This is a genomic window from Bifidobacterium sp. WK012_4_13 (assembly GCF_041080835.1).
In the GTDB taxonomy this organism is placed as follows: domain Bacteria; phylum Actinomycetota; class Actinomycetes; order Actinomycetales; family Bifidobacteriaceae; genus Bombiscardovia; species Bombiscardovia fermentum.
On sequence record NZ_CP129683.1, the window covers coordinates 1,614,798 to 1,845,483 of the forward strand.

Here is a 230,686-nt window from a genome sequence, read left to right on the forward strand (position 1 = left end):
TCAATGACTATGTCGTGCATCAGCAGGACCTGGAGGGCGTGATCAACGCACTTTGGGCAGGCGGCGCAGAATCCATGGAGATTCAAAATCAGCGAGTGCTGCCGACGACTGCGGTGCGATGCGTCGGCAACGTATTGCTCATCCAGGGAAAGAAGTTCTCCCCGCCCTATACGGTTTCTGCGATAGGGCCTACGCAGCAGATGATCAACGCACTTGATAATTCGCCGACAATTCAGATATATCAGGAGTACGTGAGTTCGATTGGTCTAGGATGGAAAGTCGAAACGTCCACATCCCTCACATTCCCCAAGGCAACCGCCGTGCTCCAACCACTGCAGTATGCGAAAGTCGATGAAAAGGCAAAAGACAATGAGTAGACATAACGCTTCGTCAGTTGGGCGGCATGCCATAGATCAATCACTCGACGATTTGAATTCCGACGACTATCGTGACGACGATTCCACGGACTCCTACGAAATGAAGATTCAGCGGCCGAGAAGGTCGCGACATTCGTGGCTGGTCGCCATGGGTCTGGTCGGTGAGATTCTCGTCACCCTTGCGGTTGTGTGTGCCCTGTACATTGCCTGGCAGCTGTGGTGGACGGGAGTCGAGTCAGAGCACACGCAGCTTGCGACGCGTCAGACCTCGTCGTGGTCCGACCCGGGAAGCGCCAACGGAAGCGTAAAAATAGCCACCGCGCAGAAGGGCGATCCTCCGGAGCAGCCCACAGGCGCGAAGGTCGGTGACCTGATCGCACAGCTTTACGTTCCTCGATTCGGCTCCGCTTGGTCGAGAAACATCGTTCAGGGAACCACGAACGAGCAATTGGCGCGCCATGGGGTTGGCCACTACACCAACACGCAGATGCCAGGGCAGATTGGGAATTTCGCCGTCGCGGGGCACCGCGCAGGATATGGCGAGCCTCTCGCACATGTGGACACCCTCAAGCAGGGTGACGCAATCATCGTTCGCACCAAGGATTACTGGTACGTCTACCGGTATACGACCAAGAAGATTGTCTTGCCGACCGATGTGAGCGTCATTGCCGCGAACCCCACCGATCCCACCTCAGCAGTCGTGAAGCGGATGATAACGCTCACGACGTGCGAGCCTCGATATACCGAGGCCACCCACCGTTGGATCAGCTGGGGAGAGCTGGAGTACTGGGCGAAGGTATCCGATGGAATTCCCAAGGAGCTGGCGACGTCTTCGGGGACCAGCGCCGTGAAATTCGAGGAGCAAAGCCAGGGATCCGTCCTGGCAAGGCTGAGCTCCCTGCGCCCGGTCTTCGCGGTGCTTCTGATCGCCTATGCGATCATATATCTGGCCGCGCTTGCGGTATGGAGGTATCCAGCCCTGCGGGCGATCCGCAGTGGCGCAAAGCCCCGTCCTGATTTCAGCCTGTATGGCTCCCTGTATCGTCACCAATCCGGCATCGCCCCGATACGCTGGCTGCTCATGCTTGTTCTTGGAATCGCCGCATCGGCGGCCATGTTCGAGTGGCTGTTCCCTTGGATGGCCACGAATGTTCCTTACCTGCAGTTGATGTCGAACTATGTTTCGGTTCAATAGAAGGCCTGGAGAGACACTGAAGCACCATTCGTCGCAATGCCTGCGTTCGAGCCCGACGCGCTCGCAAGTCTGGCGCCGGGCGAAGGACATCGTGCAATATGGATGGAATGGCAGTGTGACACAATGTATTTCGCACAACCTCAGGAGGGGATATGAGCGACTCGGCACGCATACTTGTGGTGGATAACTATGATTCATTCGTCTACACCATCGTCGGCTACATCAAGACGCTGGGAGCCACGGTCACCGTACTTCGAAACGACGCCGCGGCCCTGAAGGACGAACATGCACTGGATGACTTCGACGGCGTCCTGATATCTCCGGGACCGGGCACGCCTGCCGACTCGGGACTGAGCGAGGACACGATCCGTCTCTGCGCCCGAACGGCCACGCCTATGTTCGGTGTATGCCTCGGGCTCCAGGCACTGGCAGAGGTCTATGGTTGCACCGTCGGGCATGCCCCAAAGATCATGCATGGGAAAACGAGCAATATCGAACATCTCGATGACGCCATTTTCGCAGGAATACCCAACCCTATGGTGGCAACGAGATACCACTCCCTGGCTGTCGAGGATGACACCGTCCCGGACGATCTTGAGGTAACCGCGTGGACTCAGAATGACCGTATCATTCAAGGGTTGAGGCATCGCACCCTTCCGCTGTACGCAGTCCAGTTCCATCCTGAATCGGTGATGACCGAAGGAGGCTATCGGATGCTGGCGAATTTCCTGGCAATCTGCGGCCAGGGCAATGCCGTAGAGAACGCAAGGGGTCTCAAGCCAAACGTGGTCGCCTGAGTCTTGTGTCGCTTCGTCGCTCTTCGCTGTTCTTCGGCAGCGACCAGAGGCAAGACAAGCGGAGCCTTGACGGTTTCCGTCCGTCTTCCAAAGTCGTGATGCCCAGGATGCCATTCTTGCAGGGAAGCTTGGAATAACGAGCTCAAAGCCATGGCATCGACGGTTCAGAAACCGAAATTCTGGGAAATGGGAGAGCCTCCTGTCAGATTCGAACTGACGACCTGCCGCTTACAAGGCGGCTGCTCTGGCCAACTGAGCTAAGGAGGCAACAAATGAAAAGCATACCAGCACATCTCTAGAAATACGAACAGAGTGTGCCTGGTCGTTGGAGACCTGGTGGATTGGAAACATTGAGGAATTCCAATACTCCGATTCCAAGGCACACTCTGAGTCTGTCGAAGACTAGCTGATTGCGATCGGCTTTCCGGTCGAACCTATCGACGGAAGCTTGCCGGAGGTCCCGATTTCGGATTCCTCCAGACCGACTGCCTTCAGGAAGTCCGAGACAAGATCGCTGTTTGCGCTTTCAACGGTGACCAGATCCCAATAGTTGCCATTGATCCTCACGGTCGGGGTCGTCATCTGTCCCTTGTTGGAGCCTGAGACATTCCAGAGTTCCTTGCGCAGAGGGGTATATGAGGAGATCTTGGTTATCCAGCTCGTGTATGTTCCTGCCGTCGATTTCTTTGCGATGGCCGACGGCACACCGGACTTGATCGCGAGCTTTTGCAGGGTCGCGTTGCTCACTGCCTTGTAGCTGCTTTCGCTCGGTTGGAAGTCCTCTGCGAAGAGGTTGGCGATGAATGCGAGAACGTGATCCGGATCGTTCTGCGCGATGTATGCGACCTGGCTGGCGGTGCGGGTCGAATACTCGTCAGTCGAAAGGGAATCGAGGAAGGCGTTTGGATAGATTTCAAGGTTTATCTGTCCAGCCTGCTCCATCGCCGTCAGAGTCGGGTCAAGGGATCGGTTCAATGAGCCGCAGCCGGGGCACAGGAAGTCCATGTAGATCTCAACCGTGGGGACCTTCGCGATCTTCTTGTTGAGTCCATTCTTGGAAATCAGGAAGCCGCCCTTGCTGTTGGCATCCGCGGGCTTGGTCTTCACCGATTGCACGGCATCGTAGGATTTCTGGACGGTTGCCTCGCTGACTGGACGGTTTGCCCTCCAGACCGAGAATCCTGCGATCGCGACCAAGGCAACCACCACGGCGACAACGATGATGCCGATTATCGTCTGCTGCTTACGCTCTTTTGCAATCGTGGCGAGTTGTTCGCGCTCAGCTTGTTCCTCTGCCGCTCGTCGGCCATTTCTGGAATTTTTGTTCTGCGTCGCACGGACTGGGTTCCTGTTCGATGAAGCCTTGTTACTGGGCGAATTCCTCTTGGGGTTCTGAGCCATCTGATGTCCTTTCACGGTTCATGACAGCTTTACTGTACTGTACCGTTCTCAATATATTGCCTGCAGTGGATTCCAGTCGATGGCGGGTGAACCGGCAAGCGCGGCAAGCACTGCGGCGAACGCGGCGATCCAGACGAAGAATAGCACGCGCGAGGCAATCGGGCTGAACGCATCGTGTGCGGTTTGCAAGTCCTGAGCCGCATCGTATCGGATTGCATCATCGCGATCGCGGCCATGTTCGTTTGGCGAATCGCGTTCATCGATATGAAGATACCTGCCACGGAGGCGGCCTGCGCCGAGACGAATGGTTCCCGACAGCGGACCGGCGGTCGTTATGATCCAGGCGAGGAGCATTCCTCCTGCAATGATGAGACCGGTAGCCGATACCGCGCTGTCAGATGGCAGGGGAATCCTGAAGGTCAGCGTTCCCAGCTGCATGGTGTGCCTTGTCGTCGGGAGCGACAAGGCGACAGTGGACAGTCCGATGACAATCGTCAGCATGATGATCTGAACAAGTGCACGCGAAACCATGACGATGAAGGATCTTGCCACATGCCAGGGCATCGTGGTCAATGCTACAAGAACATCGGATCTGTTCCGGAATCCTCCCCTTCGTTCTTCCCTGTTCAGCTGGGCATCGGTCGCCATGCCCATGCATACGCAGATCCAAAGTCCGAGGCAGGAGATCATGAATGCATATATTGGGAGCAACGCGAACATCGGTGTGACAAAGGCCGCAATCGCCATCAGCACGATGCTTCCCCGATGCTGATAGAGGTCTCGTTCGCGTTCGGGGACATCGGGCTGAGTATCGGTGACATTGCTCTGCCATGGATCGCCGTCTGCGTCCAAAGGCTTCTCATAGGGCTCTTCATAAGGCTCTCCGGGCTCGTCAGCCTGATATCCTTCGCCATATCCCACAGGGGCAGGGTCCTCGTCTGCGCGATATCCGTCGGATTCAGCCCCGTTCATTCCCCACAGCGTGCGTGGATTGGTCTCGTATGGAGATGAGTCGGCAGGCAGATCGCCGAGGGCGGCCGTGGGTGCGATGGCAGGGCTTTCATCGTCATGCTGTCCATCAGCCAAAGAGGCGATGCCAAAAGGGCGCATCATCTGTGTCCCGGATGCCTGGTCGGAAGGGTTCTCGGGTGACTGATTCTGCAGTGGGTCGGGGGAGTGGTGCAGCCGGGAGTCCTTGTCTATGATCTCGCCATTCGGATTTTTTCCGAGCAGGGCGGTCGAGGACTCCTGATTTTCGATGGCCTGATTCCAGAGCTGGGGAGCCAGGGCATCCACGGTGATCGCATGCAGAAGTTCATCCGGGGTGCATCGTTCTTCGGGATTTGGGGAGAGTGCCTGGCGGAAGGCCGCCTGGGTTCTGTCCGGCAGCCCAGAAAGGTCAGCGTTGCCAGAGGCTTCCCGCTCCAGAACGGTCATCATCGGCCGTGTGCCGAATACCGCCTTTCCCGTGGCGGCATATGCAAGCACTGCGCTTACGCTCCACCAGTCCGTAAGCGCAGACGATTCTGCTCCGTCGATGATTTCCGGTGCTATGAAGCCGGGGGTTCCCATGACCAGGCCTGTTCGAGTCACATGGCTTTCGCCCTCGCCCATGGCAATGCCGAAATCGACAAGAATCGGGCCCGTCGCGGCGATCATCACGTTTGTCGGCTTGATGTCTCGATGAACGATGCCGGCATGATGCACCGCATGCACGGCATCCATGAGCTTCGAAGCGAGCCGCTCCAGGTCATCGCCGATATATCTTCCGTTTTCGGCGATATCATCGCGAAGATTGTTGCCTTCGATCAGTTCGGTCACGATGAAGGCAAGGGCATCATCCAATTCCATATCCACGATTTCGCATACTCCGGGATGGTGCACGCGTTGCAGGGCCATCGCTTCCCTTCGAAGTCGCTCGCGGGCGGTGACGGTTTCAGAGGTGCCAGAAGCAGCGAACCTGTCGACCGTGGTGCTTACCAGCGACCGTTCATCGTTCAATGAATCGCGCAGAATCTTCATGGCATGGAGCTGCCCGCCATCGTCCCTCACCTTCCAGACGGAGCCCATGGCTCCTCCACCGAGAGGGGCGATCAGCGTATACCCACCGATCTGCTCTCCAGGCTGAAGATTGACCATGCTCAAATCATCCATGCCTCTATTGTGCGCCACTTTATTGTGACTGTGCACAAAGTTGCGTCAGATTTGCTTGAAATACCCATGTTGCGGGTGGGTGCAGCTCACAAGGGTTTCTTTGGACATCGGTTTTCCGTTTAGGACACGCCGTTCATTCGATAATTAAGCTGGTGTATAGTTGGCCATGGCTCAAGGGAGAGTTTTCTTCGATGAACCACATAACTCAACGCTGCAGCGAGCATTTTCCACAGTCGGAAGAGTAATCGCTCTACAGCACCACAGTGAAACCCTTCACTACGGATCGTTCGGCACGTACCTGCCGATGAAAGGAAAACAACATGGCAGAAGTGGTATTCGAGCATGTTACTCGTATCTATCCAGGCAACGACAAGCCTTCGGTAGATGATTTGAATCTGGATATCAAGGATGGGGAATTCCTCGTTCTGGTTGGACCTTCCGGTTGCGGCAAGTCTACAACGCTGAGAATGCTTGCAGGACTTGAGGAAGTCAACAAGGGTCGCATCCTCATTGGTGGCAAGGACGTCACTACGATGCAGCCAAAGGATCGCGATATAGCCATGGTTTTCCAGAACTATGCACTGTATCCTCATATGACCGTTGCAGACAACATGGGCTTCGCCCTGAAGATCGCCGGCACTCCTAAGAACGAGATCCGTCAGCGCGTCGAAAAGGCCGCTGAGATTCTCGATCTCACCGAGTACCTCGACCGCAAGCCAAAGGCTCTGTCCGGTGGCCAGCGTCAGCGTGTTGCCATGGGTCGCGCAATCGTCCGTGAGCCCAAGGTCTTCCTTATGGATGAGCCTCTTTCCAACTTGGATGCAAAGCTTCGCGTTCAGACACGTACGCAGATTGCGGCACTGCAGCGTCAGCTCGGTGTCACGACGCTCTACGTGACCCACGATCAGACCGAGGCCCTGACGATGGGCGATCGCATCGCCGTCATCAAGCTTGGCCTGCTTCAGCAGGTCGGCCGCCCCACCGAGCTCTACGATCGCCCAGCCAACGTCTTCGTTGCAGGCTTCATCGGTTCGCCATCCATGAACTTGAACATTCACCCAGTCGTGAATGGCCAGGCCAAGATTGGTGACGATACGATCAGCCTTCCCAAGGAAGCAGTCGACAAGCTCACACCTGAGGACAACAGCAAGATCGTTCTCGGATTCCGTCCGGAAGATGCCTCGCTCGCAGGTCCGAACGAACCGGATGCCTTCTCGCTGAAGGTTGCGAATGTCGAGGATCTTGGATCTGACGGTTACATCTATGGCCACATTCTGACGGATGACAGCGCTGCTGAGGATGCAACGATGATGTCCGATCAGAACAACATGACAACCGTCCGCGTGTCTCCTCGCGAGCTCCCTGCGGTTGGCCAGACGGTGAAGATTCATATCGATCCGGCGAAGATGCATCTCTTCTCCACCGCGACCGAATTGCGTCTGAACTAGACTAATTCAACTGCTGGGCGGAGGCTTGTGGAGGCTTTGGCTCGGCAGTGATGATTTCTTTCTCTCTATTCCTTCTCTCTGAAATGCTCCCGCCGGAAAGTTGGCGGGGGCATTTTTCTTCTTCGCCCTTGTGCCGAATACATGTATTTCACATGTTTTGCCGTCTTGTTCGGCTCGTTGTGGATACTGGAGGTATGACTATGGATAATCAGAAGCTTTCGAGGATGGATCCCAGAGCGGTCAAGGCGACCTCGGTCATCTCCACTGATGAGACGAACGGTCCTCATGTCGCGCATGCGCTGCGCATCACGGCTGCCAGCTCCAATCCGAAGATGTTCACGCTTCCATGGGAAAAACCCTTGTCTCAATGGCCGAAGGACTATCTGGCGAATCTTCCCCGTGGCATCTCCCGTCACGTGGTGCGCTTCGTGCATGTGGGCGATGACGTATATGCAATGAAGGAAATCACTCGGACGGTTGCTGAGCGAGAATACGAGCTGCTCCGGCGTCTGCAGAAGCTCGAACTGCCGACAGTCACCCCAATCGCGGTGGTGACGGGCCGTCATACGCCCGAAGACCAGGAATTGGAAGCGATTCTGGTGACACGCCATCTGAAGTTCTCGCTGCCTTACCGTGCGCTTTTTGCGCGCAATCTTCGCGCAGACACCGCGGAGCGCCTTATCGATGCGCTTGCCGTGCTGATGGTCCGCTTGCATCTGGTGGGCTTCTATTGGGGTGATGTCTCTCTTTCCAACGTGTTGTTCCTCAGGGATGCGGACTCGTTCGCCGCGTTCCTCGTGGATGCAGAAACCGGCGATCTGCACCCGAATCTTACCGATGGTCAGCGAGAATATGATATCGATCTTGCCCGCACCAACATCATCGGTGAACTGATGGATCTGAATTCCGGCAATCTGCTGCCTGCTGACGTCGATGAGGTCGCTGTCGGAGACAGGCTCGTCGAACGCTATCGTTCGTTGTGGGGAGCCCTGACCGATGTGGACAGCTTCAATCCCAATGAGATGTGGAAGATCGAGCAGCGTGTGAACAAACTCAACGACTTGGGTTTTGATGTCGATGAGCTGGAGATGAAGACGGCGACCGATGGCAACCGTGTACTGGTCAGGCCTCGCGTCGTCGATGCCGGATATGCCTCTCGAAAGCTGTTGCGCCTGACTGGTCTGGACGTCCAGGAGAATCAGGCCAGAAGACTGCTCAATGACTTGGATGCCTACCGTGCTTCTACATGGCGGCAGGGAGAGGATATCGAAATCGTGGCCACCGATTGGATGCGAGAGGTTTTCGAGCCAACCGTTCGCATGATCCCACCTGAGTACCGGTCACAGATCGAGCCAGCGCAGTTCTTCCATGAAATCCTGACCGATCGTTGGTATCTTGCTGAAAAGGCGGGGCATGACATTCCTATGGGCGATGCCGTTGAAAGCTACATCGAGAACGTGCTGCCGAAATACAGGCTTGATGAGGCGGCGATGAAAGACATCAACGATGAGGCGGAGAGCGGCGTCATTGACGACGAGGAAAGCTATGGGGAATACAACCCCGAGGACGATCCGGATGCGGCGGTGTGGGCCAGCTGAAACGGCATTCGATGCTTGAATGGAACGAGATTCCGAGTTTTGCGGCAATTCTCAAGTATCAAGGTTGATTTTTGGCTTTTTCCCGTCGGGTTTTCAACAAAAATTGCCTTTTATACTTGAGAATTGCCGCAAAACTCGGAATCTCGTTTAAAATTCACTCGTTTCGTGCCTTTGCAACCGCATATAGGCTGATTCCAGCGGCAACTGACGCGTTCAGGGACTCGACCGTCGAGCTGATTGGGATTCCGGCGATGACATCGCAGGTCTGACGGACCAATCTGCTTAGACCCTCGCCCTCGGAGCCAAGAACGACAACCAGTGGATCGCGTTCGAAGCCAGTCTCGCCGACCACGGCATCGCCGCCGCCATCGAGACCCACAGTGTAATAGCCGCGTTCTTTCAGTCCTTCTAGCGCGCGGGTCATGTTCACGACTCGTGCGACGGGCATATGGGCTGCAGCTCCGGCAGAGACCTTCCATGCAGCAGCGGTCACCGAGGCGCTCCTTCGCTCGGGGATGATGACTCCCGATGCGCCAAAGGCTGCCGCTGACCGTATGACAGCGCCAAGATTCTGAGGGTCTGTCACGTTGTCAAGCGCTATGAACAGAGGCTTTGCCTTAATGCGGGACTTCTCCGACGCTCCTTCCATGGCTCGAGACTTCTTCTCTGCATGTTCGACGAGGTTTTGCAGAGAGGAATAGTCGTACGGCTGAACCTTCAGGACGACCCCCTGGTGGTTGCTGGAGCGTGCGATGCGATCCATCTCGAAATGGTCGGCCTCCAGCAGATTCAGGCCAGCAAGGCCGGCCAGACGCACGATTTCGCGTGTGCGGTCGTCATGCTCAAGTCTGCTTGCGATGTAGAGCTGAGTCGAAGGAACCCCGACCCGCAACGCCTCAAGAACCGAGTTACGTCCGAAGACCAGATCATCGGAGTCAGAGGCGTAACGAGCAACGCGACGACGCGCGGCAAGTCTTGGATCGGAGGCGTTACGGCGCTCCGAGGCTTTCTTCGCCTTATATGCCTTGTGATATGTGCGGTCCTCAGCCTTTGGGGTAGGGCCTTTTCCACGCAGTTTGCTGCGATGCTTCCCGCCCGAACCCTTGGTCGGGCCTTTCTTAATAGCCATGCAGTCAAACCTACCTGCTGCTCTTGTCATCATCTATCGATTTCGGCAGAAATTGCGGACATTTCTTCGCTCACGTCAGAATGGCGCGTGTGAATCGTGCCGTATATGAGCGGTCTATGACATAATAAACGTGTCACACCGGCGCATAAGCGCTGGAACACAACCGCGCAGTCATGGCTTCCCATTTCAAGTGGTGCTTGATGCAACATTGGGGAATGCGTTACGAGGTCCGATGGCTGAATACTCCGCGGCTGATCTAGGAGTTCGAGAATGACTGGACCTACCAGTGAACATATCGACGTATCCGTGCCACAGGTAGCTGGCAACAGCCCAGCTTCCGACAATCAGGCCAGCATTGAGGATCGGGATCCTTCGCAGCTTGATGCACGAAACGTATTACGGGCAATGAATGTCGATGCTTCGACCGGATTGAGCTCAGAGGAGGCGGAGCGCCGTCTTGAGCAATTTGGCCGCAATGAGCTCGAATCCGCACCACCAGTGCCGAAGTGGAAAAAATTCCTCGAACAGTTCAGGGACCCGCTCGTCTATCTGCTTTTCGTGGCCACTGGAATATCTGTGGTCGCCTGGTTCATTGAACGATCGCAGGCATCGCACAGCGGTGAGGGAAGTGAGGCGCTCCCGTTCGATGCCATAGTCATAGTCCTTATCCTCGTGCTGAACGCCGTGCTCGGATACCTGCAGGAGGCCAAGGCCGAAAAGGCCGTTGACGCCCTCTCAAAGATGACGGCACCCCAGACGTCGGTGCTGCGCGACGGCCGCGTTTCTCATATCGACACGGTCGAGCTCGTGCCGGGCGACATCATGGTTCTCGGTGAGGGGGATACTGTTTCCGCAGATGGGCGTCTGCTCAGCGCCGCAAGCCTTCGCATCGCGGAGGCCTCGCTGACCGGTGAATCGGTTCCCGTGAGCAAGAAGCCCGACACGCTTGCATCCGCCAAGGCTCTTGGCGACCGCAGCAACATGGTCTTCAACGGCACCGCGGTGACTCAGGGAACAGGCAGGGCCATCATCACCGGAACGGGCATGAACACGCAGGTCGGCAAGATTGCCGACATGCTTTCCCAGACCGAGGATGAAACGACTCCATTGCAGAAGGAGATGACGCATGTTTCGAAGATTCTCGGAATTGCGGTATGCATCATTGCGGTGCTCGTGCTTGTCGCGCTTGCGACCATCTCAGGGTTCCACAGCACGCAGGACGTCATAGACTCCCTGCTGCTTGCAGTCTCGCTGGCGGTTGCGGCTGTGCCGGAGGGTCTCGCCGCGATACTCACGGTCGTGCTTGCCTTGGGAGTCCAGCGCATGGCCCAGCACCATGCGATCGTGAAGAAGCTCAGTTCGGTCGAGACTCTCGGTTCCGCTTCGGTCATCTGCTCGGATAAGACCGGCACCCTTACTCGCAACGAAATGACGGTCGAGAAGGTCGTCACCCCGAGCGGGGAGGTTGAGCTCACCGGCACCGGATATGCGCCAATTGGCCAGATGGTGGGCGCTGGCGGTTCCGATCTTGCCTCGGATGCGCCCGAACGAGTCGAGACCCTGAGCACGCTTGCGATAGGTGCCATGGCCAATGACGGCGATGTGCGCAAGGACGAGGATGCCGACGAATGGAAGATCGTAGGAGACCCGACGGAGGTGTCCCTTGTGGTCGCCGCACGCAAGGTCCATGCGGACAAGCAGCTCGGGAGCATGAACAGAGTCGCAGAGATTCCCTTCACATCCGAACGCAAGCGCATGTCGGTTATCGCCGAGGACAAGGGCGATGGCAACAGGCTCAGCGTATTTGCCAAGGGTGCTCCTGATGTATTGATGCAGTACTGCACCAGGATCAGGGTGAATGGGCAGGTTCGCAGACTTACCGAAGGTGACCGACAGACGATTCTCGCAACCGTCGAAAGTTTGTCAGGACAGGCCTACCGAACGCTCGGACAGGCGTATCGCCCACTCGGCACGGCTTCGCTCTCCGAGGTTCCAGGAGTCGTGTCCAATGCTGCCGGACAGGTGAGCGATATCTCAGAGCAGGATGAAGCCATTGAAAAGGACCTCATCTGGACGGGGATGGTGGGCATAATCGACCCGCCACGCACGGAAGTGCGCGCGGCGGTCGCCGAGGCTCACAGAGCCGGCATCCGAACTGTCATGATTACGGGCGACCATCCCCTCACCGCGGCGCGCATCGCGAGCGATCTGGGAATTATCCGCCCGGGCGAACAGGCCAGAACCGGCGACGAGCTTGACGCCCTGTCCGAGAATGATTTCGACGCGACCACGAGCGACGTCTCCGTATATGCGCGTGTGGCTCCCGAGCACAAGCTGAAGATCGTGTCATCATTGCAGCGCCAGCATAACATCGTCGCGATGACAGGCGATGGCGTGAATGATGCCCCTGCGGTCAAGACTTCGGACATTGGCGTTGCCATGGGCATCACGGGAACCGAGGTCACCAAGGAATCCGCGAAGATGATCCTTGCCGACGATAATTTCTCGACAATCGTCGCAGCCGTGCGCGAAGGCCGAGTGATATTCGATAACATTCGCAAGTTCCTGCGATATCTGCTCAGCTCCAATGTCGGTGAGGTGCTCACCGTGTTCGGCGGCGTCATATTTGCCGGATTCCTAGGCATCACGCAGCCGGGTGTCGAGGGTGTGACGGTTCCGTTGCTTGCGACGCAGCTTCTCTGGATCAATCTGCTTACCGATGCTGCTCCTGCGCTCGCCATGGGCGTCGACCCACAGACTGACGATGTGATGGGCCGTGCGCCGCGCGGCCTTCACGACCGCGTCATCGACGCCAAGATGTGGGGCGATATCGTATTCATCGGCATCATCATGGCAGTCGTGACGCTGATCGGCATGGACATGCACCTGAGTGGCGGATTGTTCACGGACCGATCGGTGAGTGCGCTCGGCCATGATGCACAGATGGTCGAAGCTCGAACGATGGGGTTCACCATTCTGGTGTTTGCCCAGCTGTTCAATGCGGTTGCCTCGCGTTCGGCACGTCAATCGGCATTCGTCGGCCTCTTCACCAATAAGTGGCTCTGGGGTGCGATTGGGCTGTCCGTGGCTTTGCAGCTCCTGGTCATCTACGTACCATTCCTCAACACCGCCTTCGGCACCACACCGCTGAACATGACGGCCTGGTTCGAGTGCCTGGCACTCGCAGCCTTCGTATTGGTGGCATCCGAGCTCAGAAAGCTCGTGCTTCGTTCCATGAAGCGTTGAGACGCTGGGCGCACGGAGAACGAGGAGCGGCATGGCCGCCAATCAGCGGGCCAAGGCTCTGTAGCAGAGATGAACCACTGAATTATTGAGAGACGTCAGCCTTGTAGAAGTTGACGAAGGAGCGAGATGGAGTCGGTCCGCGTTGCCCTTGGTAATGCGATCCGGCTCCTTTCGATCCATAAGGATTCTCTGCTGGCGAGGACAGGCTGAAGAAGCACATCTGACCAATCTTCATGCCAGGCCATAGCTTGACAGGGAGCGTGCTGACGTTCGAAAGCTCAAGTGTGATATGCCCTTCAAACCCTGGGTCCACGAAGCCTGCCGTCGAATGGGTCAGTATGCCCAGACGACCCAGCGAGCTTTTGCCTTCAAGACGAGCTGCGATGCTCGCATCCAACTTGATGTATTCCCATGTCGAGCCCAACACGAACTCCCCTGGATGCAGGATCCAAGGGTCGCCGCTGCGGACCTCGAACTGCTCCGTGAGCTGTCCCTGATCCTCTGCCGGATCCACATAGGTGTATTCGTGATTGTTGAACACTCGGAAGAACCGATCCAATCGCACGTCGACGCTGGCCGGTTGAACCATTTCAGGGGTCCAGGGATCCAATGAGATGCGTCCCTCTCGATATGCAGCATTGATGTCGCCGTCGCTCAATAGCATGTGTTCTCCTTTAAGTTCACACCAAGTTTAGCGCCAATGTGGGAAAGTCCGGCACATATCGTGTGTGGACTGCCCGCGCGTTCCATGGTGAGGCTTCTATGCAAGCGCGCGAACCGTTCTTCCCTTCCTCATAAAGCCGGAAACCACGAAGCGGGTCGATGAGGTTGCCCTTGCTGAACCCTCGATGCCATTGGGATGCATGCTGCCCAGGGCGATGGTGCCGCTGAAGTCAGTCTTCGAAAGCAGCAGCGGCACGGCATGCAGGGTCGCCCTCAGCAGGTCGGGTATGGGCTGCACCCAGGAGGTGATTGGTTGCGGGAAGTAGTTGGCTATGTCCCATCCACCGAAGCTGGTAACGGAGAGCTGCTCAGGAACGTGAAAGCCGCGTTCGTAGAGTTCGTGGACCAGCGCCGCGGCAAGGAAATCGCTCATAACCGCTATGGCCGTTGGCTGGACGCCGGACACGTCTTCAAGATACGGAATGATCGTGCGTGAAACGAAGCGCTCGGCCGAAGCCTTGTAGCTTCGATAGTCGATTGGGACGGAAAAGATCGTGGCGCTGCCGAAAGAAAGGTCATGATGCCGAAAGGCATCCTTGACGCCATCGATGCGCTCCTTGAAATACGACAATCCTGCGGAATTCTCCTCGGTCAGGACAAGCATCCGCCGGTGACCCGCCTCGAGCAATGCGTTGGCGGCCTGCTCCGATCCGAAACGGTCGTCTCCGACGATTGCTGCATAGTCAGCCGGTGCATCATCCGAGGAAACGAACAGAATGGGCTGTCTGACCTGCGCGAAGCGCCGTGAGTCGGAGACCAGAGTCCAGCCGATGATGATGAACAGTGACACGCTGGTGCGATTTTCCTCGCTGACCATGGCGCCGATAACATCGCTGTCATAAGGAACGTAGATGGTCGAAAGCCTCATTCCCAAGGTCTGCTGAAACATTTCAAAGTCCTGCATGGTCAAGAGATGCGCGACGTCCTGACCGGTTCGAACGACCAGGCAAACGTTGGTCGACGAGCCCATTCGCATCGCTCTGGCATGGTTGTCGGGCAGATATCCATATTTTTTCGCCGTGGCGATGATTTCGCTGCGCAAAGAGTTACTTACACCCGGTTTATGATTCAGCGCCCTTGAGACAGTCGCCGTGCTTACGTGGCAGATTTTTGCAATATCCTGAATATTCGTCTGATGAATCCCCATTATGGCTCTCTTTTCGGCCGAAATTCTCCACGATCAGCTATGTCGCATATCACTGAGCAATACGTAATCGTTTACGTGGTTTTCGCAATCGTTTACGTACCATTCTAGCCGCTTTTCCAAGCTTTGCCCTGCTTATGATACCTGCGCAGAGTGGCGTCTGTGTCAGGGTGGGGGCCCTGTCTTTCGTGATGAGAGGGGGATTGATGAATAATCGAATTTTCTCTGCAAAATCCGCTGATTATAACCATGTGATACTTGGGTTTTGCATGACCGTGCTCATAGTTCTTGCGAGCGCGATGAGTCCGATTGCAGCGCATGCGGCAAGTTCTTCGGGGAACATAGACCCTGGTCAACGAGGATCTTTGACGGTGCACAAATATGCTCAGCCAAATGTCAATGCGGAGTTGCCCAACGACGGTTCAGAGATAGGGGCCGACAGGCTCGCTGACCTGACGGCGATTCCCGATGTCACTTTTTCGATCAAGAAGGTTCCTGGCGTTGATCTGAGCACGGAAAGTGGGTGGGATGCCGTTGAATCCGCATACAGCGGTGATGATGCCATAGGCAATGCGGTTTCGGCCACAAAGGATGTGACGGCTCAGACCGCGACGACCGATGCCTCTGGCATCGCGAATTTCCCTGATCTGGACTTGGGCGTCTACCTCGTTCAGGAAACTGCCACGCCAACGAACGTGACGGCGTCGCAGCCGGTCGTCGTGACGGTTCCGCTTCCTAAAGCAGACAACGATGGTTCGTGGCTTTATGATGTTCATCTGTATCCGAAGAATGTCGTCTCTTCGATAGTCAAGAAGGTCGAGCAGGGATCGACGACCGAAAAGCCGGTCATCTGGACGATTGAGTCTTCGATTCCCGGTGGCAGGCCGACCGACATGTATCGTGTCGTCGATCTTTTGGATCCCCGTCTCGAACTGCTTTCAAGCGCGGTCACACTGACGGGTGGCTCAGGTGTGAAGCTGGTTTCCTCCGAGGACTATGTCGTCACGTCCTCGACGGCGGCGAGTGGAACCACGGTTTCGATCACGTTCACCGAAGCTGGTCGCGGCAAGCTCTTCTCGGCGATTGCGGCAGATCCGCAGAGTGCGGTGCGAACCGTGCTGACAACCAAGGTCACTGCTCTGGGAGCCGATGGGTTGATACCGAATTCGGCGACGCTGTTCCCTAATTCCTCGACGACTGTCGTCTCGAACAAGCCGAAGGCGGTCTTTGGCAATCTGACCTTGAAGAAGGTCGATGCGAGCAATCAGCGTGCGCTTAAGGGAGCGCGCTTCCAGATATTCTCATCGCTGTCCGACGCGCAGGCAGCGAAGGATGCGATCACTGTGAACGGAAGCTCCGCTTGGACTTCGGATGACAAGGGATTGCTGACCATCAGCGGTCTTGCATATGGCAATTATTGGATTCGAGAAGTCGCAGCGCCAGACGGATATGTGGCTTCGCATGACACGTTCATGGTGAAAGTCGATTCCTTCGACAATGCAAGCGACTACACGATATCGAACCTTGCAAAGAGCGTGACGAGCACGCCTGGGACCGTTCCTGGCTCGTACAGCTGGTACGGAGGTCCGCTTGCAAGGACCGGTTCGAGCATCGCCGCATTCGTAGTGCTGTTCGCAGTGGGTGGCGCCCTTGGTGCGGCACTGCTGAGAAGGAAATTCTCATCAAGCGCATATCTGGGGGGTGACCGGTGATGAAATCACAGAATCATAAGAGCTTCGGACAGGATGCCTTGCGTCATCTGTATGCTATCTTCGCCGTGGTCGCCATGCTGGCGACGGCGGGAATCGTGGCTTCGCTGAATCCTCAGCGCGCTGAAGCTGCGACGACCACAGCGCTGTCGTGCGCCACTGGGAATTTCTATACGGTCACCTCGAACGGAAGCGTATACAGGGTGACGGCAAGCGGCGATGTCGTGAACACCGCTCTTTCGAACACAGGAATAAGCTTCCCTGTTGCAAATCGAGGGGACATCAACGGACTGGCCATCGGTTCAAGCGGGAGTACCGCGTTCGCCTTCGAGCGCACTTCCTCCACCGTAGCCATAAAGCGATGGGATGCCTCGACAGGGGCGGTCCAGTCTTCGGCATTCACTACCTTGACGAAGCCCAGCAATCTCAGCTTCTCTGCCTCTGATCTGATCGCAGGTGGAATAAACCCGACCGATTCCAACGGATACTATTATTTCGGCGGATTCGGCACATCAAACACAGGAGCCAACAGCTTCCTGATATGGAAGGCGAATCCGACCACCTTCGCAGTCAGCTTCGTCGGATACATCAGCCTTCCATCCGATGTGGTAGGTACCAATGGCGATCTGGCCTTCGATCAATCTGGAAATCTGTATGTTCTGTCCAGTTCAGGAAGCGCCAATCACATCATCGGCGTCACGACATCCGCCCTTTCGGCGGCGAGCGGAGCAAGCATCCCATATGCCTCAAGGCCAAGCATCGATGGGTCAGGGCTGACATACAACGGGATGGCCTTCAGCAACACCGGCACCGTCTACGTTCAGGGACAGAGCAATTCCGTGACACGGATTGGCGTGACGGACCCGACTCAGGGTGGGGAGCCGACGCAGACCTATCGGGTCCGTGATGGCAGCAATGACATCGATGGCGTGGACCTGGCTTCCTGCCAGACTCCTCCGACGATTCAGGCGCTGAAAAAGAACGTGGTGGCGCGATATGACGCCACCGATCAATTCACGCTTTCGATCACGCCGTTGGGAAGCAGCGCGGCCAGTGCGACCGCGACCACGAGCGGATCGATCATAGGTCCGCAGAATGAAGTGGCCGGCCCAGTCATAGCTGTCCCCGGATCGACCTATGTGCTCGAAGAGGTCGGGGCTGGTTCACCGACCGCAGACCTCTCCAAGTATTCGTCATCGCTGAGCTGCATCGATGCCAACAATGGCGGAGCCGCGGTCGCCGTCACCCCTGTTGCGGGCAGCACGACGAAATACACGATGACGATACCGACGAACACCGTTGCCGCCATATCGTGCACCTTCACGAACAAGGCCGTGCAGAAGCTGTGGAACTTCTATCTGCAGAAATATGGCCCACAGGCGACATCAAGCACCTCTCCGACCGCTCTCGATGGCGCAAGCTTCGAGATCCTGTCTGACAGCGGCAATCAGCCTGGAAGCGTGCTGGCCACATATAACCCGACTGCAGTGAGCGGGCAGACGGGAAAGTTCTCGGTCAGCAACATACCCGAGGGCACATATTGGCTTAGGGAAGCCAATGTTCCAACGGGATACGACGGACTTGCAAGTCCGGTGCAGTTCAAGGTGAATTCGGATGGAACCGTTGCGCTCACCACAGGCTCCTCCCAGGTTTCGGTCGTAACCGACCAGACCGGAAAAGTGTTCACTCTGAACGTCTCCGATCCGCAGAAACCAGGGGTCGAATTGCCCAATACGGGTGGGGAGGGAACCGTGATGTATCTGCTCATAGGACTGTTCGTGCTGTTCGGCGGCATTGCAGGCTCGGTGCTTACAAAAAGGATCAGGCCAGCAAGGTAGTCAGTCATCTGCAAGAAATGTTGTGTGCGTCGTTGCCATTGAGGGGGTCTTCGGCGCATTGGGGAAGTACTTGTTCAATAAGGGGAAATCATGAAGCACCATTTACAAATCGGCGTGGCAAAGTCGTTCGCTGTTTCATTGCTGTGCGTGGCGGTCGGAGCTTTCGGCTTCGTCTCAACGGCACAGGCGACCGAGGCCAATGTCGGCAACATCAATCCGTCTGCAAAGGGAACGGTCACGATACACAAATACAGCGAATCGAGCAAGAAGGGTTCGGCGGCCTCGGGTCATGAGGATTCCAGTCAGGTTCCGGATGGCGCCAAACCACTGGCGGATGTCGTGTTCACGGCCTATCCGATCACTGGCATCGATCTGACGACCAATGCGGGATGGGATGCTGCGGCGACGCTGACACCGGGATCCTTCACGGTCGACACGGCTGCAAAGACGCTTTCCAAGGGTTCATCCACCTATGATCTGGGTACGGGCATCGCCCTTCCTGAAACCGATGACAACGGAGTCGCGACGTCTCCACTGCTGAGTCTTGGGGCATACGTGTTCGTCGAAACGGTTACGGATGGCAGCAACGTCGTCAGCTCCCAGCCTTTCGTGGTGACCGTTCCTCTTCCTGATTCGGATGGTTCATGGAATTACGGCATTCATGTCTATCCAAAGAATTCGATCACCTCTCTTGGCAAAGATGTCAACGATGCCAATGCATATAAGGTCGGAGACACCATTGCCTGGCCAATCAAGCTCAGTCTCCCATATCTGCCAGCGGGCAAGACCTACGATACCGTCGAGGTCTATGACACCTTGGATGCGGCATTGACCTATTCCGGCGTGACGGTGGTCCAGGGGAGCACGACATTCGTGCCAGTCACCGATTACGCAGTCACCCAGGCGGGTCAGAAGGTGACGGTGGCCTTCACTGCGGTGGGCAGAGCCAAGCTGGTGCAGGGTTCGGACGTCACCATCACACTTTCGACCACGGTCAACGAATCCCTCGAGGCCGATGCGGACGGCATCATCTATAACCAGGCATTCGCAAACGTGAACGATGCCAAGAACGTTCCTTCGAACAAGCCGCACAGCGATTGGGGATGGCTCGCGCTTGAGAAGTATGCCGAAGGCAAGAGCGAGAAGTCTCTTGCCGGTGCGAAGTTCGATGTCAGGAACGCCTCTGGCGCGGTCGTCACGACGCTCACCACCGATGATGAGGGGAATGCAGGCCCAATCGCTCTCAAGGCGGGCAATTACACGCTCGTCGAAACAGCGGCGCCGGCAGGCTATGAGCTGAGTTCCGATCAGATTCCTGTGACCATCGCAGCCGGTGGCAAGAGCGAGGCGAAAGTGCTGAAGATAGTGAACAAGCAGAAGACACCGGTCGAGCTTCCTCTCAGCGGTGGAACGGGGACGCTGATCTTCACCGTAGCGGGTCTTTCGCTGATTGGAGTCGCTACCGGTCTCACTATTCGTTCACGCAGAAGAGTCGCACAGGCAGATTCGCTGAACTGAAGAGCGTAGCGGACGGACAGGTCGAGGCGGCATGACCTGTTGAACTTCATCGCGCTGAAACTCCCAAACTCAGCGCGATGACCTGAAATGGCGAATCGGGAAGTTAACGCTATTCTTCTCGATTCGCCTCTTACATGCGTGCACCGCCGATATGTGTGCCGTCGCAACAGAATCCGGGCACTGGCAACACGGACTGGCTGTACGGACTGATTGGCTGTGCAGACTGATTTGCTGTGCAACGCTCTCCAAAACACTTTCAGGGAGGGACATGCTTCCTCAATTCTCAGAGATCATAGGGTCCGGGCAGCGGACCAGGCCAAGTCTGCCTGTGCGTGTCATGCAAAGCAGATTGTGGAACGTTGTGCTTGCGATGCTTGTGCTGATCGGTGCGGCAATCGCTCTGTATCCGTCTGGCGCGGACTGGTTCTCGACCATATCGCACTCGCGGACGCTGCAGGTGTATCAGAGCGCCGTGCAGTCGAAGAACGATGCGGAGCAGCTCCGGGACCTGCGGCTTGCGACGCGATACAACGAATCCCTTGGGCCGAACACCGTACTCGATCCCTTCGCCGGGACTTCTGAAGGTGGCTCAGATGGGAATGCCGTCAGTGAGACCGGCGACTCATCCTCGGCCAGACAGTATGACAGCCTGCTCAATCCGGCGGGCGATGGGGTGATGGCAACGATCGTCGTTCCGAAGATCGGCCTTGATCTGCCGATCTATCATGGGACGACCGAGGAGACCCTCGCAAGGGGCATCGGCCATCTGTATGGCACATCCTTGCCTGTCGGAGGCAAGGGAACCCATGCCGTGCTCACGGGACACAATGGATATGCGCTATCGCAGCTGTTCTCAAATATCCATAAGCTCGTGAAGGGAGATACCTTTCAGATTCATGTCGAAGGTGAGACGCTGACATATCGGGTCGATCAGATACAGATTGTCGAGCCAGACGATATGTCGAGCCTTCAGAGAGTAAGCGGGAAAGACTACGTCACGCTTGTGACCTGCACTCCCACCGGAGTGAATTCACATAGGCTGCTTGTCCGGGGAGTTCGGGTCGATACCTCTGGCGTCGCAAACGCAAGCCTGAACGAGAATCTTTCTGCCGACAGGGTTGTCATTCCATTCCCATGGTGGGCGGTCTGGCTCGGTTCCGCCCTGACAGCCGCCGTGTGGATAGTTGCCGGACCGACCATCACGGTTCCTGCCCGTCACAGAAGGCTATGATCGCACGAGCCGCGCAATGGCCTCGCTCGCCTCTCGCACCTTCGCATCGGCCTCATCGCCGCCATGGCCTATCGCGCTGCGTACGCAATGGTCGAGGTGACTGTCCAGCAGCTCGATGGCCACGGCCTTGAGAGCCTTGTCGGAGGCGGCGATCTGCGTGAGTACATCGATGCAATAGGTCTCGTCCTCGATCATTCGTGTTATTGCCCGAACCTGCCCCTCGATTCGTTTCATGCGTGCCACGACGCGGGCCTTCTCCTTCACATAGCCAACGGAGAGCTGCCCGTCATGAGATCCCGTCGGTGAGGGGTGCGCAGACTGTGGCTGCTGTGACATATGCGACCTCGGTGGCTTCATCGGCTGATCCCTCGTCGTTGTTGCCTGACTGCCCCGCCTGGGGCCTTCGTGTTCGCCGTCCAGGTCATTCCGCATCGTATCCATTGTCGCGCCCCAATCCGCAAGCCGATTGATTCCGTCGCACCGAACACCGGTCGGGTGTTGTACGCCACGAGAACATTCCAGTGTTGATTATACCCCCTGGGGGTATAATCGACAGCAATGTTCGTCCAGAGAGGGACAGGGCAGTGGATATGGCGTTGAAAGAGGCGAGGGACATATGGCAATTGCAGTTGCGTTGATTGTGGCGACGGTACTGACGGCTGGTGTGGCAGGCTACTTCTTTGCGCCGAAGCATGCGAAGGCAGCCTCGGACGAGGGGGACGTTCAGCTTGCCAGGATTGAGGTCAAAGGCGGGTATTCGCCCTCAAACATTGCGGTCAAGGCAGGCAAGCCCATACGATTGCTGTTCGACCGGAAGGAATCGGGCGAATGCTCGTCGCACGTGGTTTTCTCTGATCTGGGCATAGATCTTGCCCTGCCTGCGTATTCAACGACGACCTTGGACATTCCCGCACTCCCCGAAGGCGACTACCCATTCGCATGTGGCATGAACATGCTGCATGGCATGCTCCAGGTTCGTGGCGGTGGAGTCAGCGGATCCTCTTCGGACTCTGCCTCGGATTCGGGCCTGGAAGAAGCTTCTCGGGCACACCCCGGAATTGGCGCACCTCGCGGAATCGAAGCCGATGCGGCGGACGGCGACCAAGCGATTGACCAGGACGATGAAAGCCATGCAAGGGAAATCAAGCAACTCTGGATCAGACTCATCATAGGTGTGGTCTTCACGCTTCCGATATTCATCGCAGCGATGCTTCATCCGTTCCTGGGACATATGATTCCAGCGTTTCTGATGAATCCCTGGGTGCAGCTCGTCCTGACGCTCCCCGTGATGTCCTTCTCCGGCTGGCCGGTGCATCGTACGGGCTGGCTTGCCATCGCGCACCGTTCGGCGGAGATGAATTCACTGGTCGCGCTCGGAACCGCAACGGCCTTCATCTATAGCGTGATCGTGACCATCGATCCGACGATCGTTCCCTTGGGTTCCCGCGAACCGTATTTCGAAGCGGTCGGAACGATCATCACCTTGATGATTCTTGGACAGCTCCTCGAGGCCAAGGCGCGTGCAGGAACCGGTGACGCGATCAGGAAACTGATTGATCTGCGTCCTTCGACTGCACGTGTCGTTCGTGGTTCTGAAGGTGAAGGCGAGCGTATCGAGACGTTGCCGGTCAAGGAGGTGGTTGCCGGTGACATCATTGCGATTCGTCCTGGGGAGAAGCTGCCCGTCGACGGGCTGGTGCTCTCTGGTGAGAGCAGCGTCGATGAATCGATGATCACTGGGGAGTCGATGCCAGTGAGGAAGCGAAGAGGCGACGATGTCGTCGGAGCCACCGTGAATGTCAATGGTTCCTTGCGCTACAGGGCGACCAAGCTTGGCAAGGATTCGGTGCTTTCGCACATCGTCTCTCTCGTGCGAAGCGCTCAGGCTTCGAAGGCGCCCATTCAGCGCCTCGCAGACCGTATCGCCAAATACTTCGTGCCGGCGGTGATGATCATCGCCATTTGGACATTCGTCATATGGTGGATTTTCGGACCTGCCCCGCAGGCCGTTCATGGCATCGTCGCAGCGGTTTCCGTGCTGGTCATTGCGTGTCCTTGTGCATTGGGGATTGCAACGCCGCTGTCAGTCACGATAGGAACGGGAAAGGGTGCCCAGGCGGGAGTCCTGATACGGTCGGCCACAGCACTCGAATCCCTGCATGCCATGAAAGTGCTCATCCTTGACAAGACCGGAACGATAACCGAGGGAAAGCCCACGGTGACCGATATCTGGCCCAGGGATCTGGATGACGATTCGCTTGCGTTGATCGCAGCGGCGGAACAGAATTCGGAACATCCTCTGGCGCATGCAATCGTTGAGACGGCGCGTCGGCGCTCTGTGCCCATGCTGCAGTCAGAGGGCTTCAATGCGGTTGCGGGCCAAGGGGTAAGCGCTTCGGTAGGCGGGCACACCGTCGTCGTAGGGAATCTGACGATGTTGAAGAATCAACGCGTCAACGTTGCCGAAGATGCACCCTCTGCGCTGATGGGACAGGCAGAGGAGTGGGCCTCGCATGGAAAGACACCCGTCGCAGCCGCAGTCGACGGCAGGTTGGTGGCAGTCATGGCAGTTGCGGATGCCGTCAAGGACGATTCCAGATATGCCGTGCAGGAGTTGAAGAAACGCGGAATTGAAATCTATATGATTACCGGAGACAGCAGAGGGACGGCAGAGACCATAGCGAGACAGGTCGGCATCGAACACGTCATCGCCGGGGTTCCGCCCGAAGGCAAGGCCGCAAAGATCGTGGAACTGCAACGCGATGCGACGGTTGTCGGCATGGTCGGAGACGGCATAAACGACGCACCCGCCCTTGCACAGGCCAATATCGGCATCGCAATCGGTACGGGAACCGACATAGCGATCGAGTCTTCGGATGTCACGCTGATGTCTGGAAAACTGACCAGTGTGGTGACGGCGATCGACCTGTCTCGGGCAACGATGCGAAACATTCGCGAGAATCTGGGGTTCGCCTTCGGATACAACACTCTCGGCATACCCATCGGTGCGGGCGTTCTGTTCCCCTTCACCGGTTTGCTTCTGAACCCAATGATCGCAGGGGCCGCGATGGCATTCTCCTCGCTTTCGGTTGTCATCAACGCGAATCGACTTCGTTCGTTCTCGTGGCACGGACAGGCGCGGGCGACAGATACCGAAGGCGTTTCCCTGCCCTTCGAGGATTCCCGGCGAGGCGACTCAGACGAGGAGCCGACGGATAAGAATTTCCCAACAATGCAGAACAACAGCAAAGGAGACAGCATCATGTCTGATTCACAGAGTTCACAGAAGGATTCGTCGACGTTGAAAGACCCAGTATGCGGAATGACCGTCAACATTCAGGATGCGGCGGCCACTAGGACCGTCGATGGCAAGCAATACGCGTTCTGCAGCGCACACTGCGCGGCGGAATTCGATGGTGATACCCAGAAATACACGAAGGCATGAGATGCGTGCCTTCTGAAGCAGGAACCTGATCTCAAGGCCGTCTCGGAGCTGCTGCCGTGAAAGGTGCGGTGCGCTGAAAACAGACGCACAGGGATCAGAGCCATGCATGGAAGATCCATTGAGCGGGTATGGAAGGGCCTCCCACAATCCATAGATTGTGGGAGGCCCTTCCATACCGAATCACAGGCTTGGAATCATCCAGTGTTCTGAAGGCCTGCGGCGACACCCGAAACCGTGCAGAGAATCAGATAGATGAAGTCTGCCTGCTGGCTCTTGCTCAGTTCTTCCTTGTCGTTGCGGCGGCGCAGCGTGCGCAGCGCGCGAACCTGTGTCACTGACAGCGCGTCGACATATGGGGAGCGGATTCTGATCGCCTGACCAAGCACATGACGATGCTGCAATGGCCATTGATCCCCAACGATGAGAAGGACCCATTTGCGGGTGAGCTCCATCTCGTGAAGAACCTTTTCATTCAGATCCTCGCGATCGCCCAAGGCAAGGTACATCTTTGCGATGCGTTCGTCGGTCTTCGCGATGGACATTTCGATGTTGTCAATGAAGGTGCTGAAAAGAGGCCACTCCTCATATGCCTTCCGCATCGTGTCGATGTCGTTGAGCTGCTCGCACGCCGTTCCAAGCCCATACCATGCAGCAAGGTTGATGCGCGCCTGAGCCCATGAGAACACCCATGGAATCGTTCGCAGGTCATCCAGGGACTTTGCTCCGAGGCCTCGCTTCGCTGGGCGTGAGCCGATCGGAAGCAGACCAACCTCATTCAGCGGCGTCACGATGGAGAACCATGGCGTGAAGTCCGGAGTATGCAGCAGATCGAGGAAACGCTCGTGCGATGCATCGTTGAGCGCGGAAGCCATATCGGCATATTTCTCGGTCATCTCCGTGTTGCGCTTTTCGACGCTTGGAGAAGACTGCAGCAAAGTCGCAGCCGCGACCGATTCGATATGGCGGATTGCGAGAACGGGGTTGCCATAGCGGGCGAAGATTACCTCGCCTTGCTCGGTGAGCTTGAAACGGCAGTTGACGGAGCCGACAGGCTGAGCCAGGACCGCTCGGTTCGCAGGGCCGCCGCCACGACCGACGGCACCGCCACGACCGTGGAAGAGCGTCAGATCAATGTCGTGGCTCCTCGCCCACTTGGCGATGCGTTCCTGAGCGGAATGCAGTGCAAGGGTCGCGGATGTAGGGCCAGCATCCTTGGATGAGTCCGAGTATCCAAGCATGACTTCCATCTTGTTTCCGGTGGCCTTCAGCCGTGCCTGGACCTCGGGAATCTTGATGATTTCCTCAAGGGTGTCGACGCTGTTCTGAAGATCTTCGAGCTGCTCGAACAGCGGAATCACATCGATGGTCGGAACGTCTTCTGGATGCGCGAAAGCGAGACGGTTCAGCTCGAACACATCCTTGACGTGCTGGGCTGACTTCGTGAACGAAATGATGTATCGTCTGGCGGCCTTGATGCCATTGCGCTTCTGAATCGAACCGAGTGCACGGAAGGTGTCGAGCACCTCATGCGTCATCGGCTGGAGCTCACCGCGTTCGCCATGCAGCCCATGCTCGCGAATGTCCTCGAGCGCGCGGGCGTGAACGACAGAATGCTGACGGAATTCCATCTCTACGAGATGGAAGCCGAAGGTCTGTGCCTGCCATATGAGTTCCTGCAAGGGGCCGTAGGCATGCCGCGTTGCTCCTGCGTCTGCGAGCGAGCGCTGCACGATCTTGAGATCTGCGATGAAGTCCTCGCAGCTGTGGTACATCAGGTCCGCATCACGATTGATGGACTCATGCAGACGGTCTGCGATAACCAGCATCACCGCACGATGTGTTTCATGCCGAGAGATCAGCGCTGCCTTTTCGGTGAGGCGCTCGCTCATCTCCTTCTGGTGATTCCACAGGTTGAGCAGTTCGGTGCTTGAAGGAGTGGTTTCACTTTCAACAGTGAGGTTGCGACCGACCGTACGCGTCGACTCTTCAAGCTTGGCGATGACATGATCGGTGAATTTTCGAGAGACCTGACGGCTGATCTTGGCCGTGACGTTTGGATTGCCATCGCGATCTGAACCTATCCAGCTGCCTGGATGGAAGAATGCGGGGCATACCGGTGGAACGGTGCCCGCCTTCTTACCCAGAACCCAGTCATCAAAGCGGCGATAGACCTTGGGAATGGTATCGAACAAGGTGTTGTCGAAGATATCGATGATCGTGTCGGCTTCCTGAACAGGTGTCGGCTTCTTCAAAGCGATGGGAGACGTGCGGAACAAGGCATCGATTTCGTTGCACAGACGGCGTTCGTTCTCTTCCAGATCGGAACCGCCAAGCGTTGGGCGAATCTCAAGAAGCTCGGCGATGCGACGAATCTTGCCCTCGACCGCCTTGCGTCGTGCTTCTGTCGGATGCGCGGTGAAGACTGGATGGAATTCCAACTTGTCAAGCAATTCAGCTGCCTTCGCCGGACCCATTTCGTCAATGAGCTGGTGGTATGCGCCAGTCATTTCATTGACGGGATCGACCGCTGAGCTGATGTCCACGTTCATCTCACGCTGATGCAGCGCTGCGACGCGGTAGTTCTCCTCGCACAGATTGGCGAGATGGAAGTATGTCGTGAATGCTCGCGCGAGCATCTGAGAATCATGCATCGGGGTCTCATCGATGAGGGCCACTGACTTTGCAAGGCCATCCTCATCTGGATGCGGATCAACGAGAATGTCGCTGAAATGCTCCGCACTCGCCTCGACTGCATCCTGCCTGAGAGCATCGAATTTCTCGAGAAGCTCGGGATTGAATTCACCAAGCACGACGCGAAGAAGTCGCAGGCACAGATCCATATCGCGCTTGAGTGTTGTTGGAAGATCACGCTCTTCGGGGCCTTTGGTGCCCGTCCCGGATGTCACTATCGCGGCATCCGCAGCAGTAATCTGTTGATTGTTATCTGTCATCAGACCTCCTGGTCCAAATTTCCGGTTGCCTGGTCTTTTCGTCTTTCGCAGCTCCTCTGCGATTTTGGTGCGAAACGTTGCAGGCCCACAGCCATCCATCTGGTGGTTACGGGAATTATTCTATGCCCATTTGTTTCATTTTCGTGTCATGCAAGCTGAAAATCATGCATGTATCCTCATTTTTCATGCGCATGGACCGGGTTGATTGCCCTTGAATGGGGATAATGGAAGATGCAGGTGAAATGCACGCCGTGGAGTACAAATAGAAATGTGAGTTTCGGATCAATGTTTATAAAAGGGCGTAAGGAAGCCAAAAACCTGCGCGATACAGAGCGCGAGGCAGAGGACAAGGTATCTGGTTTCCACAGCCATGCGCTGCCTTTGGACATGGAAGACATCATCAGGGACTTCGACACGCCAGTTACCGAGGCGGGTCTTGCTGCCAAGACGAGTCTGATCGTCCGCGTGGGCATGCTCGACCTTGGCGCGGGAACAGGGAGCTTCCGCGTCCGGGAGATGATGCACCGCATCGCATTTCCGCTCGGCGTACATGTCCGTTCCGACGTGAACCTCACCGATATCGAAGCTACCTGCACCGATGGCAAGGAACGCATGACAGAGGTCGTCGATCTGCCGACGACCGGTGTCAATACCGAAAGGATATGGCTTCTCGAACATTTTGCCGATTGGTTCAGCGTGCGCTGCGGACTCACCAGCATCTACCATCATGAGCCCACCCTGTCGACCGAGCTGGTCGATACCCTTGGCACGCACGAGTCTGAGGGCTCCGCGCTCAGGGCCGTGAAGACAAGAAGGAAGAGGCTCGCAGCCAAGCTCCCGACCGGCGACTATGCGAAGCACTTCGAGCATCATCAGCCCGATTCCCTCGCGCATGGCATGAAACCCATAACGGTGCGCGAGGCGCATGCAAGGCTCGATACGATCGAACGCCGTCACCCGCTCTATTCTCCGCAATTCGCAGGTCTGGCATCGGCCGTCGCATGCGCATCCTTCGTGTTCCTGCTCGGAGGCGGACCGATTGACATGCTTGGTGCGTTCATCGGCGCGGGAGTGGGGCACTACATTCGAAGGCTGCTGCTTGCCAGGCACATCAATCAGTTCTTCGTGACCTTCGTCGTGGTTGCCATAGCGGCGCTCGCCTGCGTGGGGACCTTGCGGTTCTTTGGCATCTTCTATCCTTCGGCGTTGGAACACGATACGGCATATATTGGCGCGACCTTGTTCGTCATCCCCGGATTCCCGCTTGTCACCGGAGGTCTGGATATCGCCAAGATCGACTATCCGTCGGGCATCCAGCGTCTCACCTATGCACTCTCGATAATTCTGATGGCCACCTTTGCAGGCTGGGCGGTGGCCAGGATCGTGATGCTCAACCCTCAGGGCTTTGCACCCTTGGGATTGAACGACTGGACGAATGGCCTGCTGCGATTCGCGATGGCGTTTGGCGGTGTATGGGGCTTCTCGGTCATGTTCAATTCGCCGCAGCGCATGGCTCTGACGGCCGCCAGCATCGGTGCGATAACCGATACGCTGCGTTTGGAGATTCAGGATCTCTTCGGAGTGCCGCCAGAGGCTGCAGCCTTCGTCGGTGCCTTCATCGCGGGCATTCTTGCCTCGTTCTGGCGTAGTGCGGTGAGACGGGGGTGGCTGCCGCCACATCTGGGTTACCCTCGCATCTGCCTTACGGTTCCCTCGATAGTGATCATGGTTCCGGGACTCTATATGTATCGTGCGATGTTCTATCTCGGGCAGTTCAATACGCTTCATGCCCTCGATTGGGGGTTCAGGGCCTTCATGGTTATCCTGTGCCTGCCCGTTGGACTCGCAATGGCTCGAGTCATCACGGACCGCTCATGGCGATACGACAAATAGCTCGGCAACAGTCCAACGAAGAAAAGCGTGTGCGAGGTCACCGGGTCTCTGACGCTGGCTGATGCGAATCGACCCGTGGCTTGTCCCTGAGCATCGACAGCCTCACGAATTCGTTCGAATGCAGGGTGAACCGCACTTTCGAGGCGACGTATAGATCGACCGAATGCTCGACGATCCTATTATGCGTGTCAGTCGCCGAGCGCAGAACGCGCACCAGCGGGGTTCCTTCTGGCTGATTCAGGAGATTGGCTGTTTCGAAGGTAGCCTCGGCGACCTCGAACGTCTCTTGGACCGTCTTTATCGCGACGCAATAGATCCTGGTCAGAACCGAATACAGCGAAGGGGCAACGTCCTTGGTGAGCAGCTGAGGGAAGAGGTCGGCGGGCACGATGCTCTGTTCAAGGGAGAACGGACTGCCATCCATGTCGCGTAGCCTGCTGATTCGATAGATGGAGGTCCCATCCGGCAACAGCAGATGGCGTCTGTCGGCCTCGCTCGGAGCCGACAGGCTGGCGCTGAGGACTTTGCTTTCAATGCGGTGGCCCTGTCTTCTTGCCATGTCGCGCAGACTGTCAGGGGTGTCGATATGCCGCACCAGCTTATTGTCTGAGACGACTATTCCGCCGCCTCGGCCGATGAGCCGGACGATCTCGTGCGTCTCCTCCAGCCTGCTCAATGCGTTGCGCAGAGTGGATCTGTTGACCTGAAGGGACTGTGCAAGGGCGCGTTCGGTTCCAACTTTCTCCCCTGGCAATAAGCGTTTCTGCCGAACTATGGTACGTATGCGTCGAATAAGATCATCCGTTGTCGAGTGATTCGATGTTGCGCTATTCACATGCCCACCTCCATTCACACTTGTATCAAATCTCATGTCATGTTGAGTAACGAATGTGTGTGTGGGGTCAACTCTCGGGGAATGTGCGATCTTCGATGGTCGTCTTCGCATGTCGCATACGCGCACGCATGGGCTGTCGGCTCATATGAACGTGCACCGTATCAAGAGTCGAAAAGTAACGCCGGTGTTAAGACCATCCCCACAGTATTAATGGTTTTGGCCCAAGATGTCACATGATTCCTGACAATCGTTGCAATTCCAATGAATTTCGCTGTCTGCACCCAGAGAAAACCCGTGTTTCGAACGACCCTTTAATACAAGTAACCCACAACTTACCGCGATGTTACAGACACCCGAGGAAGCACAGCCCAGCACACCCCATAATGGAATCCAAGCGGGGCGGGCTCATTCGAAAATACACACGGCTGCCCGGCGCATCACATGTTTCTTAAGGGAATCATTCGTTACATATCGCATCAATGGGAGCGTCATGGTTTTTGGCATATCGCAATTCAGATCCGCATACTGCAAAGGGGAACTGACTCCGGCGCAGGCAATTGCCACGCAGCTGGAGTATGCGCGGTCGGTCGCTGCTTCGGTGAACGCGATCAGCGTCTTCAGCGACAGTGCCGTCCAAGAGGCAGAGATGAGCACGAGACGATACATGTCACACAATCCGATTGGTCCTCTCGACGGCGTTCCTGTGGTGGTTAAAGACAGCTATTGCGTGGAAGGCATGCCACGCTGGCATGGAAGTGCGATTCATGATGGCGATCCCGTGTCTGCAAGCTCGTCCGAGCCTGTTATGCGCTTGCGCCAAGCGGGCGCAATAATCATTGCAAAAACCACCATGCCAGATATGGGCATGCTTGGCAGCGGCATCAGCTCGCAGTTCGGCATCGTTAGAAATCCCTGGGACACTTCAAAGAGTCCCGGGGGGTCAAGTGCGGGCACCGGCGCTGCATTGGCAGCGGGTCTGGCAGCCTTTGGATTGGGAACGGACATCGCAGGTTCAGTCAGGTTGCCGGCCGGTCATTGCGGCCTTGCTGCCATAAAGCCCACTCAAGGCCGCATTGCATATTCACCGGCAAGCACCATGCGTTCGGCAGGTGTTATGGGACGCAGTGTGAGCGATGTGATCGAAGGGCTGTCGGTCATTGGCAGGGAAGCGTCAACGGATCCCATGTGCCTTCCAGGAGCGTTCTCGCCGACGAGCATCGAAAGCGTGTTCCAAAGAATGCCCACGGTCGGTCTCCTGCTTGATATGGGCTATGGCCTGCAGGTCCAGTCCAGCGTCCGTCAGGCAGTCGAAGATGCGGCCAGAAGGCTTACGGATGCAGGATTCATCGTTGAGCCAATGTCGCTGGGATTGACGGATGCGGATTTCGCCGATGCCGATCGCGTTTTCAAGGCACACGCGGCAAGCGAGGTGCGCGCTTCTCGCCATCCTGACCGTGTTGTCGAACATGTCAAGACATGGCTGCAGGACGCTCAGAAGATCAGCATGATGGATTATGACGATGCGCTCGCCGGTCTGCTGAACACGGTTCGTCGGATAGAGCATGCCACAAGGCAATGCGACTTCCTCATCAGCCCGGTTATCCCCGTACCTGGTTTCAGTGCGGACAGTCCCGGACCGGGGGACGAGCAACGGCTGCTGCGGCATACGCAATTCACCGCGTGGTTCAACCAGACCGGACAGCCCGCTGCGGTCTACCGAGAATGCCATGACGAGACTTCCGGGTTGCCGATCGGCGTCCAGATCATTGGGAGACGATTCGATGATGCGGGAGTTCTGGCGGTGACCCAATACCTGGAGCAGACTCGCTCCAAAGTTCCTGAATACCCAGTGCTGCAAGGAGGGCCACAATATGCCAATTGATACCGGGAACACGCAGGTCTCACTTTCCTCCGAGGACCAGTGGAGATGGGGCGATGTCAAGGAGACCGACATAACCCCGAGCTGGGTAGGAGGGGATGGCATCTTCACAGAAGGCGTCGATGCGAATGATGACCCTGTGCTGCGCCGCGTCTTTACGAAGGAAAGCCGTCCATATGCCTCGCCCTTCAACGTCATAGCAGCGATGATGAAGGCAGCCGGTGAGATCTCGGTCGCGCCTGAAGTCGTGACGGTTGCAGATGAGACGATTGTCATGAGGCGGATGCCTGAGCATTGGAGAAACGCCAAGCTCGACGAGCTGAGGGATCCATACATTCTTTGGGCGGTGCTCGAACAGCATCGTCGCGTGCACGAAATCACGGTAGACAAGGTTCTGTCGATGTCCCACAGAAGCATCCTTGACGATGTCTCTTCCATGAGGGATCGATGCGTCGCGTCTTCAGTGCCTCTGCCTCATGGGATAGATCACATTCTCAAAGATCTGGAGCCCTTCATTGCACGAGTGGACGGTCTGAGGGAGCCTTGCGTTCCCTGCCATGGAGATGGTGCGGCCTCCAACGTGCTGATCGACACTCAGACGGAGCAGGATGCACCGAATGCTCCGTTGCTCACCGGATGGACGGTAAGCGGGGTCATGGATCCACTTGAGGAAGCGGGATCCGTGCTTTCTGAAGTGGGGCAGTTCTGTGGGAATCAGTCAAGTCTCGTGACAGGTCTTGGACTGGATGCCGAATGCCTCAGACCTGCGCAGGCGTTTTCGATCATCAATGACGTGTATTGGTCGCTCATTGGGCTGTGGCGCAGCGCAACGTCGGAGAATGCGGCCGTGGATTTCGCAAAATATGGACTATGGCGACTGGTGAAGGCGCGGAATCAATTGTGCACTCCCATCGGACCAGGCAAGTGGCTGAAGGAGCTGTGAGCATGAAAAGTGAGATAGCCGAAGATTCCATGGCGCATGGGGGCCGACTGCTGCATCCTCGCCATGTCGAAATTCCGGATCAGGTGATGGAAGCCATCGATGGCATCGAAATGTGGGAATCGCAGACCCTGTTTGCCAAGCCGATGAGCGGGGGTCTCAACAATGAGAACTGGTATGTCAGAGATGGTTCGGACACTGCATATTTCTTGAAGGTGCCAGGCTCCGGCACTGGATTCATTGACCGATCGGCCGGTGATGCAGGCACGTTGCGGGCCTCGGATCTTGGAATCGGACCAGCAGTCTATGCCTTCGACCCCGATTCCGGTGTGGAAATCACGCAATTCCTGGAGGGCTATGACACCTGCACGACGACGAGTCTGAGAACCGCCGAGCAGGGTCTGCAGGCGATGCAGATCTATCGAAGGCTCCATGGAAGCGCCACCTTTGACCACACGAATACGCTTTTTGACCAGATAGACCAGCATCTTCAACAGATGAGAGAGCTGCGCATCGCCGTTCCATCCTGGGTCGTCGACCTTGTCGATGAGTACAAGGATGTGAAGCGTCGGTTCATCGCTTCGGGACTGCACATCGTCCCGTGCCATAACGATCCGATGCCGGGCAATTTCCTCGTGAAGCAAGGAACGATGAAGATCATTGATTTCGAGTTCTGCGGAAACAATGAGGAAAGCTGCGAGCTGGGGCTCTTCCTCACCGAGATGTTCTATGACGAGGAGGATGCGATGCCTCTGCTCGAGGAATATTTCGGCACGGTATCCAAGCAGGCGTTGAGCCGCGTTCAGGCTTCACGGGTCATAGGCGATATCAAGTGGGGGATGTGGGGCATCATCACATCCGTCGTCAGGGATGCGCGCTTTGACTATTGGAAGTATGGCATTTGGAAGCTTATGCGTGCATATACCTATCTGCACGAATTGTCTTGGACTGAAGTGAAAGACGGCATATAGGACGGTTCCGCCCTGTCTGCCTGGCTCGGTTCAATCCTGCAGCCATTCGCACCAAATGACTGCCCTGCACCACACACATCAGCTATTGAAGGAGAAGAAGAGATGAAAGACATCATCAGATCTGTTTCGGCCCGCACAAAAAACATCATCTTTGGCGTGCTGTATGCGATTCTTGTGCTCATTGCAATTTTCCCGCCTCTTTATTTGGCGGGCAGTGGGCAAGGGACCTTGTTCCTAGGGGCGCCTCTATCCATCTGGTATTGGCTCGGAGACTTCATCGTCCTTGTCGCGGTCATGTTCGGCTTCTACGCAGTGGAAAACATCCGAGGTGAAGTCGATCCGGAAAACAATCCTCAAACCCTCACAGAAGGTGAATGATCATGGTAATTATGTTCTCGATGATTGCGCTGTTCTTCGCTGCGGTCATAGCGATTCTGTACGTGACCCTTAAGAAGACCCGTTCGTTCGATGACTATGCGGTGGCAAGCAGGTCCTTTGGGCCTTGGTATGTGGCCATGTGCTATGTCAATTCCTGGTGGCCGGGAACTGTGTTCATCTCCTTCGCTGGGCTGAGCGTGACTTCCGGAGTATTCGGCTTCTATGGCCTGGCATATTCGACCCTGGGTCTCGCGTTCATGTATTTCATGGCAACGCGGGCATGGCGATGGGGCAAGCATTATGGGCTGGTGACTCAGCCTGATCTATTGAAGCTTCGCTACAATTCCAAGGCTGTCGGCATCATCACGTCCATCATTGGCGCTGTGGCGATCTTCCCGTGGACAGTGCTCGGCATGCAGGCCTTGGCGACGGTCTTCCACATTGCCAGCGAGGGGAGCTGGGCGTTGCCGGTCTGCCTCGTAGTCGGTCTGCTCGTCGTGCTCATACGCCAGATTTGGACCGTCCAGATGGGCATGCGAGGCTTGGTGTATACCGATATGTTCCAAGGCATCTTTGCCTATGTGATCGCTGCGATCGTGTGCATATGGCTTCTGGTGGCACCGAGCTCCCCTGCAAACTGGGGGGATCTGTCCCATCTGGCAGGCAACCTCATCAAAGTTCCAGGAGACGGCGATGGCTACGGTTCCCTGTATCTCTTCTGCCAGGTCTTCACAGGCGTGGTGGGGGCGCTCTGCTGGCCAATGAGCTTCGTGCGCATATACACGGCCAATAACATTCGCTCTGTCAAGAAATCCACGAATTATGCCATCATCATCTCCGGTGTGTTCTATGCGCTTCTGACCTTGGTGATGATTGCCGCCGCCCATATACCCAACGTTGCCAAGAATCCACAGGCAGGCTGGACGACACTGCTGCAGGACTATGGCGGCACATGGCTTATCGGGCTTGGACTGGTCATGATCTTCGCCGGGTCCATCGGACATATCGACGGCAGCGTTCAGGCGGCTGGAACCCAGATCGCGAATGACATTGTCGATAGCCGAAAGAACATGAGCGATCATCAAAAAACCGTATTCTCCAAGATATGCATGATCGTGTTCGTATTCGCCGCTGCGATCGCCGCATACTTCACCAATGGCATGCCTCGCTTGCAGCTGCTTGCGCAGATGTCGTACCAGGGCATAATCCAGATATCCGTCCCTCTGTTCCTCGGGGTCTTCTTTAAGTTTGGCAACAAGTTCGGTGCCATTGCCGGCATGGTTTCTGGCTTCGTGCTCGCCGCGGCGCTGACCATCGCGTTTCCGGACGACATTCCTGCACTGGGAAGTCTGACATCCGGCGTCGTGGGTCTTGTCGTCAATCTTGTCCTGTATGTGGTGGTGTCGATGGCCACGAAGACAGGCAAGGGAGAGGCCGAGAGAGTCAACGAACTGTTCCTGGTGGCTTCCGCATCGACTCCGGTGAGCGATCGTTCCACGGGTGCCGTCGAAGAGCCTGTCTCACTGGTGGCGATGGAAGGATCTGAGACGGCAGCAGCTCCATCGGCATAGACATGCATCTGTGAGAGTCTCCACACGGTTCCAGCCATATGCGAGGCGAGGATCGGCATTGCGAGTTCCGGCAATGCCTATTCTCGTCCTCCCTCATGCTTCCCCGTGCCCGGCACCATCGGCAGACGACATGTATCGAGACAATGAAGGTTGAAAGGGAAAAGGACGATGATGAAAGCAATGCCGCAGGACGCGTACTTCACGGAGATGTTTGCCCAACTCTCAGCGATCGGTCGGCTTCAGGATGGCGGAACGAACCGCATGGCCTTGACTGGCGAAGACATCGAACAGCGCCAGTGGTTCAAAGAACGACTTGAGGATGCCGGAGCCGTGGTTCATGTCGATCCGATCGGGAACATCTTTGGCGTGTTCGAATGGATGCGTGATGCTTCCTGCGTGCTGATCGGCTCCCATCTGGACAGCCAGGAGCATGGCGGCATCTTTGACGGCGCCTATGGTGTCGTTGCAGCTCTCGCGGTGGGCAGGCGCATCAATGGTCTGGTGTCTGAGGGCAAACTGCATCCGAAGCATAATCTGGCCGTTGTCTCGTGGACGAACGAGGAGGGGGCCCGCTTTGAGCCGAGCATCATGGGGAGCAGAGTGTATACGGGCGAGCTTTCCATGGAAGAGGCGCTCAGATCAAGGGATTTGCAAGACATGAGCATGCATGACGCACTTCTGGAATCGGGGTGGGCAGGCAGCGAATCCGCGCCTTCAGCCGTGGCATATGCGGAGATTCATGTCGAACAGGGAACGCAGCTCATCGAATCGCGGTCTAACATCGGCATGGTTACCGGCAATTGGGCTGCCGTCAAGATGGACGTCTCCATTGAAGGAGAGCAGTCTCACACAGGCGCCACAGCCATGGCGGATCGAAGGGATGCGCTTTTCGCAACGGCACTGCTGATCTGTGAAACGAGGAATCTGGTTGAGGAGTACCCAGAGGACGCGCTGCGAAGCTCTGCGACCAAATTGAGGACATTCCCACATTCTCCAAATATTGTGTCTTCCCACTGCACGATCCATATTGAAGTTCGTTCGGAATGCCTGAGCACGGCCCTGGAAGCCGCCGAGAAGCTGCAGAGCCGCTTTGCCAATATTGAGAGGCGGTCTGCGACGACCGTCACCCTGCTGCACAGGGAAGTGCGCGAGTCCATGCATTACTGGAATCCCGGGCTCGCGATCGCAGAGGAATCGGCTGTGGAATCAGGCTCAGCGGCCATGCGCATGAAAACCGTGTCTGGCCACGATTCAGTTGCCCTGAATGCCGTGATGCCTACCATCATGCTTTTCGTTCCCAGTGAGGGAGGATATGCCCACTCTCCCAAGGAGCTCACCAGCGGTTCCGATCAGCAGCAGGGCGTGCGGATGCTGGGAGCAGTGACGGCACGCCTCGTCACGATGTCTTCCTTCGAAGAGGTCTAATACACCATTCCCATGGCTGAGCGAACCTCGTCAAGCGTCGCTTCTGCGATTTCGTTGGCTCTGCGGTTCCCCTCCTCAAGTATGTCGCGCACGGAATCCATATCCTTCGCCAGCTCGGCTCGACGTTCGCGGTGGGGAGCGAGGAACGCATTCACCTCATCGGTCACATACTTCTTCAGGGTGCCTGACCCGCCGTTGCCGATCTCCTTGGCGATCTCTTCCGGCTTTCTTCCCGTTACCAAACCGGCTGTCGTGAGCAACGCGGAGACCTGCGGACGGGCGATCGGGTCGAAGGATATCATGCGCTCCGAGTCCGTCGGTGACTTCTTGATGAGCTTCGCGGTTTCCTCGGCTGTCGCGCCCAGCTGAATGGAATTGCCATACGACTTGCTCATCTTGCGCCCGTCAAGGCCCGGGATTTCAGGGGCTTCGGACAGGATTGCGGACGGCTCGGGGAATATCTCGTGCTTGGGGCTGTAGCGCTCGTTGAAGCGACGGGCAATCGTGCGCGTGAGTTCGACATGCGGCAGATTGTCCTTTCCAATCGGCACCACATTGGCCTTGCAGAACAGGATATCGCATGCCTGGTGCACTGGGTAGGTCAGCAGCAGGCCGGTGAGCGCGTGGCCGCTTGCCTCCATCTCGGATTTGACGGTCGGGTTACGATGCAGCTCGGCTTCCGTAATCAGCGAAAGGAATGGCAGCATCAGCTGGTTTTCCGCAGGGACTGCGGAATGCGTATAGATCATGGTCTTCTTGGGGTCGATGCCGGCCGCAAGGTAGTCCAGCACCAGGTTCAGCACATTGTCCTGAATGTGTTCGGTGGTGTCGCGGTCGGTGATGACCTGATAATCCGCGATGATCAGGTTCGTGTGCACGCCGCGCTCCTGCATCTGCACTCGTTCCTGAATCGATCCGAAGAAATGGCCGAGATGCAGTCTGCCCGTCGGGCGATCCCCTGTGAGCATCGTGAACTTCGAAGGATTCGCCTCGAGCTCAGCGAGCGTCTTGTCCGATCGCTTCTTGGCGGCAACAAAGCTCGCACTCATCTCATTACCAGCTGCAGTCAATTGCTCTACGTCCGTCATCGGCATGTCCCTTGTGTTGTTCTTGCAAAGAGTGTAAAAATTCTCGCTTTTATCGTAAAAGTCCGAGCAGACAACATATCTGGTGGTAACCTCTTATGTGATGGAAATTATGACATACATTGCCTAATACAGGCATCTAGCTGGCGAAGGGGGTCGGATGGGCCGCGGACGTCAGAAGGCTAAGCAGACGAAAATAGCCCGTAAGCTCAAATATCTGACAACTGATACCGATTACGATGAACTTGCGAAGGAACTCAGACACCAGGAAGCGGAAACGGATCACGTTGACCCCTTCGTCGAGGATTCCGAAAAGTATAATCGGGATGAGTCGGATTCATCTCATAACCATTCTTACGATAATGATGCAGATGACGTGAATCCCATTGATGATGATTTGGATGATTACGCCAAATGGGCAGCACAGGCAGCGGCGAAGGCAACGACGGGGGAGATTCCTGCCACGCCGGTCGTGCATAAACCCATTCCCATGCCAGTTCCCAGCATGCTCAAGCATAAGAGTGCCGCGGCGCATTCGAAGCGAACGTCAGGCGCAAAGTCCGGGAAGACGGCTGCTCGACGCGGCAAGGCTGGCGAGGCAAGTGCAGAGGTGAAAGTCACGGACTCGGCGTCAGCGACTCCCAAGGCATCCACATCGAGGAGCTCCACGACCAGACGCAGTCCATCGGTCAGGCGGGCTGCATCAGGTGCGAAGACCAGGCGGAGCGTCTCGGCGACTTCGGAATCCACTGCTGCGAAGGCTGCGAAGCCGCGCAGAAAGACTGCTGCGAAGCCAACGTCAAAGTCTCCCTCGACGTCGTCTGTTAAGGCGTCCGTCAAGGCGTCTTCCAAATCGTCTGCCAAGTCATCGAGCAAGCCAAAGGCTGCAGAACCAGCCGAGAAGGCTTCGACTGCAAGGGATTGATCGATGGCGAGGCATTGATTGCCTCCTGAGCATGTTGGGCATCGGAAGTACCGATTACCATGCACAGCATGCTCAACAGACAGGACTTCGGTGCCGACTCCAACGATTCAGACCAAGGGCAGCAAACCGCTCAGATCGTCTCTCTCACCTACGGCCGAGATATGACCCGCCTGCCTTTCATCATCCCATTTCGTGATTCCACATGCGAGGCGAAGCCAAACATCGGGCTCCAACTCGATGACGTCCGGCGGTGTGAGATTATGAGGGTCGGAAGCCGGGCCGTCAAGGATCTTCACGGCGCCCCAAGGTGCGACGCGAACCTCGACTCCGGGTCCTGGCGCTCGCAATTGCAGAAGATAAAGGGAATATCGGACGGACATGGCCCATATCTGCCGAGGAAGGTCAGGTGAGACAAAGTGTGCGTTCACACCGGAGTCAGAGTCTCGCAGCGCCTGTTCGCTCGCGCACTTCTTCCACCGTGCCAATGACTGTTCCCCAACGAAAACATCTTTTTCTCTAATGACTGCCATACGAACTGTTTAGCATGACGCGCTAACTTCACCTGTGGCCCGCCCCTAAATATCGGGATGTGTTTGCTTCATATCGCGAATTGCGGGCATAATGGGCATCGTAGCCGTTCGAGATTATTGCCATTATTGAAAGAGAGTTTTCATGGTTGATGTCACAGCGCCTCACGCATCCTTGTCTGTTGAGGATTTGAGGAAACGAATAACCACGAATTTGCAACATAGGCAGGGCGTAGGCCCCAAGGAAGCGACCGTCGCCGACGTATACAAGGCAACGGCGGAAGTGATCCGCGACTATCTGTCATCGTCCTGGCTCGATGCGACAAGGCGAATGGTTGAGGGAAACGTCAAGGCAGTCGGCTATCTGAGCGCTGAATTTTTGATTGGTCGACAACTTTCAAACGCATTGCTTAACGCCGGCCTGACCGATCAATTCGAGGGCGCCGTCAAGGAACTGGGATTCGAACCCAAGGATGTGATCGCCACGGAGCCGGAGCCCGGTCTGGGCAATGGCGGACTCGGACGTCTGGCCGCCTGCTATGTCGACTCGCTCGCATCGCTTGGCGTGCCCGCTTTCGGATATGGCATCCAATATCGCTATGGGATCTTCCGCCAGGAATTCGACGGTCAGGGTCGGCAGGTCGAGAAGCCTGATTATTGGCTTAGCGAGGGCAACCCATGGGGTCATGAGGACTTCGTGCGCTCGCAGCGGGTGAGCTTTGGTGGAACGGTCGTTGACGGCGAGAACGGCGCGCGCGTCTGGAAGCCGGATTGGTCAGTCAGAGCCGTGCCTGTCGATTATCTCGTTCCCGGATATGATTCCGGGAGGGTCAACACCCTGCGTCTGTGGACCGCGAAATCATATGATGAATTTGATCTGGCCACCTTCAACCGCTCGGATTACATGGGTGCGGTAATTCCACAGGTCGATGCGGAGAACATCACCAAGGTGCTGTATCCCGAGGATTCGACCCCACAGGGCAAGCGTCTGCGTCTGGAACAGCAGTACTTCTTCGTCTCGGCATCCATCCACGATGCCATTCGCACCTTCTATGCCGGCGAGGCTCAGCCCGATCTGACGACATTGCCTGACAAGATCTGCTTCCAGTTGAACGATACCCACCCCGTCATCGGCATCCCCGAGCTGATGCGCGTCCTGATGGACGAGTATGGCATCGATTGGGACACCGCCTGGGATGTGACGCGCAGAACCTTCAACTACACCTGCCATACCCTGCTCCCCGAAGCGCTCGAGGTCTGGCCTGCAAAGCTCATAGGAGAGCTGCTGCCACGTCATCTTGAAATCATCAAGGCGATCAACGCCCAGTTTGTCGAAGAGCTCGAGTCCAAGGGCATCGACCCGGAAGGCATCGATCGGATGCGCATCTTCACTGACGGCCCAGACGCCCAGATCCGCATGGCATATCTGGCAACGGTCGGGGGTTCATACGTGAACGGTGTCGCGGCACTGCACTCTCAGCTGCTTAAGGATGTGACGCTCAAGGATTTCAGTGCGGCGTATCCCGACAAGTTCACCAACGTGACGAACGGAGTGACACCTCGCCGCTTCATCAAGCTTGCAAATCCGAGGCTTTCCGACCTGATCACCGAGGGGCTGGGGAGCGACAGATGGATTCATGATCTGGATGAACTCGAAGGACTCGTCCCTCTGGCTGATGATGCCAGCTTTGTGGAGCGCTTCCGCAAGGTCAAGGATGCGAACAAACGTGATTTCGCTGCGTATGCAAGCGACAAGTTCGGTTTCTCCATCGACACCGGAACGATGTTCGATTCAATGATCAAGCGTCTGCACGAATACAAGCGTCAGTCGTTGAAGATCCTTGCCGTGATAGCCGAATACGCAGCAATCAAGGATGGCTCGGCGGACGTCGACGAGATTCAGCCGCGTTCGGTCTTCTTTGGCGCGAAGGCTGCTCCTGGCTATGCGATGGCCAAGCTGACGATTCGGCTGATCAACAATGTCGCCCGCGTCGTCAACGACGATCCAGCCGTCAAGGGCAAGCTGGCGGTCTACTTCCCATGGAACTACAACATCGATCTTGCGGAGCACCTGATTCCTGCGACCGAGCTGGACGAGCAGATTTCTCAGGCAGGAAAGGAGGCGTCCGGGACTGGCAACATGAAGTTCGCGCTCAACGGCGCGTTGACAGTCGGCACCCTGGATGGCGCCAATGTCGAGATCCGTGAGCGGGTGGGCGCCGATAACTTCTTCCTCTTCGGCCTTGAGGTCGACGATGTCGAGAAGCTCTATGCCGATGGATATGACCCGATGAAATACGTTCATGCCGATTCCCGGCTGCGTCGCGCGATCGATATGGTCGCCGACGGCACTTTCTCGAACGGCGATCGGAATGCATACGCAGCTCTGACCTCAGACTGGCTGACCCATGACTACTTCATGACGATGGCTGACTTCACCGCATACATGGATATTCAGAAGGAGATCGAAGAGACCTATCAAAAGCCTGATGAGTGGGCTCGCAAGGCCATCCTCAACGTCGCGCATAGCGGTTTCTTCAGCTCTGACCGTGCGATTGAGGATTATCTCAGGGACATCTGGCATACACAACCGCAGCGTTGACTGGGCTCGCGGCTCTGATTGGCTCGGCCCGCATCTGTAGGTTCGTGGCTGGTGGAGAGTTCAAAGCAGGTCATGTCCAGCCTGCCCTGAACTCTCCGACGCTGAGGCGCTGACGCCTTGCAGCAAGGATGGAGGGTGGAGTTCCGCCCATTCCGGCATCCCGCATCATGAATCCCACAAGGCAAAGAAAAGGTTGGGGCTGGAAACGTTCGAAGCGTTCCAACCCCAACCTTGATGTATCCTCATAACAGCGTTATCGGCTGTGTCGCGCCACCTATGCCGTTGCACCATCAATTCGACTGGAATCGATAATCCACGGGTGGTCTTGGCAATCGACTCCGTATTTCAGACCGTCATGGCAGCCATGCACAATGATTCGTCACTCCACACGATGCAGGCAATCACGGTGCAGACATTCACGATGCAGGCAATCACGATGCAGGCAATCACGATGCAGGCAATCACGATGCAGGCAATCACGATGCAAATCGAATCCTGACACATGAATTCCTGACACATGAATTCCTGACACATGAATTCCTGACACATGAATTCCTGACACATGAATTCATGGCGTATCTGTGGACGATTTCTGTATTATTTGGCCTCTGACTCAGAATCTGCGTCTTCGGAAGCCTCTTCCGCATCTTCATCGGAATCGGTGTCCTTATCGGAATCCTCGTCTGCATCGGAAGCGGCATCCTTCTCGGACTCCTTCGCAATGCCCAGATCGACCGGTGAAGAGCTGTTCTCCCACGGTTCCTCCCAAGGATCATAATCAGGATTCTGCTGCTTGTAAATGTAGAGTCCGACGACACCTGCGAGTAGTGCGCCGAACAGCAGCGCAAAGAATTTCCAGCCGTTTGAAGACTTTTTCTCCATGGTGGCTCCTTTCAGCGATGAATGTCGGCCTGCTCTTCCAAGCCAACGCTAGTTACCTATCTTAACGGTGGTTATGTGGCGATTGCGTGTGAATAGTGTGAAGCGAACGACAATGTTTGCTTACGATACCCTGTGCTCCGGCCCATGCTTCGGTTACAGGCGCCACCGGTATTGTTAGAGTTATATCTATGCAGAATGGCTTTCATGGCTTCAGTAACTTCAACAATCGTTCTCCCCTGCGCACTCTTGTGGATCCGCAGGCGATCAAGCGGTCCTGGCGCAGCGGCGGACCGGTCATCACTGGCAGCGTCATTGTGCTCTGCGTGTCTGTGTGGCTGGTTGAGACAGTCTTTCGATTTCTGTTTCCCGGATTATTCAGCCTGATGATGAATGGTGGCATCTTCGCCCCAGTCTATTCCGCCACACAGCCTTGGAGGTATGTGACCTCGCTGTTCATGCATTCGCCTAATTTCCTGCATGTGCTGTTCAACATGATGGCCCTATGGTCGGTCGGACCGATGCTGGAACGGTTGATGGGGCATTGGCAGTATCTCGGCCTCTATCTCATCTCAGGGCTGGGAGGATCGGCAGGATTGGTGCTCTGGGCGGTCATACAGCCAAGTTCAGGCTGGTTCTCGGCGGCATATGGCGCCTCAGGCGCGATCTTTGGACTGTTCGGGGCGGTGCTGGCCGTCTTCCGAAGAATCGGTGCCGACATAAGGCCAATGCTGATCTGGATTGGCGTCAACTTTCTGATGCCGTTCGTCATCAGTGGCATCGCGTGGCAGGCTCACGTTGGCGGCTTCATCACCGGCCTTGCGCTCACTGAGCTGCTTACGCATGGACCTGCGCTGCTCAGAGGAAAGAAGTTCTCTGTCAGAATGTGGATATATGGCGGTTTTTGCGTTGCCGTGCTCGTTGCGACCATAGCTGCCTGCAATACGGTCAATCCTCTGCTGTGATTCCTACGCGTCCGGCCCAAACCTGCCCTGCCGTGCAGTTCAATAGGCATCGTGTCGAATCGGCAATGTGAATCCGACAAATCACATGGATGTAGTTTATCCACATCTGTGCATAAAGATGTGGATAACTTGTGGATAGCCTGTGGACTGTTGTGGAAAACTCTCAGTCACCCGATGAATCGTCGCCTGAGGACGAGGATGCGGTACCGACATACAGCGTCACTGCATTGTTGCTGTCAGCGCTTGCCGAGATCACCTTGTCCACCTGGGATGAGTCGGAAGTGCTCTGTGACTGGGTCGTGAAACTCGTATATCCATAGGTCTGCAAGGTGGTCTTTGCCTCCTGTTCGGATTTTCCGGCGACCAATTGCAGTCCGCTTGAATTCGGTGTCGTGGTCAGCGTGATGGTCGCTCCCTTGTCGGCCTGTGTGCCGGACTGCAGGTCCTGTGCGGTCACCTTGGCGTTGTTCACATTCGGGCTGCCGGATGAAAGCTTGACGGTCAGCTTTCCATCGAGCGCGGTTTTGGCCGAACTCAGCGTCTTGCCGACATAGTTGCCTAGGGTTATCTGTTGCTTGCCGTTCGAAACGTAGACGTTAACGGTCGTTCCCTGCTCGACCGACGTTCCGGAAGCGGGATCTGTCCTGGTGACGGAACCTGAGGCAACGGTGTCCGAGTTCTCCTGCGTGATTGTACCGATGCGCAATCCCTGGTCCTGGATCAGCTTGGTCACGGCATCCTGGGTCTTGCCGACCAGATCGGCCGGAACCTGAGTCATGCCGGATGAGATGTAGAGGAGTATGCTTCCGCCCTTCTCGAGTGATTCACCCGCCGCAGGGTCGGTACGTGTCACATGGTCCTTCTCGATGGTCGCGCTGTCTTCGACAGAAGCCGACGAGCTCACCTTGAAGCCAGCATCCTCGAGGGTCTTGCGTGCCGCTTCCTGCGGACTTCCGGATACATCAGGCACCTGAACCGATTGAGGTCCGGCGGAGAACCAGACGGTCACGGTCGTGCCCTTGGCCACCTTTTTCCCACCCGCAGGGCTTTGCTTGGTGAACGTTCCAGCGGCCTTGTCTGAAGTCGTATCCTGCTTTTGCTGGTATTTCAGGCCGGCGTCAACGATCAGCTCCTTGGCTCTCGCCTCGGACATCTGGGATGTGATGGTAGGGACGGCAACCTGTTCGTTCGACTCCTGGTTGGAGATGGCCCAGACACCCAGCGCGATGCCGAGCAAGGCAAGCAAGGCGATGATTGAGATGATCACTGCACGCTTCTTGCGCTTCTTCTTTTCCTGCGCCGCACGTTGGGCGGCCCGGCTTTCGACTCCGTTCGCCGAGGGAACCGCCTCGAACTGGCCGGTGACCGGGTTGAAGGCCTGAGTGGCGGATACCGTCTCGGACTGTGGGGACATGGCGACCGTGGCGGTGCCCTGCTCGGCGTCCTTGCGGGCCTGCATGTTGCTTAGGTCAGTCAGAGGGTTGAATGCGGCCGCAACCGGCGTGCCGCCATTCATGAAGGTCAGCACATCGTTCTTGAACTCCGCGGCTGTCGTGTAGCGGTTTCTGCGATCCTTGGCCATCGCCTTGGCACAGATCGAATCCCACATCTTCGGAAGACCCGGAACGATGTTGCTCGGCGGGGTCGCGACTTCGGAGACGTGCTGATACGCGATTGCCACGGCAGAGTCACCGACGAATGGAGGCCTGCCGGTCACCATCTCATAGAGCACGCAGCCTGCTGAATACAGGTCGGAGCGCACATCGACCGTCTCTCCTCTGGCCTGCTCGGGACTCAGATACTGCGCCGTTCCGACGACCCCCTGCGACTGCGTCATCGTGGCTGCGGAGTCATCGAGCGCGCGTGCGATGCCGAAGTCCATGACCTTGACCGTGCCCTGATCGCTGATCATGATGTTTCCGGGCTTGATGTCACGGTGGATGATTCCCATGCGATGGGAATATTCAAGGGCATTGAGCACTCCGAGCATGACCTGCTCGGCATCACGCTGGCTCAGGGCGCCATTGGCTCGAAGAACGTCGCGCAGCGTCTGTCCCTTGACGAACTCCATGACCAGATAGGGCACGCGTTCATTGTGACCTGCTTCGTCGGTGAGTGTCTCCTCGCCGGAATCATAGATCGAAACGATGTTGGGGTTGTTCAGCTGTGCGACTGAGTGCGCCTCGCGGCGGAAGCGGGAGAGGAAGATCTCATCGTTCGTCAGATCGGAACGCATGATCTTGATGGCGACGGTGCGGCCAAGGCGCATATCCCGAGCAACATGAACCTCTGCCATGCCGCCACGGCCGATAAGCTGTCCAAGCTCGTAACGGCCGTTGGCCAATGAGTTCGGCAATGGAGTGCTCATTTCGAATCCTCTCTTCTTGACATCTCTGATTCGGTGTCCAAGTATCTGCCAATGCGGTCGGCGACCGGAGTCTGACCGGCGGCATCCGAGTGACCGCTTGCGCGCCATGCTGCCTGCATCATATGCCGTACAGAGTGTGGGGCGCTCACAACCTTACGGGGGAGTCTAGAACCAGGTTGGAAAATCATTTCAGTATCGAGGGTCTGCTGGTCGAGCAGCCTCCGCTGGATTCTGGCAAGCGTTCGTGCAACGCTCAGCGCATCGGTGGGACGATCCTTGGGATCCTTCGCCAGCATCGACATCACATAGCCAGCCAACTGCATGTCAGTCGTGTCTGGCAGAGGGGGAACCGGCTCGTTCACGTGCGCTGCGGCGATATCGACCGGTGTGGCCCCGGTGAACGGACGGTGCCCGCAAAGACCTTCATACGCGACGACTCCAAGCGAATATATGTCGGATCTGGCGGTGGCCTGGAAACCCTGCGCTTGCTCGGGAGAAATGTATTGCGCCGTTCCGACGACCATTCCATCTTGGGTGATCTGCGCCTGGTTGGTGGAATAGGACACCCCAAAATCAGTGATCTTGACCTCGCCATTGTCGGAAACCATGATGTTCGCCGGTTTCACATCGCGATGAATCACGCCATGGGAGTGTGCGACGAAGAGCCCTCGAGCCGTCTGAATCAGTATTGGCAGGAGTTCGGTGGGATCCATCGCTCCGGATTCCTGGAAGATCTGGGCAAGCGAACGGCTGGGCACGTATTCCATGATGAGAAAACCGATGCCGTCATGCTCGTAATACTCGAACAGGGCGGCTATGTTGGGATGGGCAAGATTGGCTGAATTATGGGCTTCGACGCGCAGACGACGGAGCTTGGCCTCCTCCTGGACCACGTCTCCCCGCAATGCCTTGATGGCGACGGTTCGGCCGAGCTCGATGTCGTAGCCCTTCCATACCTCGCCCATGCCGCCTTGCGCAAGGCGCTGGTCAAGGCGGTAGCGGCGATGTATGAGCTGCCCTTCGACCAATCTCATTGCAACGCCTCCTTCATGATCTGCTGCATTATCGGGCCTGCAGCGTCAACGCCATATGTCGTCACGTTATGCACGACGACGGCCACCGCGATCTTTGGACTGTTTGCAGGCGCGAAGCCGATGGTCCACGCATCATTCGAACCGCCCGAGCCAATCTGCGCGGTGCCGGTCTTGGCTGCCACCTTGACGTTGCTTATCGCAAGCTCAGGCGCGTCCTTGGTAACGACATCCTCCATCATCGAAGTGAGCTTGGTGGCAGTATCCGAGGAGAATGCCTGGGAGTATTCCTCGGGAGAGGTCTTGGAGAGCACGCTCAAATCGCTTGCACGCACACGGTCGACGATCGTTGGCTTCATCAGCTTCCCACCGTTGGCGACGGCGGCCGCGACCATCGCATTCTGCAGCGGTGTCTCCACATTGTCGCCCTGACCGATGGAGGCCAAAGCCAGCTTGTCCTTCGTGGCGGAAGTCGGGAAGACTGATGCCGTTGACTTCATCGGCAAGCCCGTTGCCGTGCTGCCGTCAAGAGTCATCGACGATCCGAAGCCGAACTTCTTCGCCTGACTGGCAATCGTGGACTGGCCAAGGCTCACGCCGAGCTGTGAGAACGCGGTGTTCGAGGAATACGAAAGCGCGTCGTTAAGAGTGATCTTCCCATTCGTTCCATCGCCGGAGGACACGGCATTCGTCAGCTTCGTCTCCGTGCCTGGAAGGGTATATGAGCTCCCAGCCGGGATCTCGGTTGTCGTGTCATATTTTCCGCTTTCAAGCGCAGCGGCGGCAACGACGACCTTGAATGTGGACCCGGGTGGATAGTACTGGTTAATCGCTCGGTTGAGCATCGGGTTATTGGAATTGGATGCCAGTGCGGAATATTGCTTAACCGCATTTTCCGAGTTATGCGTCGCCAGAACGTTGGGATCGTAGCTTGGCGTGCTCACCATCGCAAGGATTCTACCCGTGCTTGGTTCGATGGCCACGACCGATCCCGACTGACTTCCCAGCAGCTTGTAAGCCAGGGTCTGCAGCTTGGTGCTGATCGAGGTTTCAATCGAAGCTCCGCGATTCTGCGTTCCTGTGAGCTGGGACTTGACCCGCTCCCACCACAGGCTGTCGGACTGTCCGCTCAACAGCTCGTTGCTCGAAGCCTCGATGCCCCTGTCTGCACGCGAGGTGATCGAGTAATAGCCCGTTACTGGTGCATATACCGCACCATTGGAATATTTCCGCTGATATTGGAACGAGTCATTGATGGCGGTGGATTCCGCCAGAACGGTTCCATCGGAGGCAAGGATGGAACCTCTTGGCAGTCCGTATTCCTGATACAGTGCCCGTGTGTTCCTGGGGTCTGCGTTGAGCTCGTTGGTTCTGAAAGTCATCAGCAGCGTCGTTGAAAAGCCAAGAACGACGAAAAGCACCAGGACAGCGGTAAAGAGCTGACGTAGATTCTTATTCATTGCGATGCCCCCTGACCGTTCTTGGCTTTCGCGTCTGCACGTCGATCTGTGCCGAAGACTGTGACCGTGGTTGCCGCTCCGATCGTTGCTGCGAAGGTTGCCGCTCCTGATCGGGCGGATGCGTCGGCGTCTGCACCTGAGTCGCCTCGTCATCGTGGGCCTGTGGTTCGGGATCGCGGATGATCGCCATGGTCGCCGTATCAGAAGCTGCCTGCTCAGCCTTGTTCTTCTCGACCTCATGCTTTCTCAAAGCTGCCAAAGCCTGATATTGGAAGGTGTCTGACAGGACTTGAGGATCTGGTTTGTTGGCCTCGTTGGAGATGATGATCAGCAGTGTGACCAAGATGAAATTCGCAAGGAGACTCGAACCGCCTGCCGCCATGAACGGCATGGTGAGGCCGGTCAATGGAATGACCAGGGTTATGCCTCCCACGACGGTGAAGACCTGGAAGGCCATGGTGAACACCAGTCCGGAAGACAGAAGCTTGCCGAATCCATCGGTTACCTTCATGGCCGTGATCATGCCTGAACTGATGATAAGCAGATAAAGAATGAGAACAAGCATGAGTCCGGTAAGGCCAAGCTCCTCTCCCACGGAAGAATAGATGAAATCAGAGTTTGCCAACGGTGTGATCCAAGGATGCCCCTGTCCCAGGCCAGTGCCCAGCAGTCCACCTGAGGCAAGACCGAAGACACCCTGGACCAGCTGGCCTGAACCGCCATATGTCTTGTTGTATTCGGCGCTGCTGAAGGGGTTGAGCCATGCGGTGACACGGTCGCCGACATGGCTGAAGACCATGGCCGAGGCAATCGCGCCGATCACGAAGAACACCGCTCCGATGAATATCCAGCTCTTCTGGCCTGTTGCGACGTACAGCATTGAGACGAACATTGCAAAGAACATCAATGAGGTTCCCAAATCATGCTGCAATACCAAAACGCCCATCGAAACTACCCATACGACGATGATCGGCCCCAAATCGCGCGTTCTGGGAAGCCTGATGCCGAGAATCTTCCTGCCTCCGACGGCAAGCTGATCGCGATGGTCGAAGAGATAGGAAGCGAAGAAGAAAGCGAGGAACAGTTTGGCGAATTCGCCTGGTTGCAGGCTGTGGCTCCCTATGCCCAGCCAGATGCGGGCTCCGCCGATTTCCCGGCCGATGCCTGGAAGCATGGGAGAGAGCAGCAGGACGATGCCGATGACCATGCTGACATATGAGAATTTTCGAAGGACGCGGTAATTCCTCAGAAAGACGACAAGAAGGCAGCACAGCACTAGGGCGCACGCAAGCCATATCATCTGCTTGTTGCCCGCGTCGGAGTCGACGCCAAGCTTCCTGTTGCCGACGTCGATTCGTGAGATCATGGTGATGCCTATGGCGTTGAGAATCATGACGCAGGGCAGAATGGACTGGCTCGCGTATGGCAGGAACGTGACGATAAGTACCCATAGCAAGATGAACAGTGCCGCGACGACCAACAGAAGGATTCCAAATTGAGCGGGGAACGTGCCGGTCGTGCGCTCAAACATCTGGAAGAACGACATGCCGCTGATTGCCATCGCCACAATCATCAGCGAGGCCTGGCGCAGGCGTGCTCGAATCATCACTTGCCTCCCTCGGAACTCGCAGACGAGCTCGAAGAGGGACTCGAGGTTGAATTCGAAGATGATGGAGAACTCGAAGCCTCGGAATCATTGAGGTTCGTCGCCTCTCTCTTGATAAGAGAGGCATGGCTTTCCGCCTCGTCGAGGCTTGACACGACTATGCCTTCGGACAGCTGTTCGCGCCAGGACTTTGGCAGCGAAGACACCTTGACCTTGGTCTTCTTTACTTCGTGGGAAAGGCTGAAACCGAAGAAATTCGTCGGAACGCCCTGATAGATGACCATCGAATCGTTGGATTCACCAAGATAATATTGAGTCTGACTCCATCGATACGCTCCGAATCCTCCCACCAAGATGCACAGCAGAACCGCTGCGAGAATGCTGACGATCGTCACTCGGATACGGCGAACCTTCGTGTTCCTCTCGTGGATTTCCTTGTAATGGGCGCTTCGGATGGCATTCGCCACTTCAGGATCGTTCGGATCGGCGCTTGAGGTGCCGTCCTGCTTGTGAACGATGGGAATCTCGCCGGTGTCGGGAACGAGTCTTCGTCCGCTTTCCTCCCTTTCGGTCGATGGCTGTGCGACACGGGCCGTCGAACCCTGAGAGGTCTGTTGAGAAGGATTCCGCAGCGCCGCAGCCCTTCTCGCAGGGTTGTTGCCGCTTTGTCTGAGAGCGGGGGCGCTGGCAACCTGGCTGCCAATGATGTCGGCTATCGGTTCGAGGGAGCTTCCCGCTGCTCCGCCAATCAGAGGCGTCTGATGTGGAAGGTCGAACGCGTCCGCATCCAGGGCAAGGGTGGCATCGGCGATGATGGCAGTCACGTTATCCGTGCTTCCCGCCTTCAGCGCCATCGTCACCAGGCGTTGCGCGCATTCCTCCTGGTCGGAGACGGATTCCAGAACCTCCTGGATGGTGGAGTCCTCAAATACTCCGCAGAGCCCATCGGAGCATAGAAGCCAGCGGTCCGCGGCATGCGCAGCACGAATGGATATGTCTGGCCGCGGGTCGATGTCAAAATCGCCCAGGACTCGCATCACCACATTGCGTTGAGGATGGTTCTTTGCCTCTGCCTCACTGATTCGCCCTGTGTTGATGAGGTGCTGAACATAGCTGTGATCCTGCGTCATGCGGATCAGCTTTCCATCACGAAGCAGATAGCCCCGCGAATCCCCGATATGTGCCAAGACCCAGTATCCGGCCACCAAAGAGACCGCGGTGACTGTAGTGCCCATGCCTGACAGCTTGCGCTCTCGCGTCGCCTTGCCGACGATCGCATCATGTGCAGCCATCACCGATGTCTCCATCATTCGTGCCACTGCCTGCACATCGTTATCATCGTCATCGCGCTCAATGTGTGCAAGTGAGAGCACCGCGATCGTGGACGCCGTGTCACCGCCCGCATGGCCGCCCATGCCATCGCATATGGCTGCGAGCCTTTGACCGGCGAATGCGGAATCCTGATTGTTGCTGCGGACGTATCCGATGTCGGAGACCGCAGTCGAATAGAGGAACAGCGCATGAGCTGGTGTCATATCGGTCATTCTCTATTACCTCAGCTCGAAAGTCGTTGCACCAATGCGCACTGGGACTCCCGCCGGCAAAGTCACGGGTTCGTCTATGCGCTGCCCGTCCACGACCGTGCCATTGGTGCTGCCCAGATCCTCGATAACCCAGGTTCCGCTCTGCGGATCCTGGAAAATGCGAGCATGATGCGAAGACACGAATTCATCTTCCAGAACCATTGTATTGGAAGCCGCGCGTCCCAAGGTAATTGCCTGGTGGCTCAATGGAATGGACACTCCCGCAGTCGGTCCGTCAATGACCACGAGCAACGTCGGGCCCTCATCCTGCGATGTGGCGTTTGAAGCCTGAGCGCGCGCCGAGGAGCGCTGCGCCCTCGCGGCGTTCCGATTGGCCGCCTTGGCTCTCTTGCGCCGTGCGCGCGAGGTGGTGGGGCTGAAACTTTGAATGTCCTTGCGCAGCGAACGTACGGCGAGCCATGCGAAAACCCATAGGACCAATAGGAATCCGTATTTGAGGAAGGCGAATGTGAGTTCAGTCATGTTGATTCGACCCTTGCCTCGGTCAAGGCTTAATCCTGCTCCTGTGATGATGCCCAGTACAGAATGCGAGTGCGACCGATGGTTATTGTGTTGCCGTCAAGAAGCGTAGCCGCAGGTACCTGATGGCCTTCGACGTACGTGCCATTCGTGGATCCAAGGTCGCGTGCTATTACGCCCTTGTCCGTGACGTCGATTTCGAGGTGCCTGCGAGATATGCCGGGATCGTCTATGACGATGTCGCAGTTCGAGCCGCGGCCCAGCACGGTCTTCGGCGCTGTGAGCAGATATTGACGTCCATTGATCTCGAGCGCGGGGCAATCCTTGGAGCTCGATTGCGGAGAGGCTGGAGCCGCATTGCCCTGAACGGATTCCGAACTCAGATGGAAATCGCCCGCTCCGAGGTTCAAGTCTTCTTCGAAGATGACGACGACAGGGCCGACGAAGGCATAATGCTGGGTTTCAGCATATTTGGTCAGCTTGTCAGCAAGTTCGTTGGCCAGGGTTTCGGATCCCCACTGCTCTATTCTGTCAAAATCCGGAGTGGAAAGCTTGAATCGGTATTCGTTCGGTGCGACAGTCCGATCGCGACCCATTGCCATTGCCTGAGAATCAATCTCACGTTCCAAGGCACTCGACAGGTCAACGGGCTGAAGATCCTTGGAGCCAAATTTTGAGAACACGCCGTTGACGGCACCTTCAACGCTTTTCTCAAAACGGTCGAGAACGCTCATGGTCATCCCTTTCTATATGCTCACTACATCTTACGCAGAGTTGAGAATTCACCGCACCATGCGCGGGAATACTTGCAAAGTCTTCAATACGTCGTATTGAGACGGAGTTCACAGGAGTCAATCCATCTGCGTGATGCCATGTGAACTGCACGGTGCTAGCGTGATGTGCATGAGTGAAACCAAGCATAGTGTCAGCAGTGGGGAAATAGTCGACTTTCCAAGAAAAGAGGCGAGAACCCTGCGCTTCTCGCTGGGGTCTCCGCGCTCGGCGCATGTGTTGGGAGACGGTTCCCGTGCGGCTTTTCTGCGTTCCGGAGGCGCGGAGGACCCAGTCACCAGCCTGTGGATGAGCGTATGGGACAAGGATGGCGGGCATCGCGAGATGCTGATAGCCGATCCACGGGAGCTGCTGCAGGGGGCGGCTGTCGGAGAGCGTCTGGGACATGCGGACGATGATGTCCCTGAGGAGGAAAAGGCTCGTCGAGAGCGCAGCCGTGAAAGTGCCGAGGGCATTGTCTCCTACAGCGTCGATGCTGCCGGTGACAGAGCGGCGTTCGCCTTGGGCGGCAAGCTCTGGATCGCAAGTCTCGCATCGGACGATGCGGGTGCGGCGGGTGCGGCGGGTGATGCGGACGATGCGTCAAGCGAGGGCAACCGCGTTGCGTGCATCCATGTCGTCGATCCCACCGATCTTGCTTCGGGCGTTAGCCACGATGGTCCGATGCTTAACCCGACGATCTCTCCTGACGGCAAGCTCGTTGCGTATACGACCGGAAGAAGCGTTGTGATCGTGCGACTTGCGCCTGATGCTTCCAACGTGTCGGACCAGGCCAGTCCGGACGGGGCATACGATTCGCACAGGCTTCGGGAGATAGATGCTCCGATAGCGGCGACCGTCGATCTTTCCGACAAGGCGAGCGAGGACGTGAGGATCGGCCTCGCGGAGTTCGTCGCCGGGGAAGAGATGGATCGTTATGCCGGCTTCTGGTGGTCTCCTGATTCGCGCCAGCTGCTGATCGAACACTATGATGCTTCCGACGAGGAAGTCTGGTATATAAGCGATCCGGCCAACCCTGACCGTCCTGCGTCCCGGCGCAGATATCCCAGGGCGCTGACGCATAATGCGAAGGTCGGACTGCTGCTGCTTGACATCTGGGAGCCACGGCTGTCGAGGGTCGCGTGGGACACGACGGCATACGAATATCTGGCTTGCGTTCACTGGGTCGAGGGTCATGACGCGCTGATACTGGTGCAGAATCGTCGTCAGAATCGCGATCAGGTCCTACGCATCCACCAGCTTCAGGCATTCCACGAGCCGAACCCGGACAAGAACGCCTCGTCGAGATATCTGCTGGACAATGGGGAGATCGCCGATCTCCACAGCATCATGACGACTCTCGTGGCGGATCATGCCAATGACTGCTGGCTCGATCTGACGCCTGGTGTGCCTACATGGGCCCCTCATGGCGCGCTGATCGACGTTCGGGCCGATGAGGAGCATGATACGAACCGTCTGTATGCGGATGGCAAAGCCATCTCACCGGCTGGCTGGCAGATCCGCAGCGTGGTTCGTGCGAGCGATGAATCGATTCTTGCGCTCGCATCCAAGGATCCAAGAAGCTTCGATGTGGTCAGGTTCTCGTATGACGGTCGTGTCGACGTGCTTAACGAGGTGCCGGGAATATGGAACGTCTCGCAGTCTGGAGACGGCATGGTCATCTACGGGCGCGGCATGGATGCCGCCAAGTCGGTGATGACGCACTGCTTCGCCAAGGACGGCAAGCTTCCGGCCGAAGCATCGAAGGCGGACGGCGGTCAATCCAGTCCGATCAGGCGTGCTGATATCGGCAATGTTGCGGCGGATTGCGGATTCATCCCGAACGTCGAATTCGTGACCTTGGGCAAGCATGCCTTGCGCGCAGCAATCGTGCGTCCGTCCAAGGGAAGCGTCTACGCGCATAGCGAGAAACTTCCCGTTCTGGTCAAACCCTATGGAGGTCCGGGGCATCAGCAGGTCATGCTCTCGCAGTCGTATTACTGGGCGTCGCAGTGGTGGGCGGATCAGGGATTCATCGTCCTTACGGCGGACGGCCGTGGCACGACGGGCAGAGGCCCGGCATGGGACCGAGCGATCATGGATGACATGGCGCAGGTCACCTTGGACGATCAGATCGAGGCTGTCGAGGCGTTGCCTGAAATCGCTCCCGAGGCGGATCTTGGGAGAGTCTCGATGATTGGCTGGTCATATGGTGGATTCCTTTCGGCGCTCGCGGTGCTACGCGCGCCTGAGGTGTTCCACGCCGCCTGCGCAGGGGCGCCGCCGACGGACTGGACACTCTATGACACCCATTACACCGAGCGCTATCTGGGTCTGGACGAAGAGACCTACAGACGCAACAGCATTATCGAGGATGCGCCGAATCTCCGCAGACCGCTCATGCTGATTCATGGATTTGCCGACGACAATGTTTCCGTGGCCAACACGCTGCGTCTTTCCGAGGCTTTGCTCAGCGCTGGGCGTGCTCACACCGTTTTGCCGCTCAACGGCATAACCCATATGACCAATGATGAGAAAGTCGCAGAAAATCTGCTGCTCTTGCAGCGTGACTTCCTCAAGAATGCGTTGAATCTGGATTAAATTCGGAACGAGGAAGCGAGATTTCAAGTTTTGGGCACTGGCGAAAGTATAGAAGGCTGAAAATCGTTGAAAGTGCGACCGCACCAGGCCGAAAATAGCGCGTTGATACTTTCGCCAGTGCCCAAAACTTGAAATCGGGTTGTAAATGGCTTCATAATGTTCGGGAAAACAGGGTGATAGGCGAGAACTGTCGTGCTGACGGTAGAAACTTAGGGGTGATCGAGGGGAGGGTCCGCCTGTGAGAACGGCTTTTCATATTTATCGGCGAGATATTTTCCGCCTGCTGCGCAACCCCATCGCATTGATCATCACAATTGGCGTCTGCCTTATCCCCTCACTGTATGCATGGTTCAACATCGCTGCGAACTGGGATCCTTATTCGAATACGAAAAATCTGAAAGTCGCCGTTGCAAACTAAGACACGGGCGCGCACTCGGATTCGTTCGGAACCGTTGACATCGGCAAGCAGGTCGTTGCCAGCCTGCACAGGAACAAGGAGCTCGGATGGCAGTTCGTCGATGAAGGCGATGCCATAAACGGCGTGAAGTCGGGCGAATACTATGCTGCGATAGTCCTGCCGAAGAACTTCAGTGCCAATGTGATCGGTTCGGTCGAAGGCACGAGTTCACAATCGGTGCTTCAATATTATGTAAATGAGAAAAAGAACGCCGTCGCGCCAAAGATCACCGACACGGGTGCGAGTTCCATCGACAAGACGATCAACTCGATGTTCGTTTCGACCGTGAGCGATGTGGTTGCATCCAGGTTGTCTGCGGCAGCGGGGAATCTTGACAGTTCGGCTTCGAAAACCCGGGCTGCCGTCGTCTCCAATCTGAACTCGACGATCAACGACATTCAGGGTCTGCGAGCGAATCTGCGGAATATGCAAGGTACGATCGGCACGGCGCAGTCCACGGTGCAGGCCGCAGAAAAAACCAGCGCCGGGCTGTCATCGCAGATGGCTTCGGCGCAGAAGGCACTTGCTCAGTCACAGAAAACTCTCAGCGCGGCGCGTTCGTCGTCTCTCACCTTTTCGCACACGTTGATTGGTGCTCTGAACAGTGGTTCCACGGCGCTCTCTGGCATCACCGTCGATGTGAATCTGGCATCCAGCTCAATTCTTGACGGATTCAACACGGCGGATGAGACGGTGAATACCGTGAATGACAGGCTGACCGGCGTTCTGGATGCAAACGACGATGCCCTCGATGACCTGCAATCTGCGTTGAAGAATTCAGGACTCGATCCTGACGGTCAGGCATATCAAGGCATCGATGCCCAGATAAGCGCATTGCAAGGCATCAACACCCAGCAGCGAAAGCAGCTCAGCACCTTCAATACTTCGACGTCCTCCTTCATCGATGCAGGCAAATCCGCAACCGGCAGCATGTCAAGCGCTGTCAGCAATTCCGCGAATTCAGGCATATCGACCTTGAATTCCGCAGGCAATACGCTGTCGACGACCACGCTGCCCGGTCTGTTGAACGGTCTTGACTCCTTCTCGGGCGCTGCAGGCACTCTGTCCGGTACGGTCACATCGTTGCAGACGACCGTCGAACAGACCGTCTCGCTGCTGAAGGAGCTAGACGGCACGCTTGCTGATGCACGCAGCTCAATCGGCACGACGGAACAGTCGCTCGCGTCGGTGCAGACGCAGCTGGCCTCGGTGCGTACGGATGTGGCGGCCTTGGGTAGCTCGGCGGTCTGGAAGCAGGTCTCGAAGGTGATGCACCTCGACAAGGCCGGCATCGCACAGTTCATGCAATCCCCTGTCAACCTTTCCACAACCACGGTGTATCCAATCGCGAACTATGGTTCCTCCGTAGCGCCGTTCTACACGAATCTGGCGCTGTGGGTGGGCGGATTCATCATCATTGCGATCTTCAAGCTTGAAGTCGACAGGGAAGGCCTTTCGCACATCACCACGACGGCGTCTTATCTTGGCCGTGGCTTGCTCGTGAGCACTCTCGGAATCCTGCAGGCTCTGTTCGTGACGATCGGCGATTTGGTCATTGGCATTCAATGCCCGTACCCATGGCTGTTCGTGATGGCTGGCATGCTTGCATCGTTCGTCTATGTGAACATCATCTATGCGCTTGCCACGGTCTTGCGACACATAGGCAAGGCGGTGGGCGTGATTCTGCTGATCCTGCAGATTCCAGGGTCGTCTGGCATGTATCCAATCGAGCTGATGCCCGAATTCTTCCGCAGACTCAATCCCTGGCTGCCCTTCACCTATGGCATCAATGCGATGCGCGAGACCATAGGTGGCATGTATGGCACGCATTACTGGTGGTATCTGCTGAGCCTGTCGTATTACATTCCGATTGCACTGTTCCTCGGCCTGTTCGTGCGCCAATATCTGCTGAATCTGAATGTCATGTTCGACAACAGGCTTGCCGTGGCCGATCTTTTCATCACCGAGCAAAGCAGTCTGACCAACCGCGGTCTGAGCCTGGCTTCGATGATGAGCGTCTTTGCCGGATCCAAGGAATTCGAGCATGACGTCCGCAATCGTGCTCGTCGATTCTTCCGCGGTTACCCCATGATGATTCGCACCGGGCTGATACTGGTCGTTGTGCTTCCCATCGTCTTTCTGGTGCTGCTCTTCAGCGTCGAAGCGAAAATCATGATGCTGAACCTTTGGATAGTCTCGATCATCCTGATAGATTTCTACCTGATCATGGTCGAATATATGCGTGACAGCTATGCGCGGCAGTTGGGAGTCACCGTGGGCCAGCCGTTCAATTCAGAGAAAGCCGATCGCCCGGATGTTCACAGCGGCGTCAGCGCCGTTCGAGACTCCGATGTTTCTGGCAGCTCTTCCGAATCTTCAGGGGAGGTGACCCAGGAACTGTGAGAAATATCTGGAGACTGTTCACGGGAGACCTTCGCAATGCCACGCGCAACGTCATCGCCATCATCGTGTGCATGGGTCTTGTCATCGTGCCAGCGCTGTATGCGTGGTTTAACATCGCTGCGAGCTGGGATCCCTATGGCAACACCAAATCCCTGAAGGTCGCCGTCGCCAATACCGATGTTGGATACAAGTCCGACCTGATTCCCATCAAGGTCAACGTCGGCGAGACCGTGCTCAACCAATTGAGAGCGAATGACCAGCTTGACTGGCAGTTCGTGTCGAAGGCAAAGGCTCTTGACGGCGTGAAATCAGGCGATTATTACGCTGCAATCGTGATTCCCAAGCAGTTCAGCGCAGACATGATGACGCTGTTCTCCTCACAGATTCACCATGCCAGCCTGCGATACTACATCAACGAAAAATCGAATGCGATCGCACCGCACATCACTGACAAGGGTGCCGACACCGTCACCACGACCATCAACTCGAGCTTTGCCAAGACCATAGGAAACGTCGGACTGGATATTGCATCAAGCGTGCTGAAATATGCTTCGAGCTCCCAGGCGAAGGAGTATGTGACAAACGCGACGAACCACGTCGGCACTCTTGCAGATCAGCTCAATGCTGCGGCCGATCAGCTGGGCGCCTATTCGGGGCTGCTTGGCGCTTCGGGGAATATCATCCAGTCGACGAACACCTTGCTGGGCAAGTCTGCGGACGGGGCCAGTTCCGCGCGCCAGGCTCTCAAGCAGGGCGAAGCGGGCATTGACTCCGCGGGCAATGCGCTCGACGCAACGACCGAATCCGTGAATGTGGCGCTTTCCAATGCCAGCAAATCATATGATGTCATCGCTCAGGAAGTCGACGATGCGTTCGGCAACGTTTCAAAGCAGGGGAGCTCAATTCAGACTCAGCTCAACACCGTCAAGGCACAGGTTGATAAGAACGCCACAGACTTCGCTTCCCTGGCGCGCAAATTCACCGATCTGGCCGATCAAACGGATAATGGCAGTCTGAAGAATGCACTGCAGGCAGTGGCAAGCGGCGCGACGCAGACGCAGCAGCGGCTTGAGGGCATCTCCACGCAACTCTCTGATGCCGTCTCGTCAATAGGCGGCAGTGATGCCACGGCCCGAAAGAAACTCAACGGCATCAAGGGCTCCATCGCATCGGCCAAGGCTTCGATGACGAAGGTCTCAAACGATTATGCAAACAACCTGAAGCCGCAGCTCGACGCGTTGAATCAGTCGATGCGCAGTCTTTCGAACCAGACCGATTCGGTCATGGGGAGCCTCTCAAGCACGATCGCCGATGTATCCAGCCTTTCTGGCAACACTGTGAAAGGCATCCATTCCCTTCAATCGAATCTCGGCGACTCGGCCAAGACGCTTCGCAAGGCGGCCACCTCGTTGTCCGACTTCGGCAACCAGCTTACTGCCGCATACAATAACGGTGACATAGCCGGCCTGAATGAGCTCAGCAACGGCAATTCCGATGCGTTGGCGACCCTGCTGGCCTCGCCTGTCGCACTCAAGCGCATACCGATCTATGCAGTTGCCAACTATGGATCCGCGATGGCTCCGTTCTATACGATTCTTTCGATATGGGTTGGAAGCATCATTCTCGTTGCCATGATCAAGGTCTCTATCTCGAACAGACAGAAGGCGAAGGTCCTGGGATTGAAACCCATGCCGAAGGAAGGCGTGCCAGCCCTCGAGATGTTCCCCGAATCCGCGGGAAGCGCCCAGGACTATGGCCTTATGCTTCATCAGGAATACTTTGGACGGTATATGTTTCTGCTGCTTCTTGCGCTCTGTCAGGGGGGATTGGTCGGTCTTGGCGATCTCTTCTATCTCGGGGTCCAGGCTGACCACATCTTCCAGTTCATGCTGGTCTGCTGGCTCTGCGCGCTCGTCTTCTCGAATATCATGTATACGCTCGCTCTCTCATTCGGTACCATCGGCAAGGCGCTTGCCGTGCTGCTCCTGGTGATGCAGGTCGCAGGCTCGGGAGGCACCTTCCCGATAGAGCTTCTCCCAACGTTCTTCCAGAAGGTCTACCCATTCCTGCTGTTCCCGCATGCGATACAGGCAATGCATGCTGCGATGGCCGGCTCATATGGCAACGAGTATTGGCAGCAGATGGGCTATCTCGCATTGTTCCTCGTGCCTTCGCTCATTCTTGGGCTGTTCCTGCGCAAGCCGGTCATCAGCCTGAATCAATGGATAGTCAGAAAGGTCGAGTCCACGAAGCTGATGTAGGCCGCCGTTGAGACTCCTTCCGAACGCCGTCCTGACTGTCATCATGGAGATCAGCGTTGGGAAGCCTTGCGTTGCTCGCAGTCTGCCTGCGCACGTTCCAGCGTCCAGCCATGGGAAGAAAGATAGGAGACGTCCTGATATCCGCCATCGTTCTTCGTTACCCAGCAGCTATGTATCAGGTCGGAGGTGCTGGGGGCGGAGGATTCGCTGTGAGCATCGTCGCTCTGAGCGTTGTCGGTCTCAGTGTTGTCGATCCCAGTGTCTTCATTCTCCGCTGCTTCAATCTCTCGCAATGCGGCGGCCCGGGCCTTGGCTGCCTCGTCCGCCTGCTTTTTTGCGGCCATGGCATCTCTGACTGCTGCTGCCTTGCCCTTCACCGTTTCGACATGGCTCGCAAGAGCATCAAGGTCATCTGACTGTGAAGCGTTGATTGCCGTATCCAAGGCGTTTCGAAGATCTTCCCTGATGGCATTGTTCTGAACGTTGTTCTCGGATTCCTTCAGTGTCGTCTCACCAGCGTTGATCGCTTCGTTCAGGCTTGCACGTGTGTCTTGGAGACTCTTCTCTTCCTGCGATTCTGTGACACGGCTAGCCGCGTCTGTGATGCTTTGCCCTTGGGTAGTGAGCGCATGCACGGCATTGTCGAGGGTGATGCCCGTGTCTTCCTGCACGTCTTGCTTGCCATCTTCTGGACACTCGACGCGTGAGGGGATTGCCTTGGACAGTTCGGCGCGTAGGGTCTTTACCGTTTCAGCATCTGAAACATGTTCCTCGCCGATGTCGGTGACCGTAGCGAGGTCCTGCTTGATCTGTTCAAAATGCTCCACCGCTTCGTCATACGCCTGCAACTTTGCGTTGCATGCTGACAGTGCGAGTAGTCGTGATTGTTCGGACTGGCGCCACGCCTGCCAGGCACCAAGTGATGCGCCGAAGATGACAACTATGGCGATGCCTGCGATTATGGCGATGAGCGTGCGTTGGGAACCACTGGAGCTTTGGGCTCTGTGTCTGGCAACTGGTTCATGTTCCGCGAATTCCACATCTTCAATAGGCCTGCCCAGATCCTGAGTATCGCTCAAGTCGCCCATGTCGTCCAAGTCGCGCATTTTCACCCCGCTTCATATATTTACACACAGTATAGAATACAACTCTTCGGGTTCTGGTGCGCGCACGCTCTGATGATTGCCCTCAGTGTGGCGGGTTTTTATGCCATTCGGGTATTCCACAGCCAGGATTGCAAGTTTTTGGCACTTGCTGAAGTATAAAGCGTCGAAATCGGTGCATTCCCGGTCGGCATTATGCCGTTTTCGGGCTTGTATACTCGGCCAAGTGCCAAAAACTTGCAATACCGATCCATTGAGCAGGTGGATGCTGACGGTTTGACTGTTCTATCTGGAACTGCCGCAAATGAGACTTTTGAGAATGGGGTCGTCGGCCTTGACAGAGAAGATACAGCTGCCCTGATTCGAGACCGGCCTTATGCAGATTCAGGATTTTCCCATTCGCAGTCAGGCCCTATGTTGCTGCTGCCGTGCTCAGTGAATTCGGAAGCTGTTATCCGACGGTTTGCTTGCAGCGCGAGGAGAAGAGCAGGAAGCCGCTGCAGACGCTCCATTGGTCTTTCTTCTCTAAAAGAAAGATGACATAGGTTTTTCTCCATTTTTGCTAGCCTTTGGACTACAGTCATCGACCACGAAGGAGTGCCGTCATGAGCGCACCCAACCTGTTCCTGATCTACGTCTCCGATGTTGAACGCTCGACAGCGTTCTACAGCGAGCTTTTCCAACTTGAGCCCGTGATGCGCACGCCCAGGTATGTGCCCTTCCAGGTCGCCCCCGGTGTCCTGTTCGCCCTGTGGAGTGGGAGAAGCGATCGCGCTACGCCCGATACGCCGCGCACGTCCGAAGTGGGCCTGATGATTCCGGGGGGCTCGTCCGCCATCGACGAAATTTTTTCCGACTGGTCAGCCAAAGGTGTCACGGTCGCCGAGGAGCCGCACGATGACGTGTTCGGACGAACTTTTGTGGTCGCCGATCCCGATGGCAACCTCATTCGAGTAAGTCCTGTCGATTGAAGGCATCGTGGTTGCTGAGTCGTGAGCGACGAGACGCGACTGCCCCTTGGTCTCCTGAGCCGCGCCAATAACACGACGTTGGGTCGATCGCGTGGCGCGGCGATATCGCTGAGTGATATCGCTGGGTGATTGATGGCTTATATGCGGTCCCAGCCGCGCAGGTGGAGCCAGAATTCGATTATGCTGCCAGTCAGCGCATCCCAGAGGCGGCGCAGCGGGCCGATGCTCTGTTCGAAGGCCTGTCGGAACAACTCTCCTTCCTCACTTCCAGGGTCGAGCGGGAGCACGCCGGTGGCAGCCCACAGTGCCTCGCGCAGCCACTGGCCCGCGCCATAGATTCGGTAGTTGCCGAGCTTGTCTGGGTTGCGGGGGTGTCGTTCGAGGAGAATCAGCAGTCTTTTCGCCCCGATTTCGAAGTCCATAAGCCACAGGTCCTCCGGCTCGTCGGCGGGACGTTGATATTCGGAAGGATCGTCTGGCGCATCATTCAGTATGTTTTCGTGTTCCTCCTGCGAGGCGTGCGTTCGGATGAATTCCTCGTCGGCTATGGTGAGGATGTCGCTTACCCGCTTGGGGTGGACGAACTCGTCGTAATGACCCTCCCAATGCCTGTGGAGTGCCATGTGGGTTGCTCCAAGGCGTTCCAGCCAGGTGATAACAGCGTCGTACGAATCAAGAGACGGCACGCCGTAGTCCGCTCGCGCACGCTCATGCAAGGCAACATCCATTTGAAACTCCTTTTCGCTAGCTAATATTGCACTGTTCTGAAGCGATGTTTCGGACTTTCCAGGTGGAAGTGTCATCGGTGTGCAATAACAATCTCAAACGCCTTCGCGAAAGTGGAGGGTTTGAGACGTTGACACCGTCAGCATTCTCCCGGAGAGATCAGCATCCGCATGCCGGTCATGGACTCGATCTCCTTGACAAGCCAACTTGCGCCGACATGAGTGACGAGAAAACCGCCAAGCCGCCGTGGATCGCCGGCGTCGCGCTGCAGTATGACATACACGCGCTCTCCGTCGCAATATTCGTTGTATTCCTGCTGGTACCAGCCTAAATCAGGGGAAAGCTGCCTTGCTGCAAGCATGGATTCCTCGGTTTCAAATTCGAGAATCTGACCCGAATAATCTGGTGTATCCATACGTTCCCGCAGCATCTCGACATCATGAATTGCATACATGGCCGTTATCAGAGGAGCATTCAGCGCTGGCTCGTCCAACACAGGCAGATACCGCCCCATGTCAAGCCGTTCGCCGCCAAGTTCCTCAACCCAGCTCTCGATATCCTTCAACAGCATAGTGGCGCTCCTCCTTGATCGTTATATGCAAAACCATCACACGCTTTTCTCAGAATTAGGTTGGATATCCGTAAAAGCAGTGAACTTCAGTTGTTCTTGGATGCCAATGATGGAATGCACCTTTGAAATGCGCGACGTGATGCCTCGCCGGTGAGCTGACCCAGTTAGCCAAAGCTTGCGCTCTCGAAGATGAGATAGCCCATGTATCACCATTTGCGCGAGCTCTAGTACGGGCTTGGCTGTCTGTTAAAACGAAACCACTGACATAAGTGGCTTTGCCCTTACGCCACGCAACATAGTACGAACGCCTTGTGGATGCTTTGGTTCGGTTATATGCTGCAACAATTTTCGGTATGGCAATGCTTGCCGCATACATAAGCACTCCGCCCAAAACGATCGCGGACCCGGCCGCTATGGTCTTCAGCAGAGCGGCTAGTGCAACGCCAGCAAAAGCTATCGGAACGGCAAATGATTCCGTAGGTGCATCGCTGTCGTAATCGTAGCTTTCACCGGTCAGATCGTCGGTGATGGTGAAAACGATCCTGTCTTCCGTTGCGGTGGTGATGTCTGCGGTGAATGTTGAGGAAACTGTTTCGTCTTCGTTTTCCTCAATGATGGTGAACTCGGCCTGAGCTGACTCGGTTTCGATTTCCAAGTCGATCTGTGTCGAGTCTGCTTCCCCCTCGGCGCTTGTCGCCTCAAGGGAGAACTCCTCTAACTCAATATCGATGTCATCGACGACGAGCCCTTCTTCTTCGAGTTCATCCGCGATGGATTCTTCGGCATGCTTTCGGCGTCTTGCGTAACCGAGGCGGTTGTGGAAGATGTCTCATCTGCATATGCAGGCTGTGCAATGCATCCCATTGCGGCGATGAGAGCAAACGCCGTAAATAGAGATGCGAGACGCTTGTTCATGATCACTCCCTAATAATTTATACATGATGTATGTAATTAGGAATGATATGGGAATACTTCTTACCGGTCAATTTGTGAGGCTGACGTCCCTCGCTAGTTTCTGACGCACTGCCATGGCTGTTGCTGCAGAAGTTCCTGATATATACTCGACCTCCTGCCGTTCGTTGATCGCCGGAACGTCCACGCCCAGGGCAGTGAGGTCGATGGGATCTCTGCAGGAGTCCTCCCAATAGGCACCATTGCTGTCAATTGCGCCCACGGAAATGACGCCCTTGAGTCTTGCCGGATAGTCTGCCTTGAGAAAGGGCACATTCCCTGCAGCTGCGTAGACGTCCACGCCCGAATCCGTTGCAAGCTCGACGGCCTGTTCCAGCCGTTGCGAGCTCACCCTAATACCCATGCTTATGGAAAGAATCTGCGCTTTATCGGTCAGTGCCTGATTGATGGCCTCTGCCAGACCGTCAGCGCCTCCATTTGGAACCGAATAACACTTGATGCGAATGGTTTTGGCATCAATCCGTTCAGCTCCTGAAGCGTTAACTCCAAGAATGACGGACAGCATCATGGTCGCGTGGGCACCGACCGGGGCGGAGTCGTCGTAGTCGATGTCAAACCCGTCGAATGCGTCGACCTTTGCAGGAACTCCGGTGTCGATGAGTGCAACCGTGACAGAACCGCCGAGTGCAGCGCCTTCGGGTGTCGTCTCTCCACTCTCGGCACAGCCGACAAGTAAGGAGCACCATGCGAACGTCAAGACCAGAAAATAGAAGGCTGTGAATCTCATGTGTCTTCTCATATTCAGAGAGTATCAGCATGCCGGATACCCCTCGTGTCCCTCACCTTCGAAGCGTGCACAGGGCTCTCCGGCTGCTCGCAAGCCGGAACGACTGAGCGGGGTGCGAGCAGCTTTGAAGCGAATCTATTCCAGTTCGACCGCTCCGGTGTAGAGCTGATAGTATTCGCCGCGCTGGGCGATGAGCTCTTCGTGCGAGCCGCGTTCGATGATGCGGCCGTGGTCGAGCACCATGATCACATCGGCATTGCGAACGGTCGACAGGCGGTGGGCGATGACGAACACCGTTCGACCCTTCATCAGCGCGTCCATGCCGGCTTGCACCACCGATTCCGTTCGCGTGTCGATCGAGGAAGTCGCCTCGTCGAGAATCATCGTCGGAGGGTCGGCAACGGCGGCGCGGGCAATGGAGATGAGCTGTCGCTGGCCTTGTGACAGACCGCTTCCATCGCCCTGCAGCACGGTCTGATATCCCTCGGGAAGCATGCGGATGAAGCCGTCGGCATTGGTGAGCCTTGCAGCTTCGATGCATTCCTCGTCGCTTGCGTTCAGTCGACCGTAGCGGATGTTGTCCATGACCGTCCCGGTGAACAGGTTCACATCTTGCAGAACCACACCCAAGGAGCGCCGCAGATCGGGCTTTCTGATATTGCGCACATCGATGCCATCATAAAGAATCTGACCTTGCTGGATGTCATAGAAGCGGTTGATGAGATTCGTGACCGTCGTCTTGCCTGCGCCGGTGGCGCCGACCAACGCTATCTTCTGACCGGGCTCGGCGAACCAGGTGATGTCGTGCAGGACGGGCGTGTTCGGGGCATATCCGAATGTCACATCGGTGAATCGGACATCGCCGCGAAGCAGGGTAAGGCGTCCGTCGGGGGAAGTGACCGCGACGTTCTTTGCCTTTCGTGCGACTTCTGCAGCACCTGCGCTGAGCAGATTGGCCTGGGCGAGTGAACGCATGCCATCGTCGTCGGCTGCACGTTTCCATGCCCAGTGCTGTGTGGCTTCCTTCGATTCGACAAGATTGCCGTCCGAATCCTTGGTGACATTGACCAGGGTCACGCTGCCATCGTCGGTCTCGCTTGGCTGATCCATGAGGGCGAAGATTCTGGAGGCTCCTGCCAGGGCCATCATGACCATGTTGAACTGCATGGACACCTGTCCGATTGGATTCACATACGAACGCGTCAGCGTCAGCAGGGCGATGATCGTGCCCAGGGTCATCGACCCGGCACCGGCGAGACCGAAGTTGCCCCAGCCTGAAATCGCAGTTATCCCGCCGGTGATCGCCACCAGGATGTAGAGCAGGTATCCCATGTTCGCAACGACTGGCATCGTGGTGTTGCCGTACATGTTTGCCTTGGCGCTTGCATCGAACAGTCTCGCGTTCTTCCCGTGGAAGGTGTCGGCAGTGGCCTGTTCATGGTTGAAGACCTTGATGATCTTCTGCCCGTTGACCGATTCCTCGACGAAGCCGTTGACATCGCCAAGGGCCTCCTGCTGGATGATGAAGAAATGCCCACTGCGCGTGACCAGCATGCGTACGACGACGATGAGCAGGACGCTGAACAGAATGGTGAACAGCGTGAATGGAATCGATAGCCATGCCATGGCTATCAGCGAGGCCAGGGCGGTCACGACCGAAGAGAACATCTGCGGCAACGATTGGCTTATTGCCTGACGAAGCGTGTCGGTGTCGTTCGTGTAGCGGCTCATCACGTCACCATGCTCATGAGAGTCGAAATACCCGATTGGCAGATGCTGCTGATGGGCGAACATGCGGTCGCGTATGTCCTTCAGCGTCCCCTGCTCGACCCCGACAAGCAGCCAGTTGTATAGCCATGTGCTGAAGGTTCCCAGAGCATAGAGCGAGCCCATGAGCGTCAGCGCCTGAACCAGCGGTGCCCAGTTCGGGTTGGAGGTGCCGACGAGCGGAAGAATGTATCTGTCGACAAGAGTCTGCAGGAAGAGTGCGGAACCTGCCTGAGCAGCTGCAGAAATCAGAATCGACAGAACGATGACGATCACCTGCCAGCGATACCTCAGAATGTATCCGAACAGGCGCTTTGTGGTTCCTGGCGCTGCCTTTCGCGAAGACATGGTCCTCCTTTGACCGGCACTCTGCGGACGGGGCGAGCTGCCCTGTGGCACTGCCTTGCCCTGAAGCTTTTCCTTGTCGGCCTGCTGTGTCTGCGTTGCGTCGCTCATGCCTGTGCCACCTCCTTGTTCTGAGTCTGTGATTCATAGATTTCCCGATATTCCTCGCTGTTCTCGAGCAGCTCATCGTGGCTGCCCTGATTGAGGATCTCCCCATCCCGCATCACGATGATCAGATCGGATTCCTGCACAGAGGCGATGCGCTGCGCAATGATGATCTTCGTCGTATCTGGAATCTCCTCATGGAATGCGCGACGAATGAGTCGGTCCGTATTCGTGTCCACTGCGCTTGTGGAGTCATCGAGAATAAGGATCTGCGGTTTCTTGAGCAGTGCCCGTGCGATGCAGATGCGCTGGCGCTGGCCGCCCGAGACGTTGGTCCCGCCTTCGTCGATATGCGTGTCGTATCCATCTGGAAGCTCGCGGATGAAGCCATCGGCCTGGGCAAGCATGCAGGCATGGACGATTTGTTCGTCTGTCGCATGCGGGTTGCCCCAGCGTAGATTCTCCTTTATGGTTCCGGTGAACAGAAGGTTCTTCTGCAGCACCATGGCCACTGAATCGCGAAGCGCCTCGAGGTCGTAGTCCTTCACGTTCACGCCGCCGACCTTCACCGAGCCACCGGTGACATCATAGAGACGTGGAATGAGCTGAACGAGACTCGATTTTGAAGAACCGGTTCCACCGACGACGCCAACGGTCATGCCGCTGGGAATCGTGAGCGAGAGGTCGTTCAGGACGGGCTTTTCCGAGCTGCTTGCATAGCGGAAGGTCACATGATCGAACGCTATGGAACCGTCGCGTACCTGCTCGATTGGATGGGCGGGGTTGGTGACGGTGCTCTGCTCGACAAGAAGCTGCGTGATGCGTTCTGCCGATGCGCGTGAGATGATGACCATCACGAAGATCATCGAGAGCATCATCATGCTCATCAGAATCTGCATCGCATAGGTGACCAGTGCGGTCAGATCCCCGGTTGTGAGCCCAAGCGACGCGCTGTTTCCAGATGCCACGATCTGGTGCGCTCCCGCCCATGCGATGACGATCATCGTGGCGTACATGCACAGCTGCATCAGTGGCATGTTGAAGCTCAGGACCTTCTCCGCCTTGACGAAGTTGTCATAGATGCGCTGCGAGATCCTTGAGAACTTATGCACCTCGAAATTCTCACGATTGTATGATTTCACGACGCGGACTGCCTGCAGGTTCTCGTCCACCACGTTGTTCAGCTCGTCGTAGGTCCGGAAAACGCGCTCGAATATGGGGTGCACGAACCAGGCCAGCGCAATCAGACCTATGCCGAGGATTGGGATGGTGACAAGGAAGACGAGGGAGATCGATGGACTGATCCGGAATGCAAAGATCCAGGAGACGATGACCATCACGGGCGCTCTCATGCCGAGACGAACGATCATCTGGAAGGCGTTCTGGATGTTCGTCACATCGGTGGTGAGGCGAGTGATTATCGAACCCGTGGAGAAGCGGTCGATATTCGTGAAGCTGAAGGATTGCACCTTGTCGAACATGTCTCCGCGCAGGTTCTTCGCCAGGCCCGAGGCGGCATATGCCGCGTACTTTCCTGAAAGGAATCCACAGACGAGCGAAACCACAGAGCAGCATAGCAGTATGATGCCGAAGCGCCAGAGCGTGCCGATGTTCTTTCCGGAAATTCCCTGATCGATCAGGGCAGCCATGACCGTCGGAATGATGATCTCGAGGATGCCTTCGACGAACACGAATCCAGGAGCCAGAAGCGTTGGCTTCCTGTATTCGCGAAGGCAGCTCAGCAGCACTCGAAGTGTGTGCTGCTGGGTGCCTTGGGAGATGCCGCTGGATTGTGCGTTCTGTCCATTCTTGGGGCCTTGCGTGCCCTTGAGCCCTGAAGTCCTTCGCTCTGGCTTCGCGATACCGCTTTCAGTTCGCGCCGTCGTTGTTGTCATTCCTTTTCGTCCCTTCCTCTTGCCTTGTCTGAAAACCGCTTGCGCGCATGCGCCGACGCGTCATTCTTCTCGCCGACGCCACCCAATCTGGAAGCATCACGGGATCCTTGGTCTCTGTCGGAGCCGGCCAGCCCGGTCGATATGAGATTCTCTCTCATGCGTCCCAGCGATTGCAGAAGTTCCTGTATCTGTGCCTGGCTCATCCCCGCAAGGAGCGTCTCTTCCATATGCGCGGCATTGTCGCGAAGCTGCTCGACGATGCCCCAGGACTCAGTCGTGAGTGATATCTTTCGCAAGCGTTTGTCGCGCTTCACTTCCTCGCGTCTGATCAGCCCCTTATGCTCCATCCTGGTGAGAACGCGCGATGCCGTTGAACGCGTGATGGAGAAATGCCGTTCGATGTCATGTTGAAAGACGTCGCAGTCACGATGCTTCGAAAGATATACGATTATCGGGGTGTTTGAGCCTGTGGCCATTCGTGCGTCTTCAGGCATCGTGGCGCTCAGATAGCGGTGGATGAGATGGTGCAGGCAGTGAATTGCCATGCTTGGCCTTCTCAGACCTTCGCTGTTCGCGACTTCGCGAAGATATGATTGATCCGCTTCCTGTTCTGTCTGTTCTGTCTCCAACGTTTCTCACCTTCTCGTCCTCTGAGGCAATGTCTCACGAAGCGTGCAGACATGGGCAAGAAGTCAGGATAATACCCCATATGTACATTTGTTGCATATGCAACAATTAACTTTTTGGCAAGCTTTTGAGGGCGGCTGCCCATGAAAACCGCTGGCATCATGTCGGTCTGCGCATGAAGGCGCGAAGGCCCACGTCCAACGTCGTGGGATTAATGCCTCGCAGCGTTCTTCGGAGCAGGACCAAGCGTCCTTCGTGCAATGAAGGATGTGAAGTCCCGGCTGAACATGGGTTTCTGCGCGTCTGACTCTGCAGCCTTCACTCCGGCAAGATCCGCACGTTCTGGAAGGCTTCCCTCTGGCTGATCGGCCTTGAGAAGGCTGAGCATCGTCTGCGCGGCGTATCGCGCGTTGCCAAGTGCATTCTGTCGGAATGTGGCCAGCCCGATCAGCTTCGAAACCGGATTGTCGTCGAACCCGACGACCGACACGTCTTCGGGTATGCGCAGGCCCTGCTCTCGCAGCGCGCTCATGAGTGTGATGGCAAAGTCGTCTGTTTCCACGAACAGGACGGATGGCCGTGGCGTCGTTGCCGTCCACTGTCTGAGGATCGACTCGACCCCTTCCCTGTCAGCCTTGCCATTCGAACTTGCAAAATGGTGGAACGACCGTTCTGGATACCCCTGTGCTCTGCATATGCGTTCAAATTGCGGAATGCGTTCGGAATAGCTGTAATCGTGGAACAACCCAGGCTGGGGATAATGGACGAATCCGATGGCGGTATGCCCAAGCAGCTTGATTCTGCGGGCAGCCATGAGCATCGATTCGTCATTGTTCAATACGACGGCCGCATCGTATCCCTGGGTTCCATATGAATCGAGGCCGACGACGGGAATGTGCGATGCCGCGAGCTGTTCGGTGTGGCTGTCACTGAGGTGGATTGAGGAGATGATGATGCCGTCGGTGTTGTTGTTGCGCGAAAGCAGACGAAAGAAGGTGTCAAGTTCCTCTGGCGTGTGCAGTGCGAGCGGGAATAGGTCGTAGTCTGATTGGGAAATGACCGAATACAGTCCTTCCAGGGATGTCGAAGTGAACCATGTGTTGAAATGGTCGACGAACAGGGCTGTGATGCGAAAGGATTTGCGAGAGGCCAGCGCTGACGCGCTCTTGGACAGAACAAAATGCTCGCGGTCTGCTATTTCCTGGATGCGCTTCCTGGTCGCCTCGCTGATCCGTGCGTCCCCGTGAAGTGCGCGGGAGACTGTGGAAAGGGAAACGCCTGCCATTTCGGCCAAGTCTTTCAAAAGCATCGTCTAACCCTGTTCCCTTTGTGCCGTAAGCCACCTGGCGTACTGTTCAACAGTACTCCTCTTCCGCGTCTTTGAGGGGATGAATGCGCTCGCGGTCTGTCGGATGTCGGATTCGGTCTCTGCGGGCATGGGTCAGTGTCTGTGCCTGAGCCTGGGCATGCACCGATAAAAATAATTGTGCTAGCGCTTGCACAATGATTATGCAAGCGCTAGCATGAATGCGAAGTTGCAATCAAGGACGATATTAAGAAGGTCAAAGTTGACTATGAACAGTGAAACTCGGGACAGGATGGAAGCCGCAGACGGCAGTGATGCAGCGCACGATGCGATGAACGATGCGATGAACGATACCCTCTCTGGAAGTATTTCGTCGCAGTCGCAGTCGCAGTCACATGGAGATGACGGCGAACTCGTCTCGGACGACGGGGCGCTGTGGTGGAAGCAGGCGAGCGTCTATCAGATATATCCCCGCTCCTTCAAGGACAGCACGGGTTCCGGCCTGGGCGACATTCGGGGGATTACCTCGAAAATGGATTATCTCCAGCATTTAGGAGTGGACGCGATCTGGCTGAGCCCCTTCTACCCTTCGCATCTGCTCGACGGGGGTTATGACGTCGACGACTATCGCAACGTCGACCCCAGGCTGGGCACCATGGATGACTTCAGTGCCATGGTGGATGCCGCGCATACGCGAGGCATCAAGGTCGTCGTCGACATCGTTCCAAACCACACATCCATGTATCATCCCTGGTTCCAGGAAGCCCTGAACTCTTCGAAGGGTTCGGCTGCGCGCGACAGGTACATCTTCCGCGATGGCCGTGGCGAGCATGGGGAGCTGCCGCCGACGAACTGGACTGCGAATTTCGGAGGTCCCGCATGGAAGCAGGTCGCGGACGGTCAGTGGTATCTGCATCTGTTCACCCCAGGGCAGCCCGATCTGAACTGGAAGAACGAGGAAGTGCGTCAGGATTTCCTGAAGACGCTTCGTTTCTGGTGCGATCACGGCGTCGATGGCTTCAGGGTCGATGTCGCGCACGGTCTTGCCAAGGATCTCGATCGTGACGATCTCGACGCATGGGATGTTGACGTGTTCAAGCCCATTCCTTCGGATGGATCGGATCCCGTCTATGACCGCAATGAGGTCCATGAGATCTATCGTGAATGGCGCAAAGTGTTCAACCAATACGATCCGCCACGATTCGCGGTGGCGGAGGCTTGGGTGAATCCGGACCGTCAGTATCTGTATGCAAGCACCAAGGAGCTTGGTCAGGTCTTCAACTTCGAATTTGCCAAGAAGAACTGGATTCGCGACGAAATGCATGACGCGATCGACGAAGGCATCGCGGCGGCTGACAAGGCGGGCTCGACGTCCACCTGGGTGATGAGCAACCATGATGTGCCTCGCAGCGCAAGCCGCTATGCTCTTCCGCAAATTCCAAGCCCAGGTCATATGCATCAGATCTCGCTTGATTGGCTGCTGCGAGATGGCAAGAGCTACGTCGAGAACAGGGAGTTGGGTACAAGACGAGCGAAGGCCGCCATTCTCCTCGAGCTTGCGCTGCCAGGTTCGGCATACATCTATCAGGGCGAGGAACTGGGACTGTTCGAGGTTCCAGACATTGACTGGGACGAGCTTGAGGACCCGACCGCGCTGCGCACGAATCGCGCGGACAGCAGCAAGGGCCGCGACGGTTGCCGGGTGCCTCTTCCCTGGGTGGCAGACGACGCCTCGGAGGATGAGCGTGGCGATGGCTTTGCCAGAAAGGGTTCCTTCGGATTCTCCCCATCCGACGATCCATCCGGCGTTCCGTCCGGATCGGCCTCTGACGAAGCCCAGACCCACCACCCACATCTCCCGCAGCCGATGTGGTTCAAGGACTATGCCGTCGATGTGGAAGACGGCGATGCGACTTCCATGCTGAGTCTGTATCGCAAGGCTCTGAGTATTCGGCACGATCTCAAGGTCTTCGATACCGAGTTCGCATGGTTGCCGGAAGACACCGCTTCGGATATCGCCGACGGCGCCGATGGAAGCAAAGGCGGCGTCATCGCTTATCGCAGAAGCAATGGATGGGCGAATCTCACCAACTTCGGAAGTCAGGCGGCTGCATTGCCCAAGGGCAAGGTGCTATTGGCCTCGGGACCATTGACCGACGATGGAAAACTTCCCCAGGACACGAGTGTCTGGATGCAGCTCCGCTAGGGGCTGAGGAAAGGAGCGACACCATGAGCATGCAGCCTCAGAGCATCCCCGCGAACAACCATCCAAGCACGGCGTTGGCCGCCGAATCGCAGGCGCTGGAACCGGAGCCGGTGATTCCACGGAAGGAAGGCACTTCGGGTTCGGCCTCAACGCCAGAGTCATTATCCACACGAGAGTTCTGGCGTTACCTTATCGGATTCTTCGTGTTCAATACCCTGATCTATGCCGGTTTCACGATGGTCACCGGCGTTCTCATGCCGCAGAAGCTCAAGGATCTGGGCATAGCCGACTATAGCTCCGCGCTGGGGACGATAAATGCCGTCGGTGCAGTCCTGTCGATGTTCATCAACGTGCTCCTCGGAGCCTTGTCGGATAGGACGCGGACTCGATTCGGCAGACGAACCCCTTGGATCGTCGTCGGCGCACTGTTCACGGGATTGGGATTCTTCCTCATCAGCCTTCCGGCGACCTGGGCAGGGGTCGGAATCGCATATTGCACCTCGCTCGTCGGTCTCAACATGATGGTCGCGCCAATCACCGCGGTGCTTTCGGATCGAATTCCTGAGTCCCGTCGTGCCACGATCTCGGCCGCCTTCGGTGGAGGGGCGGTCGTTGGACAGTCGATAGGCAACATGGTCGCAGCCGCGTTCCTGACAACGGTGCTTCTTGGCTTCGGCGTCGCCGCGGTTCTACTGATTCTTTCTGGCGTGCTTGCCGTGATCGTGTTCCCAAGAGAGCCTTCGAGCAAGGATCTGGAACATCATAGGGAAAGCCTGTGGCAGGTTCTGGTGAACTCGTTCACGCCCCCGACCAGGGGAGCGGGCGACTTCTGGAAGGCCTTCATCTGCAGAACGGGTCTGATCATCGCCTATCAGATGGTGACTTCATACCAGCTCTACATCCTTGAGGACTATATCGGAGCGTCAAAGGCATCGACGGCCGCGGCCATCTCGCTCATGTCGATTATCACCATGGTGGTGTCGCTCATCGCATCCGCCACCTCCGGACCCATCACCGATTTCATCGGGCGCAGGAAGCCATCGATATTCGTCGCCGGGGTTCTCTATGCAATCGGCATAGCCATGCCTTGGATAATGCCAAGCGAGACGGGCATGTACCTTTTCGCAGGCATCGCAGGATTTGGGTATGGCATGTACATGGCCGTCGATCAGGCAATCAACGTCGATGTGCTGCCGGATAAGAAAACAGCGGGCAAGGATCTGGGATTCCTGAACATCGCCACCTGCGCCGGCCAGGCCTTGGGCGCATCGTTCACGTCCCTGATCGTGGTGCATCTGGGAGGTTACTTCTGGGTCTTCCCGACTGCAATAATCATGACTGCCATTTCGGTGATCTCTGCGCTCTGCATTCGTCGAATGCGCTGAGTGCTCTGAGTGCCCTGAGTTCATGCGGAGCAGGGCATGTGGCAAGATTCCTCTGGGCTGCCCGCCGCGGCAGATGTCTGCGAGGAATCCAAGCGTCTTCAAGGCGCATTACCTTTTGGGATGCAGTGCTTTGGATTCCAAGATGCGGCAGACCCATGATCCAGCCCGGGGAATAGGTGCACTCACGAAATGTCAAGCAACCGTTCAGAGGATTTTGCGAATGACTCCATAATGTAGGTACTCCCTGATGCAGGCTGCGCTGATGGCTTGCGTCGCTATGCAGCGCACCAAGCATAGGCGAATGACTGAATGTGGGAGATGATGTTTACTTGGGTATCAGCCGCATTCACCATGGTCTCGATTTCTCCGCCATTGTCGGACGCATCCTTAGACTCATCCCTTCGATCGCTGCCATACTCATCGCCGCATCGATGATCGGATCAGCTTCGGTGCAGCTCATCATTGGACGAGCCGCTGGAGTGGACAACATCCCCATCGTCATGGCTCACCGAGGCGGTTCGGAGACTTCTCCCGCAGGGTCTGAGGAAAGCTTCAGACAGGCCGTGCAGGAGAAGCTCGCTGTGGAAATGGACCTGAGAAAGCTTGCGGACGGCAATATCGCGATTTCGCATGATTCGACGACGCAGGATTACATTCAGACCATTCGCGGCAGCTCGGTCGGCACGATATCCACCCAGGTCTGGGAAAGTCTGTGTCTGGTGAGCTCGCAATCGAAATGCTACAATCCGACCGTGTTCTCGAGGGTGTTGAAGGATGTTCCGGACTCTGTTGTCATGGCCGTCGAGAACAAGCAGGATGAAGTCACGGTCAAGCAGCTTGAGAAGATTCTGGACCGGTCAGGGCATAGGAAGAATGCGATTATCGAATCCCTTGATTTCAGTGAGATCCAAGAAGCAGCCGAAGATGGCTTCCGAACCATGTATGTTGTCCACAAGCACCAGAGCATCGACCTTCAGGCCGTCGCAGATGCCGGGACTGAAATCCTTGCTGTCAGCTCCTTCTACTCCACGGCTCTGGCAGGCCAGGCCCAGGCCGTCGGACTTCATCTATGGGTCTGGACTGTGGACCGTCCGTTCATGGCCGTCCGATGGGCGAAAGCTGGAGCCGATGGGCTGATAACGGATTATCCGTTGAGAATGCGCAGGATGCTGGAAACGAACTATGCCCTGACGCACGGTGTCTCCATCCCGCAGCTCTTCCACATGAGTCTCGAGCTGCAGGCATGGCTGCCTCGTGCAGCCTCCCGCGCGGTGTCGGTGAAAAGGCGATCAGAGCATGCTCTCGGACTTCGGGCCGCTGCGGCCGAACTCAGTCGTCGATTCGATGCTTGAAGCGAAGAGTTGCCTATACAGATCGGTTTCGTGGGGGTTGACCGAACTGCTGAGGAACTCAATGCTGCGGCATGCGTTGGTGCTTCTGAGCAGTTGCCTCTCCCCGAGCAGATGTGTCAGATGCCGCGTGAGCCCTTCGTATCCTGTATAGAAGCTCGGGTTTGAAGGCAGACACTCGGCAATCTGATCCTTGACGAATGGGTAATGCGTGCAGCCGAGGACGACGGCGTCGAATCGTCGCCCACTCGTTGTGCTGAGCAGCCTTCGCAAGAGGTCTTTGACATCGTCCAGACGCTGCGCACCGCACTCGATGAGACCAGCCAGGCCGGAGCACGGCAGCGTCTCGATGTGTCGCTCGCCCGAGAACAGATGCAGCTGCCTCTGGAATTTCGGCATGGCAAGCGTGAGCGGCGTCGCCATGACCAGGATGTTCTGAGCGCCGTTGTCGACCGCCTCCTTGAGCGCAGGCTCGATGCCGACGATCGTCAGGTCGGGATAGCGTTCGAGCAGCATGGGCTTCGCTGCGCTCGTGGCGGTGTTGCAGGCGATGACCATTCCCTTGATATGGTGCATGAGTAATTTCTGCACCGCATCGTTGGTCAGCCGCTGCACCTCCTCGCGCCGCTTCTCGCCATAGGGTGCATTCCCTGAGTCGCCAAAGAACACAAAATCCTCGTGCGGCAGCATGCTTGCAAGAACCTTGAGCGTGCTGATGCCTCCAACGCCGGAATCAAAAACGCCTATCGGTGAATCCATCGCCTGCAACCTGCCGCCTCACATTCATAGTCCCTGCACCTCATGGACTGCGTCCCATCGTCCGGAACAGCCGTGTCTGCCAGCATGCGCTCGCAGCAAGTCCTCCCCGACGTTTCGATTGGAACAGGACGATCTACGCCACACCTGTGCCCACTGAATCATGTCTATCATAATCATTTGCAGGTCATGTGTGCATTGACCCTTGCCGCATGACTCGTTCAGTGTGAATTTTGACCGGAAAGCGAATCGACGTCTTTGACATCGCGCTCACGTCGGGCCTGGAAGGCGTAGAAGATGACGAATGCCAGACACCAGGCGATTGCGCCGAAGGCACCTGCGCGATCGTCAGGCATGACGAACAGGCTCGCAAATATCAGGACAAAGAATGCTATGCTCAGCGGACTTGTTATCGAATATGCAGGCATCACGAACCCGCTTGGCATGAAATCAGGGGATTTGCGGTATCTGCGGTGAGCGAGCATGGCAAGAATGTAGACCACGATATAGAGGTCGCTTGAGATTCCCGTCACAATGGTGAAGGCGCCCCCGACCCCGCGGAAAAGACTGATGAAGGGTGCGAGAAGCATCAGCATGCCTGACAGGAGGATGCCGTGCGCGGGTATGCCGTTTCTCGAGATCCTTGCAAGGAAGCTGCTGAAGCGGCTTTTTCCCTCTGCCTCGGTTGCAATCTGATAGAGATGCCTGCCTGCAGAGAAGATCGAACTGTTGAGCGCGGATGCGGCTGCCGTGAGCACGACGGCATTGATGACCGCCGCAGCCGCAGGGAGTCCTGCAAGCTGGAACACCTGCACGAATGGGCTTTTATCGGGCTTGATGCTGTTCCATGGCACGATCATCATGATTACGACGAGAGAAAGAATATAGAAGAGGAGAATTCGGATAAGGGTGTTGTTGACGGCCTTGCGAATTATTCTTCGGGGCTCCTTCGCCTCGCCAATGGTGATGCTGATGAATTCAATGCCCTGGAATGCGAAGAACACCATGGGGAATGCTGCGGCGAAAGCCATGAATCCCTTGGGGAATGCACGAAGCTCGATGAAGAGATTCGAGATGGCTGCTTGGCCGAGTGGGGTGGACGTGTGATTGATCGTCATGACCACTCCTGTGACGATCAGTGCGATTATCGCGACGATCTTGATCATGGCGAACCAGAATTCGGTCTCGCCAAAGAGCTTTGCCGTCGATAGGTTGAGCAATACCAGAACTGACAGAACGCATAGCTCTATGAGCCATGCAGGCACCTGAGGCAGCCAGAACTGCACATAGTTGCCGATGGCTGTGAGCTCGGCCATCGAAAGGAACACGAGGCCCAGCCAGTAGGTCCATCCTGCAAACTGGCCTGTGCGAGGTCCCATGTATTTGGCAATGTAGGCAACGAAGGTGTGCTGCGATGGGTCTGCATAGAGCATCTCGCCGATTGCGCGCATCATGAGGAAGAAGAAGAGTCCGAGAATCAGATAGACCAGCAGCACGGATGGGCCGGTCTGGCTTATCGTCGTGCCGGCACCCAGGAAAAGCCCGGTGCCTATCGTCCCGCCGATCGCGATCATCTGAACATGTCGATTGCTCAGCGATCTGTGCGTACCGTCCTCATTGATCGTTGGCTGTGTCTGCGACATCGTTTTCCCCTCTGGCATGGAGCAGCCTTCCACCGAGACCGCCAAGACTAAAACTGTCTGACACCTTAGGGTCGCTCTGTGACATATATGGGTTTTGCCTCCCGCTCCTTCGCGGGTGAATGGCAATAATGAGAAGATGCTTCACCTGTTCATGCGGTGAGTATACGATGACAGCGTATGCGATGATTGTTGCCCACGATGGCTTGAATCATTGCTTTTGTGTTTATTGGCACAGATATTGGGGGATTATGGTCAGCAACATTGAGGAACAGCACGAGAGTTCCGAGCAGAGGACGGTGACCGAAGACAGAAGTGACTCTGACTATTCAAAGGACCTGAAGCCGCGGCACATTCAGATGATTGCCATCGGCGGCTCCATTGGAACAGGGCTGTTCCTCGGCGCAGGTGGTCGTCTCGCGCAAGGCGGCGCAGGCCTGACCATCGCTTATGCGGTCTGCGGCATCTTTGCATTTCTTATGGTCCGTGCACTTGGCGAGCTGGCAATCCGTCGTCCGTCGTCCGGCGCCTTCGTCTCATACGCTCGGGAATTCCTTGGAGAAAAGGGCGCATACATCACTGGATGGCTGTTCTTCCTTGACTGGTCAACGACCATCATGGCAGACATCACGGCAGTCGCCGTATACGTCCATTATTGGAAATCCTTGCAATTCATTCCGCAATGGGTCATCGCCCTCGCGGCGCTCGCGCTCGTGTTCGTCATGAACCTGATGAGCGTGAAGCTTTTCGGAGAGGCGGAATTCTGGTTCGCGGCCATCAAGGTTGCGACGATTCTGATCTTCATGGTGGTTGCCATATGGGCGATCGTCTCGGGTGCTGCCGTCGGCGGTTCTCATGCGGGGTTGACGAACATCACCGACCATGGTGGCTTCTTCCCAGAAGGGCTTCCCATCGTCTTTGCATTGACGCTCGGTGTCGTGTTCGCATTCGGAGGCACTGAGATGGTCGGAGTGGCGGCTGGCGAGGCGAAGAACGCTCGCAAGGTGTTGCCCAAGGCGATCAATTCGATGATTATTCGCATATTCGTCTTCTACGTCGGCTCTGTCGTCTTGATGGCTCTCGTTCTGCCATATACGGCGTATTCAAGCAACGAATCTCCATTCGTGACCTTCTTCTCTGGCCTTGGAATCCCATATGCGGGAAGCATCATTCAGCTGGTTGTGCTCACTGCCGCATTGTCCTCGCTGAATGCTGGATTGTATGCGACTGGGCGAACGCTGCGTTCCATGGCGGTTGCGGGGTCGGCCCCGAAGATAGCCCGTGTCATGAACAAGCATCACGTTCCCGCGGGTGGCATCATGATCACCTCTGCACTGGGGCTCTTTGGGGTCTTGCTGAATGCCATTCTTCCCGATGAGGCATTCGAGATCATCATGAATCTTGCTGGGATCGGCATCGCTGGAACATGGGCCGCCATCCTAGTCACTCACCTGGTCTTCCTCAGACGGGTAAGGGAAGGCAAGGAAACGAGACCTGCCTACCATATGCCAGGCGCACCATACACGAATTATGTGGCGTTGGTGTTCTTCGCCGTCGTCGTCATCTCAAATCTGTCGAGTGCCTCGGGGCGCTGGACCCTTGCGCTGTTCTGCGTCGTCGTGCTGCTGATGGTTGCAGGTTGGTATTACGTGCGTGGACGCGTTCGTGGCGATCTGCTCGATGAGATCGATCTTGGTCAGGATGATGACGAGGCATCGCGAGCCATTGAATCGAAGAATTCAGATGCGAAATCTGAGAGATAGGCAATGACTGTTCACATTACGGAGGGTGGGTTGCTGATATGCGTATTCATGTGACATATACCGGTGGCACGATCGGCATGGTCGAATCCAATGAAGGCCTGGTCATCGGCGCTGACATGCGCGGCTGGCTTTTTCGGATTCTGTCCGAAGGCAACGAGGAGCGAAGCGATGAGGTGACATTCACCGAGCTCGATCCCCTTATCGATTCTGCGAATGCCACGCCGGAGAGTTGGCAGCAGATAATCGATGATCTGCGCGAGCACCGCGAATCGGCGGATGCGTTCGTAGTGCTGCATGGCACGGACACGATGGGATACACGACAGCGGCGATGTCATATGCATTGACCGAATTCGGGAAACCCGTTATTTTCACCGGGGCGCAGCATCCTTTGGGACGCATCGAATCGGATGCGACGGCGAACGTGACCGGCGCCTTGAACGCTGCCTTGAGTGGACGCGCCCGGGGCGTGAACCTCTTCTTCGGCCATCACCTCTTTGCGGGCAATCGCGTGACCAAGACCTCTTCCTGGGCGTTCGAAGGTTTCGATTCACCGATAACCGGCCCGGTCGCCCAATCGGGAACTCCCTGGCATTGGCGCGACATCGACCGTACGGGCAGGGGATGGGCGAATCCCAAGCCTTATCGGCGCCATGACGTCGCGGTAATCGACATGGTTCCCGGAATAACGGCGACCCGTTTTGCGGCGATGGCTTCGCCACAGCCGGAAGCCGTCATCATTCGAGCCTATGGCGTGGGCAATGTGCCCAGTGAGGAAGAGGGACTGACAGGCGCCATAGCAGGTTTGCTCGATGATCAGGTGCCGGTGGTCATCACCTCGCAGTGCGAGCAGGCCGAAGTGCTGCTGGGACGTTACGAAACCGGTGATGCAATCGCCCGTGCGGGCGCATGCAGCTCGGCGGACATGACGTTCGAAGCGGTCTATGCGAAGACGGTATTCCTGCTCTCGCAAGGGCTGCGCGGCAAGGAGCTCTCCGATTGGATGACCGTTCCGATCGCCGGGGAACTCACTCCTGGGGTCGCCTGAACGGGAAATTTCATCGAGATTCCAAGTTTTGGGAACTTGCAAAAGTATAAGGCCCTTGAATCGTTGAAAAATCGACCGAAGTTAAGCCAATAATCAGGTTTTATACTTGAGCAAGTCCCCAAAACTTGGAATCTCGTCAGATTAGCGGCGATGCAGCTTGCGGTCCGCCCAGTTTGCCACCAGGGTGAGCAGCGATATCGCAACGAAGTAGATCACGCCCACCATGAAGAGTGTCTCGGTGACGCGGAAGTTGGCCGCGTAAAGTTGTTGCGCCTGATACAGCAGGTCTGCGAAGCCGATGGTCAGCAGCAATGACGAATCCTTTATCATGATAATCAGCTGATTGATGACCGATGGTGCAGCGATCTTGAACGCCTGGGGAAGAATGATCTCTCTCATGGTCTGGCCATAGGTGAGTCCCAGCGACTGTGCTCCCTCGGTCTGACCGATGTTGACGGATTGAATGGCGCCGCGCAGGATTTCCGTCAGGTATGAGCCTGAGTTCAGCGATAGGGTGAGCAGCCCCGATATCCACAGCCAGTTTCCGAGCGCATGCCCGACGAGCTGAGGAATGCCGAAGTAGAAGAAGAACGCCCAGACCAGCAATGGCGTGCCTCGGAACACGGCAACGTATATCTGAGCGATGAACTGCACGATTCGGTTGGGGAATACGCGCATGAGTCCGAACACGAGCGATAGGATCATGGCGACGATGAACGACAGCGCCGTGATGATCAGGGTGTTGCGAAGACCAAGCATGAGCGCGGGGAACGACTGTCTGACCAACTGCCAGAAGCTCGGCCGTGTGGCAGCCTTGATCGTCGCCGAGCCTGTCGAGGCGCTGCTGCCAAGATATTTCACCAGAATCTTGTCATACTTGCCACTTGCCTTCAGATTCTTCAACCCTACGTTGAAGGCTGCGAGGAGTGCGGCATTCTTGCCCTTGTTGACGGCGAAGCCGTACGATCCCTCGGGAATTTTCTTCGTGACGGTCTTGAGGCCGTTATCTTGAGATACCCCATATGCAAGAACGGGGTAATCGTCGAAGACCGCCGATGCGTTCCCTGACTTCACCATCTCGTACATGGTTGCGGACTGGTCGACGGACTTGACGCTGAAGCCATATTTGCTGGCAACCGACTTGGCGTAGCTCTCCCCTTCGGACCCGGACTTCACGACGACGGTCTTGCCCTTCAGGTCCTTGTATGACTTGATGGTGCTGTCGTTCTTCGCGATTGCCATCTGGATTCCTGATTCAAAGTATGGATCGGAGAAATCGTAGATCTGCTTGCGCTCGTCGGTTATCGACATGCCTGCTATGACGCCGTCCGCCTGGTTCGAGCTCAGTGCCTGCAAGGCGGCGTTGAATCCCAGGGACTGGATCGTTATGCTGAATCCCTGGTTCTTGGCGATCGCGTTCATCAGATCCATGTCGATGCCGACCATCTGACCGTTCTGGCGGAACTCGAATGGGGCGAAGGTCGTGTCGGTCGCGATGGTATATGACTTGCCCTTTGCCTTCAGAGCCTCTTTCCTGGTGGCTGCCGTGACGGTGGATGTTGATGTGGTGGACGTCGAGGTGGAGGAGCTGCTGCCATCCGCAGCCTGGGCGATTTGAGTGCCGCCGGCAAACAGCCCGGCCACGATTGCCACGACGGTGAGCAGCGTCGCCAGCAGCCTTGTTCGGTGCAATGAATGGATGTATTTGCCAATGCCTGAACGCATATGTAATCCCCCCATGCATTGCCATATCGGGCAATGCACCATATTCGGGCACATGTCTGAGCACCCGCCGAAGTCCGTTGAACCCTTTCATGATAGCAATCGCTGATTGCATTGCCGATTATCTGTTCATAACTGCCATGTCAGGCGAGAATCTTGCGCATGGGCCGCTTTGCCGCAGAGCAGCTGCCGCCCTTAGCCGCGCGCGTTTCCGTGATTCGGCATGCAGACGTGGTCATAAACGATACAGATTGACAAAATACATACATATCGTTAATATAAAACCGGTTCGATACTCAAGGATGAGTGAGATTTCCATTTGACGATGTCCCATCGCACGAATGTCGCTCTTCATCGGCGGATTCGAACGGCAATGTCGCTTGTTAAGAAAGGTGAGAAGAATGAACAACGCCAAGACCAGGTTCAGAAGATTCGGTGCAGTCATGCTTGCTTCGGTGCTGCCATTGAGTTTGCTCGCGGGCTGCGGTTCTTCGAATTCAGGGAAGACGCAGATCACGATTTTCAACTCCAAGATGGAAATCCAAGATCAGATGGAGGAGATGGCCAAGACCTATTCCGATGCCAAGGACGTAGACGTTGAGGTGTATTACTCCAGTGACACCGTTGCCGCTCATCTCGCTACGAAGTATGCGTCTAACGAGCCCTATACGGTGGCAATGGTTGATGCAAAGGACGTATATGCCCTTGCGCGTGACCACGCTGTCGATCTCAGTGACCAAGGTTGGGTGGACAAGACCGATCAGGCGATTGCCATCGATGGCAAGACCTATGGGTTTCCGGTCAGCATCGAGGCGCGGGGCGTGATCTATAACGCAGATCCGATCGAGAAGGTCATCGGTGAGAGCTTCGACCCAACCAAATATGCGACTCTCGATGCATTCAAGGCGCTTATCGCCCAGCTGAAGCAGGGCGGAATTTCCGCGCCGACCGCCGTGATGAAGGAAGATTGGTCTCTGGCGGCTCACTATCTGGGCGAAGTCTATGAGGAGCAGGCCGACCCAGCTGCCTTCATTGACGAACTCCACGATGGAAAGGTCAACCTGAATGACAACCCTAAGTTCACCTCGCTGATGGACTCGTTCGATGTGTTGAAGGCGAACAACTATGCAGCGGCCAACGCCATCTCCGCGGAGCGCGAGGTGAGCGAGCAGAAGCTGGCTGAGGGCGAGGTCGCATTCATGTTCGGTGGTAACTGGGATTGGGCCGTCATCAATCAGTATGACTACTCCGAGAACATGGGCGTGATGCCGGTTCCTCAGAATACGGATGATGAGAGCAATGAGAAGCTCGTCGGCGGGGGTTCGAAGTTCTTCATCGTGGATTCGTCCGATGCCACCACGGATGAGCAGCGCAGTGCTGCAAAGGATTTCCTTGACTGGATCGTCGATGATGCGGACGGCCAGTCATTCATCGTGAATGACTGCTCTCTGGTCTCCCCGTTCACCAACAACACGCTTGAAGTGGCCGACCCACTCGGCGCGTCGGTGAAGGAATACTCCGATGCAGGCATGCTGATTCCGAGCTATAACTACATGCCTGACGATCATTATTCCGTGCTGGGCGCAGAATTCCAGAAGTACCTGGCTGGTCAGGAGAATCGTGCCGGATTCGCGAAGGCGATTGAAGGCTACTGGAAGTCTGCCAAGATCACCACCCCTGATGCGTGATTGACACCATCCGAACCTGTGTGGGCGTTCTGCGATGCATGCCGGGCCATTCCTTGGCTGCTGCATCGGCCTAGACGCCCGCACATCGTGCATTCGATCGGGATTCATTATGAAAACAAACAAACTGTCGTATCGATTCGGTCAGTATTCAATGTTCGCAGGCCCTGCGTTCGCTCTCTTCCTTGCGGTGGTGATCCTGCCATTCCTCTATGGTCTGTATCTGACATTCACCAGCTGGGATGGGGTTTCCGTCGAGAAGCCATTCGTCGGTCTCGGCAACTATGCCACCGCCCTTGCGGATAGGGCCTATTGGGATTCGCTCGGACGAACCGTCATATATTCGGTGATAACCGTCGTATTGGTCAATGTCGTCGCCTTTGCGCTCGCCTATGCGGTCACGCAGGGTCTGAAAGCCCAGAATCTTTTCCGTGCGGGTTTTTTCATCCCCAATCTCATTGGTGGCATCGTGCTGGGGTATGTGTGGAAATTCGTCTTCAACCGCGCCTTCGTTTCGATGGCAGAGGCGCTGTCGCACAGCGGATCGTCGTCATCCCTGCTGTCCACTCCCAATGGCGCGATGTTCTGCCTGATTCTGGTGTCGGTCTGGCAATATGCAGGCTACATGATGCTTATCTATGTGGCAGGTTTCATGAGCGTCGATCAGAGCTTGAAGGAAGCGTCACTCATAGATGGCTGCAATGCAAGGCAGGCGATGTGGCATGTGATCGTGCCCCTGATGCGGGCATCGTTCGTTCAGTGCATCTTTCTGAGCACGACGCGCTGCTTCATGGTGTATGACATCAATCTGTCCCTGACGAAGGGAGAGCCGTTCAATTCATCGGTTCTTGCCGCGATGCATGTATATAACCAGGCCTTCGTCTACAAGAACTATGGAACTGGACAGGCAGAGGCCCTGGTGCTCTTCCTGGTGTGTGCCGTGATCGGCATCGCACAGGTATTCATCGGAAAGCGCGGAGAGGTGGAGGCATGATGATGCGGGAGAAAACGGGAGTAAGAAATCTGAATGTCGGGAGCATCGCGCTCACTGCAATTCTGAGTGTGGTGCTGGCACTGTTCGTGGCGCCCTTCGCTCTGGTGATCGTCAACGTCTTCAAGCCGATGTCCGATATCACTGCCAATCCTCTGGCAATCATCGGGAAACATGGGTTCACGATCGACAACTTCATTGAGGCGATGGACAAGATGAGGTTCTGGACGGTCGCCAGCAACTCGACCTTCATCACGGTTCTTGCCACGGTGCTGACGGTCGTCGTCTCTGCCATGGCGGCATATGTCATCGTGAGGAATCCTCAATGGAAGCTTGGGACGATCCTGTTTTCCCTGATGATAGCCTCGATGGTCATACCGTTCCAAGTGCTCATGGTTCCCCTGGTCTCGGTGTATGGCGGAATATTCCATGTGCTGAACGACCGCATGACTCTGGTCCTGATGCATGTCGGATTCTCGGTCTCCTTGGCGACCTTCATGTTTCATGGCGCCATTCGCACGAACATTCCGATGGAGCTCGAGGAAGCCGCCGAGATCGATGGATGCTCCAAATGGATGACCTTCTGGAGAATCGTCTTTCCACTCCTGAAGCCGACGATCGCGACGGTGACCATCATCGATGCCATGGCTTTCTGGAATGACTATCTGCTGCCTTCGCTCGTTCTCGGGCGCAAGGAGCTGTATACGATTCCCATCGCAACCCAGGCTTTCTATGGAACGTATTCGACGGATATCGGCCTGATCATGGCTGCATTGCTTCTTGCCATGCTTCCGATTCTGGTTCTGTATCTGTTCCTGCAGCGGTTCATCGTGGAAGGTGTGACCTCAGGAGCCGTCAAGGGCTGAGGTTCATTGCGTCCGATCCCATGCCACATGTCTCATGCCTCGCGGCTGTCCAAGCGCCGGAAGCATGGAGCATCGAGCATGGGATCGGCGTGTCTGGCTATTGTGGCTTCGAACCGACCTCGGGGGAATGGACCAGCCTCATGCGGTGCAGCGCATTCGTATGGGTTTCGTGCCTCCATGAATAGATGATAAGCAACGCAACGGCCATGAGCGCCAGGGGTGTGCCAGATAGCGCAGGACTCTGATAGTCGTTCGCCGTGGCTGTGAGCGTGAAGCCACCTATGAGCGATCCCACTGCATTGCCGAGATTGAACGCCACCTGAACCGCTGCTCCGCCTATGAGTTCGCCGCCACCCTGGCCGGCTTCGACCATGAGGATCTGCTGTGGCGATGACACGAAGAAGAGCCCGAAGGATATCCAGAAGGTCAGAATCGCCGTGGTGAGTGGGGTGCCGGGAATGACAAACACAAGAAGGAGGCCGATCGCGGAGAGCGCCTGCCCCAATGAGGCGGTCCCGGCATGGCGCCAACGATCTGCGATGGTTCCGCCGACCAATCCGCCAATGACCATGCCAAAGCCTGCAAGCATCATCATGATTGGAATCATGCCTGAGCTGTATCCACCGACCCTGATCAGCCACGGTGACACATAGCTCCACCAGCAGAAGATGCCTGCATTGCCCAGAAAAACAGCTCCGAGGATGAACCATGGCGCCCGTCTGCGCAGGAATGCGAACTGGCCGCCAATGCCGGCATCCTTGATCGCCGGCACATCGGGAAGCCATAGGAATGAAAGCACAAGCGTCACCGCCGCCCAGGCGCTGAGCGAGACGAAGGTCATGCGCCAGCTTAGGTGCTCGGCAAGTAAGGTCCCTGCGGGAACTCCCAGCATGTTGGCGACTGTCTGCCCGGTAACCATCATGGAGACGGCCTTGGTTTCCTTGCCGGGATCTGCCACCGACTTGGCGATCAGGGTCGCAGTGCCAAAGAATGCTCCGTGCGGGAGCCCGGCGATGAATCGGGCGGCAATGAGCATGGGAGCATTGCCGGACAATGCCGAAAGCATGTTGCCGATGATTATGAGCGCCATGAACCCGATGATCAGATGCTTTGGAGGAATCTTCCTGCCAAATACGAGTATCAGCGTGCCGAAGCAGACCCCGATCGCATATGAGGATATGAAATTGCCCGCGAAGGGTATGCTGACCCCCATCGTGCGGGCAGCCTGCGGAAGGATGCCCATCATGACGAACTCCGCGGCTCCAAGGGCAAACGCGCCCAACGCCAACGCAACAAGACTCTTCTTCATTGGTGCCCTTCATATCCCATGATGGTCGTTACGGCTCGACTGATTCGAATTGCTTGGCTTCCTTGGCCGGCTTAGCGGCATGCAAGCCAGCCAGCCAAGGCGAATGCAGACATCTATGAGGATACAACGGTGGAGTCACGAATCATCAGCACCGGTTCGAGCTCTCGTCTTGATGGCAGCCAGCTCTTTCTCTCATGCTCGGCTGAGACGAGTGTCATCGCCTCGCGGGCCATCCGCTTCCAAGGCAGCTGCACCGACGTGAATGACGGGGCGTTGAATGCGCCGTCGCGGCAGATTTCCGAGTCCTGCAGGACTGCGATCTTGATGTCTCCCGGCACTTCAAGTCCTGCGTCCTTGCATGCCCTGAACGCTCCGACCGCGGTAAGGCCATCGGCGCATATCACCGATTCGGGATAGAAGTTGTGCTGTGAAAGTATGCCCTGCATGATCTGGAACCCGAAATCGATGCCCTCTGCGGTGAAATGAATCCATTCCGTATAGGTCGACAGACCTGAGACGGTCATCTGCATGTGGAATGCGGTAAAGAGCGACATGCCGTCAAGCTCGTTGGTCGAAGAGCCGATGTACGCCACCGACCTTGCCCCGGCGGTGCTGAGATGATCGGCGATGATCTGCATGACTGTGGTCTCGTTGATGCCAACCCAGTCGAGCTTGTTCGAATAGGTCTGAGAGAGGAGCTGGACTACGGGAATCTGTTCCGCAACGTCTTCGAGAAAGTGGACGACTGATTCCGTCTCCACGGGAATGATGATGAGACCGTCCGCACGGTGGGAAATGCCGAGACGAATTCGCTTCTCCTGTTCATCCGCCGTTGAGCCTATGCCGAGTATCAGCTGCTTGCCTTGGGCATTCACTGCAGGCTCGATGGCCTGGACGACCGATGAATACATTGCGTTTTTCAGCTCCGGCACGATAAGGCCGATGCTGTTCGTGACATCGCTTCGCAGGGCGCTTGCCGCATAGTTGACGGAATAGTTGAGCTGCTTCGCCGCCTGCCTGACGCGTCTGCTCAGGTCGTCGTCCTTTCGACGGCGACCTGATAGAACTCGGGACACGGTAGCGGTGGATACTCCAGCTACGGCTGCGACATTCGCAATCGATACTTCACTGCCAAGCGAATTTTGCGACATGTCACCTCACATTTCCCTTGTTCGCACTTATATTCCATCGATATCAACGATAAATTATAAGAACCATACTAGAAGTGAGATTCTATTCGTTTTCCAGCAGCGTCTTGACGAGTTTATCCGCTTTGTTTTCAGCATCCTCACCATCGACAGAAATCGTTATCGTATCGCCCTTCGCGATGCCAAGGCTCATGATCATCAGTACGCTTGCCGCATCGGCGCTTGCCTTGTCGGATTCCCTGGTGATCGTCACCTTGCATCCGCTGCCTGCAGCCTCCTGCGCAAATGCAGAAGCCGGACGGGCGTGTATGCCGACTGGATCTTGAATCTCGACTGTTCTTGTTGCTATTGACATGAATCCCCCTCAGTGAAATGCAGTGTGTCGTGTTGCTATGTATGGTGACAACACCATTAATACTACGTCGGTTTGAACTTTTTCAGAAATCGATTACCATAATAATTAGTTGGTTTTGCAGCCACATTGGGGTCAGTTGCAGAACCATGATCCACCGTGAACCCAAATCACTGAATCACGGAGGAACGCTTGCTGACACAGAGGCGCATTGTTGGGAAATTGTCTCGCACAAGAAGGAGTGCGCATGAAAATACTAGGGACAGGAATTGGCCGTGGCGTTGCTATCGGTCACATATTGCGTGTCGCTCCTGCGCTGAAGGAGCCTGAAGACGATGTACGTGACGCCGGCATTTCTTTCGAGGATGCCGAGCATGAGGTTCAGAAGGCCATGGAAGCAGTCAGGTCGCAGCTTCAGGGGCGTGCTGACCAGGCTTCGCAGACATCAGGGAACGATGAGACAGCGGCGGTACTCGGCGCCTTGGCACAGATGGCGACCGATCCGGCGCTGATGCAAGAGATATCCAAGGCACTCAAGTCGGGCAAGACGCCCCAGCGGGCCGTATTCGAAGGATTCGGCGAGTTTGAGGCCAAGCTCGAGGCTCTTGGCGGTTATATGGCGGAAAGGGCAAGGGACCTTCACGATGTCGGGCAGCGAGTCATCGCCGTCCTCACAGGAGTGGCGATGCCTGGAATTCCAGAGAGCAAGGAACCGAGCATTCTCCTGGCAGAGGATCTCTCTCCGGCAGACACCGCATCCTTGGATCTATCGAAGGTTCTGGGAATCATCACCATTCAGGGCAGTCCAACCAGCCATACCGCGATTCTGGCAAGGTCTCGCGGAATCGTTGCGGTGGTTGGAGCTCAGCACGCGGATTCGCTGCACGATGGTGACGAGGTCATCGTCAACGCCGCGAAGAGCGTGATCGTCCTCGAACCAGATGAAGCCGATATCAGGGAAGCCGAAGACATCAGGCATCAATCGGACCGGGCGCGACTGCTCAGAGGCAAGCCAGGTGCGACGAAGGATGGCGTTCAGGTTGCATTGCTGGCGAACGTCGGCAAGCCCGACGACGCCGATGCGGCGTTGGAGCACGGAGCCGAGGGAGTCGGTCTGTTCCGGACCGAATTCATGTTCATATCATCGGCGGAGTCACCATCGGTGGAGGAGCAGACCAAGGCGTACGTCGCACTTCTTCGCCACTTCCCGCACCGCAAGGTCGTCATCCGCATGCTGGATGCCGGAGCCGACAAGCCCCTCGACTTTCTCACGCCAGAGGACGAGCCGAATCCGGCGCTGGGGCTGCGCGGCCTTCGCACGCTGAGAGAGCACAGGCAGGTGCTCGACGATCAGCTCGAGGCACTGGCGCAGGCAAAGCGCCAGACCGAAGCGGATCTTTGGGTGATGGCGCCGATGGTCGCGGATGAGCACGAGGCTGAATACTTCGTTTCATTGGGCAAGGCGAAGGGCATCGAGCATGTCGGTGCGATGGCGGAGATACCTTCGATCGCGCTGATGGCGGATGAGGTGGCGAAGGTCGCGGATTTCGTCAGCATCGGCACCAATGACCTGACGCAATACACCTTGGCGGCTGATAGAACCCTGGCTTCGGTCGGGCAATATCAGACGGCCTGGCATCCGGCAGTGCTACGGGCGATCAAGATGATCGCCGACGCCGGCAAGGCGCATGACATGCCCGTTGGCGTATGCGGAGAGGCAGCGGCAGATCCTGATCTGGCGTTGGTTCTTGTCGGGCTTGGCGTGAATTCGCTGTCGATGGCTCCGGTGGCACTTGACGATGTGAGGGCCAGCATCGCGGAACATACTTTCGAGGAGGCTCGTCAGCTTGCCTCTCGTGCGCTGTCGGGAGAATTCTATCCACCGCGGATCCCGGATTAGCTGATGTCCCTGATCAGTGGATTCCTGACTGGTCGTGCATGGCCAGCCAGGAATCCACTAGCCAGGGCACGACCGAAGACCATTCGACCAATGACTACTGGAGGTAATGATGGCAACGAAGATTGAGGAATTTCTGCCAGATTCGGCGTTCCTTATCGATAGACAAGCGAAGGATTGGAGGGATGCAATCCGTCTGGCGGGGAAGGGCTTGGAGGAATCAGGATTCACGACTTCTGCGTATACGGATGAAATGATCGCGACCGTCGAGAAAATGGGCCCATACATCGTGATCGCTCCCGGGCTGGCACTCGCCCATTCGCGCCCATCCGAGGCAGTGCTGCACACAGGGCTGAGCTGGGTCAGACTTTCTCAGGCGGTGGCCTTCGGCAACAAGGCCAACGATCCCGTTTCCCTGGTCATAGGCCTCGCGGGAAGGGATGAGAACGAACATCTTCAGGTCATGTCTGCAATCGCAAAGGCACTTTCGAATCCGAAGGCGAACGCAGCACTCAAGTCGGCCGCATCTGCCGAAGAAATCAGGGCGATTCTCAGCGAATAGCCGTGTCCCTCAGAACCAGCGGAGTCTGCAGGATTCCGTCCAATGACAATATTCCAGAAATTAGAGAAACAATATAGAGAAAAGAGCGATTATGAACATTCTATGCGTTTGCGGCAATGGCATCGGAACGTCGGTGCTGCTGAAGGTCAATGTCGAGCAGGTCGCGTCCGACATGAACCTGGATGTCAACGTCACCACCTCCGATGCAGGCAGTGCAAAGGGGACCGCCAACATGAGCGACCTCGTGCTCACTTCTCCACAGCTGGCGCCTGAACTTGAAGGCGTCGATGTGCCGGTTGAGACGATCGAGAACTTCATGGACTCGGATGAAGTGAAAAGGGTTTTGGAAAAGTACGCCGACTAGCTACCGAACAGTTCAATAGAAAAACGCGAAATCCCAAGGGGGAAGGTTTGAAATGGGTGTTATCGTACAAGTGCTGAACTTCATCAGCCAAGAGATCCTCAATGTCCCGGCATATCTGATAGGCATCGTCGCCGTAGTCGGATTGATAGCCCTGAAACGCAACGCTGGACAGGTTATCTCGGGCGGCCTCAAGGCCGCCATGGGCTACCTGATTCTCGGTGCAGGCGCGACCGTAGTGACGGCTGCCCTGTCTCCGTTCGGCGAACTCGTGCTGAAGTCGACCGGGGCTCATGGTGTTGTGCCGACCAACGAAGTCATAACGGCTCAGGCTTCGAATCAATACGGCGCGACATCCGCATACATCATCGTGCTCAGCTTTATTGTGATGCTCATCCTGGCAAGGTTCACTCCGTTGAAATACGTGTTCCTCACGGGCCATCACATGGTATTCATGTCAACGTTGCTCGCCGTCGTTCTCTCCGTAGGGTTGGGAGCGAAGAACCAGCTTCTGGTGATTCTCGTCGGATCGGCCTTGATGGGTGTGATCATGGTGGTCATGCCTGCATTCGCGCAGCCGTTCATGAACCGAGTCACCGGCAACGACAAGTTAGCGGTAGGGCATTTCAATACACTCGGCTACATCGTATCCGGCGCCGTCGGAACTCAGGTTGGAAGAAAATCTAAATCCACGGAGGACATAAACTTCCCCAAGGGACTGAATTTCCTGCGTGATTCCATGGTCTCGACCACGCTGCTCATGGTTATCCTGTACTTCGTATTCTCCGTCTGGGGTGCGATCGTGCTTCCCGCGAAGACCGCATTCGCTATCTTCGCATCTGCTCCGAAGGACTACGGTGCTTACTTCATGGCTGCATTCGCTCAGGCATTGCAGTTCGGCATCGGTGTGAGCATCATTCTCTATGGCGTTCGCATCATTCTTGGCGAGCTTGTCCCTGCATTCCAAGGCATTGCCAAGAAGGTCGTTCCTGGAGCAAAGCCAGCCCTGGATATCCCCATCGTGTTCCCATTCGGTGCAAATGCATCGCTTATCGGCTTCCTTTCTTCGTTCGCAGGGGGCCTTGTGGCGCTTGTCATCATCGCCGTGTGGCTCGGACCGGCTTGGGGCGTCGCACTGATCCTCCCAGGCATGGTTCCTCACTTCTTCGATGGCGGTGGCGCCGGCGTGTTCGGCAATGCCACTGGTGGCAGGACGGGTTCGGTCGTCGGTGGATTCATCAACGGCATGCTCATCACCTTCCTTCCGGCTGCGCTGATGACCGTTATGGGCAGCTTTGGCATTGCAAACTCGACCTTCGGCGATGCTGACTTTGGATGGTTCGGAACCATCGTTGGCAACATCGCGCACCTCGGTCCGATGGGCGGTGCGATTGGACTCATCGTGTTCGCGCTGATCCTGTTCGCCGCTGCCTGGGTCTGGCAGGTACGGGTCGTCAACGCCGGATGGCTCCCAGGAAAGGAACATGCGGCATTCATTCAAAGCGTCAAGGAAGCTGAAAAGGCTGAGAAAGAGGCAAGCAAGAATGCCTCGAAGGCCACTGCCTGAAAGGCACGGCATTCTGCGTGCAGCCTGAGAGCGTGGTCAACTGACCTGTCAGCGGGCGGCACGAGTGCCATCTAGAGCGGTCTAGGCGCTGCAGAGCGTCATATGGTGTCTGCGCATGAAGCGAATCATGCGCAGACACCATATTGTTATTGCTGTATTGCTGTGTTGCTGTGTTGCTGTGTTGCTGTGTTGTTTGCCGTGGGTGGCATTACGGTCGCTGGCGTGGTCCGGCCATGGCTTCGAGAGGAGTGCTCTGCTGCATGTGGATGCTGCATGTGGTGTGCCCTAGGGCGGATGCTGCGGAGTCCGTAGGGCTATTCTGGCTGTTCGAGTGACTCGAGCTTGCCGAGTTCGGTGCGCACCTTATGCAGCTTGGCATAGGTTTCGTTCCGTTGCGTCGAATCCTTCGCGCGGGCATGGTCCTTGGTGAGCTTTGCCTCACCCGCGCGAAGTTCGGCTATGCGATTGCGTCTGGAAATGCGTTCGTCAAGCCCTTCCGCGTTGGTCGAGCCCAGAATTGCCTGGGCATTGAGACTTTCCCAGATGTTGTCCATGGTGTTGGCGGTGTCAGCGGTGTTGGCGGTGTCGCCGTTCACGATGAGTCTGAGCGTCTTCGACGGGATCCATCTGCCGACGTGCATCATGCTCTGCTGCACATGCCCGGCCCGCGCGGGAATCGCGCGTCTTACCGCGAGGGCGGATTCGTAGAGATCGCCTCGCCTGCGGGTGCAGACGAAGAGTATTCCTGACGGGCGAAGCCTCGCTATGTGCTCAAGGGCATCGAGTGGCGGGTTATCCGCATTCAGCATCACGGCGACGATCAGGATCTCCTTCAGCGATCCGCCCTCCTGCACAGGCACATTGGATGGCCTCAGGACGCTCAGGGCGGTGATGTCGCTGATGTCGTTGACGAGATGCTGCTTGAGCCTGGCAGAGATTCCCGCCTTCCCAAAGAACATCTGCTTGGGCAGCATACCCTTGCCTTGGGGAATCGCGGATGATTGCGGAAGGCCCAGAGTGAGCGCCGATACCGGTCCAGAATGTGCAACTTCCATGTCGTTGACCTACCTTGTCTTATGCGGTCTTATGCGGTCCTGTGCGTCTCATGCCGACTCGTGATGCCTTGGCGTCCCAGGGCTTCATCGCTGAGTCTTTGGACGGATTGCCGTGAAAGCTGCCTCTCATACTAATCGAGGATGCTGAACTGTGGCTGAATGCCCTCTGCGTCTGCGTTCAGTGCGCCGACGGGTGATCTGACTTGTTCCTTGAAGCGCAGGTGCAGGTCTGGTTCAGGCGCTTTCTGGCAGCAGCGTGATGCAGTGTCGCCTTCCGTCGTGCGTGACTTCGATGCGGCCTAGGCTGCGCGCCACTTGCTCCACATCGATGCATTCCGGAGTACGTTCGGCGTTGCATAGTGCATTGCATGCTTCTTTGGACCATGAATCGCTGCGTTCAGAATGGGCTGAATGCTCGGCATCGAGCAATGCTCGGGTCAGTAGACCTCGATAGTGCTTCGCGGCGTGAGTGATCACGTTTCCGTGCGAATCCACGACCCGCATGCTCCACCATTGCCCTTGTGGGGCAGTGACCTGGTATGCACCCGATCGCATGTCGACTGTGGGCTGTGGGGATTCGGCGCTGTCCACCTGCGCAATGGCGTTGGACTCTTTGGACTCTTTGGAATCATTGGACGAATGGGCTTCATTGCGTCCTGCCTTCGCCAGTTCATGACGCCAGAACTGTCTGAGACTGCCGATTCCAGGTAGCGTGACGTTCATTGAGAGACGATATGTGGGAATGAGGTCTGCGGCCGTGGTGATGCCGAAAAGGCCTGAGAAAATGATGACGCGATCGTCCGCGCGCAATCGCGCTGCCTGATACAGCACTCCGGTATATACCTCGCACGCAGGGGCGCAAGGCATGTCAAGGATGTTGCGTTGTGCGGCGACCTCTGGCAGTATCCGCTTGCCTACCTTGAGGATCCTTCCGGCATCATCGCTGCCGGACACTTCGATAAGCTTGCTGAGCACCTTGCGGCGGGCCTGAGTGAGCTCGGGGAATGACAGTCTCGTCAGATCGAGAGTCGGCCCATCGCTTGGAGCCGTCTTGCCTTCGGATGGTGGAAGCAGAATATGCACGTCGTCATTCTACCGGCAAGGGTGATTGTCGGGGTTCATGGGTGCGGCAATCATGTCAGGCAAGGACCTTGTCATGCTGCCTTCTCTGATGATCGATGACGTTCCCATGCGCAGACTTGGAAAACTCCGTCCACGCTTGCCTGTGTCTGCCTGTGCCTGCCTGGCATGCTGATGCTGTCTCAGCTTGCCGATGATATCTTGCGCGAATTGTGTGCATATGTGGGCGTCTGTGTGCGTTTACGTCTTGGTCTGACGGATTTTTGCTCATCGATTCCACTTCTCGAATTGAAATTGCAAGTTTTTGGCACTTGACGAAGTATCAAGAGATGAAAACGGCATGATAGCGGTTCTTAGGTGCCTTGATTCCGCCGATTTTGCACACTGATACTTCGCGAAGTGCCAAAAACTTGACATCCGAGCTTCAATGGCCGGTTGCTGAGGGCTGTTTGGGTGATCTGCACACACAGAAAGATGGGGAATTCGCTGCTGTCGCCAGGGCGGACATCGACCGAGTGCGGCGATGGTGGTCTGGACTTGGCATGGTGCGGCATGGCATGGAATCGCGTCGCATCACCGTGTTATGAAGCAAGTGCTTGCTTTGTTAACCTTGGGTGAGTGCATGCAGCCGACTTTTGAGGAAATGGGTGATATCTTTGACCGAAACTCAAGACAGAATTCTTGCCGCGTTCAAGCAGCTCCTGGTCGAATATGGCTATGTCAAGACCACGACGAGGAAGATCGCTGATGTAGCTGGGGTCAACGAGCTCACCATCTTCAAGAATTTCAAGGACAAGGAGGGAGTACTCAACGCGGCCGTCAACGACTATCTTCGTGATGTTGACCAGATAGCGGGGAGCATCACGCTATCCGACGATGTCGAAGCAGACCTGATAATGCTGAGCAGCCTCTACCAGACCTTTATCGATGATCATAAGGCCGTTGTGCTGGCTGGCTTCCGCGAGGCCTTTGAAATCCCGAGCTTGAATGGTGCAGTGCTGAAGATACCGCTATACTTCAAGCAATTTCTGATGGACTATCTTACGCGGATGCAGGCCAGGGGAGTCATCGATCGACGTTTGGACGTCGAGGCGCAGGCCATGAGCTTCATATGGCTGAACTTCGGGTATTTCTTGACCAGACAGCGATTCAGCGGCCCCGATCTTTCCTTCGATCTGAACTATTTCCTGGACAATAACGTCAAGAGCTTCGTCAATGGATTGCTTGAGTAGAGAACAGCCGATCGTGGTGAATTCGCTTACATGGGGGAACAAGCGAGGCGCTCCCGTTGAACAAAGGGACACCTCGCAGGGACATCTCGCAGGGACACCCGACAGGGAAATCCAATGATGCGGATTTCGAAATCGGATGCCTCGGTAGAAGGACTCTGAGCTATGCTCGTATTCCTCCGTCGACCACGAATTCCGAGCCCGTGGCGTACTGAGATTCATCGCTTGCCAGATATACGCACAGCTCGCCAATGTCCTGTGGAGTTCCAAGACGCTTCATGGGGATCTCTGGAATGATCTGATCGTAGATGTCCTTGGGAACCATAGGGGTGTCAATCCAGCCTGGATGCACCGAATTCACTCGAATGTCAATGCCCCGATGGGCCAGGGACAGTGCCGCGGAATGCGTCAGCAGTCGCGTGCCACCCTTGCTTGGGGAATATGCCGGAGCGAAGGGGAATCCGACCAGACTGGCGTCTGACGAGATGTTGATGATCGATCCCTTGGCTTCGTTGGTCGCTTTCATCGCGCGTATGCCTGCTCGCACGCCAAGGAAATTCCCGGTCAGATTGACGTCAATGACCTGTTGCCAATCCTCGAGCGATTCATCTTCGATCGCCGTGAGATTGCCGGTGATGCCTGCGTTATTGACAAGCACGTCGAGCTTTCCGAAGCGATCGATGGTCTGCTTGATCACCTTGTCCCAGTCGGACTCGTCAGCGACGTTTTGTTGGACGAAGAATGCGTTGTCTTCGCCCAGCTCTTTGACCAGCTGCTGGCCGCCGGAAACATTGTGGTTGGCAGTGATGACCACTTTCGCACCCTCGCGTGCGAAGCATGTGGCGATTCCCGAACCAATTCCTGAAGCGCCGCCTGTGACGATTGCCACCTTGCTGTCCAGTCGATTGCTCATTGCACCCACCTTCCTTTCATAGGAGCAGTTTTAATGCTCTTCGGTTAGTAAATCAAGTACTTACTTTACTCGTGTCGCAGACCATCTTTCGCTGGCGTGTATGATCGCTGGCGCATGTGGGATGAGGTATCTGTGTATGGGCCACTGATGTGTCTTGCCTGGTACGGCACGCCTCCAGCATGAATTCGGTCCGCATCCCAGGATGCGAGTCGAACCGTCCCATATTCTGGAATGATCGGATGCTCTGAAAGGTCGCGCTACTGCACAATGCGATTATTGTGGCTGGTCTTTCGGAAAACGCCATGCAACGAGAATGGGAATGGGAATGGCTTGATGCCAACGAAAGGTTAAGGCCATACTCAAGGAGCCCTCAAAACAGGCCACAATAATCGAATTCCCATGTCCCGTGGCGGCTTCATGGACTCAGATTCCGCTACAGCAAGCTGCTCCAGAGTAAGGGGGACGAAAGCCCTCGGGCAGTTGATGTTCCAATAGTTCTGAGCGTCCCTGTATGGAATGGAGAAAGATGAAGCCTCCGGAGCTGCTGGCAAACCAGCAGTTCCGGAGGCTTCTTACTTGTATCTCGTGCGCGCGGGGGGAGTTGAACCCTAAGAACCCCCAAAGTGGCAGTAAGGATGGCGCTAAGAACGTTGAAATATCAATGAATATTGGATAATTACGCATCTATAGAATCATGCCGTTATTAGAAAAGTGTGGGCACAATGTGGGCACAGATAATCGTGTCTGGCACTGCATGAGCGCAGCGCATATAGAGCTTTATCTTGTTAATTTTATGAATAGAGGCAGAATGCGATTAACGATGCTTTTTGTGAGTTCGATAAGAATTATTGTAAAAAGGAATTCATTGAAATAGAACGCAATGGATTCTGAATTGATAGGTATTACAAAGAATGTCAATACTGTCAGAAAAATGTAAATGGTATTGTTGCGTATCTCTACTATGATTCCTTCACCTATTGAGCTACTTCTTACTGGTTTAGGGATTAAGAATCCAACTGCAATGATTACTTCAAATTCTATGAATAATAAGAAGTAAATTGCGAGAACTGTGAATGCTGGAATTCGAAATGCCGGATTGTGAATATTGAAAAATAGAGTACTCACCAAATTTGGGAAAACCCACAAGGTAAGTGTGAATCCCAGCGCTATATACACACGTAGCCATTTATTTGGAGCCAGATCTTTTAAACAAACCAATGTGAGAAAAAACGATACAATACCTACAACAAATGCAAATTGTGTTGATGATTCCAATCTAGCAACCACTATTCCAATAAACCAAATAAAAGAAACTATGCTTGGTATTATGAGCTTGTTGTTCTTCACATTCGCAGTATAACGCTGATTACTGGTCTCAAATGATGTTTGCGGCCATTCACATTTGGCAAGGCCATCAGAGACGGACGAGACCACGGGACATTAGCTTCTAGAGGTTCCCATAGGGGTAACCAATATTCAAGTGGAAATACTGCATTACCAGAGATTTCCAAAGTCAGCTCTTTGGCTTCGAACGCTGAACATTATGGAGGCAAGCGCGGCGATGAAGATAACGGCATTCTTGCTCTTGCCGATCATGCGTCTCCTGCCGAGCTCGAGGCTGCGCTGCCGGGTTGAAGGCTGAGGGAAATCTTGCATGATTGCAAACTACATTTCTTGCATGCTCGGCCATCGGTTGGGTTGCCGTGGTGCCAGAATTCATGCTGAGTATGTGGCTTATGTTATCTGCGGGATAATGAGATGTTGTAGTTGTCTCCTGTTTCTTGTCCGTTTCGGATTGCCTTGCCGGGTGTGTTTGAAAGTTATTCCGGCTTGCTGACTAACCCATCGTGGAATGCCTGGATGATTGGGACGGCGAGGAAGATTGCTGAACGAGCCTGCTCGCTGGTTATTTCGCCAGCAGCATGGCGTGTGTCATGGTTCTCCATGATGGTGCGCAACATGAGCTGGATCACGCCGCCATCGACGTTATGTGACTTTTCGCCTGGCTTGAGATTGTCTTTCTCTTTGGCTTCGATAGCATACTGCCAGTGCTGGTTGCGCATGTTAGTCAGGGACTGCCCGAGAGTCGCTTGCGGATTATTGGGCGAAAGCGTGTGCTTGGTGGTTTCATCCAGCGCGCGCATAACAGTGTTGTAGGCTTCGGTAGGATTTGGGCTGCGCCCGAAGAGCTGTCGCCATGCCTCTGCCAGTAGCTCACCCGCGTCTCCGCACTCGGACATTGCCTTATCTGCAGCTTCATCCATGGTTGGGTCGACGCGTTCAACCAAACCTGCGTTGCCGTCACGTTTCCCCACACGCCACTTTGATCCTGCCTTAACCAGTAGTTTATCTAAGGCCTCGATCGTCATATCTCGAGAAGCGTTGATCTGCTCTGCTGAGGATTGGAATGTGCCACTGACTGCGACCGCGCCATGTCCACGTTGTGGAGAAAATATATTGGTCACATTCTCGGTTGCCCTTTTACCTAATTCGGACAGGACGTAATCAATGTAGTCGAGCAGCAAATCTGGATCTTCATTCCAATGATTGATAAAAAAAGCAGCGGTTGTCGAATTCGTAATTCCTGTGTGTCTTCTGCACAATAAATCAAAAGTCTCAAGGAATGGTTTTCTTCGGTATGACGGCTTGTTGTAGGCATCTATTCCGACGTTGATGACACGCTCCGCCTCATTAACCCAGTCGATTAGGCTCTCGACAAGATATTCAGGTATCCCATCCACTAATGGGCTTTCAATAGGCGCTTCGCGAGGTCTCCAAGTTGACATGTCCACAATCATATCCTTGCATGGTCGTAGGGGGCGTTGAAATCGCTGGAGACCTGTTGGACGACTTACTTCCCGCGTGACGGTGTTCCCCTCCCCCCGAAGTTTTTTGGAGGGGGTCGCGCGCGCGAGGGATTATACCTGTTTTCCCCGTATTCTGGTGCCATTTATGGGGAATCTGTACGATATTTCTGCTATAACTGGGAGTTGAGTGGGGAAAATGGTTCATTTTCCTGCTTGGATGTTGTTAACTGCGACAAAAATAATTGAATATGCATGTGTTTTAGGGACTGTGTTCCAAATGAGGGGCTTTGCCCCCTGTTGTGTGGGTTTTTGAAGCCAGCGGTCAAGCATTGACCAAGGACGAAGAACCTTGGCGGGGCAAGTTCGAGGAGCCGATGCGTCAATCCGCCCGTGGAGAGAAGCCAGGCAGTTGGAGCCTTATGGATTCAGATTAAGGAGACTGTGATGAATCTTAGGGGAAAACGAGCCGCGCTTTTGGCCAAGGCTCAGCAATTTAATGATCAAATCAGCAAGGGTGAGAATCTTAATGAGGGTGATGTGGCTTCGTTGAGGGGCATCCTCGTGGATATCAAGGATATGGACGTGCAGTTGGCGAAGGCGGCTGAGAAGAAGCCTCTGCTGGATGCGCTCAGTAATCTGGGCGGGAATCGTGCCACGATGCTGGATCATGACGCGCCTGTGGGTGGTGGCGTGAAGGCGGGTGTCTCGCTGCGGTTGAAGGGCGTGGATTTGTCGGCGTCGATGATTCGCAGTGTGAAGGCTGCCAGTGCGGACGGGCTGACGGTGTCGGGTTCCTCGGTGACTGACATCCCGTTGGTGTCCTCGGATCCCCTCGTGCTGCCTAAGGCTCCCACGAGCTTCCTGGAGGCGCTCTCGTTCACGGGCAGGAGCGAGCCGAGCTGGTCATACCTGCGTCAGACGGTGGGTGACGTGAATGCGGCGTTCGTGCCGGTAGGCCAGGCCAAACCCGAGTCTTATCTGGAGATCGAGCGGGTCGATGGCAAGCTGTAAGTGTAGGCGACCCTCTCGAAGCCGGTGGACAAGTACATGCTGGGTGATGACACGAATCCCAGCTGGTTCATTTCGCAGTAAAGGTGGCAGCTACCTCGGGATCGTCACGGAAAGCATGCAACTGGCCCAAAAACAACACAACACAGCAAAACTCCCATGAAGAGACGCTGCAACTCCTTGTAAGAGACGGTGCCATGTCACACTAGAGCATAACTCATCATGTCAGAAATACCTACATACGGTCACTGCACCGGCAGGATTCAATCCCTGTTGCCTGGATGTCATGCCAGTCTTTGTCTCTCGGCCGGCATGATCACCGGCCTTTCCTCACCAATCGCCATAATTGGCAGCAAAGCCAGGCGCGCACTTTTTGCCTATAACCCGAAAGCCCTCGGACCATTGATATCTCAACAGTTCCGAGGGCTTTCGCTCATATCTCGTGCGCGCGGGGGGAGTTGAACCCCCACGACCTTGCGATCACTGGCACCTGAAGCCAGCGCGTCTACCATTCCGCCACGCGCGCAGACAACGGTTAAATCTAGCACCTACCGTCAACAAACCGCAACTATCCCAACTCGTGTCGCAGCGATCATCTGTCCGAGAGCGGCTCGGAGGAGCGATTGCCGCTGCTTCGCCGCTATTTCGGGTCGCTGCTTCGAAGCATGCGGAATGTTGTGGAACGAGCTACCCTCGCGAACCGTTCTCATAGAAATGCGTGACTGTTTCCTGCCTGAATTCGTCGAAATATCCGCCTTCGATCGCTTTGCGGATATCGGCCAGAAGTGTGATGAAAAAGTGTTCGTTGTGAATTGTGGCGAGCGTATATCCATTCATTTCGCGTGCCCGCAGCAGATGGTCGATGTAGGCGCGACTGTAGTTGCGGCAGGCGTAGCAGTCGCAGCCCGCTTCGATCGGTTCGAAGTCATGCTTGAATTGTGCCCGCTTGATGTTCCAACGGCCGCGATGCGTGAACACCGCGCCGTTGCGTCCGCAGCGTGCGGGAGCCACGCAGTCGAAGGTGTCTCCGCCGTTTTCGACGGCGCTGAAGATGTCATCGACGGATGCGATTCCAAGAACGTGGCGTGGTCTGCTTTCTGGCATCGCATCGCATATCCAGGCGCATGTCTGGCCGAGAAGCCTTTTTTCGATTGCGCCGCCGATGCCGACTCCATCGAAATCCAACGATGCTATCTGAGAGGCTGCAAGTCTGCGCAGATCCTCATAGTTGGCACCCTGCACGACTCCGAACAATGCCTGGTACGGCTTGCCGAGTCGTTCCTCGGTGAGCCGCCTGTGCTCTGCGACGCAGCGCTTGGCCCATCGGAATGTTCGTTCGACGGATTGTTCCTGATACCTTCGCGTGTTCATCAAGGTGGTGAGTTCATCGAATGAGAACATCATGTCTGCGCCGATGTTATGTTGGATTCTCATCGAGATCTCGGCCGAGAACCTTTTTTTCTCGCCGTTGAGCGGTGATTTGAAGGTCACGCCGTCCTCGTCGACGAAGGCCAGTCGTTCCTTGCCTTCTGCGATGATGTCATCGGACTTCATGCCTTCGACATCCATGGCCAGAGTCTTCTTGAATCCCGCGCCCAGAGAAAGCACCTGGAATCCTCCCGAATCCGTGTATGTCGGGCCATCCCAGTTCATGAACCTGCTCAAGCCGCCAGCCTCGTCCACCACTTCGTCTCCTGGCCGTTCGAAGAGATGGAACGCGTTGGAAAGCAGGCACTGTGCCCCGAGTTCCTTCATCTGTTCGGGCAGTACTGCCTTCATCGCCCCCTGCGTGGCGACTGGAATGAACGTTGGCGTCTGGATATCCCCATGGGGTGTGTGGATCGTTCCGGTGCGCCCATAGCGTGCCCCATCCTTGCCGAACCCGTCGGATCTGCTCTCCAGACGTGTCTGCGTCTCAAAACTGAATGCGGAACGGTCTCCGGGCTTTCCCTCTGCCGCCCCCAATGGTGTGCTCGTCTTCATCATGAGCCTAACTCTATCCGCTGTGCGGCCAAGAGCCTGTCGGAGCACTCATCCGTTCCCCGTCTCAATGTCTCCGGTGCGATGCCGTGCGAGGCTATGCTTTGCGAAGGCGAGGCTGTGCGGTGAGACCTTGCACCGCGGACCTGTCCACTTCCACATGGGTGACGCAGATATGATTTCGGCGCTAGGAATACAAATAATTGCGTCATCGGCGAACTCCCAATAATCGTTCGAGATAGGGCGAGGGGAATCATTCCAACGTATTTCGTGTGATTTTGATTGTTTTAGGGGAGAATTCGCCAACATCTTCCAAAGAACGTTCAGATAACTTTCAGGCAAGCTATCTTTACTCATATGTAGCAGTAAGTGCGAGCGTCTTGAAGTCGTCTTCATGACCTCGCTTGGCGGAAAGCCCTTTGGTTGGCCGTGCGAAACGTAAGGAGCAGCAATGGCTGAAGATGAACACAAGACTCACCCGTGGGAGGGTGATGGCGACGATCAGTCGTGGCAGCCAAGCCACATTGATTCGCATGACACCGTGGAGCATGAAAATGGGGATGCTGAGACGGAGGCGTTTACCGAACCCCTGACCGAGCGCATCGATGGCGGTGCGGATTCCCAGAGCTCCGATGCGCAGTCACAGGAGACCCAGCGCATCGATGTCTCTGGCGAAAACGAATCACCGACCACCCAGCTGCCCAGTGGAACCGGTCATTGGTTGAATTCGGATCCTGACGGTTCGTCAAACGTCCCGGAGAGCAATCCTTTTGTGGGCCAGTCCCATGCGTCCAATCAGCATGAGAATGCTCAGGATGGCACTGCTCAGGATGCCTCCCCATACTCGGGCCAATACGGGAATGGCGAAGGCGCCGAAGCGAATTATCAGGGGTATCAGGCAAATGCCGCCGACGCCTCTGGGCAAGAAACGCAGCCAATCTCTTCATATTCTGCTGGACAGTCCGAGGACGCGTCGCGAACGCAGAGCCTGAGCTCCGTCGCCGACGAGGCTCCTGATGACGACAATCCGACAGAGGCTCTGTCATCGAGTCAGGCAGAGGGCTCGCAGCAGACGCAGCCGGGCTATTCCTCGCAAGAGGGGTATCGACCTGCGCCCGAGTACGGTGCCTATGCCGAAAATTACAACCAGCAGCCTCAGAGCTCGCAACAGGGCCAGCCGCAATATGGTGCCTCATATCAGGGAGAATTCAACCCTTACCCATATGGTGCCCCTGAGCAGACTGCAGAATCCGATAATTCCGGAGAAACGAACCGTCAGCAGCCGCAGAATTCGCCATATGGTCCGCAGTATCCGCAGTCTCAAGAGGGAGCACAGACTCCTGGCGCTCAGTATCCTCAGGGGCCACAGGGGCCACAGGGACCTCAGGGGCCACAGTATCCGTTCGGCCCGCAGTTCAATCCGAATGGCCCATCGGGACCAAATCGGCAGAAGGGCAGGCCGCGTGGTCGCAGCAAGACGGTCAATACCATTGTGGTTGCCGTCATTGCCGCTCTTGTGAGTGCCGCGTTGATGCTGGGACTCGGGTGGGCTGCAATCAGCAACGGTTTGATCACCTTGCCTACCGCAGCATCCATATCGAGCCTTGATTCGTCGACTTCAGGGTCAGGTAGTGCGACGGCGAAAAGCGGCGAGGCCCCAGATTGGCAGGCTGTCGAGAAAGAGGTCTCGTCTTCCGTCGTTTCCATTGAGACAACCGTTTCCGGCGGGGTTGACATGGGATCGGGCGCAATCATCGACACGGCTGGCGATATCGTGACCAATAACCACGTCATCACTGGCGCGACGAAGATTCAGGTCACCCTTTCGAATGGTCAGATATATTCCGCGAAAACCGTTGGAACCGATACCACAACCGATTTGGCCGTGATCAAGCTTGAAAACCCGCCGAGCAATCTGAAGGCAGTCACGTTTGCCGATTCGGATAGCGTGGCCGTTGGCGAGAACATAATGGCGATAGGAAACCCGCTAGGATATGACAACACCGCTACGACCGGCATCGTTTCGGCCTTGAACAGGCCTGTCTCCGTGATGGATGATACGAGCACGACGATCGTGACGAACGCAATACAGATCGATGCCGCAATCAATCCAGGCAACTCGGGCGGCCCGACCTTCAACGCTGCTGGTCAAGTAGTCGGAATCAACTCCTCCATCGCCTCGACTGCAAGCTCAAGCTCGACGGCTGGGTCGATCGGAATCGGATTTGCCATTCCTTCCAACCTGGTCAAGCGCATCTCGCAGGAAATCATCAAGGATGGCTCGGTCAAGCATGTCGCCCTGGGTGTCAGCATCCAAAGCGCGACGGTTGAATCGGATGGCGTCACACGTGGTGGGGCGAAGATAGTTTCCGTCACGTCTGGCAGTCCGGCAGCCAAGGCTGGCTTGAAGACCGGAGATGTCATCGTTGGCTACGACGGCAATGCGGTGAACAGCAACTATTCGGTTCTTGGCTTCGTTCGAGCTTCGGCCTATGGTGCCAAGGCTACGATAACGGTGGTTCGCAACGGGAGCACGCAGAACATCAGCGTCACCCTGAATCAAGAGGAATCGGCCGTGACGGGTAAGTCGAAATCCGACTCCAGTGGCTCGAGTGACGGGGATTCGGAAGACGACGGCAGCCTTACCGACCCATACAGTCTGTTGGAAGGTAACTGATTCCCTTCTGTAGACCGGGTAATGGAGGGTGAGGACCGCAATCGGGCGTTCCTCACCCTCCTTGGTTCATATGGACATCCAGGAATGGGCGTTCAGAACATGTTCAGCAAAAATACAGCATGGCAAGTTAGGATTTAGCGCATGAGCGGCAAGTTTAAGGTGCATGGGCACTTCAATGGTCTGAAGACGACCCTGCTTTTTGCCTTTATGTGGGCCATAATAATGCTTATATGGTGGTTCACGGGCGGCACTCAGGCAACCTTGGGGATCTATATCGTCATTGGTCTCGTGACGACCTTCGCTTCGTACTGGTTCTCGGACAAGATTGCCGTCGCCTCGATGAGAGCTCGACAGGTAAGCGAGCAAGAGGCACCGGAGCTGTACCAGATCGTGCGTGAGCTTTCCGCCAAGGCTGGAAAGCCCATGCCACGGATATACATTGCTCCGACCATGTCTCCCAACGCGTTTGCAACCGGACGCAACGAGCGCCATGCAGCGGTGTGCTGCACCCAGGGCATTCTGCAGATGCTCAATGTCCGTGAGATTCGGGGGGTTCTTGGCCATGAGCTCATGCACGTCTACAATCACGACATTCTCACCTCGGCGATCGCCTCTGCGATGGCGACGATCATCACCTACCTCGGCTATTCGATGATGTATCTAGGTGGCGGAAGAGGTCGCGATTCTCGCGACTCCGGCGGTTTTGGAATTATCGGGATCCTACTCAGCACGATTCTCGCACCCATTGGCGCTTCGCTCATTCAGCTTTCGATTTCCCGTACGCGCGAGTTCGATGCTGACGAGGATGGAAGCCGTCTGACCGGAGATCCTGCGGCTCTGGCCTCTGCGCTGAACAAGATCGAGAATGGCGTTCAGCAAAATCCAATGGCCAAGACGGCTGGAACCCAGAGCGTTTCGTCGATGATGATTGCCAACCCTTTCTCCGCGAAGGGACTGAGCCGTTTATTCTCGACCCATCCGCCGACCAGCGAGCGCATAGCCAGGCTCATGCAGATGAGCGATGACATGTCACAGGATCAGGTTGAACGACCAGCTGGCCTGACCTCGCAGTATTCTCAGTATTCCAACGCCCACATCAGCTGATTGAGGCTTTCTGTTCGGCACTCGTCATCGTTGCTGTCGCTGGGTTCTGGAGAGCAACGATTACATCGATTTTGGGCCAGACTTGCGAAAGCGGCATGGTTTCTCGCTCGTCGGATGCTAGACTGGTCATTTGTTCGCCTATCTGAGGTCTTTGGATAGTCGTGCGGGCGTAGTTCATCGGTAGAATGGAAGCTTCCCAAGCTTCAGAGGCGGGTTCGATTCCCGTCGCCCGCTCCATTGGAAACACATGACGTTCAGTTCGAACGCACTTCATCGGTTTGAGATCGCTGCCTGCTTGGAATATGCCCACTGTTCGTGTGCGAGGAGTGGCGCTGCATGGAACGTTCTGCATGCCGCAGGTTCAGTCGCAATCTAAGAATCCTCAGAACGGACATCGCAGCTGTGAACGAATCGAGAAAGATGACGGATCGATAGGTTTGGAAAAGCTGGCTGTGATGTCCGCTGAGAGCAGGCTGGGGTGTCTGCATACCGCTATTGCGGAGCGGACGTCAGCCTTTCACTGCCCCTGAGGTGACACCTGCGACAATGTATCGCTGCAGGAATAGGTAAAGGATGAGTATCGGCAGCATCGCGAGTAGGAGCGCCGCAAGAATCAGGCTGATGTCCGTCGAATACGTCCCATAGAAGGCTTGCGTTGCAATTGGAATGGTATACAGATCGGTTCGTCCGAGAACGAGCGACGGAAGCAGGTAGTCATTCCAGAACGCCATCGCGTCGATGATGGTGACGGTGGCCACCATTGGCCTGAGCAGAGGAAAGACGATGCTCCAGAAAGTCTTCCACTTCGAGCACCCATCAATTTCCGCGGCCTCCTCAAGCTCTCTTGGAATGCTGGTCTTTATGGCGCCATGGAACATGAAGGTCGCAAGTGACACCGAAAATCCAACGTGCATGAGAATCAACGTGATTCTGCTGTTCAGCACGCCGAAGATGCCTCCATACACTGAGACGAGCGGAACCATGAGCACTTGGAACGGAATGACCATCGAGGCTATCATCAGGGAGAAGAGGATGGAATTGGCCTTCCACCTAGGGTTGCGGACAATGACATATGCTGCCATCGCCGAGAACACGACAGTCAGAGCAGTCGCGCTGACCGTGACGATCACGGAGTTCGTCGACACTGTCCAGAAATCCATCTTTTCCATGGCATCTGGAAAATTGCTCAGTATTATGCCGTGCTGTCCGATGAATGAAAGTGGGTTGGTCGTGATGTCCGCCATCGACTTGAACACATTGATGATGACCAGAATGAATGGGGCGATAAAGATGAAGAGCAGAACGACGAGCAGCGACATGAAGATCGCGTGGGACACTCGCCTGCCCAGTTCTTTTTCCTTGGTATTGCCTTTCATGCCTCTACCTCACCTTTCTTGCCGAAGTAGACCTGAATGATTCCGATTGCTGCACAGATGGCGAACAGCATCAGAGCCTCGGATTGGCCGACTCCATAGTTCTTATAGACGAATGCCTCGTTGTACACGTGCATCGCTGCAAGGACCGAGGAGTTGAACGGATCGCCGTCGGTCAGGGAAAGGTTCAGATCGTAGACCATGAAGCAGCGCGTCGTGCTCAGGAAGATGCACTGCACGAACGACGCTCTCATAAGAGGGACGGTCACGTGGAGCATCGCCTTTCCTGCGGAGCATCCGTCGATCAGCGCAGCCTCTTTCAGGCTCCTGTCGACGCTCATCAAGCCCGCTATGTAGATCAGCATCATATAGCCTGCATACTGCCAGACCGAAACTAGAATCAGGCAGAACAACGCGCCGTTCGGAGTTGCGAGCAACGATGCAGGCGCAGTGCCGCTGATCGATTCACCTATGCTGACGAAGGCTCGGTTAAAGACGAACTTCCACACATAGCCGAGAACGATGCCACCGATGAGGTTGGGAATGAAGAATCCTGCGCGGAAGAAGTTCTGACCTTTTATGCCACTGGTCACAAGTATCGCCAGGGCGAATGCGACAATATTGACCAGAATCACTGTGACGACGGAATAGATGACCGTTATTTCCAGAGATTTCCAATACGTAGCGTCGGAGAAGGCGGCCGCATAGTTCTGCAATCCGACGAACGGCTTGGTCGTTGAGACCCCGTCCCAGCTCGTGAAGGTGAGGTAAAGTCCATAGATGAATGGGATGATCACCACTGCTGCGAACAGTATCGCCGATGGACCGGCAAACATGAAGAATTGCCCGACTTTGTAAGAGATCTTGTTGTGTTTCATTGTGAATCTCGCTTATCCTTCGTGCGTGTGCACCTGTGAAAGCGTGCACACGAAAATATTGTCAAGGACGCTTATTCGGAGACTGTGGAAACCTTTGCCGTCTTCCAATAGCTTTCGATGGAGGAAGCCAAGTCTGAGCGGTTCTCCTGGCCTGCAAGATATTTCTGGAAATCCGCTCCGAGAATGGTGTAGTGATCGTCGGGGAGATGGTTGTAGTTTGGTATGAGCTTCTTGGCGTCCGCGTATTCCTTGACTGAGGCGCTCAGAGGATCGGATACCGCGAGCTTGTTGTTGCTGAATGGCGACACCATCGAGCAGTCATCGACGATGAAGGATTGCCCTGCCTTCGTGTCTACGATCCAATTGAGGAACGCCTTCGCCTCCTTGCGCTGGGTGTCGGATGTGTGATCGGAAGAATCGATCATGAAGTACTTGGAACCTCCGCCGACGAGCTTCTCATTGCTGCCATCGCTGGTGTTCTGAGGCACAGGCATGATGCCCATGTTTTTGGAGTACTTGTATTGGTTGATCACCGACCAATCCCAGTTGCCGCCGAACATGAACGCTATCTGGCCTTCCGCCAGCTTTTGTTCGGTGACTTCTCGATCTGCGGAAACGGCGCTGGAGGCAGCGTAGTTGTTCGCTTTCAAAACGTCGAAGGTGTTCATCAGCGAAGTGAATTTCGCGTTCTTGTTCAAATCGACCTTCCCATCATGCAGCTTGGTGATGAATGCAGAAGGATCCGTCTGCTCTTCGTATACCTGCGGAAGGTAATGTGCAGCCAAGGACCAATCCTCTTTCAGAACTCCCGTCGGTGTCGTCATCCCGCCTGCCTTGAGCTCCTTGAGCAGTTCCTTGAACTTGGTGAGTGTGGAGTAGTCCTTAGGGTCGAAGGTCTTGCCGGTTATTTTCTCTATGGCCGTTGCGTTATAGATCAAGCCGCGAGCCTCGACGCTCACGGGGAAGCCATATGTCTTTCCATCGATGCTGATGGCCTGATCGGTCTTGCTGACCCAGGATTCTTTGCTGAGGTCAACGGCATGCTCCTTTGCGAGGGAGTAGATGTCCTTGGCATCAACCATCGAGATGGTGTATGGATCTCCGGAAGCGTATTTGGTAGCGAGATGCGCCGCAACCGTGTCGCTTGAGTAATAGACCTGGACCTTGACCCCTGTGGACTTAGTATATGCCTTGGCCATTTTCTGCATTTGGTCCTGAATCTCCATTTTGGAGTTGAAAATGGTGATTCCGCTTGCCGTGGAGCTCGCTGATGAAGATCCGCACGCCGAAAGCATTGAGGTTGCGAGAACCGTTGAAACAGCGACTGCCCCAATTTTCTTGAATATCGAAAGATTTGACATTTCAATCCCCTTATTTGTGATCCTCAATGGCAACTTTGCCCTTGGAAGACCTGCTATTTGAGTCTAGAAGCACAGCCTTCGTGCATTCGGACTCTTGGTATCAAACCGGTTCGATAATAAACATATCGGGACGAAAATGTCAAACTGGAATTCATCTTCTGAAATATGGGTGTACCACTCACCGGCTTGTGCTCTCGCCGATTGTGGGGCATGGTTCCTATGGGAAGGCAATGGAAGTAGGGACCATGCCAATGAGCCTTCAGTCGATGCTAGTTCCGTTCATCCAGATGAACCAGGATTGGGTTATACAGCCAGGCGCAACAGTATTGAGGAAGCGTGAGTCCAAGGAATATCAGTAGCGGGATGAGATATGTGCTGAAGAGAATGTAGATCGCGGCGAATGTCGCCAGCACGAGCATCATCGCGATGGTTCGGGGGAAGTAGCCCAATGAGAGCAGAGCGGCATTCTTCAGCTGCGTCCATGTCCTATTCTCATAGCGCGACAGCAATACGAAATACATTTCTGTAATCGCCGTTGCGACCAATGCAGCCACTGCCAGGGTGGCGAAAAGCAGCCATCGGTTTTCTGCGGGAAGCTCCTGGATCACAAGAACGTTCAGCCACACCAAGGCGATGAATGGCAGGCAACCCAGCCAGAATAGGGTGGCCTGCCGAAAGTTTCTTGTGAACGCTTCGAAAAACTGCCTCGCGATGTATGTTTCCTCGCCGCGAACCATGTGCCATAGGACATAATGCATGGCAGTGAACGATGCACCTGCGGTGACTATCGGTATGGAACATACCAAGGTCAGAATGTTGAGCACTGCGAGATCGAAGACGACGCCCATCACCTTGAAGAAGAGGTTGCTCTGGTTGAACAGTCTTGGCATCTGATTCTGCCCTTCATCGGAAAGTGCTAGATATGCCTACTGTACTATCCAGCATGGCGCGGGGCGAAAAGAAATGAGGAGTGGCGCACCCCTCCGATCCAGATGGAGTGCGCCACATTGGCCTGATTTCAGATGCGTGCTGCGAGCTGGGGGAAGGCATCCATTCCGGCATACTCGACGGCATCGCCGAGACGCTCTTCAATCCGAAGCAGCTGGTTGTACTTGGCTATGCGCTCTCCGCGTGCAGGGGCTCCTGACTTGAGCTGCATGGCGTTGGTGCCAACCGATAGGTCCGCGATCGTCGCATCGGGCGTCTCTCCCGAACGATGCGACACCATGGTGGTCATGCCGTTGCGATTGGCGAGTTTGATGGCCTCGAGGGTTTCGGTGACCGTGCCGATCTGATTGAGCTTGATCAGCGTGGAGTTGGCAGTGACTTCCTTGATCGCGCGCTTCAGGAACTTAGGGTTGGTCACGAAGATGTCGTCTCCCATGATCTGCACCCTGTCGCCGATCCGTGCGGTAAGTGCCTTGAAATCGTCCCATGCATTCTCGTCGAACGGGTCCTCGATGGAGGCTATCGGGTAGTCGTCGAGCAGGCCTTCGTAGAATTGAGCCATGTCCTTCGCGCTGGCCCGTGATCCATCGAAGTTATAGACGTCGTTATCCCTGTCGTAGAACTCCGACGCGGCTGAGTCGAAGCAGATGGCGATCTGACGTCCAGGCTCATAGCCTGCCTTCTCGATGGCCTCGACCAGCAGGTCGAAGGCCTCCCTGTTGGATGTGAGGTTAGGCGCGAAGCCTCCCTCGTCGCCCAATCCCGTCTCCAGGCCGCGTGCGATCAGGACCTTCTTGAGGGCGTGATATGACTCCACATTGGCGCGCAGCGCCTCATGATAGGAGTCGAATCCCACGGGAGTGAACATGAATTCCTGAATGTCGACATTCGATGAGACGGCATGCACTCCTCCGTTGAGCACATTCATCGCCGTTACCGGAATGACGTGCCCGTTGGCCCCGCCGATGTATTGGTAGAGCGGCAGACGGGCGGAAGCCGCTGACGCGTGCAGCGCGGCCAATGAAACGCCAAGTATGGCATTGGCGCCTAGACGTGACTTGTTTTCGGTTCCGTCCAGGCCGATCAGCACCTCGTCCAGGTGACGCTGATCTGAGGCCTCGAAGCCGATCAGGGCATCGGCTATCTCGCCGTTCACTCCGGCCACGACCGTTCGGACTCCCTTGCCCTCATATCTCGCCGCATCCCCATCGCGCTTCTCATTGGCCTCGTTCTCGCCAGTGGAGGCGCCCGATGGAACGGATCCGAGGCCGCAGGAACCATCCTCAAGATACATCTCGACTTCTAGGGTTGGGTTGCCGCGCGAATCGAGAATCTCACGTGCATGTATGCTGGAAATCTTGCTCATTATAGTATTCCTTAGTCTTGTCAGGTTATGTTCTTGCTGGTGGGGTTCGGGCCTGCACCTACGCTGGCCTGCCCCGATGCCCGTTGGTGGGGATTAGTTTCGCCCCGCCCTGGAGAACGCTTCGTCGATCTTCCGTCGGGCAGTTGCGAGATCGGCCCAGAATAGGTTCGAATCGACGTGCTTGCCAGGCTCTATGGCTTTGTAGCTTGAAAAGAAATGCTTGATCTCAGCTTTCTTCCAACTGCTGATATCGTTCAGGCCGCGTATCCCGTCGTATCGGACATCGTCAGGGACGCAGATGACCTTTGGGTCAGGTCCGTGTTCGTCGCTCATGACGAAGAGTCCGATGGGACGGGCATCGACGAGGCATCCGGGAAACACCGGCACCTCATCGAGCACCAATGCGTCAAGAGGGTCGCCGTCTTCCCCCAAGGTGCCTTCTATATAGCCATAATCGGCCGGATAACCCATCGATGTGAACAAGGTGCGATCCAAGGTGATTCGACCTGTCGCATGGTCCACCTCATATTTGTTGCGCTCTCCCCGTGGTATTTCCACAAGGACAGACAGTGTCTGCGGTGCGCTCATATTCCTCCCCTCACTCTGCGAAAGATGGGGAGGCGAAAAAAACAAAGGACTCCTGCATCTCTGCAGAAGTCATCAGCTTGAAAGCGGTTCAAATGCCGTGTGCCACGTTGGCAAGGCATCTAGGGTAACTTCATACCCACGGCCACGAGTATAGCAGAAAACGTCAATTCTTATATTCGTCAGCGAGCGGAATGGTGAGAATCGGGATGTTCTGCGTGTGCGCGAGACGCACGGATACCGAACCGCTTGTCCATTCCTGCAATGCGGCCAATGCGCCCCTTTCCCGGGTGCCGACCACGATCATCGACGCATCGTGCTGTTTCGCGAATCTCGAAAGCTCCTTCACTGGATCTCCGGCAAGAAGGTGGTATTGGGCATCGATGCCTGCATTGCGGGCGATGCCGAGCGCGCGCTCCGACAATGCCTGGGAATCTTCGTGCCAGGTTTCGCTCATGCTGTCGGGATCGAGGGGCGCCATATGTCCGTTCTCCTCGGTAAGGGTCGAGTTCACATAGACCAGGTGAAGCCGGTTGGGCTTCATCGCGATAGCCATGTCACAGCTCGCGGCGATCACTCGGTCGGGTTGTCCCGGGATTATTCCGACGACGATGGACGATGAGTGGGTTCTTGAACTTTGCATGACGGCCTCCATTTGCGTATCGCGAGTCAGGGGCTATCAGCATATGGGCGGTTCGAATCGAGAGATTCAGGCGGGCTCCATCACCTCCATAAACGATAGCACGTCAGGATGTGAACGGTGATGCTATACTTTCTCACTGTTGTGTTGTCTTCTGGCGATGGAACCCGCCAAGATAGCAGGGTCTCCACGAGATTCCGATTGTCTGAACCGCAAACGCTGATAGTTCCTGTATCACGAAGAGCGCTGCCCATGGCTGCCAGCGGCAATCTGGAAGCAGTGCCCGATATGCTGGGGAGGAATCGTTTGCGAGAAAAACACAATGACCACGATGACGGCTTCTGGAGCAGGCATCCACGTCTTCGAATTGCACCTGGGGTATTCATCGGTGGCGTCATCGGCACTGCGGTCCGTGCGGCGCTGAGCGAGATGCAATCATCGGACTGGGTCTGGCCGTGGGTGACCTTCTGCATAAACATGGTGGGCGCCATGCTCCTGGGCTTCCTGCTTGAATATCTTGCAAGAACCGGCGATGACGTCGGCATTCGCCAGTCCTTCCGCCTGTTCGTCGGTACCGGAATCATAGGTGGATTCACGACCTATGGGACATTCATTCTGGAAACCGATACGCGATTCATGGATGCGCACATGCTGGCTGGTCTCTCATATGGTGTGACGAGTATCCTTCTGGGTCTGGTGTTTGCCGCATGTGGAGTCATGCTCGCAGAGCGTTGCGCGTCGCGCAGTAATCGAAAGGCCGGTGAGGGCCGATGAACGCGGAATCGATGCTTGCATTCATCCTCATGGCACTGTGCGGAGGGGTGGGTGCTGTCTGCCGATTCCTCGTGGACTCTGCGGTGAACAAGAGGAACCGATTGGGGTTCCCGTTCGGAACGATCGTGGTGAATGTCACCGCATGCCTGCTTCTGGGCCTTCTCACCGGTTGGGTGGCATCGTGGCATTCCGTTGACGCGCAGAACGTCAGATTCATTCTGGGAACTGGTCTGCTGGGTGGATATTCGACGTTCTCCACGGCAAGCGTCGAGGGGTATAGGCTCATTCAGCACCATCATTATCTGCGTGCCATCATCCACACCGGGGGCATGCTCGTGGTCAGCCTGGGCGCTGGCATGCTTGGCGTGCTCATCGCATCCGCCTGAGTGGCTTGACGCTGACTCTGTCTATTCGTGGAGCTGAGCTGCCACAGATCGCGGCGCCTGTTCGAAGTGCCTGAGCCTGAGTGTCAGAAGGACTGCGATGACTATCAGTGCGATGAATGGGGGCATGCCTTTCGAAAAGGCAGATGTGTAGGACTGGGCGAAGTCCGAGCCTCCGTTGAAGGTCTGGCTCTGGAATGCGGTGATCAGCGTGGATGCGATCGTCGTTCCCAAGGCTCCGGAAAGCTGCTGAAGCGTATTGAGCACCGCAGACCCATCGGCATTCATCGATGGTGGAAGCTGATTGAGCGAATGGGTCTGACCTGGTGTGGCGACGAGGCATGCACCGGTCATGAAGAGGACATAGATCACCATGATGGCTGCTGCGCTGCCAGGAAGCAGTGACATGACGACTGCGGACACCAGCATCCCTGAAAAGCCGACAGTCATCATGACCGTTGCACGGTGCGATCTCAGCGAGGATCCGACCTGAGGCGCGGCCATGCTTCCAACGGCAGCTCCAGGCAAGAGCAGCAGGGCCGCCGTCATGCTCGAGAGCCGCAATCCATTCTGCAGAAGCAGCGGAAGCATGAAGTTGATGCCCAGCACGCATGCCTGGGATATCATGATGGTCGCGATGCCAATGGAAAAGCCTCGGTATGAGAACACCTTGATGTTGATTAGTGGATTGTGGACGTGCATCTGCAAGATCACGAATGCCGACATGATCGCAATCCCGAGCAGTAGCACAAGCCAGAAGCGCCGATCTCCATGCCATGAATATGCAAAGCTGAATGAAATCATGAGGCTTCCCAAGCCCACAGCCACCAGCATCATCGAAGAGGGTGAAATCGCCGCCCGCGTCCTGTCGCTGATGTCCGGCAAGGCCAAAGTGCCTACAATCAAGGCTCCCACGAGGAATGGCACCATGATGATGAAAATGTAGTGCCAGGTGAGGAATTGAAGAACGATTCCGCCATATACGGGTCCAATCGCCGGACCTGCGCTGATGACCATCGATACTATTCCCATAAGCATGCCTCGTTGGTGGAACTGCGCCTTCTCCAATACCACATTCGTCATGAGGGGGAGAGAGATCCCGGTGCCGATTGCCATGATGAGACGGGCGCACAGCAGAATTGAGAACGAAGGTGCACAGGCACCGAGAACGGTGCCAATCATGAAGATCGACACTGCACATTGGAACAGTCTCACCGTTGCGAAGCGGCGTACGAGATATGTGGATGAAGGAATCACTATTGCAAGGATGAGCAGATATCCCGTCGTCAGCCACTGGACCACGGATGCTTCGATGCCATATTCCCTCATCAGCGATGAATAGGCGATGTTCAATGAGGTCTCCGAAAGGATGCCCAGGAAGGTGAGCATCGCCAGGGAGATGACGGACCAGAGAAGTGAACGGCTGATTTTTTGACCTGTGGTGTTCTCCACGAAATGTTCCTCACATAAGAGCAACCTACAACATGCCTGGCGGAAGGGGCCGCAGGGATGCAATCGGCCACTGGCCGGGTGCGTTCGCCGCAGACTCGTTCATTGCCACGCGCATAGGATTGTTACCTATGGTAACTATAATATGGGACAAGTACGTGCTGCCGCGATGGCAGACGGATGACGAATGCCTGTCTGGTCTGCCGGCGGTGCCTGTGCGGCATCAGGCAGCTGGAGGATGAAGGCATGCGCAACCGTGGAGAAAGGAGACCGTCACGTTGGAACATACAGAGCTCGAACCTTCCATGATTCGTGAATTGATCGATGCCTGTTGGAAGACCCGTAGGATCACCGATCTCATGCCCAGCCTTCCGCCTGGCATGCGGCCGCGGCACATCAGCATATTGGATGCGATCAGCATCATCGGCGCTGGAGGACCGGTACGGATTGGAGCGGTGGGGGAATTCCTGGATGTAAGCATGCCTGGGGTGACCAGAATGGTCAATGAGCTGACGAGGATGGGCTATGTCAGCAAGAGTGTCAGCAGCACGGATGGAAGAGGCGTCAACGTCGTGCTGACTGCCAAAGGGGAGAAATGCAGAAGTACCTATACGGACGAGTATTGGAGCAGGATCGGCAGATCGATCGGTGAGGGCATCAGCGCCCAGGACTGCGCGTCCACGGTCTCGACGATCCGAGAGCTGTTCGAGGCAGTGTCGAAGGACAGCGACAGGCGCAATGAGTGAGTCCGCAATGTGAGCCTGCATACAGATGATGGCGCCTCGCCAAAAATGCCCGGCCGTTGCCGTTCGATGCCCGTCCGCGCCATCCGATACCCGGACGTCGTTATCGGACACCCGGATGTTGCCGGATCGCTCGTGGAATGTCTGACGGAGGCGCACGCTCGCGAGCTGTTCTCCCGAAAAGCGATGCATCGAAATCGATCAGCCTGAAACGATCCCCGTTCCGCCCACCCACAGCGCGACGATCGATGAAACGATGCACAGCGATGTGGTGACCAGACCTATCCATGAGAATTGCAGGAGTTCGACCTTCTTGCCGGTTCTCAGCAGAATCCGTCTCCAGAGGATGTTTGCCAGGGATCCGACATATGTCAGGTTTGGGCCAAGATTGACGCCTATCAAGACAGCCATCGCCATCATTGGATTCTGGCTTGCCGCGATCGGAATGAGCAGCATGGCGGCGGGCAGATTGTTCATGATGTTGGAAGCCACGACCGACACGGCCGCGATCATCAGCAATGATGCCAGGCTGACAGGCTGATGGAATGCAGGAAGCAGCAGAGTGCGAATGCCATTGTCTGCCAATGACGCCACAACGACGCTGAGCGAGAGCACGAAGATGAGAAAGGAGACGTTGAACGACTTCCATGCCGTATGCAGCTCTTCTGAAAGTCGTGTCTTTTCTGACATGCAGCGCCATGCCATCAGGGTGGCGCATCCTGCTAGCGCCACCCAGAACGGTGCTATGTCGAACATTCCGGTAACGACGAATCCGATGAGGGTCAATGCGACGGTGAGCATGGCGAATGTGGGGGTCCGATATGAGCTACGGTCGCTCTGCCGCTGGTCCTGTACGCGTTTTCTTGGTATGCCGCTGCCAGACAGCGATCTATGGAAAATGACGAAGAGAGTCAGGAATTCAGCGATGAGGGCGGCAACCCACGGAAGCCAGGAAAGACGAATGAAGTCAAGGAACGATATGTTCGCATATGCGACTAGAAGGAGGTTGGTCAGATTCGATATTGGCAGCAGCATCGACGCGGTATTGGCAAGGTGACCGGTTTCATATGCGAACGGTCGGTAATCGAATCCCAGTCTGAAGGCCGCCTGCAGCACGATTGGCGTCAGCAGAAGAACGGTGGCATCGAGGCTGAGCACGCTGGTCACCGTTGCACTCAGAGCAAAGACAAGGATAAACAGCAGGCGGGGATTGCCGCGGCATAGGTTCCCGACCAGATGCCCCAGGTAATCGAACAGTCTCTCCTTTTCGCAAAGTCTGGCGAAGGAGAGACAGAATCCCAGGAACAGCACGGTCGGCAACAGCCGTTCGATGTCGTGCAGGGCGAGTTCGATGCTGGTCGCATGAATCAGAAGGAGCAGGCCGGAACAGGCGATGCCTGTCGTCCCCTCGATCCAGCGGTTCTTCGATCCGACTGTTACGATCAGCATCACCATGAGCGCAGTCGCAGTCGCCACCAGATATCCAACGTGAATCAATGTATCCCCATATCGTCCTTGTTGACATGAGTATACGCAGAGGACGCTCGAATCGAGGGTATTGAATGGATGCGGGCAATGAGTGAAAGGGCAGTTGCCCTCATTCCAGCCGTCTGAAGCGCAGTTCCATGTGCTCAGGCATGGTGGGAATCAGGCATGGCGTGAGTCAGGCATGGATGACGCCCTTGAGCTCTGGATTCTTCGCGTACAGATCCTCGAGCTGTGACTGCGTCGGCTGAACGGGATGGTCCCTTTCTGCGGTGACGATGCAGATGAATCCCAATGGGCCCTCATCGGAGGCGATGAACTGATGCCACTCTCCCGAATTGACGAATATCAGATCGCCCTCACTGACATGCTGCTGCTGATGACCAACGACGGCAGTGCCGCTTCCGCGATAGATGATGACCTGGTGCGTGTGCTGATGATGCTCGAAGGTGCTCCACCCGCCTGCAGCGACCTCAAAGTAGCGAACCTGGTTTCCCTGCCCGGCATTCGAATCGAAGAGAATTCTGCGGGTGATGGATTTGAAGGCCGCGCCGTACCCCTCCTCCTTGTAGACCAGCTGATCCACATCCTCCCATTCGCCCTGTCCGATACGTCTGCGGACGGGAACCAACGGCTTGATGACGTGGCTTGGTGTGTGATAGGTGTCTGGCCTTGGTGAATGGACGGTCTGTGATGATGTCATATGCACATCATGCATGCGTTGCATGCACGGAACAAAGGAAAAACCGCATGTCGTTATATCAATAATCTATGGACAGTCATAAATCCCAGGTTTTCCAACATTCATTCCTTTCGCCTCATCAGGACGCCAGCATATAGTCAACCAGAAATACGGTGCTTTGCGCCAACGCCTCAGCATTGTGATGCATGCGGTATCGACGAGTGAAGGAGCGAGGATACATTGGACAATCAGGGATTCGATTTTGCAACGCGGGCCGTCCACGCTGGACTGGTTCCAGACAAGGCGACTGGGGCGCGCGCATTGCCCATCTATGAATCGGCCGCCTATGTCTTTGACAACTCCGATGACGCGGCCGCAAGATTCGCATTGAGAAAGTATGGCGAGATCTATTCGCGCATCGTCAATCCGACTGTGGCGGCCTTGGAAGAACGCGTGGCAAGCCTTGAAGGAGGTCTCGGCGCGGTCGCGACGGCAAGCGGCCTGTCGGCGCAGTTCATAACTTTCATAGCGCTCGCAGCCCAAGGCGACGAGGTGATCGCATCCTCCGAACTCTACGGAGGCTCCATAACGCAGCTGGATGTGACCCTTCGCAGGCTTGGCATCTCAACGATCTTCGTCGACAGCGACGATCCGCAGGATTATGCCGCGGCTATAACCGAGCGGACCAAGTTCATATTCGTCGAGGCGATTGCAAATCCTTCCGGTCATATCGCAGACATCGAGGGTCTGTCGGCGGTCGCTCATCAGGCAGGCATACCGCTTGTGGTCGATTCGACGGTCGCTACGCCATACCTGCTCCGTCCCATCGAGCATGGAGCGGATATCGTGGTGCATTCTGCGACGAAGTTCCTCTCGGGTGCGGGCACCGTGCTTGGCGGGGTGGTTGTGGATTCGGGCACCTTTGCATGGAATCGGGAGCGTTTCCCCGAGTTCTACAAGCCTGTGGAGGCATACAACAATCTCACATGGTCGGGAAACTTCAACGAATATGCGTTCTTGACCCGTCTGAGGGCCGAACAGTTGCGTGACGTCGGTCCTGCGCTATCCGCGCATTCCGCATTCCTCATCGCGCAGGGCATCGAGACATTGCCACTGAGGGTGCAGCGACAGGTCGATAACACCAGAACCATCGCCGAATGGCTCGAAGGCAATCCGCATGTGCAGTCCGTGAACTGGGCCGGTCTGGAATCCCATCCACAGCATGCCCGCGCCTTGCACTATTTCCCTGGTGCGGCTTCGGGGTCCGTCTTTTCCTTCACCATCAAGGGAGGGCGGCCGGCTGGGAAGATATTCATCGATTCGCTCAATCTTGTTAGCCATGTGGCCAACATCGGTGACGTGAAGACCCTTGCCATTCATCCTGCATCAACGACTCATGGACAGCTGACCGGCGAGCAGCTTCGTGAGGCGGGCATCGAGGAGGGCACGATTCGTCTGAGCATAGGCATCGAGGGTGTGCATGACCTCATCGCGGACATCAGTCAGGCGCTTGACGCGAGTTCGCAGGCAGCGAGTTCGACCGTCTCCAACCAAGAACCGAAGGAATGAGAATATCATGACCGAAGAAAAGCTGTCTCTGTCACAGTCATCACAGCAGATTTCACTCAACGGATCGGCCGCGCACACGGAAGAGGCTTGCGCCGTCGCCCCAGCAGTCGGTGAAAGGAACTGGAAGGGACCTGATGCCGAAGCGCGAAATGCGATATTGGAGAAGGCCCATTCGATAGCGATCGTCGGGGCATCCGCCAATCCTGCCCGCGCAAGCTACTTTGTTGCCACATACCTGCTGCAAAGCACTCATTACAAGGTGTATTTCATCAATCCCAACGCAAGGGAGATTCTGGGACATCCTGTGTATCGAAGTCTTGACTCGCTTCCGGAAGTCCCCGATATCGTCGATGTGTTTCGCCGCAGCTCGGCCATCGATGCGATCGCCGACGAGGCAGCGAGAATCGGCTCGCCAGTGCTGTGGATCCAATTGGGAATCTGGGACGACCATGTCGCGGAGCATGCAGAATCACTTGGTCTGGAGGTAGTCATGGATCGCTGCATCAAGATAGAGCACGCCCGTTTCCATCAGGGTCTGCATCTCTTCGGCTTCAACACCGGTGTCATATCTTCCAGGAAGGCAAGGTAATCGGCACTAGGGAGCGATAGCACGCTATAAAAGACTCATATATCGACTGGCTTGTCTCCCTTTCGGCGGCTCCATATAGTGAACAGACACCGAACCGAATATCAGGAACGATCACCGCCACCTTGCTGGGGCTAGGGGCTGATCGGCATGTCAGGTATCGGGGCTTTCAATTCAGGAAACATGGTAGGGGAGAAGGAACATGGCAGATTCACCCACTCAGCAGAGTGCTCATGGAAGTGTTGGGAAAGCGGTGGCCCTGGTCGCCGCCGCAGTCGTTGTAATAGCGCTGGTGATAGGTGCTGGCTGGCTCATCAAGGGCCGCCAGGCAACCGCTTCCGCAGAGGGGACATCGGCTTCGGCGAAGCCCGTGATTGCGGTTTCCGCGAGAACGACGGATTCTGACTACTACATCCAGTGGTTGAACGGCGTGAAGAAAGAAGCCGCCAGAATCGGAGCCACACTGAAGATATATGATGCCAACGGCGATGACAGCCAGCAGATCCTCGACATCGAATCCGCCACCGCCCTGAAGCCTGCGGCCATTTTGGTGGATCACGCTCTTGAAGGCATCAATCCGAACGTCAAGAAGGCTCTCAATGCGGGAATACCCGTTGTAGGCTTCGATTCCGACATCACTGACAGCAGGGCGATTTCCGTATCGCAGTCCGACGAGAAGCTCGCGAAGCTTGCGACGGACCGCCTGCTCAAGGACACCGGCGGCAAGGCCACCGTCATCTATACCTATGTTGCGGGATTCGCGCCGTTGGACGCACGGAACAAGGTCTGGACGAGCGTGAAGAAAGCCAATCCCGGCATCAAGCAGGTTGCGCAGGTCGGCGTGGTCAACGATTCAACGGCCCAGCAGACCGCAGAGCAGGTGAAGGCTGCGCTGCAGGCACATCCTGACACGACGGTGGTCTTCGCCCCGTACGATGAATTCGCCAAGGGCGCGACCCAGGCAGTCGAGGAACTGGGACTTACCAGCAAGGTCAAGGTATATGGGGTCGATATCTCGGATGCGGATATCGCGGTTCTCGGCAAGACCAACAGCCCATGGGTGCTGACGGCGACGACCGACCCCTCGAATGTGGGTGCGGTCGCGATACGTACGGCCTTCCGAGCGGCTGAAAAGAAGCAGACGACCAAATCGGTCTTGATCCCACCGGCGCTGGTCACGGCCGATGAAATTCGCAAATACAAGATAACGAGTGTCTCCCAGCTGGTGAAACACTTCCCAAGCCTGGTCACGGACAGCATTTCGCCCGTAGCCTCAGCGAACTAAGGACGGCGCGCGAATCGTATGTCACGTGTCAAGAGTGAGGCACCGCCGATGAAGATCGCAGACGATGGAATCGATCGCACGGCGTCAGATGAGCAGGCGGGCAACCGGGGAGAGGCTTCCAGCAAAGGTGGCCGACGCGGTCACGAGGTGCTTAGAGTCGAGGGCATCGTCAAGAACTTTGGCGCGACCGCCGCGCTTCGGGGGGTTGACCTTTCATTGCGAAGCGGCGAGATACTCGCATTGGTGGGCGCGAATGGTGCCGGAAAGTCGACATTGACCTCGATTCTATCCGGCATCATCGAGCCCACTTCGGGCAGGCTCGTGGTCGGTGGCAGCGAAGTCAGGCTCAGATCGATTCTGGAAGCATCGCGGGCTGGAATAGAGACCATCGTGCAGTCATTCGATGAGGCGCTGCTTCCTGACCGTACCGTTGCCGAAAACCTTGTCTTCCCGATGCTGGTGGAGCATAGGCTTGGGTCCTTTCCAACCAACAGGACCCTGCGCCATGCCGCCAGCGAATACGCGAGCGACCTGTCGGGCATTCCTCTTGACGCGGTGATAAGCAGCCTCGATGCGTCTTCGAGACAGCGCGTGCTCATCGCGAGGGCTCTGTTCACCCACCCAAAGATTCTCATACTTGACGAGCCAACCGCTTCTCTCGACATCGACGAGAGCGCAAGGCTGCATAGGCGTATTCGTGCATTGGCGGATGGCGGCACGGCCATCGTCTATATCTCCCATCACATGCAGGAGGTCAAGGATATCTGTGACCGTGCAGTCGTGCTGCGTGACGGCATGAAGGTCGGGGAATATGACGCGCCTCTGGACGTTCCCGAAATCATCAGGGCGATGCTGGGAAAGACCGTCGAGGTCACGCAAGACGGCACCCGCGGGTACTCGGATGATGCAAGGGGAGCGCAGGGAGCAGACGCTGGACGTGATTCAACGGTTGCGCTCAGACTGAAGGATTTCAAGATCTTCGATGACGGTGACACGATCGACCTGGAACTTCATGAAGGTGAGACGCTCGGAATCACGGGCCTCATAGGTGCCGGGAAAACCGAGCTGCTGTCGCAGATCGTCGGAGCCTCGAGATTGCTCGGCGGAACCATGACATGGCAGGGAAGGCGATTCGCACCTCAGGATACCGGGGATGCCATTCGGGCTGGAATCGGCTACGTGCCGGAGAATCGTCAGGCCGATGCGGTGATTCCGCTCTGGTCCGTCGAAGACAATCTTGTCTTTCCAGACTTGAAGCGCTATCGCTCGCGCTTTGGATTCATAGATGCGTCCAGAATCCGCAGTCGAAGCGAGGCAGTCATCGGACGCATGGGCATCGTAGGCAAGCCGCAATCCCGAATCGAGTCGCTTTCGGGAGGGAACCGCCAGAAGGTGATGATCGGCAGATGGTTTGCTGCCGAGTCGAAGCTTCTGGTCATGGATGAGCCGTTCAGAGGTGTGGATATCGGCGCTCGCGCCGACATCGCCAGACAGTTGCGCAGTGCAGGCACTGCCATCGTGGCTTCAAGTGATCCGGATGAGATTCTCCAGGTTGCGGATCGCGTCATTGTGCTTTCGCGCGGCACGATAACCGCAGAGGCAACTGCATCAGGGATGACCAGCGCACAGCTTTCCGAACTCATTGCGAGAGGGGCATAGACAGAACATGGCAAATGTGAGAACCATTGTGTATAAATACGGCTTGCTGGCATTGTTCGCGTTGATCGTCATATTTTTCTTCGCGGCATTGCCTGCATTCGGAACGGTGCAGAATCTCTATGTGATTCTTCAGTCCGTTGCGGTCACTGCGATCGTTGCTCTTGGGGTGACGGTCTCCATGACGGTTGGCGGGTTTGATCTTGCCGTTGGATCCACCGTATCCCTTTCGGTCATGATCGTCGCTGCAGCGCAGATATATTATGGCCTTGGCGTGGTGTGGGCTGTTGTGCTCGGTCTTGCATCGGGATTGCTGGTCGGGCTGACCAGCGGAGCGCTGATAGTGTTTGCAAAGATTCCTGACATGCTGGCGACGCTCGGTTCGATGTTCGTCTATTCGGGCCTTTCCCTGATTCTGACCGCGGGCAAGTCCGTCTCGACGGGAAACGGATATAACGGTCAGGCCGCCCGAGGCAATTGGGACCCCAAGCTGCTCTGGATTGGTGGTGGAACGGTGCTGGGCGTGCCCTTCTCGATAATTCTCGCCCTGGTGACGACCATCGTCGTGGTGCTTTTTCTTACCAGAACGCGCACGGGCCGCATTCTCGAGGCGGTGGGCAACAATTCCAGAGCCGCTCGACTTGCGGGCGTTCGAATAGGGCGATACCGGATTCTGGCCTACATGATCTCCGGCCTGCTTTCGGCCCTGGGCGGCGTCGTTCTGGTCGCTCGTGTCGGAAGAGGCGACATCGATGTGGGCAGCAGCTATCTGTTGGAGGCGGTCGCCGCCACCCTGATCGGATACGCCGTGCTTGGTGCGAACAGGCCGAACCCTCTGGGAACGGTCATAGGCGCGCTGTTCGTCGGCGTGCTGGTCAATGGGCTGACAATGTTCAACGTTCCCTATTACACGCAGGATTTCATCAAGGGGACGCTGCTCGTGGTCGCGCTCGTCGTCAGTTTCTCAAAGATTTTCAACACTCAACAGAAAGAGGATTGAACGGTGTCGACGGAATTGCTGAATGAAAAGACGGTTATCGACTACATTGCAGGTCGCAGTGACTTGAATGCGGTCGTGAATGTAGGCAAGACAACGGTTCGCGAAGTGGGTGACGGCAATCTCAACCTTCTGTTTCTCGTGCAGGATGGCAGCAATGGACTGGCGATCAAGCAAACCTTGCCTTATGTGCGCTCCGACCATTCCTGGAAGGTGACGGAAGACAGCATCTTTGCAGAGGCGCGTGGGCTTGAGGCTGCTTCGGAATATGCGAAGGCCTATGCGCCCAGGTATTTCGGGTTGGATGCGGATCGACGGCTCATCGTCGAAGAGGATCTGTCGGATTGGCAGGTATGGAGGCCGAATCTGAACGGTCGAAGAGTCAATCGTCTGGCAGCCCGTGATACTGGCAGATTCATCGCAGAGATGGCATATCACACATCCTATTTCGGCAAGGACGAGCAGGAGGTGCAGCGTGCCGCGGCGGATTCGATCAATCCGGAATTGGAGCAGATAACGGAAGACCTGATCTTCACGGAGCCGTACTTCGATCACGTTCACAATTCGTGGGATTCGCGGGTGGACGATCAGGTGCTTGCCCTGCGAGACGATAAGATCAGAACGCAGGCTGCAAAGCTGAAATATGAGTTCCTTACCAATGGTGAGGCTCTTTTGCATGGGGATCTTCACACCAATTCGATTTTTGTCAGGAATCAGGGTGCCGAAGAGGACCCGTTGCCCGATGAAGCCGCGCATGTGAAGATATTCGACTATGAATTTGGCTTCTATGGCCCGGTCGCGTTCGACATCGGCATCCTGTGGGGCAACTTCCTTCTGGCACAGGCCCGTGAATTTGCGCTTTCTTCTTCCGATTCGTCTCTGGCAGTGGAGGAAGGGAACCACGACGGGGACTTCCATGCATGGCTGCTTTCGCTTTATGAAGAGTCATGGCAAGGCTTCGAACAGGAATTCAGGCGCCTTGCCTCTCATAGGGTCAACAGGATATTCACGGACGGATTCGTCGACCATTGGCTTTCCAGAACGCTGAGATACTCTGCGGGGTTTGCCGCAAGCGAAGCGATTCGGCGGACGATTGGCTGGGCAAAGGTGTCGGATATCGAAAGCTTGGATGGCAAGGCGAAGGCGGATGCGTCGCGCTTTGCGCTCTCTGCGGCGCGGCGGCTCCTTGAAGGGTTCGAGGGACTCGATGAGGTTGCGGACGTCCGCAGATTGGTGGAAGGAACCGCCGCACGGCTCGAGAAGGGAAGGCAAGGCAATGTCAGATAGTACGTTTGCGGGTCAGACTGCTGTGAACGATGAAGCGAACAATGTCGGTCATGGTGACGGGGTGACGCTCAGATCGGTGCGATGGCTGGATGGCAACGATGGCGGATCGCTGCGCATCATCGATCAGCGCCTTCTTCCTGGATCTCTTGAGTACAGGGATCTGAATACAGCGGACGACATCATTGCCGCGATTCGCTCACTTGCCGTCCGCGGGGCGAATTCCATTGGCGCTGCTGGTGCATTCGCGTATGCCTTTGCGGTGCGCGATGGCCTCTCCGCTGATGAGGCTTTCAACAAGGTCGTCGAGGCGCGTCCGACGGCCGTTGCGCTCATCCACGGAGTGCAGCAGGCAGCCGATGAATATGGCGCGAATGCAGACTGGCGGGATGCAGTGAGCGCCGGGAACTCAATCATCGAGAAGGATGCCGAGGAATGCAGACGGATAGGGGAAGTCGGATCCGTCGAACTTGCAGATGCCTCGCACATCATGACTCATTGCAACACCGGGATTCTGGCCACCGCGGGAATCGGGACGGCGCTTGGAGTGATCTATACCAAGCAGGCGCAAGGGCAGGAGGTTCATGTCTATTCGACCGAGACGCGTCCCTTGCGTCAGGGACTGAGACTCACGGCTTGGGAGCTCCATCGCAACGGTGTGGACGTCACCGCCCTTGTCGACGGCGCAGCGCCCGCTGCGCTGCACGCTGGCATAGTCGATGCGGTGATCGTCGGTGCCGACCGGATTGCTCGCAATGGTGACACGGCCAACAAGATCGGCACATATGGACTGGCGGTCGCGGCTCATGAGAACGGCATCCCGTTCTATGTCGCGGCGCCACTGTCTGCGATTGACCTTGATGCCGCCGATGCGCGGGACATACCCATCGAATTTCGTGCCGGAGGTGAGGTTCTTGACGCGCCTGGCGTCGATCAGTCACTTCCGACCTGGAATCCATCGTTCGACGTCACTCCCGCGGAGCTGATCACCGGCATCATCACACCGGAAGGAGTGCTTCGGGCACCGTACGAGACATCCATAGCCAAGGCCTTCGGATCCTCTGGACAGACGCGTCTCTGAGCAGTCCCATCTCTGGGCAGGCCCGTCCTTGAGCAGGCGCAGAGACTCGGAACGCGAATCGTGAGACAGTGCAGCTTGGCTATACGCCATCGCATCTGACACGATGCCATCTTCCAGCGGATGCCGTCAGGGTGTCATGGGCCACGCCATAAGGAATGCTTCGCAACACATAATGAAAGGTCAGGCAATAATGTCATCAGAAGCAACCATCGAAGTTGAGTATGAGATTCGTGGTGATGTGAGTGAGGCCCGGCAACGGGCTGAATCGCTTGCGGTCGAGCAAAGTCATGAATTTCCGCGCGAATACGCCCCAGCGAAGGCCGACCGCTCGCTTGGAAGAGTGAGCGAAATCGAGCAGGTATCGGACGGCCTCGTCCGTGCGGTCATAGCATTCCCCGAGGAATTGACCGCGTATGAGTTTCCGCAGTTCCTTGTCGTCCTGATGGGGAATGCCTCCTTGCTTCCGGGGATTCGGCTCGCAGATTTTCGCATCGGCGAATCGTTCGCTCGCGCAATAGGCGGCGGTCCGAAGCTCGGCATTGAGGGAATCAGAAAGATAGTCGATGTCAAGAGAAAGCCTTTGCTCGCCACTGCGCTGAAGCCCGTAGGTCTCGATACGGAGGACATCGTCAAGGATGCCTACGACTGCGCGATCGGCGGGGTTGACATCATCAAGGACGATCAGGGCTTGGGCAACCAGACGTGGTCGCGCTTTGCCGAGCGTGTTCCGCTGGTTTCGGATGCCATAAGAAAGGCCAATGACGAGACTGGCCGTCACAGCGTATATCTTCCATGCTTCAATCCACCGGTTGGACATGTGCAGGAGCATCTTGACATTCTCCTGAAGAACCACGTCGGGGGATGCCTTGCAGTGCCAGGAATATCAGGCTTTGACATCATCCCCTATCTTCGTGACAACACGCCTGATGATTTCATCATATATGGGCATCCGGCGTTGCTGGGAGGATGGACCGCCTCGTCCGATCATGGCATCCGCGAGGATCTTCTGTTCGGGCACCTTCTGAGATTGCTGGGTGCAGACTCCATAATCTTCCCAAGCTATGGCGGGCGCTTCACATTCAGCCAAGAGCAGTGCCATCGTATCGCTGACCGTGAGAAAGATTCGTTCGTCGGTCTCAAGCGTTCACTCCCCTCACCTGGAGGCGGGATGACGCTCGACCGAATTCCGGAGCTCATCAAGTTCTATGGAAACGACACGATGTTTCTCATCGGCGGTGCGCTGCACGCTTTGGGAAGCCTTGTTGACGGAGCTCGCAAGTTCAACGAGATCGCACAGAGCTATGAGTGAGGCAGGGCATTCGTGTCTGAGGTGATTGAGGTGATCGAGGTGATCGGTGCGATCGGTGTGCCTTTCGGCAATTCCGTGCCAGGCATCCGACTCGGGCCCACTGCGCGTCAGGGGGCCTGAGTGATGATGTTGATGCGCCAGGCTCGCTGCTGAGCGATCGTTGGCGTAGGCATGCCTGCGCTGATGAAGACATCGAGATTGTATATTCGCGTGGGCGAGTTCAGCTGGGAGAAGTCGGTGACGGCGGTGTCAAGGAGTCTGATGCTCATAAGCTGCCTGAGCCCTCGGACTGGTGTGAGGTCCCGCAGATTGATGAGCCCATCAAGGCAGAGTGTCTGGATGTTCGTGAAATGCTCTATTCCTGCAATGGAGGTCACATGCTGCAATGCCGCGGCGCAGTGAGGGTTCTCCGTATCTTCCGCAGGTACGAAACGTCCGTTCTTCACTGTGATATTGCCGATTCCACCAATGCCGGTCATGCCTTCCGCAGCCTTGCGGGTGAGCTGGTCGTCAACATGCTGTCCCATGATTTCAGACATGCATTGTGCGAGTGCAGGCTCTGCGAACAGTTGCCGATATGTGCCAAGAGTGTCCGGTTGGTCAGAGGACTCCGCTCGAGTCGGGGTCGAATCGGAAGAGGCGCCTGCATGTGGCATTTCACTTGCCGAGCCAGTTGATTCGGTCGGTTCTATCGCAGCGGGCGAAGCGCCTGCTCCCGTGCCGCAGGCCGACAGCGACAGCACCAGTCCGACTGTGCAAAGCGCACGGGCGCAACGAATGATCTTCATGCGATACCCCATCGTTCAAGCATTCTTCTCATACCCAATACCTGATTCTAGTATTCCGCAGGCTGCTCCGGCGCCCACTTCAAGGTTGCGCGGAGCCTCGATTCGGGATTGCTGCGGGCTCTCCGTGCATCGTCCACTGGCATGGTCAGTGGACGCGGCCATATGACGAAATGAGCCATTAATATTCGAACCATTCTTCTTTACGCTTCCGTAACAGAGGAACCGTGATTCTCCAAGTGCGCTCTGCGACAATTCAATGCACTGGCCGAATGCACGACTCGCAGATGCGCGGTACGCGCGCATCCCGGTCTGCGCAACAGGTCATCTGCCAAGGATTGGAGAAGCAATGTCGGAAGTAGCGCATGTTCTCGATGAGCCGCAACAGGCTGTGAGCCTGAACACCTTCAGCGAGCTCTCAAAAGGAGATCCGGCTCCTTTCTGGCTGTTCAGCGGCGTCTGTGCGATATGGGGCCTCGAAAAGGCGCAAACCACCCTTGACCTGATAACGGTGTCGGAAAACGCCACCTTTCTGCTGAAGATCTATGGTGAGAACGAGGGAGTGGTACGAGTGTCGCAGCCGGGCTACGTCGGTGGCCCAGATGCCGTCGCCTCTGAGATTCTGTGGCTGAACGCGCTGCACGACGTTGACGGCGTCAGTCTCATCAATCCGGTGCCCACCATTCGTGGGACCTTCGTCGGAACGGTGCGCGATCGCAACGAAGTCGGCTGGACGGTGATCTCCACCAAGTTCGTTCAAGGTACGGTGCTCGAAGATCTTGACAATCCTGCGCCGTATTACACGACGATCGGTTCATGGGCGGCGAAGTTCCACGATCATTCCCGGCATTGGAAGCAGCCTCGCGGATTTCGCCGATTCAACTGGGACATTTCGAACATGGTCGGGCCTTCACCGAGATGGGGTCGCTGGGAGGATGCAGACCTGAGCGAAGGGGAGCATGACGTGTGCGAGCAGGCCTTGTGGAAGGCGATGGACGTCGTGATGAAGACGCCCCGCAATCCCGAGACCTGGGGTCTCATACACGCGGACCTGCGTCCTTCGAACATCATCAGGGACAGCGATGGCGCGTTGACGGTCATAGATTTCGACGATGCCGGATACAGCTGGTATCTCTATGACTATGCGTCCTCATTGAGCTTCATCGAGCATATGCCCTATGCCCCTTCGCTCGCACAGTCTTGGGTCTCAGGCTACGAAAGCGTTGCAGGCCCATTCGATGGACAGCAGAAAGAGGTCATGTCGGCCCTCTCCATGATTCGCCGACTGCAGATGCTTGGCTGGACGACAAATCATCGCGAAGACGCGCTGCCAAAGGAACTTGCGACAACACAGGTCAGTGGGACTGTCGAGTGCGCCCATCGTTATCTTGAGGACTCGCAATGGCTGCTCAGATAACCCTAACCCCATGCGGCAGTCATCGGGTGATCGCGGCAGCGCCGCATGATGCCGGTCCTGATCGCCAAAACAGCAGAAACAGCAGAAACGGCAGAAAACAAGCAGAAGGTGGTGAGTGGTATGTCAGCTATAACGACTGATGGCACTTCAAAGCAATCGAGAGGAGCCGGTGGCGTCACCTATGTGGCCACCGACGAGGACTACTTCGAGAAAAGGCAGCTCAAGCGGACTACCGGAGCATTCGGACTCTGGGCTATAGGAATCTCGGCCGTCATCTCCGGTGACTTCTCCGGCTGGAACGGTGGCATCCTTCAGGCGGGCTGGGGCGGCATGCTCATCGCATGCGTCGTCGTGTTCATCATGTACGTCTTCATGCTCAACTCGATCAGCGAGATGGCATCGGCAATGCCTCACACGGGAGGCGCCTATTCATTCGCCCGCGCGGCGATGGGACCCTGGGGAGGCTTCGTCACAGGCCTCGCCGAAACCATCGAATACGTGATGACAGCCGCGGTCGTCGTATACTTCTCGTCGGCATACGCCGATGCGATCGTCAGCGACCTCACCGGATTCTCCTTCGACGCTCATGGCCTGATGTGGGTGTGGTGGCTTCTGCTCTACGTCATATTCGTGGCGATCAATTGGGCAGGCGCGCAGACCTCGTTCCGGTTCGCCCAGGTCGTTTCCATCGCGGCGCTCGCGATCGTGGCGATCTTCGGCATCGGAGCATTCGTCTCAGGCAAGGTCAACTTCGACAGCCTTCTGAACATCGCACCCTCCGCAGGAGGCTCGTCGTTCCTTCCATTCGGCATGCAGGCCGTGTTCTACGCGATGCCATTCGCCATGTGGCTCTTCCTGGGCATCGAGCAGCTTCCACTGGCTGCCGAAGAGGTGAGGGATCCCGAGCGCAACATTCCAAAATCCTCGCGTCTATGCATCATGACGCTTGGCATCTCGGCGCTTATCATCGTCTTCCTCAATCCTGCCGTCGTCGGTTCAAAGGCATTGTCGGGCTCGGACGAACCTCTGCTTGATGGATACCGTGCGATTCTGCCAGGCAATCTGGCGGCGGTGCTCTCCGCATTCGCGCTTATCGGTCTTCTGGCATCGGTGCAGGGCATCATGTTCGCATATGGCCGCAATCTGTATTCGCTCTCGCGCGCAGGCTACTATCCGGCTTTCCTGTCGCTCACGGGAAAGAAGAAGACGCCGTATTGGGGTCTTATTGTGGGTGCGGTCTTCGGGTTCGCGGCGCTTTTCATCGTCGCTTATGGTGGTTCGGGCGCTGGTTCTGTCGTTCTGAACATTGCGGTGTGGGGTGCCGTTCTGGCCTATCTGCTGCAGATGGTATCCTTCGTCATCCTTCGTCGGCGCATGCCGAATATCAGCAGGCCGTTCAAGAGCAGCTTCGGCAGCACAGGAGCTATCATCGCCGGAATAGTCTCCTTCGTCATCTTCGTGGCGGTCCTGATGAATCCCGATTACAGGCTGGCCGTGTACGTGATGGTGGCGATCTATGTCGTTGCACTGCTCTTCTTTGCACTCTATGGCCGCAAGCATCTGGTGCTGTCGCCTGAGGAGGAATTCGCGGCATCCGGCGGAAGCGCCGAATACCGGACGGAGCAGTGAACGCAGCGATCCCCGTGGCAGCGCGCGTGGCTTGAGAATGCCTTTGGCATTGATGCGTGCCGGCGCGGGGTCACAGTCGGGCAATGGAATCTGAAACAACGAACACACAAAGAAAGAATCGAAGGCATCATGGCAGTTCGCTCAACGATTATGGATACGAATAGTTTCCGACCTGAAATGGAGGGTGCGCTCGATCCCGAAACGAGACAGCTCACCAGGGAGCGCGCGGTGCTCGGACCGGCATATCGCCTGTTCTACCGCAAGCCCGTCCATCTTGTGCAGGGCAAGGGAAGCCATCTGTGGGATGCAGACGGAGTCGAATATCTCGATGTGTATAACAACGTCGCATCGGTCGGGCATTGCCATCCAAGAGTGGTCGAGGCCATAACGCGCCAGGCCTCGATGCTCAATACGCATACCAGGTATCTTCACGAGAATGTGCTGCACTATGCGGAAGACATCCTTTCCACGATGCCCGACGAAGTCAACCGCATCATGTTCCAGTGCACTGGCTCCGAAGCGAACGACCTGGCGATTCGAGTCGCCCAGTCCTATACCGGCGGGCAGGGTGTGATCGTCACGCATGAGGCCTATCACGGCAATTCGGCACTGACCTCGAAGCTCTCGCCCGCCTTGGGTACCGCTCAGACATTGGGCCTTCGCATGCGGATGATTCCAACCCCAGACACATATCGTGTCGAGATCGATGGCAAGGTTGGCGGCGCATGCAGCCCTGAGGTCTTTGGTGGATGGATGGCGGCACAGCTTGAGGCTGCTGTCGCCGACATGACGCGACATGGAATCAAGTTCGCCGCGTTCCTCGCGGATTCAATATTCTCATCGGATGGGGTCTATCCCGGACCGGTCGGATATCTCAAGCCGGTCATCGATAAGGTTCACGAACTGGGTGGCGTCTTCATAGCCGATGAGGTTCAGCCTGGCTTCACCAGGACGGGAGACGCTTTCTGGGGCTTCCAGCGACATGGCGTCGTTCCCGATCTGGTGACATCGGGCAAGCCGATGGCAAATGGACTGCCAACCTCGCTCATGGCTGCAAGGGCGGAGGTTCTCGAACCGTTCGCCTCGTCCATCCCATATTTCAATACCTTCGGCGGCAACCCGGTGTGCATGGCGGCATCGCAGGCGACGCTTGACGTGATGCGTGACGAAGACACGATGGGCAACGCCAGGAAGGTCGGAGCGCTCTTCATGAAGGTGCTGAAGGAATTCCAGTCGCAGCACGCCTGCATCGGCGATCTTCGAGGAACCGGACTCTATATCGCATGCGAGATAGTGAAGCCTGGGACCAAGGATCCCGATCAGCGAAAGGCCTTGGACATACTCGAAGCGTTGCGAAACAACCGTGTGCTCACATCCGTCTGCGGACGCTACGGTAACATTCTCAAGCTTCGCCCGCCGCTGGTCTTCAGCGCGGACGACGTGGATTGGTTCTCATCCGCCTTCGAGAAGACCCTCAAGGAATGCGCGGCATGAGGGTGAAGGCGCGTGGCTGCCGTTCGTGAGCCATGCACCTGCCCGTAACGTATTCGGAAATGGAACCATATTAACGTCAGTGGAAAGATGCCCGCGGTGACGTTGCGCGGCTTGCAGGCACCGAATCATGACCTTCCCAGGGGAGCTGAGGAAAAGAGGTGATAGGCGGATGAGCTCATCTGCTCGCACATCCATGAATTCGCAGAGGAGATTCAGCCAGCAAGAGAATGTCAGGCTGCTGCGATCCCTGATCCATGAGCATGAGCTCCTGCCCGGGGAGAGACTTGGCTCTGAACGTGAGATTTCCGCCCAATTGGGCATCACGCGCGCGGATCTGAGAATCGCGCTCGCATCGATGGAAAAGGCGCATGAGATCGTGAGACGGATCGGTCGCGGAGGCGGCATCGTGATCTCAGACGAACGGTTGGAGCGCAATATCAACACTGTGGAATCCCTGCCGATGATTGCACGGCGGCAAGGGAGGGTGCTGCGTTCAAAGGTGCTTTCCGCGGTGATTGCGCCAGCCTCGGCATCCGACACCAGGCTGCTGAGGCTGCAAGGCTTTGCTCCGAATCAGATTCACAATATATATAACATCACTCGGCTGCGTTCGATCGACGGGAGTCCGCTGTCGCTCGAAACGTCTCACCTTCCCTCTGACATGTTTCCGGGACTGCTGAACAAGGATCTGACGACATCGTTCTATCGGCGCTTCGAGGAGGATTATGGAATCCATCCTTCGGACGTCGATGAGACCTTGGAGACGATCGAGGCAGATGCTCGGGATGCAGAGCTTCTGGAAGTCGGCGTCGGCACCGCATTGGTGAGAATCAGGCGGATCGCCTGCATGGCCGATGGGCGTCCCTTCGAACGGGCGATCGATGTCTACATAGCATCTCGAATGCGATTCGCCATGCATCATTCCGGCTATGTCCGACTTTCGGCAACCGCGAATCGCTGATCGTCAATTGCCGATTGCCCATCACTCACGGATCCTTGCGCTCAGGCTCGCTCGTTGGTGGCTCAGGGGACCGACGATGCTGGCAGAAGTGACGCGTGTGATGGAATGAACACTTTCATTCAGGTTGCAGCGCGTCTTCATGAGGGATAATGGAATTATGACGGTTGCAACTTCAGAGCGCTACGCGCAGATGCTCGATTCGGCAAGACAGGGTGGGTACGCCTTCCCTGCAATCAATGTGACCAGCACTCAGACGTTGAATGCTGCACTTCAGGGCTTTGCCGAGGCCGAATCCGATGGGATCATCCAGGTATCGGTCGGCAGCGCGTCCTATCTATCAGGCAAGGCTGTCAACGACCGCGTTGTTGGGTCGATTGCCTTCGCCAGATTCGCGCGTGAGGTTATCGGGCGATACCCGAACATCACGGTTGCGTTGCATACCGACCATTGCGCCGTGCAGTATCTCGATGGCTGGGTTCGTCCACTGCTCGATTATGAGGCGGAACAGGTCTCGCATGGCGAGGAACCGCTGTTCCAATCGCATATGTGGGATGGTTCAACCATCTCGCTTGACCGGAATCTTGAGATAGCGAAGGAACTGCTGGAGAAATCGGTGCGGGCGCGAACGATTCTCGAAATCGAGATAGGTGCCGTCGGAGGCGAGGAGGACGGCCAGAGCGCGGCGATAAACGATTCCCTCTATTCCACGGTTGAGGATGGAAGGCGCGTCGTTCGTGAACTGGGACTCGGCGAGAATGGCAGATATATGGCAGCATTCACATTCGGCAACGTGCATGGAGCCTACAAGCCGGGCTTCGTGAAGCTTCGCCCGGGTCTGCTGAAGGAGATCCAGGAAGGCACGGCAGCCTCATTCCCGCAGGCGAACGGGGACAAGCCATTCCTGCTTGTGTTCCACGGCGGATCGGGGTCACGTCCTGAGGAAATCGCCGAGGCGGTCTCCTATGGTGTGGTGAAGATGAACATAGACACTGACACGCAGTATGCATTCACAAGGGCAGTGGCCGACCACATGTTCAAAAACTACAATGAGGTGCTCAAAGTCGACGGCGAGGTCGGTGAGAAGAAGCTCTATGACCCGCGCTCATGGGGGCGTGAGTCCGAAGACGCGATGGCCGAGCGCGTCATTGAGGCATGCACCCAGCTCGGCAGCGCTGGCAAGGCCCTGCGCTAGAGGTCGAGTCGATCCGCGAGGCAAGGCTCGACGTTTCCGCACATGTAACGTCGCGCTCCATGCTTTGGGGTAGTCTCGTCATGGCGGAGAGCTGTTCCGCCTTCGCACATTATGGAGGTGCATATGCCTGGAATTGTTCTTGTTGGAGCCCAATGGGGCGATGAGGGAAAAGGCAAGGCAACGGATCTGATCGGCGACAAGGTGGACTATGTCGTTCGCTTCAATGGCGGCAACAACGCAGGCCATACCGTCGTCGTCGGTGATGAGACATACGCGTTGCATCTGCTGCCTTCTGGCATCATCCATCCCAACGTGACTCCCGTTATCGGCAACGGTGTCGTCGTCGATCCAGAGGCGCTGTTCGCGGAGCTTGACGGGCTTGAATCGCGTGGCGTCGATTGCAGCAACCTGTTGGTGAGCGAATCCGCGCATATCATCGCGTCATACGACCGCACCATCGACAAGGTCACCGAGCGCTTCCTCGGCAAGCATAAGATTGGCACCACAGGCCGTGGCATCGGCCCGGCATATGCGGACAAGGTGAACCGCGTCGGCATTCGCGTCCATGACCTCTTCAACACGGATCATCTGCGCGACAAGGTCATCGCCAGCCTGCATCAGAAGAACCAGATGCTGGTCAAGCTTTACAACCGTCGGGCAATCGACGTGAACCAGACCGTCGATGAACTCGCCTCGGTCGCTGACCGCCTCAAGCCATATGTCGCCAATACCTCGCTGATTCTCAACAAGGCTCTTGATGACGGCAAATCCGTGCTCTTCGAGGGCGGCCAGGCAACCATGCTTGATGTGGACCACGGCACATACCCCTTCGTCACCTCCTCGAACTGCACCGCGGGCGGCGCCTGCACCGGCAGCGGCGTCGGTCCGACCAAGATCGACCGTGTCATAGGCGTTTCCAAGGCATACATCACACGCGTCGGTGAAGGACCGTTCCCCACGGAGCTTAACGACGACCAGGGTGAATGGCTGCGTCAGCAAGGTCATGAGTTTGGCGTCACCACCGGAAGGCCACGTCGCTGCGGCTGGTTCGATGCATTGGTGAACCGCTACGCCGTGCAGGTCAACGGTCTGACCGACATCGTGCTTACGAAGCTCGACGTGCTCACCGGACTTGAAACCATCCCATTCTGCGTTGGCTACAACGTCACCATGGCAGATGGCTCACATGCGCGCTGCGACGACATGCCAACGGACCAGGCGGAATTCGCGTCGGCAACGCCAATCTACGACGAGATGCCAGGTTGGAGCGAGGACATTGCAGGAATGCAGTCCTTCGACGAGTTCCCACAGGCTGCACAGGACTACGTCCACCGTCTCGAAGATCTCTCGGGATGCAGAATCTCGGCAGTCGGCTCGGGCCCAGGCCGCGATCAGATAGTTTCGACTCATTCGCTGATCGACTGATCGATTCACCGCAGGCTTCATTCAAGACCGGCTCCATGAGCCGGTCTTTTCATATCTCTACTGCAACCGCCTCAGCTGCCAAAACTAGCTAGCAACACTTGATGCCCAGCCATCTAAAAAGCTCAAAGAGTAGGTAAAGAATAAAAATGGAATATAAAAGCGAGCTACTATAAGTTTTGGGGATGCAGTAGACTTTTCAAAGAATCTGTTATTTGGGGTAACAGATGTCTTGATGCTGCAATGATGAAGCGTAATAGGGGGAAACATGGCTTTCACTAGGCCAAAATCGAACATGTCAAATTCAGACCGGGAATCCGATTCATGTTCATCAGAGAAACGTGATGCGATAAAACAAACCAAAGCTGGCTTTAGTCTGTGGAAAACAATAGCTTCTATCATTAGCGTTCTGTCAATGGCTGTTGCTGGCTTGTCGCCAATCGGCATAGCCGAGGCTGCCGATTCCGGTGATTCAAGCAACTCTGGCGTGTCAGCTTCGAAGCCATACCTGACAATTCAAAAAAGCGTGGATAACCTTGCGGAAGAGGATCTGACGCCAGGCCAATCCTTTACATATAAAATTCAGCTGAACTGTTCGGAGCAGAATTGCGTCAATGCGCAAATGAGCGACGCCCTCCCTGCAGATCTCAATGGCTTCAAGATCAATTCGGTTGCGGTCACATCGACATCCACGGACCTGGATGCCCAGACTACCTGGACCGAGAATGGCGTGAAACAGGCAGCAACCCCAACGACTGTTGGGAGTGGCACCAGTCTGAGCGTTTCCTTCAACGAGCCCTTCGCGGGAGGAACCGGTCTGAGCGTGGGGACGACTGCATACGTCAACGTGACGTTGCAGGTTCCCGATGACTTCTCCCCGAACGACGTACGGAATGGAAAAACCATAACCAACATCGCGACGAGCAGCGCCGATAATTCAACTGCGGATTCTGACAGCGCCGACATCAAGGTCGTTGCAAAGCAGACGGTCGCAGCCGGAATCACGAAAAGCTGGTCGCCCAGCACGCAGACCACAGATCCCGGAGAGCAATCCACCATCACTCTGACCCCAAGGAACGCCTCGAATGTGACTGTGGACTCCATGACGGTTCAGGACCCGGCTGATTCCACTGCACCAGACGGCGCGACCAGCCTTGATGCCAACAATCCCTTCCGCATAACCGATTTCGACGGCTTTGGAAGTGCCACCCTGCTTCCCGGAGCCTCGAGTGTGCAGATCGATGCCTATGTCGAGCAGAATGGCACATGGACATGGGTCACTGGCGCGCCAGGCAGCTCCTATGCCTTGCCTGCAGGCGTGAGTGACAGTCAGGTCGGCGGTCTGCGCTTCACCTATACGGGAAGCATCGACCCGGCAGCGAGCACGACGATTCCAATCAACGTCACCCAGCGCGGTACGGACAGGAACACCTCAAAGGACATCACGACTCTCACCTCCACGGTGGATAACGTGGCTCAGGCCCAGACCAAGAAAGACGATACGTCGAGCGCAGTCGCGAAGGGTGACGCCAAATTCACGATCACCCCGATAGAGCTTGGAACAAGCGTCGGCAAATCCTTCGCTGCAGGGTCGATTCCTGCCGGCAACTCCACAGTGGCAACGATAAAAGCCACGAATGCAAAGTCTCCCGTCAAGGAAATGAAGATTTCCGATGATGCAGATGGTACCTTCTTCGACCAGAACACGACCTTTGCAGGATTCACGCAGGGAATCGCCTATCCGTCTGGGGCCAGCACGGCGAAGGTCGTCTATCACATGCTTGATGGCAGTGCCGATCAGAGCGTCGACTTCGCGGACGGAGCGGTACCAGCTTCGCCAAGCGGGAACATAGAGGCATTCGACATCATCTTCGGCTCTTCGACCGACAGCATCGTCAGCAACGCGTCTACGACAATCAAATATTCAGTTGCGACAAGCAAGGCCACGGTTGCGGACAATGACTCAGTCATGTTGAACAACTCGGTGACCTCGACCGTCACGATGTCCAACGATCAGTCATCCGACGCAACGAACGATGCGGATCTGAGAGTGGTCAAGCCAGAGATTGGGGTAACCCTTGACAAGAGCATCTCGCCAGCTTCGAACGTCGAGGCCGGAAAGAGCGTCGTTGTCGACCTGAAGTCAACGACGAGTGCAAAGTCCGATTATGTCAAGCCGGATACGATCGTCGTCACGGATTCATGGAACTCGGATACGCCAACGCAGTCGACGAGCGGTTTCTGGAACGCATTCAACCTAAACTCGATCCAGCCGACCCAGCTTCTGAGCGATACGGCGTTGAAGGTCGAGGTCCAGAAATCGGATGGCACGTGGATTACGCTCGATAGCGTCGCCGCGCAGGATAAGACCAGCACATATCAGTTGACCGCTGCACAGCTGAAAGAGAAACTGTCCGACGCTGGCGTGACCTCCGACAGTCTCATCGGCATACGCTTCACTTTCTCAAAGCCGGCCGGTCAGACCTTCGCGACATCGACGATAGCTGAGCCATACATCGGCTTCACTGCGCGCAATGACCTGCGCAAGGCCAAGGCCGACGGCACGACGGCCACAGACACCGTCGACGGCACTTCAAGTTCCGACACGCAGACCGCGACCTCATATCAGAACACGGCAATGACCGAAGGCTCTGGAACCACAGATGACGGTCAGAAAATCACAGGAGACGCCACCAAGAATGGCAGCACTTCAATCATTGCTTATCCTGGTGGGTCCGGCCAGGGTGGAAGCGTTGACATTGCCAAGAAGTGGGATCGCGAAAGCGTTGCCGCCCAATCTTCAGATGTCGCGACGACCAAGCTGAGCTGGCGCGTTTCGGATGGCATGAAAGAGGTCAGCATCGAAGATGGCACGAGCGATGCAGATGTGAGCAGCTCCGTTTTCAACGCATTCAATCTCACCTCCATAAACGGCATCGGAGCTTCATCGACCCCGTACACGAACGGCTGGTATCTCAAATACGACACGATCAGTTCCGTGGAACTGTATTACGCAGGCTCATGGCACACCGTTGCAGCTCCGAGCGGAACCTGGCAGCAGACCGACGGGAGCTTCAAGGGATACAAGCTCTCAGCCGATGAGACGGCGCAGACCACAGATGTCCGCATCACTCTTGTGGATGATGCCGCCGCGGACACTGCGAGAACCCAGGCCTTGCAGAATGGGACTGACCCCTATGCTCCTGAGCCTGGCTCGGGCGTCGTTTCCTCAAGCGGCAATCGTGAGTTCGATCTTGTCTGGACCTTGCGGAACAAGGCAAGGAGCGATGGCAGCTTCATCACCCAGAACAGCGCCTTGAACGTGCAGGACACGAATGGCGTCGTCGACAATGCTGCCACCATCACAGGAACGCCGTCCGACACAGCTGAGTCGTCGGTGAGCGACACGGATGATGACAGGATAACGATCATCGATAACAGCCCATCCGCCGCGCTTAGCAAGACCGAGAAGAGCGATTCGGTCATAGTTCCTGCGGCCGGAACCGTGGATTCAACGAAATATCCTACGAACCAGTATGTTCTGACTGCGGTGAACACATCGGAAACGGACGCATCATACGTAAGAGTCACCGATCCGCTCGCCTGCGCCGATACGACGACCGACGACTGTCTTACGGCAGGAACTGCGGCCGGAGCGACTTCCGACCCATTCATGAGTTCCAGCTACTACAAGGCTGGAACGATCGATGACGCGTCCGTGCCCAACCCGTTCAACGAGCAGAACATCACCAAGGTGACCATAGCCTCGAACACGCCGGCTGGCGCAGTCGACCTGAGCAAGTCGATTGTCTGGCTTCTGCACTACACCCCAGGAAACCTGGAGACAGGAGTGGGAACGTACACAACCACTTCGAGCACGGCGGCTGATGTCAATGCGATGACGGCCTCCCAACTGGCTGATGTCGTAGGTGTCTCAGTCACATTCCAAGGTTCAGACCCGGCCAATAATGGAGGGTCAATTCCCACGGGCGGCCTCAAGGCAGGAAGCAACGTCATGACCGTTACCTTGGACACCCAGGTGAGATCGGCCTTGCGCTCGACCAACGCGGACTTTACCGTTCCGGCCAATGGCACGGTTTCTTCGACCAACAGAGCGCTCGCCCAATCCTACGATCCAGTGACAAATCCAACGACGCAGGTCGGCGATCTGGCAAATGCTGCAGTGCAGTATTCGGCGGGTACGCTTGATATCCAGACGAGCAAGAACATATCCGACGCAGACATTCTGGTGACCAAGACTGACGATCCCCAGACGATTACCCTCAATGCGAATCAGGGCGCTTCGACTGTCTCCCCGAAGGAAGTGGATGTCACCGATGCCCCTGACAGCAATGATGCATCCCAGGGATCCACCAGCTTCTGGACAGATTTCGAATTCACTGGCCTGAGCGGGATCACCTTCCCTGCGGGGTCGGATCAGGTGGCGATTTCAGCCTATCTGCCATCCGGCAGCGATGGAGCGTACTCGTGGGTCTCCACTGCTCAACAGTCGTCCGATTCGGCGCAATTCCTTGTGCCTGTCAGCTCTGCGGATTATTCGAAGATCAGGGGACTGAAGTTCGTCTTCACCAACAAGGCTGGAACGATATTCTCCACCAGCACGCCGAACTGGTCTGGCAGCATTGTCTTCACCGCGGTCATGAGAGCGTCCTTGCAGAAGGATGGATCGTTCTCGGGTGCCACGAACATGGTCAAGGCGCAAAGCGAGGGAGCTCAGCTCACCTCTTCAGAGAGGACGGCAACCGCCGGCATCGCATCGAATCAGGGCCAGCCTTCATTGGCAGTCGACAAGCTTGCAAACAACGGTGTGCGAAGTGCAAGTATCGGCAGCATGGTTCCTTGGGACATAACCATAAGGAACACCGGTAACATTCCGCTGAATCTGACCGGCGTCACCGACACGCTTCCCTCTCAGTTGCAATATACGGGAGCGGGAAGCGGCACACAGGGTGCAGTCGTGTTCACGGCAGGTAAGCTTGCAGACGGCACAGCGGGTTCGCTTTCCACGGATCCTACGCTTGATGTCTCAGATTCCGGGGTGCTGACCTTCACCTGGCCAAAGGGCATGAATGAAATGCAGCCAGGCGAAACGGCCGTCATCCGTGTCTGGCTGGAATTGGAACCAGGCGCAAGCTCCGGCCAGAAGGTCGTCAATACCGTAGATGTCAAGACTCAGCAGACGCTTGACGGCGTATCCGATGCCATCCAGGGCAATGGCACCGGGGCTGTCACCGAAGACACGGACTCGCAGGGGGCCAGCACGAGTGATTACGTCACCCCAACTTCGGGAGAGAACCTATTCATTGCCAAGGGCGTGATTGGCTCGCTGAGTGGAGCGGAAAACATATCGAATCCAAGCCAAACCTGCCTGCCGACCCTTACAGGGCTCGATGGGGAGAAATACTACCGTTCTCCGTGTGTCGCCAACAGCGAGACCAACGGGACGGACCAGTGGATTCTTCATATGGTCAATGCGGGAACGACCAGCATCAAGAAGGCACAGCTCTTTGACCAGCTTCCGAGCACTGATGACAAGTATCTGATTGATTCCTCGACCAGCCGCGGCACGACCTACGATCCCGAGATGATCGACGATCTGAAGCTCTCCGGTGTTCCTGATGGCACCACTCAAACCGTTGAGGTCACGACTGACTCCAACGCATGCGTAGACGCCTGGTCATCGATTCCGAGCGCCGCCAGCGCGTGCGGCGCGAACGAGTGGAGCGCTGCGAATGGTGACACTGATTGGTCCAAGGTCAAGGGAATTCGAATAACGCTCGACTTCACGACTTCCGCACAGAAGGCACTCTTGCCAGGCCAGACCGTCGATGCAAGCTATTCGACCGTCAACGTGCCCAAGTCAGCCGCGAACCCAGACGGGGCTCCGACTGACGTGCCATCTGCGGATCAGTTTGCCTACAACCAATATGGCATTCTGTACACCGGACAGGGCAAGGCGAATAAGTTGGCGACCAACCTGGTCGGCGTCCACCTTCTCACCGGCTCCATCCAGGTCGAGAAGAAGGCCGAAGGCGCAGCTTCCTCATATGCTCCGTCAACGATCTACGCGAACGTGTCTTGCACCATCCCAGCGTCTCCGGGGTCTGATCAGAGCGTTCCTCTGACATTCGGCGACTCGACGACGGACCGCGTCGCCTTGGAGAGGCAGTCGGATGGCACGTACAAGGCGCAGCGCATCTCTGGCATTCCACTTGGCGCGACATGCTCGGTGTCCGAAGACGAGTCGAATGGCACATATGGCGAGACTTCGAAGACCATCAGCGTGAATGGGCAGAATCAGGATGGAGATTCGGCATCGATCGCTGTGGACAAGGCCGACACCTATGCCTCCGACTCGGACTCGCCGAGCAATGATGTCGATGCATCCCAGGTTGCAGCGTTGACGAACAACTATGACTATTCATCGCTGTCTGTGACCAAGAAGCTCGACACGAAGGCCAATGTCGGCAGTTTCGGTCCATTCAAGTTCACGCTGTCATGCAAGACATCGGATGGACAGACCGTACAGTTCGGTGACGGCGACGCAACGACATTCTCTTTGAACGCAGACCAGACCTGGGAGTCTCCATCGGATACTATTCCGGCGAATTCCAAGTGCGTGCTCGAGGAGACCGATTCCGATAACGCCGATTCCTCGGTGCTTACCGGCGACAATGTGAGCACCGACGATCAGGGCAACCAGATCATCACGGTTGGCTCTGAATCCGACAAGGTCACTTCCACGACCATGACGAATCATTATGATGCCGGAACGGTGACGGTCTCCAAGAAGGTCGATGGCCAGGGTGCGGCAAGGTATGGCTCCGGTGACTTCGACTTCCAGATTCAATGCACCTATGGCGAAGGCGAGAGCCAGCAGCAGTTGCTGGACAAGGCATTCACGCTCAAGGGCGGCGAATCTCAGACCTTCGGCGTGATGCGGGCAGGTTCGATATGCAAGGTCACCGAAGTCAGGAATGGCGGGGCCACTTCATCAGCCTTGATCCTGAGAATGGGACAGTCACCGTGGCCAGGCAAAGCGGCGATGATGTCTCGAACGTTCAGGTGAACGTCACCAACAGCTTCGCTTCGAGCGCGCTGAAGATCATCAAGAAGCGCACCGGTGCCGCAGCCGCCTCCCGGGGAGTCGGGCCGTTCACTGCGAAGGTCGCATGCACCTATCTTGCCGATGGGCAGCAGAAGCAGATTTCCCTGGACAACGGCGGAGTCGTGAAGCTATCTGCCGCGAACGGCTATGAGGCAAGCGTCGACGACATCATCAACGGCGCTCAATGCGTGGTCAAGGAAACGGATGATGGCGGTGCTGACTCTTCCTCGATGGATCCGGCGGATGGCAGAATCCAGATGTCCGACGACGCTTCGAAGAATGTGGTCACGATCACCAATGTGTTCAATGCAAAGCCAACGCCTAAGCCAGTGAATCCAAGCAATGGCGGGTCTTCCAAGAATCCGTCGAACCCGAAGTCCCATCAGGCGGGGAATCGCCGTTCTGGCACGAGGCTGGCAAAGACGGGTGCTGCAATTGGAATTGCACTGTCTGCCGCTGCCTTGCTGATGGCAGTGGGAGTCACATCGGTGCTCATTGCCAGAGCGAAGTCGGCCGAAGATCCAACCGATGGAGCGGGGAGCAGGTAGCAATGCCCTGTGTGAGCGAGTAGCCGCACATTTGAGACCATCGGGTCAGCAGTATGAAAATATTGCGGGCCCGATAGTCGTATGTGGAGCAAGGACGAACGATTCTTGGTTGAATGCGCATAATCGTGTTTCATGGCTAATATTGTTACGGAAAGTAACTAATCAACGATGAGCATGCTTGCGGGTTCCGAAATCTGTTACTCAGTGGTGCAGTGGTGTGTATTGGCTTGAAGAAAGAGGCGCGCTAATGGTGGGCATGCGAGATGTTGCACGCGAGGCCGGAGTGTCTCTCAGTACCGTCTCCCTGGTGGTGAACGGCAACGGCTATGTTTCGGACGAGATGCGCGTGCGCGTCGAATCCGCAATGAAGGGTCTCAACTACATTCCCAACGAACTTGCCAGGAATCTCTTTCATGGGCGGACCAATACGGTCGGCGTCATCATGCCCACCATCCAGCACCCGTTCTTCGCGACGCTTCTTGCATCCTTGCAGAAGGCCTTCTATGGGCGCGGATTGCACACCATGCTCTGCTCGACTGCGGATATGGAATCGGGAGAGGAACAGTACGTTGACATGCTTCAGCGCCACATGATGGATGCCATCATCATGGGCGCCCACACCACTCATTCCCAGAATTATTGGACGTCGATCAGACGACCGGTCGTTGCGTTCGACCGCTATCTGGGCTCCGGAATTCCCTCGGTCGGGTCCGATCACGAGCAGGGTGGCGAGCTCGCAGCGATGATGTTCGCCCTTTCCGGAGCCCGCCATGTCGTTGCGCTCGGCGGTCCACGCTCACGCTTCTATGACCTGTCAAGGGTGGGCAGCGAATCGCAGTCTCGGGACGGGCAATCCTCGTTTCCACCCGTCAGATATCAGATAGCCTTCGAGGAAACCCTCGATGCAGCTGGAATTCGCCATGATTACATTGAAATTGACAATCTTGCGAATATGCGCGAATTCGAGAATGCGGCGCGTTCCGTTCTGGAGCGGTTCCCCGATGTGGATGCGATCGTCGCTCCCGATCTTGCTGCGGCGCTGTGCGTTCAGGAGGCATTGCGCAGAGGCTTTGTCCTGCCCAATTCCTTGCAGATCCTTGCCTATGATGGCACTTTTGTTACTGACATTGCCGGGCTTCGCATCACGAGCATCCTTCAAGGGTTCGATTCCATTGCAGAGCGCATAGCCACTCGTACCGTCGAACAGATTGAGCGATATCAGACGCAGAATTCAGGTAGACAAGACGCGTCACGGCGAAGTGCTGATCCCATCATCAAGAGCAGCGACAACGATACGGAGATCATTCCTGACGAAGATGCCGGAAGAATCGGCGATTTGATTCCCATGAGGGTCAAAATTGGGGAAACCACGCTCTGGAACGATGCTATCCACGAACTTCTCGATGGCGCACGCCCTCAGACCGATTGAGCGATTTCAACATGCTTCGAAATTCAGTTTCAGCGACAGAAATATTCGAGATTGCGAGTTTTGCGGCAATGTTGAAGTATAAGCAGAGATTTTTGGCTAGTTGCCGGTCGATATTTCAACGGTTTTGACCCTTGATACTCAGGAATTGCCGCAAAACTCGCAATCTCGATTAGATAAGAGCCGAACACACTGTGTCGAACCGGTTCGATACGATTGTGGAGGCGAACTTTTTACCAATGACGGAGGAGGTCCGATGCTCAACAAGGTGCAGCTCATTACCTATGCAGACAGACTCGGCGATGGAACACTGCAATCACTCACGAAAGTACTGCGAACCAGATTCAAAGACATTTACGAGGGCGTTCATATATTGCCTTTCTTCACCCCCTATGACGGGGCTGATGCCGGCTTCGACCCGATTGACCATACCCAGGTCGATTCGCGTCTGGGCACTTGGAGCGACGTGTCGGAACTGTCCAAGACCCATGAACTCATGGTCGACGCAATAGTGAATCACATGAGCTGGAAATCACGCCAGTTCCAGGATGTGCTTGCCCGAGGCGAAGGATCCCCCTACGCTCCCATGTTCCTCACCATGAGCTCCATCTATCCCGATGGCGCTGACGAGACTGAGCTCGCCGGCATCTATCGGCCACGCCCCGGCCTGCCATTCACCCATTACGACTGGGCGGGCAAGACGCGACTGGTCTGGACGACCTTCACGCCCCAGCAGGTCGACATAGATACCAATTCAAGCGAGGGCTGGGCTTATCTGATGTCGATTCTTGACACGATGGGCAAGTCCGGCGTTACCAACATCCGTCTCGATGCCGTGGGATATGGCGCGAAAACAGCAGGAACCAGCTGCTTCATGACCCCGCAGACCTTCACGCTGATTTCTCGCCTGAGAGAAGAGGCGGCGAAGCGCGGCCTTGAGATCCTCATAGAGGTCCATTCGTATTACAAGAAGCAGATTGCCATTGCAAGCAAAGTCGACCGGGTCTATGACTTTGCACTTCCGCCATTGCTGCTGCACACGCTGTTCACCGGCGACGCGGCTGCGCTGGAAAAATGGATTGCGATTCGCCCTACGAATGCGGTCACGGTTCTCGACACGCACGATGGCATAGGCGTCATCGACATCGGACCAGACCAGCTCGACAAATCACTCCCCGGCCTGATCTCCAACGATCGGGTCAACGCATTGGTCGAGCGCATCCACAGCAACACCAACGGAGAGAGCAAGGCGGCCACAGGAGGAGCGGCGTCGAACCTCGATCTGTATCAAGTCAACTCCACTTTCTATTCAGCCCTTGCATGCGATGACCAGGCGTATCTCGCCGCGCGTGCAGTCCAGTTCTTCGTTCCCGGCATTCCCCAGGTCTATTATGTCGGTGCGCTGGCAGGCAAGAACGACATGGATCTGCTGAAACGCACCAATAATGGCCGTGACATCAACCGGCATTATTTCGATACCACCGAAATCGACCGCAATCTCGAACGGCCGGTGGTCAAGGCGCTCAACGCATTGTGCAGGCTGCGGAATTCACTCGATGCCTTCGATGGTGAGTTCACATTCTCGACGGCGGATGATTCGAAAAAAGTCATTCTGCGCTGGGAAGGCCAGCATTCAACGGCACAGTTGATCTTTACGCCGGCACTTGCTGAAGTCGGCGAGGGTACATCGCCATCGCTTTTGGAACTTACGTGGAGTGATGAAAACGGCGAATATGGCACACATGATTTGCTCGATGATCCGCCAGAAATTGCTTAGGTCTTCTGGAAAGCTTGCAGGAAGGGCTTCATTCCAATGAAAGCTGACATCAATACTGGATGCTGAAATCGCCTCAGCTGTGTCCACATAGTGGACACAGCTTGTCATTCCTCACAGAGCGTCCTACCTTCATAACCAGTCAAGGCAAGGAAGTCAAGAGCAAACGTCTTGATATTTTCAATGAAGGGGGATCACATAATGAGATGCACATCAGCATTCCGCGTTGTGGTTGCCTCCAACATTATTCTGCTGCCGATTCGAATTATTAACCCGTCTATCTTGACGGACTGAATCCAGCACAAGCACTGTTCGGCCTCGTTGAGAAGCGGGGTAGAAAACAGTAGGCGGCGCATTCTAAATTCCTGAGTTTCGTTTCATTCCAAATCGATTCATGGCAATGATTAACAATGGACTGACGAACAGTAAAGTATCCAATATGCGAGATTTGTTTCAATATTTGGAATCACCGCATCGCACATTCAACCTCACATCTCAATGAAGGTCATGGTTACGACTGAAAGTCAGCCGGACCATTAGAAACTGAGGAGATGAAGTGATGACAGCAGTCAATCAGACTGTTAAGCCTGCAGGAAGTACTGCAACGGTTGGCGTTTCAGGCGAGTTTGGCACGCCAGCCACATCTGCAACAAGTCATGCATTCGCCAATCGGCTCAAGTCGATGACCCGCGATTCTGTGAAGACGGTTATTGGAGCGTCGATGGTCGGCACAGCCATTGAGTTCTACGACTTCTATGCATATGGCACGGCCTCGGCGAACTACTTCCCAAAGCTGTTCTTCCCAGAAACCAACGGAACCGTTGCCCTGCTGGCATCACTGCTGACCTTCGCCGTCGCCTTTGTCGCACGACCTGTGGGATCGTTGGTGTTCGGCCATTTCGGCGATCGTCTCGGCCGGAAGGTCACCTTGGTGGTTTCGCTGCTCACGATGGGCTGCGCGACCGTGCTGATCGGTTTTCTGCCGACATACTCTTCATGGGGTGTGTTCGCGGTCGTGGCGCTCTGCCTCTGCCGCTTCGTTCAGGGCATCGGACTTGGTGGAGAATGGTCAGGAGCCGCGCTGGTTGCCACGGAAAACGCTCCTGAAAATCGCCGCGCACTCTATGGCTCGTTCCCAGAGCTCGGCGCTCCGATCGGCTTCTTCCTCTCCAACGGCACGTTCTTTGTACTTGAGTTGTTCTGCACGCCCGATCAGATGATGAGCTGGGGTTGGCGCGTGCCATTCCTGCTCTCATCGGTGCTCGTGCTCGTTGGTCTCGCAGTGCGCGTCACGATGGAAGAGACTCCGGTATTCCGTCTTGCACTCGAACAGAAGAAGGTCGTGAAGGCCCCGCTCGTAGAAGTGTTCAAGAAGAGCTGGAAGCAGGTTCTTCAGGCAACATTCCTGGTCGCCGTCACTTACACGCTCTTCTACACACTGGCAACTTGGTCGCTCGCCTTCGGCACGAAAAGCACGGCGCAGGGTGGCGGTGGACTCGGCTTCACGACGAGTGAATATCTGCTTATGCTCATGGTCTCCATCGTGGTCTTCGCGGTGTTCATCGTGCTCTCGTGCGTCTATGCCGACCGCGTTGGCCGCAAGCGTGTGCTGGTCGCCAGCTCGGTCGCCCTGCTTGTATTCAGTCTGCTCTTCCCCTACCTGCTCATGGCTCATCACAACACCTTCCAGGTCATGACCTTCCTCTGCGTCGGCTTTGCGCTCATGGGCATCGCGTTCGGGCCGATCGGGGCGTTCCTTCCAGAGCTCTTCGAAGCGAATGTCCGCTATTCGGGCGCAGGAATCGGATACAATCTTGCGGCCATCGTCGGCGCCGCATTCGTGCCGACGATAGCGACTTGGCTTTCGACTCATTGGGGCGTGCGCTCAGTCGGCGTATACCTCGCGGTGATGGCGGCGTGTTGCTTGGTATCAGTGCTTTCCTGCCATGAGACCAAGTCGGTCGACTTCGCAAAATAATCCAAGAAAACTTGCTTTGAACGGAGCGATTTCGTGCACTCATTTACAGGATTACGTACGATTCGTACCGTTGAAAAGCGCTCGAACAAGCCCATATGGACATGGAAATCCCAAAAGGAATACCACGATATGTGAGTCGCGGAGCGGTTCGCTAGAAGAGTCGGGTACAATCAAGAGCGGCTACCATAAGACTTTACTTCGGAAACGACCACGCGGGACAAAATCTCGTAGCGTCACACCGACTAGCAGCGACATTCAGTACAAGACAACCAATGGCATGGCAGCAATCTCTAACCTGCCCAAACATGTAAGCATTAACACTACAAGGAGTACATATATAATGGCAGCACAAATCTGGTATGAAAAAGACGGCGATCTCTCGGTTCTCGCGGGCAAGAAAGTGGCCATCATCGGCTACGGCTCGCAGGGTCACGCCCATGCGCTGAACCTTCGCGATTCGGGTGTTGACGTGGTCGTCGGTCTGCGTCCAACTTCCAAGTCCGTTGAGTTTGCCAAGGAACAGGGACTTGAGGTCAAGTCGGTACCGGAAGCGACCGCTGAGGCGGATGTCGTCATGATTCTGGCGCCAGATCAGTACCAGCGCACCATCTGGAAGAATGACATCGAGCCGAACATCAAGGAAGGCGCAGCTGTCGCCTTCGCACACGGCTTCAACATTCATTACGGCTACATCAAGCCCTCTGCAGATCACCCGGTCTTCATGGTCGCGCCAAAGGGCCCAGGCCACATCGTTCGTCGTGAATACGCTGCGGGCCGCGGCGTTCCAGTGGTCGTCGCAGTGGAGCAGGATCCACGCGGTGATGGCTGGGCAATCACGCTGGCCTATGCCAAGGCTCTCGGCGCACTGCGCGCAGGCGCCATCAAGACCACCTTCAAGGAAGAGACCGAAACCGATCTCTTCGGCGAGCAGGACGTCCTCATGGGCGGCATCAACCACCTCGTCGAGACCGGCTTCGAAGTGCTGACCGAGGCTGGCTACCAGCCCGAAATCGCCTACTTCGAGGTCTGCCACGAGCTCAAGATGCTCGTCGACCTCATGAACGAAGGCGGCCTGAACAAGGCTCGTTGGAGCTGCTCCGACACCGCTCAGTATGGCGATTACGTGTCCAAGGTCGTTGACGAGTCCACCAAGGATCGCATGCGCTTCCAGCTCGGCCGCATTCAGGATGGCTCCTTCGCCAAGGAATTCATCGACGATCAGGATGCAGGAGCTCCTAAGTTCAAGGAACTGCAGGAGAAGTACTCCCACGAGAAGATCGAGGAAGTCGGACCGAAGCTCCGCGCCATGTTCTCCTGGAACAAGGGCGAGGCTGCCGATGCCGATGAGGCGCAGTCCTTCACCGGAAAGATCGCCCGCGCACAGGTTCAGGAGTAGTCTGCTGCTCTGCAGCTCTGCGGGGCGTGAACGCTCAGCGTCTGCGGTACCCTGTGTGGGGAACGGATCGTTCCTTAGGAAGCGGGGCGTAGAGGTACGGTTCTGAGAATGCAGCGCTGAAAGCGTGGCGTCGAGCTTATGAAAGAGGGTTTGGTGGTCTGAGTATAACTCAGACCACCAAACCCTCTTTTTTATCTGATTGTTATCCGAATCTTGGGGTTCGGAGATTGGGATTGCAAGTTTTGGGCACTTGCAGAAGTATAAAGCGCAGAAATCGTTGAAGAATCGATCGGGATAAAGCCAAAAAGCGACGGTTATACTTCTGCAAGTGCCCAAAACTTGCAATCCCGGCTGGCAAGAGGCCAATCATCAAGGCTGTGACGGCATTCATTCAGTCTGTGTTGCGCGGAGTGTTAGTATATGCGTCTTGAACCTGGCTCATTCTGCGCCTGAGAACTGCTGCTGCGCCTGCGAATCTCGTACGCGACAAGCAGCACCGCTATCCAGACCGGGCCGACCAGCACCGCTATGCGATAGCTGGGAGAGAGCAGCATCAATACGATGAGCATGGCCAGTGAGACGAAGACCACCATTCGACTCCATCTTGGGGCGGGAAGCCCGAAGCGCAGCCTTTCCAGAGCTTCGTCTCCATGCAAGCCTGCAAGCCCGCCAGGGCCACGCCCCGCGGCAACTGCCATGCGGAAGTGCGATTCGGTGATCACGATCATCGTCCAGTTGATGACTCCTGCGATGGTGGCGACCGACATCAGATAGTTGAATGCGAACTGCGGCCAGAGGAATACGACCACGACTGCAAGCGAAATGATGATTGCGGATGTGAGCACGCCCGCGACGGGGACGCCGTTGCGTGATACCTGGCGGAGGTACCGTGGAGCGTTGCCTTGGCGCGAGAGGGAATACAGCATGCGAGAATTGGCATAGAGGCCAGAATTGTAGACGCTCATGACTGCCGTCAGACACACGAAGTTCAGGATTCCAGCGGCGGCGTGGATGCCGACGGAATCGAAGATCTGCACGAAGGGGCTGATGACGGTTCCCTGGGCGTTGGCCTTGCCAATCAAGTTCCATGGCACGACGGCCATGATAACTCCAAGCGCTCCGACATAGAAGATCAGAATGCGCCAGATGACGCTGTTGGTAGCTTTTGGAATCGTGGTTCGCGGGCTCTCGGTTTCTCCTGCGGTGATGCCCATCAGCTCTGTGCCGCCAAAGCTGAACATCACCACTGGCAATGCCATGAGCAGCCCGGTCCAGCTATTGCCCGATGAATGTTCGATGATGCCGTGTGGGAGGAAACCGCCGCCGATGTCGAACCAATGGGCGAAGGATGCCGCAACGCCATTCGTGGATTTGAGCTGAAATGCAACGATTGCAAGTCCTCCAACGATCATCGCGACAACCGCAACGATCTTGATGATGGCGAACCAGAATTCAAACTCTCCGAACTTGCTCACGCCCAACAGATTCGTTGCCGTGATGAGCACCAGGAAGAATGCCGCCGAAGCCCACGCGGGAATGTTCGGGAACCAGAAGTTCACGAACGAGCCGACGACGGCGAGCTCGACCATCGACACGAGCACATAGTTGAACCAGTAGTTCCAGCCTGAAACGAATCCTGCGCGCTGCGACCAGTACTTGCTTGCGTAGTAGCTGAATGCTCCGGCCGCCGGTTCCTCGGTGCTCATCTCACTCAATGCGCGAACCACAAGAAATATGATGATTCCTCCGGCAATGTAGGCGAGAAGAATCGAGGGCCCTGCTATGGATATCGCCTCGCTTGAGCCATAGAACAGACCGGTTCCAATGGCTCCGCCGAGCGCAATGAGCTGAATCTGGCGATTCTTCAAGGTTCTGCGCAAGGCTGGCTGTTCCGTGCGGATGTGGTCTGCAGATGGAACTGCTGAATTTCCATCGGTGACCGAATCGTCCTGGGCCTTTTCAGGACCGTCCCCATTGCTTTCCCTGGTATTTGCATGCATGTGCATCGCTTGCGCATCCCCTCCGTGCAGTCTTGCCCAAATACTAGTACGATTTGCGCTCGTCTACGTCGGGTTCTTCGAGCAGTTGGACTAAAAATTGGTGAGATTCCGAGTTTTGCGGCAATTACGAAGTAGACATGTCCAAATTGGGCTTAATCTGGTCGGCATCGCAACGATATCGGGGCCTTGTAGTTCGAAATTGCCGCAAAACTCGCAATCTCGGTCTTGGATGCCTCAGAAACGTCGGCATATTGCATGCATGAGTTGCATAGTGAACGTCAGAGTAGCGAATTCTGTGAAAATCCATTGTCTCACGCTGTGAGCAATATATCATCGTTAATAATAAACAGTGTTAGGTATGTGGTATACAGTGTCTTTCGATTGGAGGTGCAATGAGCTTTGCAGATGAGGCATTCGAACAGATAAGACGAAATTTCCGGAGCGCGCACTCCGGAATGATGAAGAAGGCGAACCGAGAGTCGCAGGGCGAACCCTTGATCCTGAGCATTCTCATGCGAAAGGGAGAGCAGACCCCGTCTCGATTGGCCGAGTTCTCGGGCAGCAGTTCGGCCCGCATCAGTGCGGTTCTCGGAACTCTGGAAAAGAAGGGAATGATCACACGTCGGATTGACCCTGATGATCGACGTAACATTCTTGTCTCCATCACGAGTCAGGGAAAGGAACGGATAGAAAACAACCATCGAGAGATGCGCGAAACGCTCACATGGATTTTCGAGCAGATGGGGGAGCAGAAGACGCACGACTTCATGAAGCTGATGAATGAATTCGTCACGTACATGGCACTCACCCAGCCTGGCGAGCCCCGCCCAACGAAGGAACTGGTGCAGGAGTCGCTGAGGAAGGCGCAGGACTCTTTTGAAAAGGAATTCTCTGCCTCGAACGATGAAACCTGACGCAATGCGCGGTATGAGCTCGTGAAAAGCCAGAGCCCAAAGTCCAAAGTCCAGGGCCCAGAGCCCAGAGAACTTCAATCTTTCACTGTCACATAGCAATGCCTGACACACACTTGTAATTCAGAAACCAGGCCAGCATTGGCCTCTCTTAGTCCTTGGAGGACTTCGTGATTCGTATATGTAAATATCTTTCAAAGCTTGAGATCGGGGAACTCATCCTTGGGGTTGCCCTCGTGATCTCACAGGTCTGGTTCGACCTGAAACTGCCCGACTATATGTCCGACGTTACGCGAATCGTCGAGACGCCGAATTCAAAGGTTTCGGAAGTCTGGACGGCGGGCGGCAAGATGCTGCTCATCTCGCTAGGCTCCATTGCGTGCGCCATCGCGACGGGCTTCATCGCAGCCCGGGTTGCCGCAACGTTCACCCAGCGCCTGCGTTCGCTCGAGTTCAAGCAAGTGGAATCATTCTCAACCCAGGAGTTGGGCAATTTCTCGACGGCAAGCCTGATCACTCGCTCGACCAACGACATCACGCAGATTCAGATGTTCATCACGATGGGATTGCTGCTGATCGTGCGCGCGCCTGTCATGGCCGTATGGGCAGTCCTGAAGATCGCTGGAAAAGGTTTCGAGTGGACCGTCGCAACGGGCGTTGCGGTCGCATTCCTGGTCGTTGCCATCGTCATCCTGATGAGCATGGTCGGACCGAAGTTCCGTAGCATGCAGCGGCTTACCGATAACATCAACCTCGTCGCACGCGAGAATCTGACCGGTCTCAGAGTCGTCCGTGCATACAATGCGGAGGACTATCAGGAAGAGAAGTTCGATCATGCGAACGACGATCTGACCTCGACCCAGCTCTTCACCAACCGTGCCATAGCCGTGCTGATGCCGTTGATGAACACGGTGCTCAACGGTCTGATGCTCGCCGTCTATTGGATTGGCGCCTATCTCATCGAGCAGGCGACTCTGGGCGACAAGCTCACCCTCTTCTCGAACATGGTCGTGTTCTCGAGCTATTCGGTGCAGGTGATCATGGGCTTCCTGCTGATGAGCATGGTGTTCGTGCTGCTGCCTCGTGCGAACGTCTCGGCAAACCGCATTCTCGAAGTGCTCGATACCCCGATTTCCATAACCGACGGCACCAGGGATGGTGGCGAACAAGACCTGGAAGGTACGGTGGAATTCCGCAATATGGGCTTCAAATACCCCGACGCCAAGCACAACGTCCTCGATGACATCAGCTTCAAGGTGGACAAGGGCCAGACCATAGCGTTCATCGGAGCGACCGGCTCGGGAAAGTCGACGCTCATCAACCTCGTCCCGCGATTCTATGATGCCTCATCCGGTCAGGTGCTCGTCGATGGCGTTAACGTGAAGGATTACAAGCTCAGCGCACTTCGCGACAAGATCGGTTACGTGCCTCAGGAATCATTCCTCTTCCGAGGAACCGTCGAGTCGAATATCGCCTATGGTGCAAAGGCGGATGCAGTCTCGGACGAAACGAGGGAAGAGGGCGTCAAGGCTGCGGCTTCGATAGCGCATGCAACCGAATTCGTTGAAAAGATGCCAGAAGGATTCGACTCTCCGATCGCACAGTCCGGATCGAACGTGTCAGGCGGCCAGAAGCAGCGGCTCTCGATTGCCCGAGCGGTATGGAGCAAGCCGGAGATACTGATCTTCGATGATTCGTTCTCGGCGCTCGACTTCAAGACTGACCGAGAGGTTCGCGACGCGCTCGCGCGGGAAACGGCCGGCAGCACGGTCATGATCGTCGCGCAGCGCATAGGAACCATAATGAATGCCGACAAAATCGTCGTGCTTGACCAGGGACGCATCGTTGGCATGGGAACGCATAAGGAATTGCTGGATTCTTGCGAGATATACAGGCAGATAGCCGAAAGCCAGCTCAGTGCAAAGGAATTGGTGGACTGATGTCTTCAGCAGATACACAATCACAGAGTCAGCAAGCTCCCCGCAGACGTATGGGCGGCCCAGGGCATGGCATGGGCGGTCCTGTTGAAAAACCTGAGAATTTCAGCGTTTCGATGGGCAAGCTCGTCAAGTTTACGCGCAAATACATTCCGGCCACCTTGCTTGCCCTGGTTCTGGGCGCAATCGGCACGGTCTTCCAAGTCGTCGGCCCAGACAAGCTCAAGGACATCACGAACTACATCGCCAAGGGCCTGCCGGAAATCATCAATGGGAAGCCGGTGCTGCGTTCGATCGACATGACTTCCTTCGAGCATGTCGCCTATCTGCTTGTGGGCCTCTACGTTGGCTATGCCCTGCTCAGCTATGTTCAAAGCTGGATCATGGCGACCATCACGCAGAATACCGCGCGCGAGCTTCGCGATGCGATTTCGAAGAAGATCAACAAGCTGCCGTTGAAGTACTTCGACAAGGTCAGCTATGGCGATGTGCTCAGCCGCATCACGAATGACGTCGACGCCATCGGGCAGACGCTCGGACAGAGCCTTGGCGCGCTGATTACTTCCGTGACACTGTTCGTCGGTTCGCTGGTCATGATGTTCATCAACAATGTCATCATGACGCTTGCGGCCATCGGCTCAAGCATTCTCGGACTCGTTCTGATGCTGGTGATCATGAAGGTCTCCCAGAAGTACTTCGTGCAGCAGCAGCTCGCACTCGGCCAGGTGAACGGCCATGTCGAAGAGAAGTATTCCGGGCATGTCATCGTCAAGGCATACAACGGCGAGGCGAATTCCATCAAGGAGTTCGAGCGTTACAACCAGAGTCTGTATGAATCAGGCTGGAAGTCGCAGTTCCTGTCTGGTCTGATGATGCCCGTCATGAACTTCATCGGCAATCTCGGATATGTCGTCGTCTGCGTCGTGGGTGCCGTGCTGGTCATCAACAATTCGATAACCTTCGGCGTGATCGTTGCCTTCATGATGTACATCCGCCTGTTCACCCAGCCGCTGAGCCAGTTCGCCCAGGCCTTCCAGAACCTTCAGCGCACAGCTGCCGCGTCGGAACGTGTCTTCGGATTCCTCGAAGAGCCGGAGATGGCCGACGAATCGCAGAAGCAGGCGCTGCTTGGCCGGGATTCCGCAGGCAACCCGATTCAGGTGAAGGGCGACGTCGAATTCGAGCATGTTCGATTCGGATACGAACTCGATAAGCCAGTCATCCATGACTTCAGCGCCTCGGTCAAGGCTGGCGAGAAGGTTGCCATCGTTGGTCCGACAGGTGCCGGAAAGACGACCATGGTCAATCTGCTGATGCGCTTCTACGATCTGACCGGCGGCACGATTCGCATCGATGGGGTCGCAACGAACGAAGTCCCTCGTTGGAACGTGCACAGCCAGTTCTCGATGGTGCTGCAGGATACATGGGTGTTCCGCGGTTCGATCTTCGAGAATGTCGCATACTCGAAGGAAGGCGTGACGCATGACGACGTTCAGCGTGCCTGCGCGGCGGTGGGTCTTGACCGTTATATCCAGACGCTTCCTGATGGATATGACACCAAGCTCGACGACAAGACATCGCTCTCGCAGGGCCAGCGCCAGCTGCTCACCATCGCTCGCGCGATGGTTCAGAATGCTCCGATCCTGATTCTTGACGAGGCGACCAGCTCGGTCGACACCCGAACCGAGGAAGTCATTCAGAAGGCAATGGACTCGCTGACGGTTGGTCGAACCAGCTTCGTGATCGCGCACCGTTTGTCAACGATCAAGAACGCCGACATGATCCTCGTCATGGACCACGGTGACATCATCGAGCGTGGCACGCACGATGAGCTTCTTGCCAAGGGCGGTTTCTACGCCGATCTCTATAACAGCCAGTTCGCCCAGACGGAGCTCACTGCCTGAGGGCTTTTGCAAGTGTGGAGCAAGGGGCTCGTGACGACATATGCGTCGTCACGAGCCCCTTTACATCGATTTCATAAGTTATATGGGCTTTTATGGGCGAGATTGCAAGTTTTGGGCACTTGCTGAAGTATAAACGCCTGAAATCGGCATCAATTCGACCGACGTTGCCCTGTTTTCGCAGGCTTATACTCGAGCAAGTGCCCAAAACTTGCAATCTCGCTCTGTTTCAAAGCCGAATCGTCAATCGACCGGTGTTTCCTTCGCGATGCTGCCCGCCTTGGAGACCAATTCGTTCGTCTCTCCCTCGCCGTCCTTGGTCTTGCGTGTCCAGATGCATGCGAGCTGGCTTTTCTGATCCTCGATGATTGACTTCGGCAGAACGTTCCTATACATCGGGTTCTTGGCCTTGATGATCGTGATCGCTTCGTCAATCACGATCTGTGGATCATATTGTTCGTGAGGAAAGTTGAGCTTCGAATAGTCGAAGACTGGCTTCGGGGTATCCTCGCCCCAGTTGCGGTACGTTTCAAACATGCGATCATTGAATCCAGTCAGGAACGGACCAGGATTGATCGTCAGAACATCGATGTCATATGGTCGGGTCTCTTTATACAGTGCCTCTGCAAAGGCCTCGACCGCATGCTTCGAGGCTGAATATGCTCCCGAGAACGGATCGACGGTCAATCCTGCCACAGAGGACATGAATACGATCCGGCCGGATTTCCTCTCGATCATCTTGCGGGCAATTATCTGGGTCAGTGCGATCGGACCGATGACGTTGGTCTGAAGTTGGGCATCGATCGCCTTGGCTGGTATGTCCAGTGCCGAGCCGCCTTCGCTGATGCCAGCATTATTCAGCAGCACATCAATATCCCAGTCAGCCGCTTTGCTGCGATCGTCTGGTGATGTCACATCGAGCTTATCGAACTCGATGTTCTTCAATCCGAGCCCCTTAGCCTCCTGTTCGAGTGGAAATATCTGTGCGTAATCCTGAGTCGTTGCAATGACCTCGTAATTGCTGTCCTTGGCCAATCCAAACGCGATGCCACGTCCGAATCCTGAACCTGCACCCGTTATCAAAACATTCGTAACCATGTATCTTCCCCTTTCCGCTGCAACTGTAGCTATGCGTAGGCGTTATTCCTATGACATCGGAGACTCTCAGCGTCGCGCGAAATGGGGGTTTGCAAGTTTTTGGCACTTGTCCAAGTAGAAACGCTTTATATCCGCGAAATGGCGGTCGGTCTGATGCCGTTTTCAGCGGTTTATTCTTTGCCAAGTGCCCAAAACTTGCATGCTCGGGTGATTTCGCTGCTGCTTTGGTTGTTTGGAGATGTTGGATTCACCTTTTGGGGGTTCTGGCGTTGGAAGCGCTGTTATGTTTGTCTGTTGTGTTTGCGAATGCGTTTGCCCTGGGGCTATGGCTGCTGTGCTATGCCGCGACAAGGGGATGGACTGTCTCCTTCAATCCTGAAGGGTCGAAGCTCTTGGCGTCATAGTCGGTTTGCAGGTTCATCCAGAACAGGGGCGTCGTGCCCAGCGCATAGGAGAAACGGTATGCCATGGCGGTGCTAATCCGCCGTTTTCCAGTGATGATTTCGTTGATGCCGGTCTCGCCGACGCCAACGGCTTTGGCAAGTCTGTAAGCGGTGATGCCCAACGGGTCGAGGAATTCCTCCTTGAGAATTTCCCCGGGCGTGCTCAGAGCTTGCGGACGGTCAGTGATAGTCGTCGAAGTAGACATCGAATGCCTCCTTGTTTGTGTCGTCCCAATTTTTGTCATTCAATTGAAAGATCAGTCGATATTGCTGGTTGACCCTGATGCTCCAATGTCCTAATAGGTTCCCCTGCAAGGGTTCGAGGCGATTGCCGGGCGGAACTTTCAAATCCCTGAGGTCGTCGGCTGCATTGAGCATCTGCAGCCGGCGACCTCAGTCTTCGTTCAAAGCCGGACGGATATCCCCGAGGGTATGGGCCGCCCATCCAAAAAGTCCATAGTTCGCTTGACCTTGCTTTCACGCCACAATGATACCGGATTACGTTATTAACGTCGGCCGTTAATATGCTGCGATCATCCTGACAAGCTGTAGCGTGGGCGCTCCCACTTTGCAAGTTTTGGGCACTTGGCAAAGTATAAACGCTCCAAATCGGCTTAAATTCGACCGCCGTCATGCAGTTTTCAGCGGTTTATACTTTGCCAAGTGCCCAAAACTTGCATGCTAAGGTGATTCCGCTGTTCCCTTCCTGATGAGTCTTCGCGAGCTTGGCGATTATGCATCAATGCAAAATCGATTCTGGCCGTTTGCACATGCTCAGGCTGAGCTTCACTCGGCATAGACTCCGAACTGTCTGATGATGCTCTCCTCATGCTGCAGATGAGAGGCTGTCTTTTTCGGATCGGCAAGTGCTATGTCGCCGGCAAGTGCCTGGACGACGGCAAACACGGCGGTCATCGAGGACAGGGCGGAATTGCTTGTCGTATCGGCAATGATTGACTTCCATGCCTGTGAAAAGAGGGGCATCGCGCCTTCGTCGGTGATTGCGATGACCGGAATTCGTGATTGTTCCGCCCACTGCGTCGCCTTCACGGTCGCCGCCGAACATGGATATGTCGAGATGGCAATGATGCAATCATGCTCATCAAATCCATTGAGCGTGTCAAGGTCGACTCCATAACGGTCGCTGAGTTCGACGACGTTGCTTCGCACGAGTCCCAGCAGGTACGCACATAATGCAGCGACCGGCTCGGATTGCCGAAGACCGATGACGCCCACCCTCGCGCTTGCGCTCACGGTAGAGAGAATGAGTGACCAGCTTTCGTCTGAGATGGACGAAAAGGTCGTTGCTATCGCATCACGATCCAGCTGGGCGGATATGTTTCTTGTCTGCTCTGTCTCCCCGCCGTTCCCACCACTTCCACCGCTTCCGCCGTGGGATTGCGATTGCGCGCCCGCAGATTTCTCGCTCGAAAGGAAACGTTCCAGCATTCCGTTTCTCTTTCGCATTCGTAACCTGCAGTATTCGCGCATATGCGAGAAGCCCCTGAATCCTGCTGCCTCGGCGAAGCGAGTGATGGTCGACTGGTTCATGCCCAAGTCTCGGGCCAAGGTCGATACCGTCGCAGTGGCGATGATTTCGGGTTTGTTGATTACAAGCTCTGAAATCTTTCGCTGCAACGGCGTCAGCTCTGCCGACCTGAGTTTCATATCGATGAAGTCATTCTCTGTGTCTTCCATTCAACTCAGTGTAATATCGACTGTCGTTCCCATGCCACCAGGAGACCGCTACAGCAGCACTTCTCGAACATGATCGAGCGCCTGCCTGACTGAAGGTTCGTTCACTGGGTCTTGGGAATGCAGCGTCGTCTCGCGTTCCTCGTCGTTTGTCCCATAGACCATTGAGGTGACGACTCTCAGCCCCATCCTTTCCGGCTTGTCGCCGAAGGCCCTCCCCGGAAGGGTGGCTATGCCCTTTTCGGCGAGCAGCAGGGAGCTCAGCTGCCGGTCGTCCGTGACGCCGAATCGTTCGGCAATCTCAGTGTTCCTGAACGTGGGATACATGTAGAACGCGCCGTTCGGTTCCCGCACCTTCGCACCTGCAGCCTCGAAGATCTCGTAGATCGCATGTGAGACCTTCTGATGGAGGATTCGACTTTGCACCACTCTTTGGCGCACATCTTGAGGCTCGGCAAAGGCATACTCTGCGACGGGCTCCAGGAAGATGGCCATGCCCGACCATATTTCCGAGGCCGAACCCACCACGCTGTCGTATAGTCTCTGACCAAGATCGTTCTTGGGGAAGGTTGCCGCTCCGACTCGCCAGCCTCCAAGCGCGAGGGATTTGGACATGCCGGTGGTGACTATCGTGCGTTCCGGCGCCAATTCTGCGATGCTGACATACTGCTTCTGATCGTAGGCAAGGTCTCGGTATATCTCATCGGAAATGATGGTGAGGTCGTTGTTCTTTGCAATCGTTGCCAGCTTGCTGAGGGCATCCGCGGGTGAAACGGTGCCGCTGGGATTATCGGGATTGGTGATGAGCAGTATGCGAGGATTGCCGCCCTCCGCCCTGTCTGTGTCAATCGCCTGCTGCAGCAATGATGGATCGGGAATGCCGCCCGCAACCTCAGGAGTGTCGACCCATACCACTTTCTTGCCCATCAGCTGCGCCTGCATGCCATAGCTTGTCCACGATGGCCTGGAAAGTATGAGGTCGCCTTGAATGGCAAGAAGCAGCGCATAGATGATTGCCTTGCTGCCCGGTGCTGTCAGACACAGCTCCGAATCCGATGCGATTCCTCGCCGCTGGAAGTAACCGCTGATTGACTTCCTTACCTGCGCGCCTCCCTGCACGTATGGATAGGAGTTTTGCGGGAGATGTTCCGCGGCTATCTTCGTCAGCGATGGGAGCACTGGAAGTCCAGCCTCTCCAAACCCAAGGTTCACCACCCTTTCGCCTTTGCTCTGCTTGTCGAACATGAGCTCATTCATTACAAGCGTTGCTGATTTCTTTGCCATATTGCCTTCTTGTTCTGTGGCCATGCGTTTGTGCTGACCGATGTGCTGATGACTGATCTGCTGGCGCGCCGATGACTGATGCTCGTTATGCGCGCAAGGCGGCCTATGAGTGTTTGATCGCCGCTTCCATGGCCGTCCGTTCGCTGACCTTGACATATTCGTCGAACGACAGGGTCTGGACCTTGTTGTCGTATGACTTGAGCGTCACCGTTTCATTCAGCAGGTCGCAGACTGTGGTGACGAGTGTCATAAGCGGGTCGTTGTTCTGCGCGAATCTGCGCACGCCGCACGGCAAAGGCTTGTCGCCCAAGAGATCGAGATACCATTGCGCATCATTCTTGCCCTGGATTGGGGGATCGAGGTGCGAAAGGTAGCTGCCTCGCTCAAGGCTCTCCGATCGCAGGCCAAGCGAGTCGGCTGCATCGGAACTGGTGTCGGATGTGTCGATCGCCGATGGAAGATGGAGCAGGTGGTTGGTATGCCAAGACAGCTGTTCGTTGTCGATCTCCTGTACCAGCGACTGACCTTGGGCGACCTCTGCGGTGAGCAGCCTTCCGGTCTTCATTTCGCCGATGTTGTATGAGAAGCCGCCAGCTGTCCTTGCACTGTCAAGGAATTGGCGGGCCTGGTCAAACCCTTCGACCCGCTCCAAAGCCATTGCTGCGAAATGTCTGCCTTCGGCGGCGGCTGGGTGGTCGACCTGGATATGGTTGATTCCCCATACAAGCCCTGCCGACGTTGCTATATGTGAGTTGCAAGGCAGGAAGCCGGGGTACCACTGCACGGTTGCCGTGGGCTCTCCGAGGATCGAGAGCGTGAGGAACAGCATCTTGCCGCGAAGGTTCGGCGCTCCATCCTCATTGTGTGCGGCGAATGCGCTCTGCCCGTCCTTGAACGCGACATCGGAGCATCCGGTACCGTCGGCGCTGCCGACATCGCCGCGAAGGTTTGCCTCAAACAATATGTTGGGGTCGATGTTCGCCCCGTCCGCAAGCTCCTGAAGTTCAAACATCTCCTGTGGATGGCTTTTCATGCTTTCTGCGAGCAGCGATGCGAACGACTGCTCGCCCTTCTTGCTCTTGAACCACTGCGATAGCGGTTTGCGTTCGGGCATCTCGTTCATCACATCGTGGATTCGAGTGGCAGCCAGGCGCCCCAGGAGATGGAAGACGGCACCTCGAGTCCCAGTCAGGTGCAGCCATCGCATCCCTACCAATTCCGTCTCGCTCCATGCAACGGAATCGGTGACCTTGATGTCATTGTGTGCAGTCTGTTCCATGACGTTCACTTTCCTCTACAGTGCAGTGCATTACACGATGAAGTTAATTATATGCATGTTAACAGTTTGTTGCACACGTTTATATGCATGAAACTTTCCGGTAGTTCGATTATGGGCCATAACGGAATCCACAGGAAAGGAATCAACATGAGCGCAGTGACTTCCGAGCACCGCTCCGACGTAGGGCTGAGAAACGTGCTTTCAAAACGCCAGCTGACCATGATATCAATCGGCGGCGTGATCGGTGCCGGACTGTTCGTAGGATCGGGCAATGCCATCGCATCCGCAGGTCCGGCAATCATTCTGTCTTATTCAGCGGTGGGCATCATCGTCGTTGCGATCATGCAGATGCTTGGAGAAATGTCCACGGCAAATCCGACTTCCGGGTCATTCTCCGACTATGCCTCTCGATATATGGGTTCATGGGCGGGCTTCTCGGTCGGCTGGCTCTATGCATATCAGTGGTGCGTCACCATCGGATTCGAAGCGATTGCCGGTGCGGGACTTGTCAATCAGCTGCTTCCTGCCGTGCCTACATGGCTTGCGGCTCTGATTCTCTTGGGAGCGATGATCGCCGTCAATCTCATCACGGTCGAGGCATTCGGAACCTTCGAATACTGGTTTGCCATGATCAAGGTTGCAACGATCTGCGTCTTCCTCGTCATAGGCGTGCTGGTGTTCCTCAATCTGTTCCCGGGAACGCACTCCCCGGGTCTGACCAACCTGATTGGACAGGGCGGCTTCGCACCCAAGGGATGGGGAGCGGTCCTCAACGGATCCGTCGTGGTCTTCTTCTCATTCTTTGGAACCGAAGTCATTACAGTCGCCGCCGGCGAGGCACAGAACCCGAAAGAATCGGTCCGGACTGGAATCAAATCCGTGGTGTGGAGAATCCTGCTGTTCTACATCGGCTCAATCGCCGTCATCGTCACGTTGATGCCGTGGAACAGCACCAAGGTCATGGACAGCCCCTATGCCGCCGTTCTCGGACATCTTGGATTGCCATACGTCGAAACCATCATGAAGGTCATCGTGCTCTGCGCCGTGCTTTCTTGCCTGAATTCCGGCATTTATTCAGCATCCAGAATGTTGCACGCAATGGCCGCCACGCATAAGGCTCCATCCGTGCTGTCCAGGACGAACAAGCGGGGAGTTCCGACATTCGCGGTGTTCGGTGCAGCAAGCATCGGCATATTGACGGTCATCGCGAACTACTTCCTGCCAACCACCGACATCTATGAATTCCTGATTGATTCCTCAGGCTCGGTGGCCGTTATCGTCTATCTCTATATCAGCATCACACATTTCAGATCGCACCATGACATCGTGAAGAACAATCCGGACATCCCTGTGAAGATGTGGGGCTATCCATGGGTGAGCGCCATCATCTTCGTGGCGATGCTTGCAGTCATAGTGGGCATGGCAACGAACGCCTCCAGTCAGAGGTCCTTGCTGCTTACTGCCTTGGTTACGATCATCAGCATCGTGATTGGCTTCGTGAATCAGAAAAAGCTTGAGACGGCCTCTGACAAAGGGTGACGTGGCGAGCGGTCGGGTCGCTTCATCCGAGGCGGCCTTGGCGGCATTTCGATGAAGTATTGCAAGGGGCTGACCGTTCAGGTCGGTCCCCTTGCTGTGCATATGACTGTGTGCATATGCACACTCTGCGTCGATGGACTCGCTCTATTCGTGTGTGAAGAATCTTCCAGGGAAGTGCGCTGACATGCCTGCTTGACGGTGGGAGTCAAGGACTGCGCAGTCGAAGGTGACGTTCTGTGAAAGATTCGAAGCCAGAATTCCCGGATCTGTGACGAACAGGGCGGTTGAGATTCCATCCGCCCATGCCGTGGGGTGATCGATGCCGTGTAGGCGTGCTGAAGCGGTTGCCAGACAGACCCAGCTGGCTGCTATGTCTCGAACGGGAGTGCCGTCTATGGCATTCAGCAGATGATGCATGAGAATCAGCTGGGATTCATGCGCCATGCCGCCGTGGCCTTGTGGCTGTCGTCCATCCTGGGCCGTCTCCTGTATCTGACTTGGCCGGGGATCTTTGACGAACCAGTGTCGGCGGCTTGGCGCCGAGGCACAGAGCGAGGCATCGCATAGAGAAGCCGTTCCGATGGCCTTCGAAGTGTCGGACGGGTCTTCGAGCGCAATGGATTGAGGTTGCGAAGTGTGGATTCGCAGATCGCCTCCGGCATCGATCACATATTCGGATTCAGACTTCGATGTCGAACCGAGTGTCGGACCGGGTGTTCGAGATGCCGTTGATTCGCTCGCCGCATCATCAAGCGAATCGATCCGCTGTGAGATCATGTCGACGAGGAAACCGTTGCCGACTGCACCAAAGTCAAGCTGCACCGCCCGATGCGTGCGTAGCGTCGCCCCATCGCGTTCGACCGCATCCGGCCAGCACGCCCGCCCATTCACGGCGCCGTTGCGCTCAAACGCATCCGCCTGCATTTCGAAGCTCAGGTCGGGGCCATAGCCCAGCCGTACAAGATCGGCACCGATCAACGGGTCTATTGCGCCGGAGGTCGAGCGATACAAGGCATCGTATATGTCGAAGAGCGGGGCCAGGCCAGACGAGAATTCGAAGCTTCCACCGTGCCTTGCGTGCGCCATCGCAGACACCGTCGAATCGTCTCGGAATCTGGACAGTTCTCGCTCATATCCTTCAATCAGCGATGTGGTCATGGCTTGGAATCCCTGAGCGGCGGGCTTGTCAAAGGCGATGACAATTCCCGTTCCCAAAGCCTCTGGGAAGGTCACTATGTGAGATAGAGCGCTCATCTGACCCCGGCTTCCTTGAGATTTTCCTACAGGATTCCCACTGTTCATGCAAAAAATCAATCTTTACACTATAAATCTGAAAATAACAAGACTGTATATCTTACGGTTTTCAGGTTACATTATGGGATTGGTGATGTTCGTCACACCTTGTTATGGCATATGCACCATACGCCATAGACACGTTATGTCATATGCGCTTTATGCCATATGCACCAAGGCGATTGTACTGAGAAAAACTTGAAATAGCACCGGAGAGAGTCGGAAAATGCGGCATGGGCACATCGTTTCATATAAGGGCTTGCGCGCAGTCATAGCGCTTGCAGTGGCAGTGCTGTCGATCATGGCATGCTTTGCGCCCAGTCAGGCGCATGCGGCGGATGCCGCGCAGTACGCAACATGGAGCGATGTTTCCAAGGCCATCTCACAGCAGCTGGCTACTGGCGAGAAGACCTATGCTTCCGGCAACACCGCTGGCGCATCCTCCGATTTCGGCACCGCCTACAACACCTTGTATGTGGCCACCAACTTCGTCAGCGCGGCCAGCGCCACGCTCGGCGACCAGACGCAGCAGCAGCTTCAGCAGCAGTTCCAAAGCATTCAGCAACTGTCTTACGTGACTGGCAATGGTGACGAAATCAAGCAGCAGATCGCCACTCTCGACCAGCAGGTGAGCGCAGCGGCCGAGAAACTTGACGCCGACACGTCGTTGGCCAAGCCGCCAGCGTATGCAAGGCAGCTGAATGCACAAATTGAGGCTGACCGTAAAAAGATAGATGCTGCGAAAAAGAACAGGAACAACGGCAAGGGCACCAGATCTTGGGTTCAAGTCGCCACCGAGATGAACAAGATCCTCGACAAGGCGCAGCAGGCAAGCGAGTCCGGTAACGGACGCAAGGGTTCTGATCTGGTGAACACAGCCTATTACCAGTACTACGAGAAGCTTGGCTTCGAAAAGACCGTGATGAACGCCATCAGTGGCAACCGTGTCTCCCAGGTCGAATACCAGTTCAAAGAGACCCGCATGGCGATGGTGAAGGGTGAGTCGAAGACAACCGTCGCCAAGCTGGTCTCGGAGCTCAAGGCGATGCTGGCCAAGGACTCCTCGATCCTCGATGGAGGAGCGGCAGGCAAGGTCAGCCCGATGACGGCCTTCTTCACCAGTGCCTTCGGTCAGGCCTTCGTCGTGTTGCTTCGCGAAGGGTTGGAGGCGATTCTCGTCGTTGCGGCAATCATCGCGTACCTGCTCAAGGCCGGTCACAAGGACAAGATCAAATACATCTATTGGGGCATTCTGGCAGGCCTGGTTGGAAGTGGTCTGGTTGCGCTGCTCTTCACCTTTGTGTTCAGCTCAGCGGGCGCTCACCAAGAGATGCTCGAAGGTGTGACCGCGCTGATCGCCATGGTCATGCTGCTCTTCACGAGCAGTTGGATGCTGTCCAAGTCATCGGCCGAATCCTGGAATCGTTACATCAAGGAGAAGACGGTAGCGGCCGTGTCGACCGGCAACGTCATTTCGCTGGCACTGCTCTCATTCCTCGCCGTGTTCCGAGAGGGAGCCGAGACCGTGATGTTCTATCAGGCGATCTTCACGATGGCGCCCAGTGGAAGCCGCGAGATATGGGCTGGATTCGCGGCGGCGGCGATTCTGCTGGTATGCATATTCCTGCTGATCCGCTTCACTTCGGTGAGGATCCCGATTCGACCGTTCTTCGTGATCACCAGCGCCTTGATGGCAATCATGGTCGTGATCTTTGCGGGCGGTGGCGTGCATGCACTTATCGAAGGCGACTTGATTCCTGCGACCTATTACCCATCAGTTCCAACGAACGACTGGCTTGGCCTGTATCCATACGCGCAGACCATAGCCGCGCAGATCATCGCAATCATTGCCGTCGTGACGCTCCTGGCCATCTCGGTGATTCGCTCGCGAAGGGCGGATGGCAATCGGGTTGGCACTGCCGATTCGGTCAGCATGGCCGAACCGGCCGCCTCGACCGGTTCGAACGATCTGACCGACAGGTGACGCAACCTTGCACATGACCTTGCTCATGACTTCGCGCATGACCTCGAACGCAACATAACAGATTTCAACTGAAAACCAATCAACCCCCTAACAGCAACAAGGAACAAGAGACAATGAAGAAGAACAAACTCATGGCCGCCGCTGCGCTGGTGCTTTCCGGAGCACTCGCGCTCTCGGGATGCGGCTCCTCAAGCACAAGCAGCACCGCAAAGAGCACTGCATCGTCATCAAGCTCTAGCAGCGATTCAAGCAGCTCAAATGGTTTCGAAGAAATCTCAATCGGCGACGATCAGCAATCGGGTCCGCTGAACATCGGCACCGTGTTCTTCTAGCCAGTCGACATGGAGCCTGCCGGCATGGGATTGACCGCAGCAAATTCAAACATGCATCTGGAAGCGGACATCCATGCGCTCGCCAACAATGAACTCGGCTATGGCAAGGGAGACTTCGTCCCCGACCTGACAGTGAACTATACGATCACCGATGAGAGCGATGCCAGCAACACACAGTCAGGAACGTTCATGCAGATGAACGCATCCGATGGCCCGCACTATGGCGCGAACCTCATGCTGAAGAAGGCCGGAACCTACAAGCTCACCTACAAGATCGAATCCCCGGCGGCAAAGGGCTGGATGCTCCATGTTGACCCTGAGACCGGTGTGAAGGGACGCTTCTGGACAACGCCGATCACCGTAAGCTGGGATTGGGACTACACCCCGCACGAGTGGTAGATTCCGCACGAGAAGTTAGTTTTGACGAACCTGCATTCCAAAGAGGAGGATTCCATTTGGAGTGCGGGTTCAACGACTGTTTCAGGAAGGGGTGCACATGCTTGAACAGTTTGTTACCGTGCTGCCGGGAACGCTAGGCCCAGCATTGCTGGTGATGTGCCTGAACGTCTTGCTCGGCGTTGGAGAAGGAAGAAAGCGTCCGCGCAACGCACATTGGCGATTTCTGGGGCTTGTCCTGGGCATTCTTGGAGCTACGGTCTTTGCGGCCTTGCGCGCGACCGCAGTCATCAATCAGCGCACCTTCATCAATTATCCGACGCTTGTCTGCTGCGTGATCGCGGATATCGCAGTCATGTTCGTCATCGTCGTCGCAAGGCGGATGACCCGCGACTGGACGCATCATGCACTCTGGCTGCACATCGGCAACGCGGTTGCCGGCATTGCCATCGCCTTGACGGTATTCCGCGCCCTGCCGGATGTGATTCTCGAGCTCACCATATTCATTGAACCTGGCGACCCGGTGTTCACTTCAGAGATGCTGCTTCGTGCGCTTGGGTTCATGCTTGGCGTTGGCGCATCGATCGTCGTCGCGTGCATCATTCGTTCCATGCGGCTCACTGCAACGCCGCTGTGGTTCACGGTTGCCGCATTGCTGCTGATGGCGCTCATCTTCATTCAGCATCTGACCTCATTGGTCACGCTGATGCTTGCCGTAGGCGATATCATGCTTCACGGGCTGAGCTTCCATCTTCTGGTATGGTTCATCAACAATACGAGCTGGATGATCATCGCGCAGGTATGGGTGTTCATCGTGCCGGCAATCGCAAGCGTCATCGCAGGCTTCCGCATTTCTGCGGCCGTTGGCAACCCTGCCGATTCGCGCAGGCATGTGGCCTTGAAACGCCGTGCGATGCTGTCCGCTGCGTGGACGGTCATTGCCTCGATTGGCGTGACGGTTGCGCTCACCTATGGCGTTGCGCAGACCAACAAGCAGCCGGTGCTATCGCGGCCGGAAAGCTATTCGCTGGTTCATGACACTGCGACGATCAAGTTCTCGCAGATTTCGGACGGGCATCTGCATCGCTTCCAATACAAGGCAAAAGATGGCACAGTGATGCGCTTCATTATCATCAAGAAGAATGGTGGAGCATATGGCGTCGGACTTGATGCATGCGAAAACTGCGGCGATGCGGGCTATTACGAGAAGGATGGGAAGATCATCTGCAAGCGTTGTGACGTTGCGATCAATCTGGCGACCATCGGCTTCAAGGGTGGCTGCAACCCGATTCCCTTCCCCTATAAGACAACCCACGGCGCGATAGTCATCAACACCGCGGATCTTGACGCTTTATCCAGTCATTTCAAGAGTTGAGGAGATGCTGAGATGTTCTTGAATCGTATGGTGTTCCGCTCATTGAGCAGACAGTTGCGTCGTCGCATTCTGATCGCGGTGAGCGTCGGGCTGTCCACATGCGTCTGAGTCGCCATGCTCGGAGTCGTGTTCGATGTGGGGGACAAGCTGAATGCGGAGCTGTCGACCTATGGTTCGAACATCGTGGTGCAGCCGAAGTCCGATGCGGTCATTTCCGACCTGTATTCCTCTGGAGGAGCGGATTCCGGTGATGATACCGCCGCAGCCACCGGCTCTGAAAGCACCGATCCGACGGCGTTCATGAAGGAATCGGACGTGCAGAAGATCAAGACGATTTTCTGGGCATACAACATCACCGATTTCGCGCCGACGCTTAACATGCATGCCGATGTGAGCTCCGTATGCCGCGACGATTCGCAGAAATCGTCGTGTTCGAAGAGTTCGGGCTCCGATTCCGTGGCGATTGTCGGAACGTGGTTTGCAAAGACCCTGAATCTCGATACCGGCGAATCGACGGTGGCCGGCGTTCGGAACATGCGTTCATGGTGGAAGGTCACCGGCAGATGGGCTTCCGATAAGACGACTGCCACATCGGGTGTGGAAAGTAGCGAGGCGATGGTGGGAACCACGCTCGCACAGCAACTGAATGTGCAGGTCGGGGGCAGCATCACGCTTCACAAGTTCGGCCGTGAACAGCATGTGCGTGTCGTTGGCATCTTCCAATCGGGAGACAGCGACGACAGCTCAATCTACATGCCATCTGCGGCTGCCGAAAAGCTCAATGATACGGCTAACTCGGTCGACCGGATCGAGGTCAAGGCGCTGACCACACCTGAGAATGCCTTGGCCAAGAAAGCGGCGAAGAACCCGGCTGCCCTGTCGCAGGAGGAATGGGAAACGTGGTATTGCACGGCATATCCCTCATCAATCGCATATCAGATAGAGGAGGTCATCCCAGGATCCGTGGCCAAGCAGGTGCGTCAGGTCGCCGCCTTGCAGGGTGATGTGCTGAAGAAGACGCAGGCCGTGATGATTCTGATGACTGTGCTGAGCCTGATTTCTGCGGCGATTGCGGTTGCGAATCTGATGGCGGCCGCGATTGCCGAGCGTTCCTCGGAATTCGCGTTGCTCAAGGCGATTGGAGCGAGCGACGGTGCCGTCATTCGAATGATTCTGCTGGAGACCGGTGTGGTGAGTCTGGTCGGAGCGCTCGTAGGCACCGGGCTTGGATCCGGTGCCGCGCAGCTCATCGGCCATGTCGTATTCGGCGCGGGCATATCGATGCGTCCGATGGTGTTCGTGCTGGTGTTCGTGTTGTTGGCGGCCACCATCCTGCTGGCATCGCTTTCGGCGATCCGTTCGATTCTTGGACTTAGACCAGCTGAGGTGCTTCATGGCAGATAGTCATGACCGCTTGGTCTCCGCGAGATTCGTGAAAGCACGATGGAAGACCTGTCGAACTTCGCAATACATGTGGGCAGAGGGATTGAAATGAATAATTCGCGTATGTTCCTGGCAATGATTGTCGGGGCGATATTCCGAAGGCGTTCGCGTGCGCTGATGGCAGTGATAGCAACGATGGTCGGCGCTGCGACGCTGTTCTGTCTTGCGGCGGTCTGCATTGCCGTTCCTCAGCAGATGAACGAGGACATGCGCTCATACGGTGCGAACCTGGTGGTTTCTGCCATCGAGAAGGAGGGCGCTGTGAAAACCGGCATTGCCGATGACATGGTCGCCCATACCACCTCGATGGTTCGCGCGAAATCGTCTGCGAAATATGCGACATATCGCTATGAGACCGTTCGCATCAACGCCGCGCCATACATGCTTGCCGGAATCAACAGCGCCCAGGTAAAGGCGCTGAATCATCACTGGAGCGTCGAGGGCGCATGGCCTTCGCATGGTTCGGTCATGGTAGGGAGCGATGTGGCCACTGCACTCGGACTGAATGTGGGTGGCAATGTCACGATAGCCTATAAGTCCTCTGACAATGACGGTTCCTCGGCTGCGAAAACGACTCAGGATGGCAGGGTCTCGACCGATATTCTCGAAGGTGGCGGCACGACATATCGGGTCGCTGGCATCGTGAATACCGGGGGCTCCGAAGATGAGATCGTATATGCGACGAATGCCGATGTTGATGCGCTCTCTGGAACGAAGCGTGGGGCGGATGTCATCGAATATTCGTCAAGCGCCATAGGCTCCGAGCTCACTGATATTGCGACAAGCATCAACGACATGACAAGCATGGGAGTCAAGGCGCAGACGGTCACTAAGATCAGCTCATCCGACACCAAGATCATCACGATGCTGCAGACATTGTTCTGGCTGGTCTCCATCGTTGTTCTGGCACTGACCTTCGTCGGCGTGGGAACGACGATGACTTCGATAGTTTCCCAACGCCGCAACGAAATCGGGTTGCGCAAGGCTCTTGGCGCTCCCAACTCAAGCATCCGTACCGAGTTCTATACGGAGTCGGTCGTCTATGGCCTGGTCGGAGGCACTCTGGGTGCGACCATCGGATTTTGGCTGGCGCGCCTGCTCTGTTCGATCGTTTTCGGTAGAAGCATAGCGATGAATTGGTGGCTGGTGTGTGCTGCCGTCTTGGTGAGTGCGTTGATCGCGATTCTTGCGACCATCCGACCTGTTTTGAAGGCTTCGCACATCGATCCTGCCATCGTTTTGAGTGAGGAATGAGCGAGATGTTGAGTTTTGCGGCAATTCCAAAGTATCAATGCTCGAAAACGGCTTTCTGTCGTCCAGATTTCAACGTTTGTGGGGTTTTGTACTTTGGAATTGCCGCAAAACTCGGAATATCATTTTTTTGACACGAAAGGAGCAGGCATGCTGCTCGAATTGGACCATGTTTCGAAGATCTATGGCGATTTGCACGCGGTTGACGACCTCAGCCTCTCGGTTCAGGAGGGGGAGTGGCTCGCAATCGTCGGTTCGTCGGGTTCGGGCAAGACCACGCTGATGAACATCATCGGCTGCATGGATGCGCCGAGCAAGGGGACAGCGACTCTTGAAGGCCGGGAACTCAATGATCTGAATGCTTCCCAGCTTGCCGACGTGAGAAAGAACGTGATCGGACTCGTCTTTCAGAAGTTCTATCTCGTTCCTCACCTCACCGCGGTCGAGAATGTGATGGTGGCGCAGTACTACCATTCGGTCGTGAACGAGAAGCAGGCCATGGAGGCTCTTGAGAATGTCGGCCTGGCAGAGCGCGCCCATCATCTCCCTGGCCAGCTGTCAGGTGGGGAGCAGCAACGCGTATGCATCGCACGGGCGCTGATCAACTGTCCGAAGCTGATTCTGGCCGATGAGCCCACTGGAAATCTCGATGAGGCAAATGAAAGAATCGTGCTTGATCTTTTCAGAAAGCTTCACGAACAGGGTACGACGATAATCGTGGTGACTCACGATTCACTGGTGGCATCGTGCGCACAGCGAGAGATCATGCTGAATCACGGAGTTCTTGCAGGAGAACGCTGGAACGACGATGTTGCGCGTCAGCGCTACGTCGAGGCAGGTGGCAAGCCCGCCAGCATAGGCAAGGGTGATGAATCAGCGCGATCCGCCGAGGAATCTTCGATGCCTGTCGGATTCGACACCGTCACCAAATCCGCAAAGACTCGTTGAATTCCAGCGCGGGAAGGGAATCCTGAAGACGGTGAAGGTGTGGGAGCGAACAGGTGAGAAGCGGATGAGCATATCGCGGCATATGAGATGGAGGACAGGGCAATGACGACGAACGGCGACTTTCCACGGCGAAAGATGAGGCATGCGGCTTTCGCAGCGGTGGGCCTGGTTACCGCCACCATCGTTCTCGGCGCCTGCGGTGAACCGAAGGCAGTGCCTATGGACGATGAGTACGCCGGCTCAGGTGAGGAATCAAGCTCTTCGTCCAGTCAATCATCGTCGGGCGATTCGTCATCTTCGGCGTCGGCGTCTTCGAGTGCCTCTGCATCCTCGAGCAAAACCGATAGTGGGATATACAAGGACGGAAGTTATTCGATCAACGGTCAATATGGCCCTGTCGGAGAAGACTCCATCGATGTCAAGCTCACGGTGAAGTCGGGCAAGGTAAGCGATGTAAGCGTCGTTGGACATCCCTTCACGACGATTTCCAAAAAGCATCAGCAGGCATTCATCAAGGCCATCCCCGGGTTAGTCGAAGGCAAGCCGCTCAAAGGTCTTAAAGTGGATAGGGTGGCCGGAGCGAGCTGGACGTCCGACGCCTTCAACAAGGCGCTTGAGGTGGCAAGGGAACAGGCTTCGGAATAGATGCCAAGTTGACTGCGCCTGGACTCATCTCGTACCGCAATCACAAGTTTTTGGCACTTGCTGAGGTATACACCATTGGAATCGTTGAAATGACGGCGGGTAACCTGCCGTTTTGCGCTTGTCTACTTCGCGAAGTGCCAAAAACTTGAATCTCCGGGCGATGGAGGAATTCTCTGGGTCTGCGAAATCGCATTTCTGAGACGAAAGCAGCGCAGTCGGGCGCAAAAAAGTGGGGACGGCTGTGCCACGGCATCATCAGACGCGATCAGACAGCATCAGGCATTACCGGACAGCACTGCCAGACGGCACTCCAGATGGCACCATCAGATGGCAGCAAAGGCCCGGAACCGATGAGATGGGAACATATGAGGTGACCTGTGCGGTTTCGCACAGGTCACCTCATGCATGCCTTCGAATTGTCTGGCAGCTCAGTGGCGAGGCCACCAAGGACGCAGCGGGTACGTGGTCGTGCCCGTCTCAGGGTCGGGCTTGATGCAGAGGAACTGATGGATCTGGATGGTGTTCATTTCGAAGTTGAAACGAGAGCCAGCCATATACATGCCCCATAGGCGGGCCTTCTGCTCGCCGACCATGTCGACGGCCTTCTGCCAGTTGCGTTCAAGGTTCTTGTTCCAATTCATCAAGGTCAGCGCATAATGCTGGCGCAGATTCTCCTGGTTGATGACCTCGAAGCCGACGTCGTTAATCACGAATTCGATTTCACCCGGGCTTGCAAGCTCACCGTCAGGGAAGATATAGCGGTCAATGAAGCCGCCCGCGCGCTTGCCCTGATGCGAGTTCGCGCGAGTGATCTGGTGGTTCAGCAGCATGCCGCCTGGACGAAGCTTCTCGAGCATTTCCTTGAAGTATGAGGGGTAATGCTTATGCCCGACGTGTTCCATCATGCCCAGTGAGCAGATGCCATCGAAGCCTGATTCGGGAATGTCGCGGTAGTCCTCGAGACGGACTTCGGCCAGATCTTCCAGACCCTCCTTGCGAATCCAGTCGTTCGCCCACTGAACCTGCTCTTCGGAAAGGGTCACGCCGATGACATGGATGCCGCGCTTCGCTGCGGTTACCTCCATCGACCCCCATCCGCAACCGATGTCGAGCAGATAGTCACCGGACTTGAGATTCAATTTGTCGAGCACCAGGTTCAACTTGTTGTATTCTGCCTTTTCCAGCGAATCGTCTTCTGCGTCGAAGCATGCGCAGGTGTAGGTCATGGAGGGCCCAAGGAAGAGGTTGTAGAACTCGTTGCTGAGGTCATAGTGGTAGCTGACCGTTGTGGCATCGCCCTTTTTCGTGTGAGGCAGGATGCCTTCGCTGATGCGCTTGGCCACTGAGGGAAGTTCGATCTCCGGAGGCTTTGGAATATGGAAGCCGTGGGAGAGAATCGTAGACGTGATGTTCGCCAGGGTCGCCGCGGTGGGCTTTCGGAAATGGTTCTGCAGTTCCTGAAGCTGTTTGAATACTGCGTAAGGGTCGCCGGGCTTCAGCTCAGGGGAGGCGATGTCACCTTGAAGGTATGCCCGTGCGAGTCCGAGATCGTTTGGATTCTCGAAGATGTAATATACCGCCCGTGAATTGCGAACCTCAAGGTGCAGCTGCGCATCGTCACTGCCAAAGTGCGAGCCATCAAACGCAGTGACCTGAAGAGGCGCATCCGGTTCGACAAATGCCCCGACCATTTCTGCAACATTCATTCTATGTTTCGCCATGAAACCCCAATCCTTGTGAATAATCCCCTACTTCCCCTTTTCGAAGGGTACGTACTGCTCAACTAGGTTACTCCCCGTCGCATGACAAAGGAGAGCGATTTCGCTCCCGTAGATGCAATCATTGGCAGTGCGTTGCAGTTATACAGTGGAGGCATGCAGTCAGAACACTCGCAATACGATGAGCAATGGGTCCAGGGAATGCTTGGCAAGCTGGGAAAGTCAAAATTTCGCGCAAGCTTTAAGCTGAGTGTAAAAGATCGAAGGTATGCGCAGGCCAAGGGCCTGAGCACGATAGATGAGCACGCGCATGAAATGCTCAGCACCAGGGTCGGTGCCGCATTCCCCCTCAAGGATGGCAAGCAGACGCCCTACCGGGGCCATCCAGTGTTCACCGCCCAGCATGCGACGGGCACATGCTGCAGAACGTGCATGGAACGTTGGTATGGCATTCCCAAGGGACACGAGCTCACCGAGGATGAAATCAATCATCTCTGCTCCGTGGTCATGGCCTGGATCGAGCGTGATCTGCAGGAGCATCCCGACCGCCCAGGAGCGAATGGCCGTGATGCGGAGCAGTTGACGTTGCTGTGAAGACGGCCCATGCCCTGGTGCGTTCTCGGATTGGACTCGGCCATGGCGCCCTCTGGTCGAACACGGCGCAACGGCCGAAATCAAGCCCTATGCGTGCGAAGAAGAATGCTGCGAGCTGATGGGCAGAACGCAGGTCGGCGAAGCCACCTGCGCCGAGCCTATGTCGCGGGGAGAGCCATCGGGGGCTATCGCGAAGCAGTTCAGCGTCGAGGAGAACTGGTTCGAGACGATGATGCTTCTTCCGAGGGCAAGCACGTGACGAGGCCAGCTCCCGCCGCTTGAGAATCCACTGTGCCAAGGCGAATCTGTCTGCTCGGGAAGCCTCTTCAGAGACGATCCGTTCCAACGCAGTGGGATGATGCGGTTGGTGCCACGCAACCCAACATATGCGAAACCTTGATTCTGATCGACCGCATCGTTGCCCGTTCCATTGCATTCAGTTCCATTGCACTCGGCCCCGTTGCACTCGGCCCCGTTGCACCCAGTTCCCTCACACCTTGATTTCTCACACCTTTCGCCGCCTCCCATGCGCGCCTTGTGGCAGCCTGCATGTCCTGCGGAATCGGGTATGTATGCCAGCGAAGATGCCTGATCCCGGTCGCTGGCCCCCAGATCCAAGGAATCGACGATGCTGATTCCCGAGGGGTTCGCAGCGTCGAGGCGCATGACGAAGGCCTTGCGACTCCACTCGGATATAAGGACTATCGCCAAGGAATCCTTGAAGGCAGATGGGTCTGCCGGCAGGATATGCAAGTCCCGAGGGCCCGTTCCGGCTGGAAGATGCAATTCGCCATGCTTCACGAGCTTGCCATTGTCCCAGTGATATGTGCGTATCCGGTCGGCTCCGAGATCGGAAACCAGAACCAGCCTGGGCGATGAGCCGTCCGCGCGCTGGGATGTGCCAGCCGCCTCGTCGGATTCGTGTCTGCCGGTCTGAACCTCTATAGGGAGAATCCAATGGGCGTGGGAATGTTCCTGAGCCGGAAGAGGACCGTGGCCTTCTCCAGACAAGGCCTGCGCGGCCGCGCCTATGCGCCCCTTCGAATCCACCGGATGCACGGTGACCGTACCGTCGACGTAGCAGGCGCTGAGAATGTGCATGACGCCAATGTCATCGGTGCAGAGAGCGACATGCGTCGGCCCCTCGCCTGGAGTGCTTACACGCGATAGCTCCTCAAGTGCAATGGTGGGATCCTGTGTGGCATGCCCGCTGTCTGCGGTGGCATTTGGTGCGCTCACGTCTTCTTGAGCAGGCGTGGCCTCGTCCGTGGTGCGCCGATAGGAAACGAGTTCATTGCTGAATTCAAGGCAACCGAAGACGACATCGTCCCGGGCGCATAGCCATGAAGGAGAGGGAATGGCCGCGATGCAGCCGTGAGCGGCGAAATGGGCCTCTCCTTCTTTCTGGAGGTCAGTGCCGCCGATGTTCGTGGTGAACCATGTTATTCCCTTGGCCGAGCCCTCGCCATCAGGACCCCATCCGCCGACAAGCAGTTCCTGAGAGCTGTTGCATGTCGATGCTTCCAAACTTTGCTTCATAATGAGCATTCTAATGACAGGCTCTGGATGATCGATTCTCAGCCATGAGCAAGAGTCGGACTTTCGATGGGATGCCAGCCCTGTCAATCGCCGACAAGGCTCGAAAGTGGAATGGACCGACGTCATTCTCCTGCGCATGCGTTAGTATTGTCAGGCTTTGCGATACGACGCGCGGTGCACGGCACCTTGCAATGGAGAATCCCGTATCGATAAGGTCAACGCATATGCATCAGTTCCGTTGACCGATGCTGACGATGATGCGTTATATGCGTGTGTGTTCCGCCTGGTCGAGGATCTTTGCTCCGATTCCTTGTGAATGCCGAAATGGCCACATTGGCCGCAATATCGGCTGTATGCGCATGCTTGCGCGATGGCAGGGCGTCAGCTCAACAGGCAGGGTCGGAGGAGTGCGGCCTGCAGACATAAGGAAAGAATGCATACCAAGAACACGACATGCTCGCATGCGCGCCCAACGGACAGTCAAGAGAATCCGGCGAAGGAACGGATATCGAGACATGAGGCCGGGGGACCGGCATCTCAGCCGTCGGCGCGGCTCAGAAAGAGACATCACATACGCTTTCCATCCCCACGCCCGCGAAATCTTCAGCGTGAAGACATAGTCATGGTGGAGGAAGCATCGGTGAGACAAGCCGTTCTGGGCACATCTGTCGGCAACTTCATGGAATGGTTCGATTTCGGAATCTATGGGTATCTGACGGTGGTGATGACGACCGTGTTCACGAAGGGTCTTCCCAATTCCCTTGGCGTGCTGATCATGCTTCTGGGCTTCGCCGTCAGTTTTCTGGCACGTCCGCTGGGAGGATTTGTGCTCGGACCGCTTGGCGACAGAATCGGGCGTCAGAAGGTGCTGTTCATCACCATGTCGGTCATGGCGGTCTCGACATCGCTTATCGGTGCGCTTCCCACGGCGGCTCAAATCGGTCTTTGGGCGCCATTGCCTCTCTATGTTCTGAAGATGATCCAGGGCTTTTCGACGGGTGGGGAATATGCCGGCGCCGCAACCTACGTCTCCGAGTTCTCACCCGACAAGCGTCGGGGCTTCTTCAGCTCCTGGCTCGATGTCGGCTCATATCTTGGGTTTGCCGCAGGCGCAGGTGCGGTTGCGCTCACGACCATGGTCTCCGAGCGTTACTGGGGTGCGGATGCCATGGTGAATGGCGCTTGGAGAATCCCCTACTTCCTTGCAATCCCACTTGGCATCATCGCCGTCTACTTCCGTTCTCGCATCCCTGAGACACCACACTTCGAAATGGAAGATTCCAGCGCAGAGGATGAGAGGCCGAGAACGCGCAGACGCGGACATTGGAGATTCTCCATCGTTGGGCCGAAGCTGCGCGATGAGCGCATATTCGGTGCGCATTCGCTGCCTGGGGTGTTCAGACATTTCCATAAGGAGATTCTTCTCGGAATCCTGCTCGTCGCCGCTGGCAATACGCTCGGCTACGTGCTGACGAGCTATATGCCGACCTATCTTTCCAACGAACTGGGAGAAAGCACCACTGATTCCGCCGTTGCGACGATTCCAGTGCTCATTCTCGTGACCATTCTGATGCCCTTTGCCGGAAGGCTCTCGGATCGCTTTGGAAGGAAGCCGGTTTTCGTCGCGTCCGCGGTCATCTCCGTCTTGGCCATGATTCCCGCATTCATGCTTATCAACTCCGGAAGCAGTCTTGCGATGCATCTGTCCCTGATTCTGCTTGCCCTGCCCGTCGCAGGCTATGTCAGCGTGATTGCAGCGGCATTGCCCGCACTCTTTCCAACTGCATCGCGCTTTGGCGGCATGGCGATAACCTATAACGTCGGAGTCTCGCTGTTCGGAGGGACGACCCCATTCATCGTTCAAAGCCTTATCGAACTGACCGGCAATGCCTATATGCCAGCGCTGTATGTGATGCTGTTCTCGATTCTGGGTGGCATTGCGGTCCTGTTCATCCCTGAGACCGCAGGCAGGAATCTGATGGGTTCGATGCCCGCGGTAGCCTCTGCGGAGGATGCTTCGGAGATTCTCGCCACCCAGCAGGCCGACCCCAACATTGATTTGGACACGATGCCGGTCGATGCGGTGGCCGAAGCGTGGAACGTTCCGGACAACAAGGGACGGACTATCAATGAGACGGAAGGCGATCATGCAGGTCCCCGCCTCGCTCGGTGACTCTGAGCGCGCTTGCGATTCGCGTGAAGCGGCCTTTTGAGCCTTATTTGTGAATCTCCACCGTATTATCATCGTTCTGCGATGCGAGCGCGGTGCATTCGACCGTATAATCCTAAAGCGGCGTCCATGTGATGGCAACGGGAGACGGCATTCGTGCGATGACGGCCCGCACGGCTGTGCCGCGTTGCAAGGTGTGGCCGAGATGTTGAACCGGAAAGGTGGAGCAGGGCATTCATGAAGGAACGGACGTATGAGCAATTCCGCAGACGACCGCAGTCAGCCCTTCTGGGCGTTGAAAATGCGGCACCGTTCTCGGAACGTGTGATGCGCTCAGCCAGCCCCCGGCTCGCCTCGCGAACTTCCCAGATGGAGCTTCCCTCACGTGGGGCGTTCCACTCGGGTTATGGCGAAACATGGGCAAAGGCCATTCTCGTCGGGGAACACAGCGCAGTCTATGGATATCCAGCCGTGGCTCTTCCCCTCCATAGCATGAAGATGAAGGCTTGGGCAACGCCGAATCTCGTTGGACGGCATCAGCTCAGGGCGCTTGGGTTCACTGGCCCGCTCGACGATTCGGGAGACCGCTTCGCGGGCATTCGCAGAGCCGTGTCCGTCGCAGAGGAATTCGTATCTCCACAGCGTTGGTCCGCCTTCACGCTTGTGACCGAGGCGGACTTCCCTGCGGAACGGGGCCTTGGGTCCTCGGCTGCCGCTGCTGGTGCGGTCATCCGCGCCGTTCTGGATGCATACGGGGTCGGCGCTACCTCACAGGAGCTGTTCGAACTTACCAACCGAGCTGAGATGGTGACCCATGGTCATCCATCCGGCTTGGACTCTGCGACCACATGCTCGCAGAATGCAGTCGTGCTCAGCGGTGGCAGAATCTCCCATGTTTCCATGAAGGCTTCAGGCGTATTGGTCATCGCGGATTCCGGCATCTGTGGAAGCACCAGGGAGGCTGTCGGCAACGTTCATCATCAGTATGAGACGGACAGGCCTCGCATCGAGGCGATACTTGGGGAGCTGGGAACTCTCGGCTCTCAATCAGTGGATGACCTGCAAGGCGGAAAGATGGACGATCTGGGTGTCCATATGAATGCGGCGCATATTCTGCTCGCACAGCTCAAGGTGAGCGAACCGACACTGGATAGGCTTGTCAACGTCGCCCGCGACGCAGGCGCCCTTGGCGCGAAGCTGACCGGCGGCGGGCTTGGTGGATGCATAGTCGCCCTGGCCGCTGACCAACGACATGCGGACGTCATCATGGATGAACTCCGGCAGGCTGGGGCATGTGGAGTCTGGTCCCATGGGCTTGGGGCGATGGTATGAGCGTGCCGGATAGGCCCGTTGCGGAAGCATCTGGGGCATCTGGGACATCCGGGGCACCCGTGGCATCTGTGGCATCTGGGCGGCAACGATCTGAGATGCCGCAGCCGGTTGCGTTGCAGGCGACCGCTCAGGCCAATGCGAACATCGCATTGGTGAAATACTGGGGCAAGGCCGATGACGAACTGATAATTCCCAACGCATCAAGCCTCTCACTCACGATCGATGGCTTGGGAACAACCACCCAGGTCACCTTCCATGCCGATGGTGCGGTGCAGGATGGCAGCGCCAGGGTCGATGCAGAGTCCACATCACGACCGATGCCTCAGGAACAAGGCTTATGTGGGGATGGCCACGAATCGTCACAGGATTCGGACACTCTGATAATCGACGGCAGGCAGCATTCGGGCAAGGCGCTGCACAGGGTCAGCGATCTGCTCGATCGCATTCGTGAACTATCGGGCTTGCATGCTCCGGCGACGGTGATCTCTCGAAATACGGTGCCCTACGCGGCTGGTCTGGCGAGCTCGGCTTCGGCCTTCGCCGCGCTCGCGGCCGCAGGGTCGCGCGCGGCCGGATTGAATCTCGATCCGAAGGATCTGTCAAGGCTTGCGAGGCGCGGATCCGGTTCTGCATCTCGGTCGATATATTCCGGACTGGCAGTCTGGCATGCCGGGCATGACGATGTGAGTTCATATGCCGAACCGGTTTCCACAATCATGGAAGATGCGGCGGAAGGCGCAGTCGCAGAGGATTTTGGCATGAATCTCGCAATGGTGGTGATACTGATTTCGAATAGAAAAAAGTCACTTTCAAGTCGCGTGGCCATGCGCCGTTCTGTTCAGACCTCGCCCTTGTATCAGGCTTGGATCGAATCCTGCGGCCGCGACCTGCATCAGGCATTGGCTGCGATAGGACATGCGGATGTCGAGGCTCTTGGCGCCATAGCCGAATCGAATTCCTATGGCATGCATGCGACGATGATGACGGCGCAGCCGCCAGTCGTGTATTGGCAGCCTGCGACGGTCGAGGCGCTGCATGCGGTTGAGGAGCTGCGCGCGGAGGGCATTGGCGCCTGGTCTACGATGGATGCAGGGCCTAACGTCAAGGTGCTGACAGCTTCGAAGGATGCCGTGCGCGTATGCGAGTCCTTGCGTGAACGTCTCCCGGAACTGGACATTCGTGTCCATGAGGCTGGGAAGGGTGTCCGAATATTGGACAGAACTGTGGACAATTCGAGGTGAATAACCGATGCGATGGCATGGGCATATGGACTGGGACAACTGAAGATTGAACGATGAACGCGCATTCCATCGAGAATGCGTGACGGATTCTTTCCCCAGGCGCGTGTGCGGCATGAGGATGAATGGACGATCAGATGAAAGACGATGACTTGGAAGAGACGGCTGTTGGCAGAGCTCCCGGGAAACTCTATGTTGCAGGTGAGTATGCGGTTGTCGAGCCTGGACACCGCGCAATAGTGGTGGCAGTGAACCGCTTCCTTGATGTCCGGATACATGCCTCAGACTTCGAGGCGCGGCAAGGATCCCTGCAATCCAACAGGTTTACAAGGAGCCGTGTGCAGTGGCATCGTAGCCACGACACGATAGTCGTCGACTCTGCAGACCAGTCAGGCTGGGGATTCATCATCAATGCGATCCGCGTGGTCGAGAGGTTTGCGGTTGAGGCAGGAAAGTCACTCCGGTACTGCGACATCTCGGTTTCGAGTGGACTCGATGACGCTTCTGGCAAGAAATATGGGCTCGGCTCGTCCGGTGCGGTCACCGTCGCGACCGTTCAGGCGCTCTGTGACTTCTATCATCTTGAAATCGGTGAGATGGAGCGATACAAGCTTGCGTTCCTCGCCGCTAACGAGGTGCAGCCATCAGGGTCTGGTGGCGACATAGCGGCAGGCACGTTCCAAGGCTGCATCGCTTACAGTTCGCCGGACCATGAATGGATTGCTGCCCGGGTCGGGCACGATGCGCAGACTGAGACGCTGCAGCGTGCCGCACCTTCCGTGGGCATCGACCGGACAGGCCTCGATCGCCGTTCAGGCGAGGTCTCCGGCATCGCCCGACTCATCGGCATGGATTGGCCGGGACTGTCGATAGAGCGTCTGCCAGTGCCATCGGACATGAAATTCCTGGTCGGGTGGACGGGCGCTCCGGCATCCACACCCGAACTTGTCGCGAACGTTCAGCACAGCGTCCATGGCGGCGACATCACTGACCAAGGGTTTGCCGCCGAATCCGGAGACGCTTCCGAAAGGGTTCGGGACACAGACGGGAAATCGCATGACTCTCCGGCCTTGGGGCTTGGAGACGCGATGGAGACGTCCAAGGAAAGGTACGGACGCTTCGTGCGTGACAGCGATGCATGCGTGACAGCGATGGCAGATGCATTCAGAAGAGGTGACGTCTCTGCCATTCAGACCCAGATTCGTGCGGCGCGCCGGATTTTGCTGAGCCTGACTGACATAACCGGCACCATCGTGGAAACGAGGGCATTGAACGATCTTGTTCGCATCGCGCAATCCCACGGTGCGGCAGCGAAGAGCTCAGGAGCCGGTGGCGGGGACTGCGGCATAGCCATCGGGGGTCCGGAAGTCGATTCCGATGCCATTCGGGCAGACTGGAACGCCTGTGGCATCGAAGCCTTGGACCTCCATATCAGCACTGGGGATGAATGATCATGTCAAGCAAGCCGAATCACGAAGAGCCAGCCCCATCCCAGCCCGCTGCCATGCCTTCGAAGCAAACCTTGCCCAGAAGGCATTCGCGCAAGGACGACCATGTCAGGCTTGCAAACGCCCAGCATGAAGCCGAAGGCTGCAATTCCTTCGACGATGTCAGGTTCGTCCATAACAGCTTTCCAGACATGGCGGTGCACGATGTCGACATGCATGTCGACATGCTCGGATCCCAGTGGGACGTGCCGTTCTATGTGAACGCGATGACCGGTGGATCGGCAAGCACCGGCGTGCTCAATGGCGCGCTTGCACAGGCCGCAGAAAGCTGCGGCGTCGCCATCGCATCCGGCTCGCAGCACGCTGCTCTTCGTGATCGGGCGCTTACTCCGACTTTCACGACGCTCAGGGAACACACGCATGGATTCCTGTTTGCCAATGTCGGGCCTAGCGTCACTGCGAGCCAGGCAAGGCAGGCCGTGGACATGATCGCGGCGAATGCGCTCCAGATCCATGTCAATGCCGCACAGGAAATAGTCATGCCAGAAGGAGACCGTGACTTTTCGGCCTGGAAGGCAACGATCCGTGAAATCCTCGAAACCGTGGATGTTCCCGTCGTGGTCAAAGAGGTCGGGTTTGGAATGAGCCAGGCAACGATTCGCGCCATCGCGGCGATGGGCGTCGCGGCAATCGATGTGAGTGGCAGGGGCGGAACGGATTTCATCACAATCGAGAATCAGCGTCGAAACCGTTCCGAATATGGATATATGGCCGGATGGGGCGAATCCACGGTCCTCAGTCTGCTCAACGCGGTCGAGGTCCACCATGAGCGCTTGGCCGATCGGGATGGAAGTTCGCACGCATCATCCGATTCGGTCTTGCAGCCACAGATCGTTGCATCGGGCGGTGTCAGAACACCCTTGGATGTGGCAATCGCCCTGTCGCTGGGCGCCCAGGCGGTCGGCGTATCAGGGCATTTTCTGCATACTCTCATCAAGTCCGGCGAGAGTGGACTGGTCGAGGAGATAGAGCGATGGAAGCAGCAGCTGCGTTCCATCATGACCCTGCTTGGTGCCAGAACAATACCCGAGCTGCGTACAAGAAACCTGCTGGTCACCGGGCAGACAGGGCGAGAGGCCGAACTGCTCGGGATTTCACTCAAGGACTACGCAAATCGCTCGGTTCAGTCAGTGGACTAGGATTGACATGTCCTTTTTGCAATGATCAGATTTTCTGATGAACGCCATGTGGAGTCGTTGGGAGAGAGCCGTCCGCATGACGGCGGTTGGTTTGGGCGCGGGCTAAGGGAAAGCAACCGGTTGAAAACGGCCGGATGAGGCATGAGAGCAGTTGTGAGCGACTGCAGAAGGCGAGTAAGCGGCTCAATGACAGTTGAGATGACGGGAACGGTACCTGAACGGCAGATTCGACGTTATTTCGGTACGCGAGCGTATAACCGGGCGTATGAGGTGATTGCAAGCGGACGCATGCATTCAATGAGAAGCGCCGAAAAGAACGAGGGAACCCCAGATGCCCAGCTGATGCTCTCCGCAGAGGTGGAGAGCACCGCTCCTGTGGTTTCCACGCGTGTGCACTCCTCGGTTGGGAGCGCTGACTATCAGGTAAGCGCTTCGATTCAGATTCCTGCGGGGAAGATCGTCTCCATCTCCTGCACATGCCCGCCTTCAACCGCATGGGTGCAGGATGCAAGCATTCCGCTGCGCTGATCAAGCAATACAACGAGCATCCAGAGCTCTTCCTCGGATCTGGTGTGCAACGCGCTCCAAGGCGGGAGAATGTCAGTCATAAGGGCACGACAAGGATTCTGAGAAGATTCATGCGTCAGCGTGATGCTGAGCAGAGTGCGGAGGCCAAGAATCGCCAGATCGCGCTGCTGAAGGAAGTGAGTACGGTTTCCGAGACGGCTGGCGGACATGCCCGTTCGGACATGCGCAAGAACATGCCGGAAGGCGCCGTCCGTCTGCGTCCGAGCATCGAATGCGCGGCGCGTGGCTGGTCATTGCGGCTTCGCATTCTCGTTCCCTCCCACAACATCAACTATGTCGTCAAAGACATTCAGGGAATGATCGGAGCCTTCCGAGGGCGCGAGTATTTTTCGTACGGGCAGCGTCTCTCATTCGTCCATACCATTGAATCGCTTTCACCGCGTTCCCGTGACTTGCTGGGAATCATCGACCGTGCTCTTGAGATTCGAAAGAGCCTTGCATCGGAGCGCAGCTCTGGTTACTACGCGGAGCATTATCAGCCCAAAATCGCCGTGATCTCGCTTTCCGACTCTGAGGTCGCCGAATTGCTGGATCTGTTTGTCGGAGCCGATGAAACGATAGACTACGCCCCGCCGCAGGAGCTCTTCGAAGCCTCCGGACCGGCACATGTCGTGGATGGCGACCCCGATCTGGGGATTCGAATCGTCGCCCAGAACGATAACGAACAGAACGCCGTGAACCATGACGCCGCCTTTGGATCAGCGGCCGAGCGTGACTCTGGCTTCTCGATTCGGCATGGTGCCGTCGCCGAACGTTTCATACCAGGGAGAGCGTCATCGTTCGTGATCGTTCGCCCTGTCGAATCACCATCGCGTGCAGCGCGGCCCATTGTGGGCAGAGACGCTTTCACGGCGGAGGATTCCCTTGATTCTCAGGGAAACTCCGAGGGAAAGATGCCTTCCGACATGCAGGACATGATGATGAATCAGGTCGTCATCCATCGATGCAGCCAGTATTTCGTCAACCATCGTGAGCTTATCTCGACGCTATGTGCCGAAGGTGACCCTGATGGACTCTATCTTGGCGAAGATGACCTGGAATCATTTTCCCGCACGGTCCTTCCCTTTCTCTCCTCACCGAAGGACGTGGGCGAAACGGATGGACCGGTCTCGGCGACGAACTCGTCGGATGCCAGCAGCCATAGGGGCATCATCGCCGAACTCCCGCAGGAACTCCTGCAGCTACGAACCGAGCCCTGCGTCATAGAATGCTATCTTGACCGCGACGACGAGGGAATCACCTGCGATGTTCAGGCCCGTTACGGTGATGAGAGCTTCCATGTGTTCTCAGGCATCGGCATCAACGGCAGCAAGGGCATCAAGCGGGACAAGGATGCCGAGCGTCTGGCTGTCGAGGCCGTGCGTCAATACTTCCCGATGCCCGATGGGCCGGTTGCCCGCATTCCGGAGTCGGATGACAAGGCAATCTACAGGCTGATAACCGAGGGTCTCACCATTCTCAAAAGTCTGGGCAACGTGTTTGCGACCCCCGCATTCGACGGGATGACGGACATGCCAAAGCCGGTCATAGGCGTTGGACTGAGCATGAAGTCCGGTCTGGTTGAAATATCGCCGATGGCAGACGAAATCGATCCCGACGAGGTGCGTGAATTGCTTCAGAGCTATCGCAGGCATCGCCGCTTCCACAGACTGCGAAACGGGAGCTTCGTCGACATGGGATCGGTTGATACCCATCGGCTTGAAGACATCGCCGACGATCTGGGCATCAAGCAGGGAGCTTTTGCCGCAGGAAACGTCGACCTGCCGGCATTCGAGGCCTACTATCTTGACAGTCAGGTCCCGGACTCCGCGAAATCCGAGAGCTTCAAGGCATATGTGCAGGAGCTGAAGGTGATCGATCCCACGCGCTACGCATTGCCTTCGTCGTTGCAGAAGGTGCTCAGACCATATCAGGCAGAGGGATTCAGATGGCTTAGCGCCGTATGCGACAAAGGATTCGGCGGCATTCTTGCCGATGAGATGGGTCTGGGAAAGACCGCACAGCTGCTTTCGTTCCTGCTTGCTCGGCAGAGCGAGGCACGCGAGGTCGGCCCCAACCTTATCGTGTGCCCCGCGTCCCTCGTCTATAACTGGGCGGCGGAGGCAGAGAAGTTCGCTCCAGGCCTGAGGGTCATGGTGGCTTCCGGAACCAAGGCCGAACGTCATGAGATGCTGGCCAGGGCCCGACGATCGGTGTCGGATGAAGGCGGTGCGACTGCGGACGAACAGCCAGACGTCATCATTACCTCGTATGACCTGTTGAGGCGAGACCTTGACGATTACAAGGCTTTGCGCTGCTATTGCATGGCTCTCGACGAGGCGCAGTACGTGAAGAACCACGCGACCAAGTCTTCGCGTGCCGTTCGCACGATACAGACCTTGCATCGATTTGCACTGACGGGCACTCCGATCGAGAATCGTCTTTCGGAGCTGTGGAGCATCTTCGACTTTCTGATGCCAGGCATTCTCGGGTCCTACGCGCACTTCCGCGAACGCTTTGAAATGCCAATCCTGAGCGGTGACCGGCATGTCCAGATGAAGCTCCAGGGATTCATCGGCCCATTCATTCTTCGCCGACTGAAATCCGAGGTTCTGAAGGATCTGCCTGACAAGATCGAGAACGTCATCACAGTTAAGCTTCAGGGCGAGCAGCGCAAGCTGTATGCGGCGCTTGAACAGCGTCTGCGAGACACGCTCACCCGTCAGACCGACCCCGACTTCACCGAGGGAAAGCTGCTCGTCCTGGCTCAGCTCACGAAGCTGCGCCAGGTATGCTGCGATCCGCGGCTGCTGTTCGCTGATGCGGAATCAGGCAAGGGCACATCCGCAAAGCTGGATGCAATCGAAGACCTGGTGTCCACATGTCAGGATGCCGGACGCAAGATGCTCATATTCTCGCAGTTCACGAGCTATCTTGACCTCATCGCCGAACGTCTTCGGGGCGACTCGGTCGCATACGACGTGATAACCGGAGCCACCCCCAAGAAGAAACGCCTTGAGCTGGTCAATCAGTTCAACAGGGACGACACCCCTGTGTTCCTGATATCCCTGAAGGCAGGGAACACAGGTCTGAACCTGACGGGTGCGTGCGTGGTCGTCCATGCGGATCCTTGGTGGAACGCTGCCGCACAGAACCAGGCGACGGACCGTGCACACCGGATTGGCCAGACACAGGATGTCAATGTCTATCAGGTCGTGGCGCAGGACACCATTGAGGAACGGATACTCAAGCTTCAGCATTCCAAGTCCGACCTGGCATCGCGCTTCGTGGATTCGGCATCGCGTTCGGGGCAGTCCATGTCGTCGCTGACCAAGGACGACCTGCTCTCCCTGCTGTCGTAGGTGCCGTGGCATGCGCGTTCGACGAGCTACTGTCGGTGGCGCCAGGAAGGGGCATGATTGCCGATTGGCGCGCCCTCGCAGGAACCGGGCCAGGTGATAGCATGTGGCATAGGTTGTGAAAAGCGAAGGGTCCAGGGATGAGTTCGGAAATACGGCCGGAACGCGAGACGGGGAGTGGCTCGGGGGATGAATCCCCGCATGACGCGGCAGCGTCTCAATCTCCGGATCCACCACAGACTCTCCCAGTCTTGGATGCTGGAAACGCTGCGCCGGCAGGCAGCCGAGGCATATCCCGTTCTGGTCGCCGTACCTCCATCATGTTCGCAATCGGCATCCCCATCGGACTGCTTGCATGCTTCCTTGGACAGAACCTACCCACGTCATTCGTCATCGGATGGGCTTGCGCCTGCATCTTCTATCTTGTGCGCGTCTGGTCGAGAATCGCAAGGTTCACGGGAGAACGCACGCGTGAGCACGCGCAGGGCGAGGATCCCTCGCGTACGACCGCGGACATAGTCATCATGATATCGAGCGTGGTTTCCATCGTGGCACTGGTTGTGATGATGAGCATCGGCGGATCCTCGCAGGAACGCACCCTTCCGATTGCCGCGCTGACGCTGTCGAGCATTCTCCTCACCTGGGGTCTGATCCATACGCTGTACACGCTCAGATATGCTGAGATGTATTACAGTGGCTCCGATCCCTGCATCGACTTTCCGGGTACGAAGCTTCCGCAATACACCGATTTCGCATACCTCGCCTTCACCATGGGCATGACATTCCAGGTCTCCGACACCGATCTGACCTCGACCAACGTCAGGAGAGTGGCTCTCGGACATACGCTGCTCTCATATCTTTTCAACACCCTGCTCATCGGCGCGACCGTCAATCTTCTCGCGGGCGTGATGTCTTGAATGTAAGGTCATGTCTGCCGGATCATCAGTCGTGCAAGGCGCGTGCTTTGCATGGAGACGGCAGTGTGATTCCAAACCGAAATCTCATCTGAATGCGGAGGATTGCGTGAATACTGATCGAACGATGAAAGTCACGGTATATTGCGGAGCGTCTACGGGCAATGACCCAAAATATGCAGAATGGGCGGAACGACTCGGCACATGGATAGCCGAATCGCACGGTGAGCTCGTCTTCGGCGCAGGCGGTGTCGGGCTGATGGGCATCGTTGCGAAAAGTGTGCTGGAACATGGCGGATCGGCTCACGGCATCATTCCGCAGGCGCTTGCAGACCGCGAGAGACCATACGAAGGGCTGACGACCGTCGAGATCGTGCATGACATGGATGAGCGCAAGCGTCGAATGATGGAGCTCGGCGATGTCTACATCGCCTTCCCCGGAGGCCCGGGAACCGTCGAGGAAATCACGGAGGCATTCTCCTGGGCGCGAATCGGACTCACGTCAAGGCCATGCATCTTCTTCAACCTCGATGGATATTGGGATCCGATCGCCACCATGTATCGGCGCATGGTCGATGAGGGATTCCTCACTCAGGAAAGCCTTGACACGTTGCTTTTTGCGACATCCTTCGATCAGATCGTTCCCTGGGTCAGGAATTACGTCCCGCCCAGAGTCCGCACCTACACCCGTACCCAATGATTGCTGCCTGGCATGCTGCCAGGTTCATTGAGTTTGCAAGTTTTTGGCACTCCCCAAAGTATGAACGTCGATTTTCCTGCATCTCTGCGTCGATTATTCAACGATTTCAGCGCCGAGTACTTCACGAAGTGCCAAAAACTTGCAAACTCGACCTGTGAGGGGTCGGTTTTCCGTCGGATCTAGGCAAGGGTTTCGACGAGCTCGAAGCGTTCGCAGACGATCTGCGTGTCGTCGTTCAGCCGAAAGTCTGGCCTGCCGAGGGATGAGCGGTATTCCTCGCTGGTCCAGAAGTCTTCGTGGGCCTTGCGCCAGGCCGCTATGCTCTCATAGCCCTCGCCTTCGCGGATGCAGTGTTCGAGCGTGACATCGGCAAGGCGGCAGATCGTCGTGCCTGACTGACGCAGCACTCCGACAGGACGTTCGTCCGAATCGATGATGACGCTCAGGTCGCCTGCCTTGGGCAGTGGTTCGGGCTCGATCTCGAACTCGACCAACAGACTGGTGGAACTTGTCTTCTTCCCGCTGAGAAGGGCACTGACCAACTTGTCTCGCAGTGGTCCGGGGAACGCGAATTCATCTTTGGGTAGTTTCGATATGTCATAGGAGCTCATGCCTGCATTCTACTAGCGTGCAGGATGAAGGATTCCAGAGAATGGTGTGCCTTCTGGCAACGGTGCAAGGCAGTTGCAGGCACAACCCTCGGCAAGGGCGCAGCCGCCTTAGGCAAGGAGCCGCTTCAGCGACTGCGGCCGCGGCTCTCAGCCCTTATCGTCTGAGGTGCGGGGGCTCAGGCAGCGACCAGTGGATTCGCGCACTATCAGCTCGGGATCGAACAGAATGACGTCCCTTCGTGCCATGAGCCTCTTGTTCTCCATCATCGCCATCAGCGCGTTTATGGTTGACAGGCAGATCTTTGCAACGGGCTGGCGAACCGTCGTCAGCGACGGTGCCATGAAGCTCATCGAGGCGGAGTCGTCGTATCCCGTGACCGATATATCCTCCGGGATGTTCAGCCCCAACGAGCGCGTGGCCTTGATCGCTCCCAGGGCAAGCTCGTCACTCGCGCATGCGATGGCTGTCGCACCACCCTCGATCAGCGATTGGGCAGCCATCTGACCTGATTCGACGCCATAGGTAGTCCATGCGGTCATGTTGCTGCCATGCTCGATATGCTGCTGCTCGAAGAACTCAAGCGCGGCCTTGTGCTTGATGATCGAAGGGTAATGGCTTCTGTCGCCCAGCAGCAATCCTATTCGTCGATGTCCCAGATCGGTAAGGTGCTTCAAGGCCATGGTCATCGCCTTCGCGTCGTCGGTGCTGACATAGAGTCCGTCCATGTCGCGCTTGGCGCCATTGACGAAGGCCGCGGGGATTCCGCGATCGGTGAGAATACTATAGACCGATAGATTCGAGTCCTTGGTGTCGTATTTTCCTCCAAGGAAGATGACGCCGGCGAGCGGTTGGCTCTGCAGCAGTTCGAGATACCCATCCTCTGAAGTTCCCGATGGCGTATACGAGCATACGATGACGAGGAACCCGCGTTGAGCCAGCAGATTGGTTATGGCCGTCACGAATTCCGGGAATATGGGATTCGACATGTTGGGCGTCACGATTGCCATGAGACGCGTGCCATTGCGCTGCATCTTGTCGACTGGCATCCCCAGCGCGGTTATGGCATCTATGACCGTGTTGCGTAAATCCTCGGACACTCCTGGCTTTGCATTGATGACACGCGAAACCGAAGCCTGACTCACCCCCGCCTTCGCGGCTATGTCTGCGAGTGTTGTTCCCAATCGACCGCTCCATTCATTGTATTCTCATACCATTGTGCCCCATAAGTGGCTTTTGAGAAGCAAAACGCCAAAAAACCAGACGAGATTCAAATGACTTTCGATGAGCGCATATCGTTGATTGATGTGGGTTCAGCACTCGACGACATTCACCGCAAGGCCGCCACGAGAGGTTTCCTTGTATTTATCCATCATATCGTGGCCTGTCTGCTTCATCGTCTTGATTGCCTGATCGAGGCTCACCATATGCTTGCCCTCGGCGAGCAGCGAGATGCGTGCGGCATTGATTGCGGTCATGCTTGCCATGGCGTTGCGTTCGATGCATGGAATCTGGACGAGTCCTGCGACGGGATCGCATGTCAGTCCCAGATGATGTTCGATGCCAACCTCTGCCGCATTCTCTATCTGTGCAGGAGTGCCGCCGAGAACGGCGCATAATCCGGCTGCAGCCATCGAGCACGCGGATCCCACCTCTCCCTGGCATCCGACCTCCGCCCCGGATATGGAGGCATTGCGCTTGAAGAGATATCCGACAGCCCCGGCGGTGAGCAGAAAGCGTTCGACGCCGCGCATGTCAGAACCGTCGACGAAATACCAATAATAATGAAGCACGGCAGGAATGATGCCCGCCGAACCGTTGGTGGGGGCGGTGACGATTCGTCCTCCACTCGCATTCTCCTCGCTGACTGCGAGCGCGAACAGATCGACCCACTCCATGTCCTTCCCATGCAGCGCCGCATCGAGTGAGTGGCATGAGTCGCCAAGCACGTCGACGCCTGCTGGTTTGAGGCTGCGATAGATGTGGGAGGCGCGGCGTGGAACGTGCAAGCCGCCCGGCAGCGTTGCACGATTGCTGGTGCACCCGGCCTGAACGCATGCGTGCATGACCCGCCATATGGAGTCGAGGCCTGCCAGAACGTCTGATTGGGAGCGTGAGGCCATTTCGTTGGCGATCATGATTTCGGCGATGCTCATGCGCCGGGAGTCACAGAGTGCGAGAAGCTCGTCGCATGTTCTGAAGTCATATGGAACGGGAATCGAATCGATGTCCTCGTTTGCCGGCGCATCCGCGATGTTGCCCTGCGAGGTGTCACTGGGTGGTGATGTCGTTTCACCGAGCCAGGCGTCATCGGCGGTCGCGCTGTCGTGCAATCCGACCTGGGGGTCATGGGCCGTTCCCTGCCTGATGAACCCACCCCCGATCGAGTACCAGACCTGCTCGTCAAGCATGGCCTTCGCGGCGTCATAGGCTTCGAATCTCATGCCATTGGGGTGCAGCAGCATGCGCTTCCATCGTTCGAAGACGATGTCTGCCCCATAGTCGAATGCAATCGTGTCCGAACCCATCAGCTTCAATGAGGCGCTCTGCTCGCATTCCTGCACGATGACCGTCATGTGGTCGGTGTCGACATCGGAAGGGGTGGCACCCTCCAGACCGGCAAGAATCGCACGATCGGTGCCATGCCCAAGGCCAGTCAGTGCAAGTGAGCCGTACAGGGTGATCCTAATGCGCCGGACCTTGTGAATGAGCCCGGATTGCTCAAGGGAGGCGGCGAATGCTCGTGCCGCGCACATCGGACCCACGGTATGCGACGATGACGGTCCGACTCCGATGCTGAAGATGTCCTGAATGCTCAACATGTCTGCTTCCCCCCCCTACACCAGAGAAGCCTATATCGAAAATGATTCGGATGCATGTACGCATGGTTTTCGCGGAGTATGACCCGCGAGAATCCAGGCCGCAGCCACGGGAACCTTCGCTGCTGGCTCTGCCATTCGCATGCTTCCGTTCGCTCTTGGACAGTTTCAGCCCATGACACCGTTCTCAAAGATTATGGTGATCGTATGGCAGAAGAATCTGAAATGAGCGCAGTCGTGACCTTCGAGGGCGGAAGCGCCGACAATCCAAAGAGCCTCAGCGATGCGATGGTTGCCAGACCGAAAAGCCCACGAGGGCGTGACATTCTCGTCAGAATTCATGCAATTTCAGTGAATCCGGTGGATACCAAGATACGCGCTTCGGCGAATGCTACTTCGCCGTCTTCGTCTCCTCTGATCCTAGGGTGGGACGCAGTCGGTGAAGTGGTCGAAACGGGACCGGATGCAAGTTTCTTCAGTGTCGGCGACCGTGTCTGGTACGCCGGAGACGTGACGAGGCAGGGGTCCTACGCAGCGTATGAGCTTGTGGATGAAAGAATCGTGGGGCATGCTCCTGCGACGCTTGATGACGCACATGCCGCAGCGATGCCTTTGACGGGAATCACCGCCTGGGAGGCGTTGTTCGACAAGCTCCGGGTGGACCGCACACCCGCGTCCAACGACGGCGGAGACGATCGGCAGTCCCTTCTTGTCGTCGGTGCGGCTGGTGGGGTCGGGTCCATGGTGATCCAGCTTGCGCATGCGCTGACATCGTTGAGAATCATAGCCTTGGCATCACGAGAAGAATCCAGGAGATGGGCGCTTGACATGGGTGCCGATGACGTCGTCGACTATCGTGACGACGATGTGGCCGCGAAGATACAGGACATTGCCCCCAATGGCATCGACTGGGCTTTCAGCGCATACAGCAAGGGCAACATCGGGCTTTTCAACGCCGTGATGAGGCCCTTCGGCGAGATCGTCGCCATCGACGATGAAAAGAACCTTGATTGGTATTCCCTCAAGGACAAGGCGCTCTCGTGGCACTGGGAATTCATGTTTGCAAGGCCGAAGCATCACGCCGACGATATGATTCGGCAGCATGACATATTGGAGAAGATCGCAGAGCTTGTGGATTCGGGGGCCGTACGCAGCACGATGACGATGAATCTCAGCCCTGTCGATGCTGGCACGCTTCGCAAGGCGCATGGCATGGTGGAAGGCGGGCACATGGTGGGCAAGGTCACCCTGTCCCGTGACGATCGAGTTCGCTGACTCATCGGAACAGAGGGCGAGACTCATACGGGCATATGGAAATATAGATGGACACCCTTACCATTGGATAAACCCTGCTGCCATGCATGTGTGCGGAACGTCACTGAGCTCTAAGGAAGTGCTGAGATGAATACTCGAAACAAGAGGGCCGTGCAACACCGTCCTGAGACCTTGGCAAAGCGCGAGGAGATTCTCAAGGTGGCCGCATTGATGTTCGGCGAGAAAGGGACAAGCAACACCACGCTGCAGGACATCGCCGGACAGGTCGGCATGACGCACGCAGGCGTGCTGCATTACTTTGGCAGCAAGAAGGGGTTGCTGCTCGAAGTGCTGAAATATCGCGACAACCAGGATGTCGCCGATCTCGAAGGCAAACGCATGCCTGGGGGACTCGACGCCTTCCGACACTTGATCAAGACCGCCGAAGAGAATATGAAGCGATCCGGAATCGTTCAGACCTATCTGATCCTCTCCTCAGAATCGGTGACCGAAGGCAACCTCGGCAAGGACTATTTCTTCTCACGCTACAGCTGTCTGCGTGCCGAGCTGAGTGAGGCCCTGGGCAAGGTCCTCGTCGGTGAACAGGGCAGTCTGAGTGACAGTGATCGTACGGCCATCGAGGACGCCGTCGCAGGCATCCTCGCAGCGATGGATGGTTTGCAGCTGCAGTGGCTGCTCGATCCGGAACACGTGAATCTGGCGCGTGCGTCGCGCTTCATCATCGAGACGGCCGTATCGGCGGTCATCGATCCGCACGAGAACTGTCTGGACAGGAATCGCTGAGGCGTCCCTTTCGCATCTGCGTCACCGTTCATGGAGCACCGCGCACCTTATATTCCTTGGACCGTTCGAGGCTTTCTTCTGGATATGGAAGGGGGGTGTCGGCAACGCTTGAGATCGTTGCCGACACCCCCCTTCCATCCCCTCATGCGGTCATCAGCTTTTCAGCGACTCACCCCAGCGCGTTCTAGGATCGAACACGGCAGTTGCCAGAGTCGTGTCTGACTGTCCGTAATATGCAAACCACAGATCGTGGAAATGCACGAGCCCTTCCACGAATGTCACATTCGGTATCAGACCGTTGACCTCCTCGAAGGTCTGTGGGTGAAGCCAGGGCGTCGTCATTCTTGCCAGCACCTCACGAGGATTGTCGGGGTCGATGACGAACTGGCCGCATCGATAGTCGACATCGTATTTTCCATCGGGACGGGTCTGTCTGGTGGCTCCGTTGGCGAGGAACAGGAGCAGTCCGTTTGAAGTCAGCACTGGGGGTGCGCCTATCTCGACCAAATTCGCATCGAATGAATGCTCCATCGGTCGGTAGATCGGCTCCTTGTCCGTGGTTCCCGGAGTCCAATGAAGCAAGTCATCGCTGGTCGCCCAATAGATGCTGCCTTCGCCGAAATACATCCACCACTTGCCCTCGATTCTGAAGGGAAGGATCACGCCTGCCTTGTTCCAATTGCCTCCGGTCGGGGAGTCTGTGACGGCAAAGGTGTCGAAGTCTTCAAACAGCGGACCGTGCTTGGTCCAGTCGTGCAAATCCGTTGAAGTCGCAAGACAGAGCCGAGCCCGCTCTCGATCCCAACCCGTATAGGTCAGATAGTATGTGCCATCTATCGCTGTGATTCTTGGATCTTCGCAGCCGTATCTTTCATAGTCCTCGCTGGGTGAAAGCACGGGAGACGACTCACGCTCGAAAGAGTATCCATCCTTGCTGTGTGCAATCCCGATGTGCGAAACGATGTCGTCCGCATGCGCTCGATACAGCAGCACCACCTCGTCATCCACGACCAAGGCCGCCGGATTATAGAGGTTTGCAGATTCCCATGATCCGCCCAGCGGCGTCAGGATCGGATTGTTCTCATAAGGAACGAACGGTCCAAGCGGAAATGTTGCGTCTTTGAAAAAGCTGGTTCCAACCATTAGTAAATAAGTCCTTTCGAAATTCCCCATCCACAGGAGCGGAAGGGCTGCTGCCTTGTAGCGATTCCCGATGCCTTCATCCCTTCACCGCTCCAAGGACGCCGTTGACGAGATAGCGCTGAATGAAGAGATACCCGAGAACGAGGGGAGCGGCGACGATGATCGTGGCCGCGGCGAGCAGTGGCCAATTGTTCGAATACGTCCCCTTGAATGCGAACAGGCCTGCTGAGATCGGGAATTTGTTCTGATCGGAGAACAATACGGTTGCCATGATGATTTCATTCCAGATCCATACCGCCTGAAGTATGAACACCGTCATCAACGCCGGCTTGGAAAGCGGCACGATGAACTTGAACAGATAGGTCCAATACCCTGCGCCGTCTATGGCGGCAGCCTCATCGAGGTCCTTCGGTATCGACGAGACGAATCCGGTGAACAGCAAGGGTCCGATTCCGACGCCGACAGCGACCATCAGAATATAGCCGATCTGGGTGTTATACAGATGCAGCCGGAGAAGAAGCTGGAATTGGGTCATCAGGGCATTCGGAAGGAACAGGACAAGTGTGAAGAGAAGACTCCAGAACTTCGATCCCTTGATGTATCCGCGTGCGACTGGGAATCCCATGAACAGGCTTATGGCAGTGCCAAGCCCTGCGCCGCAGACGGTATATATGACCGTGTTGAGGAAGTATGCCCCGAAATTGCCCTTTGACCACGCCTCTGCGAAATTGCCCCACTGGAACGATGAAACGATGCCCACGGGGTTGGTCACGAACTCGGAGGTGCTTTTCAGGGCGGTGTTCAGCAAATACAGCAGCGGGAATATGAAGAGTATGAGAATGCACGCCACGAAGAAATACATCAGCCATGGTGTCTTGCCGACACGTTGCGATCTGGCTACCTTGCTGCTCGCCCCTGTCGTCCGATGACGCGAGTACGGGGTCTTCAGCGTGCCTGTCTGGGTTTTGCCGGTGGTGCTCATTTCTGTTCCCTTCTACGCAGATAGGCCAAGGTCGCAATCGTTATGACCCCGACCAGCACGAACTGAACCATTGAAATCGCGGCTGCATAGCCCTGCGACTGCGAGAGCGTGGTCCCCGAACGCCCCCCGAATGCCTGCATGTAGACCTGCAGGGAAAGAACCTGCGTGCCTTTCTTGTCGGCTCCGGTCAGCACGTAGGTCAGCTGGTAGCTTTGGAGCGCATTCACGATGCCCAGCAGGACGTTCGCCGTGACTGACGGTGAGAGCATGGGGAGCGTCACGAATCTGAACTGCGCCCAGGGCCCTGCCCCATCGATGCTGGAAACCTCATACAGTTCCTGTGGAATGGCCTGAAGACCAGATAGGAATATGATCACCGAGGTTCCACAGACCATCCAGATCTGCACGAATATCACGAGATAGAGCGCTATGTTCTGGTCTCCGAAGAAGGCGGAGTTCTTTCCAAACAGCAGCAGCACCTGCTGGATTGGCCCGCCTGACGTGTTGAACATCAATGACCACACAAGGGCGGTGACGGTGACGCCGAGAACAGTTGGCATGAAGACGACGGCACGGTATATGTTTCTTCCGCGCAGCTTGGGGTTGTTTAGCAGGATCGCGATGCCCAGCGCCAGGGTGATTTGAATGATCGTCGAGAGCGATGCGAAGATCAGCGTGTTCTTGAGGGCGTTGAGGTTGTCTGCTCGATGGCCGAGCCCGAAGTATTGGATGTAGTTCTGGAGCCCTATGAACTTTGTTGGCAGATACGTCACCCCTCGTAGATCGGTGAACGACACCACGAGCACGGCGATGGCAGGAACGAAGGCGAAGACGAAGAGAACCGCGAGAGCGATTCCGAAGGTGATTCGCAGCGGACCCTTGGAAGAGAACGGAAAGGTATTTTTTTCAGACATGATTATCTCCAATTGGAAGCGGTGCGGCAGCTGACATTACCGCCACACCGCAGTTGAGCCTTATGACTGGAAGGTGTCAGTCAGCTGCCGTTCAGAATGCCGCAGACCATGCGGATTCGGACGAAGCGGCGGCGCTTTGAGCTGATTTCGTGCCAAGAGGCGAAAGGGCTGGGTAGTTGAACGGATAGACGGCATCTTCGCCGGCCTTGTTGTTCGCGACCCACACCTGATCCCAGGCAGGTTCATATTTTTCCGTGTATTGGGAGATCGACTTGAGGAACTTCGATGTGTCGATGCCGGGTTGGGACGAAGAGAATCCAGCTGTCTTCGCGAAGGTCGTATACGTCGATTTCTCAGAGAAGAACGACAGCCACTTCAATGCCGCTGCCTTGTTCTTCGTGGCTGAGGCCACGCCGAGCTGGAGCTCGATTTTGCCGTTGAGAACCGAATTGTCGCTGGCGTTGTCGGAGGCGGGGAATGGGATGTATCCAAAGTCGAACGCCCCGTTCACTGCCGATTCGATCGTGGGCTCGTTCCAAGTTCCATCGGGCATCATCGCAAAGTTGCCCCGTGCGAATGCCGCGGGAAGATCGTCATATCCGGCGCCCGAGAAGTTCTGCTGGGCATTGTTGAAGATCGTCTGAGTCTTCTCGAGTATGCCTTCAGGCTTCGAGTCCGTGAGCGAGACCTTCTGCGTCCACAGATTCTTGGCCAGAGCCTGCTTGGCGGCCAGCGTCGGGTATTCGGAGGCTACGCTTCCGAGCATGATCAGACCGGCAGGCCAGGTGTCCTTTCCGCCGATTCCGAAGGGCGTGATGCCCTTGCTCTTCAGAGTGCTCATCACGGATTCAAGTTCGGACCATGTCGTCGGAGCTTTCAATCCATTGTCTGCAAAGATCTTCTTGTTGTAATAGATTCCTGTCGAATAGCTCAGGCCGGTTGGCACGGAATACTGTTTTCCGCCGATTTCCTGAGCCTTCAGGACCGAGGAGGTGTAATCCTTCATGAATGACTCATTCGTCAGGTCCACAAGACCGCCTGACTGGGCCATGAGCGTGTCGTCCGAAGTGGAATCCTTCGCATAGCTCGGCACTTCGACGAAATTCTTCAAGACGAAGATGTCCAGAGTTCCGGCTGAAAGGCGCGATGCCTTTGTCGCGGGATAGGAGTCGTTGGGAACGGAGGAGAAGTTCACCTTGACTTTGGGATACTTTGCTTCGAATGCCTTGTTGACCTGCTTGAATGCCGTGTCTGATGCGGATGCGCTGGAAACCAGAATGTTAAGTTGTCCAGATATTTCAGAATCGCTGGAACTGGAAGATCCTGTCGAACCGCAGGCTGCCGTTGTCCCGACGGCGGCGAGCATCGCCACCGCGGCGACCATGCCACGGCCGAGCTTTCCGCGAAAACTGCTAGTTGGTTTCATCTCTAACTCCTTTGTTAAACCGAAACGTTTCGGCTAAACAAGTATATATCAAAAAATCGGACTTGGAGGACAGATCAGGCGATTATTTATGGGGCGCCCGTCCGACGGAATTGCCAAGGACGATGCTTGCAGGCGGAATCGTGCGGTTTTCCGGGTGTCCACCATCGACTATCTGCATCAGCATCTCCGCCGCCTCGCGCGCCAGATGCCGTGGATTCGTCTGCGCCGTGACCAAGGTCGGCCGAATGTAGGTGGAAAGCGCGATGCCATCGTATCCGGTGACTGAAACGTCCTGTGGGATTCGCAGACCGAGATCCTTGCATCCCTGGATGAATCCAACCGCCATGAGGTCGTTGCTGCAGACCACCGCGGTGGGGCGCGGCGTCTGCCGCATCATCGTCGACGCGGCCCGCTTGCCGCCTTCGTAGGTAAAGTCTCCATGGAAGACGGGACCGATGCGCAGGCCATGCAGGTGCATCGTCTGCTCCCAGGCGTGCTGGCGGACATAGGAATGCAGGAACTCCTGCGGTCCGCTGACGTGGCCGATGTTCGTATGTCCTTGGCTGATGAGGAGCTCGGTCAATTGCCTGAATGGGATGGAGGCATCCTGTCTGACATTCGGGAACTGCAGTGAGTTCGCGGAATTGATCGCGACTGCGGGCAGTCCCAGCTCCCTGACGAGCTCGGCACGCGCATCGTTGATCTTCAACTCGTTGAGGAACACGCCATCGACGCGGCCATCCGAGGAAAGCTTCCTGTATCGTTCAAGCGTTTCGCGCTCGCTTTTGCTTATCTGAAGCACCAGGGCATAGTCCTTATGCGAGATGACCTCTTCGATGCCGGTGATGAAGCTTCCGAAGAAGGGGTCGGACTCGAGGACGTCTATGTCTCGTTGAATCACCAGCCCGATCGAAAAGGTTCGCTTCGAAGAAAGGCTACGGCCTCTGAGGGAAGGCGTGTATCCCAGTTCCTCGGCCTTCGCGACGATTCGCCTTCTTGTCTTGTCGGAAACGCCCGGACGATTGTTCAAGGCCGCAGAGGTCGAGCTCAGCGCGACGCCGGCCGCCTTCGCGACATCGACGATGGTCACGCGTCTCTTGCTGTCCGCAGATTTATCTGGCATGTTCCGTACTCTATCCGACACTGAAAAACAATATATAGTATTCCACATATGTCCAATATTGAAAGGATCTCAGGAACCACGGCGGTTCAGGGATCCTTCTGCATATGCCGTCGTCGCGCCGTGCACGGCTGCTATCGTTGTCAACGAAGCCAGGGAGCTTCGCCGTCGGCAAGGGGGCTGAAATGGTTGCGAAGAGGAGAGGTTCGCGTCGCGTCGCGCTTCTTCTCACCGCGCTGTTCCTCGCGACCGCCCTCGTCGGCGTATTCATGGTGGGCAGGGGTGCTGTCGAGTATCATAGTGCGGCCAAGGACATGCACGGCAATTCGGTGACCATGGATTCGGATGAACTGCCCGATGGGCAGCAGACGAGACGGATGCATGCGGTCCAAGACCTTGGCCTGACGCTGGAGGTACCTGCCGTGTCGATGAAGGTTCCTGTGGGGGAGCTCTCCGCAGTCGACGGCGTGATCACCCCACCGACGTTCACGCAGGCATATCTGGTTCGCAATCGCGGGGTGGGCCTGCAGAAAGCGGCCGATGGGACGGTGTATGTGGTGACCCATTCTCTCAGCGACGGATTCGCCCCGGGAAACTACCTCTTCGACGTCGCGGCGCAGAGGGCGACCGTGAAGCGTGGAGACGCCCTAAGGATCGCCGGCCTGAACTATTCGGTCGATTCCAGCGAGATGATAGCCAAGACGAGCCTGGCATCGCGCTCCGATGTCTGGGATTCGGTCCCGGGGCGACTGGTGCTGATAACGTGCCTGCAACGCCAGCATGGGCGCTCACTTCGCAACCTCGTCATTTTCGCGCAGCTGCAATAACGGGGCTGTCGATTTCCCTTCCTGACTTGACACTGATCGTTGCCTTAAATTATCATGAGAAAGCCGAAACGTTTCGGTATTCAATCAATCAGACAAGGACGACTGATGAGATCGATTAGTTCAACAACAATCATCAGTGCTTGCATCGCGACGGCGACATTGCTATCCGCATCTGTCGGGACACTCGCGATTTCAGCAACCGCAAGCGCTGAATCAACCTCAACCAACACGGCAATAACGCTCAACGATCTTGCTGACAGCAGTTCAGCGCAGCAACGCTGGATCAGCGAGCCAACGTCAAGAATCGCCTTGAATCCAAGTCATAGTCAGACCGACGATGCCAAGCCAACGAGCGATGACAGCCTCGATACCGTGTTCTACACCAATCAGGACAAGAAAACTGCGGATAACGTCGTGAGAAACAGCTTCACCGACACCGCTCAGGCATCGACCACGGCCACGGCCTACGATGAAGGGGATGCAACTCCTGCGCTGAGCGACGACTTCGGTCCCTCGGACGAAGGATCGTGGACGGCCACCAACGGCAAAGGTTCGATTTCGTTCGTCGACAACGCGGGAATCGTGGCTCCGAGCGGAGGGGACACTTGGGTGGGCTTCGGCCGCAGCGTGACTTTCGACGCGGCAGCCAAGCCGATCATCATGGTCACGGTCGCCTCGACCACCGGAAAATGGGCCTTGAAGATCAACGATGGCAGTAGCGACACCAATCTGCAGAACGATACCGATGCAACCGGAACCTTCGCCTATGATCTTAGCGATTTCGGAATCTCCGGCAGCAAGGCATACACGATCAAGATCTTCAGCTCCAATAGTGGCACCACGACATTCAAGAGCCTTTCGATCCATGCGCGCCCCGCGCAGTCCGACGACTTCACCCAGACTTCGATCAAGGATTGGATGACCAACGTTCAGTCGAACAACGGAGCGACGATCTCACAGGCAGATTCTGGCCTTGGAGCGACGATAAGGAGTACGAGCAGCTCAAACTTCGGTGCCGTGGCGAAAGCCTTCACCGTCGACCTGTCGAAGACACCCATCCTTACGGTTGCCGTCAACTCATTGAGCGCCGGTTCAAAGTGGGCGCTGAAGCTCAGTGGCGCCAATGGATCAGGTGATTTCGCCATAATCCAGAACGACACCGATCGCAGTGGCGTCTTCAGCTATGACCTTCAATCCATGACGGGCAAGACGGGAGAACAGACATTTTCCGTCAAACTGTTCTCCACGCAGTCGGCGCTGCCAACTTCATTCAATGTGACGCGTCTGTCTTTCCACAGCATCGATTATTGGACGCAGAACCCGACTGACTACGTCAACACATGGAATCCGCAGTCGCTTGACTGGAAGGGAAGCTATGGAGATTCCGGAAGCTATTCCACCCAAGACCTGTTCGTTGACGACGCCACCGTATCGCGACTCATCGATCCCACGTCGCTCAGCGATGGAAATCCGACGCTGACCGGTAACTTCACCGGAACTGTCTCTTGGAATCCCACAGACCGTGTGCTGACCATCAACAATGGCGATGCCTACACAAGGGCGGTGGCGTTCCCTGCGTCTGCAACGGTATCGTTCTATGACAGCCAGGCCGACGCATCGATGGGTGCGGATGGTTCCTCGACTCCAACGGCAACGAGCCAAACCTGGCTGGCGATCATGCCGAACGATCAGAAATCCGCGATAGGTCTGGGATATGCGTACGATACGACGGCTCAGGCCAGGACCGATGCGGCGAAGAGCGCGGTCGGCGGCACCAAGGTTGACACGGTCGTGGCAGCCCTGGCCAGCCGAGTCAAGGAATGGTCCGAATTCCTGAACAAGGTTCCTGCAGTAGGCGACTATTCGCTTCACGTCACCGACTACCAGGGGACCAGCCAGTCCGAGATCCGCGCGATGTACTATCGGGCATTCGTCGATCTACGGCAGACCGTCGTGCCTCCCCAGCCGGAAAGCGGCATCAGCCACTATCAGGTTGCAACCGGCAAGGCTGCCACATATAACGGCGGTTCATCCCGTAACAAGGCTTCGGCAAGCTGGGACTCCCTGCTCGGCATTGACTATCTCGCATACACCGATCCAGAGTATGCATGGGATTCCTTCATTGGAATGATGGCGGACGTTCAGTCGGACGGCAATCTCAATGGCGAATCCCTGCCAAGCAGGAAGGCGCAGACGGCATGGATGCTGTATTCGGTCACCGGCGACAAGGACAAGCTCAGGCAGGTATATTCAGCCGTCAAGGCGCATATGACATGGTCGAGCAAGAACCTGGCCTGGAACATCGCATCCCATTACCCAGGCAGCGGCGTTCCGGCCTCGGACGAACGCGATCTGGAATTCGTCGCATCGCTGGCAGTCGATCTTGGCTATGCTTCGAAGATCGCGGCCACGCTCGGTGAGACCGAAGACGTCTCGTACTTCACCGATGTGCAGAAGAATCTGTCGAGCGAGTTCTCACAGTGGTTTTTCAAGGATGGCAAGGCCGTCCAATACTATTGGACGAGCAAGGCCGATGCGACATATGACCAACGCAAGGGAAGCGCCCAATACGTCGCCACAGGACTGCACATGCCGAATCTGAGCAGCGGAGAGGTCGCCGCACTGATGACCAGATTCGATGAGGAATACGATCCCAGCCAACAGTTTGCAGGGCTGGCATCCGATGCCGTCAAGGCCCCTGACATTCAATTCGTCGCATACGGGCTGCTTGAGCAGGGCAAGGCCACCGAAGCCGAGACAGTGCTGGAGGAAGTGCTGCGCGATGTCGTCAGAACGCATGAGTTCAGCGAGGTGTATCAGGCTGGTGCCACTGATTCGAGTGGCAAGCAGGCCGAGCCGATTTCACGGGGAGAGAGCCCGACGACCTTCGGCATGGCACAGGTCATCGATAATCTCTGGATTCTCAACGGGTATCGTTCGGATGAAGGAACGCCGACATTCGTAAGGCTTCGGGAAGCGCAAGGCGGCGTCTCAGGCCTCACCTATATGGGAAAGACATTCAGCATTTCCAATAGCGGGTCAGAGATCACGCTCAGCGGCGACGTCACGTCGATACCCGGAACATGCACGCAATATGGGCAGACCGTTGCCGTTTCATACCCGATATCCTTCACCTGCGGCACGATCGCGCTGTCGGGCACAAGCGTCGAGGCTGGAAAGTCGCTTGTGGTTACGGGCGCTCGCTACACACCATCCACCGTTGCCGACCTGTATCTTGGGGATCTCAGGATTGCAAGCGCGACAGTGGACAAGAATGGGGCTGTGCGCTTCAATGCGGTCATTCCGTCTGATACGGCGACGGGCAGGCATACCCTCAGAATTCAAAACGGAGACATCACGGCTCAGGCACAGTTCGACGTCACTGCCTCCCGACCAGGGTCCGGAGGCGGCAATTCCGGTGGCGGAACATCCAACGGTGGCAAGACCAATGCCGCCGGAGGCAAGGTCTCTGAGCCGAAGGCCGGCCAGGCCACAGATGCGTCCGCAGGTGCTTCGGTGCATACCGGAGGCAGCGCCGTGTCCCCGATGCTGTGGATGCTCGGCATTGCCCTCTCCATCATCGGTGCAGGAGGAACCATTGCAATGCGGCAGTATCGCATGGCGATCAAGTAACCGTCGCTCGTTTCTCTGAACGCATATAAAGCTTCTGGGAACAGGATTTCCGTGAACAAACATTGTGGCCTCCACGCACTGTGGAGGCCACAATCGTTGTGTTATGGCGCTCTCTGGTGTCTGTGACGGCATCATCGGAGGATCGGCGGGGGAACACGCCGAACATGCATGTTGCAAGTCGCATTCAGAAGTATAGACTTGTGAGGCATTGGTGGATTGAGGCTTGACATAGGGGGAACGGAGCGGACCTGTCTGCATGGGCGGTCCGTGCTGTCGTGTGCCAGGGCTTCTGCAGCTAAGTAACTCATCGTGCCGGCCATTGAAGTTTGGTCGATGATAGGCCAAAAAGAGAACAATCACAGAATCAAGGGTTTGAGGGGTCATCTACCTCATGTATGTCAACACTAACAATAATACTGACGCGAATAACTATCGCTGGATCATGCCGTATTGCCGACCGGATCTGCCACGAGTGGCCGCTGCGGCGGTGCTGTTCATCGTCGACAAGATCATGGTGATGATGGTTCCGATCATCGCGGGAATGATCGTCGACCAGGTGATCGTCGACCATCATCAGGACCGTCTGGTGAGACTGTGTCTTTTCATGATCGGTGTGACCGCAATTCGCGTCTGCGCCCGCTACGGATACCAGATGATCATGGAAAGATTCGGACAGAATTCCATTTTCCGGCTTGTCAGCGATGAATATGAGAAGCTCCATGGCTTGGATTTTCCTTATTTCAATCACACGCGCACCGGCGACATCATGAGCCGCATGACATCGGATACCGATGCGATCCGTCACTTCCTCTCATGGGTGCTATACAACGCGACTGACTGCATCTTTCTCTTCGTGGGATCGCTGATCATGATGTTCACGATTGACTGGAGGCTCGCGCTCGCGCTCGCATGCGTGACACCGTTCCTCTACTTCTTCACCAGGGGGCTTTCGCGGCATGCCCACCCCCTGTTCTTCGACATCCGTAACTCATTGGCACGGTTGAATTCGATGGTTGAGGAAAACATCGAAGGCAACCGCGTGGTGAAGGCCTTCGTGCGTGAACCCTATGAGACGAAGGTGTTTGACAGGCATAACGACGACTACATGCAGCGCAACATGAAGCTCGCATACAACAGCCGCAGGTACATGCCGTGGATGGATGGCTCGTCGTTCATCCTGCAACTCATAACGCTGGTATTCGGGGGCTGGCTCATCATCGACGGCAAGATGACGCTTGGTGACCTGGTCGTGTTCAACAGCTATCTGTGGATGATCGACGGTCCGGTCCGTCAGTCCGGCTGGCTGGTGAACGACATCGAGCGGTTCAACGCATCATGCATCAAGATCCGCTCGTTGCTGACGTCGAAATCGAATATCGTCGAACGTCTCGATGCGGATGCATCGGTGAATCGAGCCTTGCAGATCCGCAAGCAGGTTGGCGAGTCGAGCGTGCTTACTCCAGGAAGAATCAGCGGCGAGATCCGCTTCGAGCATGTGAGCTTTGCATTCGCAGACGATCCAGGGACTCCGATTCTCAAGGATCTGGACTTCTTCGTTCCTGTCGGATCCAAGCTGGGGATACTCGGCGAGACAGGCGCCGGCAAATCCACTCTGGTCAATCTCATCGCGCGTTTCTATGACCCGACCGCAGGACGGGTGCTGCTTGACGGCATCGATGCACGCGACTGGCCGATCGCCCAGCTTCGTTCGCAGGTGAGCATCGTCGCCCAGGAGACCTTCCTGTTCTCGGACACGATCGACAGCAACATCGCATTCGGCATGGATGCGCGCGATGAGCAGCACGTGCGCAACATGGCTTCGGTCGCGGGTGCCGACAGCTTCATCCGCAACATGCCAGAAGGCTACAACACGATTGTGGGAGAGCGTGGCGTCGGGCTGTCAGGCGGGCAGAAGCAGCGTTTGAGCCTGGCCAGGGCCTTGGCCGACGACCCTTCCATCCTGATTCTTGACGACACCACCTCTGCCGTCGACATGGAGACGGAAGCGCTCATCCAAGAGCATCTGCGGGATCTCGACAACAAGAAAACGATAGTGACGATCGCCCATAGGATCTCTTCGATCAAGGATTGCGATCTGATCCTTGTGCTCGAGCATGGACAGATAGTCGAACGGGGCAACCATGAGCAGCTGGTCGCCGATCACGGCAGATACTGGGAAATCTACAGCAAGCAATTAGGCCTGCAATCAGGTCAGTCCGCAGGGTACGAGGACTAGGGGACACAGAATACGATGGCGAAGAAAATACACGACGTCAGCCAGGACCGCAATGCGGACCGGACGCACAACGCTCGACAGCAACGCAACACATTCCGCGAGGACGAGGATCTCGAAGAGCAGATCAACGTTCACGACATAGCCCGGGTAGGGGCATATCTCAAGCCGTATCTTGGCAAGGTCATGAAGATTCTGGCAGTGGTCATCACGATGAGCTGCATAGACGTCGCGATACCGTATCTGACGAAGATAGTCATAGACTCGGTGATTCCATCCAAAAGCGTCCGTGACCTGCTGATTCTCGGAGCGATATTCCTTGTGGCCGTCGTCGCATACGAGCTATGCCTGAGATACCGCACGGTTTCGATAACCTTGGTCGGTCAGCTGCTGCTCAAGGATATGCGTCGCCAGCTGTTCACCCATATCCAGACATTGCCTTTCTCATACTTCGACTCGCGCCCGCACGGCAAGATTCTGATCAGAGTGGTGAACTATGTCAACACGCTCTCTGACACCCTGAGCTCAGGTCTGATCAGCGTCATCTCAGACGTGTTCACCTTCATCATCACGCTTATCGTGATGTTCGCGATCGATTGGAGACTCGCCCTCTGGTCATTGCTGCTGTTCCCCGCGCTTCTGGTATGGGTCCGGATCCTGCAGCATTTCCAGCGCAAGGCATATCAGGTGCTTTCCAACAAGCAGAGCAACCTGAATGCATATGTGCACGAGTCGATTGCGGGTGTGAAGACGACGCAGACATTCGCCCAGGAGAGCTCGCAGTTCCAGACTTTCCAGGAGCAGCAGAGCGACGTTCGAGCCTCGTGGATGAAGGCAGTGCACATCCAGTTCCTCATGTGGCCCGGCGTTCAGGTCATCTCGTCGATGACCATCGCGCTGATCTACTATCTCGGCATCATGAGCTTCGCTGGCGTCAATGTCACCACAGGCGTGCTCATCGCATTCGTGGGGTATGCAAATAATTTCTGGAACCCGGTCATCAACATCGGCAACTTCTATAACCAGCTCATCACATGCTCGGCGTACCTTGAGCGCATCTTCGAGACGCTGGATGTCAGGTCCGAGATCCAGGACAGGCCCGATGCCGTCGAGTTGCCACAGATACGTGGACAGGTCGATTTCAACGATGTCGTATTCCGATATGAGCCGGAAGGACGCAACATCCTGAATCTGGTGGACCTCCACGTCGAACCGGGCAGGACGGTTGCACTCGTCGGACCGACAGGGGCCGGAAAGACGACGATCATCAACCTGCTGTCACGATTCTATGATGTGGCAGAAGGTTCGGTGAAGGTCGATGGCTACGATGTCCGCGATGTCACGCTGGACTCGCTTCGCAAGCAGATGGGGGTGATGCTGCAGGATACGTTCATCTTCACCGGCACCATCAAGGACAACATCCGATATGGCAGGTTGAATGCGAGCGATGATGAGATCGTCGCCGCATCCAAGGCAGTGCATGCCGACGAATTCATCAATGGGCTTCCCCATGGATATGACACCTACATCGAGGAGAGGGGTTCCACGCTTTCCAGCGGTCAGCGTCAGCTCGTCGCCTTTGCAAGGGTTCTGCTTGCAGATCCACGCATCCTGATTCTGGACGAGGCCACCAGCAGCATCGATACCCAGACCGAGGAGGCATTGCAGGCCGGTCTTGCGCATCTGCTGAAGGGCAGGACCTCGTTCATCATCGCGCACAGGCTGTCAACCATCGAGAATGCCGACGAGATCTTCTACATCGATCATGGCAGAATCGTGGAGCATGGAACGCACCAGCAGCTCCTGACGCTGAAGAAGGCGTACTACCGTCTCTATGAGTCGCAGTATGCCATGATCAAGACCGCGAACGGAGTCGCGGACTCAGCACATTGACGATCCGCGCCGGATGGGTGCCGGGGCCGATAGAGGGAGCGCACTGGGGTGAAGCGCGATGAAAGCGCGAACTTTCAGCATGCTTCCATATCGCTGTGCTTGATATAGTCGGAATATGATGTTCACAGGAATCGAGGAATGAGATGCGCTCCAAGAAAATGAGAAACGAGCGCATCGAGTTCCTTCGAGTCTGTGCGATCATTGGCATCTCAGCATTTCATGTGCTGCTCGCCTGGTTTCAGCAGGCCTCTGGTCTGGATGCCATCCACCCTCAGGCCGTCGCCTCCCATGCGAATCTTCTTGCGGAGTCCTTTCCTTCCATGTGGCTGATGAGCGTGGTCAATCTGCTTGGCGCATGGGGAAACCATGTCTTCTACATGATTTCTGGATTCTTCCTGATATCCTCGTTGGCAGCTCAGTCGAGACAGGTCGGATTCTGGCGTCAGCAGTGCGTCGCCACGCTCAGGCGCTGCGTGGTCATCATCGTCACCCTGGCGTTCTATGCGGGCATCGCACTGCTTGTCAATGCATATGTCATGCCGATTCCCGGGGTCGGCGCTTCGACCTGGCTGGGAATGGACCTTGAATTCATATGGCTCTATCTCATATTTGTGGCCATAGCCCCCGCCATTGCATGGGCGATCGAGCGCATCGGCAGTTTCAGGGCTGAGATGCTGGTCGTCGCCATGCTCGTCGTGGTGTATCTGCTCAACGGATACATAGCCTTCTTCGATCAGGGCAATCTGGACGGGCGCGGTCTGGGGGATTGGCGCAAGCAGATGAGTGCCATAACCTATCTGTTCTCCTTCGTTTTCGCAGGTCTGATAGGCAGGCGTCTGAGGGAGGCACAGTCATCGGCCGAGGATTCGAAGCTGCATGGCCTTGTGGAATGCATGAAGTCGCCGAAGGTACTGAAATGGCTGATTCTCGTGGCGTGCGCGTGCATCGTCATGCTGACAGGCATCCTTGCCTTCTCAAGGCGCAATGATCTGCTCTATGCGCTCTCCTTCAAATCGACCTCGGTGCTTTCCTTCGTGATGGCGCTCCTTGCGCTTCTCATATGCGCACTGCCCGAGCGGTCCGTCAGACTGGACTCGCAGAGCGGATCTCGATTCATCGCAGCCATCAACGTGCTCGCTCCTGGAATCCTGGGCTTCTACATAGCCCAGTCGCTGATGCACGAGCTCTGGTACAAGGCAAGCTACTACGTCATGCATGGCTTGCTGGCACAGGCAACCAGGCTCAGTGGTGTGGCGGGCTCTGGCATGCTGGTGGTCTTTTTTGGATTCGCCATACTGTTCGCAGCTGCATTCGCCTCGTTCGTATGCCTCTTCGACCGTTTCTCTCGGCAGCCAGTATTGCGAATGCTGCGGCTCTCTCACTAGCCTGGTTCCTCAGACCTTTCCCTTCATGCCCACCGCGCATCATTATTACCGGAATGTATCGAGTGTAAATGGTTTAATACCCCAATATTTCAATCTTCTAGACCCAGTTAATTTGGCGCTCTTAGCATAAGGGCACGCATTGAGGGAATCGAAGCGTGCGATGTTCATGCGGAACAGCGTTCTAGGCTGATCGTTCAACAGAAATCAAGGGGAAGAAGTTGACGTCATGATGTTAAGAAATCTTCTGATAAAGGCATTGGCGGTCACGACATGCAGCGCCATCGGACTTACGCTCGCCGCCTGCGGTGGATCGAGTTCGAATGCGGCTGACACCAAGGCTGCGACCGCGACGAGTGCCAAGGATCTTGGTGGAATGACGGCTCTGGTCAAGGCCGCAAAGGCAGAGGGGACCATCACTCTGATCGCCTGCCCGGATGACTGGGCCAACTGGGGGAACATCATCAAACTCTTCGAGAGCAAATACGGCATCAAGGTCAATTCCACGAATCCAGAGGCATCGAGTGCCGAAGAGATCAAGGCCGCCAAGGATCTCAAAGGGCAGAAGAACGCGCCTGACGTGTTTGACCTTGGCTCGTCGGTCGCAACGACCAACACCAGCTACTATGCTCCGTACAAGGTCTCGAACTGGAGTCAGATTCCAACGGCCAACAAGGAAACCACCGGATTGTACGTCAACGATTATACGGGTGTCATCTCAATCGGATATGACTCGTCGAAGGTGAGCGCTCCAAAGAGTCTGAACGATCTGCTGAAATCTCAATACAAGGGAAAGGTCGCGATAAACGGAGACCCGACTCAGGCTGGGGCTGCGTTTGCCGCAGTGGGGTGGGCGACCCTGCAGGAGGGCGGCTCCCTGAACGATTTTTCAAAGGGCATCAATTTCTTCAAGAAGCTCAAGGCAGCTGGAAATTTCCTCACGGTCGGCGCAACGTCATCGACCATAGCTTCGGGTGAGACGCCGGTGGTGATTGATTGGAATTATCTCAATGTGGCCGCAGCGAAGCAGAACTCGAACTACAAGACGGTCGTCTTCAAGAAGAACGCATACGGCGCATACTACAATCAGGCGATCAACAAGAACGCCCCTCATCCGGCCGCAGCAAGACTGTGGGAGGAATTCGTGTATTCATCACAGGTGCAGAACCAATTCCTGAAATCGGGAGCCCTGCCCGTTCTCGCAAAGAGCATGGAGAAGGACAAGACAATAGATGCTTCGGCGCTTTCCAAGGCAGGTGGTCTGCCCGATCCGATCAATCTTGCCTCGAACAAGCAGACGGACGCTGCAAATACCCTGCTTTCGCAGCAATGGTCGGCCATCGCCGCTTCCTGACATGTTCCGAAACTCTGAGGAATCTTCGGCATCTCTAGATAAAGGGGCTCGCAATAAATGAACAACTTGAGGAATACGCTCAGGCTTTCTCCGTTCATCGTGTATGTGGTGCTGCTCTTCGCCCTCCCGACGATGCTTGTCGTTGCGAGTGCATTCGAAGGTGGCACCGGCGGCTGGACGCTGAGCAACTTCAGCGTCTATGCCCAACCCGGGGTGATCAAGGCCTTCTGGAACTCCTGCTGGCTCTCCCTGCTCACGTCCTTCGTCGGCGCATGCCTTGGCGCGATTGTGTGCTTCGCGCTGCTGGGCTGCAGTGAGAATGGAATGGTAAGGCGGCTTGTTGACGCTGCGGCGAGCACCCTTTCCCAATTCGGCGGGGTCATGCTCGCCTTCGCGTTCATCGCGACCCTTGGCAGTCAGGGCATGATCACACTCATCCTCAAGAACCTGCTGAAGCTTGACATCTATAGCAACGGCATGTGGCTGTACACTCCGCAAGGTCTGATCCTGCCGTACCTGTTCTTCCAGATACCGCTGATGATCATCACATTCTTTCCGGCTATGGCAAGATTGACAAGCAATCTGGCCGAGGCCGTTGCAAGCCTTGGAGGCAGCAGGCTCACCTATTGGAGGTGCGTGGGGTTCCAGGTGCTGTTCCCATCGTTCATGGGAGGCTTCCTGCTGCTGTTTGCCAACGCCTTCTCCGCATATGCGACGGCTGCTGCATTGATAACACAGGGGTCCCAGATAGCACCTCTGCAGGTCAGGGCCGCGCTCATCAGCGAGACGGGACTTGGCAGTTCAGGCCAGGCAGGGGCCTTCGCGGTCGGGATGCTCGTCATCATGAGCCTTGTCGTGATTCTGTATGCCTTGGCTGAAAGGAAGGCGGCTTCATGGCTGAAATGAAAGACAAGGCGGGTGAAGGCGCAACATGGAAGCCTTACGATCGCCCATCGAAGGCGTTCACTGCGACTGTGCTGACGGTGTTCTGCATCATTCTGGGTTTCCCGCTCATCGGCATGCTGTACTTCACGTTCCGGTCGTCGACCGGAGGATTCACGATAGGGCACTGGGCTGAGCTCTTCGCCTCGTCAACGACCGATATCTGGGATTCGCTTGGCTCAGGACTCGTCAACTCGCTTCTTCTTGTCGCACTGACCATACTCATCGAGTATGCGGTCGTCATTCCTGCAATCATCCTGATCGATGTGCGCTTTCCGAGGGTCCAAAGAAAGATGCGAATATTCATGCTCCTTCCCATAGCGATTCCTGCAATCATTCTGGTCGTCGGACTGGCACCGATATTCTCTGTTCTCTCGGAATTCCTGGGATCGGGAACATGGACGCTTGCATTTGCATACGGCATCATTGCGATGCCTTTCGTGTATACGACGATTGCATCGGATCTTGACGGCATGAATGCCAAGACGCTCACCCAGGCAGCGGAATCGTTGGGCGCAAGCTGGTGGAGGACCCTCATCGACATAATCGTGCCCTCGCTGCGTAGAAGCATAAGCTCGGTGACGCTCATCACGGCGGCGATCGTTCTTGGGGAATATACGATCGCCTCGCTGTTGAATCGTGAGACGCTGCAAACCGATCTCGTGATGATTTCTCAAAGCGACGTATATCTTTCGGTGATCATCACCTTCATAGTCCTGGTCGTCACTTTCGTGGCGCTCTTCCTGGTGAGCGGCATCGGCCGAGGCACAAGAAAATCACGTTCGGGTGAGAAAACGATCTGAAAGGATTTACCATGAGTTCATCCCCAAAGCAGTCTGCGCCCGCTCAAGTGCCTGGAGAATCCGTAACATTTTCGAATGTTACCAAGGCATATGGCGGCAAGGAGGTCCTGCACGCATTCAATCTGGAAATCAAGGCAGGAGAAATGGTCAGCCTGCTCGGGCCATCCGGCTGCGGAAAGTCAACCGCCTTGCGTTGCCTCAGCGGCTTTGAATCCATCTCCGAGGGTTCCATCAGCATAGGGAAGCGTTCCGTCGTAGGCATCCCGCCGCAGAAACGTGGCATCGGCATGGTGTTTCAGCAGTATTCTCTCTTTCCAAACATGAGTGTCATCGAGAATGTGGCCTTCGGTCTCAAAATTAAGAGGACGGCAAAGGACGAGCGCTTGGAAAAGGCCAGAGCGATGCTGGACCTGGTCGGGCTGCAAGGATTCGCGGATGCCTATCCCTCACACCTGTCGGGCGGCCAACAGCAGCGTGTGGCTCTGGCACGGGCGATCGTCGTCAATCCACAGGTTCTGCTGCTTGATGAACCGCTCTCAGCGCTCGACGCCAAGATACGTGTTCAACTGCGAGATGAGATTCGAGCGCTGCAACGCAAGTTGGGCATAACCGCGATCTTTGTCACCCATGACCAGGAAGAGGCGCTCGCAATATCGGATCGCGTTGCGGTCATGCACGATGGGGACATCGAACAGATCGGGGTCCCCAAGGATCTATATCTGGCGCCGAAGACTTCGTTCGTCGCCGATTTCGTTGGCCAGACGAACAGGCTGGAGACAGCCGTCATCGATGGCACCCATGTCGATGTCTGTGGCACACTCGTCCCACTGTCGAACCGGCAGCCCCCCAAGGCGCTCGTTCGTGTGTTCGTAAGACCTGAGAACGTGATGCTTGAACATGGGGAAGACGAGAGTAGGGTTGCCGGCACCGTTATGGGGACGAGCTTCCTCGGTTCGATCGAGAGAACGACCGTGTCGGTTGGACCACTGACTCTTGTCGCGCAGCATGACTCCGGTGAGCAGTATTCGGTCGGTGAACATGTCGGTGTGTCCATACGACCGCAGCCGGTCATCTCAGAGTCAGTCGAGATTCCGTGGGTCGAACATGTCGTTCATCCGGAAAGGAGCTGAGTCATATGAATCAGTCAAGGTCATTGAGCTTTCGCAAGGATGGAACATTCCGCGTCCTGCAACTTGCGGATGTGCAGGATGGGCCGAATGTGAGCAGCGATGCCATCGCTTTGATATCACAGGCTATTGAGAGGGCCGATCCCGATCTTGTGGTGCTCACCGGAGACCAGATTCGTGGGTATGATCCCGCCTACACCCAGACCTTCATCTCTCGGCATGGCAATGCCTATGGGGATCACATCGGTCTGGGGGTTCGCGTCGAGCAGCTGCTGTCCCAGCGCAGTCGGCCATGCGCGGACCCGGTGGATCCTGCGGCCGATATTGATTCCAAACTTGAGAATACCCGTGGGAAGGTAAGGTCGACGCTTCGTCAGTTCCTTGATCCTATCGTGTCACACCACATTCCATTCGCCGTGACATATGGGAATCATGATTTCCAATGCGGCATCCCTGTTGAGGAACAGGATGACATGTATCGCGAATTTGATGGCTGCATCAATCCTTCCGTCAGCGAGCACACCGGTGCATCCGGCCCGTCCTGCGTCAGTCCCGCATGCGAGCCGGGAACCTTCTCCATCGACATATCGTCCTCAAGGAGCAGCTCCGCTGCAATGAGCATAGTGATGGTCAACTCAGGCGATTTTGAGCCTGGCGGTGGATACGGAGCACCATCGGCGAATGCCATCGAATGGCTGGGGAGATCCGTCGGGCATGAGCAGAAGGATGGTGCCGCAATCCCATCCATAGTGTTTCAGCACATCCCTCCCGAGGAGTTCTATCAATGTCTCAAGAGGGTTTCGCCGTTCACACCACATGCCGTTGAGGGATACCGTCGATTCTCCGACTCATGCTATGTCATCAATCGGGAGGTATGCAGACCGGGATCGGTTTTGGGGGAGGGCCCCTGCTGTTCGGAACGAAACGTCGGAGAGGTCTCCGCCTTGCGCAATGCGGGAAACTGCTTTGCCCTGTATTGTGGGCACGACCATAAGAATTCCTTTGTCGGGCACGTCGACGGCATCGATCTTGGATACGCCCCGACGTGCGGGTTCTGCTCATATGGGCCGAAGGCGCGGGAGAGGGCGTTGAGACTGTTCGTGTTCCAGGAGGATTCCCCGGAGAGCTATGAGACCAGACTGCTCACCTATGGAGATCTTGTTGGGCGGCGAGCGCACGATCCGATTCGTTTGCTGGCAGGTGAATACATGGTCTCGGATGCCTCTGGCATGCGCAATCTGCTGCGTCATCCCGCCATCGGCGTGGGAGCGCTGGCCGTGGCATCGAAGGCGGTCATAATGCTGGCGAAGGATATGATGGGTAGACAGGTCAATGTGAAGGAGCATTAATCCATTGAATATCGTAATTCCTCAGGCATCCCAATTCGTATCTCTCGCCCTTACCATGGTTCTCTGCGGATGCATCGGTCTGGAACGCGAATATCATGGCAAGAATGCAGGAATTCGGACGAACATACTTGTCGGGCTTGGCAGCTGGCTCTTCTCGCTGAGTTCGGTTCTTGGATACGAGGCGGTTCGCGCTTCTGGGATGAATTGGGATGGCTCGCGGATCGCCGCTCAGATTGTCTCGGGAATCGGGTTCATCGGTGCGGGCGTAATCTTCTATAACAAGAGCAGAGTCAGGGGACTGACGACGGCCGCCGGGATCTGGGTCTCCGCAGCGATCGGCATGGGCGCCGCATTCAATCTGCAGATACTTGTTCTTTTGGTCACATTCTGCTATTTCCTCACGGTGCTGCTGGTTGCACCCTTGGCATACAGGGCGTTGAGGCGTTTTCACGTTTCCGTTCTGCAGATCGCATACGAGAACGGCAAGGGCTCCCTGCGCAACGCGCTTTTGCAACTCAGCGCTGCGGGGTTCGATGCCCAGGTGATGTCGTCACGCCAGATCGAGCGGAATTCATGGTCTGGCGCGGTCGTCGGCGTAAAGGTCAATGGCAGCATCTCTCCGGAGACCATGGATGCCATCATGCAGATTGATGGGATCAGGGGCATCTCGATCGACGACGAGGCAGAGACGTAGACGTGTATTGATGAGGGGGGCCAGACAGGCGCCGCTCTCCTTGAACCTCCGCTGGCGCTCTCCTTGGCATTGTTCGATCCATGCGGAATCCACCCTTACTTACACACATTGGAAACCTAAGAGCAACAAATGCTTCCTATCGTCACTAACTACCAAATTATTTGGGGCATGGTTAATTTGGTTCATCAACATAGGGGGAGATACTCTTGTCATTCAAGAAACGCGTAATTGCGGTTGTCACATGTGTGACAGCGGTTGCTTCGCTGGCAGCCTGCGGGGGAGTCAAATCGGATTCGAGCGCTAGCGGAAGCAAGGCCATAACAATCGGAACCACCGACCAGATCGTCAGCCTTGACCCTGCGGGCTCATACGACAATGGCTCATACGCCGTACAGATTCAGGTATTCCCATTCCTGTACGCGCAAAACTACAATTCATCATCCGTAAGCCCTGACATCGCAGCAGACGCAGGCACCTGGAGCAGCGACGGCACCGAATTCACCGTCAAGCTCAAGTCCGGCCTGAAGTTCGCCAACGGCGACACCCTGAACTCGAAGGATGTCAAGTTCTCGTTCGATCGAATCAAGAAGATAAACGACCCCAACGGCCCTTCGTCATTGCTGGCGAACATCGAATCCATCTCCACGCCTGATGACAACACGGTGGTGTTCAAGGATTCGGTTGCCAATGACGTGACCTTGAAGCAGGTTCTTTCCAGCCCCGCAGGCCCGATTGTCGACGATCAGGTCTTTTCGGCCGACAAGCTGACAAGCGCAAATACCATCGTCAAGGACGATGCGTTCGCCGGCCCATACAAGCTGACCTCGTTCAAGCTCAACGAGGCCCTCTCCTATGCCAAGAACACCAGCTACAAGGGTCTGACTCCTGCGAAGAACTCGAATGTGGATGTGCAGTACTTCGCGAACACGTCGAATCTCAAGCTTGCAGTGCAAGAGGGGCAGGTTGACGTCGCATACCGTTCACTGACGCCGACGGACATCTCCAGCCTGTCGAAGAACAGCAAGGTCAAGGTCGTCAAGGGCCCTGGTGGCGAGGAGCGATTCCTGACATTCAACTTCAAGACCCAGCCATACGGCACGGCTCAGAAGGATGCCAGCGTCAGCAAGGCGACGGCCGTGCGCCACGCGGTTGCCGATCTGATCGACCGTGACGATCTCGCGAGCTCGGTCTACAAGAACACATATACGCCCATGTATTCCTACATTCCAGAAGGTCTGACCGGCCATGAGGATACCCTCAAGACCGCATATGGCAACGGCAAGGGCGCCCCTGACGCGGCGAAGGCCAAGAAGGCACTTCAAGACGCCGGAGTGGCGACGCCAGTCACCCTGAACATTCAGTACAATTCAGATCATTATGGCGCATCATCGGCGGACGAGTATGCGGCGATAAAGACCCAGCTCGAAAAGGACAACCTGTTCAAGGTGAATCTTCAGCAGACTGAATGGACCCAATACAACAAGGAACGTGTCGTGACCGATTCCTCAGATGGCTCATATCCTGTGTATCAGCTCGGCTGGTTCCCTGACTATTCCGATCCTGACAACTATCTCTCGCCATTCTTCAGGGACGGCAACTTCATCAACAATGGATACTCGAACAGCACTGTCAACTCGCTTATCGTAAAGCAGGCGGGCGAACAGGATGTATCCGCTCGTGAGAAGCTGCTCAAGCAGATACAGACCCTAGAAACCCAGGATCTTTCGACGATTCCGCTGCTTCAGGGTTCTCAGGTCGCGGTGACGGGCAAAAGTGTCAAGGGTGTCGTTCTCGACGCATCCTTCCGCTTCCGCTACGCTTCGATAACCAAGTCCTGACAACGATTCCTCGACCGCTCAAGTGGTGCATGCAGCATTGTGAAAGGCTGATTGCACCGCCTGAGCGGCCCGTCTGTTCGTATTTGCGATTAAGGAGTTCATGTGTCAGAAGGCAGTATCCAAGGGATGCCGGTGGAAGGTGATTCCCAGCCGAAAGCCCCGGTGAAGGTCAAGGCTAAGAAAAATAGAATATCAGGCGGATTCTTCCGCTTCGTGGTGACCAGGTTCCTGCTCATCATTCCCACAGTTTTTATTCTTGTGACCGTTGTTTTCTTCGTCATGCGTGCCACCGGCGACCCAATATCGGCCGCCCTGGGTGGGCGACTGGCTCCTGCGGAACTGCAGCGTCGCATTCATGCAGCCGGCTACGACCGTCCACTCATCGTGCAGTATCTTTCCTATCTTTCAGACCTTCTGCATGGCAACCTGGGAACGACGCTGACTGACAATCAGCCAGTGAGCTCGATTCTGACCCAATATGGGGCCGCGACCCTCGAGCTTTCCATTCTTTCGCTCATCGTTGCGCTGGTCATTGGAATCCCCCTCGGCCGACTTGCAGCCAGGTACCGTGACCGGGCCCAGGACGCGGCCGTGCGGGTCTTCGCAATCCTGTGCTATGCCACGCCCGTGTTTTTCCTCGGCCTTGTGCTCAAGCTCATCTTTTCCGTATGGCTTGGGATCCTGCCAAGTTCAGGCAGGTCGTCGCTGAGCTCGACGATACAGTTCGACAGGCTTGTCTCGCCTACGGGACTGTACATCATTGATGCTTTCCAACTGGGAAACATGCAGGTCCTTGGCGATGTGCTGCTGCATGCGATCCTGCCGGCACTCTCGTTGGGATTGCTCACCGCTGGTGTGTTCATCAGGCTCGTTCGCACCAACGTCATATCCACATACACTTCCGGCTATGTGGACGCTGCACGTTCGAGGGGCGTATCCGAGGGCCGGCTGCTATCCAAGCATGCATGGAAGCCTGCGCTCATACCCATCATCACGGTCATGGGCATGCAGATCGCACTGATGCTTGCGGGTGCGGTGCTCACGGAGACCACCTTCGAGTGGAAGGGTCTCGGCTTCATGCTTGCCCAGTATCTCAAGGCCCGTGACTTCGTCGCAGTGCAGGGTATCGTGATTCTGATCGCGATAATCGTTTCGGTCGTGAACTTCATCGTTGATATCGTGAGCGCCATGATTGACCCGAGAGTGAGGTACTGAAAATGGCATCAGATCCTCAAATCGTCACCGTCCCAGGTGACACCAGACTTCAGAACCTCAAGAACAGGCCGAGTTCGCCGCTTGCCAAGCTGCCCATCATTCGCGAACTTCGCATCGCCGTAGGCTGGCAGCGAGGCATGCTGATAACCGGTCTTGCGATTACTGCGGTGTTCGTCCTGCTTGCCCTGTTCGCACCGGTCATCGCCCCTTATGGATTTGCGCAAAGCACTGATGCCGCGGGTCATGCCTTCCCCACGCAGGCAGCGCCGAGCTCAGCGCATATCTGGGGAACGACGGTCGGTGGCTTCGATGTGTTCAGCCGCACGGTCTGGGGTGCTCGCACGGCGATCATCGCGATCATCGTCGCAGTCATCCTCTCGCTGTTCCTCGGCGTGCTGCTCGGCCTGGTATCCGGTTACTTCGGTGGATGGATAGATCGAGTGCTCGTGGTCATAGCCGATGCGATCTATTCGTTCCCGTCGCTGCTGCTCGCAATCCTGATGGCAATCATGATTTCCGGCGGGCAGTCGAGTCTGGCCGGCGGCATCCTTGCCTCGGGCATTTCCATAACGGTGGTGTATATACCGCAGTACTTCAGAACGATACGAGCCGAGGTCATACGCATCAAGGAATCGGCGTACGTCGAATCGGCAAAGGTCGTCGGAGCGTCGACCTGGCGCATCATGACCAAGCACCTGCTGAAGAACTCCACAAGAACGCTGCCGGTTATTCTGACCCTGAATTCCTCCGAGGCGATTCTCACGCTTGCAGGTCTTGGATTCCTCGGTTTCGGCATCGAGCCCACCTCGGCTGCAGAATGGGGCTACGACCTGAACCGTGCAGTCGCCGATGTGACGGCTGGCATCTGGTGGACGTCGATCTTCCCTGGCGTGGCAATCGTGCTGATCGTTCTCGGAATCACCCTCGTCGGCGAGTCGTTGAATGATTTGGCAGATCCGCGCCTGCGTGCCCGCAAGTCAGCCGGAGAAGTGATCGGTTCGATTGAGGACACATCCGTTGACCCCAGTGAAAAGGCCGGTCCAGACAACGAGGCCACCGAAGAGGTGTTTGCCTTGCACAGAAGCATTCCCGTTGCAGATGAGTCGGGAGCTGATTCAGGAGCGGCGTCGGGGGCCAACGAGGTCGAAGGAGGTCAACATGAGTGACGGCACAGTGGCTCAGCCGGTCCGAGGCTCGGCAGAAGTGCAGCAGGAGTCATCGGCTGCGACCGGCAACAATCTGGCGCAGATCAAGAACCTGAGCGTCTCGTTCATGACCGATGCCGGTTCGATCAAGGCGATCGACAACATCAGTTTTTCAATTCCGAAGAAAACGGTTGTCGGCGTTGTCGGCGAATCCGGTTCGGGAAAGTCCGTAACCGCCCGGTCAATCATCAAGCTGCTTCCAGAGACCGCAACCACGTCCGGTGCAATCTATCTGTCCCGCAGAGACGGCAGCGAGGAGCTTGATGTCCTCTCGCTGAAGTCTGAAGACCTGCAGCATATGCGTGGCGAAGAAGCGGCGATGGTGTTCCAGGAGCCGAATTCCGTGCTCAATCCGGTCTATACGATTGGCTGGCAGATTGAAGAGGGTCTGCGTGCACATGGCATGAAGGGGAAGAAGGAACTTCGCGCCAAGGCGATTGATATTTTGCAGAAAGTCGGCATTCCAGACGCCAAGACCCGTGTGGATTACTATCCTCATCAGTTCTCAGGAGGCCAGAAGCAGCGCATTGTGATTGCCATGGCATTGGTGCTCAATCCAGGCCTGATTCTCGCCGACGAGCCGACCACAGCTCTTGACGTGACGGTGCAGGCTGAGATTCTCGATCTGCTCAGGCTGGCTCGCGATGAATTCGATGCCAGCGTGCTCATCATCACCCACAACATGGGCGTCATCGCAGATATCGCCGATCAGGTCGTGGTGATGTATCGCGGCCATGTGGTCGAGCAGGGCGATGTCGATCAGATTTTCTATCATCCCAAGGATGATTACACCAAGCGGCTCTTGGCTGCGGTTCCGAGAATCGGTCAGAAGCTTGTCGTGCGAAATGATGAAGGCGTGGCCATCGAGCGCAAGGCCGACTGGCGCACGCAGCCCATCGCCGTGGAAGCGAAGGGCGTGACGATCACCTATCCAGGGCATCTGCTGCAGCCTGATTTTGTGGCCGTAAAAGACGCGGATTTTACGATTCATCGTTCAGAGGTGCTGGGGCTCGTGGGTGAGTCAGGTTCGGGAAAGTCCACGACGGGTCGCGCGATTGCGGGGCTGCAGAGGATTTCCGGCGGCTCGCTCAAGGTGCTCGGATCTGAGATGAATGGTTTCAAGGAGCGCGATTTCAAGCCAAAGCGTGCTGACATCGGATTCGTGTTCCAGGATCCTGGCAGTTCGTTCAATCCGCTGATGACCATTGCCGAGAATGTTGCCGAACCGCTGCTGGTGCATAAGAAGTATTCTTCCGTAAGTGACGCCAACGATTACGTAGGCGATCTTCTGGAGATGGTGCAGCTTCCCCGTACCTATATGAACCGCTTTCCTCATGAGCTGTCCGGAGGACAGCGTCAGCGTGCATCGCTGGCCCGTGCATTGGCACTCAAGCCGTCGTTGATAATCGCTGACGAGCCGACTTCCGCCTTGGATGTGTCGGTGCAGGCCAAGGTGCTTCAGCTCTTCAAGCGACTGCAGATTGAGATTGGCTTTGCATGCCTGTTCATAACCCATGACCTGGCGGTAGTGGACATGCTTGCGGACCGCATCATGGTGATGCACAAGGGGAGCATCGTCGAGCATGACGAGGCCAGCCAGATCATGCTCAATCCCCAGAATTCCTACACGCAGAAGCTTCTTGCTTCGCTGCCGGTTCCGGACCCACGCGAACAGCAGCGGCATCGAGATCGACTCAGGGAGTTGCTGAGACAGCAGTGAGCCTGTCCGAATCGTCCCGGAACGCGGATCGGGGTCACAGGGTGACCTATGGCCTAATCATGGGCTTCGAGGATGAATTCAAGTGGGTTGTCTAGAAGGCGGCGCAATCCCACCTGGGCCGCTCCGAGAAGCGCCGGCCTCATGTTGCAATCGGAGAGATAGACGTGCGCCTGTCTCTCCGGGAAGCCAAGTATCTGCGCGTTCACCTGATCTTCGATCCTCCTTGCGAGGTCGTCTCCGAATCGACCCCACAAGCCTCCCAATATCACCTTGTCTATGTCCAGGATGTTGATGGTGGTGGCAAGCCCGGATGCAAGGGCCTTCGCGGCCATCTTCATGGTCTTCAGCGTCTGTGCATCGCCCAGGTTCCAGCGCCTTTCCAATTCATCCATGACCTCGCTGGGAGAGGATGCAGGGTCCGGATCGAGTCCCGATGCCGTGATGAGGGCCTTTCGCCCGGCATATGATTCCAGGCATCCATTCCTGCCGCATTGGCATACCGGACCGTTCAGGTCAACGGAGATATGCCCAAGTTCCCCGGCGAATCCGTGGTTGCCTCGCTGAACCTGGCCGTCACGGACGACCGCGCCGCCAATGCCGATGTCCGTCGACAGGTAGATGAAGGATTCGGAAGGATTGACGAGTCCCTGTTCCTTGCGTTGCATGGCAAAGCCTGGTATCTGCGACAGCGCTGCCATGTTAGCCTCATTGTCGATGCGTGGGTTGAGACGCCTGACAAGATTGAACCGTTTCAGTTCAAGGTTCTCCCAGCCCAGATTTCGCGCGGAAAGCAGCCTGTAGTCTTCCGTCACAAGACCTGGCAGGGCAAGCGCGGAGCCGACGATCACCTTCTTGCATCGGGCGATTGCGACTTCCCCATCCCTGACGAGGTCTTCGAGCCGACTGAAGATGTCATCCGGATCTCGATCCTCCATGGGTTCGCTCACCCATTGCTGTGCAATGACGTCGCCCTTGATGTCCAGGGCGATGAAGCCAAATCCGTCCGTGTTGATCTGCAGACCGATTGCGCAGAAGCCCCTGCCATCAAGATGCAGGGGTGTGCTGGGACGACCGTGCATCGGTGGGACGCTCGGCGATCCCTCCTTGACTATATTCGCCGATAGAAGCAGTGCGACAAGCAGTGAAATCGTAGCCTTTGTCAGACCGGTCGCCTTTGCCAGTTCGGCGCGGCTCAATGGGGTCTGAGATCGTAGTATGGTGTCGAGCAGGACCGAAAGGTTGTGGTTGCGCAAATCATCCTGATTGATGCTCTTCAGAGAAGCCATGCGAATCCTTTCGTTGTGCATGAGACCCACTGTAACAATGTTTCTCGTCGATGACGTGGAGGCAGGCCCCGAAAGGCATGGCAGGTTGGCAAACAGACAAGGGCAGTCAATTCAGTATAGTATAATGAATAAACTATATAAGGGTGCTTACGCTGTCGTAAGAGGAACACATTCATGAAAGGGAGATGCCATGAGCCAGATTCTGGTCGCGGGAATCGATACTTCCACGCAGTCGACAAAGGTTCGCGTAACGGATGCAGACTCTGGGGCGCTGGTTCGGTTCGGGCAGGCGAAGCACCCGGATGGCACGAGCGTCGATCCGGATTCCTGGTGGAAGGCGTTCCTTGAAGCCTCGAAGCAGGCAGGCGGGCTCGACGATGTGAGTGCGCTGGCCGTCGGCGGACAGCAGCACGGCATGGTGACTCTGGACCATCAAGGTCGGGTTGTTCGTGATGCCCTGCTGTGGAATGACACTCGCTCCGCGCCCAACGCTGAGGAACTCATTCGCCAGCTGGGCGCGGCAGGGAAGGGCGCCGACGAGCAAGAGCTCAGCGATGATCCGGTCGCGCGCGGCCGGCAGCGGTGGGCCAGGGCAGTGGGATCCTCGCCGGTCGCCTCGCTGAC

At 56.2% G+C, this 230,686-nt stretch carries 170 protein-coding genes, 3 tRNA genes, 3 pseudogenes and 2 riboswitches (2 of these 178 only partly in view); of the genes and pseudogenes, 106 read left to right on the forward strand and 70 right to left on the reverse strand.

Features of this window, described 5'->3' with window-relative positions; genetic code table 11:
* From QN062_RS06510 to QN062_RS06520, 3 genes are all read left to right on the forward strand, one after another.
* Window positions 1-377, forward strand: partial view of a DUF881 domain-containing protein gene (locus tag QN062_RS06510; RefSeq protein WP_369341025.1) — the 3' end only. It extends 379 nt beyond the left edge of the window; only the last 377 of its 756 coding nucleotides appear in the window; its start codon lies off the left edge, out of view; its stop codon occupies window positions 375-377.
* A 100-nt stretch (window positions 378-477) separates the two neighbouring features.
* Window positions 478-1,572 (forward strand): class E sortase, encoded by a 1,095-nt coding sequence (locus QN062_RS06515; protein ID WP_369342565.1) that lies wholly within the window; start codon window positions 478-480, stop codon window positions 1,570-1,572.
* Window positions 1,573-1,724: 152 nt separating this feature from the next.
* On the forward strand, window positions 1,725-2,369 hold the full coding sequence (locus tag QN062_RS06520; protein WP_369341026.1) for an aminodeoxychorismate/anthranilate synthase component II: 645 nt from the start codon (window positions 1,725-1,727) through the stop codon (window positions 2,367-2,369).
* 193 nt (window positions 2,370-2,562) lie between these two features.
* Here the strand turns inward: QN062_RS06520 and QN062_RS06525 are convergent.
* From QN062_RS06525 to QN062_RS06535, 3 genes are all read right to left on the reverse strand, one after another.
* Window positions 2,563-2,636 (reverse strand) — tRNA-Thr (locus QN062_RS06525).
* 135 nt (window positions 2,637-2,771) lie between these two features.
* Entirely contained in the window at window positions 2,772-3,770 is a 999-nt protein-coding gene (locus QN062_RS06530) for a DsbA family protein (protein WP_369341027.1), read from the reverse strand.
* A gap of 48 nt (window positions 3,771-3,818) precedes the next feature.
* Window positions 3,819-5,924, reverse strand: a complete 2,106-nt coding sequence (locus QN062_RS06535; RefSeq protein ID WP_369341028.1) for a serine/threonine-protein kinase — start codon at window positions 5,922-5,924, stop codon at window positions 3,819-3,821.
* Window positions 5,925-6,244: 320 nt separating this feature from the next.
* On the opposite strand from QN062_RS06535, the gene QN062_RS06540 reads away from it, so the two are divergent.
* The gene (locus QN062_RS06540; RefSeq protein ID WP_369341029.1) at window positions 6,245-7,372 is read left to right on the forward strand and encodes an ABC transporter ATP-binding protein; all 1,128 of its coding nucleotides are present in this window, start codon (window positions 6,245-6,247) and stop codon (window positions 7,370-7,372) included.
* Between the two features lie 224 nt (window positions 7,373-7,596).
* Window positions 7,597-8,970 (forward strand): DUF4032 domain-containing protein, encoded by a 1,374-nt coding sequence (locus QN062_RS06545; protein ID WP_394854714.1) that lies wholly within the window; start codon window positions 7,597-7,599, stop codon window positions 8,968-8,970.
* Between the two features lie 154 nt (window positions 8,971-9,124).
* On the opposite strand, the gene rlmB is transcribed toward QN062_RS06545, so the two are convergent.
* A complete protein-coding gene (rlmB, locus tag QN062_RS06550) occupies window positions 9,125-10,099 on the reverse strand; it encodes a 23S rRNA (guanosine(2251)-2'-O)-methyltransferase RlmB (protein WP_369341030.1) in 975 nt (324 codons plus the stop codon).
* A gap of 270 nt (window positions 10,100-10,369) precedes the next feature.
* Here rlmB and QN062_RS06555 point away from each other — a divergent pair, with 270 nt between their 5' ends.
* On the forward strand, window positions 10,370-13,345 hold the full coding sequence (locus tag QN062_RS06555) for a cation-translocating P-type ATPase (protein ID WP_369341031.1): 2,976 nt from the start codon (window positions 10,370-10,372) through the stop codon (window positions 13,343-13,345).
* Between the two features lie 82 nt (window positions 13,346-13,427).
* Here the strand turns inward: QN062_RS06555 and dcd are convergent, their stop codons facing one another.
* Together dcd and QN062_RS06565 are read right to left on the reverse strand one after the other, a co-directional pair.
* Entirely contained in the window at window positions 13,428-14,009 is a 582-nt protein-coding gene (gene dcd, locus QN062_RS06560; RefSeq protein ID WP_369341032.1) for a dCTP deaminase, read from the reverse strand.
* A gap of 96 nt (window positions 14,010-14,105) precedes the next feature.
* Window positions 14,106-15,215 (reverse strand): LacI family DNA-binding transcriptional regulator, encoded by a 1,110-nt coding sequence (locus QN062_RS06565; protein ID WP_369341033.1) that lies wholly within the window; start codon window positions 15,213-15,215, stop codon window positions 14,106-14,108.
* 266 nt (window positions 15,216-15,481) lie between these two features.
* On the opposite strand from QN062_RS06565, the gene QN062_RS06570 reads away from it, so the two are divergent.
* From QN062_RS06570 to QN062_RS06585, 4 genes are all read left to right on the forward strand, one after another.
* Window positions 15,482-16,924 carry a SpaH/EbpB family LPXTG-anchored major pilin gene (locus tag QN062_RS06570; RefSeq protein WP_369341034.1) on the forward strand — a complete coding sequence of 481 codons (1,443 nt, stop codon included), beginning with the start codon at window positions 15,482-15,484 and terminating at the stop codon, window positions 16,922-16,924.
* Window positions 16,924-18,759, forward strand: coding sequence for a SpaA isopeptide-forming pilin-related protein (locus tag QN062_RS06575; protein WP_369341035.1), 1,836 nt, complete (start codon window positions 16,924-16,926; stop codon window positions 18,757-18,759). Before QN062_RS06570 ends, QN062_RS06575 begins: the two co-directional genes overlap by 1 nt.
* Window positions 18,760-18,849: 90 nt before the next feature.
* A complete protein-coding gene (locus tag QN062_RS06580) occupies window positions 18,850-20,277 on the forward strand; it encodes a SpaH/EbpB family LPXTG-anchored major pilin (RefSeq protein ID WP_369341036.1) in 1,428 nt (475 codons plus the stop codon).
* 268 nt (window positions 20,278-20,545) lie between these two features.
* Window positions 20,546-21,508 (forward strand): class C sortase, encoded by a 963-nt coding sequence (locus QN062_RS06585; RefSeq protein WP_369341037.1) that lies wholly within the window; start codon window positions 20,546-20,548, stop codon window positions 21,506-21,508.
* Here QN062_RS06585 and QN062_RS06590 read toward each other — a convergent pair.
* On the reverse strand, window positions 21,503-21,742 hold the full coding sequence (locus QN062_RS06590; protein WP_369342567.1) for a metal-sensitive transcriptional regulator: 240 nt from the start codon (window positions 21,740-21,742) through the stop codon (window positions 21,503-21,505). The genes QN062_RS06585 and QN062_RS06590 overlap by 6 nt on opposite strands.
* Before the next feature lie 382 nt (window positions 21,743-22,124).
* On the opposite strand from QN062_RS06590, the gene QN062_RS06595 reads away from it, so the two are divergent.
* Entirely contained in the window at window positions 22,125-24,953 is a 2,829-nt protein-coding gene (locus QN062_RS06595; protein WP_369341038.1) for a heavy metal translocating P-type ATPase, read from the forward strand.
* A 194-nt stretch (window positions 24,954-25,147) separates the two neighbouring features.
* Here QN062_RS06595 and QN062_RS06600 read toward each other — a convergent pair whose 3' ends face one another.
* The gene (locus tag QN062_RS06600; protein WP_369341039.1) at window positions 25,148-27,904 is read right to left on the reverse strand and encodes a phosphoenolpyruvate carboxylase; all 2,757 of its coding nucleotides are present in this window, start codon (window positions 27,902-27,904) and stop codon (window positions 25,148-25,150) included.
* A 285-nt stretch (window positions 27,905-28,189) separates the two neighbouring features.
* Here QN062_RS06600 and QN062_RS06605 point away from each other — a divergent pair, with 285 nt between their 5' ends.
* A complete protein-coding gene (locus tag QN062_RS06605; RefSeq protein WP_369341040.1) occupies window positions 28,190-29,797 on the forward strand; it encodes a threonine/serine exporter ThrE family protein in 1,608 nt (535 codons plus the stop codon).
* A gap of 37 nt (window positions 29,798-29,834) precedes the next feature.
* Here the strand turns inward: QN062_RS06605 and QN062_RS06610 are convergent, their stop codons facing one another.
* On the reverse strand, window positions 29,835-30,551 hold the full coding sequence (locus QN062_RS06610) for a GntR family transcriptional regulator (RefSeq protein ID WP_369341041.1): 717 nt from the start codon (window positions 30,549-30,551) through the stop codon (window positions 29,835-29,837).
* Window positions 30,552-31,122: 571 nt separating this feature from the next.
* On the opposite strand from QN062_RS06610, the gene QN062_RS06615 reads away from it, so the two are divergent.
* The 6 genes from QN062_RS06615 (at window position 31,123) to QN062_RS06640 (ending at window position 37,796) form a co-directional block, all read left to right on the forward strand.
* A complete protein-coding gene (locus QN062_RS06615) occupies window positions 31,123-32,514 on the forward strand; it encodes an amidase (protein WP_369341042.1) in 1,392 nt (463 codons plus the stop codon).
* Complete coding sequence (locus tag QN062_RS06620) at window positions 32,504-33,454, forward strand: hypothetical protein (RefSeq protein ID WP_369341043.1); 951 nt, start codon at window positions 32,504-32,506, stop codon at window positions 33,452-33,454. Before QN062_RS06615 ends, QN062_RS06620 begins: the two co-directional genes overlap by 11 nt.
* 2 nt (window positions 33,455-33,456) lie before the next feature.
* Window positions 33,457-34,422: a phosphotransferase gene (locus tag QN062_RS06625; protein ID WP_369341044.1), complete on the forward strand. Its 966-nt coding sequence runs from the start codon at window positions 33,457-33,459 to the stop codon at window positions 34,420-34,422.
* 102 nt (window positions 34,423-34,524) lie between these two features.
* Entirely contained in the window at window positions 34,525-34,800 is a 276-nt protein-coding gene (locus tag QN062_RS06630) for a hypothetical protein (RefSeq protein WP_369341045.1), read from the forward strand.
* 2 nt (window positions 34,801-34,802) lie between these two features.
* A complete protein-coding gene (locus tag QN062_RS06635) occupies window positions 34,803-36,371 on the forward strand; it encodes a sodium:solute symporter (protein ID WP_369341046.1) in 1,569 nt (522 codons plus the stop codon).
* Window positions 36,372-36,539: 168 nt separating this feature from the next.
* Window positions 36,540-37,796 carry a hydantoinase/carbamoylase family amidase gene (locus QN062_RS06640; protein ID WP_369341047.1) on the forward strand — a complete coding sequence of 419 codons (1,257 nt, stop codon included), beginning with the start codon at window positions 36,540-36,542 and terminating at the stop codon, window positions 37,794-37,796.
* On the opposite strand, the gene trpS is transcribed toward QN062_RS06640, so the two are convergent.
* On the reverse strand, window positions 37,793-38,884 hold the full coding sequence (trpS, locus tag QN062_RS06645) for a tryptophan--tRNA ligase (protein WP_369341048.1): 1,092 nt from the start codon (window positions 38,882-38,884) through the stop codon (window positions 37,793-37,795). The genes QN062_RS06640 and trpS overlap by 4 nt on opposite strands.
* Before the next feature lie 157 nt (window positions 38,885-39,041).
* On the opposite strand from trpS, the pseudogene QN062_RS06650 reads away from it, so the two are divergent.
* Window positions 39,042-39,407, forward strand: a pseudogene (locus QN062_RS06650) (DUF3073 domain-containing protein); the annotation flags it as partial.
* A gap of 506 nt (window positions 39,408-39,913) precedes the next feature.
* On the opposite strand, the gene QN062_RS06655 reads toward QN062_RS06650, so the two are convergent.
* Window positions 39,914-40,336 carry a sterol carrier family protein gene (locus QN062_RS06655; RefSeq protein WP_369341049.1) on the reverse strand — a complete coding sequence of 141 codons (423 nt, stop codon included), beginning with the start codon at window positions 40,334-40,336 and terminating at the stop codon, window positions 39,914-39,916.
* Window positions 40,337-40,478: 142 nt separating this feature from the next.
* On the opposite strand from QN062_RS06655, the gene QN062_RS06660 reads away from it, so the two are divergent.
* Window positions 40,479-42,935: a glycogen/starch/alpha-glucan phosphorylase gene (locus QN062_RS06660; RefSeq protein WP_369341050.1), complete on the forward strand. Its 2,457-nt coding sequence runs from the start codon at window positions 40,479-40,481 to the stop codon at window positions 42,933-42,935.
* A gap of 319 nt (window positions 42,936-43,254) precedes the next feature.
* A complete protein-coding gene (locus QN062_RS06665) occupies window positions 43,255-43,434 on the forward strand; it encodes a hypothetical protein (RefSeq protein WP_369341051.1) in 180 nt (59 codons plus the stop codon).
* 98 nt (window positions 43,435-43,532) lie between these two features.
* On the opposite strand, the gene QN062_RS06670 is transcribed toward QN062_RS06665, so the two are convergent.
* On the reverse strand, window positions 43,533-43,817 hold the full coding sequence (locus QN062_RS06670; RefSeq protein ID WP_369341052.1) for a hypothetical protein: 285 nt from the start codon (window positions 43,815-43,817) through the stop codon (window positions 43,533-43,535).
* Window positions 43,818-44,005: 188 nt separating this feature from the next.
* On the opposite strand from QN062_RS06670, the gene QN062_RS06675 reads away from it, so the two are divergent.
* Window positions 44,006-44,779 (forward strand): rhomboid family intramembrane serine protease, encoded by a 774-nt coding sequence (locus tag QN062_RS06675; RefSeq protein WP_369341053.1) that lies wholly within the window; start codon window positions 44,006-44,008, stop codon window positions 44,777-44,779.
* Window positions 44,780-44,942: 163 nt separating this feature from the next.
* On the opposite strand, the gene pknB is transcribed toward QN062_RS06675, so the two are convergent.
* From pknB to QN062_RS06710, 7 genes are read right to left on the reverse strand one after another with little or no spacing between them, the layout of a single operon-like run.
* The gene (gene pknB / locus QN062_RS06680; protein ID WP_369341054.1) at window positions 44,943-47,147 is read right to left on the reverse strand and encodes a Stk1 family PASTA domain-containing Ser/Thr kinase; all 2,205 of its coding nucleotides are present in this window, start codon (window positions 47,145-47,147) and stop codon (window positions 44,943-44,945) included.
* Entirely contained in the window at window positions 47,144-48,181 is a 1,038-nt protein-coding gene (locus QN062_RS06685; protein ID WP_369341055.1) for a serine/threonine-protein kinase, read from the reverse strand. Before QN062_RS06685 ends, pknB begins: the two co-directional genes overlap by 4 nt.
* Window positions 48,178-49,638: a peptidoglycan D,D-transpeptidase FtsI family protein gene (locus tag QN062_RS06690; RefSeq protein ID WP_369341056.1), complete on the reverse strand. Its 1,461-nt coding sequence runs from the start codon at window positions 49,636-49,638 to the stop codon at window positions 48,178-48,180. The genes QN062_RS06685 and QN062_RS06690 overlap by 4 nt, the downstream gene beginning before the upstream one ends.
* Complete coding sequence (locus tag QN062_RS06695; protein ID WP_369341057.1) at window positions 49,631-51,244, reverse strand: FtsW/RodA/SpoVE family cell cycle protein; 1,614 nt, start codon at window positions 51,242-51,244, stop codon at window positions 49,631-49,633. Before QN062_RS06695 ends, QN062_RS06690 begins: the two co-directional genes overlap by 8 nt.
* Window positions 51,244-52,788 (reverse strand): PP2C family serine/threonine-protein phosphatase, encoded by a 1,545-nt coding sequence (locus tag QN062_RS06700; RefSeq protein ID WP_369341058.1) that lies wholly within the window; start codon window positions 52,786-52,788, stop codon window positions 51,244-51,246. Before QN062_RS06700 ends, QN062_RS06695 begins: the two co-directional genes overlap by 1 nt.
* Window positions 52,789-52,794: 6 nt before the next feature.
* Window positions 52,795-53,310, reverse strand: a complete 516-nt coding sequence (locus QN062_RS06705; RefSeq protein ID WP_369341059.1) for an FHA domain-containing protein — start codon at window positions 53,308-53,310, stop codon at window positions 52,795-52,797.
* 29 nt (window positions 53,311-53,339) lie between these two features.
* Window positions 53,340-54,041, reverse strand: coding sequence for a DUF3662 and FHA domain-containing protein (locus QN062_RS06710; protein WP_094692354.1), 702 nt, complete (start codon window positions 54,039-54,041; stop codon window positions 53,340-53,342).
* A 169-nt stretch (window positions 54,042-54,210) separates the two neighbouring features.
* Here QN062_RS06710 and QN062_RS06715 point away from each other — a divergent pair, with 169 nt between their 5' ends.
* The 3 genes from QN062_RS06715 to QN062_RS06725 all read left to right on the forward strand — a co-directional run bounded on the left by QN062_RS06715 (window position 54,211) and on the right by QN062_RS06725 (window position 61,800).
* Entirely contained in the window at window positions 54,211-56,679 is a 2,469-nt protein-coding gene (locus QN062_RS06715; RefSeq protein ID WP_369341060.1) for a prolyl oligopeptidase family serine peptidase, read from the forward strand.
* A 541-nt stretch (window positions 56,680-57,220) separates the two neighbouring features.
* The gene (locus tag QN062_RS06720) at window positions 57,221-59,539 is read left to right on the forward strand and encodes a YhgE/Pip family protein (RefSeq protein WP_369341061.1); all 2,319 of its coding nucleotides are present in this window, start codon (window positions 57,221-57,223) and stop codon (window positions 59,537-59,539) included.
* Window positions 59,536-61,800 (forward strand): YhgE/Pip family protein, encoded by a 2,265-nt coding sequence (locus tag QN062_RS06725; RefSeq protein ID WP_369341062.1) that lies wholly within the window; start codon window positions 59,536-59,538, stop codon window positions 61,798-61,800. The genes QN062_RS06720 and QN062_RS06725 overlap by 4 nt, the downstream gene beginning before the upstream one ends.
* A gap of 50 nt (window positions 61,801-61,850) precedes the next feature.
* Here QN062_RS06725 and QN062_RS06730 read toward each other — a convergent pair whose 3' ends face one another.
* On the reverse strand, window positions 61,851-62,906 hold the full coding sequence (locus QN062_RS06730) for a hypothetical protein (protein ID WP_369341063.1): 1,056 nt from the start codon (window positions 62,904-62,906) through the stop codon (window positions 61,851-61,853).
* A 602-nt stretch (window positions 62,907-63,508) separates the two neighbouring features.
* Here QN062_RS06730 and QN062_RS06735 point away from each other — a divergent pair.
* Complete coding sequence (locus QN062_RS06735) at window positions 63,509-63,874, forward strand: VOC family protein (protein WP_369341064.1); 366 nt, start codon at window positions 63,509-63,511, stop codon at window positions 63,872-63,874.
* A 137-nt stretch (window positions 63,875-64,011) separates the two neighbouring features.
* Here the strand turns inward: QN062_RS06735 and QN062_RS06740 are convergent, their stop codons facing one another.
* The 8 genes from QN062_RS06740 to QN062_RS06775 all read right to left on the reverse strand — a co-directional run bounded on the left by QN062_RS06740 (window position 64,012) and on the right by QN062_RS06775 (window position 72,918).
* On the reverse strand, window positions 64,012-64,602 hold the full coding sequence (locus QN062_RS06740; RefSeq protein ID WP_369341065.1) for a hypothetical protein: 591 nt from the start codon (window positions 64,600-64,602) through the stop codon (window positions 64,012-64,014).
* A 137-nt stretch (window positions 64,603-64,739) separates the two neighbouring features.
* Window positions 64,740-65,171 (reverse strand): hypothetical protein, encoded by a 432-nt coding sequence (locus QN062_RS06745; RefSeq protein WP_369341066.1) that lies wholly within the window; start codon window positions 65,169-65,171, stop codon window positions 64,740-64,742.
* Window positions 65,172-65,226: 55 nt separating this feature from the next.
* A complete protein-coding gene (locus tag QN062_RS06750; protein WP_369341067.1) occupies window positions 65,227-65,826 on the reverse strand; it encodes a hypothetical protein in 600 nt (199 codons plus the stop codon).
* A 327-nt stretch (window positions 65,827-66,153) separates the two neighbouring features.
* The gene (locus QN062_RS06755; RefSeq protein WP_369341068.1) at window positions 66,154-66,870 is read right to left on the reverse strand and encodes a S8 family serine peptidase; all 717 of its coding nucleotides are present in this window, start codon (window positions 66,868-66,870) and stop codon (window positions 66,154-66,156) included.
* 135 nt (window positions 66,871-67,005) lie between these two features.
* The gene (locus QN062_RS06760; RefSeq protein ID WP_369342568.1) at window positions 67,006-68,985 is read right to left on the reverse strand and encodes an ABC transporter ATP-binding protein; all 1,980 of its coding nucleotides are present in this window, start codon (window positions 68,983-68,985) and stop codon (window positions 67,006-67,008) included.
* Window positions 68,986-69,089: 104 nt separating this feature from the next.
* Window positions 69,090-70,982: an ABC transporter ATP-binding protein gene (locus QN062_RS06765; RefSeq protein ID WP_369341069.1), complete on the reverse strand. Its 1,893-nt coding sequence runs from the start codon at window positions 70,980-70,982 to the stop codon at window positions 69,090-69,092.
* Window positions 70,979-71,611 (reverse strand): MarR family winged helix-turn-helix transcriptional regulator, encoded by a 633-nt coding sequence (locus tag QN062_RS06770; protein WP_369341070.1) that lies wholly within the window; start codon window positions 71,609-71,611, stop codon window positions 70,979-70,981. The genes QN062_RS06765 and QN062_RS06770 overlap by 4 nt, the downstream gene beginning before the upstream one ends.
* A 209-nt stretch (window positions 71,612-71,820) precedes the next feature.
* Window positions 71,821-72,918 carry a LacI family DNA-binding transcriptional regulator gene (locus QN062_RS06775; RefSeq protein ID WP_369341071.1) on the reverse strand — a complete coding sequence of 366 codons (1,098 nt, stop codon included), beginning with the start codon at window positions 72,916-72,918 and terminating at the stop codon, window positions 71,821-71,823.
* Between the two features lie 364 nt (window positions 72,919-73,282).
* Here QN062_RS06775 and QN062_RS06780 point away from each other — a divergent pair, with 364 nt between their 5' ends.
* From QN062_RS06780 to QN062_RS06790, 3 genes are all read left to right on the forward strand, one after another.
* Window positions 73,283-75,121, forward strand: coding sequence for a glycoside hydrolase family 13 protein (locus QN062_RS06780; protein WP_369342569.1), 1,839 nt, complete (start codon window positions 73,283-73,285; stop codon window positions 75,119-75,121).
* Window positions 75,122-75,144: 23 nt separating this feature from the next.
* A complete protein-coding gene (locus tag QN062_RS06785; protein ID WP_369341072.1) occupies window positions 75,145-76,506 on the forward strand; it encodes an MFS transporter in 1,362 nt (453 codons plus the stop codon).
* Window positions 76,507-76,817: 311 nt separating this feature from the next.
* Entirely contained in the window at window positions 76,818-77,858 is a 1,041-nt protein-coding gene (locus QN062_RS06790; protein WP_369341073.1) for a glycerophosphodiester phosphodiesterase, read from the forward strand.
* Here the strand turns inward: QN062_RS06790 and murI are convergent.
* The gene (gene murI / locus QN062_RS06795; RefSeq protein ID WP_369341074.1) at window positions 77,796-78,614 is read right to left on the reverse strand and encodes a glutamate racemase; all 819 of its coding nucleotides are present in this window, start codon (window positions 78,612-78,614) and stop codon (window positions 77,796-77,798) included. The genes QN062_RS06790 and murI overlap by 63 nt on opposite strands.
* A 218-nt stretch (window positions 78,615-78,832) precedes the next feature.
* Window positions 78,833-80,254 carry an amino acid permease gene (locus QN062_RS06800; protein WP_369341075.1) on the reverse strand — a complete coding sequence of 474 codons (1,422 nt, stop codon included), beginning with the start codon at window positions 80,252-80,254 and terminating at the stop codon, window positions 78,833-78,835.
* A 248-nt stretch (window positions 80,255-80,502) separates the two neighbouring features.
* Between QN062_RS06800 and QN062_RS06805 the strand changes: the two genes are divergently transcribed.
* Together QN062_RS06805 and QN062_RS06810 are read left to right on the forward strand one after the other, a co-directional pair.
* Window positions 80,503-82,014, forward strand: coding sequence for an amino acid permease (locus tag QN062_RS06805; protein ID WP_369341076.1), 1,512 nt, complete (start codon window positions 80,503-80,505; stop codon window positions 82,012-82,014).
* A 38-nt stretch (window positions 82,015-82,052) separates the two neighbouring features.
* Window positions 82,053-83,060 (forward strand): asparaginase, encoded by a 1,008-nt coding sequence (locus QN062_RS06810; protein WP_369341077.1) that lies wholly within the window; start codon window positions 82,053-82,055, stop codon window positions 83,058-83,060.
* 141 nt (window positions 83,061-83,201) lie between these two features.
* Here the strand turns inward: QN062_RS06810 and QN062_RS06815 are convergent, their stop codons facing one another.
* Window positions 83,202-84,800 carry an amino acid ABC transporter substrate-binding protein/permease gene (locus QN062_RS06815; RefSeq protein WP_369341078.1) on the reverse strand — a complete coding sequence of 533 codons (1,599 nt, stop codon included), beginning with the start codon at window positions 84,798-84,800 and terminating at the stop codon, window positions 83,202-83,204.
* 383 nt (window positions 84,801-85,183) lie between these two features.
* Between QN062_RS06815 and QN062_RS06820 the strand changes: the two genes are divergently transcribed.
* The 3 genes from QN062_RS06820 to QN062_RS06830 all read left to right on the forward strand — a co-directional run bounded on the left by QN062_RS06820 (window position 85,184) and on the right by QN062_RS06830 (window position 88,324).
* Window positions 85,184-86,470 carry an ABC transporter substrate-binding protein gene (locus QN062_RS06820; protein WP_369341079.1) on the forward strand — a complete coding sequence of 429 codons (1,287 nt, stop codon included), beginning with the start codon at window positions 85,184-85,186 and terminating at the stop codon, window positions 86,468-86,470.
* A gap of 109 nt (window positions 86,471-86,579) precedes the next feature.
* The gene (locus QN062_RS06825; protein WP_369341080.1) at window positions 86,580-87,461 is read left to right on the forward strand and encodes a carbohydrate ABC transporter permease; all 882 of its coding nucleotides are present in this window, start codon (window positions 86,580-86,582) and stop codon (window positions 87,459-87,461) included.
* Complete coding sequence (locus QN062_RS06830) at window positions 87,458-88,324, forward strand: carbohydrate ABC transporter permease (protein ID WP_369341081.1); 867 nt, start codon at window positions 87,458-87,460, stop codon at window positions 88,322-88,324. The genes QN062_RS06825 and QN062_RS06830 overlap by 4 nt, the downstream gene beginning before the upstream one ends.
* Before the next feature lie 97 nt (window positions 88,325-88,421).
* Here QN062_RS06830 and QN062_RS06835 read toward each other — a convergent pair whose 3' ends face one another.
* From QN062_RS06835 to QN062_RS06845, 3 genes are all read right to left on the reverse strand, one after another.
* Window positions 88,422-89,633, reverse strand: a complete 1,212-nt coding sequence (locus QN062_RS06835) for an MFS transporter (RefSeq protein WP_369341082.1) — start codon at window positions 89,631-89,633, stop codon at window positions 88,422-88,424.
* A 113-nt stretch (window positions 89,634-89,746) separates the two neighbouring features.
* Window positions 89,747-90,784: a LacI family DNA-binding transcriptional regulator gene (locus QN062_RS06840; RefSeq protein WP_369341083.1), complete on the reverse strand. Its 1,038-nt coding sequence runs from the start codon at window positions 90,782-90,784 to the stop codon at window positions 89,747-89,749.
* 82 nt (window positions 90,785-90,866) lie between these two features.
* Window positions 90,867-91,136: an HPr family phosphocarrier protein gene (locus tag QN062_RS06845; protein WP_369341084.1), complete on the reverse strand. Its 270-nt coding sequence runs from the start codon at window positions 91,134-91,136 to the stop codon at window positions 90,867-90,869.
* Window positions 91,137-91,380: 244 nt separating this feature from the next.
* On the opposite strand from QN062_RS06845, the gene ptsP reads away from it, so the two are divergent.
* The 4 genes from ptsP to QN062_RS06865 all read left to right on the forward strand — a co-directional run bounded on the left by ptsP (window position 91,381) and on the right by QN062_RS06865 (window position 95,520).
* Window positions 91,381-93,033 carry a phosphoenolpyruvate--protein phosphotransferase gene (gene ptsP, locus QN062_RS06850; protein WP_369341085.1) on the forward strand — a complete coding sequence of 551 codons (1,653 nt, stop codon included), beginning with the start codon at window positions 91,381-91,383 and terminating at the stop codon, window positions 93,031-93,033.
* 109 nt (window positions 93,034-93,142) lie between these two features.
* On the forward strand, window positions 93,143-93,592 hold the full coding sequence (locus QN062_RS06855) for a PTS sugar transporter subunit IIA (RefSeq protein WP_369341086.1): 450 nt from the start codon (window positions 93,143-93,145) through the stop codon (window positions 93,590-93,592).
* 91 nt (window positions 93,593-93,683) lie between these two features.
* Window positions 93,684-93,956, forward strand: a complete 273-nt coding sequence (locus QN062_RS06860; RefSeq protein ID WP_369341087.1) for a PTS sugar transporter subunit IIB — start codon at window positions 93,684-93,686, stop codon at window positions 93,954-93,956.
* 52 nt (window positions 93,957-94,008) lie between these two features.
* The gene (locus QN062_RS06865) at window positions 94,009-95,520 is read left to right on the forward strand and encodes a PTS ascorbate transporter subunit IIC (protein ID WP_369341088.1); all 1,512 of its coding nucleotides are present in this window, start codon (window positions 94,009-94,011) and stop codon (window positions 95,518-95,520) included.
* Between the two features lie 314 nt (window positions 95,521-95,834).
* On the opposite strand, the gene QN062_RS06870 is transcribed toward QN062_RS06865, so the two are convergent.
* A complete protein-coding gene (locus QN062_RS06870; protein ID WP_369341089.1) occupies window positions 95,835-96,575 on the reverse strand; it encodes a DUF4391 domain-containing protein in 741 nt (246 codons plus the stop codon).
* 234 nt (window positions 96,576-96,809) lie between these two features.
* Complete coding sequence (locus QN062_RS06875; protein WP_369341090.1) at window positions 96,810-97,658, reverse strand: YaaA family protein; 849 nt, start codon at window positions 97,656-97,658, stop codon at window positions 96,810-96,812.
* A 653-nt stretch (window positions 97,659-98,311) separates the two neighbouring features.
* On the opposite strand from QN062_RS06875, the gene QN062_RS06880 reads away from it, so the two are divergent.
* Both QN062_RS06880 and QN062_RS06885 read left to right on the forward strand, forming a co-directional pair.
* Window positions 98,312-98,887 (forward strand): TetR/AcrR family transcriptional regulator, encoded by a 576-nt coding sequence (locus tag QN062_RS06880; protein WP_369341091.1) that lies wholly within the window; start codon window positions 98,312-98,314, stop codon window positions 98,885-98,887.
* A complete protein-coding gene (locus QN062_RS06885) occupies window positions 98,880-99,005 on the forward strand; it encodes a hypothetical protein (RefSeq protein ID WP_369341092.1) in 126 nt (41 codons plus the stop codon). The genes QN062_RS06880 and QN062_RS06885 overlap by 8 nt, the downstream gene beginning before the upstream one ends.
* Before the next feature lie 42 nt (window positions 99,006-99,047).
* Here the strand turns inward: QN062_RS06885 and QN062_RS06890 are convergent, their stop codons facing one another.
* Both QN062_RS06890 and QN062_RS06895 read right to left on the reverse strand, forming a co-directional pair.
* Entirely contained in the window at window positions 99,048-99,797 is a 750-nt protein-coding gene (locus QN062_RS06890) for a glucose 1-dehydrogenase (RefSeq protein ID WP_369341093.1), read from the reverse strand.
* A gap of 1,820 nt (window positions 99,798-101,617) precedes the next feature.
* A complete protein-coding gene (locus QN062_RS06895) occupies window positions 101,618-102,583 on the reverse strand; it encodes a hypothetical protein (protein WP_369341094.1) in 966 nt (321 codons plus the stop codon).
* A gap of 465 nt (window positions 102,584-103,048) precedes the next feature.
* On the opposite strand from QN062_RS06895, the gene QN062_RS06900 reads away from it, so the two are divergent.
* Window positions 103,049-103,615: a hypothetical protein gene (locus QN062_RS06900; RefSeq protein ID WP_369341095.1), complete on the forward strand. Its 567-nt coding sequence runs from the start codon at window positions 103,049-103,051 to the stop codon at window positions 103,613-103,615.
* A 440-nt stretch (window positions 103,616-104,055) separates the two neighbouring features.
* Here QN062_RS06900 and QN062_RS06905 read toward each other — a convergent pair.
* A tRNA-Leu gene (locus tag QN062_RS06905) sits at window positions 104,056-104,138 on the reverse strand.
* A gap of 161 nt (window positions 104,139-104,299) precedes the next feature.
* Entirely contained in the window at window positions 104,300-105,598 is a 1,299-nt protein-coding gene (gene tgt / locus QN062_RS06910) for a tRNA guanosine(34) transglycosylase Tgt (RefSeq protein ID WP_369341096.1), read from the reverse strand.
* Window positions 105,599-106,043: 445 nt separating this feature from the next.
* On the opposite strand from tgt, the gene QN062_RS06915 reads away from it, so the two are divergent.
* The 3 genes from QN062_RS06915 to QN062_RS06925 all read left to right on the forward strand — a co-directional run bounded on the left by QN062_RS06915 (window position 106,044) and on the right by QN062_RS06925 (window position 109,610).
* Entirely contained in the window at window positions 106,044-108,269 is a 2,226-nt protein-coding gene (locus tag QN062_RS06915) for a trypsin-like peptidase domain-containing protein (protein WP_369341097.1), read from the forward strand.
* Between the two features lie 141 nt (window positions 108,270-108,410).
* A complete protein-coding gene (htpX, locus tag QN062_RS06920) occupies window positions 108,411-109,373 on the forward strand; it encodes a zinc metalloprotease HtpX (RefSeq protein WP_369341098.1) in 963 nt (320 codons plus the stop codon).
* Window positions 109,374-109,536: 163 nt separating this feature from the next.
* Window positions 109,537-109,610 (forward strand) — tRNA-Gly (locus QN062_RS06925).
* 272 nt (window positions 109,611-109,882) lie between these two features.
* On the opposite strand, the gene QN062_RS06930 is transcribed toward QN062_RS06925, so the two are convergent.
* From QN062_RS06930 to QN062_RS06960, 7 genes are all read right to left on the reverse strand, one after another.
* Window positions 109,883-110,749 carry a carbohydrate ABC transporter permease gene (locus QN062_RS06930; RefSeq protein ID WP_369341099.1) on the reverse strand — a complete coding sequence of 289 codons (867 nt, stop codon included), beginning with the start codon at window positions 110,747-110,749 and terminating at the stop codon, window positions 109,883-109,885.
* Window positions 110,746-111,624: a carbohydrate ABC transporter permease gene (locus QN062_RS06935; RefSeq protein ID WP_369341100.1), complete on the reverse strand. Its 879-nt coding sequence runs from the start codon at window positions 111,622-111,624 to the stop codon at window positions 110,746-110,748. The genes QN062_RS06930 and QN062_RS06935 overlap by 4 nt, the downstream gene beginning before the upstream one ends.
* Before the next feature lie 71 nt (window positions 111,625-111,695).
* Window positions 111,696-112,985: an ABC transporter substrate-binding protein gene (locus QN062_RS06940; protein WP_369341101.1), complete on the reverse strand. Its 1,290-nt coding sequence runs from the start codon at window positions 112,983-112,985 to the stop codon at window positions 111,696-111,698.
* A gap of 269 nt (window positions 112,986-113,254) precedes the next feature.
* Entirely contained in the window at window positions 113,255-113,875 is a 621-nt protein-coding gene (locus QN062_RS06945) for a YesL family protein (protein ID WP_369341102.1), read from the reverse strand.
* A 128-nt stretch (window positions 113,876-114,003) separates the two neighbouring features.
* Window positions 114,004-115,299, reverse strand: coding sequence for a phosphopyruvate hydratase (gene eno / locus QN062_RS06950; RefSeq protein ID WP_369341103.1), 1,296 nt, complete (start codon window positions 115,297-115,299; stop codon window positions 114,004-114,006).
* A 93-nt stretch (window positions 115,300-115,392) separates the two neighbouring features.
* On the reverse strand, window positions 115,393-115,887 hold the full coding sequence (locus QN062_RS06955; protein WP_369341104.1) for an inorganic diphosphatase: 495 nt from the start codon (window positions 115,885-115,887) through the stop codon (window positions 115,393-115,395).
* A gap of 56 nt (window positions 115,888-115,943) precedes the next feature.
* Window positions 115,944-116,034: riboswitch (Fluoride riboswitch) on the reverse strand.
* A gap of 16 nt (window positions 116,035-116,050) precedes the next feature.
* Complete coding sequence (locus QN062_RS06960; RefSeq protein ID WP_369341105.1) at window positions 116,051-116,527, reverse strand: universal stress protein; 477 nt, start codon at window positions 116,525-116,527, stop codon at window positions 116,051-116,053.
* 144 nt (window positions 116,528-116,671) lie between these two features.
* A riboswitch (Fluoride riboswitch) is annotated at window positions 116,672-116,763 on the forward strand.
* A 13-nt stretch (window positions 116,764-116,776) separates the two neighbouring features.
* Here QN062_RS06960 and QN062_RS06965 point away from each other — a divergent pair.
* The gene (locus tag QN062_RS06965; RefSeq protein WP_369341106.1) at window positions 116,777-117,298 is read left to right on the forward strand and encodes a CrcB family protein; all 522 of its coding nucleotides are present in this window, start codon (window positions 116,777-116,779) and stop codon (window positions 117,296-117,298) included.
* Window positions 117,295-117,684 (forward strand): CrcB family protein, encoded by a 390-nt coding sequence (locus tag QN062_RS06970; protein WP_369341107.1) that lies wholly within the window; start codon window positions 117,295-117,297, stop codon window positions 117,682-117,684. Before QN062_RS06965 ends, QN062_RS06970 begins: the two co-directional genes overlap by 4 nt.
* A gap of 21 nt (window positions 117,685-117,705) precedes the next feature.
* Here the strand turns inward: QN062_RS06970 and QN062_RS06975 are convergent, their stop codons facing one another.
* Window positions 117,706-119,133 (reverse strand): MFS transporter, encoded by a 1,428-nt coding sequence (locus QN062_RS06975; RefSeq protein WP_369341108.1) that lies wholly within the window; start codon window positions 119,131-119,133, stop codon window positions 117,706-117,708.
* Window positions 119,134-119,408: 275 nt separating this feature from the next.
* Here QN062_RS06975 and QN062_RS06980 point away from each other — a divergent pair, with 275 nt between their 5' ends.
* Window positions 119,409-119,876: a MarR family winged helix-turn-helix transcriptional regulator gene (locus tag QN062_RS06980; protein WP_369341109.1), complete on the forward strand. Its 468-nt coding sequence runs from the start codon at window positions 119,409-119,411 to the stop codon at window positions 119,874-119,876.
* Window positions 119,877-120,074: 198 nt separating this feature from the next.
* On the opposite strand, the gene QN062_RS06985 is transcribed toward QN062_RS06980, so the two are convergent.
* Both QN062_RS06985 and QN062_RS06990 read right to left on the reverse strand, forming a co-directional pair.
* The gene (locus tag QN062_RS06985) at window positions 120,075-121,370 is read right to left on the reverse strand and encodes an SLC13 family permease (protein ID WP_369341110.1); all 1,296 of its coding nucleotides are present in this window, start codon (window positions 121,368-121,370) and stop codon (window positions 120,075-120,077) included.
* Between the two features lie 166 nt (window positions 121,371-121,536).
* Entirely contained in the window at window positions 121,537-122,061 is a 525-nt protein-coding gene (locus QN062_RS06990; RefSeq protein ID WP_369341111.1) for a cupin domain-containing protein, read from the reverse strand.
* Window positions 122,062-122,280: 219 nt separating this feature from the next.
* Here QN062_RS06990 and QN062_RS06995 point away from each other — a divergent pair, with 219 nt between their 5' ends.
* The 8 genes from QN062_RS06995 to QN062_RS07030 all read left to right on the forward strand — a co-directional run bounded on the left by QN062_RS06995 (window position 122,281) and on the right by QN062_RS07030 (window position 131,807).
* Window positions 122,281-123,609, forward strand: a complete 1,329-nt coding sequence (locus tag QN062_RS06995; protein WP_369341112.1) for an O-acetylhomoserine aminocarboxypropyltransferase/cysteine synthase family protein — start codon at window positions 122,281-122,283, stop codon at window positions 123,607-123,609.
* Window positions 123,610-123,616: 7 nt separating this feature from the next.
* Window positions 123,617-124,198 carry a CoA-binding protein gene (locus tag QN062_RS07000; protein WP_369341113.1) on the forward strand — a complete coding sequence of 194 codons (582 nt, stop codon included), beginning with the start codon at window positions 123,617-123,619 and terminating at the stop codon, window positions 124,196-124,198.
* A gap of 199 nt (window positions 124,199-124,397) precedes the next feature.
* The gene (locus QN062_RS07005; RefSeq protein WP_369341114.1) at window positions 124,398-125,480 is read left to right on the forward strand and encodes a substrate-binding domain-containing protein; all 1,083 of its coding nucleotides are present in this window, start codon (window positions 124,398-124,400) and stop codon (window positions 125,478-125,480) included.
* Window positions 125,481-125,498: 18 nt separating this feature from the next.
* Entirely contained in the window at window positions 125,499-127,139 is a 1,641-nt protein-coding gene (locus QN062_RS07010) for a sugar ABC transporter ATP-binding protein (RefSeq protein ID WP_369341115.1), read from the forward strand.
* A 7-nt stretch (window positions 127,140-127,146) separates the two neighbouring features.
* On the forward strand, window positions 127,147-128,136 hold the full coding sequence (locus tag QN062_RS07015; RefSeq protein ID WP_369341116.1) for an ABC transporter permease: 990 nt from the start codon (window positions 127,147-127,149) through the stop codon (window positions 128,134-128,136).
* A gap of 3 nt (window positions 128,137-128,139) precedes the next feature.
* Window positions 128,140-129,420: an S-methyl-5-thioribose kinase gene (gene mtnK / locus QN062_RS07020; protein WP_369341117.1), complete on the forward strand. Its 1,281-nt coding sequence runs from the start codon at window positions 128,140-128,142 to the stop codon at window positions 129,418-129,420.
* Window positions 129,410-130,498 (forward strand): S-methyl-5-thioribose-1-phosphate isomerase, encoded by a 1,089-nt coding sequence (gene mtnA / locus QN062_RS07025; RefSeq protein WP_369341118.1) that lies wholly within the window; start codon window positions 129,410-129,412, stop codon window positions 130,496-130,498. Before mtnK ends, mtnA begins: the two co-directional genes overlap by 11 nt.
* Before the next feature lie 190 nt (window positions 130,499-130,688).
* Window positions 130,689-131,807: a RuBisCO large subunit C-terminal-like domain-containing protein gene (locus QN062_RS07030; protein ID WP_369341119.1), complete on the forward strand. Its 1,119-nt coding sequence runs from the start codon at window positions 130,689-130,691 to the stop codon at window positions 131,805-131,807.
* A gap of 107 nt (window positions 131,808-131,914) precedes the next feature.
* On the opposite strand, the gene QN062_RS07035 is transcribed toward QN062_RS07030, so the two are convergent.
* The gene (locus tag QN062_RS07035; RefSeq protein WP_369341120.1) at window positions 131,915-132,595 is read right to left on the reverse strand and encodes a hypothetical protein; all 681 of its coding nucleotides are present in this window, start codon (window positions 132,593-132,595) and stop codon (window positions 131,915-131,917) included.
* Window positions 132,596-132,941: 346 nt separating this feature from the next.
* On the opposite strand from QN062_RS07035, the gene QN062_RS07040 reads away from it, so the two are divergent.
* The 12 genes from QN062_RS07040 (at window position 132,942) to ilvC (ending at window position 154,958) form a co-directional block, all read left to right on the forward strand.
* On the forward strand, window positions 132,942-134,009 hold the full coding sequence (locus QN062_RS07040) for a phosphotransferase enzyme family protein (protein ID WP_369341121.1): 1,068 nt from the start codon (window positions 132,942-132,944) through the stop codon (window positions 134,007-134,009).
* Window positions 134,010-134,129: 120 nt separating this feature from the next.
* A complete protein-coding gene (locus tag QN062_RS07045) occupies window positions 134,130-135,638 on the forward strand; it encodes an amino acid permease (RefSeq protein WP_369341122.1) in 1,509 nt (502 codons plus the stop codon).
* A 129-nt stretch (window positions 135,639-135,767) separates the two neighbouring features.
* Entirely contained in the window at window positions 135,768-137,132 is a 1,365-nt protein-coding gene (locus QN062_RS07050) for an aspartate aminotransferase family protein (RefSeq protein ID WP_369341123.1), read from the forward strand.
* 169 nt (window positions 137,133-137,301) lie between these two features.
* A complete protein-coding gene (locus QN062_RS07055; protein WP_369341124.1) occupies window positions 137,302-138,093 on the forward strand; it encodes a GntR family transcriptional regulator in 792 nt (263 codons plus the stop codon).
* Between the two features lie 157 nt (window positions 138,094-138,250).
* On the forward strand, window positions 138,251-139,285 hold the full coding sequence (gene fbaA / locus QN062_RS07060) for a class II fructose-bisphosphate aldolase (protein WP_369341125.1): 1,035 nt from the start codon (window positions 138,251-138,253) through the stop codon (window positions 139,283-139,285).
* A 123-nt stretch (window positions 139,286-139,408) separates the two neighbouring features.
* Window positions 139,409-140,710: an adenylosuccinate synthase gene (locus QN062_RS07065; protein WP_369341126.1), complete on the forward strand. Its 1,302-nt coding sequence runs from the start codon at window positions 139,409-139,411 to the stop codon at window positions 140,708-140,710.
* A gap of 412 nt (window positions 140,711-141,122) precedes the next feature.
* Window positions 141,123-147,797, forward strand: coding sequence for a DUF5979 domain-containing protein (locus QN062_RS07070; protein ID WP_369341127.1), 6,675 nt, complete (start codon window positions 141,123-141,125; stop codon window positions 147,795-147,797).
* Entirely contained in the window at window positions 147,755-148,384 is a 630-nt protein-coding gene (locus QN062_RS07075; RefSeq protein ID WP_369341128.1) for a DUF5979 domain-containing protein, read from the forward strand. Before QN062_RS07070 ends, QN062_RS07075 begins: the two co-directional genes overlap by 43 nt.
* 247 nt (window positions 148,385-148,631) lie before the next feature.
* Entirely contained in the window at window positions 148,632-149,813 is a 1,182-nt protein-coding gene (locus QN062_RS07080) for a LacI family DNA-binding transcriptional regulator (RefSeq protein ID WP_369341129.1), read from the forward strand.
* A 253-nt stretch (window positions 149,814-150,066) separates the two neighbouring features.
* Window positions 150,067-151,587, forward strand: a complete 1,521-nt coding sequence (gtfA, locus tag QN062_RS07085) for a sucrose phosphorylase (protein ID WP_369341130.1) — start codon at window positions 150,067-150,069, stop codon at window positions 151,585-151,587.
* 679 nt (window positions 151,588-152,266) lie between these two features.
* Complete coding sequence (locus QN062_RS07090; protein ID WP_369342570.1) at window positions 152,267-153,562, forward strand: MFS transporter; 1,296 nt, start codon at window positions 152,267-152,269, stop codon at window positions 153,560-153,562.
* Window positions 153,563-153,902: 340 nt separating this feature from the next.
* Window positions 153,903-154,958 carry a ketol-acid reductoisomerase gene (gene ilvC, locus QN062_RS07095; protein WP_369341131.1) on the forward strand — a complete coding sequence of 352 codons (1,056 nt, stop codon included), beginning with the start codon at window positions 153,903-153,905 and terminating at the stop codon, window positions 154,956-154,958.
* 413 nt (window positions 154,959-155,371) lie between these two features.
* Here ilvC and QN062_RS07100 read toward each other — a convergent pair whose 3' ends face one another.
* Complete coding sequence (locus tag QN062_RS07100) at window positions 155,372-156,958, reverse strand: amino acid permease (RefSeq protein ID WP_369341132.1); 1,587 nt, start codon at window positions 156,956-156,958, stop codon at window positions 155,372-155,374.
* A gap of 392 nt (window positions 156,959-157,350) precedes the next feature.
* On the opposite strand from QN062_RS07100, the gene QN062_RS07105 reads away from it, so the two are divergent.
* The 3 genes from QN062_RS07105 to QN062_RS07115 all read left to right on the forward strand — a co-directional run bounded on the left by QN062_RS07105 (window position 157,351) and on the right by QN062_RS07115 (window position 161,710).
* Entirely contained in the window at window positions 157,351-157,872 is a 522-nt protein-coding gene (locus QN062_RS07105; protein WP_369341133.1) for a MarR family winged helix-turn-helix transcriptional regulator, read from the forward strand.
* 167 nt (window positions 157,873-158,039) lie between these two features.
* Window positions 158,040-159,809: an ABC transporter ATP-binding protein gene (locus QN062_RS07110; protein ID WP_369341134.1), complete on the forward strand. Its 1,770-nt coding sequence runs from the start codon at window positions 158,040-158,042 to the stop codon at window positions 159,807-159,809.
* Window positions 159,810-159,859: 50 nt separating this feature from the next.
* Complete coding sequence (locus QN062_RS07115; RefSeq protein WP_404984824.1) at window positions 159,860-161,710, forward strand: ABC transporter ATP-binding protein; 1,851 nt, start codon at window positions 159,860-159,862, stop codon at window positions 161,708-161,710.
* A gap of 240 nt (window positions 161,711-161,950) precedes the next feature.
* Here QN062_RS07115 and QN062_RS07120 read toward each other — a convergent pair whose 3' ends face one another.
* The 6 genes from QN062_RS07120 to QN062_RS07145 all read right to left on the reverse strand — a co-directional run bounded on the left by QN062_RS07120 (window position 161,951) and on the right by QN062_RS07145 (window position 167,506).
* Complete coding sequence (locus tag QN062_RS07120; RefSeq protein WP_369341135.1) at window positions 161,951-162,805, reverse strand: SDR family oxidoreductase; 855 nt, start codon at window positions 162,803-162,805, stop codon at window positions 161,951-161,953.
* A 337-nt stretch (window positions 162,806-163,142) separates the two neighbouring features.
* Entirely contained in the window at window positions 163,143-163,454 is a 312-nt protein-coding gene (locus tag QN062_RS07125; protein ID WP_369341136.1) for a HigA family addiction module antitoxin, read from the reverse strand.
* Complete coding sequence (locus QN062_RS07130) at window positions 163,429-163,626, reverse strand: type II toxin-antitoxin system RelE/ParE family toxin (RefSeq protein ID WP_369341137.1); 198 nt, start codon at window positions 163,624-163,626, stop codon at window positions 163,429-163,431. The genes QN062_RS07125 and QN062_RS07130 overlap by 26 nt, the downstream gene beginning before the upstream one ends.
* A 408-nt stretch (window positions 163,627-164,034) precedes the next feature.
* Window positions 164,035-164,946 (reverse strand): MurR/RpiR family transcriptional regulator, encoded by a 912-nt coding sequence (locus QN062_RS07135; RefSeq protein ID WP_369341138.1) that lies wholly within the window; start codon window positions 164,944-164,946, stop codon window positions 164,035-164,037.
* A 48-nt stretch (window positions 164,947-164,994) separates the two neighbouring features.
* A complete protein-coding gene (locus tag QN062_RS07140) occupies window positions 164,995-166,227 on the reverse strand; it encodes a pyridoxal phosphate-dependent aminotransferase (protein ID WP_369341139.1) in 1,233 nt (410 codons plus the stop codon).
* A 103-nt stretch (window positions 166,228-166,330) separates the two neighbouring features.
* Window positions 166,331-167,506 carry a C45 family autoproteolytic acyltransferase/hydolase gene (locus QN062_RS07145; RefSeq protein WP_369341140.1) on the reverse strand — a complete coding sequence of 392 codons (1,176 nt, stop codon included), beginning with the start codon at window positions 167,504-167,506 and terminating at the stop codon, window positions 166,331-166,333.
* Window positions 167,507-167,653: 147 nt separating this feature from the next.
* Here QN062_RS07145 and QN062_RS07150 point away from each other — a divergent pair, with 147 nt between their 5' ends.
* Window positions 167,654-169,045, forward strand: a complete 1,392-nt coding sequence (locus QN062_RS07150) for an amino acid permease (RefSeq protein ID WP_369341141.1) — start codon at window positions 167,654-167,656, stop codon at window positions 169,043-169,045.
* Window positions 169,046-169,189: 144 nt separating this feature from the next.
* On the opposite strand, the gene QN062_RS07155 is transcribed toward QN062_RS07150, so the two are convergent.
* On the reverse strand, window positions 169,190-170,299 hold the full coding sequence (locus tag QN062_RS07155; RefSeq protein ID WP_369341142.1) for an FAD:protein FMN transferase: 1,110 nt from the start codon (window positions 170,297-170,299) through the stop codon (window positions 169,190-169,192).
* Window positions 170,300-170,564: 265 nt separating this feature from the next.
* Here QN062_RS07155 and QN062_RS07160 point away from each other — a divergent pair, with 265 nt between their 5' ends.
* From QN062_RS07160 to QN062_RS07190, 7 genes and pseudogenes are all read left to right on the forward strand, one after another.
* Window positions 170,565-172,322 carry an FTR1 family protein gene (locus QN062_RS07160; RefSeq protein WP_404984357.1) on the forward strand — a complete coding sequence of 586 codons (1,758 nt, stop codon included), beginning with the start codon at window positions 170,565-170,567 and terminating at the stop codon, window positions 172,320-172,322.
* A 113-nt stretch (window positions 172,323-172,435) separates the two neighbouring features.
* Window positions 172,436-173,053 (forward strand): annotated as a pseudogene (locus tag QN062_RS07165) (iron transporter).
* 97 nt (window positions 173,054-173,150) lie between these two features.
* Window positions 173,151-174,425 (forward strand): Fe-S-containing protein, encoded by a 1,275-nt coding sequence (locus QN062_RS07170; RefSeq protein ID WP_369341144.1) that lies wholly within the window; start codon window positions 173,151-173,153, stop codon window positions 174,423-174,425.
* A 12-nt stretch (window positions 174,426-174,437) separates the two neighbouring features.
* Window positions 174,438-175,829 (forward strand): annotated as a pseudogene (locus tag QN062_RS07175) (ABC transporter permease).
* 87 nt (window positions 175,830-175,916) lie between these two features.
* Window positions 175,917-177,122 carry an ABC transporter permease gene (locus tag QN062_RS07180; protein WP_369341145.1) on the forward strand — a complete coding sequence of 402 codons (1,206 nt, stop codon included), beginning with the start codon at window positions 175,917-175,919 and terminating at the stop codon, window positions 177,120-177,122.
* A gap of 147 nt (window positions 177,123-177,269) precedes the next feature.
* Entirely contained in the window at window positions 177,270-178,067 is a 798-nt protein-coding gene (locus QN062_RS07185; protein WP_369341146.1) for an ABC transporter ATP-binding protein, read from the forward strand.
* Window positions 178,068-178,169: 102 nt separating this feature from the next.
* Window positions 178,170-178,712, forward strand: a complete 543-nt coding sequence (locus QN062_RS07190) for an FMN-binding protein (protein WP_394854700.1) — start codon at window positions 178,170-178,172, stop codon at window positions 178,710-178,712.
* Between the two features lie 428 nt (window positions 178,713-179,140).
* On the opposite strand, the gene QN062_RS07195 is transcribed toward QN062_RS07190, so the two are convergent.
* On the reverse strand, window positions 179,141-180,433 hold the full coding sequence (locus QN062_RS07195; RefSeq protein WP_369341147.1) for a class I SAM-dependent methyltransferase: 1,293 nt from the start codon (window positions 180,431-180,433) through the stop codon (window positions 179,141-179,143).
* A 198-nt stretch (window positions 180,434-180,631) separates the two neighbouring features.
* On the opposite strand from QN062_RS07195, the gene QN062_RS07200 reads away from it, so the two are divergent.
* Entirely contained in the window at window positions 180,632-181,024 is a 393-nt protein-coding gene (locus QN062_RS07200) for a DUF4186 domain-containing protein (protein WP_394854716.1), read from the forward strand.
* A gap of 87 nt (window positions 181,025-181,111) precedes the next feature.
* Here QN062_RS07200 and QN062_RS07205 read toward each other — a convergent pair whose 3' ends face one another.
* A complete protein-coding gene (locus tag QN062_RS07205; RefSeq protein ID WP_369341148.1) occupies window positions 181,112-182,563 on the reverse strand; it encodes a lactonase family protein in 1,452 nt (483 codons plus the stop codon).
* 433 nt (window positions 182,564-182,996) lie between these two features.
* Between QN062_RS07205 and QN062_RS07210 the strand changes: the two genes are divergently transcribed.
* The 9 genes from QN062_RS07210 to QN062_RS07250 all read left to right on the forward strand — a co-directional run bounded on the left by QN062_RS07210 (window position 182,997) and on the right by QN062_RS07250 (window position 195,490).
* On the forward strand, window positions 182,997-184,736 hold the full coding sequence (locus QN062_RS07210) for an MFS transporter (RefSeq protein WP_369341149.1): 1,740 nt from the start codon (window positions 182,997-182,999) through the stop codon (window positions 184,734-184,736).
* A 234-nt stretch (window positions 184,737-184,970) separates the two neighbouring features.
* A complete protein-coding gene (gene mvk / locus QN062_RS07215) occupies window positions 184,971-186,065 on the forward strand; it encodes a mevalonate kinase (RefSeq protein ID WP_369341150.1) in 1,095 nt (364 codons plus the stop codon).
* A 95-nt stretch (window positions 186,066-186,160) separates the two neighbouring features.
* Window positions 186,161-187,306 (forward strand): diphosphomevalonate decarboxylase, encoded by a 1,146-nt coding sequence (gene mvaD, locus QN062_RS07220; protein WP_369341151.1) that lies wholly within the window; start codon window positions 186,161-186,163, stop codon window positions 187,304-187,306.
* Between the two features lie 122 nt (window positions 187,307-187,428).
* The gene (locus tag QN062_RS07225; protein WP_369341152.1) at window positions 187,429-188,754 is read left to right on the forward strand and encodes a phosphomevalonate kinase; all 1,326 of its coding nucleotides are present in this window, start codon (window positions 187,429-187,431) and stop codon (window positions 188,752-188,754) included.
* 2 nt (window positions 188,755-188,756) lie between these two features.
* A complete protein-coding gene (gene fni, locus QN062_RS07230) occupies window positions 188,757-189,950 on the forward strand; it encodes a type 2 isopentenyl-diphosphate Delta-isomerase (RefSeq protein WP_369341153.1) in 1,194 nt (397 codons plus the stop codon).
* Between the two features lie 186 nt (window positions 189,951-190,136).
* On the forward strand, window positions 190,137-190,478 hold the full coding sequence (locus QN062_RS07235; protein WP_369341154.1) for a hypothetical protein: 342 nt from the start codon (window positions 190,137-190,139) through the stop codon (window positions 190,476-190,478).
* The gene (locus QN062_RS07240; RefSeq protein ID WP_369341155.1) at window positions 190,427-193,879 is read left to right on the forward strand and encodes a DEAD/DEAH box helicase; all 3,453 of its coding nucleotides are present in this window, start codon (window positions 190,427-190,429) and stop codon (window positions 193,877-193,879) included. The genes QN062_RS07235 and QN062_RS07240 overlap by 52 nt, the downstream gene beginning before the upstream one ends.
* Before the next feature lie 137 nt (window positions 193,880-194,016).
* Entirely contained in the window at window positions 194,017-194,793 is a 777-nt protein-coding gene (locus tag QN062_RS07245) for a DUF1345 domain-containing protein (RefSeq protein WP_369341156.1), read from the forward strand.
* Window positions 194,794-194,899: 106 nt separating this feature from the next.
* On the forward strand, window positions 194,900-195,490 hold the full coding sequence (locus tag QN062_RS07250) for a TIGR00730 family Rossman fold protein (protein ID WP_369341157.1): 591 nt from the start codon (window positions 194,900-194,902) through the stop codon (window positions 195,488-195,490).
* Window positions 195,491-195,669: 179 nt separating this feature from the next.
* Here QN062_RS07250 and QN062_RS07255 read toward each other — a convergent pair whose 3' ends face one another.
* From QN062_RS07255 to QN062_RS07265, 3 genes are all read right to left on the reverse strand, one after another.
* Window positions 195,670-196,101, reverse strand: a complete 432-nt coding sequence (locus QN062_RS07255; RefSeq protein WP_369341158.1) for an ASCH domain-containing protein — start codon at window positions 196,099-196,101, stop codon at window positions 195,670-195,672.
* A gap of 147 nt (window positions 196,102-196,248) precedes the next feature.
* Window positions 196,249-197,283 (reverse strand): LacI family DNA-binding transcriptional regulator, encoded by a 1,035-nt coding sequence (locus QN062_RS07260; protein ID WP_369341159.1) that lies wholly within the window; start codon window positions 197,281-197,283, stop codon window positions 196,249-196,251.
* A gap of 129 nt (window positions 197,284-197,412) precedes the next feature.
* Window positions 197,413-198,921: an L-serine ammonia-lyase gene (locus tag QN062_RS07265; protein WP_369341160.1), complete on the reverse strand. Its 1,509-nt coding sequence runs from the start codon at window positions 198,919-198,921 to the stop codon at window positions 197,413-197,415.
* A 204-nt stretch (window positions 198,922-199,125) separates the two neighbouring features.
* Between QN062_RS07265 and QN062_RS07270 the strand changes: the two genes are divergently transcribed.
* Window positions 199,126-200,193 (forward strand): zinc-binding alcohol dehydrogenase family protein, encoded by a 1,068-nt coding sequence (locus QN062_RS07270; protein WP_369341161.1) that lies wholly within the window; start codon window positions 199,126-199,128, stop codon window positions 200,191-200,193.
* A gap of 126 nt (window positions 200,194-200,319) precedes the next feature.
* Window positions 200,320-200,976, forward strand: coding sequence for a TetR/AcrR family transcriptional regulator (locus QN062_RS07275; RefSeq protein ID WP_369341162.1), 657 nt, complete (start codon window positions 200,320-200,322; stop codon window positions 200,974-200,976).
* 153 nt (window positions 200,977-201,129) lie between these two features.
* On the opposite strand, the gene QN062_RS07280 is transcribed toward QN062_RS07275, so the two are convergent.
* The 5 genes from QN062_RS07280 to QN062_RS07300 form a co-directional block, all read right to left on the reverse strand.
* Entirely contained in the window at window positions 201,130-202,119 is a 990-nt protein-coding gene (locus QN062_RS07280) for a glycoside hydrolase family 130 protein (RefSeq protein ID WP_369341163.1), read from the reverse strand.
* Window positions 202,120-202,195: 76 nt separating this feature from the next.
* Window positions 202,196-203,101 (reverse strand): carbohydrate ABC transporter permease, encoded by a 906-nt coding sequence (locus tag QN062_RS07285; RefSeq protein ID WP_369341164.1) that lies wholly within the window; start codon window positions 203,099-203,101, stop codon window positions 202,196-202,198.
* On the reverse strand, window positions 203,098-204,015 hold the full coding sequence (locus tag QN062_RS07290; RefSeq protein WP_369341165.1) for a carbohydrate ABC transporter permease: 918 nt from the start codon (window positions 204,013-204,015) through the stop codon (window positions 203,098-203,100). The genes QN062_RS07285 and QN062_RS07290 overlap by 4 nt, the downstream gene beginning before the upstream one ends.
* A 91-nt stretch (window positions 204,016-204,106) precedes the next feature.
* Window positions 204,107-205,441 (reverse strand): ABC transporter substrate-binding protein, encoded by a 1,335-nt coding sequence (locus QN062_RS07295; RefSeq protein WP_369341166.1) that lies wholly within the window; start codon window positions 205,439-205,441, stop codon window positions 204,107-204,109.
* A gap of 82 nt (window positions 205,442-205,523) precedes the next feature.
* Window positions 205,524-206,564 carry a LacI family DNA-binding transcriptional regulator gene (locus QN062_RS07300; RefSeq protein WP_369341167.1) on the reverse strand — a complete coding sequence of 347 codons (1,041 nt, stop codon included), beginning with the start codon at window positions 206,562-206,564 and terminating at the stop codon, window positions 205,524-205,526.
* Between the two features lie 182 nt (window positions 206,565-206,746).
* Here QN062_RS07300 and QN062_RS07305 point away from each other — a divergent pair, with 182 nt between their 5' ends.
* From QN062_RS07305 to QN062_RS07375, 15 genes are all read left to right on the forward strand, one after another.
* Window positions 206,747-207,388 carry a class F sortase gene (locus QN062_RS07305; protein WP_369341168.1) on the forward strand — a complete coding sequence of 214 codons (642 nt, stop codon included), beginning with the start codon at window positions 206,747-206,749 and terminating at the stop codon, window positions 207,386-207,388.
* Window positions 207,389-207,493: 105 nt separating this feature from the next.
* A complete protein-coding gene (locus QN062_RS07310) occupies window positions 207,494-211,021 on the forward strand; it encodes a hypothetical protein (RefSeq protein ID WP_369341169.1) in 3,528 nt (1,175 codons plus the stop codon).
* A 391-nt stretch (window positions 211,022-211,412) separates the two neighbouring features.
* On the forward strand, window positions 211,413-213,257 hold the full coding sequence (locus tag QN062_RS07315; protein ID WP_369341170.1) for an ABC transporter ATP-binding protein: 1,845 nt from the start codon (window positions 211,413-211,415) through the stop codon (window positions 213,255-213,257).
* A gap of 15 nt (window positions 213,258-213,272) precedes the next feature.
* Window positions 213,273-215,147, forward strand: coding sequence for an ABC transporter ATP-binding protein (locus QN062_RS07320; protein WP_369341171.1), 1,875 nt, complete (start codon window positions 213,273-213,275; stop codon window positions 215,145-215,147).
* Window positions 215,148-215,290: 143 nt separating this feature from the next.
* Window positions 215,291-216,532, forward strand: a complete 1,242-nt coding sequence (locus tag QN062_RS07325) for an acyltransferase family protein (RefSeq protein ID WP_369341172.1) — start codon at window positions 215,291-215,293, stop codon at window positions 216,530-216,532.
* A gap of 226 nt (window positions 216,533-216,758) precedes the next feature.
* Window positions 216,759-217,883: an ABC transporter substrate-binding protein gene (locus QN062_RS07330; RefSeq protein ID WP_369341173.1), complete on the forward strand. Its 1,125-nt coding sequence runs from the start codon at window positions 216,759-216,761 to the stop codon at window positions 217,881-217,883.
* Between the two features lie 57 nt (window positions 217,884-217,940).
* Entirely contained in the window at window positions 217,941-218,789 is an 849-nt protein-coding gene (locus QN062_RS07335; protein WP_369341174.1) for an ABC transporter permease, read from the forward strand.
* Window positions 218,777-219,628, forward strand: a complete 852-nt coding sequence (locus QN062_RS07340; protein WP_369341175.1) for an ABC transporter permease — start codon at window positions 218,777-218,779, stop codon at window positions 219,626-219,628. Before QN062_RS07335 ends, QN062_RS07340 begins: the two co-directional genes overlap by 13 nt.
* Window positions 219,629-219,639: 11 nt before the next feature.
* A complete protein-coding gene (locus tag QN062_RS07345) occupies window positions 219,640-220,758 on the forward strand; it encodes an ABC transporter ATP-binding protein (protein WP_369341176.1) in 1,119 nt (372 codons plus the stop codon).
* Window positions 220,759-220,763: 5 nt separating this feature from the next.
* A complete protein-coding gene (locus tag QN062_RS07350) occupies window positions 220,764-222,104 on the forward strand; it encodes a serine/threonine protein phosphatase (RefSeq protein WP_369341177.1) in 1,341 nt (446 codons plus the stop codon).
* Between the two features lie 4 nt (window positions 222,105-222,108).
* Window positions 222,109-222,798: an MgtC/SapB family protein gene (locus tag QN062_RS07355; RefSeq protein WP_369341178.1), complete on the forward strand. Its 690-nt coding sequence runs from the start codon at window positions 222,109-222,111 to the stop codon at window positions 222,796-222,798.
* Between the two features lie 206 nt (window positions 222,799-223,004).
* A complete protein-coding gene (locus tag QN062_RS07360) occupies window positions 223,005-224,636 on the forward strand; it encodes an ABC transporter substrate-binding protein (protein ID WP_369341179.1) in 1,632 nt (543 codons plus the stop codon).
* Between the two features lie 126 nt (window positions 224,637-224,762).
* Window positions 224,763-225,851 carry an ABC transporter permease gene (locus QN062_RS07365; RefSeq protein WP_369342574.1) on the forward strand — a complete coding sequence of 363 codons (1,089 nt, stop codon included), beginning with the start codon at window positions 224,763-224,765 and terminating at the stop codon, window positions 225,849-225,851.
* A 2-nt stretch (window positions 225,852-225,853) separates the two neighbouring features.
* A complete protein-coding gene (locus tag QN062_RS07370; protein ID WP_369341180.1) occupies window positions 225,854-227,017 on the forward strand; it encodes an ABC transporter permease in 1,164 nt (387 codons plus the stop codon).
* On the forward strand, window positions 227,010-228,776 hold the full coding sequence (locus QN062_RS07375) for a dipeptide ABC transporter ATP-binding protein (RefSeq protein WP_369341181.1): 1,767 nt from the start codon (window positions 227,010-227,012) through the stop codon (window positions 228,774-228,776). Before QN062_RS07370 ends, QN062_RS07375 begins: the two co-directional genes overlap by 8 nt.
* A 53-nt stretch (window positions 228,777-228,829) precedes the next feature.
* Here the strand turns inward: QN062_RS07375 and QN062_RS07380 are convergent, their stop codons facing one another.
* Window positions 228,830-230,062: an ROK family protein gene (locus tag QN062_RS07380; RefSeq protein ID WP_369341182.1), complete on the reverse strand. Its 1,233-nt coding sequence runs from the start codon at window positions 230,060-230,062 to the stop codon at window positions 228,830-228,832.
* A gap of 190 nt (window positions 230,063-230,252) precedes the next feature.
* On the opposite strand from QN062_RS07380, the gene QN062_RS07385 reads away from it, so the two are divergent.
* On the forward strand, window positions 230,253-230,686 hold the start of the coding sequence (locus tag QN062_RS07385; protein WP_369341183.1) for a xylulokinase. It continues 1,057 nt past the right edge of the window; 434 of the gene's 1,491 nt are visible here — the first part of the coding sequence; the start codon lies at window positions 230,253-230,255; its stop codon lies off the right edge, out of view.

Bases quoted from the DNA above. Each gene is read 5' to 3' on its own strand.
- QN062_RS06515 (WP_369342565.1), top strand. From the start codon at position 478: ATGAAGATTCAGCGGCCGAGAAGGTCGCGACATTCGTGGCTGGTCGCC.
- QN062_RS06520 (WP_369341026.1), top strand. From the start codon at position 1,725: ATGAGCGACTCGGCACGCATACTTGTGGTGGATAACTATGATTCATTC.
- QN062_RS06530 (WP_369341027.1), bottom strand. From the start codon at position 3,770: ATGGCTCAGAACCCCAAGAGGAATTCGCCCAGTAACAAGGCTTCATCG.
- QN062_RS06535 (WP_369341028.1), bottom strand. From the start codon at position 5,924: ATGGATGATTTGAGCATGGTCAATCTTCAGCCTGGAGAGCAGATCGGT.
- QN062_RS06540 (WP_369341029.1), top strand. From the start codon at position 6,245: ATGGCAGAAGTGGTATTCGAGCATGTTACTCGTATCTATCCAGGCAAC.
- QN062_RS06545 (WP_394854714.1), top strand. From the start codon at position 7,597: ATGGATCCCAGAGCGGTCAAGGCGACCTCGGTCATCTCCACTGATGAG.
- rlmB (WP_369341030.1), bottom strand. From the start codon at position 10,099: ATGGCTATTAAGAAAGGCCCGACCAAGGGTTCGGGCGGGAAGCATCGC.
- QN062_RS06555 (WP_369341031.1), top strand. From the start codon at position 10,370: ATGACTGGACCTACCAGTGAACATATCGACGTATCCGTGCCACAGGTA.
- dcd (WP_369341032.1), bottom strand. From the start codon at position 14,009: ATGCTATTGAGCGACGGCGACATCAATGCTGCATATCGAGAGGGACGC.
- QN062_RS06565 (WP_369341033.1), bottom strand. From the start codon at position 15,215: ATGGGGATTCATCAGACGAATATTCAGGATATTGCAAAAATCTGCCAC.
- QN062_RS06570 (WP_369341034.1), top strand. From the start codon at position 15,482: ATGACCGTGCTCATAGTTCTTGCGAGCGCGATGAGTCCGATTGCAGCG.
- QN062_RS06575 (WP_369341035.1), top strand. From the start codon at position 16,924: ATGAAATCACAGAATCATAAGAGCTTCGGACAGGATGCCTTGCGTCAT.
- QN062_RS06580 (WP_369341036.1), top strand. From the start codon at position 18,850: ATGAAGCACCATTTACAAATCGGCGTGGCAAAGTCGTTCGCTGTTTCA.
- QN062_RS06585 (WP_369341037.1), top strand. From the start codon at position 20,546: ATGCTTCCTCAATTCTCAGAGATCATAGGGTCCGGGCAGCGGACCAGG.
- QN062_RS06590 (WP_369342567.1), bottom strand. From the start codon at position 21,742: ATGAAACGAATCGAGGGGCAGGTTCGGGCAATAACACGAATGATCGAG.
- QN062_RS06595 (WP_369341038.1), top strand. From the start codon at position 22,125: ATGGCAATTGCAGTTGCGTTGATTGTGGCGACGGTACTGACGGCTGGT.
- QN062_RS06600 (WP_369341039.1), bottom strand. From the start codon at position 27,904: ATGACAGATAACAATCAACAGATTACTGCTGCGGATGCCGCGATAGTG.
- QN062_RS06605 (WP_369341040.1), top strand. From the start codon at position 28,190: ATGTTTATAAAAGGGCGTAAGGAAGCCAAAAACCTGCGCGATACAGAG.
- QN062_RS06615 (WP_369341042.1), top strand. From the start codon at position 31,123: ATGGTTTTTGGCATATCGCAATTCAGATCCGCATACTGCAAAGGGGAA.
- QN062_RS06620 (WP_369341043.1), top strand. From the start codon at position 32,504: ATGCCAATTGATACCGGGAACACGCAGGTCTCACTTTCCTCCGAGGAC.
- QN062_RS06625 (WP_369341044.1), top strand. From the start codon at position 33,457: ATGAAAAGTGAGATAGCCGAAGATTCCATGGCGCATGGGGGCCGACTG.
- QN062_RS06630 (WP_369341045.1), top strand. From the start codon at position 34,525: ATGAAAGACATCATCAGATCTGTTTCGGCCCGCACAAAAAACATCATC.
- QN062_RS06635 (WP_369341046.1), top strand. From the start codon at position 34,803: ATGGTAATTATGTTCTCGATGATTGCGCTGTTCTTCGCTGCGGTCATA.
- QN062_RS06640 (WP_369341047.1), top strand. From the start codon at position 36,540: ATGATGAAAGCAATGCCGCAGGACGCGTACTTCACGGAGATGTTTGCC.
- trpS (WP_369341048.1), bottom strand. From the start codon at position 38,884: ATGACGGACGTAGAGCAATTGACTGCAGCTGGTAATGAGATGAGTGCG.
- QN062_RS06655 (WP_369341049.1), bottom strand. From the start codon at position 40,336: ATGGCAGTCATTAGAGAAAAAGATGTTTTCGTTGGGGAACAGTCATTG.
- QN062_RS06660 (WP_369341050.1), top strand. From the start codon at position 40,479: ATGGTTGATGTCACAGCGCCTCACGCATCCTTGTCTGTTGAGGATTTG.
- QN062_RS06670 (WP_369341052.1), bottom strand. From the start codon at position 43,817: ATGGAGAAAAAGTCTTCAAACGGCTGGAAATTCTTTGCGCTGCTGTTC.
- QN062_RS06675 (WP_369341053.1), top strand. From the start codon at position 44,006: ATGCAGAATGGCTTTCATGGCTTCAGTAACTTCAACAATCGTTCTCCC.
- pknB (WP_369341054.1), bottom strand. From the start codon at position 47,147: ATGAGCACTCCATTGCCGAACTCATTGGCCAACGGCCGTTACGAGCTT.
- QN062_RS06685 (WP_369341055.1), bottom strand. From the start codon at position 48,181: ATGAGATTGGTCGAAGGGCAGCTCATACATCGCCGCTACCGCCTTGAC.
- QN062_RS06690 (WP_369341056.1), bottom strand. From the start codon at position 49,638: ATGAATAAGAATCTACGTCAGCTCTTTACCGCTGTCCTGGTGCTTTTC.
- QN062_RS06695 (WP_369341057.1), bottom strand. From the start codon at position 51,244: ATGATTCGAGCACGCCTGCGCCAGGCCTCGCTGATGATTGTGGCGATG.
- QN062_RS06700 (WP_369341058.1), bottom strand. From the start codon at position 52,788: ATGACCGATATGACACCAGCTCATGCGCTGTTCCTCTATTCGACTGCG.
- QN062_RS06705 (WP_369341059.1), bottom strand. From the start codon at position 53,310: ATGACTGAACTCACATTCGCCTTCCTCAAATACGGATTCCTATTGGTC.
- QN062_RS06710 (WP_094692354.1), bottom strand. From the start codon at position 54,041: ATGAGCGTTCTCGACCGTTTTGAGAAAAGCGTTGAAGGTGCCGTCAAC.
- QN062_RS06715 (WP_369341060.1), top strand. From the start codon at position 54,211: ATGAGTGAAACCAAGCATAGTGTCAGCAGTGGGGAAATAGTCGACTTT.
- QN062_RS06730 (WP_369341063.1), bottom strand. From the start codon at position 62,906: ATGCGCGACTTGGACGACATGGGCGACTTGAGCGATACTCAGGATCTG.
- QN062_RS06735 (WP_369341064.1), top strand. From the start codon at position 63,509: ATGAGCGCACCCAACCTGTTCCTGATCTACGTCTCCGATGTTGAACGC.
- QN062_RS06740 (WP_369341065.1), bottom strand. From the start codon at position 64,602: ATGGATGTTGCCTTGCATGAGCGTGCGCGAGCGGACTACGGCGTGCCG.
- QN062_RS06745 (WP_369341066.1), bottom strand. From the start codon at position 65,171: ATGCTGTTGAAGGATATCGAGAGCTGGGTTGAGGAACTTGGCGGCGAA.
- QN062_RS06755 (WP_369341068.1), bottom strand. From the start codon at position 66,870: ATGAGATTCACAGCCTTCTATTTTCTGGTCTTGACGTTCGCATGGTGC.
- QN062_RS06760 (WP_369342568.1), bottom strand. From the start codon at position 68,985: ATGTCTTCGCGAAAGGCAGCGCCAGGAACCACAAAGCGCCTGTTCGGA.
- QN062_RS06765 (WP_369341069.1), bottom strand. From the start codon at position 70,982: ATGACAACAACGACGGCGCGAACTGAAAGCGGTATCGCGAAGCCAGAG.
- QN062_RS06775 (WP_369341071.1), bottom strand. From the start codon at position 72,918: ATGCTTTTGAAAGACTTGGCCGAAATGGCAGGCGTTTCCCTTTCCACA.
- QN062_RS06785 (WP_369341072.1), top strand. From the start codon at position 75,145: ATGAGCATGCAGCCTCAGAGCATCCCCGCGAACAACCATCCAAGCACG.
- murI (WP_369341074.1), bottom strand. From the start codon at position 78,614: ATGGATTCACCGATAGGCGTTTTTGATTCCGGCGTTGGAGGCATCAGC.
- QN062_RS06800 (WP_369341075.1), bottom strand. From the start codon at position 80,254: ATGTCGCAGACACAGCCAACGATCAATGAGGACGGTACGCACAGATCG.
- QN062_RS06805 (WP_369341076.1), top strand. From the start codon at position 80,503: ATGGTCAGCAACATTGAGGAACAGCACGAGAGTTCCGAGCAGAGGACG.
- QN062_RS06810 (WP_369341077.1), top strand. From the start codon at position 82,053: ATGCGTATTCATGTGACATATACCGGTGGCACGATCGGCATGGTCGAA.
- QN062_RS06815 (WP_369341078.1), bottom strand. From the start codon at position 84,800: ATGGGGGGATTACATATGCGTTCAGGCATTGGCAAATACATCCATTCA.
- QN062_RS06820 (WP_369341079.1), top strand. From the start codon at position 85,184: ATGAACAACGCCAAGACCAGGTTCAGAAGATTCGGTGCAGTCATGCTT.
- QN062_RS06825 (WP_369341080.1), top strand. From the start codon at position 86,580: ATGAAAACAAACAAACTGTCGTATCGATTCGGTCAGTATTCAATGTTC.
- QN062_RS06830 (WP_369341081.1), top strand. From the start codon at position 87,458: ATGATGATGCGGGAGAAAACGGGAGTAAGAAATCTGAATGTCGGGAGC.
- QN062_RS06835 (WP_369341082.1), bottom strand. From the start codon at position 89,633: ATGAAGAAGAGTCTTGTTGCGTTGGCGTTGGGCGCGTTTGCCCTTGGA.
- QN062_RS06840 (WP_369341083.1), bottom strand. From the start codon at position 90,784: ATGTCGCAAAATTCGCTTGGCAGTGAAGTATCGATTGCGAATGTCGCA.
- QN062_RS06845 (WP_369341084.1), bottom strand. From the start codon at position 91,136: ATGTCAATAGCAACAAGAACAGTCGAGATTCAAGATCCAGTCGGCATA.
- ptsP (WP_369341085.1), top strand. From the start codon at position 91,381: ATGAAAATACTAGGGACAGGAATTGGCCGTGGCGTTGCTATCGGTCAC.
- QN062_RS06855 (WP_369341086.1), top strand. From the start codon at position 93,143: ATGGCAACGAAGATTGAGGAATTTCTGCCAGATTCGGCGTTCCTTATC.
- QN062_RS06860 (WP_369341087.1), top strand. From the start codon at position 93,684: ATGAACATTCTATGCGTTTGCGGCAATGGCATCGGAACGTCGGTGCTG.
- QN062_RS06865 (WP_369341088.1), top strand. From the start codon at position 94,009: ATGGGTGTTATCGTACAAGTGCTGAACTTCATCAGCCAAGAGATCCTC.
- QN062_RS06870 (WP_369341089.1), bottom strand. From the start codon at position 96,575: ATGGAAGTTGCACATTCTGGACCGGTATCGGCGCTCACTCTGGGCCTT.
- QN062_RS06890 (WP_369341093.1), bottom strand. From the start codon at position 99,797: ATGAGCAATCGACTGGACAGCAAGGTGGCAATCGTCACAGGCGGCGCT.
- QN062_RS06895 (WP_369341094.1), bottom strand. From the start codon at position 102,583: ATGTCAACTTGGAGACCTCGCGAAGCGCCTATTGAAAGCCCATTAGTG.
- QN062_RS06900 (WP_369341095.1), top strand. From the start codon at position 103,049: ATGAATCTTAGGGGAAAACGAGCCGCGCTTTTGGCCAAGGCTCAGCAA.
- tgt (WP_369341096.1), bottom strand. From the start codon at position 105,598: ATGATGAAGACGAGCACACCATTGGGGGCGGCAGAGGGAAAGCCCGGA.
- QN062_RS06915 (WP_369341097.1), top strand. From the start codon at position 106,044: ATGGCTGAAGATGAACACAAGACTCACCCGTGGGAGGGTGATGGCGAC.
- htpX (WP_369341098.1), top strand. From the start codon at position 108,411: ATGAGCGGCAAGTTTAAGGTGCATGGGCACTTCAATGGTCTGAAGACG.
- QN062_RS06930 (WP_369341099.1), bottom strand. From the start codon at position 110,749: ATGAAAGGCAATACCAAGGAAAAAGAACTGGGCAGGCGAGTGTCCCAC.
- QN062_RS06935 (WP_369341100.1), bottom strand. From the start codon at position 111,624: ATGAAACACAACAAGATCTCTTACAAAGTCGGGCAATTCTTCATGTTT.
- QN062_RS06940 (WP_369341101.1), bottom strand. From the start codon at position 112,985: ATGTCAAATCTTTCGATATTCAAGAAAATTGGGGCAGTCGCTGTTTCA.
- QN062_RS06945 (WP_369341102.1), bottom strand. From the start codon at position 113,875: ATGCCAAGACTGTTCAACCAGAGCAACCTCTTCTTCAAGGTGATGGGC.
- eno (WP_369341103.1), bottom strand. From the start codon at position 115,299: ATGAGCAAGATTTCCAGCATACATGCACGTGAGATTCTCGATTCGCGC.
- QN062_RS06955 (WP_369341104.1), bottom strand. From the start codon at position 115,887: ATGAGCGCACCGCAGACACTGTCTGTCCTTGTGGAAATACCACGGGGA.
- QN062_RS06960 (WP_369341105.1), bottom strand. From the start codon at position 116,527: ATGCAAAGTTCAAGAACCCACTCATCGTCCATCGTCGTCGGAATAATC.
- QN062_RS06965 (WP_369341106.1), top strand. From the start codon at position 116,777: ATGGCTGCCAGCGGCAATCTGGAAGCAGTGCCCGATATGCTGGGGAGG.
- QN062_RS06970 (WP_369341107.1), top strand. From the start codon at position 117,295: ATGAACGCGGAATCGATGCTTGCATTCATCCTCATGGCACTGTGCGGA.
- QN062_RS06990 (WP_369341111.1), bottom strand. From the start codon at position 122,061: ATGACATCATCACAGACCGTCCATTCACCAAGGCCAGACACCTATCAC.
- QN062_RS07000 (WP_369341113.1), top strand. From the start codon at position 123,617: ATGACCGAAGAAAAGCTGTCTCTGTCACAGTCATCACAGCAGATTTCA.
- QN062_RS07005 (WP_369341114.1), top strand. From the start codon at position 124,398: ATGGCAGATTCACCCACTCAGCAGAGTGCTCATGGAAGTGTTGGGAAA.
- QN062_RS07010 (WP_369341115.1), top strand. From the start codon at position 125,499: ATGTCACGTGTCAAGAGTGAGGCACCGCCGATGAAGATCGCAGACGAT.
- QN062_RS07015 (WP_369341116.1), top strand. From the start codon at position 127,147: ATGGCAAATGTGAGAACCATTGTGTATAAATACGGCTTGCTGGCATTG.
- mtnA (WP_369341118.1), top strand. From the start codon at position 129,410: ATGTCAGATAGTACGTTTGCGGGTCAGACTGCTGTGAACGATGAAGCG.
- QN062_RS07030 (WP_369341119.1), top strand. From the start codon at position 130,689: ATGTCATCAGAAGCAACCATCGAAGTTGAGTATGAGATTCGTGGTGAT.
- QN062_RS07035 (WP_369341120.1), bottom strand. From the start codon at position 132,595: ATGAAGATCATTCGTTGCGCCCGTGCGCTTTGCACAGTCGGACTGGTG.
- QN062_RS07040 (WP_369341121.1), top strand. From the start codon at position 132,942: ATGTCGGAAGTAGCGCATGTTCTCGATGAGCCGCAACAGGCTGTGAGC.
- QN062_RS07045 (WP_369341122.1), top strand. From the start codon at position 134,130: ATGTCAGCTATAACGACTGATGGCACTTCAAAGCAATCGAGAGGAGCC.
- QN062_RS07050 (WP_369341123.1), top strand. From the start codon at position 135,768: ATGGCAGTTCGCTCAACGATTATGGATACGAATAGTTTCCGACCTGAA.
- QN062_RS07055 (WP_369341124.1), top strand. From the start codon at position 137,302: ATGAGCTCATCTGCTCGCACATCCATGAATTCGCAGAGGAGATTCAGC.
- fbaA (WP_369341125.1), top strand. From the start codon at position 138,251: ATGACGGTTGCAACTTCAGAGCGCTACGCGCAGATGCTCGATTCGGCA.
- QN062_RS07065 (WP_369341126.1), top strand. From the start codon at position 139,409: ATGCCTGGAATTGTTCTTGTTGGAGCCCAATGGGGCGATGAGGGAAAA.
- QN062_RS07070 (WP_369341127.1), top strand. From the start codon at position 141,123: ATGGCTGTTGCTGGCTTGTCGCCAATCGGCATAGCCGAGGCTGCCGAT.
- QN062_RS07080 (WP_369341129.1), top strand. From the start codon at position 148,632: ATGGTGGGCATGCGAGATGTTGCACGCGAGGCCGGAGTGTCTCTCAGT.
- gtfA (WP_369341130.1), top strand. From the start codon at position 150,067: ATGCTCAACAAGGTGCAGCTCATTACCTATGCAGACAGACTCGGCGAT.
- QN062_RS07090 (WP_369342570.1), top strand. From the start codon at position 152,267: ATGACCCGCGATTCTGTGAAGACGGTTATTGGAGCGTCGATGGTCGGC.
- ilvC (WP_369341131.1), top strand. From the start codon at position 153,903: ATGGCAGCACAAATCTGGTATGAAAAAGACGGCGATCTCTCGGTTCTC.
- QN062_RS07100 (WP_369341132.1), bottom strand. From the start codon at position 156,958: ATGCATGCAAATACCAGGGAAAGCAATGGGGACGGTCCTGAAAAGGCC.
- QN062_RS07105 (WP_369341133.1), top strand. From the start codon at position 157,351: ATGAGCTTTGCAGATGAGGCATTCGAACAGATAAGACGAAATTTCCGG.
- QN062_RS07115 (WP_404984824.1), top strand. From the start codon at position 159,860: ATGGGCGGCCCAGGGCATGGCATGGGCGGTCCTGTTGAAAAACCTGAG.
- QN062_RS07120 (WP_369341135.1), bottom strand. From the start codon at position 162,805: ATGGTTACGAATGTTTTGATAACGGGTGCAGGTTCAGGATTCGGACGT.
- QN062_RS07125 (WP_369341136.1), bottom strand. From the start codon at position 163,454: ATGTCTACTTCGACGACTATCACTGACCGTCCGCAAGCTCTGAGCACG.
- QN062_RS07130 (WP_369341137.1), bottom strand. From the start codon at position 163,626: ATGCTCAATGCAGCCGACGACCTCAGGGATTTGAAAGTTCCGCCCGGC.
- QN062_RS07135 (WP_369341138.1), bottom strand. From the start codon at position 164,946: ATGGAAGACACAGAGAATGACTTCATCGATATGAAACTCAGGTCGGCA.
- QN062_RS07140 (WP_369341139.1), bottom strand. From the start codon at position 166,227: ATGGCAAAGAAATCAGCAACGCTTGTAATGAATGAGCTCATGTTCGAC.
- QN062_RS07145 (WP_369341140.1), bottom strand. From the start codon at position 167,506: ATGGAACAGACTGCACACAATGACATCAAGGTCACCGATTCCGTTGCA.
- QN062_RS07150 (WP_369341141.1), top strand. From the start codon at position 167,654: ATGAGCGCAGTGACTTCCGAGCACCGCTCCGACGTAGGGCTGAGAAAC.
- QN062_RS07155 (WP_369341142.1), bottom strand. From the start codon at position 170,299: ATGAGCGCTCTATCTCACATAGTGACCTTCCCAGAGGCTTTGGGAACG.
- QN062_RS07160 (WP_404984357.1), top strand. From the start codon at position 170,565: ATGCGGCATGGGCACATCGTTTCATATAAGGGCTTGCGCGCAGTCATA.
- QN062_RS07170 (WP_369341144.1), top strand. From the start codon at position 173,151: ATGCTTGAACAGTTTGTTACCGTGCTGCCGGGAACGCTAGGCCCAGCA.
- QN062_RS07180 (WP_369341145.1), top strand. From the start codon at position 175,917: ATGAATAATTCGCGTATGTTCCTGGCAATGATTGTCGGGGCGATATTC.
- QN062_RS07185 (WP_369341146.1), top strand. From the start codon at position 177,270: ATGCTGCTCGAATTGGACCATGTTTCGAAGATCTATGGCGATTTGCAC.
- QN062_RS07190 (WP_394854700.1), top strand. From the start codon at position 178,170: ATGACGACGAACGGCGACTTTCCACGGCGAAAGATGAGGCATGCGGCT.
- QN062_RS07195 (WP_369341147.1), bottom strand. From the start codon at position 180,433: ATGGCGAAACATAGAATGAATGTTGCAGAAATGGTCGGGGCATTTGTC.
- QN062_RS07200 (WP_394854716.1), top strand. From the start codon at position 180,632: ATGCTTGGCAAGCTGGGAAAGTCAAAATTTCGCGCAAGCTTTAAGCTG.
- QN062_RS07205 (WP_369341148.1), bottom strand. From the start codon at position 182,563: ATGAAGCAAAGTTTGGAAGCATCGACATGCAACAGCTCTCAGGAACTG.
- QN062_RS07210 (WP_369341149.1), top strand. From the start codon at position 182,997: ATGCATACCAAGAACACGACATGCTCGCATGCGCGCCCAACGGACAGT.
- mvk (WP_369341150.1), top strand. From the start codon at position 184,971: ATGAAGGAACGGACGTATGAGCAATTCCGCAGACGACCGCAGTCAGCC.
- mvaD (WP_369341151.1), top strand. From the start codon at position 186,161: ATGCCGCAGCCGGTTGCGTTGCAGGCGACCGCTCAGGCCAATGCGAAC.
- QN062_RS07225 (WP_369341152.1), top strand. From the start codon at position 187,429: ATGGACGATCAGATGAAAGACGATGACTTGGAAGAGACGGCTGTTGGC.
- fni (WP_369341153.1), top strand. From the start codon at position 188,757: ATGTCAAGCAAGCCGAATCACGAAGAGCCAGCCCCATCCCAGCCCGCT.
- QN062_RS07235 (WP_369341154.1), top strand. From the start codon at position 190,137: ATGACAGTTGAGATGACGGGAACGGTACCTGAACGGCAGATTCGACGT.
- QN062_RS07240 (WP_369341155.1), top strand. From the start codon at position 190,427: ATGCCCGCCTTCAACCGCATGGGTGCAGGATGCAAGCATTCCGCTGCG.
- QN062_RS07245 (WP_369341156.1), top strand. From the start codon at position 194,017: ATGAGTTCGGAAATACGGCCGGAACGCGAGACGGGGAGTGGCTCGGGG.
- QN062_RS07255 (WP_369341158.1), bottom strand. From the start codon at position 196,101: ATGAGCTCCTATGACATATCGAAACTACCCAAAGATGAATTCGCGTTC.
- QN062_RS07265 (WP_369341160.1), bottom strand. From the start codon at position 198,921: ATGTTGAGCATTCAGGACATCTTCAGCATCGGAGTCGGACCGTCATCG.
- QN062_RS07270 (WP_369341161.1), top strand. From the start codon at position 199,126: ATGGCAGAAGAATCTGAAATGAGCGCAGTCGTGACCTTCGAGGGCGGA.
- QN062_RS07275 (WP_369341162.1), top strand. From the start codon at position 200,320: ATGAATACTCGAAACAAGAGGGCCGTGCAACACCGTCCTGAGACCTTG.
- QN062_RS07280 (WP_369341163.1), bottom strand. From the start codon at position 202,119: ATGGTTGGAACCAGCTTTTTCAAAGACGCAACATTTCCGCTTGGACCG.
- QN062_RS07285 (WP_369341164.1), bottom strand. From the start codon at position 203,101: ATGAGCACCACCGGCAAAACCCAGACAGGCACGCTGAAGACCCCGTAC.
- QN062_RS07290 (WP_369341165.1), bottom strand. From the start codon at position 204,015: ATGTCTGAAAAAAATACCTTTCCGTTCTCTTCCAAGGGTCCGCTGCGA.
- QN062_RS07295 (WP_369341166.1), bottom strand. From the start codon at position 205,441: ATGAAACCAACTAGCAGTTTTCGCGGAAAGCTCGGCCGTGGCATGGTC.
- QN062_RS07300 (WP_369341167.1), bottom strand. From the start codon at position 206,564: ATGCCAGATAAATCTGCGGACAGCAAGAGACGCGTGACCATCGTCGAT.
- QN062_RS07305 (WP_369341168.1), top strand. From the start codon at position 206,747: ATGGTTGCGAAGAGGAGAGGTTCGCGTCGCGTCGCGCTTCTTCTCACC.
- QN062_RS07310 (WP_369341169.1), top strand. From the start codon at position 207,494: ATGAGATCGATTAGTTCAACAACAATCATCAGTGCTTGCATCGCGACG.
- QN062_RS07315 (WP_369341170.1), top strand. From the start codon at position 211,413: ATGTATGTCAACACTAACAATAATACTGACGCGAATAACTATCGCTGG.
- QN062_RS07320 (WP_369341171.1), top strand. From the start codon at position 213,273: ATGGCGAAGAAAATACACGACGTCAGCCAGGACCGCAATGCGGACCGG.
- QN062_RS07325 (WP_369341172.1), top strand. From the start codon at position 215,291: ATGCGCTCCAAGAAAATGAGAAACGAGCGCATCGAGTTCCTTCGAGTC.
- QN062_RS07330 (WP_369341173.1), top strand. From the start codon at position 216,759: ATGATGTTAAGAAATCTTCTGATAAAGGCATTGGCGGTCACGACATGC.
- QN062_RS07335 (WP_369341174.1), top strand. From the start codon at position 217,941: ATGAACAACTTGAGGAATACGCTCAGGCTTTCTCCGTTCATCGTGTAT.
- QN062_RS07340 (WP_369341175.1), top strand. From the start codon at position 218,777: ATGGCTGAAATGAAAGACAAGGCGGGTGAAGGCGCAACATGGAAGCCT.
- QN062_RS07345 (WP_369341176.1), top strand. From the start codon at position 219,640: ATGAGTTCATCCCCAAAGCAGTCTGCGCCCGCTCAAGTGCCTGGAGAA.
- QN062_RS07350 (WP_369341177.1), top strand. From the start codon at position 220,764: ATGAATCAGTCAAGGTCATTGAGCTTTCGCAAGGATGGAACATTCCGC.
- QN062_RS07365 (WP_369342574.1), top strand. From the start codon at position 224,763: ATGCCGGTGGAAGGTGATTCCCAGCCGAAAGCCCCGGTGAAGGTCAAG.
- QN062_RS07370 (WP_369341180.1), top strand. From the start codon at position 225,854: ATGGCATCAGATCCTCAAATCGTCACCGTCCCAGGTGACACCAGACTT.
- QN062_RS07375 (WP_369341181.1), top strand. From the start codon at position 227,010: ATGAGTGACGGCACAGTGGCTCAGCCGGTCCGAGGCTCGGCAGAAGTG.
- QN062_RS07380 (WP_369341182.1), bottom strand. From the start codon at position 230,062: ATGGCTTCTCTGAAGAGCATCAATCAGGATGATTTGCGCAACCACAAC.